This window comes from Murimonas intestini (assembly GCF_024622195.1).
GTDB lineage: Bacteria > Bacillota > Clostridia > Lachnospirales > Lachnospiraceae > Murimonas > Murimonas intestini.
Window position 1 is genome coordinate 1 of the sequence record NZ_JANKBI010000010.1, and the last position, 191,745, is coordinate 191,745.

154 protein-coding genes are annotated in these 191,745 nt (G+C 46.2%); 40 read left to right on the forward strand and 114 right to left on the reverse strand.

The window, feature by feature from the left end:
* Positions 1-253: 253 nt before the first annotated feature.
* The 5 genes from glyA to hrcA form a co-directional block, all read right to left on the reverse strand.
* Positions 254-1,492: a serine hydroxymethyltransferase gene (glyA, locus tag NSB28_RS14385; RefSeq protein WP_109747295.1), complete on the reverse strand. Its 1,239-nt coding sequence runs from the start codon at positions 1,490-1,492 to the stop codon at positions 254-256.
* A gap of 119 nt (positions 1,493-1,611) precedes the next feature.
* Positions 1,612-2,805 (reverse strand): molecular chaperone DnaJ, encoded by a 1,194-nt coding sequence (gene dnaJ, locus NSB28_RS14390; RefSeq protein ID WP_109747294.1) that lies wholly within the window; start codon positions 2,803-2,805, stop codon positions 1,612-1,614.
* Positions 2,806-2,936: 131 nt separating this feature from the next.
* Complete coding sequence (dnaK, locus tag NSB28_RS14395; RefSeq protein ID WP_109747293.1) at positions 2,937-4,808, reverse strand: molecular chaperone DnaK; 1,872 nt, start codon at positions 4,806-4,808, stop codon at positions 2,937-2,939.
* A gap of 57 nt (positions 4,809-4,865) precedes the next feature.
* Positions 4,866-5,546, reverse strand: a complete 681-nt coding sequence (gene grpE / locus NSB28_RS14400; protein ID WP_330665385.1) for a nucleotide exchange factor GrpE — start codon at positions 5,544-5,546, stop codon at positions 4,866-4,868.
* A gap of 18 nt (positions 5,547-5,564) precedes the next feature.
* Complete coding sequence (gene hrcA, locus NSB28_RS14405; RefSeq protein WP_257517595.1) at positions 5,565-6,626, reverse strand: heat-inducible transcriptional repressor HrcA; 1,062 nt, start codon at positions 6,624-6,626, stop codon at positions 5,565-5,567.
* A gap of 341 nt (positions 6,627-6,967) precedes the next feature.
* Between hrcA and NSB28_RS14410 the strand changes: the two genes are divergently transcribed.
* The gene (locus NSB28_RS14410; RefSeq protein WP_257497857.1) at positions 6,968-7,705 is read left to right on the forward strand and encodes an SGNH/GDSL hydrolase family protein; all 738 of its coding nucleotides are present in this window, start codon (positions 6,968-6,970) and stop codon (positions 7,703-7,705) included.
* A gap of 28 nt (positions 7,706-7,733) precedes the next feature.
* Here NSB28_RS14410 and hemW read toward each other — a convergent pair whose 3' ends face one another.
* A complete protein-coding gene (hemW, locus tag NSB28_RS14415) occupies positions 7,734-8,933 on the reverse strand; it encodes a radical SAM family heme chaperone HemW (protein ID WP_109747290.1) in 1,200 nt (399 codons plus the stop codon).
* A 128-nt stretch (positions 8,934-9,061) separates the two neighbouring features.
* Here hemW and NSB28_RS14420 point away from each other — a divergent pair, with 128 nt between their 5' ends.
* On the forward strand, positions 9,062-10,036 hold the full coding sequence (locus NSB28_RS14420; protein ID WP_109747289.1) for an SPFH domain-containing protein: 975 nt from the start codon (positions 9,062-9,064) through the stop codon (positions 10,034-10,036).
* A 35-nt stretch (positions 10,037-10,071) separates the two neighbouring features.
* Positions 10,072-10,248, forward strand: coding sequence for a type II toxin-antitoxin system antitoxin (locus tag NSB28_RS14425; RefSeq protein WP_148409906.1), 177 nt, complete (start codon positions 10,072-10,074; stop codon positions 10,246-10,248).
* A 234-nt stretch (positions 10,249-10,482) separates the two neighbouring features.
* On the opposite strand, the gene NSB28_RS14430 is transcribed toward NSB28_RS14425, so the two are convergent.
* Positions 10,483-11,682, reverse strand: coding sequence for an ATP-binding protein (locus NSB28_RS14430; protein WP_109747288.1), 1,200 nt, complete (start codon positions 11,680-11,682; stop codon positions 10,483-10,485).
* A 547-nt stretch (positions 11,683-12,229) separates the two neighbouring features.
* On the opposite strand from NSB28_RS14430, the gene NSB28_RS14435 reads away from it, so the two are divergent.
* The gene (locus NSB28_RS14435) at positions 12,230-13,732 is read left to right on the forward strand and encodes an IMP dehydrogenase (RefSeq protein WP_109747287.1); all 1,503 of its coding nucleotides are present in this window, start codon (positions 12,230-12,232) and stop codon (positions 13,730-13,732) included.
* A 179-nt stretch (positions 13,733-13,911) separates the two neighbouring features.
* Here NSB28_RS14435 and NSB28_RS14440 read toward each other — a convergent pair whose 3' ends face one another.
* The 9 genes from NSB28_RS14440 to NSB28_RS14480 all read right to left on the reverse strand — a co-directional run bounded on the left by NSB28_RS14440 (position 13,912) and on the right by NSB28_RS14480 (position 29,825).
* Positions 13,912-14,802, reverse strand: coding sequence for an AraC family transcriptional regulator (locus NSB28_RS14440; protein ID WP_109747286.1), 891 nt, complete (start codon positions 14,800-14,802; stop codon positions 13,912-13,914).
* Between the two features lie 47 nt (positions 14,803-14,849).
* Positions 14,850-15,893 carry an NAD(P)-dependent alcohol dehydrogenase gene (locus NSB28_RS14445; RefSeq protein ID WP_109747285.1) on the reverse strand — a complete coding sequence of 348 codons (1,044 nt, stop codon included), beginning with the start codon at positions 15,891-15,893 and terminating at the stop codon, positions 14,850-14,852.
* A 215-nt stretch (positions 15,894-16,108) separates the two neighbouring features.
* A complete protein-coding gene (locus NSB28_RS14450) occupies positions 16,109-17,842 on the reverse strand; it encodes an extracellular solute-binding protein (RefSeq protein WP_109747284.1) in 1,734 nt (577 codons plus the stop codon).
* A 109-nt stretch (positions 17,843-17,951) separates the two neighbouring features.
* On the reverse strand, positions 17,952-18,824 hold the full coding sequence (locus NSB28_RS14455; RefSeq protein ID WP_109747283.1) for a carbohydrate ABC transporter permease: 873 nt from the start codon (positions 18,822-18,824) through the stop codon (positions 17,952-17,954).
* 15 nt (positions 18,825-18,839) lie between these two features.
* A complete protein-coding gene (locus NSB28_RS14460; RefSeq protein ID WP_109747282.1) occupies positions 18,840-19,787 on the reverse strand; it encodes an ABC transporter permease in 948 nt (315 codons plus the stop codon).
* Positions 19,788-19,835: 48 nt separating this feature from the next.
* The gene (locus NSB28_RS14465; protein WP_257497856.1) at positions 19,836-21,818 is read right to left on the reverse strand and encodes an alpha-glucuronidase family glycosyl hydrolase; all 1,983 of its coding nucleotides are present in this window, start codon (positions 21,816-21,818) and stop codon (positions 19,836-19,838) included.
* Positions 21,819-22,097: 279 nt separating this feature from the next.
* A complete protein-coding gene (locus NSB28_RS14470; RefSeq protein WP_257497855.1) occupies positions 22,098-25,769 on the reverse strand; it encodes a glycoside hydrolase family 2 TIM barrel-domain containing protein in 3,672 nt (1,223 codons plus the stop codon).
* An 11-nt stretch (positions 25,770-25,780) separates the two neighbouring features.
* Positions 25,781-27,643, reverse strand: coding sequence for a sialate O-acetylesterase (locus tag NSB28_RS14475; protein ID WP_257497854.1), 1,863 nt, complete (start codon positions 27,641-27,643; stop codon positions 25,781-25,783).
* A gap of 13 nt (positions 27,644-27,656) precedes the next feature.
* Positions 27,657-29,825 carry a glycoside hydrolase family 3 C-terminal domain-containing protein gene (locus NSB28_RS14480; RefSeq protein ID WP_109747279.1) on the reverse strand — a complete coding sequence of 723 codons (2,169 nt, stop codon included), beginning with the start codon at positions 29,823-29,825 and terminating at the stop codon, positions 27,657-27,659.
* 360 nt (positions 29,826-30,185) lie between these two features.
* Here NSB28_RS14480 and NSB28_RS14485 point away from each other — a divergent pair, with 360 nt between their 5' ends.
* Positions 30,186-31,772: a glycoside hydrolase family 43 protein gene (locus tag NSB28_RS14485; RefSeq protein ID WP_109747278.1), complete on the forward strand. Its 1,587-nt coding sequence runs from the start codon at positions 30,186-30,188 to the stop codon at positions 31,770-31,772.
* Between the two features lie 174 nt (positions 31,773-31,946).
* Here the strand turns inward: NSB28_RS14485 and NSB28_RS14490 are convergent, their stop codons facing one another.
* From NSB28_RS14490 to gpr, 20 genes are all read right to left on the reverse strand, one after another.
* Positions 31,947-32,831, reverse strand: a complete 885-nt coding sequence (locus tag NSB28_RS14490; protein WP_187374199.1) for an AraC family transcriptional regulator — start codon at positions 32,829-32,831, stop codon at positions 31,947-31,949.
* Between the two features lie 430 nt (positions 32,832-33,261).
* Positions 33,262-33,588 carry a nucleotidyltransferase family protein gene (locus NSB28_RS14495; protein ID WP_187374198.1) on the reverse strand — a complete coding sequence of 109 codons (327 nt, stop codon included), beginning with the start codon at positions 33,586-33,588 and terminating at the stop codon, positions 33,262-33,264.
* A 225-nt stretch (positions 33,589-33,813) separates the two neighbouring features.
* Positions 33,814-34,590, reverse strand: a complete 777-nt coding sequence (locus tag NSB28_RS14500) for an ABC transporter permease (RefSeq protein WP_109747275.1) — start codon at positions 34,588-34,590, stop codon at positions 33,814-33,816.
* A 16-nt stretch (positions 34,591-34,606) separates the two neighbouring features.
* Positions 34,607-35,410: an ABC transporter permease gene (locus NSB28_RS14505; protein WP_109747274.1), complete on the reverse strand. Its 804-nt coding sequence runs from the start codon at positions 35,408-35,410 to the stop codon at positions 34,607-34,609.
* 12 nt (positions 35,411-35,422) lie between these two features.
* Complete coding sequence (locus NSB28_RS14510; protein ID WP_109747273.1) at positions 35,423-36,220, reverse strand: ABC transporter ATP-binding protein; 798 nt, start codon at positions 36,218-36,220, stop codon at positions 35,423-35,425.
* A gap of 288 nt (positions 36,221-36,508) precedes the next feature.
* On the reverse strand, positions 36,509-37,954 hold the full coding sequence (locus tag NSB28_RS14515; RefSeq protein ID WP_109747272.1) for an aspartate kinase: 1,446 nt from the start codon (positions 37,952-37,954) through the stop codon (positions 36,509-36,511).
* 276 nt (positions 37,955-38,230) lie between these two features.
* Positions 38,231-39,061 carry an ABC transporter ATP-binding protein gene (locus NSB28_RS14520; RefSeq protein WP_109747271.1) on the reverse strand — a complete coding sequence of 277 codons (831 nt, stop codon included), beginning with the start codon at positions 39,059-39,061 and terminating at the stop codon, positions 38,231-38,233.
* 2 nt (positions 39,062-39,063) lie between these two features.
* Positions 39,064-39,852, reverse strand: a complete 789-nt coding sequence (locus tag NSB28_RS14525) for an ABC transporter permease (RefSeq protein WP_109747270.1) — start codon at positions 39,850-39,852, stop codon at positions 39,064-39,066.
* Positions 39,853-39,863: 11 nt separating this feature from the next.
* On the reverse strand, positions 39,864-40,877 hold the full coding sequence (locus NSB28_RS14530; protein WP_109747269.1) for an ABC transporter substrate-binding protein: 1,014 nt from the start codon (positions 40,875-40,877) through the stop codon (positions 39,864-39,866).
* Positions 40,878-40,920: 43 nt separating this feature from the next.
* The gene (locus tag NSB28_RS14535; RefSeq protein ID WP_109747268.1) at positions 40,921-41,265 is read right to left on the reverse strand and encodes a P-II family nitrogen regulator; all 345 of its coding nucleotides are present in this window, start codon (positions 41,263-41,265) and stop codon (positions 40,921-40,923) included.
* Positions 41,266-41,279: 14 nt separating this feature from the next.
* Complete coding sequence (locus tag NSB28_RS14540; protein WP_109747317.1) at positions 41,280-41,606, reverse strand: P-II family nitrogen regulator; 327 nt, start codon at positions 41,604-41,606, stop codon at positions 41,280-41,282.
* Positions 41,607-41,650: 44 nt separating this feature from the next.
* Positions 41,651-42,997 carry an allophanate hydrolase gene (locus NSB28_RS14545; RefSeq protein WP_109747267.1) on the reverse strand — a complete coding sequence of 449 codons (1,347 nt, stop codon included), beginning with the start codon at positions 42,995-42,997 and terminating at the stop codon, positions 41,651-41,653.
* A 22-nt stretch (positions 42,998-43,019) separates the two neighbouring features.
* Positions 43,020-46,631: an urea carboxylase gene (uca, locus tag NSB28_RS14550; RefSeq protein ID WP_109747266.1), complete on the reverse strand. Its 3,612-nt coding sequence runs from the start codon at positions 46,629-46,631 to the stop codon at positions 43,020-43,022.
* A gap of 21 nt (positions 46,632-46,652) precedes the next feature.
* On the reverse strand, positions 46,653-47,303 hold the full coding sequence (locus NSB28_RS14555; protein WP_109747265.1) for an urea amidolyase associated protein UAAP2: 651 nt from the start codon (positions 47,301-47,303) through the stop codon (positions 46,653-46,655).
* A gap of 64 nt (positions 47,304-47,367) precedes the next feature.
* Positions 47,368-48,081, reverse strand: a complete 714-nt coding sequence (locus NSB28_RS14560) for an urea amidolyase associated protein UAAP1 (protein WP_109747264.1) — start codon at positions 48,079-48,081, stop codon at positions 47,368-47,370.
* 194 nt (positions 48,082-48,275) lie between these two features.
* Positions 48,276-49,046, reverse strand: coding sequence for a LuxR C-terminal-related transcriptional regulator (locus NSB28_RS14565; RefSeq protein WP_243134696.1), 771 nt, complete (start codon positions 49,044-49,046; stop codon positions 48,276-48,278).
* Between the two features lie 259 nt (positions 49,047-49,305).
* Positions 49,306-50,013 (reverse strand): HD domain-containing protein, encoded by a 708-nt coding sequence (locus tag NSB28_RS14570; RefSeq protein WP_243134694.1) that lies wholly within the window; start codon positions 50,011-50,013, stop codon positions 49,306-49,308.
* 21 nt (positions 50,014-50,034) lie between these two features.
* On the reverse strand, positions 50,035-51,849 hold the full coding sequence (gene lepA, locus NSB28_RS14575) for a translation elongation factor 4 (RefSeq protein WP_109747263.1): 1,815 nt from the start codon (positions 51,847-51,849) through the stop codon (positions 50,035-50,037).
* 59 nt (positions 51,850-51,908) lie between these two features.
* Positions 51,909-53,540 (reverse strand): stage II sporulation protein P, encoded by a 1,632-nt coding sequence (locus NSB28_RS14580; RefSeq protein ID WP_257497853.1) that lies wholly within the window; start codon positions 53,538-53,540, stop codon positions 51,909-51,911.
* 137 nt (positions 53,541-53,677) lie between these two features.
* Complete coding sequence (gpr, locus tag NSB28_RS14585; RefSeq protein WP_109747262.1) at positions 53,678-54,631, reverse strand: GPR endopeptidase; 954 nt, start codon at positions 54,629-54,631, stop codon at positions 53,678-53,680.
* Positions 54,632-54,886: 255 nt separating this feature from the next.
* On the opposite strand from gpr, the gene rpsT reads away from it, so the two are divergent.
* Positions 54,887-55,150: a 30S ribosomal protein S20 gene (gene rpsT, locus NSB28_RS14590; protein ID WP_109747261.1), complete on the forward strand. Its 264-nt coding sequence runs from the start codon at positions 54,887-54,889 to the stop codon at positions 55,148-55,150.
* A gap of 121 nt (positions 55,151-55,271) precedes the next feature.
* Here rpsT and NSB28_RS14595 read toward each other — a convergent pair whose 3' ends face one another.
* Entirely contained in the window at positions 55,272-56,714 is a 1,443-nt protein-coding gene (locus tag NSB28_RS14595) for an alpha/beta hydrolase family protein (protein ID WP_109747260.1), read from the reverse strand.
* A gap of 312 nt (positions 56,715-57,026) precedes the next feature.
* Between NSB28_RS14595 and NSB28_RS14600 the strand changes: the two genes are divergently transcribed.
* Positions 57,027-57,917, forward strand: a complete 891-nt coding sequence (locus NSB28_RS14600; RefSeq protein WP_109747259.1) for a S66 peptidase family protein — start codon at positions 57,027-57,029, stop codon at positions 57,915-57,917.
* A gap of 83 nt (positions 57,918-58,000) precedes the next feature.
* Here NSB28_RS14600 and holA read toward each other — a convergent pair whose 3' ends face one another.
* From holA to NSB28_RS14635, 7 genes are all read right to left on the reverse strand, one after another.
* A complete protein-coding gene (gene holA, locus NSB28_RS14605) occupies positions 58,001-58,981 on the reverse strand; it encodes a DNA polymerase III subunit delta (RefSeq protein WP_109747258.1) in 981 nt (326 codons plus the stop codon).
* 124 nt (positions 58,982-59,105) lie between these two features.
* Positions 59,106-59,315, reverse strand: coding sequence for a small, acid-soluble spore protein, alpha/beta type (locus NSB28_RS14610; protein WP_109747257.1), 210 nt, complete (start codon positions 59,313-59,315; stop codon positions 59,106-59,108).
* 72 nt (positions 59,316-59,387) lie between these two features.
* On the reverse strand, positions 59,388-59,579 hold the full coding sequence (locus NSB28_RS14615; protein ID WP_109747256.1) for a PspC domain-containing protein: 192 nt from the start codon (positions 59,577-59,579) through the stop codon (positions 59,388-59,390).
* A 1-nt stretch (position 59,580) separates the two neighbouring features.
* Positions 59,581-60,378, reverse strand: a complete 798-nt coding sequence (locus tag NSB28_RS14620) for a DUF4097 family beta strand repeat-containing protein (RefSeq protein ID WP_109747255.1) — start codon at positions 60,376-60,378, stop codon at positions 59,581-59,583.
* Complete coding sequence (locus NSB28_RS14625) at positions 60,375-61,208, reverse strand: DUF1700 domain-containing protein (RefSeq protein ID WP_109747254.1); 834 nt, start codon at positions 61,206-61,208, stop codon at positions 60,375-60,377. Before NSB28_RS14625 ends, NSB28_RS14620 begins: the two co-directional genes overlap by 4 nt.
* A 2-nt stretch (positions 61,209-61,210) precedes the next feature.
* Positions 61,211-61,525 carry a PadR family transcriptional regulator gene (locus tag NSB28_RS14630; RefSeq protein ID WP_109747253.1) on the reverse strand — a complete coding sequence of 105 codons (315 nt, stop codon included), beginning with the start codon at positions 61,523-61,525 and terminating at the stop codon, positions 61,211-61,213.
* 326 nt (positions 61,526-61,851) lie between these two features.
* Positions 61,852-63,702 (reverse strand): ATP-dependent nuclease, encoded by a 1,851-nt coding sequence (locus NSB28_RS14635; RefSeq protein WP_109747252.1) that lies wholly within the window; start codon positions 63,700-63,702, stop codon positions 61,852-61,854.
* 333 nt (positions 63,703-64,035) lie between these two features.
* Here NSB28_RS14635 and NSB28_RS14640 point away from each other — a divergent pair, with 333 nt between their 5' ends.
* Positions 64,036-66,327, forward strand: a complete 2,292-nt coding sequence (locus tag NSB28_RS14640; RefSeq protein WP_109747251.1) for a glycoside hydrolase family 3 C-terminal domain-containing protein — start codon at positions 64,036-64,038, stop codon at positions 66,325-66,327.
* Between the two features lie 60 nt (positions 66,328-66,387).
* Here the strand turns inward: NSB28_RS14640 and gloA2 are convergent, their stop codons facing one another.
* Positions 66,388-66,768, reverse strand: a complete 381-nt coding sequence (gloA2, locus tag NSB28_RS14645) for an SMU1112c/YaeR family gloxylase I-like metalloprotein (RefSeq protein WP_109747250.1) — start codon at positions 66,766-66,768, stop codon at positions 66,388-66,390.
* Between the two features lie 225 nt (positions 66,769-66,993).
* On the opposite strand from gloA2, the gene nadA reads away from it, so the two are divergent.
* From nadA to NSB28_RS14665, 4 genes are read left to right on the forward strand one after another with little or no spacing between them, the layout of a single operon-like run.
* Positions 66,994-67,902 (forward strand): quinolinate synthase NadA, encoded by a 909-nt coding sequence (gene nadA, locus NSB28_RS14650; RefSeq protein ID WP_109747249.1) that lies wholly within the window; start codon positions 66,994-66,996, stop codon positions 67,900-67,902.
* A gap of 29 nt (positions 67,903-67,931) precedes the next feature.
* Complete coding sequence (locus NSB28_RS14655; protein WP_109747248.1) at positions 67,932-69,257, forward strand: L-aspartate oxidase; 1,326 nt, start codon at positions 67,932-67,934, stop codon at positions 69,255-69,257.
* Positions 69,232-70,086 carry a carboxylating nicotinate-nucleotide diphosphorylase gene (nadC, locus tag NSB28_RS14660; RefSeq protein WP_334304794.1) on the forward strand — a complete coding sequence of 285 codons (855 nt, stop codon included), beginning with the start codon at positions 69,232-69,234 and terminating at the stop codon, positions 70,084-70,086. The genes NSB28_RS14655 and nadC overlap by 26 nt, the downstream gene beginning before the upstream one ends.
* Positions 70,087-70,099: 13 nt before the next feature.
* Entirely contained in the window at positions 70,100-70,300 is a 201-nt protein-coding gene (locus tag NSB28_RS14665) for an HTH domain-containing protein (protein ID WP_109747247.1), read from the forward strand.
* 19 nt (positions 70,301-70,319) lie between these two features.
* On the opposite strand, the gene NSB28_RS14670 is transcribed toward NSB28_RS14665, so the two are convergent.
* From NSB28_RS14670 to NSB28_RS14690, 5 genes are all read right to left on the reverse strand, one after another.
* Positions 70,320-72,413: an EAL domain-containing protein gene (locus NSB28_RS14670; protein WP_109747246.1), complete on the reverse strand. Its 2,094-nt coding sequence runs from the start codon at positions 72,411-72,413 to the stop codon at positions 70,320-70,322.
* Positions 72,414-72,629: 216 nt separating this feature from the next.
* Complete coding sequence (locus NSB28_RS14675; RefSeq protein ID WP_109747245.1) at positions 72,630-74,405, reverse strand: oleate hydratase; 1,776 nt, start codon at positions 74,403-74,405, stop codon at positions 72,630-72,632.
* Positions 74,406-74,592: 187 nt separating this feature from the next.
* Positions 74,593-75,786, reverse strand: a complete 1,194-nt coding sequence (locus NSB28_RS14680; protein ID WP_109747244.1) for an ABC transporter permease subunit — start codon at positions 75,784-75,786, stop codon at positions 74,593-74,595.
* On the reverse strand, positions 75,773-76,690 hold the full coding sequence (locus NSB28_RS14685; RefSeq protein WP_257497852.1) for an ABC transporter ATP-binding protein: 918 nt from the start codon (positions 76,688-76,690) through the stop codon (positions 75,773-75,775). Before NSB28_RS14685 ends, NSB28_RS14680 begins: the two co-directional genes overlap by 14 nt.
* Positions 76,687-77,598: an ABC transporter ATP-binding protein gene (locus tag NSB28_RS14690; protein ID WP_109747242.1), complete on the reverse strand. Its 912-nt coding sequence runs from the start codon at positions 77,596-77,598 to the stop codon at positions 76,687-76,689. The genes NSB28_RS14685 and NSB28_RS14690 overlap by 4 nt, the downstream gene beginning before the upstream one ends.
* 154 nt (positions 77,599-77,752) lie before the next feature.
* On the opposite strand from NSB28_RS14690, the gene NSB28_RS14695 reads away from it, so the two are divergent.
* Positions 77,753-78,331, forward strand: a complete 579-nt coding sequence (locus NSB28_RS14695) for a TetR/AcrR family transcriptional regulator (protein WP_109747241.1) — start codon at positions 77,753-77,755, stop codon at positions 78,329-78,331.
* Between the two features lie 144 nt (positions 78,332-78,475).
* Complete coding sequence (locus NSB28_RS14700) at positions 78,476-81,403, forward strand: EAL domain-containing protein (protein ID WP_109747240.1); 2,928 nt, start codon at positions 78,476-78,478, stop codon at positions 81,401-81,403.
* 60 nt (positions 81,404-81,463) lie between these two features.
* Here the strand turns inward: NSB28_RS14700 and dgoD are convergent, their stop codons facing one another.
* Genes dgoD through NSB28_RS14725 form a run of 5 tightly spaced genes read right to left on the reverse strand, consistent with a single transcriptional unit; the run spans position 81,464 to position 87,054 of the window.
* Positions 81,464-82,612, reverse strand: coding sequence for a galactonate dehydratase (gene dgoD, locus NSB28_RS14705; protein WP_109747239.1), 1,149 nt, complete (start codon positions 82,610-82,612; stop codon positions 81,464-81,466).
* A 13-nt stretch (positions 82,613-82,625) separates the two neighbouring features.
* Complete coding sequence (locus tag NSB28_RS14710; RefSeq protein ID WP_109747238.1) at positions 82,626-83,915, reverse strand: alpha-L-fucosidase; 1,290 nt, start codon at positions 83,913-83,915, stop codon at positions 82,626-82,628.
* Positions 83,916-83,935: 20 nt separating this feature from the next.
* Positions 83,936-84,772 carry a carbohydrate ABC transporter permease gene (locus NSB28_RS14715; protein ID WP_109747237.1) on the reverse strand — a complete coding sequence of 279 codons (837 nt, stop codon included), beginning with the start codon at positions 84,770-84,772 and terminating at the stop codon, positions 83,936-83,938.
* A gap of 6 nt (positions 84,773-84,778) precedes the next feature.
* A complete protein-coding gene (locus NSB28_RS14720) occupies positions 84,779-85,657 on the reverse strand; it encodes a carbohydrate ABC transporter permease (protein ID WP_243134691.1) in 879 nt (292 codons plus the stop codon).
* A 59-nt stretch (positions 85,658-85,716) separates the two neighbouring features.
* Positions 85,717-87,054 carry an ABC transporter substrate-binding protein gene (locus tag NSB28_RS14725; RefSeq protein ID WP_109747236.1) on the reverse strand — a complete coding sequence of 446 codons (1,338 nt, stop codon included), beginning with the start codon at positions 87,052-87,054 and terminating at the stop codon, positions 85,717-85,719.
* A 424-nt stretch (positions 87,055-87,478) separates the two neighbouring features.
* Here NSB28_RS14725 and NSB28_RS14730 point away from each other — a divergent pair, with 424 nt between their 5' ends.
* The 6 genes from NSB28_RS14730 (at position 87,479) to NSB28_RS14755 (ending at position 90,994) form a co-directional block, all read left to right on the forward strand.
* Complete coding sequence (locus NSB28_RS14730) at positions 87,479-88,111, forward strand: bifunctional 4-hydroxy-2-oxoglutarate aldolase/2-dehydro-3-deoxy-phosphogluconate aldolase (RefSeq protein WP_257497850.1); 633 nt, start codon at positions 87,479-87,481, stop codon at positions 88,109-88,111.
* A gap of 7 nt (positions 88,112-88,118) precedes the next feature.
* On the forward strand, positions 88,119-89,108 hold the full coding sequence (locus NSB28_RS14735) for a 2-dehydro-3-deoxygalactonokinase (RefSeq protein ID WP_257497849.1): 990 nt from the start codon (positions 88,119-88,121) through the stop codon (positions 89,106-89,108).
* Positions 89,109-89,275: 167 nt separating this feature from the next.
* Positions 89,276-90,049, forward strand: a complete 774-nt coding sequence (locus NSB28_RS14740; RefSeq protein ID WP_257497848.1) for an IclR family transcriptional regulator — start codon at positions 89,276-89,278, stop codon at positions 90,047-90,049.
* A 36-nt stretch (positions 90,050-90,085) separates the two neighbouring features.
* A complete protein-coding gene (locus NSB28_RS14745; RefSeq protein WP_109747232.1) occupies positions 90,086-90,526 on the forward strand; it encodes a hypothetical protein in 441 nt (146 codons plus the stop codon).
* A gap of 44 nt (positions 90,527-90,570) precedes the next feature.
* Complete coding sequence (locus NSB28_RS14750; protein ID WP_257497847.1) at positions 90,571-90,702, forward strand: hypothetical protein; 132 nt, start codon at positions 90,571-90,573, stop codon at positions 90,700-90,702.
* A 64-nt stretch (positions 90,703-90,766) separates the two neighbouring features.
* Complete coding sequence (locus NSB28_RS14755; protein WP_109747231.1) at positions 90,767-90,994, forward strand: hypothetical protein; 228 nt, start codon at positions 90,767-90,769, stop codon at positions 90,992-90,994.
* Between the two features lie 43 nt (positions 90,995-91,037).
* On the opposite strand, the gene NSB28_RS14760 is transcribed toward NSB28_RS14755, so the two are convergent.
* Genes NSB28_RS14760 through NSB28_RS14775 form a run of 4 tightly spaced genes read right to left on the reverse strand, consistent with a single transcriptional unit; the run spans position 91,038 to position 95,766 of the window.
* Positions 91,038-92,465 (reverse strand): sulfatase family protein, encoded by a 1,428-nt coding sequence (locus tag NSB28_RS14760; protein WP_257497846.1) that lies wholly within the window; start codon positions 92,463-92,465, stop codon positions 91,038-91,040.
* Positions 92,452-93,948 carry an ABC transporter substrate-binding protein gene (locus NSB28_RS14765; protein WP_109747229.1) on the reverse strand — a complete coding sequence of 499 codons (1,497 nt, stop codon included), beginning with the start codon at positions 93,946-93,948 and terminating at the stop codon, positions 92,452-92,454. Before NSB28_RS14765 ends, NSB28_RS14760 begins: the two co-directional genes overlap by 14 nt.
* 27 nt (positions 93,949-93,975) lie before the next feature.
* The gene (locus NSB28_RS14770; protein ID WP_109747228.1) at positions 93,976-94,800 is read right to left on the reverse strand and encodes a carbohydrate ABC transporter permease; all 825 of its coding nucleotides are present in this window, start codon (positions 94,798-94,800) and stop codon (positions 93,976-93,978) included.
* An 18-nt stretch (positions 94,801-94,818) separates the two neighbouring features.
* The gene (locus NSB28_RS14775; RefSeq protein WP_109747227.1) at positions 94,819-95,766 is read right to left on the reverse strand and encodes a carbohydrate ABC transporter permease; all 948 of its coding nucleotides are present in this window, start codon (positions 95,764-95,766) and stop codon (positions 94,819-94,821) included.
* Positions 95,767-95,952: 186 nt separating this feature from the next.
* Between NSB28_RS14775 and NSB28_RS14780 the strand changes: the two genes are divergently transcribed.
* Both NSB28_RS14780 and NSB28_RS14785 read left to right on the forward strand, forming a co-directional pair.
* Positions 95,953-97,518 carry a response regulator transcription factor gene (locus NSB28_RS14780; RefSeq protein WP_109747226.1) on the forward strand — a complete coding sequence of 522 codons (1,566 nt, stop codon included), beginning with the start codon at positions 95,953-95,955 and terminating at the stop codon, positions 97,516-97,518.
* Complete coding sequence (locus NSB28_RS14785) at positions 97,515-99,311, forward strand: sensor histidine kinase (RefSeq protein WP_109747225.1); 1,797 nt, start codon at positions 97,515-97,517, stop codon at positions 99,309-99,311. Before NSB28_RS14780 ends, NSB28_RS14785 begins: the two co-directional genes overlap by 4 nt.
* A gap of 97 nt (positions 99,312-99,408) precedes the next feature.
* Here NSB28_RS14785 and NSB28_RS14790 read toward each other — a convergent pair whose 3' ends face one another.
* Positions 99,409-99,912 carry a GNAT family N-acetyltransferase gene (locus tag NSB28_RS14790; RefSeq protein WP_109747224.1) on the reverse strand — a complete coding sequence of 168 codons (504 nt, stop codon included), beginning with the start codon at positions 99,910-99,912 and terminating at the stop codon, positions 99,409-99,411.
* A 210-nt stretch (positions 99,913-100,122) separates the two neighbouring features.
* On the opposite strand from NSB28_RS14790, the gene NSB28_RS14795 reads away from it, so the two are divergent.
* The 3 genes from NSB28_RS14795 (at position 100,123) to NSB28_RS14805 (ending at position 102,176) form a co-directional block, all read left to right on the forward strand.
* Complete coding sequence (locus NSB28_RS14795; protein WP_109747223.1) at positions 100,123-100,683, forward strand: GNAT family N-acetyltransferase; 561 nt, start codon at positions 100,123-100,125, stop codon at positions 100,681-100,683.
* A 214-nt stretch (positions 100,684-100,897) separates the two neighbouring features.
* The gene (locus NSB28_RS14800) at positions 100,898-101,401 is read left to right on the forward strand and encodes an RNA polymerase sigma factor (RefSeq protein ID WP_109747222.1); all 504 of its coding nucleotides are present in this window, start codon (positions 100,898-100,900) and stop codon (positions 101,399-101,401) included.
* Positions 101,391-102,176: a zf-HC2 domain-containing protein gene (locus tag NSB28_RS14805; protein ID WP_109747221.1), complete on the forward strand. Its 786-nt coding sequence runs from the start codon at positions 101,391-101,393 to the stop codon at positions 102,174-102,176. The genes NSB28_RS14800 and NSB28_RS14805 overlap by 11 nt, the downstream gene beginning before the upstream one ends.
* A 7-nt stretch (positions 102,177-102,183) precedes the next feature.
* On the opposite strand, the gene NSB28_RS14810 is transcribed toward NSB28_RS14805, so the two are convergent.
* The 4 genes from NSB28_RS14810 to NSB28_RS14825 all read right to left on the reverse strand — a co-directional run bounded on the left by NSB28_RS14810 (position 102,184) and on the right by NSB28_RS14825 (position 107,728).
* Positions 102,184-104,298: a glycosyl hydrolase family 95 catalytic domain-containing protein gene (locus tag NSB28_RS14810; RefSeq protein WP_109747220.1), complete on the reverse strand. Its 2,115-nt coding sequence runs from the start codon at positions 104,296-104,298 to the stop codon at positions 102,184-102,186.
* Positions 104,299-104,309: 11 nt separating this feature from the next.
* Positions 104,310-105,155 (reverse strand): carbohydrate ABC transporter permease, encoded by an 846-nt coding sequence (locus tag NSB28_RS14815; RefSeq protein WP_109747219.1) that lies wholly within the window; start codon positions 105,153-105,155, stop codon positions 104,310-104,312.
* 75 nt (positions 105,156-105,230) lie between these two features.
* Positions 105,231-106,139 carry a carbohydrate ABC transporter permease gene (locus NSB28_RS14820; RefSeq protein WP_109747218.1) on the reverse strand — a complete coding sequence of 303 codons (909 nt, stop codon included), beginning with the start codon at positions 106,137-106,139 and terminating at the stop codon, positions 105,231-105,233.
* A gap of 74 nt (positions 106,140-106,213) precedes the next feature.
* Positions 106,214-107,728, reverse strand: a complete 1,515-nt coding sequence (locus tag NSB28_RS14825; RefSeq protein WP_109747217.1) for an ABC transporter substrate-binding protein — start codon at positions 107,726-107,728, stop codon at positions 106,214-106,216.
* A 95-nt stretch (positions 107,729-107,823) separates the two neighbouring features.
* Between NSB28_RS14825 and NSB28_RS14830 the strand changes: the two genes are divergently transcribed.
* Both NSB28_RS14830 and NSB28_RS14835 read left to right on the forward strand, forming a co-directional pair.
* A complete protein-coding gene (locus NSB28_RS14830; RefSeq protein WP_109747216.1) occupies positions 107,824-109,611 on the forward strand; it encodes a cache domain-containing sensor histidine kinase in 1,788 nt (595 codons plus the stop codon).
* A gap of 45 nt (positions 109,612-109,656) precedes the next feature.
* Positions 109,657-111,243: a response regulator transcription factor gene (locus NSB28_RS14835; protein ID WP_109747215.1), complete on the forward strand. Its 1,587-nt coding sequence runs from the start codon at positions 109,657-109,659 to the stop codon at positions 111,241-111,243.
* 2 nt (positions 111,244-111,245) lie between these two features.
* On the opposite strand, the gene zwf is transcribed toward NSB28_RS14835, so the two are convergent.
* Genes zwf through NSB28_RS14855 form a run of 4 tightly spaced genes read right to left on the reverse strand, consistent with a single transcriptional unit; the run spans position 111,246 to position 115,244 of the window.
* Entirely contained in the window at positions 111,246-112,637 is a 1,392-nt protein-coding gene (gene zwf / locus NSB28_RS14840) for a glucose-6-phosphate dehydrogenase (protein ID WP_109747214.1), read from the reverse strand.
* Entirely contained in the window at positions 112,630-114,045 is a 1,416-nt protein-coding gene (gene gndA / locus NSB28_RS14845) for an NADP-dependent phosphogluconate dehydrogenase (RefSeq protein ID WP_109747213.1), read from the reverse strand. Before gndA ends, zwf begins: the two co-directional genes overlap by 8 nt.
* Positions 114,038-115,039, reverse strand: coding sequence for a beta-propeller fold lactonase family protein (locus tag NSB28_RS14850; RefSeq protein WP_243134689.1), 1,002 nt, complete (start codon positions 115,037-115,039; stop codon positions 114,038-114,040). Before NSB28_RS14850 ends, gndA begins: the two co-directional genes overlap by 8 nt.
* Complete coding sequence (locus NSB28_RS14855) at positions 115,032-115,244, reverse strand: hypothetical protein (RefSeq protein ID WP_243134688.1); 213 nt, start codon at positions 115,242-115,244, stop codon at positions 115,032-115,034. The genes NSB28_RS14850 and NSB28_RS14855 overlap by 8 nt, the downstream gene beginning before the upstream one ends.
* Positions 115,245-115,839: 595 nt before the next feature.
* On the opposite strand from NSB28_RS14855, the gene NSB28_RS14860 reads away from it, so the two are divergent.
* A complete protein-coding gene (locus NSB28_RS14860) occupies positions 115,840-116,289 on the forward strand; it encodes a GNAT family N-acetyltransferase (RefSeq protein ID WP_109747212.1) in 450 nt (149 codons plus the stop codon).
* A 421-nt stretch (positions 116,290-116,710) separates the two neighbouring features.
* Here the strand turns inward: NSB28_RS14860 and NSB28_RS14865 are convergent, their stop codons facing one another.
* From NSB28_RS14865 to NSB28_RS14900, 8 genes are all read right to left on the reverse strand, one after another.
* Entirely contained in the window at positions 116,711-117,511 is an 801-nt protein-coding gene (locus NSB28_RS14865) for an alpha/beta hydrolase (RefSeq protein WP_109747211.1), read from the reverse strand.
* A 24-nt stretch (positions 117,512-117,535) separates the two neighbouring features.
* A complete protein-coding gene (locus NSB28_RS14870; RefSeq protein WP_109747210.1) occupies positions 117,536-118,369 on the reverse strand; it encodes a Nif3-like dinuclear metal center hexameric protein in 834 nt (277 codons plus the stop codon).
* Between the two features lie 23 nt (positions 118,370-118,392).
* Complete coding sequence (locus NSB28_RS14875; protein ID WP_257497845.1) at positions 118,393-119,289, reverse strand: carbohydrate ABC transporter permease; 897 nt, start codon at positions 119,287-119,289, stop codon at positions 118,393-118,395.
* A gap of 9 nt (positions 119,290-119,298) precedes the next feature.
* Positions 119,299-120,231: an ABC transporter permease gene (locus NSB28_RS14880; RefSeq protein WP_109747209.1), complete on the reverse strand. Its 933-nt coding sequence runs from the start codon at positions 120,229-120,231 to the stop codon at positions 119,299-119,301.
* 23 nt (positions 120,232-120,254) lie between these two features.
* Positions 120,255-121,760 (reverse strand): ABC transporter substrate-binding protein, encoded by a 1,506-nt coding sequence (locus tag NSB28_RS14885; RefSeq protein ID WP_109747208.1) that lies wholly within the window; start codon positions 121,758-121,760, stop codon positions 120,255-120,257.
* A gap of 87 nt (positions 121,761-121,847) precedes the next feature.
* The gene (locus NSB28_RS14890) at positions 121,848-123,452 is read right to left on the reverse strand and encodes a response regulator (RefSeq protein WP_257497844.1); all 1,605 of its coding nucleotides are present in this window, start codon (positions 123,450-123,452) and stop codon (positions 121,848-121,850) included.
* Complete coding sequence (locus tag NSB28_RS14895) at positions 123,430-125,160, reverse strand: sensor histidine kinase (protein WP_109747206.1); 1,731 nt, start codon at positions 125,158-125,160, stop codon at positions 123,430-123,432. The genes NSB28_RS14890 and NSB28_RS14895 overlap by 23 nt, the downstream gene beginning before the upstream one ends.
* A 209-nt stretch (positions 125,161-125,369) precedes the next feature.
* Positions 125,370-125,786 (reverse strand): DUF3237 domain-containing protein, encoded by a 417-nt coding sequence (locus NSB28_RS14900; RefSeq protein ID WP_109747205.1) that lies wholly within the window; start codon positions 125,784-125,786, stop codon positions 125,370-125,372.
* Positions 125,787-126,081: 295 nt separating this feature from the next.
* Between NSB28_RS14900 and NSB28_RS14905 the strand changes: the two genes are divergently transcribed.
* The 5 genes from NSB28_RS14905 (at position 126,082) to NSB28_RS14925 (ending at position 129,793) form a co-directional block, all read left to right on the forward strand.
* Positions 126,082-126,264, forward strand: coding sequence for a hypothetical protein (locus NSB28_RS14905; protein ID WP_109747204.1), 183 nt, complete (start codon positions 126,082-126,084; stop codon positions 126,262-126,264).
* A gap of 78 nt (positions 126,265-126,342) precedes the next feature.
* Positions 126,343-126,657, forward strand: coding sequence for an ArsR/SmtB family transcription factor (locus NSB28_RS14910; protein WP_109747203.1), 315 nt, complete (start codon positions 126,343-126,345; stop codon positions 126,655-126,657).
* 66 nt (positions 126,658-126,723) lie between these two features.
* A complete protein-coding gene (locus NSB28_RS14915; protein ID WP_109747202.1) occupies positions 126,724-127,497 on the forward strand; it encodes an SDR family NAD(P)-dependent oxidoreductase in 774 nt (257 codons plus the stop codon).
* Between the two features lie 206 nt (positions 127,498-127,703).
* Positions 127,704-128,588 carry a hypothetical protein gene (locus NSB28_RS14920; protein WP_109747201.1) on the forward strand — a complete coding sequence of 295 codons (885 nt, stop codon included), beginning with the start codon at positions 127,704-127,706 and terminating at the stop codon, positions 128,586-128,588.
* Positions 128,589-128,647: 59 nt separating this feature from the next.
* Entirely contained in the window at positions 128,648-129,793 is a 1,146-nt protein-coding gene (locus NSB28_RS14925; RefSeq protein ID WP_109747200.1) for a YbjQ family protein, read from the forward strand.
* Positions 129,794-129,858: 65 nt separating this feature from the next.
* Here the strand turns inward: NSB28_RS14925 and NSB28_RS14930 are convergent, their stop codons facing one another.
* The 4 genes from NSB28_RS14930 to NSB28_RS14945 all read right to left on the reverse strand — a co-directional run bounded on the left by NSB28_RS14930 (position 129,859) and on the right by NSB28_RS14945 (position 134,644).
* Positions 129,859-130,719: a carbohydrate ABC transporter permease gene (locus tag NSB28_RS14930; RefSeq protein WP_109747199.1), complete on the reverse strand. Its 861-nt coding sequence runs from the start codon at positions 130,717-130,719 to the stop codon at positions 129,859-129,861.
* Between the two features lie 5 nt (positions 130,720-130,724).
* On the reverse strand, positions 130,725-131,654 hold the full coding sequence (locus NSB28_RS14935; RefSeq protein WP_109747198.1) for a carbohydrate ABC transporter permease: 930 nt from the start codon (positions 131,652-131,654) through the stop codon (positions 130,725-130,727).
* Between the two features lie 27 nt (positions 131,655-131,681).
* Positions 131,682-133,016 (reverse strand): ABC transporter substrate-binding protein, encoded by a 1,335-nt coding sequence (locus NSB28_RS14940; protein WP_109747197.1) that lies wholly within the window; start codon positions 133,014-133,016, stop codon positions 131,682-131,684.
* A gap of 113 nt (positions 133,017-133,129) precedes the next feature.
* Positions 133,130-134,644 (reverse strand): response regulator transcription factor, encoded by a 1,515-nt coding sequence (locus NSB28_RS14945; RefSeq protein ID WP_109747196.1) that lies wholly within the window; start codon positions 134,642-134,644, stop codon positions 133,130-133,132.
* 279 nt (positions 134,645-134,923) lie between these two features.
* On the opposite strand from NSB28_RS14945, the gene NSB28_RS14950 reads away from it, so the two are divergent.
* The 3 genes from NSB28_RS14950 to NSB28_RS14960 are packed head-to-tail and all read left to right on the forward strand — an operon-like array spanning position 134,924 to position 139,510.
* Positions 134,924-136,198, forward strand: coding sequence for a glycoside hydrolase family 28 protein (locus NSB28_RS14950; protein WP_109747194.1), 1,275 nt, complete (start codon positions 134,924-134,926; stop codon positions 136,196-136,198).
* 26 nt (positions 136,199-136,224) lie between these two features.
* Positions 136,225-138,021, forward strand: coding sequence for a sensor histidine kinase (locus NSB28_RS14955; RefSeq protein ID WP_109747193.1), 1,797 nt, complete (start codon positions 136,225-136,227; stop codon positions 138,019-138,021).
* Positions 137,999-139,510: a response regulator transcription factor gene (locus NSB28_RS14960; protein ID WP_109747192.1), complete on the forward strand. Its 1,512-nt coding sequence runs from the start codon at positions 137,999-138,001 to the stop codon at positions 139,508-139,510. The genes NSB28_RS14955 and NSB28_RS14960 overlap by 23 nt, the downstream gene beginning before the upstream one ends.
* Before the next feature lie 35 nt (positions 139,511-139,545).
* On the opposite strand, the gene NSB28_RS14965 is transcribed toward NSB28_RS14960, so the two are convergent.
* A complete protein-coding gene (locus NSB28_RS14965; RefSeq protein WP_109747191.1) occupies positions 139,546-140,595 on the reverse strand; it encodes an ROK family protein in 1,050 nt (349 codons plus the stop codon).
* 288 nt (positions 140,596-140,883) lie between these two features.
* Here NSB28_RS14965 and NSB28_RS14970 point away from each other — a divergent pair, with 288 nt between their 5' ends.
* The 3 genes from NSB28_RS14970 to NSB28_RS14980 are packed head-to-tail and all read left to right on the forward strand — an operon-like array spanning position 140,884 to position 142,721.
* Positions 140,884-141,258, forward strand: a complete 375-nt coding sequence (locus NSB28_RS14970; protein WP_109747190.1) for a GntR family transcriptional regulator — start codon at positions 140,884-140,886, stop codon at positions 141,256-141,258.
* Positions 141,259-141,261: 3 nt separating this feature from the next.
* Positions 141,262-142,119, forward strand: coding sequence for an ABC transporter ATP-binding protein (locus NSB28_RS14975; protein ID WP_109747189.1), 858 nt, complete (start codon positions 141,262-141,264; stop codon positions 142,117-142,119).
* Positions 142,116-142,721, forward strand: a complete 606-nt coding sequence (locus NSB28_RS14980) for an ABC-2 transporter permease (protein ID WP_109747188.1) — start codon at positions 142,116-142,118, stop codon at positions 142,719-142,721. The genes NSB28_RS14975 and NSB28_RS14980 overlap by 4 nt, the downstream gene beginning before the upstream one ends.
* A gap of 106 nt (positions 142,722-142,827) precedes the next feature.
* Here the strand turns inward: NSB28_RS14980 and NSB28_RS14985 are convergent, their stop codons facing one another.
* From NSB28_RS14985 to rsmH, 8 genes are all read right to left on the reverse strand, one after another.
* Positions 142,828-146,877, reverse strand: coding sequence for an InlB B-repeat-containing protein (locus tag NSB28_RS14985; RefSeq protein ID WP_109747187.1), 4,050 nt, complete (start codon positions 146,875-146,877; stop codon positions 142,828-142,830).
* A gap of 353 nt (positions 146,878-147,230) precedes the next feature.
* Positions 147,231-147,857, reverse strand: a complete 627-nt coding sequence (locus tag NSB28_RS14990; RefSeq protein ID WP_109747186.1) for a sce7726 family protein — start codon at positions 147,855-147,857, stop codon at positions 147,231-147,233.
* A 3-nt stretch (positions 147,858-147,860) separates the two neighbouring features.
* The gene (locus NSB28_RS14995; protein ID WP_330581425.1) at positions 147,861-148,670 is read right to left on the reverse strand and encodes an NYN domain-containing protein; all 810 of its coding nucleotides are present in this window, start codon (positions 148,668-148,670) and stop codon (positions 147,861-147,863) included.
* 68 nt (positions 148,671-148,738) lie between these two features.
* Complete coding sequence (locus NSB28_RS15000; RefSeq protein WP_109747185.1) at positions 148,739-150,013, reverse strand: HAMP domain-containing sensor histidine kinase; 1,275 nt, start codon at positions 150,011-150,013, stop codon at positions 148,739-148,741.
* A complete protein-coding gene (locus NSB28_RS15005; protein ID WP_109747184.1) occupies positions 150,000-150,680 on the reverse strand; it encodes a response regulator transcription factor in 681 nt (226 codons plus the stop codon). Before NSB28_RS15005 ends, NSB28_RS15000 begins: the two co-directional genes overlap by 14 nt.
* 3 nt (positions 150,681-150,683) lie before the next feature.
* Positions 150,684-151,454 (reverse strand): ABC transporter ATP-binding protein, encoded by a 771-nt coding sequence (locus tag NSB28_RS15010; protein ID WP_109747183.1) that lies wholly within the window; start codon positions 151,452-151,454, stop codon positions 150,684-150,686.
* A 12-nt stretch (positions 151,455-151,466) separates the two neighbouring features.
* Positions 151,467-153,848: an FtsX-like permease family protein gene (locus NSB28_RS15015; protein ID WP_109747182.1), complete on the reverse strand. Its 2,382-nt coding sequence runs from the start codon at positions 153,846-153,848 to the stop codon at positions 151,467-151,469.
* A 187-nt stretch (positions 153,849-154,035) separates the two neighbouring features.
* Complete coding sequence (gene rsmH / locus NSB28_RS15020; protein WP_109747181.1) at positions 154,036-155,085, reverse strand: 16S rRNA (cytosine(1402)-N(4))-methyltransferase RsmH; 1,050 nt, start codon at positions 155,083-155,085, stop codon at positions 154,036-154,038.
* A 376-nt stretch (positions 155,086-155,461) separates the two neighbouring features.
* On the opposite strand from rsmH, the gene NSB28_RS15025 reads away from it, so the two are divergent.
* On the forward strand, positions 155,462-156,391 hold the full coding sequence (locus tag NSB28_RS15025) for a Fic family protein (protein ID WP_109747180.1): 930 nt from the start codon (positions 155,462-155,464) through the stop codon (positions 156,389-156,391).
* Between the two features lie 41 nt (positions 156,392-156,432).
* On the opposite strand, the gene NSB28_RS15030 is transcribed toward NSB28_RS15025, so the two are convergent.
* From NSB28_RS15030 to NSB28_RS15150, 25 genes are all read right to left on the reverse strand, one after another.
* Positions 156,433-158,004, reverse strand: a complete 1,572-nt coding sequence (locus NSB28_RS15030) for a glycoside hydrolase family 43 protein (RefSeq protein WP_109747179.1) — start codon at positions 158,002-158,004, stop codon at positions 156,433-156,435.
* A 26-nt stretch (positions 158,005-158,030) separates the two neighbouring features.
* Positions 158,031-158,771: an ABC transporter ATP-binding protein gene (locus NSB28_RS15035; RefSeq protein WP_109747178.1), complete on the reverse strand. Its 741-nt coding sequence runs from the start codon at positions 158,769-158,771 to the stop codon at positions 158,031-158,033.
* Positions 158,772-158,809: 38 nt separating this feature from the next.
* Entirely contained in the window at positions 158,810-159,799 is a 990-nt protein-coding gene (locus NSB28_RS15040; protein ID WP_109747177.1) for an ABC transporter substrate-binding protein, read from the reverse strand.
* A gap of 29 nt (positions 159,800-159,828) precedes the next feature.
* Positions 159,829-160,503, reverse strand: a complete 675-nt coding sequence (locus tag NSB28_RS15045; RefSeq protein WP_109747308.1) for an ABC transporter permease — start codon at positions 160,501-160,503, stop codon at positions 159,829-159,831.
* A 76-nt stretch (positions 160,504-160,579) separates the two neighbouring features.
* On the reverse strand, positions 160,580-160,888 hold the full coding sequence (locus NSB28_RS15050) for a thiamine-binding protein (RefSeq protein ID WP_109747307.1): 309 nt from the start codon (positions 160,886-160,888) through the stop codon (positions 160,580-160,582).
* Between the two features lie 247 nt (positions 160,889-161,135).
* Positions 161,136-161,390, reverse strand: a complete 255-nt coding sequence (locus NSB28_RS15055) for an HPr family phosphocarrier protein (protein WP_109747176.1) — start codon at positions 161,388-161,390, stop codon at positions 161,136-161,138.
* 15 nt (positions 161,391-161,405) lie between these two features.
* Complete coding sequence (gene whiA / locus NSB28_RS15060; RefSeq protein ID WP_109747175.1) at positions 161,406-162,353, reverse strand: DNA-binding protein WhiA; 948 nt, start codon at positions 162,351-162,353, stop codon at positions 161,406-161,408.
* A 10-nt stretch (positions 162,354-162,363) separates the two neighbouring features.
* A complete protein-coding gene (gene rapZ / locus NSB28_RS15065; protein WP_109747174.1) occupies positions 162,364-163,221 on the reverse strand; it encodes an RNase adapter RapZ in 858 nt (285 codons plus the stop codon).
* Positions 163,218-164,132 (reverse strand): UDP-N-acetylmuramate dehydrogenase, encoded by a 915-nt coding sequence (gene murB, locus NSB28_RS15070; protein ID WP_109747173.1) that lies wholly within the window; start codon positions 164,130-164,132, stop codon positions 163,218-163,220. The genes rapZ and murB overlap by 4 nt, the downstream gene beginning before the upstream one ends.
* 192 nt (positions 164,133-164,324) lie before the next feature.
* Entirely contained in the window at positions 164,325-165,410 is a 1,086-nt protein-coding gene (locus NSB28_RS15075; protein ID WP_257497843.1) for an acyltransferase, read from the reverse strand.
* Between the two features lie 2 nt (positions 165,411-165,412).
* Positions 165,413-166,594 (reverse strand): aminotransferase class I/II-fold pyridoxal phosphate-dependent enzyme, encoded by a 1,182-nt coding sequence (locus NSB28_RS15080; RefSeq protein WP_109747171.1) that lies wholly within the window; start codon positions 166,592-166,594, stop codon positions 165,413-165,415.
* Positions 166,595-166,778: 184 nt separating this feature from the next.
* Positions 166,779-169,724: a GtrA family protein gene (locus NSB28_RS15085; protein ID WP_257497842.1), complete on the reverse strand. Its 2,946-nt coding sequence runs from the start codon at positions 169,722-169,724 to the stop codon at positions 166,779-166,781.
* A gap of 62 nt (positions 169,725-169,786) precedes the next feature.
* Positions 169,787-173,446, reverse strand: a complete 3,660-nt coding sequence (addA, locus tag NSB28_RS15090; protein WP_109747169.1) for a helicase-exonuclease AddAB subunit AddA — start codon at positions 173,444-173,446, stop codon at positions 169,787-169,789.
* A gap of 1 nt (position 173,447) precedes the next feature.
* On the reverse strand, positions 173,448-176,867 hold the full coding sequence (gene addB / locus NSB28_RS15095; protein ID WP_109747168.1) for a helicase-exonuclease AddAB subunit AddB: 3,420 nt from the start codon (positions 176,865-176,867) through the stop codon (positions 173,448-173,450).
* 191 nt (positions 176,868-177,058) lie between these two features.
* Positions 177,059-177,715: a GyrI-like domain-containing protein gene (locus tag NSB28_RS15100; protein WP_109747167.1), complete on the reverse strand. Its 657-nt coding sequence runs from the start codon at positions 177,713-177,715 to the stop codon at positions 177,059-177,061.
* Positions 177,716-177,778: 63 nt separating this feature from the next.
* Entirely contained in the window at positions 177,779-178,252 is a 474-nt protein-coding gene (locus NSB28_RS15105; protein ID WP_330665388.1) for a GyrI-like domain-containing protein, read from the reverse strand.
* A gap of 158 nt (positions 178,253-178,410) precedes the next feature.
* Positions 178,411-179,325: a helix-turn-helix transcriptional regulator gene (locus NSB28_RS15110; RefSeq protein ID WP_109747166.1), complete on the reverse strand. Its 915-nt coding sequence runs from the start codon at positions 179,323-179,325 to the stop codon at positions 178,411-178,413.
* A 13-nt stretch (positions 179,326-179,338) separates the two neighbouring features.
* Entirely contained in the window at positions 179,339-181,066 is a 1,728-nt protein-coding gene (gene ilvD, locus NSB28_RS15115) for a dihydroxy-acid dehydratase (RefSeq protein WP_330665389.1), read from the reverse strand.
* Positions 181,067-181,172: 106 nt separating this feature from the next.
* Positions 181,173-181,868, reverse strand: a complete 696-nt coding sequence (locus NSB28_RS15120; protein WP_109747165.1) for a FadR/GntR family transcriptional regulator — start codon at positions 181,866-181,868, stop codon at positions 181,173-181,175.
* Positions 181,869-181,955: 87 nt separating this feature from the next.
* The gene (locus tag NSB28_RS15125; RefSeq protein ID WP_109747164.1) at positions 181,956-184,778 is read right to left on the reverse strand and encodes an alpha-L-rhamnosidase; all 2,823 of its coding nucleotides are present in this window, start codon (positions 184,776-184,778) and stop codon (positions 181,956-181,958) included.
* A gap of 7 nt (positions 184,779-184,785) precedes the next feature.
* The gene (locus tag NSB28_RS15130; protein WP_109747163.1) at positions 184,786-185,655 is read right to left on the reverse strand and encodes a carbohydrate ABC transporter permease; all 870 of its coding nucleotides are present in this window, start codon (positions 185,653-185,655) and stop codon (positions 184,786-184,788) included.
* Positions 185,645-186,574, reverse strand: a complete 930-nt coding sequence (locus NSB28_RS15135; protein ID WP_257497841.1) for a carbohydrate ABC transporter permease — start codon at positions 186,572-186,574, stop codon at positions 185,645-185,647. Before NSB28_RS15135 ends, NSB28_RS15130 begins: the two co-directional genes overlap by 11 nt.
* 92 nt (positions 186,575-186,666) lie before the next feature.
* On the reverse strand, positions 186,667-188,013 hold the full coding sequence (locus tag NSB28_RS15140; protein ID WP_109747161.1) for an ABC transporter substrate-binding protein: 1,347 nt from the start codon (positions 188,011-188,013) through the stop codon (positions 186,667-186,669).
* Positions 188,014-188,118: 105 nt separating this feature from the next.
* Entirely contained in the window at positions 188,119-189,675 is a 1,557-nt protein-coding gene (locus NSB28_RS15145; RefSeq protein ID WP_109747160.1) for a response regulator transcription factor, read from the reverse strand.
* On the reverse strand, positions 189,650-191,437 hold the full coding sequence (locus tag NSB28_RS15150) for a cache domain-containing sensor histidine kinase (protein ID WP_109747159.1): 1,788 nt from the start codon (positions 191,435-191,437) through the stop codon (positions 189,650-189,652). Before NSB28_RS15150 ends, NSB28_RS15145 begins: the two co-directional genes overlap by 26 nt.
* Between the last annotated feature and the right edge of the window lie 308 nt (positions 191,438-191,745).

A 191,745-nucleotide genomic window follows, 5' to 3' on the forward strand; every position in this document is an offset into this window, starting at 1 on the left:
GAGCGGGGCACGGAGCCTTAGATTTTCACTCCGCAGCGGTCGGACAGAACAACGAACCCCACCGCTCCCCTTCCTGATGGCTCACTGCCTCCCGCACAAAGCGTCCTGTTACTCCCCTAAACAGCAATTCAGCAGCTTGGGATTGACCATCCGCCCTGAATATTGCATAAATTATAAAAAAGCTGATTTCCAACAAGTTACTCCCCCGGAAATCAGCTTTTCTATTTATTCTTTTACAAGCATTTATACTGTTTTAATTAAGAGGATACTTATCAGTAAGCCCCTTCACAAGAGCCTTCGCTCTCTCTTCACAATTATCTTCACCCTTTAACATCATGGCAATGGCTTCTGCTATGACATCCATATCCTCTGCATTCATGCCTCTTGATGTGACTGCAGGAGTTCCGAGACGGACACCGCTTGTCACAAAGGCTGACTGGGGATCGTTAGGGATCGTATTCTTGTTGCAGGTGATGTTGACACTGTCAAGAAGGTTCTCTGTTTCCTTCCCTGTCTTACCTGTATTCACCAGATTGACCAGCATCAGATGGTTGTCTGTGCCGCCTGACACAATATCGATCCCGCGTTTCATAAGGCCTTCGCAGAGAGCTTTTGCATTAACTACCACATTGTGCTGGTATGTTTTGTATTCATCAGTCATGGCTTCCTTGAAGCAGACAGCCTTTGCAGCTATCACGTGCATCAGCGGGCCGCCCTGGATTCCCGGAAAGATTGCTTTGTTAAATTTATGCTCTTTGGCAAATTCTTCACTGGATAAGATCAGTCCACCCCTGGGTCCTCTCAGGGTCTTGTGGGTAGTAGTCGTAGTTACGTGAGCATACGGAATCGGGCTTGGATGCTCTCCCGCTGCTACAAGTCCGGCTATATGCGCCATATCTACCATGAGGTATGCCCCTACCTCATCAGCTATTTCTCTGAATTTCTTAAAATCTATGGTGCGGCAGTATGCGCTTGCTCCTGCCACGATGAGCTTCGGCTGGCATTCCTTTGCTATCCTTCTTACTTCGTCGTAATCGATAAAGCCGTCATCATTTACGCCATAAGGAACTGCCTTGTAATAAGTCCCTGACATATTAGCGGGGCTTCCGTGTGTCAGATGGCCGCCATGGGCTAAATTCATGCCAAGTACAGTATCTCCCGGCTGCAGCAGTGCAAAAAATACTGCCATATTGGCCTGTGCTCCGGAATGAGGCTGAACATTTGCATAAGTACAGCCAAAAATCTCCTTCGCTCTCTTTATAGCCAGATTTTCAACCACATCTACGCATTCACAGCCGCCGTAATATCTCTTTCCCGGATAGCCCTCTGCATATTTATTTGTAAGCGGGCTCCCCATTGCTGCCATTACAGCCTTGCTGACCCAGTTTTCAGATGCAATCAGCTCAATATGGCTGTTCTGCCTCTCCTGCTCTTCTACGATCGCTTCTGCCACTTCAGGGTCGACTGCCCTGACTTCATCCAATGAATACATCTTCCATCCTCCTGTATTTTACCACATTAAAGTATTACTACTATACATTGCATTTCGCATTTTGTCAATAACATAAATGCCAAAAACGGGCCCCCTTGATCAAAAGGCCCGTATTTCTTCTAATTATCAAGATCTTCGAAAGTTTCCTTCAGTTTATCCATAAATCCTTTTTTCTTTGGTTTTTCAGGAGCTGCCTGTGTCTGCGGCTGGTTCAGGGAATTTCCTGTTGCGGCGTCAAATCTGCGGAGCGCTTCCTTAGCTTCTTCATTCAGCTTCGTAGGCACCTGCACTACCAGAGTTACATAATGATCACCGCGAATAGCTTTATTGCGCAGTGAAGGAACTCCTTTGCCCTTCAGACGCACCTTAGTATCTGTCTGAGTGCCCGGTTTTACATCATAGAGCACATCGCCGTCAACTGTGCTGATGCGCACTTCGCCGCCCAGCGCAGCCTGTGCGTAGGAAATCGGAGCTGTAGAGAATATATTCATATCCTGCCTCTGGAAGATAGGATGTCTGGCAACATTTACTTCCACAAGAAGGTCGCCTCTCGGTCCTCCGTTGACTCCCGGCTCACCCTTATCCCTGATGCGGATGCTCTGTCCGTCATCGATACCTGCCGGAACTGTCACAGCTATCTTCTTGCGGTTTGATATATATCCTGTTCCGCGGCAGTCTGTACACTTCTCTTTTACGATTTTGCCTGTTCCTGCACAGTCCGGACATGTCTGGACATTGCGGACTGTCCCGAATAATGACTGCTGTGTATATACCACCTGGCCCTTGCCGCCGCACTTCGGACAGGTTTCCGGGCTTGTTCCCGGCTTGGCGCCTGTTCCGTGGCAAGTATTACATTCATCCTTCAAATTGAGCTCCAGCTGCTTTTCACATCCATTCACTGCCTCCATGAATGTGATACGTATGCTGGCTCTTGTATTGGCGCCCTTCATAGGGCCATTATTCGCTCTCCTGCTTCTGCTGCCGCCTCCAAATAAATCACCGAAAATATCTCCAAAGATGTCTCCCATGTCGGCGCCGTTAAAGTCAAAGCCGCCGAATCCGCCGGCTCCACCACCTCCTTGTTCAAAGGCTGCATGGCCAAACTGGTCATACTGGCGTCTCTTATCTGCATCGCTAAGTATAGCATAAGCCTCTGAAGCCTCTTTAAACTTCTTCTCCGCTTCTGCGTCTCCGGGATTCATATCAGGATGATACTTTTTGGCCAGCTGTCTGTATGCTTTTTTAATGGTGGCCTCATCGGCATTTCTGTCGATACCGAGGACCTCATAATAATCACGTTTGCTTTCTGCCATTGTATTCACCTTTTCCTTTATCTGTATAAAATCAAACCCCCAAAAGACGGAGTATACTCAGCATCTTATACTCCGTCCCCTGGTCTGCGGCCATGCTGGAACTACACTGTTCCTGCATCAGCCTTTTTATATTACACTTCTTTATAATCTCCGTCAACTACATCGTCGTCTGCCTGATAGCTTCCTGCATCTGCTGCCTCAGGACCGGCTCCTGCTGCTCCTGCTGCACCGGCTGCTCCCTGTGCCTGCTCATATACTTTTGCGAACAGCTTCTGAGCGCTCTCCATAAGCTTTTCTTTTGCAGCTTTGATTTCTGCAACCTGAGCGTCAGACATCTCTTCCGGAGTACTCTTTGCCAGCAGGTCCTTGAGTGCATTCAGATCAGCTTCTACTGCTGTCTTATCGTTTGCATCAATCTTGTCGCCTACTTCTTCCATAGCCTTCTCTGTCTGGAATACCATGGAATCAGCGTCATTCCTTGTATCGATCGCTTCTTTTCTCTTCTTATCCTGAGCTTCGAATTCAGCTGCTTCTTTTACAGCTTTTTCGATATCACTGTCGGACATATTAGATCCTGATGTGATCGTAATGTGCTGTTCTTTGCCTGTTCCCAAATCTTTTGCTGATACATTTACAATACCGTTGGCATCGATATCAAATGTTACTTCGATCTGCGGAACACCTCTTCTTGCTGGCGGGATCCCATCCAGCCTGAACTGTCCTAATGTCTTATTATCTTTGGCGAACTGTCTCTCACCCTGTACTACATGGATATCAACAGCTGTCTGGTTGTCTGCCGCAGTTGAGAAGATCTGGCTCTTCTTTGTCGGGATAGTTGTATTTCTTTCAATCAGCCTTGTAGCAACGCCGCCCATTGTTTCAATAGACAGTGACAGCGGAGTAACATCCAGAAGAAGGATATCGCCTGCGCCTGCATCGCCTGCTAATTTACCGCCCTGTACGGAAGCGCCCAGTGCCACACACTCATCCGGGTTCAGAGATTTGCTTGGCTCATGTCCTGTCAGAGCTTTAACCTTATCCTGTACAGCCGGGATACGTGTAGATCCGCCGACAAGAAGGACTTTGGAGATCTCGCTTGCTGTCAGCCCTGCATCCTTAAGCGCTGTTGTGACAGGTGTTGCTGTTCTCTCTACAAGATCATGTGTCAGCTCATCAAATTTAGCTCTTGTCAGGTTCATATCAAAATGCTTCGGTCCTTCAGCTGTAGCTGTGATGAACGGAAGGTTAATGTTAGTTGTTGTTGCACTTGAAAGCTCTTTTTTCGCTTTCTCAGCTGCTTCTTTTAATCTCTGGAGAGCCATCTTGTCATTTGACAGATCAACTCCTTCAGCTTTCTTGAATTCCTGTATCATATAATCTGTAACTCTCTGGTCGAAGTCGTCACCGCCCAGCCTGTTATCTCCGGCTGTTGAGAGAACTTCGATGACACCCTCGCCGATTTCAATGATAGAAACGTCGAATGTACCGCCGCCCAGGTCATAAACCATGATCTTCTGCTCTTTTTCATTATCAAGTCCGTAAGCCAGCGCTGCTGCTGTCGGCTCGTTGATGATACGTTTAACTTCCAGGCCTGCGATCTTACCTGCATCTTTTGTTGCCTGACGCTGAGCATCGTTGAAATATGCGGGCACTGTGATAACTGCCTCTGTTACTTTCTCACCAAGATAGTTCTCTGCGTCCTGTTTCATTTTCTGAAGGATCATTGCGGAGATTTCCTGGGGTGAATATTTCTTGTCGTCAATGTTAACCCTGTAGTCAGTTCCCATATGTCTCTTAATAGAAGAGATTGTCTTGTCAGAGTTTGTAACTGCCTGACGTTTTGCAGGCTCACCTACAAGCCTCTCACCTGTCTTTGTAAAAGCCACTACTGACGGTGTTGTCCTTGCTCCCTCCGTATTCGGGATAACTACTGGCTTTCCGCCTTCCATAACTGCTACGCAGCTGTTTGTTGTTCCTAAATCAATACCAATGATTTTGCTCATAATAGAGTCCTCCTCTTTCAATAAGAATTGTTTTTAATTTATCTGTTATTATTACAACTAGTTAGCTACTTTAACCATACTGTGGCGTACCACAGATTCGCGGTAGGTATAACCCTTCTGGAATTCTTCCACCACGATGTTGTCGCCGGCTTCTTCATCCTCCACGTGCATCACTGCGTTGTGGAAATTCGGATCAAATTCCTGTCCGACAGCTTCGATCGGCTTTACTTCCAGCTCCTCAAATACTGTCATCATCTGTTTATAGATCTTTTCCATCCCTGTAACGAAGGGATCATCCTTTTTATCCTCTGTAACCTGAGCCAGCCCTCTTTCGAAGTTGTCAACTACAGGAAGCATCTTTTCAATGACGCTCTTGGCGCCTATCTCATACATTCCCGCTTTCTCTTTTTCTGTCCTTTTGCGGAAATTGTCAAACTCAGCCATCTGTCTCTTCAGTCTGTCGGTAAGTTCTTCTATCTGGCTGTCTTTCTTGTCTTTTTTCTCCTTCTTCTTTCCGAAGAAGCCTTTCTTACCGCCCTGAGTGTCACCGTTTTCTTTTGACTCTCCGTTGCCGGCCTCCTCAGCCTCTTCCATATCCTCAGATTCTTCATCTGTACCGGCTGTGGAATCCTCTACAGCATCCTCTGCGCTGTCTTCTTCTATATCTTCCAGCATCTCATCTGAAATATCGATTTCGCTGTCTCTTTCTAAATCTTTTTCCATTTTTTCATCGGCCACGTTTCTCTACCGCCTTTCTCATTCTTTTTTAAATATTGTATCAAGCTGTATCATCAGGGTCTTCAGGGTGCTTAAGACTTTATCGTAATCCATCCTTTTAGGACCAATGATCCCTATTGTTCCCTGCATCCCCTCACCTAAATCATAAGTTGCCGTAACCACACTGCAGTCCTTCATAGCCTGTACGGGCGTCTCATTTCCTATATAGACCTGAATGCCGTTTTTATTGGCATTCTCAACAGTCTCGGTCACCAGATTTGCCAGCTGATGCTTTTCTTCAAATGTACTGATCAGCTCACTTGCTCTCCCACTGTCACTCAGTTCTGGATACTTGAAGATGTTTGTGGCACCGCTTGTATATATCTCCAGGTCTTCATCATCTGTCTGTATGGCTTCTGCCACAGCATCCAGAACACTGTTGACCACTTCACTGTGGATCCCGGCCTGCTCCTTCAGCCTTGAGATGGTCGCCAGATTGATCTGTTCGATCGTAAGGCCGTTCAGGCTTGTATTCAGCAGGATATTTAGCTTTAAGATGGTCTCATTATCCAGTAAGTGTTCTATCCGGATCATCTTGTTTTTTACTACATTATTTTCTGAGACAACCACTGCCAGCAGCTGTCCTTCATCCACCTGTGACAGTTGTATGAATTTCAGCTTTGTCCTGCGGTACTGAGGCGTTGAAACCATTGTAGCATAATTTGTGTTTGTCGCCAGCACCTTTGCCGCTTCCTTAAGAACCAGATCCATCTTATCCTGCTTCTGGATCATCAGCTCTTTCATTTCAGTGACTTCCCGTTCTTTCTCTTCCATCAGCTGGTCTACGTACAGCCTGTAGCCCGTATCTGTTGGAATCCTTCCGGCCGAGGTATGGGGCTGGATAATATAACCCAGTTCTTCCAGATCAGCCATCTCATTTCTGATTGTTGCGGAGCTCAGATTCAAATCAGCATATTTTGATATTGTTCTGGACCCTACCGGCTCACCTGTTTCCAGATAAGTCTTTATGATAGCCTGTAGTATCTTTGATTTCCTGTCGTCCAGCTGCATCTTTGAAATCTTCCTCCTTTCTTTATCCATGCCTTATCGTGCGAAGCACGCCCATCCATAAGAATCTATACTATGGGGTGCACGGAGGTGTATGCCTTATCATGTTATTAGCACTCTATTAAGTCGAGTGCTAACATCTATGTTCCTAAGATAGCACCAGACATCTTCTTTGTCAATAGGCTTTATATTTTTTTTATACATTTTTTGAAATTGACACAATTTGATATGCTCTTGAAGTTTCTGCACCGGAAAGCCCCTGGAATGGCGAATGGGGACGAAAGGATTTGTTTGACTTTTTAATGAAATATGATATGATTGCAATAATCAGCCTATATATAAAGAAAGGATGTCCACACAGGACTGAAAAAAGAATGAAAAAAGGAAATACACTCTGGATGGCCTTTATCACTGTTCTGATCATTGCTTTGCTGGCATTCACAGCTTATCTTACTATCTTTATGAGAAAAGATGAGAGCACAGACAGGGCCGCTTCAGAATCAGCCGCACTGTCCTCCCCGGATGGACAGGCTCAAAATAAAAATGGCCCCGATTCCTCTTCTATAGATGGAAATCAGGGCGGTAATGGATCTGCTGCTATGCCGGAGCACCGTTTCATATTTGTGGGTGACTCCAGGACTGTTGGGATGCAGGAGGCAGTCAAATCGTTCTATCCGGAAGATAGATGTATGTTTGACGCCAAATCCGGTGAAGGTTACGTATGGTTCAGGGACACAGGGATGGCACAGCTTGAATCCTTTATATCTGAAGCACCAGACTGCCCGGTCATCCTGAATCTGGGGGTAAACGACTACAAAAACATTAATGAATATATTGAATTATATCAGGAGCTTTTTTCCTCTCATCCTGACACCGACTTCTATATAATGTCTGTGAATCCTGTGATGGATGAGCTCTGCCCCGCCATCAGCAACAAGATCATCTGTGATTTTAATGACAAGATGAAGGAATCCTTCCCGGACCGTTATCTGGACTGCTACACATACCTTCTGAGCACTTCTCTGGAGACAATGGACGGACTCCATTACACAGAAAACACTTATATTGCCATTCATGACTACGTAGTCGGGAAACTGGGAGCCGGCAGCTGATGCGCCGGCCGGCCCCCAGGATGGCGTGTCAGTCCAGCAGGTACTGTGCCATCACATAATTGCTCAAGTCTGTTCCTCTCTCCGTCAGGGCTATCCGCCCGTCTTTCCTGTAAAGCAGCCCGTCTTTTACCAGCTTTTCAGTAATATCTCCATACATTTTTTCAAATCCCGTCTGAAACTGTTTCTCAAATTCTGATACGGAAATACCGTCACACATACGCAGGCCCAGAAACATGAATTCTTCCATGGACGCCTTTGTATCCAGATATTCCGCTTCCTCTCTTCTTTTGTTTCCCGCAGTATAGGATGACATCTGCCGTGTGTTTGAAAACCTGCACTCATTGATCAGGGATGACGCGCCCAGTCCAAATCCAATATAGTCCTGACGCCTCCAGTATGCTGTATTGTGCCTGCACTCATAGCCGGGCTTTGCATAATTGGATATTTCATAACGCCTGTATCCTGCTGCACACAGTATAGCAGCCGTATCTTCATACATCATACGCTCCTCTTCCTCTGAAGGAAGCAACCTGCACGCTTTTCCCTCTTCCCTGAGTTGCACATCATGCGCATACCTGTCATAAAAAGGCGTCCCCTCCTCTATGATGAGGCTGTAGGCTGAAATATGCTCCGGCTCCAGCGCGCACACCTTATGCAGTGTGTCAGCCCAGGACTCTCTCGTCTGCCCGGGCAGGGCCGACATCAGATCCACATTAATATTATGAAAGCCCGCCTTTCTGGCTGTTGAAAAGCTCTCAAGAAATTCTTCCCAGGTATGGATTCTTCCCAGATTTTTCAATTCTTTATTGTGAGAAGACTGCAGGCCCAGGCTGATCCTGTTAAATCCGGCCCTCCTGCATATGTCAAGCTTTTCAGGTGTCAGAGTTCCCGGATTTGCCTCCATTGTAATCTCAGCGTCCTCCTCCACTTCAAAAGACTGCCTCACAGTCCCTAAAATCTCTGCAAGCTCCTCACCCTCCAGAACAGACGGAGTGCCGCCGCCAAAGAAAATGCTTGTCACCAGCCAATTATCTTTTGTTTTTACGCTGCCGGTACCACTGCCCAAACTGTCATCCCCTGCATTTATCCCCTCTGCTATCTCCCGCTTCAGAGCCTCCGCATACCTTTCCCGCTCTTCCTTTCCTGAGGTAAATGACAAAAAGTCACAGTAATCACATTTTCTTATACAAAACGGAATGTGTATATAAATACCAAGTTTTTTCTTCATGACTGAGAGTATACCATGATCAGGATCAGAAATCCAGAATAGCCTTGACAAATTTTATTTTTGATTGTATTATTGTGATATCAAATTAATATCATTTTAGCATCGGTATTCTAAAAGGAGGATACACCATGGAAGAGAAAAAAAACACATTCACAGAAGAAAAGATTTTAAAGCCAAAAAGCGGCCTCGCTATGCTGCTCCTGTTAATTCTGGGGCTGGCAGCCAGCATCGGTCTCTTTATCCTGGGGGTTGCTGCTTTTGAGGAAGCCTCAGGAGTCTTCATTGCTGCCGGCATACTTTTATTTACGGTCTGCTGTATCGCATTCCCCGGCCTGAAGGTCATCAATCCTAATGAGGCACTTGTCCTTGCACTATTTGGTAATTATTACGGCACCTTAAAAAATGACGGATTTTTCTTCGTAAATCCGTTCTGCACCTCTATAAATCCCACCGTTAAAAGGTATGTGCAGGCTTCCGGCACAGGTGCCAACATCAATATCGGAGGAGAAGGCAGCAAAAAAGTTTCTTTAAAGACCATGACCCTGAACAACGAAAAGCAGAAAGTCAACGATGAATTAGGCAATCCCATAGAGATCGGCACAGTTGTCATCTGGAAGGTGGAAAATGCCACAAAGGCTGTATTGAATGTTGAAAATTACAAACGATACCTCTCTATCCAGTGTGATGCTATCACAAGAAACGCTGCCCGCAGATATCCTTATGACACCAGCGACGGAGGTGATGAAAGATCACTTCGCGGAAGCAGCCAGGAGGTAGCTGATATCATGAAGGGCGAGCTGCAGGAAAAGGTAGAAGCTGCGGGAATCCGTATTCTGGAAGTCCGCATCACCCACCTCTCCTACGCTCCTGAAATAGCCTCAGCCATGCTCCAGAGACAGCAGGCTGCAGCCATCATCGATGCCCGCCAGAAAATCGTGGAAGGCGCTGTAAGCATGGTTGAAATGGCTCTTGAAAAGCTCAGTGAGAATAATATCGTAGAGCTGGACGAGGAAAGAAAAGCCGCTATGGTCAGCAATCTTCTGGTAGTCCTCTGCGGAAATAAGGATGCACAGCCTATCGTTAACAGCGGCTCTATTTATTGATAAGAACGTAACACTTTAGAAAGGTATGGTGGAGGATGGAAGATCAGAAACAAAAAGAAAAAGCAAAGAAACAGGTTCCTCTCCGCCTGTCTGCCAGTCTCTGGAATGAGCTGGCCCAATGGGCAGAGGATGATTTCAGGTCAATCAACGGCCAGATTGAATATCTGCTGACAGAATGTGTGAAATACCGCAAGAAAAAGAAAAATGACTGATCCGGGGGATGCTCCCAGTACAGACTAATCTGTTCCTTCATCGGAATGCGGACTGTATGAGTAGTTGCCGGTTACCTTTCTCCAAAACATCTGGCGGGATATACGACTTTTTCTCACCTCTATTCTGAAAATAGAAAAGCCGAGGGACTTTCATAATGAATGAAAATCTCTCGGCTATTTAAAAATAATCTTTGATTACAACAATTCATGTGCTAACGATTTTGCAGGCTTGTTTTAATAATCCGCAGCCAACAAAAAATCTGATAAATGCACAATCTTAACACCGTTGATATTTCCTGCGGCAAGTTCATCAAGAGTTACCACATATTTCGGGTAATGGTCTCTAATTTCAAGAAGATTGGCGATCTCCCGATCAGATTCCTCCGGCAGTCTGCGGCAAACCTGAACATAAATACGCTCGTCACGCTTCACTGCCACAAAATCAATCTCTTTGGTTTCATTTTTGCCAATATAAACCTCATAACCTCTTCTTCTAAGTTCGAAATACACGATATTTTCCAGCATAGCGGCAATCGATTTCGGATTGAAGCCCATAATACAGAATTTCAAAGAAACGTCAGCCAGATAGAATTTTTCCTGCGTTTTCAACACGGATTTTCTCTGCAAATCGTAGCGCTGGCAGCGATAAATCACAAAAGCTTTCTCAAGCCATTCCAGATAATTATATACCGATTCAACAGAAAGGGAGCGCCCCTCGCTTTTCAGGAACTTCACGATAGCATTTGCAGAAAAAGTTTTACCCACATTCTCTACGATGTACTTTACAACACGGTTAAACAGTTCAAAATTTGTGATGTTATGCCGTTTTGTAATATCATTTGTGATAACTGAATTATAAATACCTTCTACAATCTGATATGCCGAGTACTGGTCAAAGCTGCCAAGCGCAACAATCGGAAAGCCCCCCATACGGATATACTCATTCAAAAGCTCTTTGGGAGATTGACTGCTCTGCTTTTTGAAATCCAGATATTCTGCAAAGGACAGCGGATAAACAGGAATGGAAATATATCGTCCGGTCAGATAGGTGGAAATCTCACCTGACCTCAGCTTTGAATTGGAACCGGTCACATATATATCGGTATCTGCATTTTCAAGCAAGCTGTTGACGGCTTTCTCCCAACCGTCGATTTCCTGTACTTCGTCCAGCAAAAGGTAGTAACGACCGTCTCCAGTCATTTGTTCTTTGATGCCTTGATACATTGCTTTATCGGTCATACCGTCGTCAAAATCTTCCGATGTATAGCGCATACTGATAATATGCTCTGCGGCAATGCCGTTTTTCAGCAGATCGTCTCTCAGCATTTCTAAAATTGTGGATTTTCCGCAGCGTCGGATTCCAGCCAGTATTTTTACAAGCGGAACATCACGGTAAGTTTTCAGCCTATCCATATATTGCGGCCTGATAATCATATAATCGCCTCCTTTGATCCTACTAAAAGTATACCAAAAAAGCTTCAAGAATATCAATAGTTTTTACTTGAATTTCGGAAAAACTTTCTATTATTTAAAACTTTTTCATACAGCAAACTAATGTGATTTAAATAAACTTTCTAGATATATGGTGAGATTCCAAAGTATGGAGGGATTTTCATGCACTATGCACGAAAACACCTCGCGGAACATTGGAAGGCCGAACTGTTACGAGGTCTTACTATTTTTTAATACTTTTTCTTGACAATAAGATTTCATTTGCTTATAATCAATTAATTATACAATTATCCCCGTGACGAACAAGGAGGTGAAAAAATATAGTATTCACCGCAAAAAATCTGCTAAATCTCAATTGCCGGTCAAAAATCCGCGGCTGGTCTAATTCCGTTACTGTCGCTGCCCGCGGGAATAAAATCTATATGCAGAAGTGCATAATGCTGAATTTGCGGCGTCAAGACATCACAATTGTATTAATGTCCGAGTAACTAATTGCAAATGTTTCTAAAAAAACAAGGAGAAAAATAACATGGCAATCTATATCAATGAACCGTCACATACCTTTGGGGAATACCTGCTCATACCAGGCTATTCGTCTGTCAAATGCATTCCCTCTAATGTAGATCTGACAACGCCTTTAGTTAAATTCAAAAAAGGTGAAGCTCCCGCAATCTCATTAAATATACCCATGACCTCTGCTATCATGCAGTCTGTGTCTGACAATAACATGGCAGTCGCCCTGGCCAGAGAGGGTGGACTGTCTTTTATTTATGGTTCACAGTCTATTGAAAGCCAGGCACAGATGATCACAAAAGTAAAGGGCTACAGGGCCGGTTTTGTCATCAGTGATTCTAACGTGCGCCCGGAGAGTACTTTAGCTGATGTGCTTGAACTCAAAGATAAGACAGGACATTCCACTATGGCCGTTACAGATGACGGAAGTCCCACAGGCAGGCTTCTGGGCATTATCACAAGCCGCGACTACCGCATCAGCCGGATGGCCCCGGATACCAGAGCCGAAGATTTTATGACCAGATTTGAAGATCTTGTCTGTGCAGGAGAGAGTACTACATTAAAAGAAGCAAACGATATAATCTGGGAACACAAGCTGAATTGCCTGCCTGTCATTGACAATGACCAGAGGTTAGTTTCCTTGGTCTTCAGAAAAGATTATAATGAGCATAAGACAAATGAAAGTGAGCTTATTGACGGCTCAAAAAGATATATAGTTGGAGCCGGGATCAATACACGTGATTATGAAAAGCGAATCACTGCGCTGCTTAAGGCCGGTGCAGATGTTCTCTGCATCGACAGCTCCGAGGGTTATTCAGAGTGGCAGAAGATCGTCCTGGATCATGTCCGAAAAAACTATGGGGACACTGTAAAAATAGGGGCAGGAAATGTAGTTGATAAGGATGGATTCCGCTTTCTGGCTGAAGCAGGAGCTGATTTCGTTAAGGTGGGAATAGGCGGAGGCGCCATCTGCATCACAAGAGAGCAGAAAGGGATAGGCCGCGGCCAGGCGACTGCGCTGATAGAGGTCTCTAAAGCCCGGGATGAGTATTACCAGGAGACAGGCGTATACATCCCCATCTGCTCTGACGGCGGTATTGTGCATGATTATCACATTACACTGGCGCTTGCAATGGGCGCTGACTTCTTGATGCTGGGAAGATATTTTGCCAGGTTTGACGAGAGTCCCACAAAGAAAGTAAATATTAATGGAAGCTATATGAAAGAATACTGGGGCGAGGGCAGCGCAAGGGCCAGAAACTGGCAGAGATATGATCTGGGCGGCGATGCCAGGCTTTCCTTTGAGGAGGGGGTAGATTCCCTCGTACCATATGCAGGCAGCCTGAAAGATAATGTAGGCCTGTCCCTGAGCAAGGTCCGCTCTACCATGTGCAACTGCGGCTGTCTGTCGATTCCGGAACTGCAGAAGAATGCCAAGATCACATTGATCTCCTCCACAAGTATTGTAGAGGGCGGGGCACATGATGTGGTGCTTAAAAACGACAGTAAAATTTTGTAACTGTAAAGATACTGAACAGTTATAAAGTTTTATAATTATCTACTGCAGAGTTTCAAGAACGCCGGCCGCATCCGGGGTATACTCCCCCGGTGCGGCCGGCGTTTTCAAATAAACATACTGTGACCCGGCTTCGTCCAGCGTCCGAATGGTGCTGGATTTTTCTCCGTGCATTCTCTGTTCTATACCGTCTGTTCAGAATATACCTTAAATTCCCTAGGAGACATATCGTATGCCTTCTTAAAGTTTCTGAAAAACGAAGAGTAATCTGCAAATCCACAGCTTTTGTACACATCAGATATGGGACAGCCCTTCCAGATCTCCTCACACGCATGGAGCAGTCTCTTCTTGATGATAAAATCATGGACTGTCATACCTGTAACAGTCTTGAAGCTGCGCAGGAACTGGTATTTTGTCATGCCGGTGAGGTCCGCCAGCTCATCAATGATGATCGGGTCTGAAATATGGCTGTCAATATGTTCAAACACCAGCTTCATCATATCATTTGTGGTTGTCTCTTCTTCCTGGAACTGAAATCCCCGCCTGGCGCACAGCCGGTTCAGATACACAAAAAACAGCGTCAGATATGATTTTTCTATGAGCATCTGCTCAGCGTCTATCCCGTCCTTTGTGGAAACGCCGAATAAGATCTGGAACAGATAATCTGCCAGCTTATCCTCGTGATGTGCCGGGAAATGATATGCCGGTGCGCCCTCCATAGAAAAGCACGCACTCAGGTCCACTCCCGCTCCTGAAAGTTCATTCAGAAATTCTTTTGTGACCCAGAGCAGCACGCGTTTAGAATCCTCATGCTTATTCTCCACATACTGATAATGGTGCATATGATTCCTGTCTATCAGAAGAAAGTCTCCTTTCTTCAGGTAGTAGGTAGTATTATCAATGAGACAGGCAAACTCTCCCGCCGCAATATACAGTAGCTCATAGAAATTGTGAAAATGGATCTGCATGGCTCCTGTGGGCACACCGTACTTTTCCATTATTTCAAAATTATCATTCAGCATATACTGACGTTCATCTTCAGGCTCCATCAAATGAGTATTTGAACGATTCATTTAGTCTCCTCCATATCAGCTGCACGATGGCGGATGTCCGGGACTTGCTAAATCCTGATGACACCTTTTACGATATCCGCTTTATTTTTCACGCAGGCATCAAGTGCAGTCTGGATGTCATCCAGCTCAAAGTAATTTGTGACTATATTTTTTATGTTTATTTTTCCTGAGGCAACAGCATCTATTGCCGTAGGATAAATATTGCGGTAGCGGAACACTGTTTTAAAATTCAGTTCCTTATCAAGCGCCATGCCAATCGGCAGTGTCATCTCTCCTGTAGCGCTGTATCCCACAAATACGACCGTTGCACCCTTTTTAGCTCCTTTTATCAGCTGTGAGGCTGTGATCTGGGTTCCTGCTGTCTCAATACCCAAATCAAATCCACGTCCATCTGTCAGTTCCCTGATCCTTGCCGGAGTATCCTCTTCCCTTCCATTGATCACTGCATCTGCCCCCAGCTCCAGAGCTTTTTGAAGACGTTTCTCCATCACATCCACCACGATGACTTTAGATACGCCCATTGCCTTCAGGGACAGGAGGCTTACAAGGCCTATACATCCGGCGCCTGTGACTACTGCTGTCTGTCCCAGACGTGCACCGCCCTGGGAGGCTGCATGCATACCCACAGCCAGAGGTTCTATCAGCGCCCCTTCCATGGTGCTTACATTCTCCGGAAGCTTGAAGCAAAGCCCCGCTTCATGTGCCACATATTCCTGAAACACACCGTCCACAGGGGGAGTTGCAAAAAAGATGACATCTTCACAGAGATTGTACTTGCCCTGCTTGCAGAACTCACACTCTCCGCATGTCTTTCCGGGTTCCAGAGCTACCCTGTCCCCGGGTTTTAAATGCTTCACCTTCGCCCCTGTCTCCACAACAGTGCCGCCTGCCTCATGCCCCAGAACAAACGGCGGCTTTACGATAAAATCACCGATCCTCCCTGATTCATAATAGTGCAGGTCTGAACCGCATATCCCCACATATTCAACCTTTACAAGAACTTCATTTTCCCTGGGCTGCGGGATGGGCCTCTCCTGGATCTCTACTTTCATGAGATCTGTCATCACTGCCGTTTTCATTGTACCTTCCATAATTGTATCCTCCTTTTTTAATACCTTCATAGTTACATGCGGACAGCATGAAAAGGACCGCACACTTACGCAGTCCTTTCCCCCGGCCCCATTATCACTGCCGGCAATGACAATGGATCGTCTGAAAATTACTGTTCACGATCCACTGTCCTGCCAGGTGTTTTCGTGTGTATTTTGCACGAAAATCCTGAGAGCCGGAGATATTCTCTTTATAATTACATTCCCAGAATATCCTTTGTATCATTAAATATTTCATTGACCTGATCTGTATATTTTGTGCTGCCCTTTGACTCACAGTCTGACACGTAGGAATCCCAGTCCTTGTCAATGTCTCTCTTGCCTGTAATGAACTCAAGGGCCGCTGTGTTTACATAGTCCATAAGAGATACCTTGATCAGGTTCAGATCTTCCTTCTGCATCTCATCTGCAAGTACAGGAGGTGTCAGCTGCTGGTTCACCTTATTTGCATTGATCCTCTCGTTCCATTCTTTCTCAGCATCTGTGAACTTTGAGAGCTGTATATCTACATTTCCGCCGTATGCGAACACTCCGCCGCCAAATCCATAGTCTACATTCAGCTGCTTTGATGCGCCCGGATTAAATCCATTGAAGTAGATATCAGAATTCAGTGTGATATTTCCTTTGTCATCCTTTGTGTAAGTCTCACCCTCTACGCCCCACTGTGTCAGTTCATGTCCTTCATCTGAGTACCACAGCCAGTCAATGAAACGGAGCATTTTGATAAATCCTTCTTCGCCCAGGTCATCAAGCGCGTTCTTTGTGATCACGATACCATTTTCCAGACGTCCTGCAGCACTTGAGACTTTCAGATTGCCTTTTGGTCCTGACGGTGTTGTCATGAAATAAAGGTCAGCATCCTCTACCTGCATCTTATTCTGTGACTGGATGTCTGAGAGTATCTGGTAATTTGATGAGAGTACATAGGAATCACCGCGGAAGAATTTGGCCTGTGCCTGCTGGCTGTCCTGTGTAAATGTCTCTGGGTCAAGGATACCTTCCTTGTAGAGTTTATTAAAGTATTTCAGGAATTCTTTGTAATCCTCTGTAGTATCTGCAAAATAAAATTCATTTTTCTCAAAGTCAAACTTCATACCGTCCTGGAGTCCCCAGTCGCCGCCGTCTGCTGAATTTCCGGCCTTTACGCCGTAGACATTTGCTGCCAGGTTCATGGCGCAGCCTAACTGGAACTGGTCAGACCAGATATTATCTTTGCCCGTGTGCTCCTGCACCTTCTTCAGCGCATCATAGAAATCTTCCCATGTCCATTCAGCTTCCTTGCTCATATCCACCCCGGCCGCTTCGAATACATCCTTGCGGATAATCAGGGAGTAGCCTCCTGCCACTGATTCCCACATACCGGGCAGCCTGTAGTACTTTCCGTCAGATGCAAGCATCTGCTTTAAGTCCTCTTCCATGCCCCATTCCTTCACCTGCTTCTGGTAATTTGGCATATACTGTACCCAGTCGCTGACCGCTATGATCTGTCCGCTGTCCTCATATGGCTTGGAATCATAGATCTTCGGAACGATATACGGCGCACTTCCGCTGTTTACTGCTGCTGTCACCTTGGCGTTGTAATCTGTCCTTGCCACGGAAGTAAGTTTAAATGTAACATTTGCCTTTTCCTCAATGGCGCTCCAGATCCTCCAGTCATCCTTCATAGGATAATTCTCATGGTCTGAGAACATCATGGTATACTGTACTGGCTCGTCTGAGTGGAAGGTCACGTCCTCCCCGTATTCATAGCCCAGATCGTTTTCTGCCGCATCTGTCCCGGCAGCGTCTGTTCCTGCCGCTTCTGATGACGCTGCATCTGCTGCGGAAGTTTCACCTTTTCCGCCTGAAGCTGATTCAGAACCGCCTCCGCATGCTGTCAGTGTTCCTGCCATGACTAAAGCCATTGTCAGTGCTGCTAATCTTTTTTTCATATCTGTTTTCCTCCTTAATTTATAAACACAGCCGGCCGCCGTTGGCATACCGCGCCGCCGGCTGTATATATCTGTTTACTCTGCGGCTGTATTGCCGCGTGGTCAGTTGTTAACCCTTGACTGCTCCCATTGTCATACCCTGTACAAAATATTTCTGTACAAAAGGATATACACAGATGATTGGCAGTGATGTAAGTACCATTGTGGCTGATTTAAGTGTGGCCTGCACACTGCTGGCCTCTGCGGTAGAACCTATATCCACCTGATTTGCTCCTTCCACCAGCTGTCTTACCCACAGAGCTATGGGCCATTTATCTCTTGATTCTAAGTACAGGAACGGTCCAAACCATTCGTTCCACATTCCTACTAGGTAAAACAGAGTCATTGTTGCAAGAATAGGCTTTGACAGCGGCAGGATAATCTTTACAAAGACTCCGTAAACTCCCATACCGTCCATTGCCGCAGCTTCCTCCAGCTCCTCAGGCAGGCCTGTGAAGAAGGACTTCATCAGCAGAAGATTAAATGTACTGATGGCTCCCGGCAGTACAACTGCCCATATAGAATCTGCCAGTCCCAGCCACTGTGTGACAAGGATATAGTTGGGGATCATCCCTCCTGTAAAGTACATGGTAAATACTACAAATGGTGTGAAGAACTTATTCAGGCGCAGTTTGGACTTTGACAGCGGGTAAGCCAGGATGGCTGTCCCAAACACGGAAATGGCTGTCCCTACAACTGAGTAAAAAATAGTGTTTCCGTAAAATTTAAAGAATGAATTATCCCTTAAAATATATTTATATGTCTCCAGACTGAAATCAATGGGGAACACCGTCACCCGCCCTGAACTGACTGCCACGTCGCTGCTGAAAGACTGAGCGACAAGATAGACAAACGGATACAGAGTTATAATGATTACCAGTATCATGAGGATCGTGTTGACTACCTGAAAGGTCCGGTATCCTTTAGATGGTTTTATTTTCATTTTTTCCGCTCCTTTCTACCACAGTGATGTTTCTGTGAATTTTTTCGAGAGGAAGTTGGCTCCTGTAACAAGGATAAGTCCTATGACAGCTTCAAACAGTCCAACTGCGGCCGCATAGCTGAAGTTTCCTCCCGCAATACCCATCCTGTAGACCAGTGTACCGATAATATCCGCGCGCTCCTGTGTCAGCGGATTGTACAGAAGCAGGATTTTCTGCATGTTGCTGGATGTAACGATTCCTCCGATATCCATGATCAGCAGGGTCATGATCGTGGGCATGATGCCCGGAATCGTCACATGTATCGCCTGCTTGAATTTTCCGGCCCCGTCTATGGAGGATGCTTCGTACAGCTCAGTATTTATGTTGGTCATGGCCGTCAGATAAAGGATTGTTCCCCAGCCCAGCGCCTGCCAGACACCAGAACCTATGTAAATGGTGTCAAACCATCCCGGTTCAGACAAAAACGCTATCTTGTCCAGCCCCAGAGAGGCAATCAGACTGTTTATCGGCCCGTTTGATGCCAGCAGCTCTTTGACCATACCACAGACAACAACCAGAGAAATGAAATGCGGCAGATAAGAAATGGTCTGTACTGTCTTTTTCCATTTCTGCTTGCGGATCTCATTGATCAGCAGGGCAAATATGAGGGTCACCGGAAATCTTACTAACAGATATCCAATGCTGAGCCTCAGGGTATTCCAGAATGCATTCCAGAATGAGGGGTCTGTCAGGAACTGGTTGAAGTAGCGGAAACCCACCCAGTCCTGCCCCAGGATATTCGGGCCTCCCTTGTACCTTCGGAAGGCTATAATATTGCCGAGGACTGGTACGTACTTGAAGAGTACATAATAGAGGATCGGCAGAATGAGGAAGGTGTAGAGCTTCCATTCCTTCCTGATGTGGTGCAGCAGGGAATCTTTCTTCCTTGCCGCCGGCCGGCTGGCTGCTTTTACTTTTGACATGTAATCACCGCTTTCTTTTTATTTTTTATCCGGAAGTACTTATCTCCATCAGTAGATCTGACGGCCTTTTTCATCCGGTATCATACTTTTTCTGAAGAAATATGTGTTGATCTGGTCTCTCCATTCTTTAGAATGCTCTTTCTGATGCTCCAGACGCTCCTTCACCCTTTTGTATACTCTCTCAGGTATCTTTCCCTCCAGAGAACTCCAGAGGATATCCATACTCTCCACATCCCCGGCGCCTTCAAAATGTGTGTCATATATGTGCTGGATCAGCGTCTTGCCTGACTTAAGCCGGTATGTATAAGGAATATAGTGGAAGAATAACAGTAGTTCCTCGGGGCATGTCTTTATATCCTCATAGAGATCTGCATTTTCTTTCCTGTACTGCTGCGCATATCCTGTTCCCTGTCTGCTTCTGTCTATCCCCAGTCCCAGATGATCTGCCCTGTGGTACGTTCCCCAACGGTCGTACTCATATCCGTCCACATTCGGTCCATAGTGGTGGTTTGGATTTACCATCCAGCCGATTCCAAGAGGCGCTGTATATTTCTCATAAGCCGGCCAGGACATCATCAGAATCTTTGTGACTGTCTCCGTAACCACTCTGTCATTTCCAAAGGTACATGCAGCCCATTCCTCAGCAAGCTCCCTGGCCCCGGCGTCTGTCTGAAAGCTCAGCCTGCCGAATCCGTACAGATTAGCTGCCGCCAGGTCATGTCCCGTCCAGTTGTCATCATTTCCCGTATTTGCCACAGCCGCCATGCCGCAGCTTTTCTGCCCCCAGGTCCTGCCGCTTACAATGTCTGCCACTGTATCCTGCCCGCCGCAGCAGTAAGTATGGAATCCAAGAATCTCCTTAAACATGGGGATCAGATAGCATACATGTCTCTGCTGGCCTGTATATTCCTGTGCGATCTGGACCTCCAGTATCTGATTTGTATCTGTAAGCCCTCCCAGCAGAGAAGACACCGGTTCTCTGACCTGGAAATCCATAGGTCCGTTCTTGATCTGCAGGATCACATTGTCCCGGAATTTCCCGTCCAGAGGCATGAAGTTGTCATACCCTGCCCTGGCCCTGTCTGTCTTCCTGTCTCTCCAGTCCTGCTGGCAGTTATATACGAAGCATCTCCAGATAATGATGCCTCCGTAAGGCGCCGCCGCATCTGCCAGAACGTTTGCCCCGTCCGCATGGGTCCTGCCGTAAGTAAACGGACCCGGACGCCCCTCTGAATCTGCTTTTACAAGAAAGCCTCCCAGATTCGGTATCCTCCTGAAAATATCCTCCATGGTATCCTTCCACCATGCCGCCACCTGTCCGTCAAGCGGGTCCGCACTGTCAAGGCCGCCCAGTTCCATGGGAGCTGCAAAATTCAGGCTCAGGAAAAGCCGTATCCCATATTCTGCAAAAATTTCCGACATCTCTCTGAGCTCTTTGCCGTATTCCTCTGTTATCAGCTTCGTAGCATTGCCTCTTACGTTAACATTGTTGATCACTGAGGCATTGATTCCAACCGAGGCCGCCATCCTGGCATACGCCCTTGTTCTCTCATCCACGATCACTTTTTCATCCTTAAAGAAAAAGGAATTCCCTGAGTATCCCCTCTCTATGCTCCCGTCCATGTTGTCCCAATGGTTCAGCATACGCAGAGGATTAGAAGGTGTTTCCAGCATGCAGAGGCCTTCGAGAGGAAGTTCCATCTGAAGCCGCCTGATCAGAGCAAAGCTGCCGTACAGCAGGCCTCTGGCCCCCTCTGAGCTGATGGTGATGCATCCTTCTTCCTCCCGGAGCTGATAACCTTCCTCTCCTATGGCCGGGTCAGACACCAGTCTCAGGCATATCCCTGCTTCAGCGGCGCATCCCGCCTGCTCCATCCTGACACCCAGTATCTCCCTGCCTGCCCTCTCCAGCTCTTTAACGGCTGTCACTGCCACTATGCTTTCATCTTCTGCATACACCTTGCTAAAATACTTCTTATCCCGGCTATCCTGCCGCATCCTGTAAGTCAGCCATGCGTTTTCATAACTCATCAGCATACTCCTTTCCTGGAACCTGTGCACTGCTTTAGCTTTGCTGTGCTTTGGGTAGTTTGTACATTTTCTTTTTGCTTTTTCTTAATTATAGGGCATACTGACTTCCAGTGCATTGCATTTTTTGCCAAAGACTGCGCATATATTGCTTTCTTATTTGCAATATATCCTTTTTAAACCACATTATCATTGCATATATTTCGTCAAATCTTTGACGCAGGCCGTTTTATTTGCAAAGTATAAAAGAAATGCCCCGGAATCCGGAGCATTTTCTGTTCTTTATATATTTTGCACAACAAAGCGGAACCATTTGAAATCAAATTCACTTCCGGGCAGAAAAACAAAGCTCACCGACTGGTTTCCCTTTACTCTCTCAATCTCAAATACCTGCTCTGAGACTCCTTCACTGTGCTTAAATTCTATGAGCTGGACGAACTCGCCTTCATCAGAACTAAACCTGATCTGCACTGCATTCTTCTCCATGGGAGTATAGCCGCAGATAACAATGGCACCTGCACCTGTATCCCCGAAATCCATCTGCTCAAACTGAATAGTCACATTGTTACCGATGTGGTCAATCCCGTCCTCATTTTTCACAAAACTGTCACCATATACATTTGTGCACTCTGTGATCTTCAGCTTCTCATACGCTTTTTCCAGGCGCTTAAAGCTGAATCCTTTCAGGTGGATCTTCTGATGCAGAACAAAACAGATACTTGTAATTCCCCGAAGCCTTCTGTTCAGGCGGTAAGTCTCCTCCTGATAAACATTCCAGACAGAAGGCTTCTTGTAGATCACCTCACCTGCTATGCTGCTGCCCTCCTCACCAGGCATTCCCTCCCATATCTGTATGGGGTATTCCTCATCAGTCAGGGCAAATATGGGCATTGTTATCTCATCTGAGCCATAGTCTCCAAAGTCGATCCCATGGAAGCCAACCTGTGTCTCCCCGTCCCTGGCTGTAGCAACTCCATGCTCATTGCCGTTTCCTACAGCTCCGCGGCTGTAATCATACAGGCCTCCTGCTATGAAGCCATATGGGTCCAGCCACGCTCTTCCCATGCCAGTCACTTCAAAATCCAGCTCTGAGATAATCCGTATATTATCTGTTCCGGCCTTTGACATACAGCGCAGCCTGAACCTTCCGTCACTTCCGGCAGTTACTTTTGCCTGCAGCCCGCTGGCTTCCACTTGTGCTAGGGAAGAGGGAATACCTGCATCATTCACCGCGCACCAGACCACCTCCCGGTCTGCAGCATCCGGCGGACAAATGACTGCTGTCACTGTGGCAGAGGGATGTCCGGGATCCAGGCATGTTCCCCCATCGCTGTAAAGCCTTACGGCCCTGACCGGGATATCCTCATCTGGTATATCTCTCTGCACAGCTGGTACCATCGCTTCTGCCGTATCCGTCATCTCTGTCTGCACAGCTGTCTCTGCCTCATCTGTCATGTCAGACCGCACAGCTGTATCCGCCTCATCTGCCATGTCCGCCTGCACCGCTATCTCCAGCCTGGCGCCTGTCAGCCCCGGTGAAGAAGCCTCCACAACCACCTGGCCTTCACCGCCTCCCGCCGCGATCACCGCCAGCAGTTTTCCGTTAAAGAGCCTTCTGCTGTCTGTTTTATATTCATCTGTATCTGTGCTGTCACCATTGTCCAAACCTGCCAGATATCCTGGCCCTGAGACTTTCACATGTATGCGGCTGGATGCATTTTCCACAGGATTCCCGCATTCATCCTCCGCGCTGATTTCTGCAAATGCCAGTTCCCTGCCTTTTATAACAGCGGTATTGCTTCGAAGCACGATCCTGGACGCTTCTCCAAATGATCTGCGGCTCTCTTTTGCTATTATCCTGCCTTCCCCGTCATAGGCGGCAGCCGTCAGTTCTCCAGGTACATACGGTATCTTCCAGTGCCCCAGCAGCTGCGTGCCCCTCTTATGATCGATCTCATAACAGCCCTGGCTCTTCCCGTTTAAAAACAGTTCTATTCTTGGCGCATTGGAGCATACACGTACATCCACCAGCTGCCCCTCATTAAAATCCCAGTATGGAAATACATGGATCATGGGCGCTTCTCTGTAATCTGTCCATTCTGCCTGATAAATATAATAAGAATCCTTGGGAAAACCTGCAGTATCTGCCTGCCCAAAGTAGGAATTCCTCGTATGATAAGGGGTTGGCTCCCCTATATAGTCAAATCCTGTCCAGAGAAACTGGCCGCAGGAAAATTCATGGTCACGCTCTGCAATAATACAGCTCTCTGAAGACTTAGCGCCCCAGCTGGTAGTAGAATTTCCCAAAGCAGAGCACTGTTCGTCCTCATCCGCAAGCACTGACTGCTCATAGGGGAAATGGTATACACCTCTGCTCTGCACTGTTGATGATGTCTCGCTTCCATATATTATCCAGTCAGGATGCTCCAGATGATGCTGGTCATAATACTTTTCAGAATAATTATATCCGGCTAACTTTATGATATCAGCACATTTCTGTGCATTTTCCCAGGGCATATAATTAGAGCCGATGGTTATGCCGGCATGGCCGTCGGGATCATGCAGTCTCACCTCACAGCTCAGCTCCCTTGTCACTTCCTGCCCTCTCTCATCTATATGTGTATCGTATATCTCATTTCCAATACTCCACATGATCAGGCTTGGGTGATTCCTGTCACGCCTTACCCAGCTTGCCACATCCTTTTTATACCACTCCCGGAAAAACCGGGCGTAATCATAAGTTGTCTTGGACCTTTCCCACATGTCAAAGGCTTCAGAGACAACAAGAAACCCCATCTCATCTGCCAGCTCCATCACATCCTGGGCCGGCATATTATGTGTCAGGCGAAGTGCATTGACGCCCATTCTCCCGAGGATCTCCAGCTTGCGCCTCATAGCTGACGAATTATAGGCAGATCCCAGGCAGCCCAGATCATGATGTTCACAGACCCCGTTTAATTTTACCTTTTTACCGTTGAGCAGAAATCCTTTTTCAGGCGAAAACTCGATTGACCTAAATCCCACGGTGTATGCTTCCTGCTGCCAGAGAACTCCGCCTGACTTTAAGCTTACCTTCAGCTTGTAACGGGCGGGTGACTTAATATCCCACACTGAAGGGTTCAGCACTTCCCCGCACACACAAGCCTGCCAGCTGCCTTCGTTCTGAGCCGTTTCCAACTGCATGAATCTTTCCTGCTTCAGTTCTGTCTGTGCCAGTTCCGTCTGCGTCACTTCTGCCTGTTTCAGTTCTGTCTGTTTCGGTTCTGTCCGTGTCAGTTCTGCCTCCAGCATTTTCCTGCCGCCTAATCTTTTTTGTTCCCCTGTCTGCATATCCCACAGCCCATATTCTAAAGTAAAGGCTCCGCTCCCTGCATCTTTTAGATCTTTACGGCACACAGAAACTTCTGTCCTGGCTTCCAGATGCCACCTGCCGTTCTCTGACTCTTTAATTGTAATATAACTGCCGTCTGATACAAGATGCGTCAAATGCTGCACCTTCAGCCATACATCCCTGTAAATCCCGGCGCCGGAATACCATCTGCTGTTTGGCGCCTGATGCGATACCCTCACCAGGATCTCATTGACTCCCGCTGACAGATACGGCGTCATATCTGCCTCAAAGGTAGAGTACCCATATTTCCAATGGCACACCTCCCGCCTGTTCACATAGACAGTGCTGTCCATATATATCCCCTCAAACCTGAGCACAAGACGTGTATCTTCCGTCTTTTCCCAATAGAAATACTTTCTGTACCATCCGCTGCCATCCTCATACAGGTTGGTTCCCTGATAGATCAGCCAGTCATGAGGCAGCGAAACGCTCTTAAACACAGGCCGGCATCCTTCCAGCTCATCAAGTGTGACTGACAGCGGAAGCTTTACAAACTCCCAGCCGTTGTTAAAAAGACTGGTACCGTATTCTGACGGTATCCTGGCGCATAATTGCTTGTCCATATTCTCTCCTTTTAGTCCCTGCCGATTTTGAAGGGAGCTGCCAGAAGGCCCTGCCCGCTGCAGAGCAGCCCACGCCTCGGTGCATTTCCCCAGGCATAGCGGACGGCCTGTGGCTCTGCTACAGCTTCACTTCTGAGCACAACCCGGTTTCCCTGAAGTTCACATTCAGCCGGATAAAACTTTCCATCTCTTCCTGCCAGGCAGAATTCCCCCGGAACCTGTCCGTCCGCTGTCTTTAGAAGTCCCCCGTAAATAGTGTCAAAAACGATGCTGACGTTCCCTTTCTCAAAGGTACAGCTCACAGGAACCGGCCCCCTGTACGGCACATCTTCCCCGTAGACCATACCGCGCGCCGCAAGCGCCGCACGCTGTGCAATCTCCCTTTTGTCCTGAGGATGCAGATCATTGTCCTCACCCAGATCCAGATTTACAGTCACCGCCGTATCCGGAAGGCATTCCGCTCCCTTCTGTGCCTGGCGTATCTTTGGCCAGCCGCTGTTTTCCTCCGGAAGATCAATAGAGAACCCCGGAAGCTGTATCACAATGAAAGGAAGGGCATCCTGATCCCACTCTTTCCTCCATGATAATATCATCCTCTGCAGCAGGTCCTCATAGTCATCCGGCCTTCTGTCATTTGACTCCCCCTGATACCAGAGCACACCTCTCACAGTATACTTCTGGCTGGGGGAAATCATCCCGTTATACAGACCTGATGCTTTACGGCACAGAAAATCCATCTCCGGCGCTTTTTCACAGCTGCATCTGACCTGGTACTGCCACCGCCCTGAAAGATCCACACGTGACTCCCCTGCCGCCAGAAAGAGCTCCTTTCCAGGAGTCACCCTTCCCTGTCCGCTGTTGCATATAAGCCGGATGCATATTTCATTTTCTCCCTCGCGCAGGATTCCCTCCGGCACAGTATATTTTCTTGGGGGATACTGGTATCCTGTCTCACCTGCCAGTTCCCCGTTTATGTAAGTCCTGTCGCTGTCATTCATTGTCCCCAGCCAAAGGCTGGCCTGCCGCCCCGCCATCTGATGTGGCACCATAAAGGTGCGGCGCAGCCAGACACATCCGGCAAAGTCACAGAGACCCGCACTGTCTAACCATCCCGGCAGCATGATATCCTTCCAGCCTTTTGCCGGCTTCTCCTGTGAAGCAGCTTCCACACAGGAAAGCCAGTCAGACATGGCTTTATCCTGGCGCTGCACAAACTCCTGCACCGCCTTCTCCCCTCTGTACTTGTCCGCCTCTTCCAGCAGTTCTGTATATCCTTCCAGAGATCCTCTGCTCATCCATGCCTCTATCCGGGAGCCGCCCTTGCTTATATCCAGCAGCCCTACAGGCACCTTTCTGTCCTCCTGCAGATACTGCCCAAAAAAGCAGGCAGCGGCTGAAAATTCTGATATATTTTCCGGTGTGCGCTCTTTCCATTCCCCGCTTGTATAATCCTTCTGCGGCATTTCAAAATCATAGCGCTCTGCCACCTTAAACATTCTTACGTACTGATTACTTCTGTCCATCTCTTCAGGATAGCGGTCCTTCACCCTCTGCATGGGAAGTTCCATATTGGACTGTCCTGAGCATACCCACACTTCGCCCACATAGACATCCGACACGATCCTGCATTCTCCGTCAGAGCTTTGAATTTTCATCCTGAATGGTCCGCCCGCTGTCAGGTTCCTGAAAAACAGTTCCCAGCTGCCATCTTCGCGGACCTCCGTTGTCTTTTTCTGTGCCTGCAATTGCGCAGTGATCTCAGTGCCAGGATCTGCATATCCCCATATCCTTGTTCTTTTCCCCTGCTGCAGTACACATCCGTCACTGATGAGCCTGGGCAGCGTTATCCCCACACTCTGTCTGTCTTCATTCAAACAGCGCCGCATATCAGCCCACCTTCACACATGCCTTTTCTAATATTTCTGTTTTGCCGGCCTGCACCTGCAGACATACAGGCTTCTTCCCCGTCAGTTCACTGCTGCGTTCGTCAGGCTGCTGGGTTCCCACATAAATCTCGTAAGTACCTTCCCCCAGCACCAGATCTCCGTTTTCATCACGCAGGCCAAATGACCTGTCAGACAGCTCAAGCCGTATCCTTTTTGATTCTCCCGGCTGCAGCTCTTCTTTTTTCAGGGCTTTTAACTGTGCATTCGGTGTCCCTGGACGTTTTGCTTTTATGTATACCTGCAGTGTCTCTGCTCCCGCCATCTGGCCGCGGTTGACAAGCACAGCTTCTACACTGAGCTTCTCTCCCTTTTCTATAGTATCCCCACTGACCGTTGCTTCCTCTACTCCAAAATCTGTATAGGAGAGACCATACCCGAATGGATAGAGCGCTTTCTGCTCCATATACCTGTACGTCCTTCCTTTCATAGAATAATCCCTGAAATCCGGCAGTTCTTCAGTTGTCCTGTAAAAAGTGACAGGCAGCTTGCCTTCAGGCGAGTATTCTCCAAACAGGACACTGGCCAGGGCTTTCCCGCCCATGGCGCCCGGATACCATCCTTCAATTATGGCCGGCACATGCTCATCTGCCCACGTCACCGCCAGGGCGCTTCCTGAGAGGATGACAAGGATTACCGGCTTGCCGCTTTCGCAGGCTGCTTCCAGGATCTCCTGCTGCAGGCCCGGAAGGGAAAGTCCCGGCTTATCACCGCTGGCAAATTCATTGCCCTCATCCCCTTCTTCTCCCTCAAGGCTTGAATCCAGCCCAAGGCACGCTATGACCACATCGCTGCTGTCGCATACTGCGCGTACTTCAGCCAGACGGTCATTTTCCTGTCCAAGACCGCTGACCTTCTTTTTGCACAGATGGCAGCCCTCGGAATAAAGCACTCTCACATCATCCCCCACATAGTCCTGGATTCCTTCTGATATGGTATAATAACGTGATGCAGTTCCCTCATAATTTCCCACAAGGGCTTTTCTGTTATTCGCATTAGGACCGATGATCCCGATGGTCTTTAATTTATCTTTATTGAGAGGAAGCAGATCTCCCTCATTCTTCAGGAGCACAAAGGACTTTCTGGCTGCCTTGAAATTCAGCCCGGCATGTTCTTTTGTGTCATTCTCTTCATAGGTGATGCTGTTATACGGCACTTTCTCCTCTTCCTCAAACAGGCCCAGCTTCATACGGGCTGACAGCAGATTTGTAACCGCCTCATCCAGGCGCTCTTCACTCACCATTCCCCTCTTCACCGCTTCCGTCAGATACAGAAACAGACTGCCGCAGTTTAAGTCACAGCCGTTCTCCATTGCCATGGCTGCTGATTCTAAAGCTGAAGATGTAACCTTGTGGTGCTCATGGAAGTCTTTTACTGCCCAGCAGTCAGAGGTCACATGGCCTTCAAATCCCCAGCCCTTTCTCAGTATATCTATAAGCAGCGTCCTGCTCCCGCAGCACGGTTCACCGTTTGTCCTGTTATAAGCTCCCATGACAGCTTCCACCTTACCTTCTTTCACACACGCCTCAAAAGCCGGAAGGTATGTCTCAAACAGATCCTGGGCAGATACCCTGGCATCGAAGGAATGGCGTTCGTCCTCGGGACCTGAGTGAACTGCGAAATGTTTTGCACAGGCTGCTGACTTCATATAATTATCGTCATCCCCCTGGAGCCCCTCTATAAAACGGACACCCATCCTGGAGGTGAGATAAGGGTCTTCCCCAAAAGTCTCATGGCCCCTGCCCCACCTGGGATCCCTGAAAATATTTACATTTGGCGCCCAGAATGTAAGTCCTTTATAAATGTCACGGTCACCGTACTTCTGCTGCATATTATACTTTGCACGTCCCTCTGTGGAAATAACATCCGCCACCTCCCAGACAAGCTCTTCATCAAAGGCTGCCGCCATTCCAATCGCCTGAGGAAATATGGTGGCGACCCCTGCTCTCGCCACTCCGTGAAGCGCCTCATTCCACCAGTTATATGCCTTGATCCCCAGTCTTTCAATCCCGGCCGCTCCATGGATAGTCTGGGAAACCTTTTCTTCCAGTGTCATCTGCCCTACCAGCTCTTTTGCTTTTCTGCGGCATTCTTGTGCTCTCTCTTCTCTCATCTAGCTATCCCCTTTACTATTTTTCATGATGTCTCAGTATTTATGTCTGGATCCATGTGTCCGGACATTACATATTTTCCTATATTTTTATTCTTTTTCGATTATAATCATAGCATTATGCACAAACCATTTCTTCCTAATTCTTGCCTCTTTATCCTCACATATTGCTTTTCCCATCTCAGACAGACACGTTTCATATCCAGGTTTCACTGTCTGCAGAATAATTTTTTGCAATTTGAGCAACATTTGAATACTTTTCCGCAAGCTTTTGCTAGCAATATCTGACTTGTTATGTTTTGATAAATATAATTATAAAAGTACTGAGCAATCATCTTATTTTTATGAAAGGAATATATCAAAATGAGTAAATACGGCCAATTTGAAAATCCAATCTTAAACGGTTTTTACCCGGACCCTTCTGTCTGCCGTGTAGGAGAAGACTATTATATGGTGACTTCGTCCTTTGTCTATTTTCCCGGTCTGCCCATCTTCCACAGCAGGGATCTTATACACTGGGAGCAGATAGGACACGGCATCTCCTCACCGGAACAGCTGGATTATAAGAACTGCGAGACATCACTGGGGCTCTGGGCGCCGTCCATCAGGTATCATGACGGAACCTTCTATATCATTAATACTTTTGTCTCAGAGGGACGGGAAGCCCGCAGGGATAACTATATCATAACAGCCTCTGACCCTTCAGGCCCCTGGAGCAGAGCCCATTTTATAGAGGGTGCGGACGGCATAGATTCCAGCCTTTTCTTTGACAAGGACGGACGTATGTGGTATGCCGGCAACTATATCTCCAACCCCGGATTATATGAAGGGCACCATGGCATTTATCTGTGTGAACTGGACCCTCTTACATTTCAGTTCAAAGGGGAGAGGACTGTTATCTGGGACGGAAATAAGACACGCAGCAAATGGATAGAGGCTCCCCACATTTATTATGAGAACGGATACTATTACCTCATTGTGGCAGAAGGCGGCACCTTTACAAACCACAGCGTCATGATGGCCCGCTGCCGCACAATAGACGGTGATTATGAAATATGCCCACGCAATCCTGTCGTCACTCACAGACATCTCTCGCTTGAACATGAGATCTCTGTAGTCGGCCACTGTGATATTGTAGAGACTCAGAATGGTGAATGGTGGATGGTACTTCTTGGAGTCCGCCCCTATAAAGACGCCCACTTTAATCTGGGACGCGAGACTTTTCTAGTGCCTGTCCTCTGGGAATCTGACGGCTGGCTCCGGATAGATAATGAAAATGGGCTGGTAAACAGGGAAGAACGCCGCCCGGAGCTTCCCTCCTTCCTCCCCTCCCCTGCGCCCTCCAGCGATAACTTTGAATCACCTGTGCTGAAATACTGCTGGAATACGATCCACCCGCCGGTTCAGTCCTTTTACTCCCTGACAGAGCGTCCGGGCTGCCTGAGGCTGTATCTTCGTCCCGAAGTCCTGCATGAAATCTGCACCCCCGCGTTCATAGGCCGGCGCCAGCAGCACGCCGCTTTTCTCATGCAGGCGGCACTTGATTTTACACCCATGGAGAACTGTGAGGAAGCAGGCCTGGCGCTTGTCCAGGACGACCGTTTCCACTATAAATATACGGTCACAAAAAAAGGAAATGAACGGCTGCTGAAACTATCAGCTGTCCGCATGGGCTGCCCCGCTCTCTTAAAAGAAGCGCCTCTGCCCACCTCAGGACGCATTTACCTCACTGTAACTGCCTCCAGGGAAGGTTATCATTTTTATTACGGCATGACAGACCAGGAATTCCTGCCCTTCTTCACAAACGCTGATCCCACACTGCTCAGCTCCCTGACAAATGAGGGCTTTACAGGCACCTACCTGGGAATGTACGCTTCTTCAAACCACCATGACAGCAATAATTATGCTGATTTTGACTGGTTCCTGTATGAACCATTACGCCAGCAATAAGGACACAGTTTGTGATTGCCCGCGGGTATCAAAGCCTCTGGGGAAAATGTATTTCAGGCCGTCCTGTACCCTGCTGTATCTTACAGTCCCAGGGTACAGGGCGGCCTGATCTTTCATTGCCTCCGTTTATTCTTTGAGCCATGAAAATTCCTCCTGCATGGAAATTCCTCCTGATCACGGCTCCGTTTTTTTACACTGCAGACATTCCCATTTTTTCCTAAAATCACTTGGTGCACAATTTTTAAGAGTCTTAAAGGTACGGTTAAAAGCACTCAAAGAAGAAAACCCTGAGTTCATGGCCACATCAGTCACGCTCATCTCCTGATTATAAAGCAGCTCTTCTGCCCTCTTCACCCTCTTGGAGTTCAGATATTCATAAAATGTCATATTCATATACTGCTTAAAAATGCGCGTAAAATGATATTTAGAAAAACCACTGACTGCTGCTACCTCCTCCAGTGTGAGATTTTCCTGGTAATGTGAGTTTATGTAGGCGCAGGCTCCCATCACTGCCTCAATATACACCTGCTTCTTGGCAGATGGTATCTTTTCCTCCGTCTCGATCTGGTACACTTCACGGCGGCCCAGTTCCACAAATATTTCAATCAGGCTGGCATAGATAAGCGCTTCCTTAAAGGCAGAGTTGGAATCATATTCATGGATTACCTTCCTCAGTTTTTCATATATAAAGCCGTACAGTTCATCTTCCTTTCTGTTTGGCAGAAAAATCAGCGGCTGCATCATAAACAGCAGTGTCTCCATTCCCTTCAGGCCATAGAGCAGTGCCGTATCAAACTGAAGGATGATGCGTTCCCCTGTGGGAGGCGCCTCCAGAGAGTGAATGATCCCTGAATTTATCAGCACGATATCCCCTTCCTTCAGTTCCAGGCGTTCTTCCCCCACAATAACTGTATACCCGTTCTCCACAGGCATAATGATCTCAATCCCTGTATGCCAGTGATCACCGTAATCCTCATATTCCACATTATGATACAGGCGGAATCCCTGGGAATCGCCATAATTTATAGTCTCATGCATTCCATTTAATATTTCAATCACGTTCATCCCCCCTTTTTATTTATTATAGGGGACAGAAACCTGGTAGTCAAATATTAGTTGCCCGGAGGATATGCTACGGAGTTTCCCTGTTACTGTTCACACGCCACCATCCCGCGAGGTGTTTTCGTGCGTATTTTGCACAATAATTCCGAAATTTGCCGTTTCTGTGCATCACAAAGCGTGCTATAAAGATTCCTAAATATCGTTGAAAGATATAATTTAATGCCGTTCCAAATAGCTTTCTACCTCTCTTACAAAAGACAAGGCTTTATTTAACTGAAGTTCCGCTTCAATTTTACTTGCTATATAAAAATCGTCATAATCTGATTTTTCCCGCAAGTAAGAGGATTCCTTGATGATCTGAGATGATTATCCGCCGAAGCTGAAAGCATTTCCCTTGCCCGTTCCATGCGGTAGCTGGCTAATTCTCTTAAGCTGCTTTCCAAAGAACCACTCCTTCCTGACGGATGTTTCTATAAAATGGCAGGATATCACCATACTTATCCATACGTTCCTTTTCAATATCAATAATAGAAAACACCTTATCATATTTTAAATCCAATTCTGCAGACCATGCAATAAACTTCTTCTTTATCTCAGCATCAAATCCATGCCTTAGAATGATCGCAACATCAACGTCACTTTCTTGCGTTGCCTGATTTCTTGCTACAGAACCATACAGGATAATCTGCTGGATGTTATCACAGAAGATTTCCTGTAAGCCATCTATTAATTCACGTATTATTGTCTCAGTCAAATCATCCCACCTCCATTCTGGTAAACGGTCTTTGACCTGTCTTATTCTCGCCTGTGTTTTTCTTAATTATACAATGGCAGCACTTAAAAATCCACCCGCTAATCAAAAAACGAGCTGATACGATTTTCACAAAGTATCGGCTCATAAGGTAAATACCTTGAGAACGCCGTCCTTAAGTCTTTTACAATAGCAGCGGAAACAGGATTTGACCCTGCGGTCTTTGGGTTATGAGCCCGTAGACTGGTATTTTTTCATTCCAAGACGCCATATAAGACAGCTGGGAATCAGAAACATGGCAGTTAAAACAGGAAGGGCACAATACCAAACCGGTACATCCCTTCCAATCAGGTACAGAAAGGGATAGTACTGGAAGAGTGCAAAAGGTACTATATAGCTGCATATAGTAAGCACTGTTTTCCCATAGACAGACACCGGATACTTTCCGTACTCTCTTGCTCCATCTGTAAAGATATTCATGACTTCCAGGCCTTCCAGCGTAAAAAAACACAGGCCTGCAAAAATAATAAATAAGCCTGCAAACACTGTGATGCCGCCTACTATCATCAGCACAAGGGTCAGGACCCGCAGAAAATCCCACTTTATTCCGCTTTTAATGATCCCATATCCAAGCATGATAAATGCCTGGAAGAGACGCCCTATCCTGGTAAGTTCAATCTTGCTGGCAAGGACCTGGAAAACTGTATTTCTGGGCCTGACAAGTATCCTGTCAAACTCTCCGTTCCCAATCATGGACGGGAACATATCAAAGCCTCTGAAAAAGCATTCCGCCAGTGAAAAAGAGATCAGGACAGTGGAGAAACAAAGCAGAATCTCACTGTAGGTAAAACATTTTACATTATTAAAGCGTTCCATCATAAAGAATACCCCCAGGAACACATTAAATGATACAAGGAACTGCCCAAGAGCAGTTAATATAAATGATGTCTTGTACTCCATTGCGCTCCGCACATGGATAGAGAGATAATGCAGATATAATTTCATATTCTTCGCCTCCTTTTCAGCCGCCCTGGACCACTACCTGTTTCAATGCCCTGTGCATCAGCAGTTTTCCGGCTGCACACATAAACACCAGCCAGAACAGCTGAAGAGCGATGACCTGCCAGGCAGCCGCTCCTGCTATATCCCCGCTGTATATCCTGAGGGGAGCATTCTGCATGGATGCAAATGGCAGGAACTCTGCCAGCTGCCTCAGTCCATCCGGCATGAAGGGAAGAGGGATCACTGCCCCTGACAGGAATTCTGCCAGACAGGAGGATATCATTTTAATTCCCTGTCCGGAAATAGTAAAAAACACAGATATGTATATCAACATGGAAAAGGCTACAACTACTCCAAAAGCCAGCAGCATAGAAAGCAAAAACAATACCGTTCCCTGTATATCCCCTGGCAGCATAATGCCATACGGGGCTGGCAGGAACACGGCGGCTATGAGCACCGGAAAACAGCGCAGGACAGCTTTCGACAAACGTATCGCCATATTTTTGGTAAACCACATCTCATACAGGCCTGCGGGCCTGCACAATTCATATGAAATATTCCCGTCGGAGATCGCTTTAAATATCTCTGCATCCCAGAACCAGGGCATAAACAGAGCCAGAAAAGCCTGCTGCAGCCACACGTAAGAAGTGAGCGCCTCAAAGCTCATGGGAAATGCGCCGGGAGATGCCTCATAGAAGGCTTTAAACATGAGGATTTCCATTCCGCCCCATACAAACTGGGTCGAAATGCCTGCAATGGCCGCAGTGCGGTACTGAAGGCCTGTCTGGAATCTGATACGAAAAAAAGACAGATATTGTTTCATCAGGCCCCTCCTTTAAATGTGGTACTGGCAGTACAGTCTCGCCACCAGTTCATCTAAAGATTCATTTTCACCCGCCAGCGCCTTAAATTCCTCCAGGGAACCGTCCAACAGAAGACGCCCTTTTCCGATCAGCATTATTCTGTTGGTCAGCGCCTCTATGTCCTGCATATCATGCGTAGTCAGAATAACAGTCGTATTATACTTTTTATTCAGCTCCTGTACAAATCCTCTGACAGCGATCTTGGACACTGCATCCAGTCCGATCGTTGGCTCATCGAGAAAGAGGATCTTCGGATTATGCAGAAGTGAGGCCGCAATCTCGCAGCGCATCCTCTGGCCCAGCGAAAGCTGCCTTGTGGATGTCCTCAGGATATCTCCCAGCTTCAGCAGTTCTGTCAGCTCCTCCTTCCTGTCCCTGTACGCATTCTGCGGAATCTTATAGATATCTTTCAGCAGTTCAAAGGAATCAATGACAGGCACGTCCCACCAAAGCTGTGAGCGCTGTCCGAATACAACGCCGATGTCCCTGACATGTTCCCGCCGTTCTTTCCATGGCACCCGGCCATTGATCAGGCACTCTCCCTTATCAGGGGTCAGAATACCGCTCAGTACCTTAATAGTACTGCTCTTTCCTGCTCCGTTTGGACCTATATATCCCACCATCTCCCCGTCGGGGATCGTAAATGAGATATCATCCAGAGCCTTTATTTCTTTGTATTCTCTGTGAAATAGTGATTTCAGGGCAGACGAAAGCCCCGCACTGCGATTTGCAGTCCGAAATGTTTTGCATAGATGTTCCACCGTAATCATGGTAAACCTCCTGGTAGTAATATTTTTAGAAACAGTTGCATGTTACTTCAAATATCTTGCCAAGCGACAGAACCCTGCCGGGGTATGTCAGTATGCCGCCATTCTGCGGCTTCCCGCACAGACCTGACACAGTTCATTTCCCCTTGGATTTTGCCAAGGGAACCCGTTGTGGTAAATATTATTTGAAAATCTTAATATATCTCCTCTCCTTTTTTCAATATTGTAGCACCTGTCTGAACTATTGTCAAAATACATTTACTAACCTAAACTGTAACAAAAGGTAACAGTTCAGCCTTCCACTGTCCCGCGAGGTGTTTTCGTGCAAAATGCACGAAAATCCCGAGAGTTGCTGTTTCTGCGGTTCAAACATATTCTTTCCTTTTTCTGAAAGAAACTCCTGTACAGGACTTTTACAGCCAGATCTGCTTCTTTTTCTTCCACTTCGAATAATATGCTTCCCTCAGCTGTATTTTGGTTTACCATCTTCACACTGATCTTCTCGGCCGTAAGTGCATCACACGCTTTTCCGGCTGCCTCTGCATATCTGGCTATATCTTGCCCGATCAGCATTATGACCGCCCGGTTATTTTCAATTTCTATCTTATCAGCTTTCAGCTCCGTATAGATACGTTTAACTATTCTCTCCCTTTTTTCTGCATTTGTCTCTGAAGCCCTTGCAGTAAATGACACATTATCTATACCGATTGTCAGATAGTCATAGGTTAATCCTTCTTCATCAAGGATTCCAAGCAGATTTCTCTCAAACCCTGTTTCATACTTCATCAGGCTTTTAGTCACATGCATTGTCACAAATCCTTTTTCAGCTGCGATGCCTACGATTCCCGGATGGTTTCTGCCGCATTTTCCGGATACTATCATGGTCCCCGGTTCTTTAGGGTTATTAGTGTTTCTTATATTTATCGGTATCCCTTTTCTCCAGGCAGGGGCGACTGCTTCTTCATGCAGCACCCCAAATCCCGCACCGGAAAGCTCCCTCATCTCCTCATATGACATAGTCCTTATCGGAGCCGGGTTACGTATGACAGAAGGACTGGCCGCAAAAACAGAATCTACATCTGTAAAATTTTCATACAGCGCCGCATTTACTGCAGCAGCCAGTATGCTTCCTGTGATATCGGAGCCGCCTCTGGGAAAGGTAATGACCTCCCCTTCTGGTGAATATCCAAAGAACCCCGGGAATACCATTAATGATTTTCTTTCCTTCAGCTTTGAAAGGGCCTCATATGAAGATGGGAGAATCTTAACATGCCCTTCTTCCTCACACAGCATCAGCCCTGCATCTTTAGGATTTACATATTCTGCATTTTCACCCTTCTGGCATAAGTATGCTGCTATCAGCCTGGCGCAGTTATCTTCTCCTGCTGCTTTTATCAGATCTAGGAATTTCTTTTCCGGCAGATGTGCGGACGATATTCTGTGTTTTATGTCTCCCTCTATCTCATCCGCTATACTTGATCTGATCCCCAGCTCCTCAGCTATCTGCCTGTATCTGGATATTACCCCCTCCAGGGCCCTGACGCAGTCCCTGCCTTCCAGGCAGTCACAGGCAAGCTCAATCAACAGGTCTGTCACCTTCCGATCCTGACTGTACCTTTTTCCCGGCGCTGATACAACTACAATTCTGCGCTCTCTGTCATCACATATAATCTCTGCTGCCTTTTTGATCTGTTTGGCATCTGCCAGTGAACTGCCTCCGAATTTTATTACCTTCATAGTTATATTCTCCTTCATCAATTATCAAATCGCAGACAAACATGCAGAAATACTTTTAAAACTGCTTACAGCGATGGGATTTCTGCACTCCTGAACTGTTATAACAGCTTCTTATATACTGGCATTATAAAGTCTTCTATATTAAAACAGTGTTAATATTCAGGCTGTTGGATTAAAATTTGTATTAATATTGAATGTCATGCAGGCGCTGAAATGCTGCAAAAAGAAATCCCACTGTCAAAGACAATGGGATTTCTGCAAGCCTGTATCATATTTTCACAGGCTTTCATGCTCTATCAGCAGATTTACTTCCTTCCTCAGTTTGATAAACTGCTCTGTATCCTTCAGTGACAAGTCCCTTTCGCCGGGGAGCAGGACAGGCACTGCTTTTTTTACAGTCCCCGGCCGTGATGTGAGCACATAGATTTTACTGGACAGGAAGACTGCCTCCTCAATATCATGAGTGACAAATATAACAGTAGGTTTTTCTTCCTGCCAGATCTGGCGCATGAGCAGCTGCATATCAGCCCTTGTCTGCGGATCCAGCGCTGAAAACGGCTCATCCATCAGCAGCACTTCAGGACTGTTAGCCAGTGCACGGGCAATTGCCACACGCTGTTTCATGCCTCCAGAGAGTTCCTTGGGATAACTGTCACGAAACTTTTCCAGCTTTATGATTTTCAGGTATTTATCGGCAATGATATCCTGCTCCTGCGGAGGCATATTCTTTATTTTCAGCCCAAACTTAATATTTTCAGCAACTGTCATCCAGGGAAACAACGTATAGGACTGGAACACCATTCCCCTGTCTGCGCCTGGTCCCATAATATCCCTGTCATGGATTACAATCTGGCCTTCTGTAGCCTCATCCAGGCCGGCGATCATCCGGAGCAGAGTGGATTTTCCGCATCCGGACGGACCGACAATGCAGACAAATTCGTTTTCCAGCACATTGACGTTCACGTCCTTCATGGCTGTCACATCCCCTTTTGGGGAAGGGTAGACCTTCTGCAGGTCTTTTACGTAGATTGTGCTGTTGGCAAGATTGGCTTCGATATGCTCATGCCGTTCTGGCAGCTGCTGTTTCTTTCTCCCAAACATTCTCATACTCACTTGCCTCCTTCCACCCATGGGAATAATTTTTTATTCAGGAATGCGAATATCCTGTCTGTGATCAGGCCCAGCAGGCCAATCAAAAGGATCCCTCCAAATATGGCATCTGTCTTCAGGAACCTCTGAGACTTTAGGATCGTATAACCCAGTCCTGTGTTGGCGGCCACCAGTTCCGCACTTACCAGATACGTCCAGGCCCACCCGATCATCATACGGAGTGTCTCCATCAGACGGGGAAGCATGGCCGGAATCATAATACGGAAAACTGCCTTTTTTGTATCTGCACCCAGAGTATAACCGGCATTGATCAGGTCGTCCGGCACCGCCATGGCATCATCCGCCACCATCAGTACCAGCTGAAAAAATGTACCGATAAAGATAACTGTGACTTTTGCGCTCTCTCCGATGCCCACCCACACCATGATCAGCGGCACAAATGCCGGAACCGGCATGTAACGGATGAACTCGCACAACGGCCTGATGACTGCTTCGATTTTTTTAAATGTACCTGCCAGGATCCCTACCGGGATACCCAGCACTACAGCGATCAGAAATCCCAGGGTAATCCTTATCACACTGATTCTCGTATTCTCCCACAGTGAGCCGTCCTGAATGGCGCCCACATAATACTGCAGCACACTGGAGGGTTTGGGCAGGAAAATCTCTTTTACCGCCCCTGTTCCGCTTACAGCCCACCAGATCAGAAAAACTGCCAGAAAGGCCATCGCGGCAAGAAAGATATACTTTTTCTTTTTGACCGCCTTTCGGATTTTTATCTTTATCATGTACAGGCCCCCTATTTGATATAAGTGTCATCCAGAATCACAGTCACATCCTCCGGCAGCTTATCAATCATTTTTGTATCCAGAAGGAATTCTGCCGATTTTTCCAGTGTATAGTTCAGATAAGTATAATCCTCCCCTCTTTTGAAGGTCTCCTGATTCTCAGCCTTATCAAAGACAGTCACCCCATCCAGCATAGTGATGTAATCTTCCTTCTCCAGTTCTGCTCCCTGGCAGATGGCCTCAATAAATGCCTCATCTCTGGCGTCCAGTTTTTCCACACCCTCAAACCAGGAATCTACAATTTTCTGTACATCTTCTCCTCTTTCATCCAGCACCTCCTGGCGCACTGCCAGTGTATCAGGAATGAGGCCAGGTTCCTCCTTCGTGCTGTATAAGAGATTTCCTCCAGCTTCAATTGCCGCGGACAATGTGGGCTCCCAGAGTACCGCCGCATCTACGCTTCCTGCAATAAATGCCGGGCCTGCGTCATTGATCGTCATATTCGTAAAGTTCACATCATCAATGGTCATCCCATTTTCTTCCAGTATCTTTAGTAAAAACATATGCTCAAGTGTGCCGACCTCGGTGGCAACTGATTTTCCCTTTAAATCCTGCACAGACTCAATTCCATCCTGGACTACCAGGCCGTCTGCCCCATAGGAATTATCATTTACAAGTACGATTTTAAAATCTACTCCTTCATTCAGAGGTGCAACAGCATCTGAACCTGCGATACAGATGCCGTCTACCTGACCGGAATAAAATGCAGTCAATGAGTCACTGTAAACAGGGAAAAATTCAATTTTCACATTCACACCATTTTTTTCAAAAATTCCTGTGCCGTCGACTCCGTACCAGGCATACCAGCCTGTCATAGGGCTGACCCCCAATACAAACGGGTCCTCTGCGGTACTGGCCGCTGCCGTATCAGACGGCGCACCAGATACTTCTTCCATTCTATTACACCCTGCAAGCAGGCTTGACGCCAATATAGCTGCCATAAATAATCCCGTAAATTTTTTCATATTCTCCGCATCCTCTCGTCCGAATATAGCTGTCAATATTCTTCTATATGATTGCCTCTAATCCCTGTTCCCCTGTCCGAACACGCATGGCATCTTCCACCGGCATCACAAAAATCTTGCCGTCCCCCGCGTGGTTCGTCTTATTGACTTCCACTACTGTTTCAATTAAATCCTGCACTTCTTCATCCCTTACAAACATGTCTACCAGCCTCTTAGCCACCAGACGGTGCCTGATCTCTCCATTTTCTTCATCCAGGACATACTGTACAGGTTCCCGGCCCCTGCCGGTCACCTCATGTACATTCAGGGAATGGAATCCGGCTTTATCAAGCGCCTCTTTTGTCTTAAAATACATCTTTGGCCTTAAGATTAACATTACCTCTTTCATGGTCTCTCCTCCTTCTACAGCCCCTCTTCCCCGCTGCTGATGGTCACTGCCCTTTCTACCTGGCTGACAAAGATTTTGCCGTCCCCATATGTTCCATTTTTATCTGTCTTGGCTGCACCCGCGATAAGCCGAACTACCTTGTCCTCCTCTTTGTCCTCTATGACAATCATGAGCATTTCTTTAGGTATCTCGTCATAATACGTGTCCCCTACCTTCAGGCCCTTTTGTTTTCCTCTGCCCAGGACACTCATCTTAGTCGTTGCTGCAAATCCCTGCGCCATTAATGCATCAAGAACATCTTCCGCCTTTTCCGGCCTTACAATCGCTTTAATCATTTTCATTTTAGATTCCTCCTCGCTGTTTTGCAGCCTGCACACGGCAGGCATTACCGTTCTTCTTCCAGAAATTTTTCTGCAAGCCCCCAGACCAGACTTTCCTCCTCTGCCAGGGCAAACATGGTTATTCCAAAGGGCAGTTCCTTGTCTTCCATGTTCTGCGGGACAGCCGCTGCACACAGCTCCAGCAGATTACAGTGGTTTGTGTAAAGCCCCATCATGCTGTTTGTCTCCACCGGCTTTTCTCTTACTTCTTTTCTGGTAAATGTGCCCCCTGCCGTGGGCAGCACCAGCACTGTATCCTCTAACATGATTTTCGCCTTTCTCTTGAGCTCCTGTATTTTGTGCAGAGCCTTAAAAGTACCAGCAGCCGTATATTCTTCCTTTGCCCCGCCCCGCAATATTTTCTCCGTCACGGGGAATATTTTTCCCGGGTTTTGTTCCACGAAACCGCCCAGATCACACCATCGTTCAGCAACCCAGGGGCCTTCATACAGAACTTTCGCCGCCTCTGCAAATATGGAATAATCAATAAATTCCACAGGGATGCCCAATTCCGTGATCCGTTTTTTTGCCTCTTCCCATTTTGGCTCATATATATCAGCGTACTCTCCAAAAAAGGCTATATTGTTATATGGAAGACATATTTTAGTTGGAACAGAAGCTTCTTGCTGTTTATACTTCCTGGACCAGCAGCAGAGAGAGTCATATCCTCTGGCCTGTGTATCTATTTCTTTTGCATCCGCCAATGTATTTGCAAATACGCTTATACAGTCAAGGCTTGCACAGGCCGGTACGACTCCCCGTACAGACCAGGCACCCGGAGATGGTTTATATCCCACCAGCCCGTTCAATGCTGCCGGTACCCGGCCAGACCCGGCAGTATCGGTTCCAAGTGCAAAAGCTGCCGTTCCCAGTGCTACCGCCACCGCAGAACCGGAACTGGAACCGCCGCTTATCAGTTCCGGGTTCATGGCATTTTTTACTTCCCCATACGGGCTTCTGGTTCCCACCAGCCCTGTGGCAAACTGATCCATGTTTGTCTTTCCCACGGGTATGGCCCCTGCTCTGATCAGCCGTTCTGCCACCGCTGCATTCTCCCTTGGTATATATGCATAGTCCGGACAGGCAGCCGAAGTCGGTACCTGTTCCAGGTCAATATTATCTTTGATGGCAAAGGGGATACCCCACAGAGGAAGTGAAGATGGGTCCTGCGGCAGATTTTCTATATAATTCTGCATCAGGCCGGCTGACGGTTCCTGTATCCAGATATGGTACTCCCTGTATCTGTCCGCCCTCCTTATGATCTCCTCCGCCACTTCGGCCGGTGTCACTTCTTTCGACCTGTAACTGTTTCGCAGCCAGGCAATTGTAAATTTCTCCGGAAAATATCCCATATCGTCTCCCGTCCTTTCGATTTCAATGTGTCACTGTACTGTCACTTGGCTGTGCCGTCCGTATACATGCTGCCAGCTGCCCTGCATTTACCTGCTCACCCGGCACCAGACAGACTTTTTCTATAAGTCCCCCGTGCACTGCCTCCACAGGAAACTCCATCTTCATGCTCTCCAATACAGCAAGTGTCTCTCCTTCCTGTACTTCCTGCCCCTCTTTCACCAGAACTTTCCAGACACTTCCCGGAATATTTGTCCTGGCCGCCTCGCAGCCTTCAGGTATCTCCTCATCTGTAATGGCAGGGGCATCCTGTGTCTCTGAATCAAATTCGTCCAGCCCATTTTCTTTCCACATCCGGCGCTCCGCCTCAAATGCCGCTTCCTGATGCTCTTTAAATTCCGATATGGCGGCCGCATGATTTTTCAGAAATTTCTTATATTCTCCCAGATTAAAAGTTGTCTCTTTGATGTCGATCTGAAACCTGCCTCTGAGGAAATCTTCTCTGTCCTTCAGTATTTCTTCTGGGCTGACCGGATAAAATTTTATCTGGTCAAAGAAGTTCAGAAGCCATGGTTTTCCCTTTTTAAAGTACTCTGTCTCCCGCAGGGGATTCCACATCTGGACTGTTCTTCCCACAAACTGGTAGCCTCCGGGGCCTTCCATGCCGTATACACACAGGTAAGCGCCCCCAATCCCCACCGCATTTTCCGGTGTCCACGGACGGGCCGGATTATACTTCGTTGTAACCATACGGTGCCTGGGATCTACCGGGGTTGCTACAGGCGCCCCCAGATAAACATCCCCCAGCCCCAGAACCAGATAGCTGGCATCAAATACAATGCTTTTTACGTCCTCCAGACTGTCCAGCCCATTGATTCTCCTTATGAATTCCGGATTGCTGGGACACCACGGCGCATTGGGACGCACTGTCTGCTGATACCGCTCTGCTGCCAGGCGTGTCTGGGGATCATCCCAGGAAAGCGGCAGGCTGATGATCCTGGAAGGTACTGTAATATTGGATAAATCCGGCAGGCCGTCATTGACCTTAATAACAGTGGCCGCCATCTTCAAAGCGTCTGTCCTGTCTGTATCAAAATGTATCTGAAGAGAACGTATACCGGGAGTAAGATCGATGATTGGAAGCTTCATCTTCTCCAGTTCCTGCATCAGGATATGCACCCTGAACCGAAGTTCAATGTTCAGTTCCATCTCCCCATACTCTGCAAGTATGTTCTCCTCACCTGCAAGGCGCACCACAATTTTAGTCCCGTCAGATTCCCCGCGCCCCAGAATGGCATATTCAGGTTCCAGCTTTTCATTCTTTGGCACCGGCAGACTCCTGTATTCCTGGTTCAGATTCCCTTCCAGCAGCTTTCTCGCCGCTGCTGCCTGTTCCAGGCTCATCAGTCTGAAATGTACCTTATCGCCAGGATGGAGCTGGCCCAGTTTCCACAATTCACCCTTTGCTGCAGTGACAGAGCACACAAAACCTCCCAGACTCGGGCCGTCCGGCCCTAATAATACAGACTGGTCTCCCGTCAGATCAAGGGTACCCACAGCGTATGCATTATCATGAATATTCGAAGGATGAAGACCTGCTTCTCCTCCGTCTTCCCGAACCCACTGGGGTATCGGTCCATTCAGGCGTATCCCTGTGCGTGCACTGTTAAAATTTACTTCATACTCCGAATTTGTCAGTGTATGAAGATATTCTTCCGACAGATACTCACCCGTGGGCTGGGGTCCCGGGATCACTCCGATCACCCAGTCATTTGTCAGTTTTGGCCTGCATTTCTCCGGGAAAGATTCTATAGAATCAATCAGGCAGTTCTCATTCAGTCTGAGGACATCGCCTGACCGCAGTACCCGGCCATTATGACCGCCGAATTTCCCATCGATAAATGTAGAACTGCTGCCCATGATTTTTGGCATATCCAGCCCGCCTGCTGTCAGCAGGTAGGTCCGCATCCCCCTTTTGCACTCGCCAAATTTCAGGATCTGCATAGGCGCTGCATGTATCACCTGATACATGGCAATTGGTTCTCCATCCAGTGTGGCTCCCATATCTGCCCCTGTCACACAGAAGCTGACGCTTGTGCGGAACCGGAAGCTGCCTCCCCGCAGGGTCATTTCCAGCCCCGGGGCATCCTCTGCATTTCCCAGTATACTGTTGCCGATACGGAAGCTGTAGTTATCCATAGGGCCGCAGGGCGGAACTCCCACAGCCCAGAAACCGGTCATTCCCGGATAATCCTGCACGGTAGTCTGTACGCCCGGCTCCAGAACCTCAAGCGCGGCTTCCTGGGGGAAGAAACGTCCAAGCATGCCTGTGGACAGCCGCCCCCTGTCATAGTCTTCTGACTGAACCAGTGCAAGCAGATACTGAAGGTTTGTTGTCACTCCATAGATCCTTGTATGACGCAGGACATGCTGCATTTTCTTAACTGCGTCCCTCCTGTCCTTTCCATGTACAATTAATTTAGCAAGCATGGGGTCGTAAAGAGGTGTGATCTCAATCCCTCTGCGTATCCAGGTCTCTACACGTGCAGACATGTCAAATAATGCATCATCAATCTTACCTGTGCCCGGTCTGAAGCTGTTCAGGCAGTCTTCCGCATATACTCTGACCTCTATCGCATGGCCCGACGGTTTCCTGATCCTGGACTTTAACTGCCTCAATTCCCCGGCGGCTTCTTCCACCATCCATTCCACCAGATCGATGCCCAATACCTCTTCTGTAATTCCATGCTCTACCTGAAGACGTGTATTGACTTCCAGAAAATAAAATTCCTCTGCTTTCTCATCATACAGAAATTCCACTGTCCCGGCGCTTCGGTAGCCGGCAGCTGCAGCCAGCCGTTCAGCTGCTTCGTACATCTTCGTCCGCACTTTTCCAGGCAGATTGGGAGCCGGGCACTCTTCTGCCACTTTTTGATTTCTTCGCTGTACGGAACAGTCGCGTTCCGCCAGGGCTGCTGCTTCCCCATATTCATTTCCAAATATCTGCACCTCTACATGACGTGACTGATCTACATACTTTTCCAGAAAGACACCTGCATTATTGAAATTGGCCGCAGCCAGATGGCAAACAGCATCAAATGCCTTCTCAAGTTCTTTTTGGCTGCCGCAGATCCGCATGCCAATTCCGCCGCCTCCGGCAGTACTTTTTAAGATAACAGGATAACCTATCCCTTCTGCTTCCTTTACCGCCTCTTCCACTCCCCTCAGCAGCCCTGTCCCCTGCAGCAGAGGCACCTGCGCCTTTTGAGCCAGTTCCCTGGCAGAGTGTTTCAAGCCGAACAGTTCTATCTGTTCCGGTGCCGGACCGATGAATGTAATACCGCATTCTGCACATTTTCTTGCAAAATCTGTATTTTCACTTAAGAATCCATACCCGGGATGAACAGCCTCTGCCCCTGTATCCAGGGCTGCCTTTACTATTTTCTCCGCGTCCAGATATGTCTCCCTGGCATTTCCATCTCCCAGCAGCACTGCTTCATCTGCATTCTCAACATGCAGGCTGTCCCTGTCCGCCTCTGAATAGACAGCTACACTTTCAATTCCCATCTTTTTTAAAGTTCTCTCTATCCTGACCGCGATTGCGCCGCGGTTAGCAATCAATATTTTTTTAAACATCTGTGCACTCACTCCTCCCTGCTATTCGTCCCAGATCAGCAGCCTGACCGGCGACGGGTTATATGCATTGCATGGGTTATTTAGCTGCGGACAGTTGCTGATCAGAACCATCGTATGCTCTAAAGCTTTCATTTCCACATATTTTCCAGGCGCTGACACTCCATCATCGAATTTCAGGCCGCCTTCCTTTGTGACCGGCACATTCATAAAAAAATTAATGTTCGGTGCCAGATCTCTTTTCCATATGCCACAGTTATTTTCCGCCAGCGCAAGCATAAAGCTGTCGCGGCAGTTATGCATATCTATTTTTTCCCTTGCATAGCGCACCGTATTGCTCTGTGAGGAGCAGGCGCCGCCCAGTGTATCGTGGCGCCCGGTAAGATCCGCTGTGATCTCAAGAAGAGGCTTTCCTGATTCTGCCCTCAGGATACTTCCTGTCGTCAGATATATATTCTGCTGGGCTGTGATTGTCGCCACTGCGCCGTAGTGGTCCTCCGGATCAGTCATATCATAAAATGTAGTGTCAACCGCCTGATTCCCTTCCAGATCCAGTATCCGGAAAGACTGCCCCGGCAGCAGCTCATGCATCCATCCCTTCCCCGCCTCCAGAACTTCATCGTAAACAGCATCCTCTATCTTTAGATCACTTTCTCTTTTTATAAATCCATACATCCTGTCGTCCTCCTTATTCCATGCAGGTTATTGTTCTCGTGTTACGCTGTATCCGCCTGAATATTTACAGCAGATTTATATAATCCCAGGTGTTTTCAAAAGCCCTGTAATTTTCAGGCCTGTAATTCACACATTCGTCTGTCAGGTCCACCTTGGGAGCTTTGTATACCTCCATTGTCACAGGCACAGCCGGATATAGCGCAGCAGGATTCAGAGGGTTTGGTGTATTGGATACAATGAGCAGTATATCCATCTCAGTCCGCAGCGTCACAGTAGCCCCCGCCTGACAGTGGCCGCTTTCATAGTGCATGCTGCCGTCCTCCTCTACATAGACCTTTGAAAACAGGTTCACACAAGGCACCAGGTCACGGGGACTCATGTCATTTCTGACAAGTTCTATCCTGAAATTTTCTTCCCCGCAGCGCAGCCAGTCATTCCTCATCTCCTGATATGTTGTCCTGCCATACTTCTCATCCGTCATCGCCCTTGTGGTATACCCGGCTATGGCGTCATGCCACCCCAGGCTGTCCTCCACAATACTGGCAAGCACCCTGCCATTATCGCTCATGAGCACGTTGCCTCTTGTCAGATGAGCCGTGTACTGTGCCTTCAGGCTGTCCGGCATATTGTACCGCTCTGATGTATCACGCATGTTGTACAATAAAACAGATACATTGGCATCCTCCCCCAGAGCCTTAAAATGGATATACTTGCCTCTTCCAATATTTCCTGACCACTTTTCTCCTGGTTTTAACTGTTTGCTCCAGATCTTTTCCATAATCATTTCCACCTTTCCGGATAAGAAAGAGGGTGCATATCTAAGATTGATATGCACCCTCGCACGCCTGTTCAGCTTTCTTTTAATGTTACCCATTTTATCACTGCGGATTCCTGCCCACAATTCCACAAACGGAGAATTTTATCAGAAAAAAGTAGAACTTTCGGTCAGAAAGTTCTACTAAAGTTCTAGTATTACACCTTATCCAGCAGCGCCCGCAGCTGCGTTCTTGTATTGACATCCGTCTTCAGATACACATTATATATGTGTTTTTTGACTGTGGATTCGCTGATCGAGAGTTCCTCACCTATCAGAGCATTGGAGCATCCCTTCACCAGGCAGTCTACCACCTCTTTTTCCCTCTGTGAAAATCCGTAAATACACGCCGCCCGCTCCAATGTTTCGATAGTTCTCTGTCCGCTCCTCTCGCAGGCCGGCTCTTCCAGGCCGGCTACACGATTTGCCAGGTGGTCTTTTATGACTTCCAGTATATAAAGATCCTTATCCGAAAAGTCACCCAATTCACCGCTCCTGAACAGATTAATGATCCCCAGGAGCCTGCCTTCCCGGCGCAGAACAATGCCAAGTCCATACGGAATATTGTTAGGCCATAAAAATTCCCGGTAGAATTCCGTCTTTTTTCTTATTGACTCTTCCATGATATCTGTATCCCGGTAAGTTATAGTACCATCAGACAGTTCAAATACCAGTCTAAGATAATCTTTTTCATAATACATTTCTGTATACGTATTAAAGGTCCGCTCATCCATCTCCAGAAAAGAGGAATAAGTGAGGTCGATTTCACCCTCCGGATCATAGATCAAAAAATAACCCTGTGAGTAGGGAATCAGCATCCTGAACACCTTCAGCATCTTTTCCGTCAGCTGATTCAGTTCCCGGATCTCGTAAAGTTCCAGCAAAACACGGTTGATCGTACTCCATTCCGTTTCTTTTAATACAGCCATAATGATTATCCTTCTTTCTCCCACACAGCTTTTGTTCCGGTCATGCAGCCTCTCATCCCCCGGATGAATACATTATTTTCTGCAACAGGAAAAGGGAGTACAGCCAAAGCTGCACTCCCTTGCGCATTCTCATCTCTTTTAATCCACATTTTAAGACCATATATCACTCAAATTAACATGGTGATTTTACTGCATTTTAAATTGAGAAATATATTATCATACCATTTCTGTAAATGCAATAATAATCTTTTTGTTAGCTTTACATATTGCTCTGCCCTTCGCTCTGACCATCTATCAGATCTTTAAATATCCTGGAGCCTGTGCTGTATGAATCCCGTACTTCTTTCAGCATGCTCTCATAAAACGATACTGCCGCATCCCGGCGTTCTGAAGCGATCTGAGTTCCGCGTGCAGTATAAAACTTTGTATAAAGGCCCTCCAGCTTATACTTGTATTCCTGGAAGAATGACGGCTCTTTGTCCTCTGACCCGTCTGATACTACTCCATCGGGCGAGACTGTATAGAGCGGTTCTGATAACTGTCCTCCGTAAAAGATAGTCCTGGCTATCCCCACAGCTCCCGTAACATCTATCTTGTCGGCATCATATAAGATCTTTGCCTCTATACTCTCCGGCCGGGAATCCGATCTGTAGCGGTGTGCCCTGATGCATGAACTGACCTTCCTGGCAAATTCTTCTGAAAAGCCATTTGCAGCCAGAAAATTAAAAGCCTTCTTTGCTCCTTCTTCAGCGTGGCACAGGCCCGGATCCTCAAACTGCTCCTGCCGCCCTATATCATGCAGCAGACACGCACAGACCAGGACATCATAGTCCACCATTTCTTCCCCTGAGGCAATATCCAGTGCGTTATATAAGACACGGTAGATATGATCTTTATCGTGGGCGCTGTCTTTCATCCAGGAAAGCATATAATTTTCTATCAGCTCATAGGTTGTCCTATCCATCATTTTACGTTTCCCTTCAGACTTCTATTTATCATCCAGCTTCAGGACACTCATAAATGCCTTCTGCGGAATCTCAACATTTCCTATCTGGCGCATACGCTTCTTGCCTTCCTTCTGTTTCTCCAGAAGTTTTCTCTTACGGCTGATATCACCGCCGTAACATTTGGCGAGTACGTCCTTGCGCATAGCTTTTACCGTCTCCCTGGCTATGATCTTGCTTCCGATAGCTGCCTGGATAGGGATCTCAAAGAGCTGGCGCGGAATCTCTTCCTTTAGCTTTTCGCACATTCTCCGCCCTCTGTCATAAGCAGTATCTGCGTGTACGATAAAGGAAAGGGCATCCACTTCTTCATGGTTGACAAGGATATCCAGCTTCACAAGTTCTGACTGCTGATACCCCTTCATCTCATAATCAAAGGATGCATATCCTCTGGAACGTGATTTCAGCGCATCAAAAAAGTCATATATGATTTCGTTCAGCGGAAGCTCGTATTTAAGCAGCGCCCTTGTCTCCTCCATATACTCCATCCCCAGGTAATTGCCCCGCCTCTGCTGGCACAGCTCCATGATGGAGCCGATAAATTCTGTTGTCACCATGATCTCAGCGCCTACGATAGGCTCTTCCATATATTCTATTTCTGACGGGTCGGGCAGGTTGGATGGGTTGGTCAGCTCGATGACTTCCCCATTTGTCTTATGGATCTTGTAGATAACACCCGGTGCAGTAGTAACAAGATCCAGATTATATTCTCTTTCCAGACGCTCCTGGATGATATCCAGATGCAGCAGTCCCAGGAAACCGCACCTGAAACCAAATCCCAGCGCGATGGATGTCTCCGGCTCAAAATGCAGGGATGCGTCATTAAGCTGCAGCTTTTCCAGTGCATCCCGAAGGTCAGGATACTTTGCCCCGTCAGCAGGATACATACCGCAGTATACCATTGGATTTACCTTCTTATATCCCGGCAGCGGCTGTTCACACGGATTTTCAGCGTCTGTTATTGTATCACCAACGCGTGTGTCTTTTACATTTTTGAGGGATGCTGTAATGTAGCCTACCATACCAGCTGAGAGTTCGTCACAGGGTATGAACTGGCCTGCCCCGAAGTATCCCACTTCCACCACCTCTGCCCTTGCACCGGTGGCCATCATGAGCATCTGAGTTCCACGCTTCACACTTCCCTCTTTTATCCTGCAAAAAATAATTACTCCCTTGTAGGAATCATAGAGAGAATCAAAAATCAATGCTTTTAAAGGTGCATTCGCATCACCTTCCGGAGCCGGTATCTTTGTAATGATCTGCTCCAGAACTTCTTCTACATTCTGGCCTGTCTTAGCTGAGATCAGAGGGGCATCCTGAGCCTCGATTCCGATAATATCTTCAATCTCATTTATTACTCTCTCCGGCTCGGCACTTGGCAGGTCTATCTTATTAATGACCGGCATGACATCCAGGTTATGGTCGATTGCCAGATACACATTTGCAAGTGTCTGGGCCTCTATACCCTGTGCCGCATCAACAACAAGGATCGCCCCCTCACAGGCTGCAAGGCTGCGCGATACCTCATAATTAAAATCCACATGTCCCGGGGTATCAATCAGATTAAATATATATTCTTCCCCGTCTTTAGCCTTGTACACGGTGCGCACTGCCTGCGCTTTAATAGTGATGCCCCTCTCACGCTCCAGTTCCATATTATCCAGAACCTGGGCCTGCATCTCACGGCTGGTCAGAAGTCCGGTCATCTCGATGATGCGGTCTGCCAGTGTAGATTTACCGTGGTCTATATGTGCAATAATGCAAAAATTCCTTATTTTGCTCTGATCGTTCTGTGTCACTTACGTTCCTCCTTGTGGTAATTCCACAGTCTATTTCAGAAAACAGTTTATCACATCTTTTACTCTCCGCGCAATACCTGATTCAGAATATCTGCAAGTGGTTCCATGGCATTCATCTCTTCTTCTACCGTATTTAACTGTGTACCTGACTCTATCAGCAGTGAACGCGGACGCATATGGAGGTTAAAGCGCAGACTCTTCAGGTAGATATTCCTGGTGAATCCCGGATAGTACTGCGCAGCCTTGAGCTGAAGCTGAAAGGAAAAAGCAAGGTTATCCTGGACATACGGGTTAGGGAGATAGTCAATATCCCCTGTCTCAGCAGAATAGCTGAGTCCGTTAAAAAACATGATCCTGGCCGTAGGCTTCCCGTCTATATCAGTCACAAACCTGTAACCGTCCACTCCGTCCCTGTGCAGGTCGATCACCACCTCTATTGACGGATAAGTATCGAGTATACTCTGTATATCCGGCGCTGCCAGATTATACGCCTTGTTCCTGTCCAATACCCCGTCGATCATATCATACACGGCAGTATGATGGATGACATTAAATCCATATTTATCCCGCAGAAGTTCTGCCAGGTGCTCCCCCACCCCAACGATGGTCGTACCCGTATCTCCAGGTACTGAATCGGTAAATCCTTCCTGGGAATGTGTGTGGTAGATCAGTATCTGGGGCTTTGAATTGTCTTCGCTTATGCTGAGGTCTTTGCCCATTAATGAGTCCAGGTTTAATCTGCTGCTGTCGATAGTTGTAGTCATGTCTACTGTGAAAAAATTATTCAGAAGATAATCAAAGTTCTGCAGCTGGTCCATTGGCACCTCTGCTATTGGCTGCCGGGCCATGCCTCCCGGCTGATTCATCATATTGGACTGTGACGCGTCTGCCAGCTGTGTATCGCTGCCGGTCTTTTCAGTTTCCGCGTCCGGTCTTTCCATTCCTGGACTCTCAGTATCCGGTGACTGGGCTTCCGTCACCTGGCTTTCTGTTCCGGCTCCCGGATTTTCCGTTACTGAATCCTCTGTCCCGGCTCCTGTACCTTCTGTTCCTGAATCCTCTGTCCCGGCTCCTGTACCTTCTGTTCCTGAACCCTCTGTCCCGACTCCTGTACCTTCTGTTCCCGAACTCTCCGTTCCGGCTCCTGTACCTTCTGTTCCTGAACTCTCTGTTCCAGCTCCCGGATTTTCTGTTCCTGAACTTTCATTGCCGGCTCCCGCCCCCTCTGTTCCATGGTTCTCGTTTCCGGCTCCCTGACCTTCCATGCCAGAATTCCCGTTTCCTGCTCCCTGGCCTCCCGTGCCTCCTGCACCATCGCCCGCCGGATGGCCGGGCAGCTGGTCATGGCCGTCCTGAAGTCTGCTGTCCTCCCCCTCGGCTTCAACCATCATCTGATATTCGGGGCTGCTCTCGATGGCCTTGGTATCCTCCAGATAGTTTCTGACATAATCATATACAGGAAATTGCTCACCTATGATGCGCTGGACCCAGTCTTTATTTTTATCTTCCCCAGGTTCTTCATATGTCAGCCCAGCCATATACGTATCCACCGACATTTTCTCAATCAGGCTATGTATATCAAGGAATCCGCTGTCTTCCATGATTCCGATCCCCCGGATCAATATATAAGTCCCGACGGCGAAGATGCCTGTCCATATTACCATACGGACCAATTTCTGCATATGCTTCATATTTTCACCCCAATCACAAAGGCGCCCTTTGGTGCCTTTAAGCTGACAACGAGCCAGATAAACGTGCATGCACATTTATCTGGCGAATACCTGTCCACATAGCTATATGTGTTCATTATATGAAGAAACATCTCCAATTATGACAGCTTAAGCGCGGCATTGATTCCTTCTGAGATGGTAAAGCTGATCCTCTTGATGGTATCATCAATATCTTTTGGTGTGACAAACATGGTATTAAGATGCGGTGAGATCAGTTCATGGATAAGCTCATGCTTCTCTGCCTTATCCAGTGTTCCCAGGGCGCCCCCCAGGTTCTTGATGCCTTCCGCCTCATCCATTGAGGCAATCAATGTCTCCATAGCATCATTTACGATGGTGGCGGCATCCACTACCGTCGGCACACCGATGGCAATGACAGGCACACCCAGCACCTGCTCGCTTATTCCGTTTCTGTGGTTACCCACGCCTGATCCCGGATTGATGCCCGTATCAGTGATCTGGATAGTCCTGTTCAGCCTTCTCGTACTCCTGGCTGCCAAGGCATCAATGACGATAACAAGGTCCGGCTTTGTCTCATCCACAACACCCTGTATGATTTCCAGAGTTTCCATACCGGTCTGGGCCATGACACCCGGAATGAGGCCGCTTATCATGTTCATCTTTTCTTCATTCATGGAAAACTTGCCGTATTCCTTAATTACATGCCTTGTTATGCGCACATTTCCAACAACACAGGGGCCGAGTGCATCAGGTGTCACATCCCTGTTTCCCAGGCCAACGATAAGCACAGACTGTTCCTTCTCACCCATGAGTTTTTTCAGATGTTTGGACAGCTCCATTGATATTTCTCTGTGATATCCCTCATCAGGCATTGACAGATGAGGAGCCTCCAGCGTAATATAGGTTCCCACAGGTTTTCCCATGGCCTTGGCGCCATTCTCCGTCTCGATCACAACAGTAGTTGTACAGATCTCCTTCTCATCATCCTTGTCTTCCCAGATTTTCACACCCCGGATCTCCACATCATCTTCTTCGTAACTCTCTTTTGCCTCCAGCGCCAGATCGGTTCTGATATTAAATTTGCCCAGCATGACATCCTCCTTAAAAAACTCTTTGTTTTTCTCATATTTTTTACATTTTTTTGAGAATTATGTATTGACATACCAGCTTTGTTGGACTAGAATATATGAGTATGTGTAACTGCTTAATATCATTATGCTTATCGACCGCGGTACTGCTGATATTAAAGTTACTAAAATGTTTACATTAGAACGTCCGTGTCCGGCTTTAATGAAACAATAAAAAATAACAACTAATAAAGAAGAATAATTTTGGAGGTGTAGGTCTTGGCTAACATCAAATCTGCGAAGAAGAGAATCTTAGTAAACAGAACAAAAGCTGAACGTAACAAATCAATCAAATCAAGTGTTAAAACAGCAATCAAAAAGGTGGACGTTGCTATTGCCGCTAAGGATAAGGAAGCTGCAACTGCTGCACTGATCAATGCTACTTCTGTGATTGACAAAGCTACGAAGAAGGGTGTTTATCATAAGAATACTTCAGCAAGAAAAGTATCCCGACTGACAAAAGCTGTCAACAGCATTGCTTAATTATAAATAAAATAAGAGATCCTTTTTAGTATCTCTAATAATAAAAAATAACCGGGGCCGTCACCCGGTTATTTTTTATCCTCTATTCTCTTTTGACATAAACGGCAAATGACTTAAATCATCAGTTTTGTATAAAATCCGCAATAGTATCTGTTACATTTTCAGGAATATGTTTCTCCCCCGTATAATCTGCCGGACCGTTCTCGTAGCTGCCGGGCATGAACATATGAGTAAGGCCGGGGAAGGATTTAAATGTCCAGTTCTCTTTATCCTTAAAACCGTCTTCCCAGATCTTGTAGTCATCCATAGTCACCTGGTAGTCTTCCTCTCCCTGCAGTACAAGTACCGGCATAGTCATATTTTCAGCTTCTTTTACATTATCATACTCCAGAATGCTCTCTATATATGCTGGATACAGGCCCATCACTGTCTCATCCTCGCCAAGACTCTTCCAGTCTTTCAGGCGCTCCACCTCTTTTCTGGTGTTTTCATATGCTGCCTTATCTTCATCTGTGGGCTCCTGATTCAGGCTCTCCATAAACTCACACTGGCGGCTGAGCGTGTCTGTAAAGCTTCTGGCAGGCGCAGCCATCATGATACATCCGTCCGGTGCAGACGCTTCCGCTATAGCCGGCATCATCATGCCGCCCTGGCTGTGTCCGGCCACATATACTTTTGTAACTCCCTTCAGGGAGCGTACCATCTCTACAGCTGATACTGCATCATTCACAGTCTCATCATAAACAGTAAAATCTTTATCTTTTGCCAGTTCTTCTCCGTAAACATAGCTGATCTTGTCATAGCGGTAAGAGGCTATACCCTGCTGTGCCAGCCCCCATGCCAGGTCCTGAAAAGGCTTCAGTTTCCCTACTGTCTCATTTCTGTCGCTGGAACCTGAACCATGGACAAATACTACCACGGCATATTCATCTTGATTTTCGGGCTGTGTAAAGGTTCCAGGAAGCTCCCAGCCATCCCTTATCTTCAGGCTCATTTCTGTCTCCTTAACTCCTTCCGGTGTTACAGGTCCAGCATTTTCTTCTTTATATAAGCCGGTATGGATCCCTGCTATCTTGCCCTGTGCATCAAAGCTGATTACCATGTTCCACGGCTGCACAGAAAAATCGCACGGTACCTGCACATTTGTATACTGGACAGTACTGTCACTGATCCAGGCAGGCATAATACTTCCCAGCTCACCTGAAGCTGCTATGGCTGGCGCCATACTCTGCTCCAGCTGCCCGCTATCCACCGCTTTTTTCATTTCATCCACATATGGATAATCTGTTTTCAGCTTATCATAGTCTCCTGCTATCAAGTCAGCAGCAAATGCCTGGGCCAGATCTGTTAATCCATTCTCCTCCTGTGACACTCCCGATGTCTCATCTGTACCTGCCTCTTCCTGTGCAGCAGCTGATACTTCTTCTGTTGATGCCTCTTCTGTACCTGCTTCCTCCTCAGCTGCTGATGCCTCCGTCTCAGCCGCCGCTGCAGTTATTGTGCTGCCAGCCAGCGCCAGAGCCAATCCCAGGGCAGCTAAGCCTTTCATATTCATCTTCTTCATTGTCTCCTCCTGTCCGCACCTGAATCCCGATGCTTATAATTTAGATGCATATAATTTGTTGATATCAGTAGTATAACACAGCCATATTCTAAAACAAAAGAGCTGATGACTGATGTATGGTTTTTCGCGTTTGAACGATTAAGCGGTTACAAACAGCTTTACATTAAATCATTTTCTTACGGTCTGTACATTGTTACTTTACATTTTCTTTTCTGAATTGTATGATTAGAATTGAAGCCATAAAATTAAAGTCTAAGTAGTGATATGCGCTTTTAGGACTTGACATATAAGATCAGAAAAGGGAGAAGAATCATGAGACCACCATTGATGACGAAGGACAAAATGATTGGAATATGTACGGCAAGTCATGTTGCTGACAGAAAAGAGTACGCAGAAACCATCACTGCAATTGAATCAAAGACAGGATTCAAAGTGTTAGAAGCTAATAATCTGTATAAGGACACATATGGTTATCTTGCATCACCAGAGGAACGCGCGTCAGATTTTAACCAATTGATTACAGATGAAAGGGTGGGAATGATATTTTTCGGAGGCGGTGAAGGAAGCAATGAACTTCTTCCCTTCATTGATTTTGAAAATATTAAGCGTAATCCCAAGATAATATGCAGCTATAGTGACGGTACAACAATACTCAATACAGTTTGGGCAAAAACAGGTCTGGAAACGTTTTATGGACAGGCACCGCATATTTTTAATGAACTTACAGAATATGATTACGGCTGTTTCCAGCGCAGCTTTGTGGAAGGCAGCAGCAATAAGCATGTATCAAACAGCAAATGGTACATCCAGACTTCTGGAACAGGCAAAGGTATACTTATAGGGGGATATGCGCGGAATTTTGCAATGCTTTTGGGCAACAGATATTTTCCGCTTGCCCCTGATAAAAAGTATATTTTATTTATAGAAGACCACGAAGTGTTTGGCAATGTCGGCTACGTCAGTGCCATGCTGTCACATATGGAACAATATGATTTTATAGATAATGTCCGGGGGCTGCTCTTTGGAAATTATTCAGACAGTATACACCCGGAACTTCTCGCAAGAATTAAACGCTTCGGAGAAAAACACAAAATACCCTCCGCATATTGTGATGACTTTGGACACGGGGAAAATCATGCAGTTCTTCCAATAGGTAGAATGGCTGAATTTAACAGTGAAAAAGAGTTACTGAATTTTTTATAACCTGGAAAGAATCTATGTTACTTTTTAAGGGAACAATGGGACAAAATAAAAGGCAGAGCGTCCTCCCGCTCTGCCCTGTCCCTCTATTTCGCGCTGTATTTTACAATAAGCAGCTCTACGCTCATTCTGTCATTTATCTGTCCTGTCTTTACTGCCTCTTCTGAATCCACACAATCTTCCACGGCTTCTTTCAGCTTCTCTTTTGTAAATGCTCCAGCCTGCCTCACATAGTTTCTGGCTATGAAGCTCTGCAGTCCTGTTTTAGACGCTATGGTATTGATATCATACCCCTGCTCCAAAAGTTCCTTGACCTGATACAGCAGATTGAACTGCCTGGCTATGAGGAACAGAATTCTCATTGGGGGCTCCTTCAATGCCAGCAGGTCATAGTATAGTGAGAGTGCCCTTGCCTGCTGTCTGCCTGCGATCGCATTGATCATGTCGAAGATCTTATTGACTGTGCGGTTTGTGCCTATTGCCTCCACATCATCCTTTGTTATTACATCTCTGCCCATGGTATAGCAGATAAGCTTTTCCAGCTCCTGGGAGATATTCTCCATATCGGTCCCTGTCTTTTCCAGAAAGAGCTGCATAGTGTCCTGGGTAATATTCTTCCGCTCACTCTTTAGTATGCCCAGTATCCAGCGCATCAGAGTCTTTTCATCCTGCCTTGCAAATTCTACCGGTCTTCCTGCGCTCTTTACAGCCTTGTACAGCTTTCCTCTTTTGTCCACTTCAGATTCTACAAAAACGATATAAGTCTCGGCTGGCACGGTCTTCATGTAATCAGCCAGCTCCGGGCTTGCATTCTTAAAGAATCCGCTGTCCTCTATCAATATCAGCCTTCTTTCCCCGAAAAAGGGCATTGTCTCCGCCTGGTCTATCACTTCTTTAACGTCAATTCCTTTTCCTGAATAAATATTCAGGTTCATCGTATCCCCCTCAGGGATCAGGGCGTTTTTTAATTTGTTCTTGTACTGGTTCTTCAGATAAGTCTCTTCCCCGAACAGGAGGTAGACATTTTTAAATTCATGCTTTTTTAAATCTTCTATTAGGCTTTTCATTCGTTCTCATCCCTATCCTTTAACTTGCCGGAATGCCCGTTTGCTTCTGATAATCATACTAAAATAATGCACTTCCGTCAAGCGGGACCTTGCTTAAAAGGCCGGGGCTTTCTTTTCTAAAAAGCTATTTTGTTTCTTTTAAAGCCTCCATCTTCATCTCGCGTTTCTTCTTTGTCATAAGGCCGCCCACCCTTCCTGTCTCTTTTGCAGAAAGGCTCTTCCAGCCATCCTTCAGCACTCTGTCCATCAATCCCAGCTCCTCAGCTATTTCATATTTCAGCTGTTCCTCCGGTGTCAGTTCATCCAATTTTATTTTCTTTTCCTTCTTTGCCATAAAAAAGCCATGCTCCTTTCGTTGTTCTGATTGGAGTATGGCCTCTTTTCACACTTTTATACAAATTTCCTGTCAGCCTTCCGGCGGATAAGGTATAACGATCGCTGCAACGATATAGATGATAAACCCGGTGGTGGTACATCCCAGCAGCACCATCAGAAGCCGGATCAGAGTCGGGTCAATATTCAGGTATTCTCCTATGCCGCCGCAAACTCCGCAGATCATCTTATTCTCTATTGATTTATATAATTTTTTTGGTCCCATACTAATTTCCTCCTTTAAATTCAATGTCTATATTTCCCATATCACAATCAAGCTCCAGGTCCTTTGACGCACCATTGTCGATCTCTTTAGATACACTCAGCCCGGAATCTTTCTTTCCGTCAACAGAAACACTTCCCATGCCGCAGTCTATATCATAATTAAAATCATCCTTCTTTCCTTCCAGGCTCACTTTTATGCTTCCCATACTGCATTCAAATGATCCTTCCTTCATGATACTGCCATCCATATTGATTTTTCCCATATCACAGCTTAATTCCACAGAATCAGCCTTGATACCCTGAATATTAGCTTCTCCCATATCAATGGACATCTCTATTTCCTTAAAAACCAGGTCTCTTGGCACTTTCAGCGTCAGAAGGGATTCCTTATTTTGTGATATAGGGATATTTTTCAACTTACTCTCATCCCAGATCTTCAATGTCCTGCCGCTCTCCTCATACAGCAGCTCCCTGCTGTTTTTCATATCCGCCGTAAGAGATATATCATCACCGTCATAGTATAAAATATCTACATCACATATATCCAGTTCTAATTCTATGCTGCGGATGTCCTTAAATGACTCTTCATAGTGTTTTGTGCTTCCTGATCCCTCATCTGCACCTCCTGCCACCAGCCTGTGATTTTCTGAGTCCCAGGCCAGGGACCATACATGGTCCTGAGCTGCATCTCTCAGATCTATAAATCTGACCCCCATGCTTACGGCTGCGATGCTGAAGACAAGTCCCAGGCTGATGAAGATGGCACATAGAATCAGCATTGTCTTTGTAAATTTTCTCATGCGGCCTGACCTCCTCTCCTATGAAAAAGCATACTGAAAATATTTACGATCACACGGATAAACCATGGAATAAACCGCCCTGCTATAGTTACTGTCAGCCAGATCATAAGCACTCCAACTGCCAGTGAGAACATTCCCAGTCCGGCAAACATCAGCCCGATACCGGGAGTCGTAAACATCTGGGCAATGCCGATACCTGTCAGCACGATCCCGCAGATAACGCCTGCCAGTGTAAGTGCCCCGGCAGCTACCACAAGACCAAATACAATTCCAAAGATTCCTACTATTATTCCAAATGCTGCCCCAGCTACAGGTATGATCACCGGTACGGCGAAGATACATAGAAGTATGATCAGTATGATCTTTCCTGCATTTCCATTATCCCTTCCGGCATTTGTACTGTAGCCGTTTTGGTAATTTCCGTAGTAGTCCTGCTTTGAACCGTACTGGCTGTAATTGTAACTGCTGTCACTGCTGTAATCATAATACCCGGCCTCTTTACCCTCCTCTCCCTTTCCGGCGCTGCTGCCGTTCTCTTCCTTCTGAAAGGCATCCCGCTTTTCAGGCATATTTTCTTTTTCCTTAAACCTCTTATCCTGGTAGCCGGTCTCTGTATATTCACCGGCATCAGCGTTGCCTCCTGTAAGTCCGTCCCTAACCATGGCGGCTACCTTTTCCGGGCTGCCAAGCTTCTCCCCAGTCTCATCCTCAGCGCCTATTCCCGCTTCATCAAAATAATCCTGGTAATATTCTATTGCCCCCTCCCGCTCTTCCTCAGGAATATCCTGAAGCAGCCAGGTCAGCTGTTCAATAAAATCATTCCGATTCATTCCTAATCCCTCCCTAATATGTTTGCTATTTTAGAAGAATATTCTTTCCACTCTGATTTGTAGAGATTCAGCTGCACCAGGCCCTGTTCTGTGATCTTATAATAGCGCCTGTTCCTGCCTCCGAACTCCATATCGTACACCTCCAGGCACTGGTCCTTTAACAGCCTGCGAAGTACCGGGTACAGCGTAGATTCTGATACATCCAGGACTCCTCTTACGTCCTGCGTGATCCGGTATCCGTATGTTCCTTCTTTATCTTTTGAAACGACAGCAAGGACGATCGCGTCCAGCAGTGCTGCTCCTGTATTAAATACCATATTATCACTCCTTGGTTTCCTTATTTCCCACTCATTTCTCTTCTTAGAACCTCTTTCCCCTGTTTACTGTTTTCATTGTAATATTGTTTTATATTTAATACTATATTCCATATAATATTATTTGTCAACAAGGAGTTTCTTATGAAGATATTAAGTTGCTGTGAACATCCTGCACTTTCCGCATTTCTTTTTTACAGCAATATTGAAAGAGCGCCTCATCCCTCTGTCATCAGTGAAGTTAGAGACAAGATACAGGATCGATATAAGATCATTCAATATCCTCTGCCCTGCTTCACCAGAATCAGATTTTGAAGCGCCATTTTACATTATAATTTTCTATTTTCAAAATACACGAACTTATCTATAGCATCCAGAATATCCCTGAAGTCTTCTCTGGGCGCCAGATCAATATATTTCTTCAGCAGTTCCTGCTCCTTAGCCCTGAACCGCCCATAGAATATGTCAAACAGATTATGTCCCCTCATGTATTTCCTGAACTCTTCCATGTGGCTCTTTAGCTGCTCCTCTGTCTGGATTTCAAACCCCAGCACCTCTGTCAGATGGCGGCCGCTTGTTATCCTGTACAGGTATTCCTTCCATTTTTCCAGCAGGATGCTGTAGAAATCCTCTTCCTTCCCGATCACGCCAATCTGGGCCATGATACGCGGATTCAGAAAATAATTCTCAAAAGAATAATATTTGAGCACCAGTACATTTCTGGGCTGGACTCTTGGGAGACGGTCCGCGTCCTCCATATTCCTGTCCGCGTAATATCTGCACAGCTGACCGGACAATTCTTCCCTGTCCTTCCCGTCACCGTCACGTATCATCAGAAACTGGTCCTTCAGATAGAGCTGGTTCATATATTTCAGATTTGCATATGTCTTAATATTTGTACAGCTGTTCGTTGTGATAATAGCGACTCTGGAAGGCCTGCCCTTTTCATCATAAATCTCTGAATAGTATTTTTCCAAGAGCAGGGGAAGGCGGCTCTTATCCTGCTTCCCTTCCACGATAAAGACAAAACTCACATTCATAAGGTCGCTTGCGTTATATCCCAGGTCATCCAGGATATCATCAATATCTGTCTTCTCTTTTACAGAGGTAAAGTACTGCTTATCAAGAACAACCTGCCGTATCTGACGGCTGTTAAAATTAAATATCATATCCGGGGAATGCGTAGAAAATACTACCTGGTTCTTCCTGGAGAGGCGGTAAAGTATCTCGCCCGCTTTCTTCTGGAGCTGTGGATGCAGAAACATCTCAGGATCCTCCACCAGCATGATGCTGGGCACTCTTCTCTCATCCTCCGCATATGCCTCCAGAAGCGACAGCATATAGATGCTCCTCATGCCCTCCCCCATCTGGCTGACTGGCAGTATCCTGCTCCTCTGCTTATTGCTCATTTCAGCCACTACCTGGCAGACCTTCTCCACATCACAGCGCATGGTGTAGGAGATATCATCAAACCCGCCGTTCCTGTGAAAGCTTGTGTTGACCCTTTTTGCAAATTCCTGCAGATTAAGCTGGGAGAGTTTATATTCTAAGAGTTTTACTGATTCCAGGGCTGTCAGTTCGGCAGGACACTTCTGATTTATCAGTCCGATGCACTGAAAACACCTGGTACAAGGTTTCGTCTGGTCGAACATACATGTCTGAGAGCGCAGGCGCTTCAGCTGCACGTCCTCCTCAAATGAAAGAAGGCTTTCCTGGATCTGTTCCAGATTCCTGTCAGTCCCTATGAAAAAAACTTTTGGTATGACCTCCCGGATATATCTGTTATCCTTGCTCACTCCGTCCCCGTAGCGCACTTCCTTCTGGTAATTTGCAGTAAACTTAAAATGAAGCACTCCATCTTTATAAGAAGGCAGCTTTTTACAGAAATCTTCATACCAGACCTCATATCTCCTGTACTGGCTCACCATCCCGTAGTAGTGGAGCAGCTTTAAGTCTTCCTCACTGATCAGCAGATCTGCCAGGATCTCCACCTTCTGTTTCTTTTCATTAAAATCCTCATCTGTTATGCTGCCTGCTCCGCTTACAGCCCTGATCGCATCCAAAATGGCTGTCTTTCCTGTATTATTCTTTCCTACAAGAATAAGCGCATTTTCAATCCCGGTGATACGGATATTCTTAATGTATTTAAAATTCTTGATCTGAATTCCAGTAAACTGCATATGCCATCATCCTTTCAGGTGCGCTGTTTAACTTCATACTACTGTACACATCTTCTCATGTCAACCTTGGGCTGCTCACGTAACACGCTGTGCAATGCACAGAAACAGTAAAAACGCCGTTTCGCGCTGCAAAACCCGGGATTTTCGTGCTAAACACGCACGAAAACATCTCGTGGGACATTGACGTGTGAAAAGTAACCAAAATATTTCTGTACATATCCCCTTCCATTATACCTCACTTTTTATTATACTATCTGTAAAAGCAGTCTCAGTATATAAATCAGCATATATATAAATTCCGCTGCTGCTTAAAAAGAAAAGGAGATTACAGCTATGAACGCAGACAAAATAAAAGAGCTCGTATCACAGATGACACTTGAAGAAAAGGCTTCTCTCTGCTCAGGCGCCGACTTCTGGCATACAAAAGAAATAAAACGTCTTGGTATCCCTTCTGTCATGGTATCAGACGGCCCTCACGGGCTGCGCAAGCAGGACCAGAAGGCTGACCATCTGGGAGTAAATGACAGCATAAAGGCTGTCTGCTTCCCCGCAGGATGTGCCACGGCAGCTTCCTTCAACAGAGATCTGATTAAGGAAATGGGTGAAACACTGGGAAATGAATGTCAGGCAGAGAAAGTAAGCGTGATCCTGGGGCCTGCTGTAAATATAAAACGTTCACCCCTGTGCGGCAGGAATTTTGAATATTATTCTGAGGATCCTCTGGTAGCCACAGAGATGGCCGGTTCTTTAATAGAAGGAATACAGAATAAAAATATTGGTACAAGTATCAAGCACTTCCTGGCAAACAATCAGGAAACCCGCAGAATGTCTTCCTCCTCTGATATTGATGAGAGAACGCTGAGGGAGATTTATCTGGCCGCCTTTGAAGGCGCTGTATGCAGGCAGAAGCCATGGACTGTAATGTGTTCTTATAATAAGATCAACGGCACATATGCTGCAGAAAATAAAACATATCTGACAGATGTCCTGAGAAACGAATGGGGATTTGACGGCTTTGTCATGAGCGACTGGGGCGCTGTCAATGACAGAGTCCGGGACCTTGAAGCAGGCTTGAATCTGGAGATGCCATCCTCCAGCGGCATCAATGACAAGCTTATAACTGAGGCTGTGAGAAGCGGAAGATTAGATGAACAGATCCTGGACAGGTCATGTGAGGAAATGCTGAATATTATTTACAGAGCAGTAGAAAATCAGGATGAAAACGCTGTGTTTGACCTGGAAAAGGATCATGAAAAAGCCAGAAAGATTGCAGAGGAAACTATAGTACTTCTGAAAAATGAAGATATCCTTCCGCTCAATCCTGGCTGTAAGATTGCTTTCATCGGAAAATATGCCAAAAAACCACGTTATCAGGGCGGCGGAAGTTCCCATATCAACAGTTTTAAGGTGACAAGCGCACTGGAAGCAGCCGGCAGCCTGCCTGGCCTCGTCTATGCCCAGGGCTATGATGATGCCAGAGACGAAGTCCTCCCCGCTCTGGAGGAAGAAGCTGTCAGGGCGGCAGGCTCCTCTGATGTGGCTGTCATCTTCGCCGGACTGCCTGACGCATTTGAATCTGAAGGTTTTGACCGCTCGCACATGCGCATGCCGGACTGCCAGAACCAGCTTATTGAAAAGATCGCTGCTGTACAGCCAAATACAGTCGTTGTCCTCCACAATGGCTCCCCTGTGGAAATGCCCTGGATCAGCAAGGTTAAAGGCGTGATTGAGGCTTATCTCAGCGGCCAGGCTGTAGGCGCTGCTGTGACGGACATCCTGTTTGGAAGGGTCAATCCCAGCGCCAAGCTGCCTGAAACCTTCCCTCTTAAATTAGAAGATAATCCTTCCCACCTCACATACCCCGGAGAAGGAGACCGCACAGCATATGCAGAGGGTGTGTATGTGGGCTACCGCTATTATGACAAGAAGAAGATGGATGTCCTCTTCCCCTTTGGGCACGGACTCTCCTATACCTCCTTTTCCTATTCTGACCTGACTGTTGATAAAGAAGAACTGGATGACACAGACACCCTTAAAGTCTCCGTCAAGGTGACTAACACAGGCAAACTCGAAGGAAAAGAGATCATCCAGCTCTATGTAGGCGCATCCTCAGGCAAGATCCAGCGTCCTGTCAAAGAGCTCCGTGACTTTGCCAAGATCTCACTTAAGCCGGGTGAGACTAAGGAAGTAACCTTCACTCTCGGCAGGCGTGCGTTTGCTTACTGGAATACCACTCTGAAAAACTGGCATGTGCTGACAGACGATTATGATATCATGATAGGAGCCTCATCCAGAGATATCCGCTGCCAAAAATCTGTCAGAGTCAATTCTACAGTACGGATTCCGGTCATTTATACACTGGACACCACCTTCGGAGATGTCATGGAAAACGAGAAGGCTGCTGCCGCTATCCACAAGTTCATGGAAGGGAGCGAACTCTTTGCCTCCCCTGAAGAAAAGGGTGAGAGTGATGTGGCTGCAGAGGCCATCTCAGCCGAGATGCAGGAAGCCATGATGCGCTATATGCCTCTGCGCGGTATGATCAGCTTCAGCGGCGGAGCAATGACGCTTGACAAACTGGAAGAACTGATTTTAGAGTGGAACAGGGATAATATCAACAGATAAGCCATTTAGAGTAAAAAGGCGTGCCAACACATTGCACTTCACGTTGGCACGCTCTTCCCTTTACTCATGAAGTTCCAGCGGAAGCCCGTCCGGGTCAAAAAAGAATGTCATCTTCCTATCTGTGAACTCATCTGTCCGCAGAGGTTCACACTCAATGCCAAGTGCTTCTAATTCCTCTACTACCTTTTCTATCCCCTCTACCCTGAAGGCCAGATGCCTCAGTCCGCAGGCCTCAGGCCTTGTCAGTCTTGCCGGGGCACCAGCTATTCCAAAGATCTCCAGCTCCGCTTCACCCAGCTTCAGGTCCAGTTTATAGTCTCCCCTCTCCTTTCTATAGTTTTCTCTGATCACCTCAAATCCCAGCTTGTCTACATAAAACTCTCTGGATCTCTCATAATCAGATACTATGATTGCCACATGGTGGACTGCATTCAGGTTCATACATTATTCTCCTCTCACGTTTTCATCAGTATAACACAATTTCTGTAAAGAATTCTATCATTACTATTTTATTGTGCCTATGATCAGCAAACCTGTCTTGTCACCTGAATATACAAAAGTCTTGACTTTTTCACTTTACTGTGCGATATTAATACACAGACTGAAATGGTATTTGTTTATTTGTCTTATAACCCCTGCGAGTGGGTTTACTATGAGGAGGATGTTATGCAAGAAAAAATAGAATTGCTGAAAAAATTAAAAAAAGAGAAGGACGCTGTCATTCTGGCACATTATTACGTAAATGACGAGGTGCAGGCAGCAGCCGACTACGTGGGTGACTCCTATTACCTGAGCAAGATCGCCACACAGGTCCCCCAGCAGACTATACTTTTCTGCGGTGTGAAGTTCATGGGTGAGAGCGCCAAGATACTGAACCCGTCAAAAAAAGTCCTGATGCCTGATGTGCTGGCAGACTGTCCTATGGCACATATGGCCCAAAAAGAAAAAATCGAAGAAATGAGGCAGCAGTATGATGATCTGGCCGTCGTCTGCTACATCAATTCTACTGCTGAATTAAAGCTCTGTGCAGATGTATGCGTGACTTCTTCCAATGCAATGAAGATCGTCTCTGCCCTGCCAAATAAAAATATCTACTTCATACCTGATGAAAATCTGGGGCGTTATATTGCGTCAAAGCTGCCTGAGAAAAATTTTATCTTTAACGATGGTTTCTGTCACGTACATACCAGTATCACAGAAGAAAATGTGCGAAAGGCCAAAGAGGCACGTCCTGATGCCCTTTTCCTGGCCCATCCGGAATGCAGAATGGATGTCCTGAAGCTTGCCGATTATATTGGCAGCACTTCAGGCATTATTGACTTTGCTTCCGCCTCCGGCGCAAAGGAATTCATCATCGGAACAGAGATGGGCGTCCTGTATGAATTAGAGGCAAAAAATCCCGGCAAAAAATTTTATTCTGTGGGCCACCGCCAGTACTGCCCTAATATGAAGAGGATCACCCTGGAGAAGGTCATAGCTTCCCTTGAAAAAGGTGAAACAGAGGTCCTTCTGGAAAACAGCCTGATCGAAGAAGCAAAAAAGCCATTAGAGAAAATGCTGGAGCTGGCTAAGTAACCGGCGCCCGTAAAAGGGAGTGAATAATTATGAATAACAAACTGGAACAGGCATATGATGCCATCGTAGTCGGCACAGGAGCTGCAGGACTTTTTACTGCCTGCTGCCTTCCCCCGGATATGCGGATCCTTATGGTCACAAAGGATGATGTGGAAAACAGTGATTCTTATCTGGCACAGGGAGGCATCTGCGTCCTGAAAGGGGAGCAGGATTATGAAAGCTACTTTGAGGACACTATGAGGGCGGGACGCTATGAAAATAACAGGGAATCCGTCCGCATCATGATCCGCAGCTCCAATGAGATCATCAAAGAATTGATTTCTCTTGGAGTAGATTTTGACAAGGAGCCTGACGGAAAGCTTTCTTTCACAAGAGAGGGGGCCCATTCCACCTTCCGTATCCTTCACCACAAAGATGTGACCGGCAGAGAGATCACCAGCAAGCTGATCTCTCAGATAAGAAACCGACCCAATGTCACTGTGCTGGAACATGCCGTAATGACAGACCTCATAGAGGCCGGCAACTGCTGCCATGGAATTATCCTGGAGCTGCCCTCAGGACAGTCTGTACCTGTCTTTTCAAAGGTCACTGTCCTGGCCACAGGCGGTATTGGCGGCCTTTTCGAGAGCTCTACAAATTTCCGCCACATCACGGGCGACAGCTTTGCCCTGGCCCTGAAGCATGGGATTGAACTTGAAAACATTAATTATATCCAGATTCATCCCACAACCCTCTACTCCCGGAAAAAGGGACGCAGGTTCCTTATTTCCGAGTCTGTCCGTGGAGAAGGCGCCGTGCTGTTAAATCCTGAAGGAGAACGCTTTGTGGATGAGCTGCTTCCCAGAGATGTAGTTACTGATGCCATCAAAAAGGAAATGGAGAAGTATCAAAGTAAATACGTATATCTCTCCCTCACACATATGCCTGAGGATGAGATAAAATTCCGCTTTCCAAATATTTATGAGCGCTGTCTTAAAGAAGGCTATGACCTTTCACATGACATGATACCCGTGACTCCGGCCCAGCATTACCTCATGGGCGGCATAAAAGCTGATACAGAGGGACGTACCTCCATGTCAAACCTGTTTGCAGTTGGTGAGACTGCCTGCAACGGCGTCCACGGCGCAAACCGCCTGGCCAGCAATTCTCTCCTGGAAAGCCTTGTCTTTGCAAAAAGGGCTGCGGGAGTCATCAGTGACAGTCTGGACCAGATACCCCTGATCACAGACAGCCGCATAAAAGACGCTGCTGTCTCCTACAAACAGCAGCAGGCTGAGTTTAGCAGAATAATTTTAAATGAAATTAAAAGAAGGGATGGACAATTTTATGATAAGTGGTGTAACAATGAAAATTAATATAGACAGATACATTTTAAACGCTCTTGAGGAGGATATCACAAGCGAGGACGTGACTACAAACGCAGTCATGCCTGTGAGCAAAAAAGGACGTGCAGAACTTATCTGCAAGGAAGACGGGATCATCTGCGGCCTCTCTGTATTTTCAAGAGTCTTCGAGCTTCTGGATGATACCTTCCGTTTCGAGACAAGCTTAAATGACGGAGATGAAGTCAAAAAAGGCCAGCTCATGGGAATACTCACAGGGGACATCCGCGCTCTCCTGTCAGGTGAACGGACAGCCCTGAACTATCTCCAGAGAATGAGCGGCATCGCTACCTTCACGAATTCTCTGGCAGCTGAACTCTCCGGCTGCAGCACCAAACTTCTTGACACCAGGAAAACCACGCCAAATATGCGGCCATTTGAAAAATACGCTGTCAAGATAGGCGGCGGCCATAACCACCGCTATAACCTCTCAGACGGCATACTGATAAAAGATAACCATATTGGCGCTGCCGGAAGTATCACAAAAGCTGTAGCTCTTGCAAAAGAATATGCCCCGTTCGTGAGAAAAATAGAAGTTGAGGTCGAAGACCTTGCTATGCTTCAGGAGGCGCTGGATGCGGGCGCTGACATTATCATGCTGGACAATATGGACAATGAAACCATGAAAAAAGCTGTGGAAATGGCTGCCGGCAGAGCCGAGACAGAATGCTCAGGAAATGTGACAAAAGAACGTTTAAAGGAAATTTCTGAAATAGGCGTGGACTATGTCTCCTGCGGCGCCCTGACACATTCGGCGCCTATCATGGACATCTCATTAAAGAACCTGGCTCCCCTGGAGTAGAAATGGAGTGTTCATGCAAGGATCACAAAGAAGAGAACAGATCATGACACTTTTATCAAAGAGCGGTGTTCCTGTTACCGGCCGCGAACTGGCAGGTCACTTCGGAGTCAGCCGGCAGGTCATAGTCCAGGATATTGCACTGCTGCGCGCCTCAGGCAAAGAAATCCTCTCCACTACGACCGGATATCTGATACTTCGGCCTGTCTCCACGTAAACTGACCTGCCCCGGCAGGTCAGCCTGCCTGGATTCCTTCCAGCAAAACATCCAGTTCCACCGGCCTGCCAAAATAATATCCCTGGTATATTGTACATCCCAGGCTTTCCAGCATCTGCTTTTGTTCTTCATTCTCCACGAATTCTGCCACTACACGAAAACGGAGGCTGGAGGACATCTGCATGATGCCTGAGACAATGTCCCTTGAGCGCTCATTGTCCATGAGCTGGGTGACAAGATTTCCGTCTAACTTCACCTCATCAAACAGATTCTCCTGGAGACGGACCATGGAGCCATGCCCCATTCCAAAATCGTCCATGCTGAATTCCACCCCTGCTTTCCGCAGCCTGTTAATCCTCTCCATCAGCCTGTCAGATGTCTCCAGCACTGAGCGTTCTGTAACCTCCAGCACAAGATGCACCTTCCCCATCTGATATTCTTTGAGTATCTCCAGCACTGTCTCTGAAAAATCCTCCTCTTCCAGCTGCCTGGGAGATATATTGACTGCCATATATACAGGATATCGGACGTTTCTGTCCAGCTCCTGCGCATCCCGGCAAGCCATCCTCAGCACATAATACGTCATCTCATTCATGACCTGGCTCTCCTGAGCCAGATTGACAACTACAGGCGGGGCAATGAATCCCACTACAGGATGCTTCCATCTCAGAAGCGCCTCCACACCGTGCAGCTGATTCCCCTCCGACACCTGAGGCTGATAATACAATTGCAGCTGGTTTCTGGAGATTGCGATTTTCAGATCCATACTCAAAGTCTGTGCATAAGACTGACATGGATAGCTGTTATCCAGGAATCTGGGCGTGATGCCTCTTATCTCCGCTGCCGCCATATCTGTCTCCATCTGCCTAACCGCACTGCAGAATTCTTCTGACTGCTGCTCTTCACTTCGTCTGACAAAGGGTATATAGATCAGCATACCGATAAATACATTTACAAGCTGCAGAATACTGCCTGCCACAGAACCTGTGGCCTGATAACCGCTGGCAAGTACAGGGACAGTCCACCCTACAGACTTTGTCACAAGAGGCACCAGCCCCAGTTCCATGGCAAGGGTACTCGTAAGAGTCATAACAAGAGGGACCGCCACAAACGGTATCAGCATCGTGGTGTTGAAAATGACCGGCAGGCCAAACACTGCAATCTCACTGATATTAAAGAGGGCCGAAGGGAGGGCTACTCTGGCCAGCTTTCTGTTATGACTCTTGCGTGCGCAAAAACATAAGGCCAGCACAAGGCTTAAAGCGCAGCCGCAGCCTCCCAGAAAGACAAATGTATCCAAAAAAGTCTTTGAATAGATCTGGGTGGGCGCCTGTCCGGCAGCCACCAGGGCCTGGTTCACGTCCACTCCCTGTTCGAAAAGCCTCTGGGACACAGCCTCCAGGGTATTTGTACCGTGAATGCCCGCGAACCACAAAAAATGTGATAAGAGTACATACAACAGGATTCCCGGAAGGTTTCCGCCAATACCGCTGAAGATCCTAAGAAACAGGTAAGAGCCAAAATTCGTAATATTGCTGTCTCCCCACACAGCCCTGAGTGTATAGCCCAGAGCAGCAAAGGCTGTCACAATAACTATGGCCGGTATTATACTCAGTATAGACTGGTTAAATAAATATTCTGCACCAATCGTATGAAGCCTCCGAAATCTGCTGCACAGCTTTATGCCTTTTCTGAACAGCACACATGACAGCAGAGTTATACACATGGCTGTAAAGACCCACTCCGCCCCGAAGATATATTCCCCCTGCTGTTTAATCCCGCCGCAGAATGCCAGGTAAGAAGCACCTGCCATAAGAGGATAAAACATCACCTCATCAACACTGCTCAGCTTTCCATAGGACAGACTTATAGTAATAAGAAGCACAAATGCCAGAGATCCCAGTGTCACCTCATAGATGACTGTCAGTATTGCTGAAAGCGCCCCGTTTAAAAAGGACGCCAGAAACTCCTGGTAGGCCGTAAGCGGAAAATTATTGAGAAGCAGGGCAAAAGCCCCGACTGTTATAAACGGAATGGCCAGGGTAAGTCCATGACGTATAGAGAGAGCGTATATTGAATACCGAAATTTCACCTTGCTGTGTCCCTGCTGCATATTGTCTCCTTTGCTCAAAACCTTGTGATTTTGCTCTTTATATCTGCACTGTAACTAAACACATACTGGAATTATTATACATGCTTCCGTAGAAAAAGTCATTCTTTTTTCACAGTCTCAACAGGCATTTCGATTGGAATTTATTTCCATAATAAACACTAAAAGCAGCGTACATTTTTTCAAATGTACGCTGCCGTTCCCTGTGACATAGATTCTTTAAATCAGGTGATACCTCTGCAGAAGCTCTCCTATTATAGTTCCTGAAGCCCTCTTGATCGCCTTCTTCTCCACCAGCTCCGCAATAAAAGGCAGCTTGATATCTGTGATCTTCTTTCCATCCATCATCTTAGATGTGGCATCCAGCAGACACCGCACATCGTAAGCGCTTCCCCAGACTTCCGGAACTCCTCTGTCAATATCCAGCAGTGTGTATACTGCTTCCATAGCTGTCCTCACTGAATACTCTGTAGTAAAGATAGTATCTCTCGGCGTCTCTGCAAACTGTCCCAGGAATGCAAAGTTCACACAGCCCTCCGGCACTACATCAGGACGGTCCCCTTTCCTTCTGGGCATGAAGAAAGCAGTGATATAAGGCATCATTACAGGTACACAGACTGCAGATTTCTCTGCCAGCTCTTCTATCTCTTCCTCCGGCACTCCGATATGATACAGCCATTCCTCTGTGATCTCTTTACCTGTACACTCCTTCATAGGCTTCTTGATATAATCTCCCGGCCTGTCTGTATACAATCCATAGACCCAGACACAGAGCTGGTCCTTGGGCTGTGCTTTAAACTGCTGCTGGCGGTTTAAGGTCCAGCTCATATACCATCCTGAATCCTTTACAGTGACAATTCCTCCTGTAACCACGTTGCCGGAGAATGGATCTCTCCTGCAGATCTTCTCAATATACGGAGGAATCCTGTTGTCAAGAGTAGTGATAGTCGCGGATTCCCAATTACTCTTTCCAATGTCGGAACAGAATTTCTCAGGATGCCCAAAAGACGGGTCCTGTGCTGCTATATTGCGCCACAATTCCCAGCAGTCCCCCTCACCATCCTTTACTTTCAATTCAGGCGCATGGTTCTGGTCACCGTAGGCAGAGCTGTCTGTACAGCATCCGTTTGTCACAAATACAAGATCATCCTCGATCAGGTCAATACTGTCTTCCCTGCCGTCCCTCACATAAATTATCTGCTTTGCAATTTTTTTGCCATTATCATTCTCAAACTGCACATTCGTCACTTTTGTGTCATATTCAAATCTGACGCCGTGGCCTTCCAGATATCTGACCATAGGAAGGATCAGAGACTCATACTGATTGTATTTTGTAAACTTCAGCGCCGAGAAATCCGGCAGACCTCCAATGTGGTGAACAAACCTCTGTATATACAGCTTCATCTCCAATGCTGAGTGCCATGTCTCAAAAGCAAACATCGTCTGCCAGTAAAGCCAGAAATTTGATTTATAGAACTCTTCATCAAACACGTCATCGATCGTCTTATCATACAGCTGCTCATCCGGTGTGAAGAAGAGAGTCATGATCTCCATAGCTGCTTTATCAGATAATTCAAATTTATTGTCAGTATGGGCATCCTGTCCCCTGTTAAGTGTGGCGCGGCAGAGGGATGAGTTTGGGTCATGCTTATTCAGCCAGTAATACTCATCAAGTACACTGACTCCTTCTGTCTCAATGGATGGAATTGAGCGGAACAGATCCCAAAGGCATTCAAAATGGTCTTCCATCTCTCTGCCGCCCCTCATTACATATCCTCTTGTGGGATCGTCGATACCGTCACAGGAGCCTCCCGGTACCTTCAGCTGCTCCAGGATATGGATGTGCTCCCCCTTCATCTGTCCGTCACGTACAAGAAAGCAGGCTGCTGCCAGGGAAGCCAGACCGCTGCCCACAAGATACGCTGATTTTCTGTCCACATCCTTTGGTTTTTCCGGACGTGCAAATGCTTCATAATTTCCTTTTGAATAATACATATAGAATTCCCCTTTCAGTTCTCTTTGCTATGTGAAATATTTGATTTCTTTTTGACTGTCTTCATTATATAACTGAAGGGGTACATCTGCCATAGACACCAAACCTGCCATGCCTGAAGTTTCGGCATGGCAGGTGAATTGTAAAAATTTTATACACTGGAGGCTCTTTGTCTAGTGAACCATTATTTTACAGCGGCAGATCCTTTTTTGAAAACCTGACCGCACCAATTGTATAGCAGACAATGGCTACAGCAACTAAAACTAAAAGCTTCCATACAAAGGCGGTGTCCACACTGCCGGTTCCAACTGTTGCCAGGGAATCTACATCATACAGTCCCACCAGTGTCAGTTTGTTAAATATCTGCAGTTCTTCCACACCCATCCCCGTATTGACCATATTCTCTGATCCAAACATGCCGATCATGGATGCAAGGAAAAACCAGACTGCAAGCCCGCCGCCAAAAGCCATGGATTTTTTGCTCTGCGAGAACAGGCAGCTTCCCATATAGCACAGTGCGCATACTGCTTCGACAAGAATATACATTCCGCCGAACAGGGCAAGTATTCCCGGCACGTTTACTTCGTCGTAAAACATAAAAGTAGTTCCTATCCTGGTGGCACACACAACGGCAATCATCAAAAACGGCACAATAAGCATAAATACCATCTGTGTGATGGCTACTGCCGAACGCTTTGTGGGTGTAGACAGTACATACGCCATGGAGCCGCGGTCAACCTGACTTGCGATCAGAGAATTAGACAGTATAACAATAAGAATAAAAATAGGCAGAAGGCCCATGGCTGTATAGTACATTTGATTCATCATTGATGCAGGATTCATTTCGCTCATCTTCTCAACCATATCTGATGAAACTCCCATCATATCCAGCGTATTTGTAAGCATTTCCGAAATGGTAAGCTCTTCTTTATCAAATACGCCCTCTGACTGATTCAAAGCATATACATATTCAAATTGTTTCACATATTTATTAAGGCTGATATCAGACTGGGCCAATCCGTCAATTGCTTCCTGAAAACCTTCTGTGCTGAGGTCCATACCTGCCTGTGCATTCAGCATTCCAAAGGCTGTCTCATAGGCCTCTTTGTTTTCCCCGCCTGAAAAATCATCATAGGATAAGTCCTGCTGTGCCATTGTGTTATAGGTAGCCAGCGCTCCCAGATAAGTATAGAAGCTTTCCTGATACTCTGTCACATCGGCATCAGATTTTTCTGTCGCCATCATACTCATGGCATAATTCATTACATTTCCCAGGAGTATCATGATGAACAAGATTGCAAGGCATAATGTCCAGTTAGCTTTGATAGTCTGCCCCATCAAAGGCTTTGAAAAAAATCTGGCTGTTTTTTTATTTGTTTCCATTTTGAGTCATTTCCTCCTTATATGCTCTCATAAACTGCTGCTGCAGTGAAAGATGGATTTCCTGTAAATTCGAAATAGAGTAGTTTTTAAGTACATTGAATAAATCGTCCAGTTGTTCCACAGAGCATTGGACCCGGCATGTATTTTCCTTCGTGACGTCAATTGAGAAACTGGCATTTTCCGCAAACTGCCGCTGCTGCCGGATATGCTCAAATTCTATTATAAAGTTCTTTGTTGTCGGATGGCGCAGATCATACAGTGAGGATGTATTGATGATATGACCATTTTTTATCATGGCAACTCTGTCACATACAGCTTCTATTTCCTCAAAAATGTGACTCGACATAAATATAGTATGTCCTTTCTGCTTTTCCTCACGTATCAGTTCCAAAAATGCCTCACGCATCAACGGGTCAAGCCCGGTGGTGGGCTCATCTAATACGAGGATCTCTTTCTCTCCCATTAATGCAGCAACAATGGCTGTCTTCTGCTTCATACCCTTACTCATCCTTTTTAAATTTGCCGTAGGGTCCAGCTGAAGCAGTCCGATAATATGATTCATATATTTAAAATCCGTAACACCAAGATACCTGGCCTGGGATTTCAAAAATTCTGTACCTGTTTTCAGCGCCGGAAAAGCGATTTCTCCCGGGACATAGCTGACATTTTTCATAATATCTGCAGACCTGGTCCATGAGTCAAGGCCGTTTATGACAGAATTTCCCCTGTCAGGACGGATAAATCCCATCATATTTCGGATCGTTGTGGTCTTGCCTGAACCGTTTGTTCCGATAAAACCAAATACTTCTCCTCTGTGAACCGAAATATCTAAATCAAAGATCCCACGGCCTTTACCGTAGTCTTTTGTCAGCCCTTTTGTCTCTATTACCACATCATTCATCATTTCACCCCCTCAAATAATTTGTCCTCATGATAAAACTGCATAAAATAATCTTCCAGGGAAAATGGAAACTCTGTAAAATCCCTGACATGATATTTAGAAATATCTGCCAGGAAAGGTGTGATCTCACTCTTTTTCAGCTGGATCCTGGCACGCAGCTTTCTTTCATTTATGGAAGTAAAATGATAATTGTGGGAGGTAAAATCCTGCCACTGTTTTTTCTCCTGAAATGTAACTCTGTATATCTTGTCACTTTCTTTTTTTAACACCTCCGGATCAAATTCCGAAACAATTTTCCCGTCCCTGATAATGGCGATCCTGTCGCATGAAGCATCTACCTCATGAAAAATATGTGAGGATAAAAATATAGTTTTTCCTCTTTTCTTTTCTTCAAGAATATATTCAATGAAGATCTCCTGCATAATAGGATCAAGCCCAGAGGTTGGTTCATCCAGGATCAGTATCTTTGGATCATGCAGAAATGCAGTGACAACTGCCAATTTACGTTTTGTTCCCAAACTCATCTGCCTTAGCCCGATATTCGGATCCAGTTCAAACTTTTTCAGCAGTTTTTCTAAATACGTGGCATCTGTGACACCTCTCATTTTCTTCTGCATTTCCAAAAACTGCGTGCCTGTCATTCCGGCAGGCAGGGCAATTTCTCCGGGCAGATATCCGACTTCATGCTGAAGCTCTGCCGAATACTCCCAGCAGTCCTTCCCATTAATGACTGTTTTTCCGTTCTGAGGCTTGGAAAATCCCATCAGATGTCTGATCGTTGTACTCTTACCTGCACCGTTTGGCCCAAGAAATCCAAAACACTCTCCTTCTTCCACATGCGCAGATACATCGAATACACCACGGCCATGTCCATAGTCTTTTGTCAAATGAGCAACTTCAATATTTACCATTCTTTTCACTCCTAGCTTGACTTTAATAACGTGAAAGTAAACTTTTTATTGAAAAAGTAACCCAACACGTTGTATCATGATTATAGTTCTGTGAAACTGACTTATCAACCACCAGTTATATTAAAACTGTCGGATAATATGAGGAGAAATGTAAATGAGAAAACACCCGGAAGTAACTGAAAAAACCCGCCAGCGCTTTATAGATTCTTTCTGGCAGGCATTGAAAAAGAATGGATTAAATAAAATCACAGTGAGTCTGATCACAAAAGAAGCAGGTTACAACAGAGGGACATTTTATGAATATTTTAAAGATATACCGGACCTGTTAGAGCAGATTGAAGATGGGCTTATGGATGATCTGTCAAATAGGATGACTGATATATTTGACAGAGGACTTCCTTTTAATTTACAGACATTCTCCCAGGAATGTGCCTCTATTTTACTGGAATTTGATGATAAGCTTTTTTATCTCCTCAGCGAACATGGAGACCCCTCATTTTCTTACCGTTTTAAAAACAAATTTATTAATGAAATCACAAACCACTTTGATTTTGGTGAGAAAGACTGCTATAAAAACTACATAATAGCATATTGCTATTCTGCTCTGACCGGATTAAGGCTTTATTGGTATGAAAATGGAAAGAAATTAAGTTTTGAAGAAGTCGTCAAAATTACACAGGGTTTAATTGCCACAGGGCTGTTTGGGTTTATCGGGCAGGACTATGTGATATGATGTCCTGTTCAACAAGAAGCTCATCCTCACCGAACCATAAAGGTATTTACTTTGCGTTATACTAGTGAAAAAGCACCCTATATATGTTATTATGTTATTGCAGCAAAAAAATATTTAAATATATATACGACAGGGGGCTTTTCCATGCGTTTTGGAAAATCACACAGACTGCCGGTCTTGATTCTGGCAGTGTTTTTTATATTATTTCCGCCCATCACAGTGTACTGCGCTTCCCCCGTTGAAGCTATTCGTCCGATCCAGGTTGCCTACACAGGCTACAATGCTTTTATTGAACAGGACTACAATGGTTACTATGAAGGATATGGTGTGGCATACCTGAATAAGATCGCCCAGTATACCGGATGGAAATATGAGTATGTGCCTGATACCTGGCTGAACAGTCTGGATGCACTGGAAAAAGGTGAGATAGATTTGATCTGTTCTGCCCAGTGGACTGACGACCGCTCTCTGAAATTTGAATACAGCGCTTCCCCCATCGGAACAGAATACTCTGTTGTCTGCACCAGGAAGGATAATGATAATATATATTATCAGGATTATGAAAATATGGATGGCGCCAGAGTCGCCATGCTGACTGGTATTTATCAGAATGACCAGTTTGCTGAACATGCCCGCGAAAAGGGATTCAGCTATCAGCCTGTCTATTATCCCACAGACGCTGACGCTGAAGCTGCAGTCCTCAGCGGTAAAGCTGATATGGCTGTATTCGGGAGCCTGTCCAGGCATGATGGTCTGAAAATGGTGGACAAGTTCGGACCAGCCCCCTTTTATATCATAACCTCAAAAGAAAACAGTGAGATCATGGGGCAGCTGAATGAGGCGCTTGACAGCATCCATTCTGAGGCACCTTTTCTGGAGGATGAGCTCTACCAGGAATACTACCGCTCTGACGAGCCTGACGGAAAGCCGCCTCTTACAAGAGATGAAGCAGAATACATACAGAATATGGCTCCGCTTACAGTAGCCTGCATTGATGGATACTACCCCTTAAGCTACGCAGATGAGGATACAGGGGAACCTGCCGGGATCTACCCTGACCTGGTGAGGGAGGTGGCAGCCCTCAGCGGACTAAAGCTGCAGCTCATATCTGTTCCTGAGGGCGGGATCCCTGACCAGCTCATTCTGGATAAAGAAGCGGATATGGTCGCCGGGGCGCTCTACTCCCAGGAAATGATTGAAAATCCGTATATACAGCTGACTGATAAATTAACCTCGCAGAAGGCCCTCCTTGTCACACGTCAGGGCACTAATGTATATGATATGGATGAACTGACTATAGTGCTGCCTGCCACATACGCCCATGTACAGAGTCTTTTGTCTGAGGCACTGCTGAAGCATCATCTTATCTACAAAAATACGATTGAAGAATGCTTTGAGTCTGTCATCCTGGGGGAAGCAGACGCTACGATCCAGAACAATCTCGTAGCTAATTACTATATGCAGATGGATAAATATAAAGAACTGAGCCTGGTATTCCTTCAGTCACTTGATGAAGGATGCTGTATTATGGCTTCATCCGGCGCTGACAGGACTCTGATGTCCATCCTGAATAAAACCATCAGCAGCATGAATTCATCCTCTGTCAACCAGATCATATTAAAGCACACAACTGCCCAGCCTTACGAAGAGACTTTATCAGATGTGCTTTACAGGTACCGGTTCCAGCTGCTGACTGTACTGCTGTGTACCTCTCTGATGGTAGTGCTGTTCCTGATTTACAGCCGGCAGCATACCAGGATGCTGCTCCGTCTGAAGGAACAGGAGGCTTACAGGCTTATGGCAGAAACTGATGAACTGACAGGGCTGATGAACAGGAAGCCTTTCTATGAAAAGGCTGTACGGCTTATTGAAGCATCTCCTGATGACAAGTTCCAGATTTTTTACTTTAATATTGAACATTTTAAGATTATCAATGATATGTTCGGCATCCACTCCGGTGACAAGCTTCTCTGCTATCTGGCCGCCCTGATCAAAGACTGGTGCGGCACACATAAGGGCATCTGCTCCCGTTTTGAAGCAGACCATTTTGTTGCATTTGTTTCCGGCAATGAAAAATATCCTGAAGAGATCATGGAGCTTCTGAGCAGCGCACTCAAAAAATATCCGCTGGATATTCCGGTCAGCATCACATGCGGAGTCTATCAGATCGTTGATAATGAAATAAACATAAATATTATGTGCGACCGTGCCCATCTGGCGGCTGACAGCCTGAAGGAATCACACACAGGAAATATCGCTGTCTATGATGATTCCAACCGCAAGGCCCTGATCCATGAACAGATCGTCTTAAATGAAATGGATGAGGCCCTTTCAAAAAGACAGTTCCATGTATATCTTCAGCCCAAGTACAACATGGCTACAGGTGAGATCATCGGAGCGGAAGCACTTGTGCGCTGGGTCCATCCTGAGCGGGGAATCATAAGTCCCGGAGAATTCATCCCCATATTCGAGCACAATGGCTTCATTGCCCAGCTGGATACTTATATGTTTGAAGAGACGTGCCGGATCCTGGACAGATGGCGGTCAGAGGGCAGACAGCTAATACCTGTATCAGTCAACCTTTCCCGGACAGGCTTTTATAACCCTAACCTCTGTAAAAACTTATGCAGTATCGCAGAAAAATACAGCCTTCCGCCTGCCCTTCTGGAAATTGAGATCACAGAGACGGCATATGCCTCCGACAATAATATCATCCATGAGCGCCTCCAGCAGCTCAGAGACAGCGGCTTCCACATACTTATGGACGACTTTGGCAGCGGCTATTCATCCCTGAACATGCTCAAGGAGGCTCCCATAGATGAGATAAAGCTGGATATGCGTTTTCTCAGCGCCGGGGATCCCTGCGGGCGCGCAAAACATATCCTGGAGATGGTCATCGCCATGGGCAATAAAATACATATTCCTGTGCTGGCTGAGGGGGTGGAGACAAAAAGCCAGGTAGACCTGCTGAAGAGCTACTCCTGCAATCTGGCACAGGGCTTCTATTATTCCAGGCCTCTGCCTGTGGAAGAATTTGAAGCTCTGCTGCAGGGTGCACAAAAAAATAAATAATTGTAATAACAACTGGTTTACATGCAGACTGAGGGCCGCTCATAAGAGCGGCCCTCAATATTACCATTCTGCAATTGTCCCGTCAAAATTTCTCCATACAGGATTCTTCCATGTGGGGCAGTCTGCCGCTGCTTTCCTCACAGAATCCTCGTCAATATCGATACCCAGTCCCGGTCCTGCCATCAGGTCGATAAATCCCTCTTTATACTTATAAATTGATCTGTCCTTCAGATAATCCATCAGGTCAGCATTTTTATTATAATGGATGCCAAGGCTCTGCTCCTGTATAAATACATTTGGCGTGCAGGAATCAAGTGCCAGGCACGCTCCCAGAGCAATTGGCCCCAGAGGACAGTGGGGAGCCACTGCCACATCATATGCTTCTGCCATGGAGGCTATCTTTTTACACTCTGTGATCCCACCTGCATGGGAAAGATCAGGCTGAATAATATCCACATAGCCCTCCTGGAGCAGATTTTTAAATTCCCATCTTGAGAACATCCGCTCTCCTGTTGCGATAGGTACAGGAGTATACCTGGCGATCTCCCTGAGCGCCTCGTTATTCTGAGGCAGGACAGGCTCTTCGATAAACATCAGCCTGAACTGGTCCAGCTCCCTTGCCAGGACCTTGGCCATTGTTTTGTGCACACGCCCGTGGAAATCCACTGCAATGTCCAGCTTTTTCCCAACAGCTTCACGAATGGCAGCCACACGTTCACAGACGGCATCTATTTTTGTATAGGAATCAATATAATGCATTTCCTCTGTGGCATTCATCTTTATGGCTGAGTAGCCCTGCTCCACTGCAAGCCTGGCTTCCCCTGCCACATCAGCCGGACGGTCCCCACCGATCCAGCGGTACACCCTGATCTTATCACGGCATGCCCCGCCCAGCAGATCATAGATGGGCGCATTAAAATATTTTCCTTTAATATCCCACAGAGCCTGGTCGATCCCTGCGGTGGCGCTCATCACTTCTGGGCCTCCCCTGTAGAAACCGCTGCGGTACATATACTGCCAGTGATCCTCTATCCTTGCCGGATCTTTTCCAATCAGATACCCGGCAAATTCTTCAACTGCCGTCCTGACAGTATCTGCCCTTCCTTCAATGACAGGCTCTCCCCATCCTGTGATCCCTTCATCAGTTTCCATTTTCAGGAACAGCCATCTTGGCGGTATCTTAAACAGTTCTATATTTGTGATCTTCACCTTATTCTCCTCGTCATTCTGCCGGCTTTACCGGCTCTATTTTTAAGTTGCATTTTTGACACAGCTTCTGAAACTTCAGCTCTCCTTCCAGCTCAGCACATACTGTGACTGCCAGATCTTCACTCCTCTCCTCTGGAAGCAGCACCCTGAACCTGTACTCATCCCTGGCAGGCTCATATGACTGGTAAAAAGTCAGCTCCCGGCCGTTCTCCAGCAGGAATACTCTTTTTACTGCTGTCTCCAGCCCCACGGTCAAAATCTCATAGGGAAACCTGGGATATTCCAGCACATGCAGGTACAGCCTTCCCGGCCCCGCTGTCAGCTTGCCCCAGCGGATCTGATATGTGGTGTCCGGCATGGGAAGTGTACCGTAAATGCTCTCACCATTTTTTTCCAGCCACTCTCCCACTCTACGCAGCACCTCACAGCTTCCGGGCGGAATCCTGCCTTCCCCGTCAGGCCCCACATTCAAAAGCAGGTTTCCTCCTTTTCCCGCTGCATCTAAAAGCCTCTCCAAAACTTCTTCCGGAGATTTCCAGTCTTCATCCTCACTGGAATATCCCCATGTATCATTCAAAGTGACAGGTGTTTCCCATGGCCCATGATATGTAAGCACCGGCATCTGGTTGTCCGACATCTGTCTGTAATCCCCAAGACCGTAGCCGATCCGCCCGTTAATGAGGCACTCCGGCTGCCATTTTTTCACCCAGTCCCGCAGCTCCCTGCACAGCTCTATTGGCATGACATACGGCGTATCAAACCAGATGATACCTATCTTCCCATAATTTGTGAGCAGCTCCCTTACCTGTGGCTTTACCTTCTCATTGAAATATTTTCTAAAATCCTTTTCTTCATTTTTTCTGAAATCCCACTCATTCCCCCAGCCGTTCTCGTCTTCCCAGTCCTGCATCTGTGAATAGTAAAGGCAGAAAACGATGCCCTGCCTCTCACACTCCTCCATCAGTTCCTTAACGATATCCCGCCCAAAGGGAGTATTCATGATATTATAATCTGACACCCGGGTATCGTACATGGAAAATCCGTCATGATGCTTTGCTGTAAATACAAGATACTTCATTCCGCTCTTTCTTGCAAGTGCTACTGTATCTGCAGCGTTAAATTCTCCGGGATCAAATCTTTCCATAAGCTGCCTGTATTCATCCAGGGGGATCTGCGCATTTTTCATGATCCACTCTGCACCATAGGGAATCGCTTCTCCTTTATATACACCGCCCATCAGGGAGTAGAGTCCGAAATGGATGAACATTCCATATTTTGCTTCTAAAAACCAATTATCTGACATACTGTGTTTTCCTTTCCTGATCAGCCTTTTACCGCGCCTGACATGACACCGCTCTGGACCTGGTTGTGGAACAGGATATAGATCAGTATCGTGGGTATTGATGACAGTACGATAAAGGCGTACTGCGGACCTATCTGCGCCTCGAACTCTCCCCAGAAAGAAAGCAGCGCCCTGGGCACTGTGTATTTCGCCGGGTCAGAGATCAGGGTCAATGAAAATACAAGCTCTCCATAAGCATAGATAAAAGAAAAGATTGCTTCTGTTGCAATAATAGGCTTGCAGATGGGCAGCAGGACCCGGCTCAGCAGCTTTACATCCCCGCAGCCGTCAATGATCGCAGCCTCATCCACTTCCCTGTCAACTGAGTTCAGATACCCTGTAAACAGAAAAATCCCCTGGGCAAGATTGAAACATGTATACACCATGATGAGATAGAAGAAATTATTCTTCATCCCCCAATTTGCTGCCATAGAAGAGATAGGTATTAAAGTCGAATGAATAGGTACCATAACACCTATGACAAACAGCATATATGCATGTCTGGCATAAAATATATGGCGTTTTCTGGAGATCGCATAGGACGCCATCATTGCCACTATAACTTCCAGGACAGTCGTTGCACTTGCCACAAAAAGAGAGTTTCCGATGGAACGCAGAGAATGCCCCAGTCCATCGGCAACTGCATAGTTTTCAAACCTCCACTGTCCAGGCAGCTGAAGGGCGCTCTGATACATCTCCTCATTTGTCTTAAAGGATGAAATCAATGCATACAGCATGGGCATGAAGGTAACAAGAAGCCATAAAACCGCGATACAATAAAGGATTACATTTTTTCTGCTGACTTTTTTCACTTTCATCACCCCCTAATACTCTTCCTGCCTGAATATTTTGTTGCACCCGATACTTAAAATCACGCCCAGTATCAGCAGTATCACCGCGATGGCCGCACTCCGTCCCATCAGCTTAAAGGAATACGCATTCAGATAGAGAAGGATGGCCGGCGTGGAGCTTGATGCATTCGGGCCTCCGCCTGTCATGGCCCAGATCAGGTCGAAGGTTTTGATGCACCCTGTAATACACAGGATAGAATATACTTTAAAGGAATTCTTGCTGAGCGGAAGGGTGATATATCTGATCCTCTGCCATGTGCTGCAGCCGTCTATCACAGCCGCCTCATTCAGGGCAGCAGGTATGGTGACAAGTCCGGCACAGAAGATCAGCATATTGTAGGCCGAGGATTTCCAGCAGTTTACAAGAGCCACGATCCATACATTCAGTCCCGGCGTATTCAGCCAGTCGAAATTGAGAGAATCCAGCCCAATCCCCTTAAAAATCTCCATAAATGCTCCGTAATTGGGATTCATCAGATTTTTCCACATGACGGCGACCGTAGTCGTCCCCAGGATAACAGGCAGATAATAGACTGTTTTAAAAACCTTTGTCCCGCGTAGCTTAGACGTCACCAGCAGCGCCAGCCCAAAGGAGAGGGGCATCTGTATCAGGAAACCCACCACAAGAAAGATACCTGAATTTAAAAGCGACCTGCCAAATGATTTATCTGTCAAAATCTTTGCATAATTTTCTATGCCGATAAAATTCTTTTTAGTTCCGAATATCCCCTTCCATGAATGGAAGGACAGGATCACATTATCGATGATCGGATACATGACAAAAACTGCCATAAGAAAAACTGCAGGAAGCAAAAAGGCAGCCGCAACCCAGTAGTCTTTTTTACGCTTCACATTGATTCCCCCTTCTCACCTCCAGGGCAGCACACTTCTGTGCTGCCCTGATATCAGTCCTATTCATAATTTGCCAGGTTATCCATGATCTCCTTGCCTATCTCCTCAGGAGTGGAACCGCTGGCCAGCATCTGCAGGGCATTGCGGACAATAGTCAGTTCTGCTGTATTCGTGCTCGCCTGAGCCAGCTCTCCTACATAAACAGCTGTCTCTCCCATTAACCCGTTGCACTCTTCAAAAAGATAATTATCGATGATCCCTTCAGAAGGTATAACGGAATAAGTATTTGCATACTTTTCTACAAGTCCGTTAACAAAATCTGATGAGGTCAGCCACTTTAAAACCTTCAGAGACGCTTTAATCTGGTCATCAGATTTATTCATGGTACATACAAAGTAACTCTGGGAAGCGCCTCCCATGCTTACATCAGCGTACTGTTCATCCAGATACGGGAATTTGGCCGCATGGATAGTACCATCTTTGAAACATTTAGAGTCAGCCAGAACTGCACCTCCTCTGGAAAGGTCGATCATAAATGCACAGTCCCCTGCCCCGAAGTAAGAACGCTCAGCATTTGCATTCACGCTCAGCACATTTTCACCAAAATAGCCTTTATCCTGCATGTCCTTCAGTTTTTGTATCAGGCTGGTGATCTCAGGGCTTTCATATGTATACTCTCTGGCAGCCAGTTTGTCCTGGAACTCCGCTCCATAGGCTTTTGCCGCCATCACGCTTAAATTGTGGGCATATTTATAATTGTCACCCTCTCCAACCATAAATGGCTGATAACCCTTTTCAGTCAGGACTTCACAGCACTTCACCAGGTCATCCCAGCTCTTTGGCACCTCAAGGCCGCAGTCCTTTAAATAATCTTCATTATAATAGAGAAGGATCTCATAAGCTGACCAGGGTGCGCCGTAGATACCTTCATACCCATACTTTTCAAAGTCTACAGGCGCCCAGTTTGCTTTTACAAATCCGTCGTACCACTCCTGGTCATTTTCCAGATACGGCTTCAGATTCAGAACTATATCTGACTCCACATAATCAAGGCAGTTTGTTCCCCCATACTGCATGAAGATATCAGGAGCGTCACCTGAAGCAATATCCGTGGCGAGCCTGTCCAGATAATCATTTTCCGTAGATATAAAAACAGTTTCAATGGTAATGCCATTTTTCTGCTGGTTCCACTCATCTACCTTTTTTATAAAGTACTCACTTTCAGGATCTCCCCCATCTGCGTTCATGCGGTGATAAAGCTTCACTGTGACATCAGACACCTCCATTGCGTCAATGTCATATTCATCTCCTGCCTGTACCGCAGCCCCGGGGATGCACAGCCCTGCACCCAGGCTTAAAACCATCATTGATGCTATGATCGCATTTCTTTTCTTCATATTCTTCCTCCTGCCGTTCTTCTGATTTTTCCCATTACATAGTTTTTGTTTTCGTTGCTGTTGCCTTTCCTACTAAATACTTCAATTCAGCTTTTATTCTGGTAGATCTCTCACCGCCTCCTTTATTCTTATATGCGAACTATATTCTTTATTAAGAACCATTGACTTTATTATAAAAAAGCTTTCGTCTCTTGTCAATCACATTTTATTATATATTTTAATTTTTATATCCAATATTTCACGTTTATTTTTGTGCATTATTCACATTGACGCTTTTCGTGTATGATCTTATTATTCTTATATACGAACTAGTTTCTTTATTAAGTACCGCAAATCAATAACTACAGCAGCAATCTAAAGTCACCGCTGCTCTGCAGCACACCACTAAACAACCATGCAGGCTCCATCCTGCGAAAGGAGTATTATGGATTTATTATCACTGATCGGAACACATAAAATTATCGCTATATTAAGAAAGCTTACATGTGAGGAGGCAGTAAAAGCGGCTGGCTGCCTGGAAAATGCCGGTATCCGCTTTGTCGAGGTAACCTTCGATGCTGCCGGCCCTTCTGAAAATACACTTCATTCCATCGAAACTATCCGCCGGACATATCCCGGCCTCCACGTGGGAGCGGGCACTGTTCTGACACCTCAGCAGGTACATGACGCTTACCAGGCCGGAGCGGAATATATAATCTCGCCCAATACTGACCCAGAAGTCATAGAACTGACTAAAAAGTATGATCTGGTCTCTATACCAGGGGCGCTCTCCCCCACTGAGATCGTCCTTGCCTACAGCGCTGGGGCCGATATAGTAAAGCTCTTCCCTGTCAGCAGTGTAGATCCCTCCTATATCAAGGCATTAAAGGGTCCTCTGCCGCATATCCCGCTGGCGGCTGTAGGAGGCGTCAATCTGACAAATATTAAGAGTTTTCTGCAGGCCGGGGCTTACTGTGTCGGGATCGGCTCAGAGATAGTACCAAGATCACTCATACAAAAAGGCGATTATCAGAGTATCGAAGAAGCGGCACGTATTTATGTCCATGAAGCGGAGTGAAGAAAATATGTATAACCTATATTATGATTCAGGCACAACGAATACACGCGCATACCTGTTTGACGGCAGCAGGCTTCTTAACAGCCTTTCTTCACCAGTCGGCTCAAAGGACAGTGCACTGGCTGGAAATAACCTCTGTCTCTTAAAATCCCTCCGGCAGATGATGCTGGATCTGGCTGACAGCTGCCAAATATCCTCAGAAGATATAGGCAGCATATGGATGTCCGGTATGGTCTCATCACCAACTGGAATTACGGAACTCCCGCATCTGCCTGTACCTGTGGGTCTTGGCACGTTAAAGGGCAGCATAGCCATGTACTATGAACCGCTGGTCTTCAGGCGGGAACTTTGCATTATCCCCGGGGTAAAAACTCTGCCTGCGGAGGGCACGGTAAATATTGACAACTTTTATTCTGTGAATACTATGCGCGGTGAGGAGACAGAGATTTTTGGCATTCTGGATGAATATCCGGTCCTGAATGAGAACAGTGTCCTCATAATGCCAGGCAGCCATACCCAGATCGCCTTTATAAAAGGCGGCCGTATTGTAAATATCCTGTCTACCATGACAGGAGAACTTTACCAGGCAGTTACCTGCTCTACTATTCTGTCCACCAGCCTTCCGGAGCGCACATCGCCGGGTGTGGTTATTCCTGAAATGGTGTGCAGAGGCTATTCTCTGCTGAACCGGCTTGGCTTTAACAGGGCTTTATACACAGTGCGCACAATGGAACTTTTCCTGCCTGCCACCGTCGATGAACGTCATTCCTTTTTTGAAGGGATCTTAAATGGCGGTGTAGTAAAAGCCGTGACTGACGCATTGGATAATACGGAGTCCCCCATACTGGCCGTATATGGGAATTCCCAGAGTATTGATGTATTTCACGCATTATTTGAGAAATATTATCCTGACCTTCCGTTTATGCCCATACATAAAACGGATATTCCCTATTCCGCCAGAGGTTTTCTCTGCATAAGCGGTCAGGAAGACGCGTAACTATCACCAGGTATTTTAATTATTTTGTAACTGTTCAGTGCCTTCACAGTTACGTGCAATTATGTTATACTATTTAGCGGGCCGGTAATTTAAGAACTATTTCCGGCCCGCTAAAAACGTACCGCGCAGATGCGGGAAGCTTCACGCGCGGAACAATGGAGGTCCCTATGGAAACAAAGGATAGACACCGCTCTACACAGAGGGTAATTGATATATTAGAAAACATCGCACAGAGCGGAAATGCAGGCCTGTCACTTACTGAACTGGCTGCCCGCCTCGGCGCGCCTAAAAGCAGCCTTTTTCCTATCATCCATACACTTTGCGAAAATAAGATGATTTCCATGAACCAGCAAAGCGGTAAATACACCATGGGCTACAAGACATATGAGCTTGGAAGCTGCTATATACAGGGTGATTCAGTAAATGCTTCAATTCTGGAATTGATGAACTCTATTACTGCCCAGTGCAGAGAGACATGCTTTTTTGGCGAACTCATTGACGGAGATGTATTTTATGTCTTTAAGGTGGATTCCCCTGAATCCCTGAGGATGGTCACCCCCGGCAAAAAGCTGCCCGCCTACAGTTCAGGGATAGGCAAAGCCCTGCTCTCAGATAAGACTCTTGAAGAACTCAGGCAGTTATATCCGGAACCACTTACTTTACTGACACCAAACACCATAACAGACCTGTCTGTCCTGTATCAGCAGCTGCAGGTGATCAAAGCTCAGGGAATCGCCTTTGAGAAGGAAGAATCAACTCAGTTTATCCAATGTGTGGCCATCCCCATCCATAAGAACGGGCTGGTACGGGCCGCGCTCAGCGTAGCTGTACCCGTATTCCGCTATTCTCCCGAGAAGGAGGCCATGATAATAGGTCTGCTGAAGCAAGCACAGATCAAAATAGAAATGCTGCTTGCCTCAAACGACTGGACACATTTCTAAACATAATCAGCTGAATAGTTACAATGGAGGTTACAAATGAACAGCATAGAAAAATGGCATACCTGTTTTGACGGCATTTCCATACAATGCGAAGAAAAATGGGCAAGAATTAAATGTGACAAAGCACTGAAGGACTATCTTATAAAACCCGGCAACGGCTCCAAACAGCTGGCCGGTTACATTTTAAAGTACTATGAAACATCTGAGGGGAAACAGCTGAAGATAGGTCTGCACTCACTGGCCATCGAAATACTGGCCCACACATATACAGATCTGTTCTGTAATGCTATGAAAAGCCTGAAGGCCGTACTTCCCTCCAGCCTCTATAAAGAACTTGACAAAGTTCTGGAAAATCTTCTTACCCATACAGAAATTATCGACTGCGGTGAAAAGGATGTGGATTCCAACCGATTTATCTGGGACGGACTTGAACCTTTTCACCTGCTTATCTATGGGTTTTTAAATAATCTGGCATGAGGTCTTTGCAATCACAAATTTCATATGCAGAGGTTTATTCAAGAATGCCAGTGTCTGGTTTTGCCAAAGATGTTGATGAAGAGGTTCTCGTATTCCGGGAAGACCTGATCCAGCAGGGTGATGACCTTGCGCTTCAAACCCGGAACAGAATCGATCCTATCAGCTCTGACATCTGAATGACAAAGCTATGTTGAGATGGAATGCCAATGCAGACAAAAACTTTCGGAAGGGAGAATGAAAATGAAAGAACTGATTCAAAAATTAAAAGAAACAAACCGCTTGGAGGCCTTAGATTCACTAGAGTCATTGCAGAAGGCAGCAGGCGAGCTTGGATTCACAGAAGAAGATGTTATGAAGTTTATGGAGGATTTCAAGGGATTCCCCCTGGATGATGATGACGTGGAAGAAATTACTGGAGGGATAGGTGCGCCACCTGCTTCGAGAGTGAAAAGAGGCAGTATGCTTTAAAAGAGGACACCACGGCAGTGTCCTCTTTTCGTTTCTCTTTATGTCATTTTTCCAATGGCTCTTCCCTTACATCCACAGGATACTCTGCATAGTCCCATTCCATTTTTCCCGTATCCCTCACTTTAACGCTCATGACTCTTTTGAGCAGTTCAAGTGTCATTTCCTGCTGTACGGCAGAGTACTCTGCCATGCCGTACAGATTATGTATCTCCCCGGGATCCCGGGACAGATCATAGAGTTCACAGCAGTCATCAGCATAGATGGACAGCTTGTAATCTCCCTTTCGGAGCATGGAGCCGCAGCCATATGATGTTGGTGCGAAAGGCGCTTTTAGTTCCAGCCCTTCCACAGGTGTTTTCAATGTAGGAACCGCTATTCCGGCTTCGCACAGTGCCGTTTCCCTTCCTGCATCCCTGCCTGTATGGCCGCATTCTATGCTTTTGGCCCAGGAGATACCAACCATGGTAGGCGGCGCCGCTATTCCCATAAATTCCAGGATCGTAGGCGCTAAGTCTACCTCTTCAGCCAGCCCTTCAAAAGTCATGCCTGCTCCAATACCCTCGGGATGGCGTATGATAACCGGGATTCTGGACAGACATTCATAGAATACAGGGATCTTGTGCGTCATGCTATGGTTTCCCAAAAGCTCTCCGTGATCGGAAAAAAACAGAACTATCGTGTCTTTATCATGTCCTGTTTCCTTCAGAGTCTCCATCAGCCTGCCCACCATGTCATCCACATACCGTATCTGGCCCATATATGCCGCCGCGGCCTTTTTCATATCCTCTTCCGTACACAGATCCATCCTGGAATGTTCACGCCACACCTGGCACCTCACCGGTTCCCTGCTCTTATCGTAGTCATAATAGGATCTGTCAAGAACCACGTCTTCAGGCTTAAACAATGTATCATATGGCTTGGGACAGGCAAATGCCGGGTGAGGATCCTGGTAATTTACCCAGGCGATAAACGGCGATTCCTGCCTGCGTATGAAATCAACTGTCTCATCTGTCAGCCGTCCGGTAATATGATACGGATGGTCTTCCTCCATAGTAAATGAACTGAAGGCGTGTACATATTTCTCATGGTCATCACAGTTCCCCAGGCAGATCTCATCCAGCTCATCCCAAAGCTCCGGCAGGCGCTCATAAGTAAACAGATGATTTTTACCGAACATGCCAGTCCTGTAGCCTTCCCTTTTAAGAGCTGATACCAGGTTTGGCACATCCGGGCTGACTGTTGCTCCATAATTGCGGTGATTGTGCTCACTGAAATAAGTTGACGTGGCAAAGCTGATCCTGCTTGGCCCGCACAGGGGGGCCGCACAGTAACAGCTGTCAAACCTGATTCCCTCTTTTGCCAAAGCATCCAGATGCCTTGTACCGATCGTGGGGTGCCCGTAGCACCCCATATAATCGGCCCGCATCTGGTCAGGCGTGATGATCAGCAGATTGTAACTATTTTGTGCCATAACCGTTTTCCTCTGACCAGTCGTTTTCAATCTTTGCATTCTCACACATACTCTGCCACTCTGTATTCAGCTCGCTTGTATATTCTTCCAGATCCATGTCGTCTGTGAGATATACCTGGCTGCTCAGTACCTGGAAATCTGTGAATTCCTTTGAAGTTGCATAGCCGAAGTAATTGGCATGAAGGAAATCCTCTGTATCTGTAGTGAGCCATCCTGCCAGCTTTTCTGACAGCTCCATGTCTTTTAATGGCGGGATTACAAGAAACTCATCCATGAGGACATTTAATACTTCCGGTGAAAGCAGATACTTCACGAAATCAACTGCCGCTGCCTGTTTAACAGGATCATCTACCTTTGTAACCGCATAGACATCCACAAGACGTCCGCCGTTATTCAGGGATTTGCCTGTCACCTGGGGATAGTCGTCTGTTGTCAGAACCGGCAGCTGCATCAGGCCGTATTCATAGTCAAGGCCTTCCAGCTCGGTCAGCAGGTTTGCCTGGAAACTGCCGACAGTAGTCATAGCCACCTTGCCTGAAAGCCAGAGATCTACTGCTCCTGTCTGATCTGTGCTGTTGAAATCAGAATTCCAGTATGTAGAGAAATCCTTCAGGATCTCAATTCCATCCTTAAACGGAGATTTAGTAAAATCAATAAGTCCCTTGTCCGTAGCTGCCACCAGCTCATTCTTTGCCACAAATCCGTCGCCGTTCATATCCATTTCAGCCCTGAGCTCTGCGTCCATCTGAGACACAAAGTTGTGCAGCCACCAGTTCATATGTGCATCATTAACCTTTGCATTTGCAAATCCAAACGGCACATATCCTTTATCCTGAAGCTTCTTGCAGGCATCAATAAATTCCGTATATGTCTTTGGCAGTTCTGTCACACCTGCATCATTCAGCATTGTCTTATTATAGATGATCTTTACTCCCAGCACTCTGCCAGGGATGCCCGGCATAGTTCCGTTGTCCGGGTTCACAGCCTGCTGGAGCAGAATGTCTGACATTGTATCTTTCAGGACCTTATCCCCATTGTAAGGATTCGTTGTGTCCAGATAATCATTAAAGTCGATCAGATATCCTTTATTATAATCTTCCCATGCCCAGCTGTAATTCAGGTCAAATACTTCGGGGGCATTATTTGCTGCGTGCTGTGTGGTGATCCATGTCCTGAATTCCGCATTTTCGAAATTCTCCATCTCCACCGTGACGCCGCTCTTCTCTTTATATGTCTCCAGTATCTGGTCCCAGACTGCCTGTGTCGCTTCATCCTTAAGTGAACTGGATGCGAAACGGATCGTAGTTCCTGAGATATCAACAGATGAATCCGCCTGCTTTGTAATATCCTTTTCCGTAATTTGCTTTTTGGCTGTGTCACTGCCGCCTGCTGCTGTCGCACTGTTTCCGCAGCCTAATGCACCTCCGGCCAATACTGCCGCCATGCAGATACCTAATGCTCTGTTCATTTTCTTCTGTTTCATTTTTCTTCCTCCGTTCTCTTTTTCATATTAACCTTTTACCGCGCCAGCTGTCAAACCGCTTATAAACTGCTTAGAAGCAAACGCGAATAAAATCAGGATTGGGATGGCGGCTATTACATAAGCCGCAAACAGCGGGCCGTTGCCCTCGCTTATAGACGCAGTCAGCCTTGTAATAGATACGATTACAGGCATGACATCTTTACCGTTTGTGATGATAAGGGGCCACATGTAATTATTCCATAAATTCAGCCCGGTTGTAATGGAAACAGTTGCCATGATCGGTTTGGACAGGGGCATAATGATCCTTGAAAACATCTGCACAGGTCCGCAGCCTTCTACCTGGGCGGACTCGATCACACTGCCCGGTATCGCTTTGAAGAAGGTCGTCATCAGCATGACTCCCATTGCCACATTGTTAGCAGTGGGCGGCAGTATCTGCCCCAGGTAAGTATTGTAAAGATGCATATCCCTGACCACAAGAAACTGCGGTATCAGAATGACAAACCCCGGAACCATCAGCAGGGATATGATGTAAAAATAAAATATCTTTTTCCCCGGCACATCTGAATGGGCTATCGCGTAAGCTGCCAGGGCTGAAAACAGCACTGTGAGTACGATCCCGACTCCAGTCACAACAAAAGAATTGAAGATCGGCCGCATGATCTGTGATGCTGCAACCTCATAATTGTGAAAGTACATTGGCATTGTAAAGAACCACGGGTTGTCTACAAGCTGCATTTTATTCTTTAATGAACCGAACAGGAGCATACAAAACGGATAAAATGTGATGAACAGCAGAACCACCGCAAGCAGTGTTATCAAGGCTCCTGTAATTTTCTTTTTCTTTCTCATTGATAATATCCTCCTGCCTTATCCCATATTGTCGCTTTCTTTCATGATCCTCTGGTTGAAAAGCGTAACTCCCACTACTATTATGAAAAGGATGACCCCGACTGCCGATGAGTAGCCGAACTGGTTGTAATTAAATGCCCTTTGGTAAATATACAGAGCCGGCGTCAGTGTGGATGTACCCGGGCCTCCGCTTGTCAGGACGAACGGCTGGTCAAACATCTGAAATGCCTGGATGAGCATATATGTAATTACCAGCTTTCTCTGACTGGACAGAAGCGGAATGTCTATATAGCGTATCTTCTGCAGAAGTCCTGCGCCTTCCAGGTCTGCAGCCTCGTAGAGGTCTTCCGATATATTCTGCTTTCCTGTAAGGTACAGCAGGAACGGCAGGCCGGCGATCCATGGAAAATTAATTGCTATGATAGACCAGAGGGCTGTCCTTGAGGTTGCCAGCCAGGGTGTTATCAGGTTGTCAAGTCCGACTGCGCCCAACAGCATATTCAGGACTCCGTAATCACCTGCCAGTATCCACTTCCATAGGAGGATGACTACCATGCTCGGCACTACCATGGGAATAATGAATCCCATCTTAAAAAAGTTCTGTTTCCTCTTTCCATTTAAATTTGTCACGATCTCCGCTGCCAGAAATGGAAATATCAGGTTTATTACCACTGTAGCGAGACAGACCTTTACAATATTGTATATGGAACTGTAAAAAGCTTTATCCTGAAAGATGTCAATATAGTTTTTAGCCCCGTTAAAAATATGTACATTGGCGCCATTCCAGTTAAACACGGATTGATATACTGAAGTCAGGAACGGATAGTACTTAAAAATCGTTATGACCAGCACTGCCGGAAGCAGAAACAGGTAAAATATTTTATTTTTCATTATCCTGCTCCCAAGGCTTTTCTTGTTTCCTCCCCCTGCCGCCCCTTTAGGCTGTTTGGCAATCTGTCTTTGCATTTCTCCCACCTCCGTTTTAATAAGTCCGATTATAGCACCGTCTTTTTTCAATTACATGGGAGAGAATTTTGCTGTTTATGGGAATATTTTTGGCTAAACTTTATGTTTATTGACACTAGTAAATAGATATATTACACTGAAATTACTACCTGATAATATGCATACAAATTAGATGGGGGAATAGAAATGCTTAAGATAATGCTTGTAGATGATGAACCCTGGATACGCACCAGCCTCAAAAACAAAATAGACTGGTCGGACAGCCTGCAGCTGTGTGCGGAGGCCTCAGACGGATATGAAGCCCTCCAGCTGGCTTTCAGCCTGCGCCCTGATATTGTCATAACTGATGTCCGAATGCCGGGCATGACAGGGATCGAGATGCTTAAAGAAATGCACCTCTTCCTTCCTGATGTACAGGCCATCTTTATAAGCGGATACAATGAATTTGAATACGTAAAATCTGCAATTGAGCTTAGCGCCTCCGGATATGTATTAAAGCCTATCCGGAAAAACGAGCTGAACGAGACTCTTTCACGCTGTCTTGAAAAAATACGGAAAAACGAGCTGCTCAAACGCAGCACACAGACTCAGACGGACCTGCTGCTGAAGATGCTGGAAGTCCTTTATCACCAGCAGTCTGTGTCACCTGAGCGCCTGAATGAAGTGCTGACAGATCTGGGCTTCCATACCTCATATATGTATATCATGCTTGTCCGCTTCACCGCTCCTGACCAGGATCCGGAAAGCCTGAGCGCCCTGCTCTCCCGGACTGCCGCTTCCATATTTTCTGAAACTACCTGCACTGTTTTTTCTGTCAGCCAGAGTATATATGGGATCTTTCTGACCAGTTCCAAAAAAGCCAAACTGCTGGCTGGGGCGCGCAGCCTGATCAGACAGCTCTCAGACAGATCCGGCCTGGATGCCAGCGTGGCTCTTGGCACTGAAGCCTGTTCCTGCAAGTCTCTGGCAGGTTCCTTTGCCAGCGCCCATGGGGGCCTGAAGCTGATGCACTTATACAGCAGCCATGAGATAATCCTGCCCGGACAGGATAAGGAGGAGGGCAGGACATCACTGCCAAGAGAGATCACCTCCCAGATCCTGGACAGTATCTACTCCCGCAATACCCTGGATCTAAGCCGTGCCCTGGCAAAGCTTAAGGATTTTCTTGCCGGATCACCCTCTGTCACTCTGTCGGATGTCACTCATATCCTCCATCTCCTGCTGGGAAATATTCTCCGGGTACTCTGTGAGCAGGACGAAAATAACCTTCTGGCTGATGAAGGCATCACTCTGATGCAGAATTTATCCGCGGGAAGCCCCCAGCAGGAAATTCTGGAAAGCTTCTGCACTTACTGCCAAAAGGCAGCTCTCGCCCCCGGAAAAGCCACATCGGTGACAGCTACAATTGAAAAAGCCCGCCACTACCTGGATACTCATTATGCTGAGGAGATATCCCTCAGGAAAATGGCTGCGCTCTACTATCTGAATGCATCATATTTCAGTGTTTCATTTAAAAATGTGACGGGAAAGAATTTTAATGAATATCTGACTGAGCTGCGCATAGAAAAAGCAAAAAAACTGTTATCCAATTCTGACAGAAAAGTAAACCAGGTCGCCCACGCCGTAGGCTATGAGGACTGCAGCTATTTCGGCAAGACCTTCCGCAAGCTTACCGGAATGACACCTGCAGAATACCAGAGGCAGGCTTTAGCAGCTCCTGACCTGGCAGATCACAGGAAGGAATCTCTATGAAAAGACAAAAGCTTCCATTTACCAGCATCCGCACTAAACTCCAGGCTTTTTTCCTTATTTCCTGCTTGGTTCCCTTTATTATCCTGGGATTTATCTCCTGGTACAATTACCAGAAAACTATAAATGAAAATGTCCTGTTCTATAAGCAGCAGGTCATGTCTCTGGCAGCCGACAAGCTTGAGAACTTTCTGAGTAATCTGGACCAGTATTTCTATGCTGTCTATTCAAAAAATCTGAATCTGAACCTGGCTAAAATTGAAGAGCGCTCTATAGAGGGTGTCAAGGCCAATCTGGCCCTGGCTGATACCATATCCCAGCTCAGGTCATATTATGGATTGTCACATACGCTCCCCTATATCTCCATCCTGTCATCTGATGGGGATATTGTTTACCAGAATGACCTGGCCCTGACCACGGACTACAGCTTCCGGGATGCAGAATGGTTTACCCGTTTTACAGCCTCAAAAGAACAGCGCTGCCTGTCCATGCCTCAGCTGCTGCCCTACCATGATATGCGCTATACCACCCCGACCACAGCCTACATGGGCTATGCTCACAAAATAACAAGCTATAATACTACAAAACACCAGTATATTTTTTATATGGAATTTGACTCTTCCCAGATCAAGACCCTGCTGTCTCCTCTCATAGGAGGGCAAAACGGAAATCTTTTCCTTTTTTCAGGTAGTTCACAGATCTATACGCTGAACAAGGAGCAGTTCTCAGAAGAAGAGTTAATAAATATCTATCAGTCCTGCGGTCCGGACGCCGCATCCCGGACCATGGATATTGACGGACACCGCTACCTGGTCAATCTCTATCCTCTTGAGGGCTTTGCACTGAGCATCCTCTCCACGAACTCTCTTGAAGAGATCATGGCCGGTGTGCCTGACCTGAAAGAATTTATGCTTCTGCTTATAGGCCTTTCACTGTTTCTGACCATATTGCTGGCCAGGTATTTTTCCAGGAAGCTGGTGAAACCCATCGAAGACCTGAAGGCAGTCACTTATGAAGTGATGAACGGCAGTCTGGAGGTCACAATCCCGCCTCTGCCAAAGGATGAGACAGGGGAGCTGGGCAAATGCATCGACCAGATGCTCCTGCATATACGCCAGCTCATTCAGGAAAAATACCAGTATTCACTCCGTGAAAAAGAAATGCAGATTCACACCCTGCAGTCCCAGATCAATCCTCATTTTCTCTATAATACTCTGGAAACCATCAGCAGCATTGCAGAAAATGAGGGAATTGAACAGGTCAGCGATATTGCCCTTTCCATGGCTGACTTGTACCGTTACAGCATCAGTTCTTCAGACGAGCTTGTGCCCATCTCTGACGAGCTGACACATATCCGCAATTATCTGGATATCATGCAGGTGCGTTATGGAGAGCGGATCTGCCCGCATTTCCACATCGATGAAGAAGCTGCACGCTGCCGGATCATGAAGCTCACACTGCAGCCTTTAGTAGAAAATGCTATTTACCACGGGCTGGAAGCCAAACGCTCCCAGGGCAATCTGGATGTCACTGTCTGTGCAAAGGGTGATTTTGTCCTGGTGACCGTGGAAGATGACGGCACCGGCATGGATACCGGACAGCTTGATGCGCTGCGCGAAAAACTAAGTCCCGGGGATGTGGATTCCTATAAGTCAAATGGGCATATCGGAATCGTAAATGTCTACCAGAGGCTTCGTCTCAGATTCGGTGATGACTGTGCCATGCTTCTGGAAAGCAAAGAAGGCACCGGCACAAAAGTGATTGTGCAGGTGCCCAAGAATATGGAATATTGCTGATACATCATGACATGATTCCTATCAACTGAGCTTTTGGGGGGGCGGGCATATCTTCACGCTCCGCCGCCCTCTCCCCAAAAGCAGTCCGTTTAATATCCTACTCCGGTTTCTTTATAGAATAATAAATACAATGATACAGCTGCTCACGATATTTGATCGTCTCCTCTCTTTCGGTCCGAGTCATTTTACATTTCTCCATAACACGGCAGCTGGCAGTATTATTTTCAAAAGCTCCTGCAATAATTTCACCAAATCCTTTCTGAAACAAGTCCCCGATTGCTGCCGAAAGCGCCTCTGTTGCATATCCTCTGTTCTGAAAATCCGGATGTATCACATAGCCTAATTCTATGGAATTTCCCTCTGTAAACACATCATTTATAAATCCTATCAGCTTCTTATCAAGGTATATTCCTCTTTCATAATGCTGGCCCGAAACTGAAAACTCCAGGCACCTTTTAAATAATGCTATAACATCAGCCCTGCTTTGAAAATCCGGGATCATAAATGTCTTTTTTATCTCGTCATTTGTCAGTAATTCAACCATTGACTCCTGATCTTCCGGCTCATAAGCTTTTAATACTAATCTGCTGGTTTTTATCATACCCTTCCTCCTAATCCTCCATAATCCAGATACCTGCTGATAATAAACATACTCCTCACATGCCTGATTGACAAGTGGTTTTCTGATTATTGTTTACGCCGCGCAGTATACAGAAATGCTTTACTGGCAAAATGAAATTTTATGTGGTATAATCATCAGCAATTCCAATGCCATATGCGTATACTAAAAACGAGTTAAAGGGGAAATAATATGCTGTTAAAAGAAAAAGAAATCATACTTTCTGACGGAAGACACTGTATACTTAGAAGTGCATGTACAGAGGATGCAGAGGACTTGGTTCAATATTTAAAAATAACATCCGCTGAGACGCCGTATCTCATGAGAGAACCGGAAGAAATCACCCTGACTTCAGCCCAGGAGAAGGATTTCCTTCAAACTATGGAAGAAGCCAAAAGAGAACTGCTGCTGATCGCCCGTGTGGACGGAAAACATGCCGGGAACTGTTCACTGTCATCCTGCGGCAGCTATAAACGGTATGCCCACAGATGCAATATCGCCATTGCCCTGTATCAGGAATACTGCGGGATGGGACTGGGAAAAGCTATGCTGAATACAGTTCTTGAGACTGCAGCCGGCTGTGGTTATGAACAGGCGGAATTAGAGGTGGTGACTGCTAATACTGCCGCAGTCCGCCTATACAAAAGCCTTGGTTTTGAAATCTATGGCGAACAGCCTCACAGCATGAAGTATAAGGACGGAAGCTATGCAAATGAGTACTTAATGGTAAAAAATCTCACACCAGTTAAATAATACCTCTTATATGGTCTGCAATGCCAGTACACACAATAATATACACCTCCGTGCATCATTTCCAGAAAACAATAATCAGTGCCGGCATTGCATCCCTCTTCCATTTTTCCCTTCTTCCTGTATATCCTCGGATTCAAAAAAAATTACTTTTTGATGTAACTTTTTCACTGCTGAAACTACTAATAATACAAATCAACAAGAAAGGTGGGATGATGTGGATCCATTCGAAGAACTGTATACTGAATACAGGCAAGACATTTACCGGTTTATATGTAAGCTGACCGATTATGATCTTGATCTCTCCGAAGAACTTTTGTCGGAAACGTTCTATCAGGCCTTTCTGTCTTTTGGCCGTTTCCGGGGAGAATGTGAAATTAAGACATGGCTTTGCCAAATAGCCAAAAATACTTATTCCACCTATATACGCAAGGAGATCAGCAAAGAACATCTCTGCGACAGGCTGCAGAAAATGCAGTACACGGAAGATATATCAAAACATATAGAAAACCGTGAGCTGCTACGCTGCATAGAGAATATTTTAAATGGCTGTGATAAAAAAGCCCGCGATATTGTCCAGTACAGGATGTATGCCGGGCTGAAGTTCAAAGAAATCGCAAAACTAGAGAATATCAAAGAAACAACAGCAAAAGTAATTTTTTACAGAACGAAACTATATATCCAGACTCAGTTAAAGGAGAGGTTTGACTATGAAATATAAATGTGATCTGATACAGGATTTAATGCCGCTCTGCACAGATGATTCCGCATCAGAGGGCAGTAAAAAAGCAGTCTTTGAGCATATGGCTGAATGTAAGACATGCAGCGAATATTATCAGAAACTCATGCAAAACGTTGAAATGGAAACAGATCAGGATGATGTAAAAACTTCAGAATATGCTGCTATCGCCAGGAAAATCAGGCGCAGAAAGCTGAAATACAGGACGCTCCTGGCCGTACTCACATGTTCTGCTTTCCTTTTGCTTGGAAACTATGCCATGGGTTATCATTTTACCGCCGGTGCAGCTGCCCGGAATTCGGGAAAGCTCAACCCGTCTTCAAAAGTACTGGGTACACTGGACTGGGGTAATATTAAATTTTTCTTCTATGAGGGAGATTGTAATTACGATACAATCGCAGCAGACAGGCACTGGAACGGATGGCGCTCCGATGATAATTATTTTGCCTGGCCCAAATATCCCGCTGACAAGGGCAAGCTGACCGTGACCAGCCCACTCTACTTCTGGGATTATGACAGGGGTATCCTCCTCTTCCCGCTCCTTTCAGAGGATCCTGATATCACAAGAGTGACCATTACCGCCTTTGGACTCTCAAAATCAACCGATATCGACACAGGAGAACTGGCAGTCCTGGCTTTTGAAAATGGAGATGCCTCTCTCAGCCAGGATGCCGTGGGCTATGCCTATGACCAATACGGGGCCATAAAGTATGAACTGTCTTATGACAAAAGTATGGGGCGCTGGGTTTGGGAGTAGCTGAATGTTAAATTGACAGTCTCACCTTTCCATGAATCTGCAGGTCAAGCCTGACACATCCTTTTATCTGAACGTGTTCCCTTCGCCCGTCGTCATAGTGGACTTCCGCCTCCTCCATGCCGGTCTCAACAATGCATGCCTCACCTGCCAGGCTCTCTATCTCTATCCAGACGGTCCGGTGATCCTCATACCGGGCCGAGACCCGGAATCCGCCCTGTGCGGCAAAACCTGAAAATGATGCGCTCTCCCATTCATCCGGTACGGCCGGAAATACTCTGATCTTTCCTCCCCAGCTTTGCAGCAGAAGCTGCTGGATGCATTCTGCTGCGGCAAGCGGGGTTTCCATTACAGGGCCTGCCTCCTGGTACATAGTATTAAAGGTTACATGCTCTTTTAAAAGCCAGCGGATCTGCTCCGCTGCTTTATTTCCCTTCTGGTAAGCGCTGTATAGAAGTGATGCACCAACATGGGAGAATCCCAGGATATCCCCCCTGTAGCTGAACCAGTGGTTAATGGAGCGCTCCACCAGGCTCCATGTATCACTGTTGTCACAGTTCACCAGATAGAGCGGCATATGCATCATCAGGTGTGAAAAATGTCTGTGTGTCCTGGCATACGGCAGGTCCTTTCCTATCATATATCCGGTCTCATTTCTGGGATAATCAGTCAGATTCTCACAGACATTCATCCATTCCCTTTTCTTCTCATCATCAATTCCAAGTGTCTCTGTAATATCCAGCAGGGCCATACAGCCCCAGCGCAGGAGGCTCAGGTCATAATTACAGTCCTCACAGAGTTCCCCGTATTCCGGTGAAGAGGTGGGCGGCAGATGAAGCCTTCCATCTTCACCCTTCCTCAAAAAGTGCAGATAGTAATTGATGCTTCTTTTCAGAAGAGGATAAAGCATAGTGCGAAGCATTTCCTTATCCATGGTCATGCGGTAATACAGCCAGCAGTCATGCAGCGCCCATGTCAGGTTTCCCAGCTCCACAAACTGCTGCCCATTATCTGTTTCCGGGTCTGCGATCCCGGACTTTAAGTTCCATGTAGTATTAGTGCCGATGCCACTGGAATCATACCTGTACCTTTCAGGGACATTCTCAGTCAGGTCATCTTTGTACCTCATCAGGAAATGATTGAGGGATGCGGCCTGGCTCAATCTGCCCGCTGTGTACAGAGGCCAGTAGCACAGCTGTACGTTCAGGTTCCACCATGTCCCGGGCCAGGGTGTCTCAAAAAGCCAGGGCCCCTGGTTGTCCATCACCCGGCTGTCCTCTCTTACAGCACAGCCCAGCTTATAGATCTGCCTCCAGTAAAAAGCTTCCAGACTGGTATCCGGGATACTAATTCCACTGACAGGATAGTACTCGTGCCACCACTGCAGATGGAGCCTCCTGTAATCCCGGCTCTTTTCTCTCTCCAGGCTCTTTTTCACTTTATCCGTCTCTATCCCCTGCCCCTGGCAGATCTCGGCAAACAGACAGCCTCTGTTTACGTCTCTCTGGATAACCGTTATCGTCCTCCAATCCCCGTCCAGTTCCTGGACACATGCAGTTTCCTGCATTGTCTCTTCCCTTGCCTCTTCCAGCCTGGGTTCAGGATGATACTTGTATTCCCTGTCAATCCTGCTATCCTCTCCCATCCTCAGCCCAAAAGATTGTCTGGGGCTGACGGCTTTTCCAGGTATGAATTTCCACGCAGACAGCGCACCTCTTCTCTGCTCTGCCACAATCATCTGATTTGACGCGCACACATAAAACATGCATTCCAGTTCCATGCTCTCTGTCCTGATATACAGATCAGCAGATGCGTCATAAAGACTTAAATGCATGGTAAAGTCCAGGATTTTGCCAGGGCAGGGGTATTCCAGGCTTCCTACAGGAAGGCGGGGGCTGTCAAACTGCTTAGCCATCCAGAAATCCCTGGAGCTTCTCCTGTCATAGACATCATGGCTGCCCAGCTCAGCATGCAGCTTTCTCTCCTCCCCCTCCCCTGTAAAATAAAGCATAACGCCCTGGACACCATTTCCAAGAAATGCGCCTTTTGTCCAGCCGTCCGGCAGCCTTTCCTTATCTGTCCACCAGAAATCATAAGCAGAAAGCCTGTTTCTCCAATCTTCCATCTTTTTTTACCTCATCCTTTGACAGAACCTGACGTGATTCCTTCTATGAAGAACCTGTTCATGAACAAGTATACAATTACCATGGGGAAGACTGCCAGTACACTGCCTGCGATCATAATATTCCATGCTGAGATTCCCTCCCCCATATCCTTCAGGGCAATGACCCCCACTGTAAGAGGCCTGATCTCCGGTTTGGACAGGGACAGTGCCAGCGGCAGCAGATAGCTGTTCCACGCATTTTTAAACGCAAACAGGGCTACTGTGGCCAGTATCGGCTTGCTCAGCGGCAGCATTATATTATAAAACAGTCTGAAAAAGCTGCAGCCGTCCATCTCCGCCGCCTCATCGATCTCCCTGCTGATACTTACCATATAAGACTGCATCAGGATGACAAGAAACGGAAGACCTGAGGCTGTCTGGGTGATAATGATGCTCCAGATATTTCCCATCAGATTTAAACTCTGGCACATCTTAAAAATCGGGAAAATCAGGACCACATTCGGAATAAACATGACCAGACCCAAAAGGCCAATGATGGCCGGCTTTGCCCTGAAGCTGGTCCTTGCCAGCACATAGCTGGCCATGGAGCCTACTATAAGTGTCAATACTACTGTCATACCGGAAATAAACAGGCTGTTCAATGTATACCTGGCGAAATTTGCCTCCTTCCAGGCTTTCGCATAGCTGGAAAAATCCCATTGGGCCGGAAGTATGTTTGCACCGCCGTTCAAAAATTCCACGCTGCTTTTAAAAGATCCAAAAAAAGCATAGATGAGCGGAAAGGCGGAAAATATAGTCATTGCTGTCAAGAATGCATAACAGAGCACTCTTCCCGGTTTTATTCTTTTTTTCTTCATTTCGATTCTCCTCGTCTCTTCTGCTTTGCTACAGGCTTCCTATAACGGGCCTGCGGCAAGGCGGTACCGCCGCCTCTAATTTTCTTTGAACTTTTTACTTGTGACCAGGAAATACAAGGCTCCTACAGCTGCAGTGATAAAGGTAGCGCATACACTGACTGCTGAGGCATATCCCTGCTGCGCCCCCGTGCTGTTAAAGAAGTAATTGTATATGTACAGAGCCATGACTGAAGTCTGGTTGCCGGGTCCGCCCCCTGTAAGTACCTTCACAGAGTCAAACAGCTGGAATCCGTTCAGAATGCACATCATGGAGATCACCTGGAACATCTGCCCAAGCATAGGAAGAGTCACACATTTAAACTGCTGCCATTTTGACGCTCCGTCCAGTGTGGCGCTCTCATACAGCTCTGTGGGGATCTTCTGGATGGCGGCCAGAAAAAGGATCATCAGATATCCTACCTGGCTCCAGGTATTCAGCAGAATGATGATCAGCTTGGCGCTTGTTACATTTCCAAGCCACTCGACCGGCCTGTTTATCAGTCCTGCCCCCTGAAGCATACCGTTCACGATTCCATTATAAGAAGAAAACATAAAGAAAAAGATGATGCCGATAATGGCCGTACTTGTCACATTCGGCAGAAAGATTATTGTCCTGAAAAAATTCTGTCCTTTTATCTTGCTATTTACCAAGATAGCTAACAGAAGTGACAGCGGTATCTGGATCACATAAGCCATCACAGTCAGCTCAAAGGTATTCAGGACCGCTCTCCACCAGCTGCTGTCTGAAAACAGCCTTTTATAATTTGCCAGTCCGTTGAATACAGGTTCAGTGAAGCCATTGTATTTCGTAAAGCTTAAGTAGATCGAATCAAACAGGGGATATGCGCAGAACAAAAAAAACAGAACCAGCATAGGCAGCAGCATCAGAAACATCTGTATTCCTTTAATGCGGCTGTTCTTCCTGCTTTTTACAGCTTTATTCATAAAGTAGTCGCTCCTTTTTTTAATTTGACCCTCGCGGGAATAAATAGGGGCTGTCTCCACAGCCCCCTTCTTGTTTATCTCGTATAGTAGTCAAAGCCTTCCGGTTTTAAATCTTTTTCTTCCAAAAGACCTTCTGATACTGCATTTTCAAGCGCCGAATTGTAAGTTTCAGACAGCTTATCAAGCTCTGCATCCATATCCATGCTGCTGCCCTGGATGATAAGAAGCGGGTAAACAGTATCGCGGCTGTCTCCTTCCAGTGTCAGGGCAGAATGAGGCGTAACAGTAAAGGAAGAAAGGTTTTCTGTATCCATGCTCAGCCCTTTGATTCCCTTTAACTTCTGTACTTCCGGGCTTGCATTGATCTCTGCATTATCCTTGTCGATCAGGGACAGGGACGGCGCCACTTTGGATGCGTCCTTTCTGGCCGGAGCTGAATATACATTGTGCAGAAGATATGAGATCGCCTCAAATGCCTCTGCGGGATGTTCACTGGATGACGAGATACAGTGGCCGCTTTCCAGCATCAGATAATCTTTTGCCCGCTCAGTTCCCTCAAAGACAGGTACAAGAGCCGTATCCCAGTTTGTTACATCGCCGCCCTCAATCTCATTGTTGTAGCCGTTGACCATCCAGTTGCCGTCAAAATACATTCCTACCTTATTGGCAATGAAATTAGCGCGGAGCACTTCGATGTCTATTGACTCTGAACCCGGCATCATAATTCCGTCCTCATACATCTTAGCGAAATACTCGATGATTGGTTTCTGTTTTGAAAAATCAAATTTACCTGTTGTATAATCAAATCCATAAGGTCCTGTCAGCCCTGAAAGGATCGCTATATCATCAATATTCCTCTCCCATGTGGAGCCTGACTTGATAGGAAGCCCAAAACCGTAAAATTCTCCGTTTCCTGCTTCTGTTATTGCCTTTGCCGCATCATACATGCCTTCCAGGGTTGTGGGGAAATTATCCGGGTCCAGCCCTGCTTTCTCAAACAAGTCCCTGTTATAATATACCCTTATATATCTTGTCATATGGGGAATGGCATATACTTGTCCGTCATATGCATATTTGGTAAATGCTGATGGATTAAATTCCGCCTTCAGCTCCTCCGTCAGATATTCATCCATCGGATATGCAAGACCTGCATCAATATAAGATTTCACATCGCTCAGTCCGCTGATCTCGAAAATATCAGGAACCTCGCCGCTGTTGCAGGCCAGCTTCAGCACTTCCTCATAATTGTCCCCGTAACACTCTACAGTTACGTGTATCCTGTCCTGGGAAGCATTGAATTCGTCCATGGTAATTGTCTGGTTATTGTCAGCCGAGCTGGCTCTTGCCCAAAAGGTAAGCTCTACCTTTTCACCTGATGCATCATCACCAGATGCATGCTTCTCCATCACATTCTCAGCTTTCACTGCTCTGGCTGAATCTTTGTTTTCTGTCTCTGCTGCCTGCCCCTGCGTTTCCTTCAGGGCACCTTCTGTACCTGCTGCATTTCCCTGTGCACTCTGGCAGGCCGTCAGTCCCAGGACCATAGTCAGGGACAATGCTGCTGCAATTCCTTTTTTCAAGTGTGTCATTTTCTTTTCCTCCCTTGCTGTTGTATGAGGTAATTATAAATGTTATAATCACTTTTGAAAATGCGAAAAAATTATCCGGCAGGGGGGAATAATTTATGAATCTGATAAAAAAAGCCAGCCTGGCCGCAAAGCTTCTCATCAGCTATGTGGTCCTGGTCGTCTTTCCGTTTCTCATATCGTCCTTGGTGCTGAGCTCAACCTCAGCTTCCAATATAAAAAATAATACACTGTCCTATATCAATCTTTTCGTAGAACAGATATCTTCCAATATTGACAGCTATATCGGTGAACTGGACCGCATGACCCGGGTAGCCACTCTTGACAACACTCTCGTAGACCTGCTGACTGCCTCTCCTGAGTCTGACAAGATGGCGAATTATAATGCCGCCAAGTATCTCCACAATGAGATGCTCAAACTGATGACTCAGCAGCCCAGCATCCGCAATGTCACATACGTAGGTGCAAACGGCATGATCTACAGCGGTACTTCAAATGAGATCAAAGATCTCCCCTCCTTTTATGAAATCACTCATGCGGACCGCCTTGATGAGCTGAACCAGAAGGTATATATCTCTGCTGCCCATATCCCCTCCTACCTGCTTGTGGATTTTGGCCGCAGCAAGGAGCCAGTCTTCACGCTCACCCGCTTTCTCTACACCTTTGACAAGAAAAAAATAGGCGCCATTGTCCTCAATGTCACCTGCCAGGATCTGCTGGACGCCATCAATATAAATTCCTCTCTGCTGGAGAGCGGGGCCAAGATCGTTATAACTAACCAGGACAATACAATTGTCGCCGACACCTCCGGAAATTTCACCCCTGAGTACCTGAACGATCCGGAATATATGACCTTTGCAGCCACTGAGCAGGAGGACGGGCAGGACATGTACTTTTCGAATTCCTCGGATACCCTCACCTCCACAGTAATCATCAACAGGAACCAGTTATTTAAAAGTACGCATGATTTCAACCAGTTTGCTGTCGTCCTGGTGGTCATGCTGATCATCCTGATCATTCTGCTCAGCGGGTATTTCTCGTATAAACTCGTCAAACCTTTAAAGCTGCTTAAAAATGCCGCCAACGAGTGTGCCGCAGGAAATTATTCCATCCGTATCCCTGTGGAATCTCAGGATGAGATCGGCAGCCTCTGCTCCAGCTTCAACTTCATGACTGAGGAGATACAAAATCTGCTTGACCGTGTCTACCATTATCAGCTGGCTACCAAACAGGCTCAGCTGGAAGCCCTGCAGAACCAGATCAGCCCGCATTTCCTGCACAACACCCTGGAGATCATCCGGATGAAGGCTTTGATCAACAAGGATAAAGAGGTGGCTGTCATGGTACAGACACTGGCCAAGCTGTTCCGCATCACCCTTGACAGGACCAGCAATATTGTCACCGTCAGGGACGAACTGGAGCACGTGGAGACTTACCTGACCATCCAGAATATGCGGTTCAACAACCGTTACCGCTTTACCCGGCATGTTCCGGAAGAACTTCTGGACTGTTCCATAATAAAGCTCACCCTTCAGCCGCTTGTAGAAAATTGTATACAGCACGGCTTTGTCCAGACCTTTGGGGATGAAGAAATAAGTATCTCTGTGGAAGAGACTGGAAATGACCTGATCATCAGCGTCTCAGATAACGGAGTTGGAATAGAAGAAACAAACCTGAAGAGAATACAGAACAACCTGGAGCATACAGGGCCTGCTGAAGAAGGAGCTGTCCACAACAGCATAGGCATCGTGAACATTTCAGACCGCATACGGCTGGAATACGGACAGGGATATTACCTGCGGCTGTATGCAAATTCACCCAGGGGCACCACGGTACAGCTTTGCATCCCGAAGAATTACAACATGGAGATCCTGCCTGAACCTTAGAGCCTGGAAAAATATTTACTAAATTCTGATAAATTTGGAGGAAGTATGGAAAAGTATAAAGTATTGCTCATAGATGACGAACCAATCATAACCCAGGGCCTTCAGATCCTGATAGACTGGGAGGCCTGCGGCTGTGAGATCGCAGGCTGCGCCTCTGACGGCCGTGAGGGCCTGGACATGATCAAAAGCCTGCAGCCTGATATTGTCATATCCGACATCCGCATGCCCAACTGCTCCGGGATCGATATGATCCGCCAGGCTCTTGCCATACACCCCTGCGGCTTTATCATACTCAGCGGGTATTCTGACTTTTCTTACGCAAAACAGTGTATGTCCCTGGGGGTCCAGGAATATCTTCTGAAACCCGTAGTGGAATCCGAGCTGATCCAGGCTCTGGAAAAGGTCAGGGAACAGCTGGCCCTTCAGAGAAAAACACAGACAGCCCTTACGCAGCTGGAGGATGTTAGCCAGCAGCTGTCTGCCCTGGCTCTCGACGATGTGCTGCGTGATATGATGAACTCCTACTTTGAGACAGATGAGGATCTTAAGATTGCCCTGGCCGATTATGATATCTCTCTGGCCCCCGGACACACTTATCTGGCGGCCGCCTTTCAGGCCGCAGCTCCGGAAAATATCTCAGTGCTGCGCCAGGAGCTTCTTGCGGGCCTGTCCGCATTAGGCATTCCCTTTCTTCTGTATTATCATGGCAGCAATACGTATCTGGGCATTTTTTCTCTGCCGCTTGATACGCCTCCTGATTTTTTTACGGAACAGCTTACAGAGCTTCACCAGAAAATGTCCATGCAGGCTCACGGCGGGCTCTGCATAGGTGTCGGAAGGCCTTACCCCTGCGCCAGCCATCTTCCCGTCTCCTGCAAGCAGGCTCTTTTTGCCCTGTCATACAAGATCATCCGGGGCGCCAGCTCCGTCAATCCTTTTGACAGCAGTTTAAAAAATGCGCATTTTATCCAGACTTTGCCCGACGGACTCTGGGACGCATACCGCCAGAGCCTGATGCAGTCTAATTTTGCCAGCATCACAAGCTCTATCCACAAAGTATTTCATTACCTGTCCGAAATTGCAGATACACCCCTGCTGGGCATACAGATCAATGCTCTGAACCTCCTGATGACATGTATCCAGTACATGACCGAGAGCGAAGCTGCCCCTGATCCGGATGCCTATGGGAATGTGGATTTTATGCAGCAGATCTCTGCCATCCAGACAGCAGATGAGTTGGAAAAATATGTTCAGAATATTGTATACAGCCTGATAAACCGTTCCAGGGACAATGAGCTGGCAAGACCCAGCGAACTGATCTCCCAGGTAGAAAATTATATAAATTCCAATTATCTGGAAGATCTCTCCCTGATGACAGTGGCCCAGATGTTTTACATTTCCCCCATTTATTTAAGCCAGGCATTCAAAAAGCAGACGGGACAGCTTTACCTGGATTATGTGACCCAGGTAAAGATCAATGCCGCCAAAAAACTGCTGCTCACCACTGATCTGATGGTCTATGAGATAGCGGAACGGCTCCACTACAAAGACAGCAAATACTTCAGCAGGTTATTCGAGAAAAAGACAGGAAAAAAGCCGAGTGAATACAGGAAAAGCCCCGGCGGGCGCTGAACTTAATCAAACCAGGAATGGCCATAGCTGTTCAGAAGCTGTTCCGCTGCATCAGGGCCGTCACTTCCCGGCTTGTATACATGGATTGGAACACCGCCCAGGCGGTATTTATCCCGTATGGCATCAACATATTTCCAGCTGGCTTCGATCTGGTCCCATTTTGAGAACCAGGAACGTTCCCCCTTAAAGCAGGCGGCAATCAGCCTCTCATAAGCCTCCGGCGTGTTCGTCTGGTTGACAGAGGAACAGCTCTGGCAGAAATCCATCTTGGCCTGGATGACGTCTACAGACTCTCCGGGCTTCTTTATATTAAACTGCAGGTATACACCTTCTGTGGGCTGGATCTTAATATTCAGGATATCCGGCTCAATATCAGGGGCAGGACTTTTGAATACTACAGCAACCTGCATTTCCCTTTTATCCAGCTTTTTGCCTGTGCGGATATAGAAGGGCATTCCTCTCCACCTGTCATTGTCCACAAAAAGCCGCACAGCTGCATAAGTTTCCGTGGAAGAATCCGCCCTGACAGACGGTTCCTTGCGGTAACCATCATACTGCCCCAAAACCATACTCTCAGAGATATTTTCCGGCAGGCTGAGAGCTTCCAGTACCTTCATCTGCTCTCTGTGCATATCTTCCACTTCCTGGCTCTTTGGCTGCTCCATAGCCACTATGGTAAGTATCTGGAACAGGTGGTTCTGCATCATATCCTTCAAAGCTCCGCTGCGGTCATAGTATCCGCCTCTGCTCTCCACACCCACCTCTTCCATGGCTGAGATCTGGATACACTCAATATGTCCTGCATCCCAGACATTAGAAAAGATAGGGTTTGCAAAGCGGATCGTCTGGATATTTCTGACCATCTCCTTTCCAAGATAGTGGTCGATCCTGTATATGTGACCCTGACTGAAAAATCCTTCCATTTCCTCATTCAGCCTGGCTGCCGCCGCCAGATCCTCTCCGAACGGCTTTTCCAGCACCACCTTACCGTCCCTGGCTCCATCCACCTTATGGAGCCCGCTTACTATTATTTCAAAGAAACGCGGGGCAACGGCAAAATAGAAAATATGCTTTTTCGCCCCCATTTCCCTGTAGAACGCATCAAGTCCCTCATAAGAGGCCTCATCAGTAAAATCCATGCGGTAATAAACGATTTTTTCCGCCAGCTTCTCATAGACTTCTTCCTTATAGCTGAGCCTTGCAAATTTTTCCACCCAGTCCCGGGCTTTCTCTCTGTACATGCTGCTGGTGTATTCTCTTCGCCCTATCACCACTATCCGCGGACAGTATTCTCCTCCATCTGCCATCTCCATGTTATAAAGTGCCGGAATAAGCTTCCTGAAGGTCAGGTCTCCTGTCCCTCCGAATATTGTAAAAACCTGCTCATTATACATGTCCCTGCCCCCAATCATGATGGAAGATACCTTCCCTGTCTGTTCTCTCATAGGTATGTGCCCCAAAGCAGTCCCGCTGTGCCTGTATCAGGCTGGCCCCCACAGGGACTCCCCTGAAAGCGTCAATATATGCAGCAGCTTGGCTCATAGCCGGCACCGGTATCCCGTTTAAGATCCCGGTACTTAAAATCCTTCTCAGGCTTTCATGTCCATTATTGATTCCATTCCTGAAGAAAGAGTCTGTCATCAGGTTTGTAAGCTCTTTATCCTTTCTGAAAGCCCTGGTAATATCATCCAGAAATTCCGCCTGTATGATACAGCCTGCCCGGAAAATAGCGGCGATCCTGCCATAATCCAGATCCCATCCATATTCACCGGAGGCATGTGACAGCAGTGAAAATCCCTGTGCATATGCCGCTATCTTGGCTGTATACAGTCCTTCCCGTACTGCTTCCCCAAAAGCCTTTTTATCCGGGATGCCGCTTCGTTCAGGGCCTTTTATAAGCTCTGACGCCATTTTCCTCTGCTGTATCTGGTTTGACATGATCCTGGCATTGCAGGCAGCCGTGATCATGGATACGTTGACTCCCTGCTTCAGAGACTCCAGGCTAGTCCAGCGTCCTGTCCCTTTCTGGCCTGCACTGTCCAGAATATAGTCTATCAGCTCCCCATTTTCAAAATCATCCTTCTCTCTGAATATATCTGCGGTAATCCCTATCAGATAGCTTTTCAGTTTTCCTTCATTCCAGGCAGAAAATGTGTCCGCCAGTTCTTCATTTGTAAATCCTCCCGCATATTTGAGAAGGAGGTAAGCTTCCGCAATCAGCTGCATATCCGCGTATTCTATCCCATTATGCACCATCTTTACATAATGTCCTGCCCCATCAGGCCCCATATAGGCACAGCAAGGCTCCCCCTGGGCTTTCGCTGCTATAGCCTCCAGCACGGGAGCTATATGCTCATATGCCTCTCTGTCACCGCCGGGCATAATTGACGGGCCGAAGCGCGCCCCTCTCTCCCCTCCTGACACTCCTGTCCCGAAGTAATATATACCCTTTTCCCTCAGGCTCTTTTCACGCCTCCTTGTGTCCTCAAAGAAAGAATTGCCCCCGTCCAGTATCATATCTCCTTCATCCAGAAACGGAACAAGCTGCTCTATCACCATGTCCACAGGTCTCCCCGCTTTTACCATGATCAAAAATTTTCTCGGCCTTTCCTGTGACTCCACAAGCTCCCTCATATCATAAAAGGGGAAAAAATTCTCATGCGGATACTCCTTTATGAGATTTTCAGTCACTTCCCTGCTCCTGTTATACCCTCCCACCTTAAACCCATGGTCCGCCATGTTAAGTGCAAGGCTTCTTCCCATGACTGCCAGGCCTATCACTCCTATTTCTGTTCTATACATACGATCCCTCCTGTTCTTCCAACAGCACTGACACTCCCTCCTGTATGTGGATCCGGCTTCTGATTTCTCCGATCAGTCCGCTCTCCCTGTCCCGTTCCATGCTGACAATTCCACCCCCGAACCTGTTTGCAGCAAGGAGAAAGCCTTCCTCCCGGCTCAGGATAAGATCGCGGGGATGCACGCCTCCGCAGGGTACATGCTGTATGACCTTTGCCCTGCTTCCTCTCACGTCAGCCACTGTCAGGATATCCTGCCCCCGTACAGATATATACAGGAACCTCTCATCACTGGTGAGACGTATGGCCGCCGCGGCAGCTGTTTTGCCTCCGTCCAGATATATCGGAAGAATCTGCTCCAGACTGAATTCTCTGCCCCGTACCTTAAATATGAACAGTTCATTGCTCCGTTCACTCACCACGAATAACTTTGTATGTTCCCTGTTGAATACCCCATGCCTTGGTCCGCTGCCTTCAGGAAACATGATTTCTCCTGACAGGGCAAATCCATTATCCATATCAAACATCCTGATCTTATCCTGTTCCAGACAGGGCACCATCATATCCTGCCCATGGATGAGGATCTGATGGCATCCTGCCTCTTCCCCATTTTCAATCCTTGCGACAATATCCGGTTTTTTATCTTTAACAGAGTAGACCATAACTGTACCCTCATGGTAATTAGCTGTACAGACGAATTCCCCCTCCTGCAGGATGTAGCAGGGTGCTGTCCTCTCTTCAAGGATTTCATAAGCATAATCAGCCTTTCCATCCCTGAGTCTCAAAAAACAGGTGCCGGCGTGCCCTTCCTTTCTCATGGAAAAAACAAGCAAGCCGCCGTTTTTAGTTACCCATTTGGCATTCTCTGTTTCATAAAACAGCTCAGGCTCTGTCATCTGCCCGTTCTTTTCATTAAAGGTAAAATGATAGACTCCTCTGCTTTCTTCCGAATGATACGTTCCTATATAACCGTGCGAATAAATCTTACTGTTATACATAATACATTCCGCCTTTCTTTCTGTCTTGATTTGTGATCTCGCGGACACCTCTGGCAATGGTCTTTTCCCGCAGAAGCGCTCCTCCGCCCTTGATGTCACTACTGCCTGAAGGCGCATACCTGCCTTCACTAAAGGGCCTGCCTCCTGTATCAGATAATAAGCCATTGAGCCAGTTCCATCCGCATCCCGCCTTTCTGTGATTCAAAGCCGTTAACACTTATAACTGTAATTATACATGTTACAGTTGCGTTTGTCAAATCTTTTATATTTGTCAATAATAATGTGATATAATTCTTATATCCAAAAAGATAAAGCCGGGATAATTCTTATCTTTATAAACTGCAGCGTTTTTAAGCATGGAGGTGAACGCATGGATACGCATGGTTACTGGGTTTTTGATAAACGGACTATGGGATGAATGGAAGAAAGGTGCCCTATTTGGTGCCCGAAAGAAAATGGTGTCTTGCAAGAACTGCTAAAGCAATATAAGACTTGATTTGACAGATACACGCTGAATCATTAGAATGGAAAAAGCGGAGTAAATACGCCTTAGGCGGAAAAGGCGTACTACAGGGTATTTCTATTTGCCTATGGCGAATAGAAATTGGCGATGCGACCTCATGGCCGCCGCAATTTAAATTAAAAGCGCCTACCAAATAAATAATCCCACAGAGGTTCTGTGTTTATAATAGATACTACAATTATAAAGGAGATGTTCATTATGATGATTAAAAATAGCCGAAACAATACAAACAGGAGGGTAACTTTGAACTAGCCCTCCAAAGCGATGGAGGAAAATCATGAATAATATTGTATTAAAGAGAATTGATGAGTCAAATTTCATTGATTGTTTCAACTTGAAATTGGCGGTAGGACAAGAAAAATATGTTTCAAATCCCATTCGTAGTCTGGCACAAGCATATGTATATTATAGCCAGTGTACGCCATTTGGTATATATGTGGAAGATAAAATGGTTGGATATGTCATGGTTATCTATGATTATGATGAAGAAGTGTATAATATTTGGCACATGATGATAGATAAAGAGTTTCAAGGAAATGGGTATGGCAAAGGTGCGTTGAAAGAGGTTCTCCGTTATATTTCTTCGAAACCTTTTGGACAATCACAGACCGTTTTCATTACTTGCAATCCTGAAAACACAATAGCATATGGTCTATATCGCCAACTTGGATTTATGGAAACCGGTAGAAGTGACGATGATGAATTGGAGCTTGGTATAACCCTATAAAACATCTATTCTTCCTGTTATGAGCCTTTTGCGTAGTGCGCCTTCTTGGTATAAGGCGCACCACGCTATCTGGTTGTTTTCAATAGTGGCAAGCAGTGTATGAGTGTACACACTCATGCAAAACGCTTGTTGTGGGTACACACCCTCAATTCTGACGACTAGACCATCCGGAATGGAGCGTATGATCCTGTTTTTGAGGTTAGGAAATACTGAGGGCGACTATACGAGCAACCTCCAAAATGGGCTTCTATCGTTCCATGTGTACCGGCTGGAAAAGAAAGTTTGTGGTGCCGCAAATGGTGCCCAACTTGTACAAATATCTTGTAAGAGGATTTGAAGACTTGGCGAACATTTATCTGCTGAAGCAATGCCCCTTCTTTAGTCACTGTTCATGTGTTACCAGGCTGCGCAGGGCTTTTTCTCACCCTTTCTCTCCCAGCCAGGCAAGCGCCGGTTCCAGGTGTTTCTGCCAGTATGCCCAGTCATGTGTCCCTTCCCCTTCCTCATACCTGTGGGGGATATTCTGCTCTTCCATAAATTCATGGAGCCGCCTGTTAGGCTCGATCAGAAAATCATCCTTACCGCAGCATTGGTAGATATCAGGTATCTGCTTTCCCTGCGCCCTCAGCATCTCCATGCACCAGCGCGGGTCCTTATCTGATTTCCGCAGTTTTCGTGGATCCCCGTATACCCTGCGCTGATATTTCTCGTCTGATACCTCATCCGCTTTGTACTCTCTGGCGTCTGCCAGGGTTATTTCAATAAATGCCCCTGAGAAGCTGATGATTTTTGAAAAAGTGTCCGCATATCTGAGTCCGTTAACCATAGCTCCATAGCCGCCCATAGACAGACCACCGATATAAGTATCCTCCCTCTTGTCTGAAAGATGGAATAAGCTTCTGGTAAACTCTACAAGCTCACTGCCCACATACCTGCTGTACAGCTCGCTTTTATCTTCATCATCCAGATAAAAAGAATTCTCACCTGAAGGAAAAATTATTGCCAGATCATATATCCTGCACAATTCAAATAAATTCGAAAAGACAAGATAATCATTGGCATCTCCTGAGTACCCATGCAGCATATATAAGGTCCTAAAAGGCTCTTTCCTATACTCCGGCTCCTGACCGGGCATAAAATTGATCTCATTTGGAATCAGGGCATTGATGCTCACTGATCTTCTCAGACTGCATGACGGAAATGTGATGTTTAATAATGCCATTTTTTTCTCCTTCTGCTGCCTTGTTTATAAATACTCAAAAGGCTCCTTTGCATCGATAAATACTACTTTAGTTCCATCCAGAGCCGGCTCCAGCCACTCTCCCAGATACTTCATGCCCGGCTCTTCGCTGCGCTCATGTCCCAGCACCAGCATTCCTTTATTGAACCCCAGCTGCATGGCATCCCTGATGTAGGCAGGCAATGTCCACTCTGTAATATCCCCGCAGATCACCAGATCCAGGTTCATCTGCCGCATAAGGATCATAGGCATCTCTTCTGTGCCAAGCCCCAGACTTCCGCCGCCCACCAGGACGCCGATACGCCTCACTGCCATTTCCGGATCTCCGATTATCTGAATCACGTCCATCTCCATTTTTTCCTTAAAGAACTCACACAGCTCTCTTAAAGAGGCGGGCGGTATTTCGTAGCAGCCTCCGAATTTACATAAAGGATCATCCACTCCCTGATACGGGATACGGTATTGTCCCCATCCTGTCTCCTTCTCAAAGCCCCGGTAGATGCCGTCCTCACTGCACATGTGCATGTGGTCATGGAAACGCCAGATCGCTATGTGATTTTCTTCGATGAGTTTTCTCTTTTCCAGATAGATCTCATCCTCTTCCACCCAGCCTGTATCATCTTTTCCTGTAAACCAGGTAGGCTCATGAGTTATGATCATATTTGCCCCCGCCTCTATTGCCTCTTTGATCACATCCACAGTAGCCATGAATGTAGAAGCCACTTTTGTGACCTCCATCTCCCCATCCCCAATCATCAGATGGTCGCAGGTCTTCTCATGCGGAATAGGAGTAAGGCCTGTCTTTTCTATGACTCTTTCAATCACTTCTCTTACTTTCATATTATTTTTTTCCTCCAGATTAATTATCCTTTTACTGCTCCGACAACTACTCCCTTTATAAAATACTTCTGCACAAACGGATAGATGATCAGAATCGGAAGTATTCCTATCACAGCCAGGGCCATCCTGACCGCCGTGCCCGGCAGTTCTACCGCATTTGTGCCCAGCATGGCTGCATTGCTGCTGGATTTCAGGAATTGTATATTATTCATGATCTTGATCAGCAGATTCTGGATACCGTAAAATTTAGAATCTGTTATGTAATATAAACCGTTTGTCCAGTCATTCCAGTAGCAGAGTGCGGTAAATAAGCTTATTGTGGCTACAGTGGGAACCGCAAGAGGAAGCATGATCTTCCTGAATATAGTCAGCTCAGAAGCCCCGTCAATCTTTGCCGATTCAATCAGGGAATCTGGCACACTGTTTGTAAAATAATTTCTGACCAGAAATACATTAAAAGCTGTCACTACATAATTGGGGAGCATTAATGCCCATATCGTATTCTTGATGTGGAAAATATTGCTCCACATAATATAAGAAGAAACCACGCCTCCGTTAAAAAGCATTGTAAAAAATACAAAGAAAGACAGCTGGTTCCTGTAGCGGAAGTTTTTTCTGGACATGGGATATGCCAGCATAGTGGTGAGGAGCACGCTGATGCAGGTTCCGCCGACTGTAACAAAGATAGAGACCCCGTATGCTCTGGCAATCATAGCTCCCTGCTTCAGCATATAGTAATAGGCGTCCAGGCTCAGCTTCCCGGGCAGATACGAATAGCCCTCCGCGATCAGGGTATGTTCATCAGTAAAGGAAGCGATCACGATCAGCACAATCGGCATAAGAACCAGAAAGGCCAGTACTGCCAGTATGATTGATGCAATGATGCGAAACCTTTTTTCATCTGTCATTTTTTTTATCATATCTGCCTCCTAGAACAATGCATTTTCGGAATCAACCTTCCGGACAACTGCGTTTGCCGCCACAACTACTATGAATCCTACAACAGACTGGTACAGAGCCGCTGCCGCGGACATTCCCACATCATTTAATTCCATAAGCCCCCGGTATACATATGTGTCTATTGTCTGTGTCGTGCTGTATAAAGCTCCTGAGTTCATCGGCACCTGGTAGAACAGCCCAAAATCCGAGAAGAATATCCTGCCCACTGACATAAGAGTAAGCATGATGACTGTAGGTTTCAGCAACGGCACTGTAATACTGAAAATCTGGCGCAGCTTTGACGCCCCGTCCAGCCTGGCCGCCTCAAATATACCTTTGTCAATCCCGGCTATGCTGGCCATATAAATGATCGAGCTGTAGCCCATGTTTTTCCACAGATAGACAAGGATCAGTATGAACGGCCATTTGGAGCTTTCTGTATACCAGGCCACACCCTCTTTGCCCAGGCTGCTCAGGACAGTGTTATTGATAAATCCTGTTTCCGGATTTAAAAAAGCATATCCTATGTAGGCGATCACCACCCATGAGAGGAGGTTGGGCAGCAGCAGGGCGGACTGAAAGAATTTCGCCCTGAAAAGCTTGCCCACCTCATTCATGAGGATAGCAACCGCAATGGCAAAGACTGTGCCGATGACGATAAATGCCAGGTTATAGAGAATTGTGTTTCTCGTCATGATCCACGCATTCTCAGTGGCAAACAGAAATTTAAAGTTGTCCAGTCCGCACCAGTCGCTTCCGAAGATCCCTTTGAAAAAATTATAATCCTTGAAGGCCAGAAATACGCCAAACATAGGCAGATAATTATTCACCAGGATATACAGTATTGCCGGAAGAGCTATCACCAGCAGAGGGACTGACTTTCTGAAGCTCTGCTTCTTTTGCTTTGCAGCTGCTTTTACCATAATTTCCTCCAATCGCCTGCCGCTTATTTATTCTCCGCCATCCATGTATCCAGCTGCTCCTGCTTTGCAGATACAATAGAACCCATTCCTGCGCTGTTTAAGGCATCAATAAATTTAGGCAGTTCTGTCTCAGGATCTACACTGCCGCACTGAAGGCCCGGCAGATACTGGGATACCACATTTGCCACAGCTGTATATTCTGTCTTCACACTGCTGGAGTTAAAGCTGAAACCCATGGCGTTAGAAGTCTTTGCAGCTTTGTTCTGCTCAAGCTCCCAGTCAAGTGACTCTTTATTCGTGCCTGCCATAGGATACATGATGAAGAAATTACCCAGCACGCCGCAGCTTAACTGTGCAGTATAAGGAACTGTTGACGCATCCTGTCCTTCCGGATAGCTGACAAAATCTTCTGCGTCTTTTACATAGTCCCTGCCTTCTATACCGTAAATAATAAGATTTACTACCTCTTTATCAGTAAATGTAAGATTCAGGAACTTAAGGGCTGCTTCAGGCACCTTGCTTGTTGAAGAGATCATCCATGTAAGGGCATTGACAGAAGAAGTATCCAGATATGCCTCACCAATAATCTTGGCGCCTAATTCAAAGTTTCCGCACTGGGCTTCCAGGGAAGCGGCAGTATCTGCTTCGGGATAGCTGTAAGCCGCCACATAACAGAAGGAATTATCTGCTGACATCAATTCGGCTGCTGCCGCCGTAGTAGTTGCCGCATCTTTCATGATCAGCCCTTCATTGTACCATGTCCTTGTAAGGCTGCAGAGTTCTTTAAACCTGTCTGTTGAATAGAAATCCACTACCTCTGTGCTTTCGCCCATGAGCACACCCTTGGGTGAAGTATAGTCATCTGACAGAAAATCCACATCCCCTGCTGCCTGCATGATCCCTGTCTCTCCAGAATTGACAGGTACAAGCGGCGTAATGTCAGGATAAGCTTCTTTCACTTTTCTCAGGACATCTGTCAGGTCTTCTATCGAATTCACCTTTGACATGTCAATCCCCAGTTCATCTACATATTTCTGCTTGTAAACCACCATTGGCGTAAGAGCTACAGGCTTGTATGTAGGAAAACCGTAGACAGCCCCCTCCTTTGTGGTCGTCTTCATCCATTCCTCCCCGATAAGATCACGTGTCTCCGGTGCATATGTATCCACAAGATCTGTAATATCTGCCGCCATTCCCGTGGAAACACAGTTGTTAAAGTCTCCCAGGGACATGAAGCAGTCCACCGCTTCCCCGCCCTGCAGTGCCAGAGTCACCTGCTGGGTATATTCTGCAATGTTCAGAGGCATCAGGTCCACTTCCACATTTATTTTCTCCCTGGTGATCTCATTGATGGCTTCTTCCACAGAAGCTATGCTCTCTTCTGTGGGGATGTTATTAAAGGACGGAAAAGCATATACCACTTTTTCATAATCTCCCTCTGCATGTACCTCAGCTGCCGGCACACTGCCGCATATCCCTGTCATCAAAACCGCTGCCATAAAATAAGATACTACTTTCTTTCCTTTCATCGCTTTACGCTCCTTTTCTTTTGATATTACCAGTATAAAGAAAAAACACCCTTCTTTCTTTTAAAATTAAGGGGTGTTCTTTCATTTTTAAGAGTTTAGATGTATCTGCTGCTGGTTTGTCTTATATTCTTTTGGCGTGATTCCCGTATATTTTTTAAATAATGTAGAGAAATAGGAAAAGTTATCAAAGCCCACCATTCCCGCCACATCGCTGATCCTGATATCTTCCCTTGCCAGCAGTTCTTTTGCCTTTTCGATCCTGACCTCTATGACTGCATTTTTGATACTCACACCTGTCTTTTTCTTGTACAGCTTTGCCAGGTATTCTGGTGTCAGAAAAAATACTTTCGCGATTTCATTCCTGCTGATATCCTCCGCATAGTGTCCCCTGATATACTCCTCGATCCGGCCTATAATAGTAGCTGACTTTTTCACCTCATCTTCATATGAAAAAGTACGTTCCAAAAGATAATTCGCCCAGCGTATCATATCTACAGACGACTGGGTGGCCCGCTCCAGCAGCTTTACAGATATCTCATCGTGAAACAGTTTGGCAGCCTGTATCCCGTTCTGAAGGAGATAGGCATAGTCCATCTGCAGCAGTTCCTGCTTTATCAAAAAGAGGGCATGTTCATTTAGTACTCTGTTTCTCTCCTTTTCAGAGAGCACATCCTTTAGATATCCCAGTATCCGCCTCCGGTCGTGCTCCTTCAGCCACATGTCCAGGTCTTTTAAGTCCAGCGCAGTATCGCTCTCCGCCACCTTCTCCACGGCCTCCTCCTCTGTGAATACCTTTCTGTAAAATGCTACATTCTCAGAAATACAGCGGCCCAGACGTTCTTTTGTTTCTGCGAGAGCTTCAGCCTGTACTGGACTGCTGATGCAGCAGGTGACGGGAACGTGGATATATGCCTCACATTTTTCAATGAGGTCCTCACACCGCCCGCGCATGTCTTCTTCACTCTCACCGCCGCATACAGTGACAAACAGCTTGCCCTTTCCATCCTGATAATACAGAGTATGACGGTTCTCAATTTCTCCCAGCAGCACCTCGGAACAGAGGCCCAGCAGAAAAAATTCCAGAAGGTTTCTTCCCATCTGCTCTTCTGCCTGCTCATAGTTCACCACTCTGGAGATGACAAGCCGGAAGCAGCCCTCCGGGTCAATGATAAGCTGACGTCCTGCAATCTCTCTTCTGATTTTCTCTCTGTCCCACATAGCATAGCCGCCCAGCAGTTCATTGAAAAAAGAGAGGTAATTCTTCTTTTCATTGCTTGAGAGCCATTCTCCCCGTTTGCTGCTCTGCTTCAGGGCCTGCTTATCCCGGGCCCTGTGAATGACCTTCAGAAGCACCGTCTCCATCACTGCAGGATTAAAAGGCTTTGTCAGGTATTCCGCCGCATCCAGCCTGAGCGCCCTGCTCGCATAGGAAAAATCCTCATGGCAGGTCAGCAGGAGAAATTCACTGTCTTTCCCGTTCTCCCTCATCCATTCCAGCAGCTCCAGCCCTGAACCCTGGGGCATTTCAATATCGCTTATGACAATATCCATCACTGCAGACTCCAGAACTGCTTTAGCCTGATGGATGTTGTAGGCCTTTTCAACCTGTTGGATGCCCAGACGTTCCCAGTCTACAGAGTCGCATATCATATCTACAGTCGCTGTATCATCATCTACTATCAGTGCCTTCATACGTTCCTCCCCTTCCCGGCATCTCATTTACTGGCTCCTTTGGAATCAGGACCCTGTTCCTGCATCCGTGAGGCTCCACATTTTCAATGGAGACCAGATTCTTTTTGTCATACATCAGCTCCATCATCCTGCAGATACTGCTGAGTCCTACTCTGCTGCCGTCCCCGGCAGGCTGGGGATTTTCTTCCTCCATCCACTCCAGGACCTCCTCAGGATATCCGGGGCCGTCATCCTCCATTTCCAGCAGAAGATACTCTTCCCCATCCTTTTCGGTCCTGGCTGCCGTAATCAATATGGTGAGGGTAGATTCCACGTTCACCGCATACTTATATTCATTTTCCACAAAAGTGTGGATCAGCATCTGCGGGATCCTCCATTCCTCCAGCTCTTCCGGTATATTTATAAAATAAAATACGCATTCAGGATACTTCATCTCCTGCATTTCCAGATAATTTTCCACATGGCGGATCTCCTCTTTGACAGGCACCGTGTGGAAGCCTGAGCGGAACATATACCTGATGTTGCCGCAGAACGCCTGGATATAGTCCTGAGCCTGGCGTGTCTTTCCCTGTCCGCACAGGCTGGAAATAGTAGTCAGCGCATTTAAAAAGAAGTGAGGCTTCAGCTGCAGACGGATACACCGAAGCTCTGACTCCTGAAGGCTTAACTGCTTCTCGTACCTCTGTATCTTCAGGCCGATGATCTCATCCATAAGCCTGTTAAAATTCTCTTTCAGTGAAGTGAATTCCCGGTTATGGCAGTTCTCCTCCACCCTGCAGTTATAATCACCCTTTTCTATCTTCTCCATTGTCCCCATCAGATGTGTCATGGGTCCTAACACTTCTCTTGTCAGGTACCTGATAAGAAAGGCACTGAGCACAACAATAGACAGGATCATGACAATAAAAACCAGCAGGCTTCCCTGTATCTTCCACACAGCTCCCGTTCTTCCCATGAGGGCAGCTATAGAAAGGCCTGTATCACCTATACCCTTCACAAATGTCCAGCTATCCGTTCCTCCCGGCTCTTCAAAGCTTCTGCCGCACCACTCTGCTCCCCCGGCGCCTGCTGCCGCGCGCACTGTCCCTTCTTTATCTGCCAGCAAAAATGACAGTCCGTCCAGCTCCTCATTAAACACCTGATCCATCAGCCTTTGCTTTTGTACGAAAACTCCTATGGCCTGGTGATTATAAACATGTACCTTATATAAGTATTCCACCCCGCCTATGTTCTGGAACTCCCAGTCTGTCTCAAAGAATTCCTCATCCAGATAATCCTTTATACGTTCCCTCACCAGCAGAACCTGGGAATATGGCATAGAGCTCTTGGCATACTGGTAATTTAAATTTATATCATATGCCTCATCAGAAATAAGGATGGCGTCAGCGCATTCATTGTAAGTCAGCAGTTCCTTCATATACTGTTTCAGATCCAGGGATGCATACAGGCGCACTGCCTCATTCTGGCTCTTTAAAAGCGAAAGCTCCTGTGTCTTAAAAATTACATTTTTCATCAGAGTATCCATCCCTGATATCCATTTTTCCAGATTCCCGCAGTATACATCCAGCAGATTTTCCCCATACTTCCGGGATTCCTTCTGGGAGGAGCGCAGGGAATAGACAGAAAATCCCACCAGCAGAACCATGAGCATAAACAGCAGGATACTGGTATACAGTACGATCCTTTTAACAAAAGATTTTTGTTTCATATTTCTATCCCTCCCTGGTGTATGGATTTTGGGCTGCCCAGAGCGTGCTTCAAAAATACTGCCAGCCTGACTTTGACTCCATCATAGCAGAGTTTCTATCCTGAGGCAATTCAAAGTGAAGTGGAAAAAAATGTTACTACTCACTCCGTGACCGGTAACTGTCCGGCTGCTATCTGCGGAATTGAGCAGTAACTGTATTAAAGTTTTATTCATCCAATACGATATACATGGATTTCCACTGAATTTGGAATCTTACCGCCCTCCAGACTGCCCACATAGACTCCTTTATTCAGCCAGGCGTATTTCCCATTTTCATCCGCGGTAAATCTTGGGACTGTTTTGATCCTGGCTGTACTGTCTTTCTCAAGTATTCCTTCATTTTCCACTGCAATATATTCTCCGTCATCAGTCTCCAGCATGTACTTTGCAAACACATGGGCATCCCCGTTTGGTTTCTCTGTGTTCCAGTCTGCGCCGCCGCTCACAACGCTCCCTCTTACCCTGCCCTCCACGGATCCTCCCACAATGGGAATGACCCGCAGATAGCCGTCAAGACCGCTCCTTACTTCCCTGGCCTCCTCACAGATCACATTTAAACACATTACCTCTTCTGCCTGCAGCTGCATGATTATATCCTCCTTTATCCTCTGCTGAATAGTTACCTATACTTACAAGTTTATCACTGGGCAAGGCACGGCTCTTTTAAATTCGGGCACAATATTATTAAAATTAAGGGAATTCCGTGAAAAATATTCAGTACTGTTCTTTTACCTTTATGCATGGTATACTTGTAGCTGTTTAGTACCTTCACAGTTACACTTACTCTACTAAATATAAGCTCATGCATCCCGGCAGTCATCAGCATCAAGCTCGTTTGACTTTGATCCACTGTCAGGATGAATAATTAAGGAGGACATTCCTATGTCTAAAAAAACAAAAATTATACGCGGTATTATAGTTACTGTTTTACTAATCTGTACAGCGTTTATCGTATATTCAATAGCTACAGATCCCTTGGGCAAACATGATGTTATGCTTGCACTGGCTGTTACGGCGGGCTTTATTGCACTTGGCACTAATAAAAATGGCGCGAAAGAAAAATAGGCGCTGCTCAATCATACTTGACACTCTCACTCGAGCATGATATGATACGTTTAAACTTTTAAACGCAAGGAGGCTGCTATGAGCAAAAGAACCCTAAATATTTTATCAGAATGCATTCCTGTTTTTACAATGCTTCAGGATGAAAACAGGCAGCAGATCCTTATGCTTTTATTTGATAACAAGGAAATGTCGGTCACAGAGCTTACAGAACAGCTTTCCCTGTCAAGGCCTGCAGTCTCCCACCATCTGAAACTGCTTCTCGACAGTAAGCTTCTTAAGGTCACGAAAAACGGAAAAGAGAGAATTTACAGTATTAGTATGGACAGCGCAGTCAGTCAATTAAAAGCTTTGCTGGCTTCTCTTGAAAATGACATGAATACAACGCCTGAATAAAAGGCGTTATATTTTTAGTCTTTGCGTTTAAAAGATTAAACTTATAAACCTATAGGAGGATTTATTATGAGCGAAAAATCAATAGCTATTGTAACGGGGGCAAATGGGGGACTGGGAAAAGAGTTTGTCAAACTCCTGCTGAAAGAGGAAGGTATCTCTGAAATATGGGCGATTGCCCGAAACAAGGAAAAGCTGAACCAGCTTTTAAATGAGTTTGGTGACAAAATACGTACATTTTCAATGGACCTGTCTAACAGAGCAAGCTTTGCAGAAATTGAAAAAGAGCTTAATGCAAATGATGCAGCAGTTAAATATCTGGTAAACAACGCAGGCTTTGCAAAATTCTGCTCTTATGATGATATTGGTATTGATGAATCTCTCAATATGATCGACTTGAACATCGGCGCTGTTGTGGCTGCCGGACTGACATGTATCCCGTATATGAAAAAAAACAGCCACATTATCAACATTGCTTCGCAGGCATCCTTTTTTCCTCTTCCGTACCAGAATATCTACAGTTCAACAAAAGCATTTGTACGCAATTACACCAGAGCGCTAAATATTGAATTAAAGGACAAGGGAATAAGCGCCACTGCCGTCTGCCCCGGATGGATGAAAACAGGGCTGTTCGACAGAGGCCTCATCGGAGCTGAAAAAGGAACAAATAATTTTTCAGGAATGGTTACACCAGATGTTGTTGCCGCTAAAGCATTAAAGGATGCCAAAAAGGGAAAAGATATTTCCGTATATGGACTGTATGTAAAATCTACCCATCTTCTCTCCAAGCTAATACCTCAGAAAATGATGATGAAAATATGGCTCAGCCAGCAGCACTTTTAAGCGCTGTCCCGTCAGCCTGCCGGGGACTTTCTGCTGCCAGGATTTCCAAATTTTTTAAAAAAAGCAGTGTATCTTGTCATGGGAATTGTAATGATAATGGCAGTGTGATAGAATGATTAAGAAATAGATATTGTAGCTGTTCAGTAAATGCACAGACCTGTTGAATAGTTACCGAATATCTATAAATAAAAAGGGAGGCAACAGGAATGAAGAAAAAATCATTATGGGCAGTGACCGCGGCGTTAGCGGCCGGTATTTTGTCTTTGGGCACAGATGTCAGTCTGCAGGCTGCTGAACCTGAGACAGTCGTGGAGACAGAAGCTGAGGAGACGAAAGGATCAGAAACAGAAGGATCAAAAATCCAGGAAAATGAAAAACAGGACAAAAACGGAGAGTATTTTGGTGTCTGGCGCTATATCTGGTATGACAATACTGACTATGCCCTGTCAAACGACCTAATGTTTATGCCGGATGGAACTATTTTTCTGGCAGATGTACCGGAAGCTATTCAAGTGGGAACATACGAATTATCTGGCGGAAAGTTCACAATGGAAAACCTGCCTGAGGAAGTGGCCGCACAAGCGAACAGTATCACAGGTGAATTTACTCCGCTTGTGAAAAGTGACGCAGCCACATATAAGCTAAAATCAGAAGATGCTGATCTCTATTTCCAGAATGAAGAAGAGGATAACAAACTGGTTATGACTGTGGATGCCACAGATGAGACAGACCCCCTTGCTCCCAAGTCAATACAGGCAGCAACCGCTTTTCTGAAGCTTAAAAATCAGGACCTGTTTCTGAATAAGCTCCTTCAGGATACAGCCTGGGACATCGACGGAAAGGTCCTTGTCATTTCATCAGACGGAACACTTAACCTGGATGACGGCGCTCAGACCGGCAAGTTTACTGTCAGCTCTAATGAAATTAAATTTGCCTGGGATAAAGGTGCCGCTGTCACATATATGCCGGAAGAGATAACAGAATACAGCATAATTCTGAGTAATCTGGAAGATGACAGCCAGATCATCACACTGACAAGAAATGCTGATATTTCCATGCCTGAGGCAGACACTGAGGCTGAGACAGAATAAATTGTAATTAAGCTGTCAGAGAAAAAGCCTTCTGCTGTACATAAGATTAAGGAGATATCATGGATGATCTACTAATGACCTCAGGGTATAATTTCGAGGGATATAAAATAAAAAAATATATTGGTTTCTGTTCCGGAGAATGCGTTCTGGGAACAGGCTTTCTCAGTTCTTTAGGCGCAGGACTTGCAGACTTTCTGGGTTCAAACAGTTCTATGTATGAAGGAAAATTGTACAAAGCTAAGAATATGGCGATCTCTGATCTGATAAGCACTGCAAAGAATCTGGGTGCAAATGCGGTAATTGGACTCGATGTGGATTACACAACTTTTACATCAGATATAATGGGAGTGATCGCCAACGGCACTGCTGTCTATATTGAGCCAGAACACGCGGAATCACCAGCAGAGATATCTTTTTCTACATCTCTCAGCCAGGCAGATGATAAGTCAAAAGAAAAGATTATAAATATTCCTGTCATAAATTATTACACTGATATATCTGTCAGGCCATTTATGATAAAGTATAATATTTCAGCTCATACAGTAAAACTGCAACTATGTAAATATAACGATCTTCCGGTGACTGCATTGAATCTGAGCTTTATATTCAATACTATTTTTGGAACAACTGCTGTATTTGAGGATATTAATTTTACTGACATTTCAGTCAAAGAAAATTATCTTGAAACAGAATATGTCACTTTGTCTATTCCTCTTAATACCTTGAAAATAATCAACAGCTGTACTGTTTCAATACATCATTATCTGGAGGATAAAGTATGCTATACACCAGATTCCCCATACCGTCTGACTGTACTGGAGCCTGACAGGCTGACCGGGCTCCGCAATATCTACGGGAGCGATGTAGTCTCAGATTATGCTGTCGGAGAAGACCACTGGCTATGTCTGTGCGGCATGGAGAACCCTCTGTATGCAGACACCTGCTGTCTGTGCGGACGCTCTCAGAATGCACATCAGGCTGTTTCCTCTGATACAAGATTTCCCTGCACTTTTATACAGACAGCAGAAGATTTATCCTCCGCACTGGAAATCAAAAAGTATATAGACAGCCTCGCAGATAACCAGCTTCTGCCCGATGCCTTACTGAATGAAATAGACAAGCTGACAAAATATGAACGGCTGTACGGCAACATGAAAGATTCCTGCATAAAGATAATAAAGCAGTATCTTCAAGCCGAAAAGTGAAACAGTATTTAATCGGTGCAGTCCCCGGATAGCAGCATGTGACCAGTAACTCTGATTGTATGCTGCTATCCTTTTATTCCCGTAGAAGCGATCCCCTCCACAAGATACTTCTGCATTGTCACAAATATCAGGAAGATCGGTATCAGTGACAGTGTGGCCATTGCAAACATTGCACCCCAGTCAGAGCCTACTGTGGGGTCCGAAAACATCTTCAGCGCATAGCTGACAGGATATTTCATGGGGTCATTCAGATAAATCAATGGTGACAGGAAATCATCCCAGCGCCACATAAACGAAAAGATTGCGCTTGTCACAAGCGCCGGCTTGACAAGCGGCAGGATGATCCTGGCAAAAATGCCATAGATACTGCACCCGTCCATTCTGGCAGCCTCATCCAGATCTCTTGGTATTCCTTTCATAAACTGGATATCCAGAAAGATAAAAAATCCCTGTCCAAAAAACTGCGGTACGATAATCGGAAGATAAGACCCCACCCAGCCCATCTTGTTGAACATGATATACTGAGGTATCATGATCATCTGAAACGGAAGCATCATGGCAACAAGCATGCATGCAAACCAAAATCCCTTCAGCTTAAAATTACATCTTGCAAATCCAAATGCCACAACTGCAGATGAGAACACTGCACCGATTGTGGAAATACCTGCAATGATAAAAGAATTTTTAAAAAATATTCCAAACCCGTATCCTGCAAAGCCCTGCCACCCTGTTTTGTAATTCTCCAGTGTAAACGTGTCCGGTATCAGCCGGGCTGCTGTTTTGAAGATTTCCCCGCTTTCTTTAAAGGTACTCATGATCATCCATACAAGAGGGTATACCATAATACAGGCTCCTGCAAGCGTAACGGTATGATATAACACATTTTTTCCGGCTCTTTTTCCTCTGTAACTTCTTCTGTTCTCCATAGCTCTCAACCTTCAGATTCGTAGTAGACCCATTTGTTCTGGGATTTAAACAAGATGAATGTCAGCAGCCCTATCACCAGTATCATGAACCAGGCCATGGCACAGCCATATCCAAGTTTATTGTATGTAAATGAATTCTGGTACATGTATACTGCATAAAACCTGGTACTGTCCCGGGGGCCTCCCTGAGTGATGATATAGCTCTGTGTGAATGCCATAAAACCTGTAATCAGCTGATTGATCAGATTAAAAAAGATGGAGGGGGTCAGCATGGGAAGAGTGATCTTAAAAAATTTCTGGAAACCGCCTGCCCCGTCCATAATAGCTGCCTCATACAGATTGACAGGAATCTGCTTCAGTCCTGATAAAAATATCAGCATAGAAGATCCAAACTGCCAGACCGCCAGGATGATCAATGTCCATATAGCAGTGTCAGAGCGCCCCAGCCAGGCCGTACTGCACGGAATCCCTATGGCCTGCAGCATGGTGTTGATCACTCCGTCCCCTGAAAACATCCTTTTCCATAGAATAGCTACAGCCACACTTGATCCCATAATAGACGGCAGATAGTACACAGCGCGGTAAAAGCCTGAAGCTTTTGTTCCCCTGACAAGCAGCATGGCCACTGCCAGAGCCATAATAAGCCTGAGGGGAACAGAGCAGAATACATAATACATGGTAACTCCAAATACCTTCCAGAATTTCGCATCCTTTGTAAACATTGTCATATAATTCTCGATCCCGATAAAGACAGGCGATTCCAGTATATTATATCTCGTAAAAGAAAATCCAAAAGATAAAGCCATTGGGACAGCCATAAAAGCCAGGAAGCCTATGATGAAGGGCAAGATAAATACATACCCTGCCGCCTTCTCCGTGTTCAGCTTCTGCGCCAGCGTCTTTTTACTTTTGGGAGGTTTTTCTGTCTGTTTCATACTATTCCCCTCCGCATGCGTGTCCGCCTATTTTGCTGCCTCATCTAAAATTCTCTTAGCATCGGTCATAAAGGATTCTGTGGCTTCCTCCACTGTGATATCACCATATCTGAGATTTTCAACAATAGAGTTGCATAAATCATCCACTTCAGCTCTTCCTTCTGGTTCAGGCGGGTCTACTGAGCCTGCCACCGTATTTACTTCTGCCACATAATCAAAAACTACCTGCGCAACCGGATCAGCCTTAGGCTTAATAGCCTCTGATACATCTGTATTGACAGGCATTCCTCTCTCTGCCATAAGAATCTCATTACATTCTACACTGTTTATGAACCAGTTAATAAATTTTGCCGCCTCTTCTTTATTCCTGGAAGTTTCAGCAACACTTAAGAAGGCTGCCGGCTGAAGGTACATAGGCTTAGTATCCTTCCCCTCAACTGTGGGGTACATAGTAATTCCCAGTTCACGGCCGGCTGCGCTGCAGATGCTTATATACTGGTTGCAGTATGAAAAATCATTCCAGGTTGTCCCATCATTTATAGGCTTTGTTTCTACCACATACGGATTTTTTTCCGCCAGTACATCAGGTGAGATGGCAAATTCTGCCTGTGCGAATTTCTCCACAAGTGCGAAATGTTCTTTTACAGAGGTATCATCCCCGGCATTAATGTCTTCAAAAAGTGAACTTCCGTTTACTCTGGCCATATATTTTAACGTATTCATTCCTCCGTCAAAATAAGTCCTTGCTCCTGTCTTATCATAAATCTCCTGTGATATGTCATATAACTCGTCAAATGTCATCTGCTGAGGAATTGTTACACCTGCTTCCTCCACGATTGCTTTATCATAATCCATCATGAGGGCTGTGACTCCGCTGCTTATTCCATAGCATTTGCCATCGATTGTGCTGCTGTCGATGACAGATTTATTTATCTTTTCCGTATCAATGACACCGCTGTCTATAAATTCCGAAAGATCAGCCAGCTGTCCGCTGCTTTGATAGCTGCCCAGATATCCGTAATCCTGCTGCATGATATCCGGCAGATTGCCTCCTGCCGCCATAGCTGACAGCTTATCCCAGTAGCCTGTCCAATCTGTAAACTCAACTTTGATCTCAACATTCGGATTATTGCTCATATAAAGGTCCACTGCTTTTTTTGTAAGATCATTTCTCGTCTGGTTTCCCCACCAGCAAAAGCTCAATGTTACTTTTTCATCGCCTGACCTGGTGAGGTTTACTTCTGTCTCACTTTTCTTTGCCGGCTCCTTTGCCGTTTTTGTCTGTGCACCCTGAGAACATCCTGCAAACGCTGCCGCCGCCATGACTGCAGCCAATGATCCTGCTAATAGTTTCTTTTTCATTTAGAATCCCCCTTTTCTTTTGCTGCCGCAGCCATCGGGCTGCATGACACCTATTTGATGTCTACATTCTATATTTATCCCCTCTGGCTGTAAAGTCAAAAAAGCGGGTTTTCCTATCCAAAAAATGGTTCTCTGGATTTGAACCGGGAAGGCGGAATTCCCATATATTTCTTAAATACTCTGGAAAAATGCTGTCCGTCAGCGTCATATCCCACGATCTGAGCCAGGTTTGACACAGGTATTTCAGGTTCAGATCTCATGATCCCGGCAGCTGTCTCTATACGGATTTTTGTCAGATAGACAGAAAATTTTTCATGCATCCCGGCCATAAATATGCGGCTGAAATAATCTTCATTCATGTGCAGGATATTTCTGCACAGCCACAGGGCGCTCAGCTCCTTCTTGTTCAGATTTGCATAGATTACCTGCAGTATCACTGCCATCTTAAACTCTTCTGAAGGGAGATCACCAAATTCTTCTTCCACTATGATCTGCTGAACTGTTTTATAAACCAGGGCTTTTGTATACCTTTCAGGCAGCCTGTTATACAGTTTTTCAGTTCCGGCATGATAGAGAGTTCCCACAAGTACTGCGCTCATCTGAAGGATTTCTTTAGCTGTACAATTTTTAACAGTGAACATGCTGTATATCAGATTAAAGTGAAACAGCAGGGCTGCACAGTCTTTTTCACCCTTTAAATGAAGATACGGGATCTTTGTTCCCTCCGGCGCTGATCCTCTTATATAAAAAAATGCCTCTTTCAGGCTCTCCGGTTCCCTGACAATCACCTCCGGAAAAGGGCGCGGCGGCCACTCGCCGGGATCTCTGGCTTCCATTATATTTTGAAAGACATGGACGCTCAGCAAAAATGCTGTACTCCCGGTTTTTCCCTCTTCCACGATCCTTCTGAGCGCCTGGTATAAATAGCTCTCCTCTTTTTGGGAAATATGGAAAGGCACTTTTTTTCCGTCTTTCCATATTTCCGGACTGTTCCAGTATACCTTTCTCCCTTCCTTCTGTCCTGATGGCCTTTCAGATGCATATTGCCCCAAGATATCAATATGCTCCCCGGTCCGGCAGACAATGAGACGGTGAAGCCGCTCCCTGCTGTCACGCAGAGGGCTTAAAAATGTATAGTCGCACTCCCGCTCTGCCCTGGCCAAAAGGATCATCCTGTCGTCACTATTCACAGCCCCGCTAAAAACGCTGTTCCGAAATAGCCGCATCCTGCCGCCTTCTTCTCTCTCTTCAAAACTTGTCAGTTCATCCAGCGCTTTCATTACTGCTTCCTTCAGTCTGTCTTGTCTGCATGGCTTCAGCAGATAATACTTCACTCCGCATTCCATCATTTTACTTGTATATTCATAGCCTTCATATTGGGCTACAACAATAAAAATTATCTCCGGCTTGATCTTCCTCCCGCTCTCTATCATCTCCACACCGTTCATTACCGGCATTCTAATATCTGTAACTACAATATCAGGCCTGATCTCCCTTATCTTCTCCAGACCTCTTTCTCCGTTCTCTGCCATACCTGCCAGTGCAATTCCATAACTTTCCCATTTAAGAAGTGACGCCAGCCTCTCCCTGTCTTCTGGCTCACTGTCTACAATAAGCAGTTTCCGCATTCTGTTTTCCTCTCCGCAGTCAGCATCTTATGTCACTAGTATCTGCGTTAACTATATCAAAATCACCTTTGAAATGCAAACCTCATCATCCCCTCTGCTCCTTTGCCCGCATGCCGGAAATAATGGACTGCTGAAAATATTGCACGGTTTTTGTCAGACGAATGTCGGTTTCTGCTATTCCCCGGAATAAATATTTCCTGTATAACTCTAAGTAAATAAGTTGATTGGGAGTTAACTTATATATTACTTCTAAAAGTAACAGGAGGAAGCTGTGAAAATATGAAAAAAACATTATATTCTTCAGATTACGGGATTGAACCAAATGGGCTGACGGATGTGACAGGCAAGCTTCAGCAGCTCATAGATGATGCCGGGGCGTCAGAGGGAAAGGCTGTGGTCCAAAGAGGCATCTATCTCACCGGAAGCCTTTTTTTAAGGAGCCATATGGAGCTTCATCTGGATGAAGGCGCCATTTTACTTGGCAGTAAAAATGAGGACGCTTACCCCCTAATGCAGACCCGGGCCGCCGGGATAGAGATGGAATGGATGGGCGCTCTGCTCAATGCCATAGACTGTGAAGACATCGTCATCTCAGGTACAGGTACACTTGACGGGCAGGGCGAGATCTGGTGGGAAAAGTTCTGGGGGAAAGACCGCAAAGGCGGAATGTGCAGCGAATATGAAAAAATGGGGCTTAGATGGGCCGCTGACTATGACTGTCTGCGTCCGCGCCTAGTCCAGCTGCGGAATTGTAAAAATGTGATCTGTAAGGATATTCACCTGACCAGGTCCGGCTTCTGGAACCTTCATATATGCTATTGCAGCCATGTTCTCGTGCAGGGTGTCTGGATCACAAATGCCCAGGGACCGAGTACGGACGGGATAGATATTGATTCCTGCTGTGATGTACTTATTGAAGACTGCGACATATCCTGCAATGATGACAACATTGTCATAAAATCCGGCATGAATGCAGACGGCATGCGTGTAAACCGTATCTGTGAAAAAGTGGAGGTCAAAGACTGCACACTTCGTGAAGGTATGGGGCTGGCCTTTGGAAGTGATATGGCCGGAGGCATGGATGAAATCTATCTCCATGACATTCACTTCATCGGTACGGACAACGGCGTATACATCAAATCCTCTAAAATAAGAGGAGGCTTTATAGACCATACACGGGTGGAAGACCTGGATATGATAAATGTAGACTTTGCCATTAATTTAAACACCAACTGGTTTCCAGATTTCAGCTATCCGGTGATACCCAAAAATTATCAGGGGAAAATCCCAAAACGCTGGGAGCTTCTCACAGAAAAGGTTCCTGAAGGAAAAGGCATGCCCCAGGTCAAAAATATGGTTATCAAAAATCTGACATCATCATATGAAGAAAACTATACAGGCCGGTCCACAGCCTTCTTTATCCAGGCATTTGACGAAAACCCCATCCAGAATATCCAGATGGAGAATGTTAAAATATATGCAAAAGAATTTGGCTCTATCCATCAGGTCAAAAATATAAACATGAAAGACGTGGAAATAACAATAAGAAGTTAACATTATCCTGAGTTTGGAGGTATCCTATGTCAGGCCGTCTGAAAAAATACAGGGACTTTTTCTTAAATCTGTCCCTTTACAGAAAAATCGTACTGATCGTCTCTGTCAGCCTCTTCTGTATGTATCTTGCATTCTATGCAAGTATACAGTATCTGTCAAACTACTATGAACAGGAGCTGTATGAATCTAATGCAAAATCCCTGTCTCATACGGCTGCAGCCATAGCGGCACAGATGCAGACAATAGAGACGATAACTGCCAATATCATAGATGATTCTGTCATACAGGATAACCTGTACCGGCTGAAGGATACTTCCCCTGAAAACAGGACCGCTCTTTTTAAAAAAGATATATATCAGGCATTATATGCCTACACCTTCTATAACAGTTATGTACAGTCTATCAATATCATTCTGGAGGACGGCAGCAATATCTGTATGGGCAATTCTGACTATATCAAAAATTTTGACCTTGCAAAACTGGAAACAGATGCAGACAGCAATAAGGGGAGCCTCAAATGGGCTTCTCCTGTATCTGCTGACAGTGATGTCACCTGTTTCAGGCAGATCAGACAGAAAAAATATCTGACATTTGAAAAGCTGGCTGATCTGTATATTGTTGTGGACATCGGGGGACTGATCCGGGATTCCCTCACAAAATCGGGCTATATCCCTGATGGGTCAGACTTTGTACTTTTAGAGAACGGAAAGCGGATTTATCCTGGTTCCCCATCCAATGACAGCCTGTATGGACAGATCTTCAGCACTCTGAAAGAAGACAGCCGTTCTTATACAGTAATGACAATTGAAGGAAATAAGGAATTTATTATAGCAGGCACTATTCCGTATATTGAGTGGAATTATCTGTACTTCAGGGACTATGCCCCCATCTTCCACAATCTTTGGCTGACCAGGATCAAGGTTCTGATCGTAACTGTATGCTGTACTATACTATCGCTGTTTGCGGTACAGGCTACTCTGAAATTTATTTTTAAACATTTTAATTATCTTATTGAAAAAATCCAGTGCTTTGGAAACGGCAGGCAGCCTCCTGACGACATCAGGAACCACCAGTATGAATCACGCCAGGACGAGATAGGCCAGCTTCACAGAAGTTTTGATGAGATGACTAAAAATGTAAGATCCCTTCAGAACCAGAATTATGAAAAGCAGCTTCTGCTCAAAGATGCCACAATCAAAATGCTCCAGCAGCAGATTAATCCGCATTTTCTATACAATACACTGGATACAATTAACTGGATGGCCCAAAAATATGGTGTGGAGGATATCTCTGTCATGGCCAAGTCACTTGGGAACCTGTTCCGTGCGTCAATCAATGGACAAGATGACCTGATTCCTCTGTCAGAGGAGCTCTCCGTCCTTGAGAATTATATACGTATACAAAGGATACGTTTTAAGGACCGTCTGGAATTTATACTTGAAGTCCCCGAAGATATATCAAGTCTCTGTGTCCCGAAACTTTGTATACAGCCTCTCGTTGAAAACGCTTTAAAACACGCAATGGAATATTCAGATGATATCTGCACGATTCACGTAAATATCCAGGTCTCAGAGCAAAAATGCAGAATCAGGGTATCCAATACAGGTTCCAGGTTTTCTGAAGACCTGCTTCAAAAAATTGAGACTATGCAGGTAACTCCCCGTGGCTCCGGCGTGGGGCTTACAAATATTAATTCCCGCTTAAAACTGCTCTACGGGGAAGAATATGGGCTGAAGTTCTATAATACAGACGATATGGCCGTTGTAGTTCTGGTCATTCCGCAGGAAATGGAGGTTTCTGATGCTAAGACTGATGATTGCTGATGACGAACAGATCATACGTGAAACACTGGCAGAAATAATTGATTATGAAGCTCTTGGGTACACACTTATCGCCGCCGCCCGGAACGGCATGGAAGCCTATGAGATCATCTGTGACGAGTATCCTGATGTCGTCATTACTGATATCAGGATGCCCATTCTGGGCGGCCTGGAATTAATAGAACGGGCAATGAAATCAGATTCCAATATCACCTTTATACTCCTGTCAGGCTACAGCGAATTCGAGTACGCCAAACAGGCTATGCGCTATGGGGTACGCCACTACCTGTTAAAGCCTACTGATAAAGACGAGCTGATAGATGCTCTTAATGCAGTTCGCCAGGAACGTCTGCTGGAAAGCCGCCATAAGGAAGAAAGCCGCCGTGAGATTCTGGCAAAACTGGAAGCGCCGCTGGAGCAGTGTTTTCTTATGGAAGCTCTGGAGTCTCTGGACAATTTCCCACCTGTATACAGAAAATACCAGTCTCTCCTGTCCATTCCTTACGCTCATCTGACTGCCTGTGTCTGTTCCTATGTGGAGGAGGTCTGCCTGAAAAGATTCGCCTCAGACGTGTACCAATATTTTGCCGCCCGGCATATTCCGCTTTGCTTCCCTGTCTTATATGTCCGGAATAATGCAATTCTCATCTTTCAGGCAGCAGCCCTGAAAGACCTGGAAAATCTAAAAGAATATTTAAGCCAGCTTACCTGTCCCGGCCAGACAGTGACCTTTGAACCAAACATCCTGCATCCAGACACAAGTCTGAACCTTTTTCATACTGTTTTTGGCAAGCTTTCCCGTTTTGAGCAGATACTTATGCTGGATCCCGGGGGTAAAGTCAATGAAATCCACAATAACATCGCATCACCTTCACAGATCAACCGCATAACTGAAGCTATCCTGCTTGCTGATAATTCCTCTTCTATAGGCACAGTGCTTGATACAGTTTTTGACGATCAGCTTTCACTGGATACAGCCAGAAATCTGGCTCTTGGTCTTTTTCTGAAGCTGAATCCCATTCGTGAGGAGCAGCCCCTGGATGCAGCCTGTGATTTCTTCCACAAATTATACAGCTGCACTGATATCAGCGCCGTCAAGGATTTCATGCAGGTGGCAACCCAGCAGAAAAAGGCCTGTCCTTCTTCGGAAAGACAGAGCCCTAATATCACTCTCGTAAAAGCATATGTAAAAAAACACTATGCAAATGAAAACCTCTCGCTTAAGTGGCTGGCTGAAAACTACCTGTTTGTAAGTGTCGGTTACCTCAGCAAACAGTTTGTTAAGGAAGAGGGAATCAGGTTTTCTGACTATCTGAACAGGGTAAGGATGGATGAGGCTACACACCTCATGCGCTATTACCACAGTGACAACATTAACAATATAGCACGGCAGGTGGGTTTTGGAAACAATCCCCAGTATTTCCGGCAGGTATTTAAGCGATACCACAGCTGCACTCCCAGTGAGTACCTGAAAAACCTGCAGCCTGCGTAAAATTTACCCTGCCGTCTATCATCTATCAGCCTGCGTCAATATATTTCCTTAGTGAACTGCACGTCGTCAAACATCTGCCCTGCTGTAAGATAAGCCATACCATCCTGGTAATCATGGAGCACATCTGGTGAATACAGTATTTCTGCAAACATGTTGCGGGGGAGCAGCGAATAGAGGCTGTCACTGACCGGCCCTATGCAGTCCCGGCGGACCCCCGGTCCCCCCAGGGCAATATATCTGGGGTTAAGTATGCCGCAGATCCAGCTGATCATTCTTGTCACTGCCGCTGTATACTGTACATCATCTTCTGTACCATTCATCCATTCTTCCAGCAGTCTGCCATCTTCCATGTAAATCAGTCCCAGCTCTCCTGCAAAATTATGGCAGCCGCGTATGATCCTGCCTCCGGCGATAAATCCTGCACTGACACAGCCCTTTTCAAGATGAATGTAGGCCATGTTAGTGTCCTCCATCTTCTCTTCCGGAAACTCCCTCAGATAGCAGCGTCCAAATCCAATTGCAGTAGCATTCAGATTATTCTCCAATACAACGGGGATATGATACCTCTCCGAAAGGATATCTCCCAGGTCAGATTTAAACCATTCATCACCGTGAATACTCTTTTTCCAGTAGCTGCCTCCCTCTACAATTCCCGGAACGCCTATCCCTATCGCTCTTATCTCTTTCTCCTTGAGCAGACCGTCCAGAAAGGATGTTATAACCTCCTGGATGTCCCTGTCTGCGATATCTAATTCTGTAGTATCCGTTATTTCACCGCAAGTGTTTACAAGAAGTCCGTAAATTTTCGTGCCTTCCATACATAAAGCAGCGCCATAGTATCTGTCCGGCCTGAATCTGTACCTCTCAGCCTTGCGCCCGCCGCTTGACTCATCAAATCCGATACTCTCTATTTCACCGTTCTGCATCATTTCACTCAGCAGAGCGCGGACTGTGGTGGAACTGATCCTGGTTTCCTGTGCAATCTCCGCCCTTGTAGCTGTATTTTTATCCCTTATGGTTTTGCGGACAAGGGACAGGTTGGCCTGTTTCAATAGCATGGGCCTGGCTGTTAATCTATCTTCCATATTTGATTCTCCTATACTTTCAGTTTGTATCGGCCACTTTCAGCCTTTACTTTTATAAGTTTATAATATAAGTATATCTGAAATTTTAGGTAAGTCAACACTTTCTTTACACTCCGTTTCGGTATCCGCTTGCAGGAGTCAAGGAATATAATATCTGAACTCCCCATCGCAAGAGTTTGTTCATGGAATACACGCATGTAAAAATTTTGCTCTTGACCATTGTCTTATACTGTATTATACTGTACTTGTATCAGCAATACACTTTACAATATCACGAGGAGGCATGGAATGGAAATATTGATTAATAATCATGCCAGCAAGCCAATCTACGAGCAGATATCTTCTCAGATAAAGGCTCTGATCATGAATGGAGACTTAAAGGCCGGGGAGGCCATCCCATCTATAAGAGCCATGGCCAAATCCCTGCATATCAGTGTGCTCACTGTGCAGAAAGCATATGATTCGCTCCAGGATGATGGATTTATAGAGACAACCGCTGGAAAAGGCTGCTTTGTATCCGTTCAAAACCAGGATTTTTATTTAGAAGAACAGCAAAAGAAAATCGAAGAACATTTTACAGATGCTATCGATATCGCACGGTCCAGCGGAATTAAACTGGATAAACTGCAGGCGCTGCTGACTTTATTGTATGAGGAGGATTGAGATATGGGCAAAAACGCACTAAAAATAACAGACCTTACAAAACAGTACAAGGATTTCACTCTGAACAACATTTCCTTTGAAGTGCCCCAGGGAAGCATAGTAGGCCTGATAGGAGAAAACGGCGCGGGTAAAAGTACAACATTAAAAGCAGTACTCGGTCTGATAAATACAGATGGCGGAAGTATTTCCTTATTTGACGGCGGCGGTATAAGTGAGGAAAATAAAGATCATATTGGAGTGGTATTCGACGGCAGCAACTATCCTGATACCCTCACCCCAAAACAGCTTGGGAACGTACTTAATACAATCTATCATACCTGGGACAGCAAAATATACAGCCGTTTACTTGATGAGTTTTCCCTTCCCCTGAGTAAAAAGCTCAAACATTTCTCAAGGGGAATGACAATGAAATTTTCTATTGCAGCTGCTCTTTCTCATAATCCCAGGCTGCTGATCCTGGATGAGGCTACGAGCGGACTCGATCCTGTCATAAGAGACGATATTTTAGATATTCTCCTAGATTTTATGCAGGAGGAAGACCACTCCGTCCTGGTTTCATCACATATTACAAGTGATCTTGAAAAAATTGCCGACTATATTGTGTTCCTTCACAACGGAAAGGTAATATTCTCCAAGCCAAAGGATGAATTATTAGTAAATTACGGGATCATCAAGTGCGGTGCAGCACAGTTCAGCCTTTTTGACAGACAGGATATTGTTACCTGCAGGAAACAGGATTATGAATGGCAGGTGCTTGTCTCTGACAGGAAAAAAGCAGAAAAGAAATATCCAAAAGCACTTATACAGCCTGCCACGATCGATGAGATCATGCTCATGTATTTGAAGGGAGAAAAGCCATGAAAGGACTTCTTTTAAAAGACTTCTATATTATAAAATCATTGCTTCTTATAATACTTGTAGAGTTTGTAGCTGTAGGGACAGGTCTGGCCTTCCTGGCCTCACCGTATGTCCTGATCGTTCTGGCCACTGTAATGTTGGGAATGATATCTGTTACTACAATAAATTCTGATAAAACATCCGGCTGGGCCAAGCTTTCTGTGACACTGCCTGTCAGCAGACAGACTTTAATCAGCAGTAAATATCTCATGTATGTTCTGCTCAGTGCGGCCGGACTTGCCGCCGGAACGCTGCTCAGCCTTGTTATTTCATTCATGTTCCGTGAGTTTGATCCTGAAAAGATATTCCTATTTATAAGTATCAGTATCACGCTCTGTTTTTTGTCAGGAAGCAGCATGATACCATGCTACTTTATTTTCAATGAAGAAAAAAGTATCTTAGGCTCCCTTATATCATATCCTTTGGCTGCCGGTATATTCGTAGTTCTCTCTCTGTTGTTCGATAATATGCTGCTGATGTCCATAACCTGCATCTGTGCTTCTGCTCTGTTATTTTTTATCTCGTTGACTCTGTCATGTAAGTTCATTCCGAAAAGGGATATTTAATATTAATATAATATGAAACATATACAAGAAAAGCACTTTACCCATCTTAAGGCAAAGTGCTTTTCCACTGGATCCCGGCGGCAGATGGATTCTTCCGCCTAATCCATCAGCGTTTTTCGAATTTATCTTTCTTCTTTCTCCTCAATGCCAGCATAGAGAACATTACCAGCAGCGAGCCTGCAGCAGTTCCCCACAAACCTCTGCTATCAGTGTTATCTCCCGTTTTTGGTGTCTGAGTGTTGCCTGGGCTTTGGGGATTCTGGGAGTTGTTTGTGCCTGACTTTACCTGATTCCATCCTGCATACAATGTCATATTGCCGCTGACCCTGTCGTTTTCAAAATCCCACAGTCTGATGCATTCTTTTTCAGTATACCAGCCCGTAAATAAATAATTATCACGTTTAGGTGATGCCGGAGACTGAATCAGGCTGTTTTTTACAATACCTGTCATACTCTCTACGGCACTTCCGCCCTGGCTGTCAAAAGATACAGTAAATACGGCCTCAGAAGCAGGCGGGGTTTTCCCAGCTTCAGTCTCTGACATCCCTTCCGTTTCTGTCATTTTTTCCGACTCGGAAGCTTCTTCTGTCTCTGCCGGTTTCTCAGACTCTGCAATCTCTTCTGTCTCTGTCGGCTTCTCTGTTCCTGACTCACCCTCTGATTCTGTCATTTTTCCCGGCTCTGTGGTCTGCTCTGTCTCTGACATTTCCTCTGATTCAGATTCAACAGGCCGCCAGCCTGCATAAAGCGTCATATCACTGGTTATGGCATACTCTTCAAAATTCCACATTTCCGTACATTGCTGATCTCCATACCATCCTGTAAATATATAACCATTTCGTACAGGCTCAGCCGGAGGCTTGATTTTATCACCGTAAGCTACCCCGTCCATACTGTCTATCGCATTTCCGCCCTGACTGTCAAAGGATACTGCATACTTAATCTGAGTATCCTTATATGCTATGGAATACGCGGAAAATTTATCACTTACAACCAAGATTGTTGATTCATCAATATCTTTATGCGGTAAAATCTCAGCAGTTGTAATTCCATCTGACGTGTGTGCCCGGACTATAAAGATCTCCCTGGTATATCCTGCTGGAGCCTGCCTGATTTCAGCCGGTATATTGAAGATCAGGCTTACCGGAGTTCTCAGCACATTGATATGTTCAGTGCTTTCCTGGCTGTCTGCGCGAACTGTCTTTAATACTCTCACATTAAAATTTTTATACATTGTAGCGCCTGCCAGCTGGTTTTCTATAGCCTCACCTTCAGACTGTTCCGGTACCTCCTCTTCCACGACAAGTTCAATTCTATACGCACCATTATTACTTTGCTGTAATTTCTCCGCTTCCTCAGAAGTCATATTTTCCAACAGCATATTCTTGTCTTCAACAATTACATCCCCTGAAACTTTTACCTCAACACCAGGCAGTTTAGCTATGGCCTCGTTTAACTGTTTTTTAGAGTCCTCTGTGACTGCTGCCTGGGCATCTTCCGCCAAAGCTTCATAATGACGCTTAGCATCCAGAATTGACTCCTGCTGTTCAGGATCCGGGACAGCCCCCTCAGGAACCTGGGGTATCTGTTCTATTATTTCCTCCACATCTTTGGATGACATCAGAGAAAATACAGCGCCGACTGTATGGTCTGCCTGAATATCAGCAATTGTATACTTGTTCTTGATAACTCTGTCTATAACATCTGTACCATCTACTATGACACTTTCCAGCATATATCCGTCATCAGCTTTAAACTTTAATTCTATATCTGTGCCCTGTACAGTCTCAAATGCATCCCCGGGACTTATCTGCCCATGGTCAGCCTTATTGACTTCTATATTAAATACCTTTCCATCGACTCCATTTAACTCAGCCTTGCCTGTCACTGTCTCATAATTATAGCTGTCTGCACTGTTTATTTTCGGTATGAAGGTCCATGTATACTCGTTTTTACCTGCCTGAAGCGTCTGGCCCGCATTCCAGCTGACCGTGCCCTCTGTATCCCCAACCGACAGTGATATCTCCGGCATCCCATCCGCAATATTTATCATTCCCTTTGGATAAACTGGCGTTACTGTAGACGGGGCCTGGCGCAGATTGACAGAGAAGTCATGGTATGTTGTTTTAAATGAAGTCGCTACATATTTACCATTTTTCTCATTGATAACGCACGCCTCAATCTTTACCCGACATGCTATCGCAAAACCCGGCTCCCTGACATCAGTCACCTCATAAGAATCCTTATCAAATCCTTCAAACTCTGTTTGAACCGAATTCAGCGTCAGCCAGTACCAGGAATAGTAAAATACCACATCCCCGACAGATGCTTTCCCGATAGGCTTTGCCAGGGGATGTTCTGCCGTCACTGTCAACGTCTGAGGAAGACCGTCATAGACCTTATCAATTCCATCACTGTAAGTATATACTGGGTCAGCCAACGGAACGATTGCGTAGAGTTTTTCCTGGGTCACATTGTCAGTCTCTGAGACTTCCTTTACCGCACTTGCAGAAAGTCCCCACCCCTTTCCCTGAATAACAGGAAATCTATAAGTACTGTCAGCTTTCCATACCCCATTTATATCCTTTGTGTAATTAAATGGACGGTTATATAGTCTGCTGATTGAATCTGCCGCCTGGCCGTCTCCATCCATAAATTTTATCTGGACTTCATATCCCAACTTTTTGCTGAGCGTAGATCCCACTAAGTTTTTGATAATACTATAATCCAGCTCATCGCAGACAATCGCATTCAGTTTTGGCGAACTACCGAAGGTACTGCTCTGTAAAAACTCTGTGTTTGACTGGTCATCCATTTTAGGAAGATACACTGTTTCCAGATTTGTACCATTAAACGCATTGGCTCCTACTTTTTGAATATTAGACGGAATGGTTAAAGAACCTGTCAGTCCACAGTTTCGAAATGCAGATGTGGGTATTTCCTTGAGAGATGTACCCTCAAATCTGACAGAAGTGATACCTGCATTTCCTGAAAATGCAATTTGGTCAATTTTAGTTACATTCCCCGGTATTACCAATTCCCCTGAGAAGCCTGACAGCCCGGATTCGCTTATCCTGAATGCGCTGTCCCCTATTGTCTGCAGGCTTTCCGGTAAATTCAGCTCTCCGCCGAAACCACTGTTACAAAATGCATACCTACCAACACTTTGTAAATTTTGTGGCAGCTGCAGGCTTCCTGAAAATCCTTTACAGCCGCTGAATGCATAAGCGCCAATTTCAACTACCTGATCTGGTATCACAAGTGACCCCTGGAGATCAGAAGCATTTTCAAATGCATACTCCCCTATCTTCTGCAGATTTATGGTCGATGATAGATCAAGGCTTACAAATCTGTAACCTTTGTAAGTGCTGTTCCATTTAGCACTAAATGCTTTACCGCCTATCTCTGTGACAGCTACTCCCCCGATACTCTCGGGAATAACAAGATGGATATTCTGCTTTTGATTATCTGTCAGCGACGACAAAAATGAAGCCGTTAATCCCGTGATTGTAATCGTGTCATTATTGGTGGAATAGTTAAAATCTGATTCCTGAGTAGTGACTTCATCACCATCTCTCGCATTTGGATTCTTCACCCCGTTAATTTCAACTTCAATGTAAGGCACTGAAAATATATCAACATTTTCAGCCAGAATATACTGCTGCTCATCCCAAACAGGTGTGAATGTATACAATTCGTATTCTGTATTCTCATAGTCATCGTCACACACCCAGCTCACAGAGATTGGCACTGCAGTATCTGTATTGTTTATATAAACTTTGATCTGCCCCGGAAATATTATCTCACTTAATGGCTGTTTCTTCTCAAACTGTATAACATCTTCTTTCAGAGGCTCAAACCCTGTGATGATCTGTTGGCCTGCCAGGTTATCTGTATTCTCCAGCGGCTCTGTGACTGCTTCTGTCTGTTCCTCTGTTTCTCCTAGCGGCTCTATGACTGCTTCTGTCTGTTTCTCTGTTTCTTGCTGGACTGCAACTGCTTTTGTCTGTTCCTCCGTCTCTTCCGGCTGCTCTAAGGCTGCTTCTGTCTCTCCACTTCCTTCATAGCTGACGGCCATTGAACTGAAACCTGATATATTTACAAATAGCACCAATGCCAAAAACATCGTTAACACTTTTTTGATTTTTTCTCTCATAAAAAACCCCTCCGATACACTTGTCTCATTTCAAATTCTTATACTATTTTATGTTTCTGTCACAAAATCGTCACATATAATTATACTACTTACTTCCTACAAAAGATAGCATTATTTATTTTACACTGTTCAACACTGATATGAACAAAGCGGTGATGTACTTTCCTATGAAATGAAACAAATCCGGACATTGAGTCCAAATATAAAAATATCGCCCGGATATTTTTTTTAATAAAAGAACCGTTGTCCTGGATATAACATCAGAAACAGCGGTTCTTATGATAAATTATATGTAAATTATTTCTTTAATTATATCCTTCTCAAAATAATCTGCAGTCCAAAAAGAATATTCATTATCCTTTCTTTTTTAGAGTCCCTGAGGATGTCTGAAATTTTAAGGATTTTCTTTTCCTCCCAAAAACCTCAACATCCCAAAGTGTATAATCCCTCTCGAATAATTCCTCACACATCTGAATCTTTAAATTCTCCCAGTCCAGTTTTTCCAGAAGCTTCTGCTGCACAAATTTCTTGCTTTTCTGCCTGTACACCGGCAGATGGTTGATTTCCAGCAGATGCTGCAGCTCAGGGCGCCACATGAGGCTTATCTGCTGCTCTTTTTTCATCTTTAGATTCTCCTGAGCCGGCCTTTTCTCCTCTATGCAGACATTTTTATCCCTGGCCTGGACTGTCAATATCCCCCATTCTTTTGGGATATGTTCCTCTACATGCTTTTCATGGGATTTCCCAATGATGATATAATTTGCGTCACAAAACTTATTATAATCGCGGATCTGGCGCTTCAGGCGCTCATAAGTATCGGCGTCACTTTTTATTTCCAGGCCGATGATCTGTTTTTCCGTCAGAAGCAGGATATCCGCCCTGGATTTTCCAATTGTCTTTTCTTCAAAAACCCGGGTCTTTCCGAAACGCTCCTCCAGATAATCAAAAACCGGTTCTCTTATATCTCTGTCATACAGCACTTTTTAAACCTTCTCCTGCTTCCTGGCCTTGAGACGGAAATAAATCTGTTTCTGGCCGTTTCCTGTAGATATTTTTTCCACATCGTAATCCTCAAGAGACTTAATAAACAGCGTCAGTTTGGAGAATCCATAATTCCTGACGTCAAAATCAGGCATACGTTTCGACAGCTGGTCCCCCAGCTTCCCTGATGACAGCCATCCGTCCTCATCAGAGAACTTGTCTATGATGGCATTGATCGTAGTTCTGATATGTTTTAATTCCTTATCCTTTGGCTTTATATCTTTCCGCTTATTCTTTCCTGATTCCGGATTCCTTGAACCGGACTGCTTCTCCACTGCCTCTTCCTTTTCCTCTTCCTGCTGGTTGGAATACAGCAGATCCAGATATTTGAACTGATTGCAGGCTGAAATAAATGGCTTTGGAGTCTTCTCCTCACCCATACCGATCACCTGCATCCCCGACTCTCTGAGACGCGCCGCAAGACGTGTAAAATCACTGTCAGAGGAAACAATACAATATCCGTCCACAGTCCCGGAATACAGAATATCCATGGCATCAATGATCATGGCTGAATCTGTGGAATTCTTTCCTGTGGTATAGCTGTACTGCTGCATGGGAATAATTGAATTCTCAAGCAGTACATTTTTCCATGAAGCCAGCTGCGGGCTTGTCCAGTCCCCATATATCCTTTTGTAAGTAGCAATGCCATTGTTGGCAGTCTCATCCAGTATGATCTTAATATATTTATCAGATATATTATCCGCGTCTATCAATATTGCAAATCTTAATTCGTTATCCATTTTTCCACTCATACTCCCTTTCTCTTTACCATTTTTTCCGCGAGAATCAAAGCCCCACTCACGAAGATATATACTCTATTTTACCTGAATACCAGCACAAATGCCATCCCATTTTTTTCTTTTTCTGCAAAAATTTCTCCCCCCATCTTTCTCATGATCTCTCTGCAGATATAAAGTCCCAGCCCGTTTCCCTGCTTTCCCGTGCTGTTAGTCCCCCGGTAAAAGCTCTCGAAGATGTGATTGAACTCATTGTCTGACACAGCCATCCCTGTATTGAAAATACGGATCAGCTGGCAGTAATCTTCCTCATAGAATGATATCTCTATTTTTCTGTTGTCTCCATATTTAAATGCATTCTCAAAAATATTATCAAATACCTCCACAGCCCTGTCTATATCCCCCTTAAGCAGACGGTCAGTAAAATCTCCTGTCTGCAGTTTAAGCATCCTGATACTGCATTTCTCATCCTGTGCATCCAGGACCCTTCTCATCAGTTCAGCCAGATAGAATTCTTCATTCTTAACGTGAATGTCCAGTATATCTTCTCTGGAACTCTTCATGATTTCTTCTACATACTGTCCGATCCTGGCAGCATTTACCCCAATCTGCCTGGCCGCGGTCTTTTTCTGTTCCTCATCCTTATACAGTTCTTCCTCCAAAGCTTTCCCGTACAGTTTAATCGTATTTAGAGGCGTCTTGATATCATGGGACAGGGACATGAGCATTTTTTTCTTCTCCCTTTCCAGTTCCAGCCTTCTTTTTCCTGACACCTCCAAGGCATCCTTCATCTGGCCCAGACTCCGCATGAAATTTCCGAAGTATTTATTTTTCTCCTCTTTCACAATGCCCGTCAGGTGTCCCTTCGCAATATCTTCCTGAAGGCCGGTTAGCTTTTGAAAAGGCCTGATAAGCTGATATTTCAGATAGATCAGGACAGCCATCACAAAAAGCTCAAGCACCCCCAGACATACCTGAACAATTATCAAAAGGGATCGTATATTATACCCCGGCTCCTGATAGTCAAATCTAAGTATGCCTTTCATGAAGCCGTCTGCAAAGAGGGGATGAAGCTCCGATTTGAGCGTATTTCCTGCCGCAAAAAAATCTCCGGCCTTTTCCTCGCTTTCTATATCTTCTGCCGCCAGAAATGTGACTGCCTTCACATATCTAAAAGTACGCAGATCAAGCCTGTCTGGGGACATATCTCCTGACAGGCTGTTGTAAATACGGTTTATCTCTACTTTATATGCTTTATCTCTGCTTGTATCAGCTTTTCTTACAGCATATCCGGCAATAAGGGCAACGGCCAGATACATAAAAACTGAAAACATGATCAGCTTATTATATTTCCTCATATCTGTATCCCACTCCCCACACTGTAATGATCCGCTCCGGTTCTCTGGGATTTTCTTCTATTTTGCCTCTCAGCATTTTGATGTGGACTGTCAGCGTCTGGTTTTCACTGAAGCTGTCCATTCCCCATATCTCTCCGAAAATATACTCTTTTCTCAGTGTTTTTCCGGGATTTCTTAAAAACAACAGCAGAAGCTGGTATTCTTTTACATTCAGTTCCAGCTCTCTGCCCTTCAGATACACTTTTCGGGATGCCTGGTCGACAGTGACAGCGCCCGATGAGAGGATCTGAGATTCCTTCTGCACTCCGTAAGCTCTCTGCAAAAGAGCTCTGACCTTTGCCGTCAGTATCTGGGCGTCTATGGGCTTTTCCATATAGTCATCCGCTCCCAGCTCATACCCTGTCAGCTTATCTTCCCGTCCTGACCGGGCGCTCATAATGAGCACAGGCATATTCCACCTTTTACGCACAGCCCTGCAGACTGCAAACCCGTCCATCTCAGGGAGCATGATATCCAGGAGAAGAATGCCCGCAGTCTCTTCCTCCAGAAATTTTACGGCTTCTCTTCCCGATATTATGTGATGGACTGAATATCCTTCTCTCTCCAGGAAATCTTTTATCAGACCTGCCAGTTCCCTGTTATCTTCCACAAGTAAAACATCTGTCATCTCTTACCATCCTAATTTGATCAGCCAGTCATTCAGCTTTCTTTCTCTCTCCCTGTCCTCACCGGCTCCTGCCCGCTTGCCCAGAGAGATGTCTTCCCGTATATCGCCGTCCTCTATATAGAGGACCCTCTCACACTTTGACGCCACCTTCATATCATGAGTCACCAGCAGTATACTTGTTCCCTCCCCATTGATTCTGTTCAATTCTTCCATAACTTCTATGGAATTCTGCTTATTCAGGGCGCCCGTAGGCTCATCCGCAAAGATGATCTTCGGGCTGTTGATCATGCTGCGGCAGATACAGGCTCTCTGCAGCTGTCCGCCGGATACCTCATTCACATCATTATCCGCAATTTCACTGATACCCAGCTTCTGCATCAGCAATCCCGCCCTGTCATTTATCATTTTCCGTCCGGCTCTGCTCTTTCCTGCCTTAGACTGGTAAGCCGGCAATATTATATTATCATAAACAGAAAGGTTTTTCAGCATATACATCTGCTGAAAGACAAATCCCATACCTTCCAGGCGCAGATCGCTCATCTCATTGGAGCTTAAAGCTGTCAGGTCCTTTCCCAAAAAATCAACCTTTCCTGCCGTAGCGCCATCCATACCGCTGACTGTATAAAGCAGTGTAGTCTTTCCTGATCCGGATGGCCCCATAACGCCCACCATCTCTCCCTCATTTATTGTCAGGTTTATATTTCTCAGTACATTGTTCTGCCGTTTGTTTACAACATATGTCTTGCATAAATTAGATACTTTTAAAGCCTCCATATTATTATCCTCCTACTCCAGGTTGCTCAGTTCCCGTATATTTATTTTTTTCACATTTATAGTTCCTATCCCCGCTGCAATGATGATGCCTGCCATCAGTATCCCAGGGTATATACCATATACCTGCCAGGGAATTACCTGTATTTTCAGCTCTGCTCCCATAATGGCAAAGATAGGCCTGAGTACAAAATGATTTGCCAGAAGAGAAAGAGGAACTGCCGCTGCCATAGATATGACTGCCGCCCATATCATCCGAAGTATCTGCCACAGACGGATGTATCCGTTCCTGTAGCCAATGCTCTTCATCATTGCAATCTCGCCTTTTTCCCTGACAATAAACAGCCTTTCCATCAGGAATGTTATCAGCATGATTATGGCACAGAGCAGTGCAGTCATGGGAATCATCATCTCCTGCAGAGACTGCTGGATGCCTCCCACATTTCTGTCAATCACCTCCTGGGCATCTGACCAGCCATAATCGGGGAACAATTTATTTAACTCTTCAGCCATCTCACTCTGGGAACTATCCGTGTCCATATCCACTATAATACTCCAGTAATCAAACATTATCTCATTGCTGCAGTCCATTACAGGATTCATCCTTGCACTGCGTCCCAGCTGTGTGTAGTCAGAATATATACCTGTAATAATAAATTTCTCTTCTTTTCCATTTATGGCTGCCTCTATGCTGTCTCCAATTTCCCATCCATTCTCTTTCATGATATCCTTTGAAAAAGCAATCTCATTTTCCAGCACAGGTGCACTGCCCTCCTGATAAGTCATAAAACCGGTGTTGGGGCCCAGAGCCTGCACTGTCGCGATCTTGCTTTTTCCAGTCTTTCCGGCCTGTTCATACTGAAGAAAATAAATGGGAATACCCGTCAGTTCAGCATCATACCCTGCATCCTTAAGCTCACTCCTTACACGCTCCATCCCTTCTATAAGGTCCTTACTGCTCTTAAAGGAGCCTTCCCCCTGCTTTTCTATATCCTTGACATACACTGCGCTGTCCGGGTCCAGACAGAATTTGCTTGCCATCTCGCTGCTCTTCATGGTATTGATAGTGTTGAGCGGGATCGTGATGAGCACAAAGCTGATTCCGAATGTGATTATCATTACAAGATACCTTCTGACATGACTGAGCATATCATTTATTCCAAGAAATACAGCCACTGGCATCCTGCTTCGGCGGTGCAGACGTATTCCTCCTCTTCCTGAATACCGCTCTCCGGTCTGACCGCCCCGTATAGCCGCTATCGCTGAGACTTTATTCAGCCTGTTTGTGCAGCAGTAACAAAACAGCATCACCAGGAGTATGATAAGCAGCGTACAGATAATATTTACCCACAGATTCGCACCTGCATCTTCCATGATCATATTTTTACTGACCCCTTTTACCATCATGCTGCTGGCCGGCACACTGGCTGCCAGCCCTATTATGGAGCCTGAGGCTACAAGAACAAGATATTTAATAAGGTATAGCTTCTTAATTGCAAAACCCTTCATTCCCACAGCCTTCATAATGCCAATTTCCCTGTAGTCCTCCTCAATGGTAAAGACAAGAGTGAACCTGAGTACAAGCATTGCGATCAGTATCAGGCAGATTCCTATCAGGATCAGCAGCGATGCCATGACCATATCAAAGGAATATGCCATAGCATAAGTGGAACGGGTCACCGAGTTCATTACAGATAAAAATCCCTGATCATTCAGTTCTCTGACAAAATCTGCCGCCCCGTCTGTATCCACATAATACATCCCCAGCAAGTCAGCCTCCGGGTTTAATTTATACATCGAGAAATCTGATTCACTTACAATCAGCCTCGTCATTCCTGCCATATCATTTCCAAAGCCTGCATCCTTTGTGGAAAGCCCGACTGTAAATTCTTTATCCACACTGCCCTCAGCGATGCGGATCTTATCACCGGGCTCTAAACCATTTCTTTCCATGACCCCGGAGGTCATTGCGATCTCACCCTTATTAAGGGAGAAACTTTTGCCGTTCTCATCAAACACCTTGCAGTGATCTGCATCTGACGTGCCCAGATATATACTTGCACCATTGGAATTAAAGCTGGTTTCTATACCGCCACGCTCCAGTGTGATGCTTTTTTCTGCCAGAATGACAAGTATCCCGCTCTCATATGACCGCACAAGCGGCCCTTCATTTTCAATCCAGTCATTTATTTCCTGCTCCTCATCTGTGCCCGCGGTAAACAAGCTCACTTCAGGAACCGCTGCACGGTCCATATAGTAATCCACTGCAGAACTAACAACCAGGATATTATTGACGCTGCTGGACAAGAATACGGATGCCAGAGTGATAAATATAAATAATATAATATTAACGCTCTTTCTCCGTTTCATATCTTTTTTCAATATCCGCTGTAACATATCATTATCCTTACCCTTCCATATTTTATACCGGGATTATAACAGCTCAATTATGAAAAAATCCTTAAATGGAACAAAGTTTCCAGCTCCGGAAACTTTCCTGCGCAAAAAAATATGGCAGTCTGAACCATTCTCTGTCATATAGACAGAGGCCTGTTCAGACTGCCGTGCTTTTTATCACAGTTCATTAAGCCTTTATGGCCCACCTCATCTTTGTAGACCGCGCCCTGCTGTTCATGCTGCACTCTTCTGCGGAGGGCCTGATCACATCTGTTGCTATCTCGCTGTATATTCCTTCATTCTGAAAATATTTAAAGGATTTTTTAACAAGCCGGTCCTCCCCTGAATGAAATGTCAGGATCGCCACACGGCCGCCTTTTGCCAGGGCATCCGGCAGCTTTTCCAGAAATTCATACAATACATCAAATTCACTGTTAATATCAATCCTGAGAGCCTGGAATGTTCTCTGACATGACTTTTTGACCGTCTCTTTTCTTATGTCTGCCGGAATAAACTTGAGAGAGTCTTCTATCACCTCTCTCAGCCTTTGGGTGGTGGCAATATCCCTTCCTTTTTTAATTTCGCTGACCACTGCCTTCGCTATCTTATCTGCATACGGCTCATCTGCATTCTCCATCAGCATTCCCTGCAGCTCTTCCTGGCTTATGGTTTTCAGACGCTGCGCCGCTGTAATCCCCTTTTCCGGATTCATCCGAAGATCCAATGGCCCCTCTGTTTTATAAGAAAATCCCCTGTCCGGGTTATCTATCTGCATGGAGGAAACACCCAGATCTGCCAAAATGAAATCAAAAGGCCCGCCCTCTGCAGCCACCTTATCTATATCTGCAAAATTCATCTGCTTAATAGTAAGGATATCCGGACCGTATCCCAGACGCTCAAGCCTTTCCTTTGTCCTGGCAGACTCTATGGGGTCTACATCGAGAGCGTATATATGCCCCTTCTGTTCCAGGCACCCCAGCATCTGCTGTGTATGGCCCCCATATCCCAATGTGGCATCCAGACCTGTCTGGCCCGGCTTTATCTGAAGAAATTCCAGGATCTCTTTCACGCAGATTGATATATGCATCCCGGCTGGCGTACTGCCTTTTTGTATGACTCGCGCTACCGTATCAGCGTATTTTTCCGGCTGATGCTCCTTGTATTTTTCTTTATAATTCTTTGGATGCGTCCCCTTGTATCTGACGCGCCGTTTATGCTGCTGTTCTTGATTATCCATTTATTACCTCACTTTTACCTCAGAACGAGTAGTTTTTATGGGAAGTGTCTTTCAAACAAACACCTTTTAGCCAGTACTGGGCTGTTTATTTCAGGCCAAAACTGAACCGTTACAAAATATTATAATAGAAGCAGCCTTATACTGCAAGCAGAGATGCCTATTTTCTCATATCCTGATCATTGTACAGATGTTCTTAGTTACTGTTCACACCTCGCGGGATGGTGACGTGTGAACAGTAACGTTCTTTATCATAGTCTTAAGATCGTCTCAATATCGGAATTTTGTTGTAAGAAATTTTTAAATTACAATGTAATTGTTCCGATTATGTGATATACTATCTTTGTATTTTGATGTCCTCATAACAGGAGGTAAAAAGATGGAATATTTAACAGTTACACAAGCTGCGGAAAAATGGGGTATTTCTACCCGGCGTGTTCGCCTGCTTTGCGCCAATGGAGAAATTGACGGTGTTATCCGTAAGGGTAAATTGTATATGATTCCCGCAGGTACCGACAAGCCATTAGATAAACGCAAATTGCCTAACAAAAGAAAGCGTGGCGAATTTGCTGATATACTGACAGCAATAGATAGTAAAAAAGTAAAACTCGATAGTATGCGGCCGCTTACCGCAGGAGAAACACAGCGTTTGCGTGATGAATTTATGATAGATTTCACTTATAACTCAAACGCTATCGAAGGCAACACACTAACGCTCAGAGAAACCGCTATGGTGCTTGAGGGAATGACGATTGACCGCAAACCTTTAAAAGACCACCTTGAGGCTGTCGGTCATCGTGACGCATTCCTTTATATCGTGGAGATTGCACAGAACAAGGTGCGTTTGCGTGATACGGAAATTAAGGCTATTCATTCGCTTGTGCTAATTAACAGACCTGAAGATAAAGGCATTTACCGGCGTATTCCTGTTACTATTGCAGGCGCATATACCGAACCTGCACAGCCGTATCTCATTGAACCAAAGCTGGCGGAATTGCTTTCCGAAAATGAAGAACGAAAAAAGACAATGCACCCCACTGAACGCATTGCCCGTTTTCATCTTGAATTTGAAGGAATCCACCCTTTTATCGATGGTAACGGCAGAACAGGACGTCTGCTCTTAAATCTTGAACTTATCCGCAGCGGATACCCTGCAATCAATGTTAAGTTTGCAGACCGCAGACGGTATTATGAGGCTTTTGACACATTTTATCGTGACGGCAAAGCCAATGATATGGTTTTACTTGTCGCAGAATATGTAAGTCAACGCCTTGACCAGTATTTAGAGATTGTAAAATTAAAATCATGAAAGGGAACTGCGGGACGGACCGCCTATACTTACAAGTATTTTTAGAATACCCGGAATCCGGAAAATTCCGCATACCTCTCAGCCCCATCACTTTCCGGTACACCGTTTTTTATAGAATATAGGCCTATCTTTGCCCCCATCCAGGTATCTCTGCCTGTCTGGTATTCCTCACCGATGGCATAAAACTTTCCGTCTTCTCCTTCATAATAAAAACTGCAGACTGCGTTAAATCTGACGGCCAGGCGCAGACGTATCTGATGACGTCCGCCGGCCGGTATTTTTACTACCGCCTTTTCCCACTGCTCTTCCTTTAGCACAACTCCTCTTCCCCAGATGATCCTGCACTCTTTTGGTCCTCCTGACAGTTCCAGAAAGCCGTATTGATTCCCCACTGCCATCAGCCCGGCCCTCACTCCATCATGCACAAGGCCCACAGTCACCTCCGCTGTAAAATTAGGGCCCGGAAATTTACATGCCAGAAGGTTCCTCTGATCAAAAAGGCAGCCGCTCGTCTCCGGCAAGAGAGCGCGCAGACGCAGATGTCCTGGATTCTGGCTGGTATCATACCAGTCTTTTTTGTGGTTTGCATTCCACTGCCAGATAAGCCCCGGCCCTTCTCCTGTAAAATCATCATCTGTCTGGGGTATCTCCGCAGGGTAATTTCCACTGACATATGGTTTTGTAAATGTCTGCACCGGCTCGCCGATACCATCTCCATTTACATCCTCTCCAAACACAGCCCAGCCATCTTCCAGCCATTTCACAGGCTCCAGACAGATGACCCGGCCATACGATCCCATATCACGGAAGTGCAGGAACCATTCCCTCCCCGAGTCATCAGCCACTATATTTCCCTGTCTCGGTCCATTAATAGTGCCGCCCTCCAGCTCATGCAGGATGATCCTGTCCTCATATGGCCCTTCTATACATTTTGACCGCAGCATAACCTGATAGCCATGTTCAATCCCGCCTGCCGGAGCGATGATATAATACCATCCGTTCCTTTTAAACAGCTTAGGGCCTTCCAACGTATCATGGCGCCCTCTGGCATCAAAAATGTCCGTCTTCTCCTCATCCTTCAGTGACATTCCGTCCTCACTCATTCTCCGGAGAGTCAGCACACTGTTAAACCCGGCCCTGCTGGCGGCATATCCGTGTACAAGATAACAGGCACCATCGTCATCCCAGAATACGGTACAGTCAATCCAACCTCTGGAACTGCAGATTTTCTTTAAAGGGCTCCATGTACTCTCAGGCGCCTCAGAAGTACTGACAAACAGCCCTTCATCCGGCGTAAACACATACATATAAAGACGTCCGTCATGCTCCAGCAGACTCGGGGCCCAGATTCCCCTGCTGTGCTGCGGCACATCATATCCATCCAGAGGAAGATTTTCTGATATGTAGCTGCATATCCTCCAATTGATCAAATCAAACGACCTGAGCACAGGAATCACAGGAGTCAGATTAAAGCTTGATGCGATCAAATAATAGACTCCCTTATAACGGACAACGTCCGGATCTGAATAATCCGCGAAAATAACCGGATTTTTATACATGCCATTTCCCAGGTCAGGAAACCACCTGCCCGTTTCTTCAGCATACTCAAACATAATTGCTTCCTCTCCTATCCACTGTTTTAACCTTTCAGCTCCCTGATGATCTCCCGCTTATATTCCAAAAATTCTTCTGTCAGATTAAAATCTTCCCGTCTGGGCTTTGGTTCATTTATGATGATTTCCTTTGTGATAGTCCCAGGCTGTCCGCCCATCAGGAAAACTCTGTCTGAGAGAAGGATGGCTTCATCTATGTCATGGGTTATAAATATTGTGGAGAGCTGTATCTGTTCCATGATATCCAGATACCATCTGTGCATGGAGCCTTTTGTTATTGTATCAAGTGCGGAAAATGGTTCATCCAGGAGAGCGACCCCTTTTGAAAAAAGGTAAGTGCGCAGCAGCGCAGCTCTCTGGCGCATGCCTCCTGAGAGCTGGGCCGGATATTTTTTCTGTGTTCCTTCCAGCCCGAATTCTTCAAAATACGCACCGGCCTTCTCTCTGGCTTCCTTTTTTTTCACGCCTTTTACCAGAAGAGGGAGGGCCACATTATCAACTATTGTCCTGTAAGGCAGCAGCAGGTCTTTTTGCAGCATATAGCTGACATAGCCCGGCTTTCCTGTGATCTCCTCCCCTTCCATGACTACCTGGCCTTCATCCGGCATGGTAAGGCCCGCTATAATATGGAACAGTGTTGTCTTCCCAACGCCGCTGACGCCCAAAAGGCTTACTATTTCCTTTTCTCTTAATGTGATATTCACATCCTTTAAAACCTGCTTGTCCTCAAAGGCCTTGGCCACATGGGTTACTCTTAATTTTTCCATACTTTCTGCATCCTTGTCTCTATGCCGTCAGACTCTTCTCATTCCGGCAGATAATCATTAGAGAAGCCTGTGTTCTCCTGGATGGGAGCAGTTACAAGCTCATTTTCATTTAACCAGTTATAGAAAGCATTCCATCTCCCGGCATCAATATATCCCCACTTTTCGGCTTCTGCCTGGTACTTGTCTGCCAGATATTCCTGGCTTGCCTCCACCATGGCTTTATCCAGCTCAGGAGCTGCTTTGCAGAGGATTTCCGCTGCACCCTGGGGGTCTGCTATGGCATCCTCATATCCCTTTGACAATGCGCTCATGAATGCTTTGGCAGTTTCCGGATCTTCACTCAGAAAATCGTTATTTGCAATAATTACAGGAGTATAGTAGTCAAACACCGGATTCAGATCTGAGAAAGCAAAATAGTCAGTCTCCAGGTCATTTACCTCTGTGGCAATGCCTCCCCATGCATAATAGACCCAGATGGAATCCACCTGCCTGGATTTAAGGGCGCTCACCTCATCTGTGACTGTACTTGGGATCATATCCACTTTGCTGAAATCCCCGCCGTCGCCTTCTACCACATTCTTTATCATTGCCTGTTCTACCGGAAGATCCCAGGTGGCATAAGTATGCTCCTCCATTCCTTTAGGCCTGTCCATCCCTTCCCCTTTTCTGGAAATGATGCCCGATGTATTATGCTGTATCACGGCCGCCACTGCAGTCACCGGCAGCGCGCTGTCCCCTGAGAGAGCCGGAGCCATGCTGTCCTGGAAATCTACCCCGAACTGGGCCTGTCCTGAAGCCACCATAAGCGTAGCCCCGTCTTCCGGCGGCTGCACGATCTCCACCTCCAGGCCTGCTTCTTCAAAATACCCCTTTTCCTGGGCGATGTATAATCCCGTATGGTTCGTATTTGGAGTCCAGTCCAGAACAAATGTTATTTTTGATGCAGCTTCTGTTTTAAATCCCGTGCTGCCTGTCAGGACTGCTGCAGCCGCCAGGGCCGCTGTCAGTAATATTTTTTTCTTTTTCATGTGTTTCCTCCTCTTTAATCTTGGTCAATTTATTTTTTCTCCCAGGGCATACATTTCTTTCTCAGCAATGTAACACAGCCCATAAGCAGGAGACTGATAGCGGATATCAAAAAGATCACCGCAAACATTTTGTCAAACGCATAAGCGCTCCTTACTCTTGTCATATAAACCCCAAGCCCTTTATAGCCTCCCAGCCACTCTGCGATCACTGCGCCTACTACAGAGTAAGATACAGAAATACGCAGGCTGCTAAAGAAGCTGTTCAAAGCCTGGGGAAATTTTACATATCTGAAAATCTGCCACCTGCCTGCTCCCATAGCCTTCAGCAGACGCAGGGCATCCTCATCCGCTGAGCGGAATCCTTCCAGGAGCCCCACCGCGATCGGGAAAAACGTGACGATCACTATCAGGGTGACCTTCGGAGCTATATCATATCCCATCCACAGTACAAGAAGCGGGGCTATGGCAATCGTTGGAATCGTCTGTGTGATGACAATGACAGGATAGAATGCCCTGTAGCAGCCCTCAAAGCTGTCCATGAGCAATGCTGCCAGAAACCCGACAAGAATACCTAACCCCAGTCCCAGAAATGCTTCTGCCAGGGATGTCCACAGATGAGACATGAGCAGCGGAAAATCACCGATAAACGCCCTGGCTACTCCCACCGGGGACGGAAGCATAAATTCCGGCACCAGGCCTGTCATACTGACCGTCTGCCAGATAACAAGCACTGCAGCTATGGCTGAAAACGGAAGCAGCCTGGAAGCGAATCCATTCTTCTTATTCGCCCTGCTGCTGATGATGTTTTGTGACTTTTTTCTCAATTGTCAGAACATCTCCTTCCGGCTTATAGGTAACCTTGATATAAGCTGACACAGAGGGAGCTCCGGCCCTTATTGCTATATGCTGGCATTCCTTTACAATATCCATGAGCTCGTCATAGTCCCCCTCAATAGCTGTCTCAAAAGGTCCCACATAATAATTCAGGCCTGTGCTTTTAATATAATCGATCACCTCATCAACTATACGGATCAATTCCTCATCATTTTCTGCCTTTGGCAATGTCTGGATCGCTACACTTGCGTTCATATTCATTCTCCTTTTTTTTGAAATTATTTTATTTATAAACATTAAAAAGGACCTCCTGCCTTGGAAGAAGTCCTTTTTAATGAATGAAACACAATATAATGTATCAACACTCTATTCTCCCTACGTTGGCATTATCCAAATCAGGTCATGGGTCTAAACATTCTGGTAGTTTACTCTCAGCCAGGCTCTCCCGGCTCCCCGTGTTTTCTATTTAAATTTTCAGCTTCCGGGATTCCCAGAAGGCATCCTATCTGCCGCTTAAAAATTCTTCAATCTTCTCCAGCGCATACTCTTCATCGCCGCCGTTCGCAGTGACAGTGATATTCTCACCCTCTATGAGACCCAGGGTCATCATTCCCATAATACTCTTGGCATTAACCTTTTTTTCTCCAGATTCTACATAAATGTCACTCTCAAACTGGCTTGCCACCTGTACAAGTAAAGCTACAGGCCTCGCCTCAAGACCGCTTGCAATCTGAATGGTAATTGGTTTCTTTTTCATAAATAATGCTCCTCCTTACTTTCCTCTAAGCTCATCTGCTAAGTTGCTTAACTTTCTCAATCTATGATTCACACCTGATTTTCCTACCTGTGGTGTCAGCATCATACCTAGCTCTTTTAAGGTGGCTTCGGGCTGCTCCAGCCGCAGCCTTGCAACATCCTCAAGGCCTTCGGACAAAGAATCAAACCCAATCGTAGACTGTATATATTGAATATCCTCGATCTGCTTAACCGCCGCATTTACCGTCTTATTGATATTGGCCGTCTCACAGTTCACCTGGCGGTTCACGCTGTTGCGCATTTCCTTCAGGATACGGACATTCTCCAGATTCATCAGAGCCACATGTGCTTCCATCACATTCAGGATTTCCACGATCTGGGCTCCCTCTTTGATATATACAACATAGTACTTCTTTCTCTGCACTATCTTTGCATCAATATCAAAGGTATTAATGATTGCCTGCAGCTGTTCTGCTTTATATACTGACATACAGACGATCTCAAAATGATAGAACTTTTCAGGTGCGCTGATTGATCCGGCTGCCAGAAACGCTCCTCTTATAAATGCCCTTCTGCAGCAGGCATTCTGCACTACCACGTTACTTACGGCAGAAAAGTCCTCACCGATCTCCATATCTTTCCCTATCAGCTTCGCTGCCTGCAGTACACGCATAGTATCCTCATGGCTTTTAATAAGGACCATGTATGTACGGCTTTTCTTCTGGCTGACATGCTGCTTAATCGAGACCTCAGTACATATATTAAATGTTTTTTTCAATAATGTAAAGTACTTTCTTGAAACTGCCACATTTTCTGTCTGGATTTTCAGGCAGTATCTGTCTTTCGCAGAAATAGTGATCCCTCCGCACATGCTTATGATAGCTGCTATCTCGGCTATCTGGCAGTGCCTTGCTGTGGACAGCTGCCTGGACAGTTCTTCTTTTACCTCGCTTGAAAAGGACATATGCCACCTCTCATCTGCTTATATCTCTGTGCTCAATCTTGACCCCGTATTCCTTCTGTCCATTCAGACATTCATAGAGCTTGTTCGCCAGAGTCACTGAACGGTGCTTACCGCCTGTACAGCCTATACTAATCACCAGCTGGTTCTTTCCCTCCAGCACATAGTTGGGTATCAAAAACTCTACCATATCAGTCAGCTTACTTAAGAATGTCTTTGTAAGGTCAAAACCCATCACATAGTCCTGAACTTCCCTGTCATTTCCCGTTTTACTGCGCAGAGCATCGATATAAAACGGGTTGGGCAGGAATCTCACATCAAATACTAAATCAGAATCACTTGGAATCCCATACTTAAATCCGAAAGAAAGGACAGTAATCACAAGATTCTTAAACTCTTCATTTTTTACAAATATCTTATCCAGCTCCACATTCAGTTCTCTTGTGAGCAGCTGGCTTGTATCAATAATATAATCTGCATGCTTTTTCAGAAAGGCAAGCTTCTTCCTTTCCTGGGCGATTCCCTGGTCCACCCTGCCCGCCTTGGCCAGCGGGTGGCTCCTCCTTGTCTCCTTGTACCTCTTAACCAGCACCTCATCTGAGGCATCCAGAAACAGGATCTCATGCTTGATCCCTGTCAAAGTCATCTTCTCCAGGATTTTTTCCATCTCGCTTAAAGCAACGCCGCTTCTGATATCTACACCCATGGCAGCTTTTTCAATCTCGTTCCCCGGAGTGCATGCCAGATGGGCAAATTTCTCCAGAAGAGGAATCGGAAGATTGTCTACGCAAAAATAGCCCATATCTTCCAGCATCTTCAGCGTTGTACTTTTCCCTGCTCCTGACATACCTGTCACAATGACAAATCTCATTTGAATTCTCCCAACATCTTCACTTCCGGCTCAAGCGTAATCCCCGAGTGCTCCCTGACTCTGCGGACCACCTCCGCCATAAGCTCTCTGACATCTGAAGCCGCAGCATCTCCTCTGTTTATCACAAAACCGCAGTGCTTTTCAGACACCTGCGCATCTCCCACTGAAAATCCGGCAAGTCCAGCTTCCATAATAAGCTTTCCGGCAAAATTTCCTTCGGGCCTCTTAAAAGTACTGCCCGCACTGGCAAATTCCAGGGGCTGTTTTGAAACTCTTTTTTCCTTCAGTTCATCCATCCTCTGACGGATCTTCAATTTATCTCCGGGCGCCAGGGCTATCACAGCCTCCAGTGCAATATAATTTTTCTTTGCCACAGCGCTGGTCCTGTATCCTAAGTCCAGCTCATCCCTGCCGAGAACAATAACTTCTCCCTCCTGGCTCAGGACTGTGACTTCCTCCAGGACATCTTTCATCTCACCGCCATAGGCTCCTGCATTCATCACGACTGCCCCTCCCAGAGTACCCGGGATGCCCGCCGCAAATTCAAAACCTGTAAGCCCGTATTCCAAAGCTTTCGCTGCTATCCTGGACAAAAGGGCTCCCGATCTGGCCCTGATCATATTTTCCTCCAATGTGATATCGCTGAAATTCTTCAGCAGCTGGATGACCGTTCCCCGGTATCCTTTATCTCCAACCAGAAGATTACTTCCATTTCCAAGGATGTAGTATTCCTCACCGCCTGCCCTGCAGGCACTGATCACCTGCATAAGCTCCTCTCTGCTGTGTGGTATGATATAATAATCAGCAGGTCCGCCGATCCTGAACGTTGTATGTTTTTTCATCGGTTCATCGATATATGCGTTGTCACTTCCTACTATACTGCAGAACTGATTCCATAAATCCTGATTCACTGACTTTCCCCAATCTAAATTATTTTAAAGACTGCTAAAAACACAGCCCTTCTTTTTCTTAAAGATATGCCTTATTAATAATACAATAGAAGTCTTTTTTATTCAAGCATCTTTTTTGCCAGTGGCAATACTGCCGTAACAGTTCAGACGGCTGCTGAATGGCAGACGGCTGAACTGTTACATATTGCCTGTTCACCGTTGCTGTTTATGGCTCTGCTTTAAAGCAATGCCGGGAATATTCACTAATTTATGGCATAAGTATGCTGGTATCAGCGTACTTGCAAATACAAGAGGCACAATCACAAAATACCAGCCCAGCTTATCAGGTATAAACGCCACCTTCTGGTTGAACTGCTTATAGATGATCTGGTCAGCTATCCATGACAGCAGATATATGCTCAGTGAGCAGGCGCTGACAACAAAAAATATCTTCTTTACCAGCCAGTTATGTATCTCTATCCGATAGAGCATCAAAAATACCAGGACAGCTATCCCCACTGTGGGAAGCGCTCCATATCCCGAGGGAAAATTCCAGTTGAATTTATTCTTATCAGTTACTGTCATAAAGCTGACAGCTGCCTGTCCAAAAGAGAGGGCCGCAATTCCCAGGGCACACTTCCACTTGGCCGGCTTTAACCTGAATTCAGCCAGATAGCAGCCGATAAAGTAATATGTAAATGGATAGAGTCTCGGCCACCATGCAGGAAGATATGAATGCTCATAATTAATGATCCCCGGAAGCGCTGTGATGAACAGCATAGAAAGTAAAAGTATCTGCTTATGCTTTTTAGGTACTTCCGGCCCTCCGTAAGCCTTATTCAGAAACGGTATCAGCAGGAAAAGCCCTGTATACATAGAGACATACCAGGAATACGGCGCTGCCGAGAAATCCAGGATAGAATAGATCCATCCCGCAAAATCCAGTTCCTTGTCCTGGCAGACTGTTTTAAACAGATTACACAGGATGCAAGCCATCAGATATTCTCCCAGGATTCTGAATATCTTCATATAATATGCCTTATCCGGTTTTTTCCTGTTCATCAGGAAACCCGACAATATTAAAAACAGAGGCACACATGAGTAGAACAGCCACCTCATGGCTGTCATCAGAAACATGTTTACGCCTTCCAGCTCCTGGCTGTAATACCCATTATTATAGAAAAAATGCACAGATACAACAAAAAAAACTGCCGCGCTTCTGACAATGTCAAGGCCCGCGCTCCTGCCTGCATCTTTGCTTTTCACTCTGCCTTTTGTTCCGTTCTTTTGTTCACTCATGATCATCTGCTCCCCTTATCCAGTATACCGCTCTCTCTGACAGCCTGTACGGCCTTTTCCATCTCCTCAGCAGGCAGCACAAGCGCAAACCTGACATATCCCTCGCCCAGGCTTCCAAAGCTGCTTCCCGGCACGCAGATGACTCCTGAACGCTCCATCAGTTCCAGAGTAAATTTTTCGGAATTCTCATAACCTTCCGGCAGCGGCGCCCACACAAACATTGTACCCTGGCTGTCCGGAACTTCCCAGCCAATATCCCTCAGGCCCCGGCAGAGTGCATGGTTCCTTTTCTCATACTCCTCCCGCTGCATCCTGACAGCATCCTTCGGCCCTCTGAGGGCTGCAATGGCGGCATACTGCACTGGCAGAAAGACCCCGTAGTCAAACTGGGTGCGCAGATCCCTGAATGTCCTGACGATCTCCTTATTGCCCACCACGAAAGAGATCCTGGCGCCTGTCAGATTATACGATTTAGAGAGTGAGTAGAATTCTACCCCCACCTCCTTGGCCCCTTCATGTGCCAAAAAAGAGCCGCCGGTTCTGCCGCCGTACACAATATCAGAATATGCGTTATCATGCAGGATCACAATCTCATATTCCCTGGCAAATGATATCAGCTCTTTATAGAAGCTGTCCGGCGCTGTCACACACACAGGATTCAGCGGATAGGAGACTATCATAAACTTAGCAGCCCTGGCCGTCTCCTCAGGTATTTCTGACAGCCTGGGCAGATAACCATTCTCCCTGTAAAGGGGATACGGCACCGTTTTGGCCCCGCACAGCAGAGGACCGGCAGAAAATATGGGATATCCCGGATCCGGTACAAGGACAATATCTCCCGGATCACACAGCGCCCAGGCAAAATGGGCCATTCCCTCCTGGGAGCCGTTGACAGACATGATTTCTTCTCTGTCCAGGCTCACGCCAAAGCGCTCCATATAAAAATCTGATACTGCATCCAGAAGCTCCCTTTTATCTTTCAGGGCGTATTTATAATTTTCAGGGTCTGAGGACGCCTTTGTAAGGGCCTCCATCACATGGGGCGCAGGTTTAAAATCAGGCGTCCCCACAGAAAGATTGTATATTTTCATTCCTTTATTCAGGAGTTCCTCTTTCCTTTCATTCAATACCGCAAAAATGCCGGCCTGAAACATTTGTGTTTTCTCTGAAAACTTAATCTGCATTGTTCTTTCCTTTCCAGACAGGTCCTGCCTGATTCGTTACTGTTCACTCCGACCAGTAACCCTGATTCTGCCTTTTACAGCCGAGGGGATGCTGCCTTCCCGGCAGCACCCCCTTATATTCCCATGCCCGGACAGTCCGGCAGTCAGCCGGCACTGCCGTCGGGGCAGCAGGTTCATCTCTTTTCTAATCAGCCGTTTCTGCGTGCAAGCTGTTTCTACGGGCAAGCTTTCTTTCCAGTATTCCACTGGCCATATAAAGAGCTACGCACAGGAACGTGAGGATACTTCCCTCCCACAGCCCTGGAGCTGTATATTCCATAGAAATCGTGTGGACTCCGGCATCCAGATCTACACCCATGAGAGCTTCACCTACACGGTAAGCCTCCGTTCTATGTCCGTCAACAAGTATCTTCCAGCCTGTGTCATATGGGATCGTAAGCATAAGCGTCCCCGCCTTCTTCACATCCACAGTGCCTTTTACGCTGCCGTCAGATATCTGCGTATCCTCCAGCTGGCTCTCTGCAAGAGCGCTGCGCACATTTTCATAGGCGTCATTGTCACAGTAATAGAGCCTTGCTTCTACAGGCCCCTTCTGGCTTTCCTTCAGCGTACAGGTGATGGTTGCCATCTCCTCAGTGTCATAACATCCCAGATCATAGAGATGATCATTATATGTCTCATATTTTTTATCATATTCCGGAGTGACTACCTGCAGCTTCTCTATCTTGGTGCCCAGATCAATATAGACCTGTTTTCCCGCCGGAAGAGTCACATTATAGCTTTTGCCGTCCTCCATCTTGATAGTACTTATCTCTGTGTAGATAGGGCCGTTCCCTGTAGCCAGAAAAACAAACTGGTTCTGTACATTCAGGGGCTCCTCCTGATCTATATCCCAATTCCTGATATTGGAGTTGACCATAAAGCCTATAGATAAAGCATTTGTATTTTCATACAGGGCCAGCGGATCTTCAAAATCGATCTGAGGCATCTGGTAGAGTGTCTGTCCGTTTGTCTTAGACACCACGTATTTCACTCCAAAGACATCATTCATCAGCTTAGTAAAGCCGTTATATCCGTTTTTATTCGTCCTTGCCTCAATGCCCAGGGCATCGCAGAAGTTTGTAGTGGCTTCCGGCATCGTAGAGGAAAACAGAACCACCCCATTTGCCCCAAGGAACATATTCTCATTGCGCATCCTTGTGCTGTCAATCTCACTCCTGAAGAAGGTATCATCACCTTTCCTGGCCATGAGCTTTTCATATGCCTTCTGCTCATTCAGGTAGGTGCTTCTGCCCACAGTTCCATTGCAGCAGACACCGTAGATCCCATAAGCAGCCATCTCTGCCACAGTCACGCCCAGTATGACATTGCGGAATAATTTTTTCTTATTCCTCACCAGTCTGTATACAAGCAGAAGGACCATGTAGACCACTATCAGTATGCCTGTAATGATGTAGGCATATGTCTTCTGTTCCCCGTAACCAGTCAGGCCGCAGAATGCCGTAAAGCCTAATGGGACCAGGCAGGAAAACACGATTTTCACCGGATGCAGCTCCCTGACATCTGAGAGAGTGTCAAACCCGATCGAAAGCAGCATGATGATATACAGGAAAGCAAACCTGTTGGGCAGCCCGTTCTGGGTATGGAAACCATGCCAGATAAAGTTGAGCACATTTAAATCAAAGCTCAGATATAAAAATGCACAGAGCAGGCCCTTTGCTATCCTCTCACGCTTAGTCCTCTTATTATCCAGCAGATAGAGAACCATGAAGATCAGCGTCAGCGTTCCGCAGAAAGCATTCAGCCCCTCCTGTGTATCCGCGATATTGATAGGCTCCACAAACGCAAACTGTCCTGTCATCTGAGAGAGGCCGCCTGCATAAAACTTTATTGTGGACGGAAAATTATTCCCCACCACGGATTCTGTAGTCCCAAGTCCCAGATAAGCAGGCAGCAGCACGATCGCAGCCATGCCTCCTGCAAGAAGAGCGTACCAGCCGAAGGTCAGACAGGATCTGAATATCCTTTTCACTCCCGCTTCTTTTGCGCTTACCCACTGTACAAGGAAGTAGAGGCAGGAGAACAGGCACAGCATGAACCCAATATAATAATTGCAGAACAGCCCGTAGAAAAGGGCAAGGCAAAACAGTCTCCCGCTCTTTCCTTTCACAATGCGCTCTATTCCCATCATAATGAGGGGAACCATTGCAATACTGTCCAGCCACATCAGATTAAAATAATATCCGATCATGAAGCTTGACAGTGCAAACATAGTACCGAACATTACCGGCAGATAATTTTTCCCTCTGTTCCTCACAGACAGATACCAGGAGAAAATACCGCCGCAGGCTCCGATCTTCAGCACGATAAAAAGAGCCATCACATCCATCATATTTTCCTTAGGGAAAAGCGTAATCAGGAAATTGAAGGGACTTGCCAGGTAATAGGCATATGTCGCCCAGAAATTATATCCAAGGCCGCCTCCAAAAGAATACAGCAACGACTCACTGTTGGCCAGCTTGTCGTGGAAGTCTGTAAAAAACGGCAGGTACTGGTGCAGGGAGTCTATGATCAGGACTCCATGATCCCCCAGCGGGAACACCCTGTTGACCATGAATGCGATAACCATAACGACTGCAGGTATGGAAAATCCCCAAATACAGCAGCGCTTTGTCACACGCCTTCTTCTGCTCTCCTGGGCCGATATCTCCGTCACCAGATCTTTTTCTTTGAATATGTACATTTTGCTGAAAATATAGTTGAGCACGAGAACAACCACCTGGATCACCAGCTTGGCCACCATGTCATGAATGCCCCATACACAGCTGAGCAATATGACACCGAATACTTCGATGAACATGGTGCTGAGCCTCATACCGATAAACTGCGCACATTCCTTCGCCAGTTCCTTAAAACCATGTGTCCTGCTCTCAAATACAAAAAGCTTGTTCACCACATAGGCAAAAATGATGGACAGTCCGATAGCCATGAAATTTGCAATCGTAATGTCAATTCCCGCGACATAACGCAGGCTCGCGTATGCCCCCAGGTTTACAAGAGTCGTGCATCCTCCGAAAAAGATATATCTGAACGCCCTTGTCTGATACAGTTTCTTTATAAATTCAATCATACTCCTCATCCTAATCTTCAATTAATCCACAATAGTATACCTTTCTTTTTTGCATAAATCAATCAGTTATTCCTTAACTCTTTCTGAAGCCAGAAAGAGTACAATATCTTCTCCTTTACCTTCTTCCCTGTCATCCGCTCCAGCGCCGCCGCATAATAATCCAGCTGGACTTTGTACTTTTCACAGAGGTTCTGCTCCCCCCCATACGGCACATAATCTGTCTTATAATCCACAAGCACGATTTTTTCTTCCTCATAGAAAAAGGCATCTATGATTCCCTGTACCAGAATCTGCTCTTCGCTGTCCCATTCAGGATTTGCCTGGTGTGCATCTATTCCCAGGATAAACTGCTGTTCTCTGAAAAGTTTCCCTTCTCTGGAAGCCGATGCCATCCTTTTGCCCAGGGAACAACCCATAAACCTGTCCAGCCTCCGGGCGTCCACAGCCCCCGCCTCATCAGCCGTCAGCCTGCCGCTGCGTATCATTTCCTGTATCTGTTCCTCTGCGCCCTCTATCTCAAAGTCCAGATTTTCCAGGATCTTGTGATAGACAGTTCCTCTGGCAGCGCCGCTGACCTCCTCCTGTGCCTGCATAAACTTTGGTATGAGCGGCGCTGCCTGTGGTTCCTCATAATGCCGCACTGAGGATATCTCATCTGCCGCATCCGCTGCCTGGCTCTGCTTTTTCAGTTCAGAGACTGTGATCTTTGTGTGGATTCCCGCATTCTTCTCATATGGATATACTGCCTCCAGCCTGCCTGCTATCCTGTCCCGTGCTTCTGCGTCATACACCTCCCGGACATTCCAGTCAAGCAGCTCCTCCTTTGAGAAGACGCTCTCCAACTGCTGCCTGGCTTCCGCCATCACAAGTTCCCCCGGCAGTACCGCCCTGACCTGCAGATCCAGCGGTTTTTCACTGCTGATATCCCTGTGCGCCATGATCCCATACTGCTCCAGAAGTCTCACAGACCTTCCGTGTCTTAAAAAGGCGGGCATGACCCAGTCCAGATAACTTGATGCCCCTGCCAGCGCGGAAAATGACAGCCTCTCTTCTCTTCTTAAACCCTGCTGGCTCCATTTCTTCAGCCTGTCTTCCAGTTTTTCCGCCGCCCCGGTCAGGATGAGCTTCTCTTTAGCCCTTGTCAGAGCCACATATAATACTCTCAGCTCCTCCCCCAGATTCTCATTGGCAGTCTGCCGCTGTATCACTTTTTTCAGCAGGGTGGGAACACGAAGCCTGTGGTCCGGATCTGTATAATCACAGCCCGCCCCCAGATCAGGGTGCAGCACGAGTTTGCTCCTTGTATCCTGCTGGTTGAATTTCTTTCCCATACCTGCCGCAAACACCACGGGATACTCCAGGCCTTTGCTCTTATGGATACTCACGATCCGGACAGTGTCATCTGCCTCTCCTTCACTGCTGGCCTCTCCATAATCCACATCATACTTCTTCAGGTTCTCTATGTAGCGTATAAAATTAAACAGTCCCCTGTAGCTGGTAGATTCAAATGCCATCGCTTTCTCCACCAGCATATTCAGATTAGCGCTTCTCTGGTCCCCGCCCGGCATGGCAGAGACAAATCTCCCGTACCCTGTCTTCTCCAGCACATCCCACAAAAGCTCATGCATAGGTGTATACGGTACTTCTTCCCTGAAGCTCTCCAGCATTTCTAAAAAAGCTGCCAGCTTACTTCCCGTCTCATCCTGCTTTTTGCTGTATGACATACACGCCTCATAAAAGGAAAGCTCCCTAAACTCACTCTTTATCACAGCCAGTTCCCTGGCGCTCATATTCCCCACAGGTGAGGACAGTACGGCCGCCATGGGTATGTCCTGGCGCGGATTGTCAATGATCTTCAGCATAGCAAGTACTGTCTGCACCTCAACGGCTGAAAAGTAGCCTGTCCTGGAGCCTGTATAAGCGGGGATTCCCATGCTCATCAGTATCTGCGCAAAAGAATCTCCCCAGCCGGATATGGTCCTCAGCAGAATAACTATATCCCTGAAGCACGCTTTGCGGTATTTTCCTGTCTTCTTATCCAGTACCTCTTCTTTTCCGACTATCTCAAGGATGCGTCTGCCTATCATCCTGGCTTCCATCTCTCTGGCCGTCTCGCCTGATTCCTCCACGACCTCCTGCTCCTGTGTAAGATCCAGCAGAAGCAGCTCGATCCTGCCGCTCTCCTCTGCATCCGGGAAAGATGCGCCCGCGTAGAGCGCTGCATCATCATTATAATCCACATTGCCCAGAGCCTTATCCATGATCTGGTAAAATACATAATTGATCCCGTCCAGCACCTGGCTGCGGCTTCTGAAATTTTTATGCAGGTCTATCCTCTGAAATGGCCCGTCCTCCAGTGTATAAGTATCATACTTCTCCATAAACAGCTCCGGCCTTGCCAGCCTGAACCGGTAGATACTCTGCTTCACGTCCCCTACCATGAAAATATTATTTTTCCCCTGATACTTTTTAGACACACTTGTCAGTATCAGCTCCTGGACAAGATTGCTGTCCTGGTATTCATCTATGAGGATCTCCTCATAGCGTTCAGCCAGTTCTCTGGCCGCGTCTCTCTGTACGATCTCCCCGTCTTTCTCTTCTACCAGTATCTGCAGGGCAAAATGTTCCATATCCCCGAAGTCTACCAGATTCTTATCACGCTTTTTCTCTGCATACCGTTTTGAAAACTCTCCCGCAAGACGCAGAAGCTCCCGTACCGCCGGGGCAGATGACTGCATATCTGTGAGCAGCTGGTCAGGAGAATCATAAAAATACTGTTCCATTATGGCCGAAACCGTCTTCTTGACCTGCTCACGCATATTTTTCACCTGCTCTTTTGCCTCATCTGAGACATTCACATCCCTCTTGGCAGAAAGGCGCGCGAATTTTCCTGCATTTTTAAATGCCGACGCATATTCCAGATACGACCTGCACTCCAGCAGCCCTTCTATCATCTTCTTATCAGACAGCAGCGCCTCCTCATACATGTATGGCCCATCTTCCTGCAGGCACAGCCTGAGAGCTTCCTCAGTCTGTTCCCTGGCATCCTCCAGAAGGCTGTTCACATTCTTCACCAGCAGCTTCATCCACTCTGCCCTGTCAAGCTCCTCCAGACTGCGGATCTCATATGCCTTTTCACATTCCCCGTACCATTTAAGGGGCCAGGGATAGCTCATGGAAAACTCATGGAGCTTCAGTATCAGGTCTTCCAGCTCTCTGTCGTTCTTGCCCGTGGCATAGCATTCCACGCAATGGGCAAACTCCCCGTCCTGGCTGCTGTAAGCCTCCTCAAGCAGCTCCTGGGCCACATCTTTTTTCAGAAGCTTTAATTCCCCCTCCTCACCGACTCTGTAGCCCGGGTCCACGTCTATCACATGGAAATAGCTCTTCAGCACATACTGGCAGAAGCTGTCAATCGTGGTGATCTGGGCGTTATTCAGCAAGGTAAGCTGTCTCTGCAGATACTCATCCTCAGGGTCCTCTTCCAGGCGCTTGTCCAGTGCGTCACGTATCCTCTCCTTCATCTCACCCGCCGCCGCCTTTGTAAAGGTGACGATCAGCAGCTTATCAATGTCCACGGGACGGCGTTCATCCGTCACCATGGACAGGATACGCTCCACCAGGACTGCTGTCTTTCCTGAACCGGCTGCTGCTGAGACAAGGATATTCCTGTTCCTAAGCTCTATAACTTTTTTCTGCTCTTCTGTCCATGTCATCCCCATTTCAGACTTCCTCCCCGATTCTCTTCCATATCTCTTCCGGCTTATATTCCTTCAGCCTGCGCACTCTTGTACCCGGGATCTTCTTGTCAAATCCGCATACCTCCTGATAAGGGCAGTAATCACAGCCTGTCTTGTCACGCCGCTCATAGGGGGCCGCCTCGATTTCTCCCTCCAGTATCCTTCTGCCCAGATCCCGCATCTTTTCATTGACAAATCCTGACAGCTTTTTGAACTGTCCGGCATCCGCAGCGCTGGAATATCTGGACAGGCTTCCATCCTTATTATAAGATACAGGGATCACTTTTGAATCTTTGCCCATTCCCTGATCCATACTCTCCACCACCTCCGGGTCCTGGTTCACCAGACCGGAAAGCCTTAGTTTCTTAAGTATCTTCTCATTAATTATCTCAGGAGTCTCCCCTCCCTCCCGGTCCAGCATAGGGTCATTCATCCTGTAATAGAAAATGCCCGCCGGGATGATCTCCTTACCGGGATGCACGCGTTCTTCCAGTTCCACAGCCGCATTCAGATACACGACCAGCTGAAGCTGCAGTCCATAGTAGAGCGCCACCATATCAAAATCTGTATTTCCTGATTTATAATCTATTACCTTTACATAGATACGGTCTTCCTCCACACATGTGTCGACTCTGTCTATCCTGCCGCGCAGGCGCATCTTTTCATCATCTGTCAGAGCTATATTGACAGCCTCCAGGTCATCCACCACTGCAAACGACACCTCGTAATTGGCAGGTATAAAACGTCCCGCCCTGATCTGTTCCTGAAGTGCCCAGATGGTCCGCCTCATAATGCGCTTCATCCGCCCGATCATGTATTCATTTCTGGCGCTGCTGTGCAGAACCTTGCTGCCGTATTCCTCAGTGACCTCATCTGCACATTCTTCCAGAAGGCTGTCACGGAAATCATCCGGCATATCAAACCAGGTGTACTCACTTCTCTCCAGTTTTCTAGAAAAGACCTCTATGATTTTATGGAACACATTTCCCATATCCACAGGCTCAAATGAATATTCCTCCCGCTCCGAAAGTCCCAGCCCATACTTCAGGAAATGGGAATATGCGCATGCCGCAAACTGCTCCAGTCTGGTGACGCTGTTCTCCAGAACACTCCCGTAGAGCGCCCTTGCCACAGCTTTCCCAAGTCCTTCCTCAGATCTTGTATAAAATGCGGCCTCCACCAGCTTCTCCACCTCAGCCCTGTAATCCTCCCTGCTGAAATACCAGCTGTACAGTTCTTCAAAAGCAGGTTCCCGCTTGAACTGTTCCAGATGCTTCAGACCGTCCGCCAAATACTGCATGCCATTTTCAGGTGATTCCAGTCTGCCTATAAATCCGTCATATTCGTCCTCGTCATGCACCACAAGTGACGGAAACATCCTTCTGACCATTGATATCAGGTAGGAGGGGCGCATGGCCTGCCCATCCATCTTACTCTTTCCGTAGGACAGATAGAGACGCCTGGACGGCTTTGTCAGATTTAAATACAGGTAGAAACGCTGGATATATCCGTCTTCTCTTGCAGTGGGGGCCAGCTCTACTTTACACTCAGCCAGACTCTCCCTGTCCACATCAGAGAGGATACCGCTCCTCCCCCCTGCCTTTGGCACCCATCCATCATTCAGCCCCAGAAATATCAGCGCTTTAATGTCCGTCAGCCTTGTTCTCTCAATATCTCCTACCATGACACGGTCCGCTGTGGGAGGAATGATTCCGATCTTTGCCTCCTCAAATCCTGCTTCCAGTATCTGTGTATATTCGCGGATGTTCATCTCCTCACTGCCCAGCAGTTCCACCATTTTATCCAGCAGCTCCATTGTGATGCCATAGATCTGGCTGTATTCTTTAGCCTTATCCATCTCACCCCTTGCTGTGAATCCCTCCTCAAGTGCCAGGAGCTTCTCCTGAATACCGTAGGAAGTGATCAGATGATACAGGGCCTTTGTCAGCTCTTCTGCTGAGGACCTCCTTTTTATGCTCTCGGCAAAGGGCTCAAGATGCTCCATGATCCTTATCCTGAGATTTTCATATTCTGCAAGTTCTTCCTCTTTTATATGCTTTCCTGTCTTCACGAAGGGGTTTTTCCACTGCTTTGCCCCCTTTATCCCCGCTGCCAGCACATAATTCTCCAGCTTATCCACATCTTCAGATGTAATATCACACATACCTGTGCGGAGACAGCGGAACATGCTCTCATAGGAAAAGTTTCTGGATGTGATCTCCAGAGCGGCCCTGATAAACTCTATAAACGGGTTAAGCAGAACAGTTTTCGTATTATCAATAAAGCAGGGAATCTGATACTGTTCAAATATTTTTTCCAGATAACTGCTGTAGGACTCCATATCCCCCACAATGACAGCCATATCCTGGTACCGCCATCCCTTTTTCCTCACCAGGTCCTTTATGGTCCGGGCAGCAAAATGTGACTCTTCTGCCGCATTTGCCGCTGTGTGTATGGAAACAGAAAGTTCTTCCCCTTCTGCCGGGATATAAGATCTTTTATTATACCTGAAAAGATTCTGCTCCAGAAACGCCAGCTGGGGAGCTTCTGCAAATCTGGGCATTGTCTCCGTCCCTGAACCCAAAAGCACAGGGGTCTCAATCTCTGCCCCTGCCTCCTTCGCAAGCCCTATGAGGGCATGCACTGTCTTCTTGCTCAGATAGAAAAGCCTGTGGATCTTTCCCACACTCTGGTAGTTTTCCCGTGCATCCATGGCAATGCTCACCATCACCTTCTCAGACAGCCCAAGGAGCTTTTTCATCACCTTATTCTGTATCGGCGTAAAGCCGGTAAATCCATCAAAGGCAAATATGCCTTCCTTTACAAGTGAGGAATGATCCAGCACCTCATAAAGAACCTCCAGAACCTCCTCGGCTGTAATGTACTGCTGCCTGAGCCTGCTTCTGAATCCCTCATAGAGCACACGGATATCTCTCAGCTTGTAATAGAGCTGAGGCCTTTCCTCTGCAAAACGAAGCATTTCCTCAAGCTGCTCTTCCTCCACATCATACTGGGTAAATTCCGATATCACAGACTTCACTTCAGTGATATAACCCAGCTTATCCAGCTTCCCTTTCAAAGTGACCAGCTCACTTTGTTTTTCCATTGCCACTCTGCGCAGGAGCAGGTTTTTTCCTGTATCATCCAGTACAGTCCTCCTGTCCGCCCCTACTTCCTCAAAGACACGGTATGCCAGCCTCTTAAAGCTGAGCACGTCAATATTCATGATCCCATGCTTTGGATGCAGACCCACGATCTCCTTCTGAGTCTGCATGGTAAACTGTTCAGGAACCACCACCAAAAAATTCTTCTCCGGATGAGCGAGGGATTCCTCAATAATTTTCTCATATAAATAACGGGATTTACCGCTTCCCGAATTTCCCAGTATCAGCTGTAATGACATATTTTTTCTCCATAGTTCCCTGGAAAGCCGCATCAACAGTTTCAATATAACACTAAAAGGACAGGCGTAAGCCTGTCCTAAATACACCTGTCCTTATTTTAGCCGTTTTTCTTTTTCAGTGCAAGCTATTTTGGCGCCCCCCTGCAGCGGGGTATTTGACTGTTACTGTGCATCGCGGAGCGTGTTACTGGTCACGGTGTGACCAGTAACTTGACTTTCACCGGATGACGTATCACTGTCTTCATCCTCTCAGGCGCTGTCCTCCTGAAATCGCTTAAATATATCTCATGGTGCTGTCTTACTTCTGTGATGTCAGTCTCATACCCTGCTTCCCTGATATAGGCCTCCAGCTTCTCTATAGAAGCCGCCTCCTCGTCAAATGGACCTGTGTGCATGACCTGGCAGCATAATCCCTCTTCATAAACTGCCAGCCTTGTATTTGTAAAGTCTGTATCCGGCTTTTTCTTAAGAAGCCTCTCCTTTGCTTTTTCAAAGACCTGGGGTGTTACAAAATCCGGCTGGCGTATCATGGATATCCATTTGAAATTATTCTTATCCCTTATAATTCCGCCCTCCATGGAGGTGTCTTCCAGCTGCCACATTCCCTCCAGAGGAAACACTGTATATTCAAAATATCCCTCCGGCCTTTCCTCACCCTTCCTGTTCATTTTTATACCCCATGACAGGCCGTACAAAATCTCTATGGCATCCTTGTATTCCTGACATGTATTGGGGTCCCCCTTTCCTGTGACCTGGATAAATGTCATCCCGGGAACCTGGATGAGAGACGGGGTGCTTTTTGGAAAATACAATTCTTTATATGCTTTCTTATAATCTAATTTGTCCATAATCCCTCCTGGAACATGTCTGAAAAATGCTTTCTGTGAGATGTTCGGCACAATAGCTGTATCTCACTCTGTGACCGAAATATACATGTGTATCACTGCATGTTCTGGATCACTGTTCTGGTATTCCTCAAAATCACATATAAATGAACGGTTCAGATCCATTGCCCAGAGACTGCTCCAAAATGCCCCCGCCGCCTGTTCCATATTTCCTTCTACCACAAATTTTGCATATTTGCCTGCCGGTATTTTCTTTATGGCAGTTCCTTCCGGTACTTTTATTCCCGCCTCCACCTCACAGGCCACAGTAATATTGTAATCACCGTGCTCATCACTGGCATAATCCGAATAGATTCCAAGGGTCTTCTCATTCACCTTTCCATCTATCCCCATATACACTCCCTCATTAAAAAATTTTCCCCAGAGGCCTCCGATAATCATCCCCATATCCGGTGCATTATTATTTGTTCTGGCTGTCAGCCCTGCTGCCGTCTTCTCTTCCAGTGTTACGATCTCGTATTCCATTCTGTTTGTTTCCATTTTGTGCTTCCTCTCATTCTCAATATTGTGCAGAGCGCTTACATATCTCGGATCTTATAAATTCTATCACTCCACATCTGCAATAAGAATAGCACAGAAAACACGACATCTATATGTCATGTTGAAATACAGTCAGGTATTAAACTGGATCAGACTGCTTAGAAAACCCGGCCATATTTCTGTGCCAGCCGTCCAAACCTGTCCGCCAGCTCATCTCTTAGCTCTTCCGGCTTTATCAGTTCTGCCTTCTCGCCAAAGCTGATGATCCATCCGAAAAGATTCTCTTTATCTGCAAACCAGAAATGGAACAATAACATTCCGTCCTCCTGCTCCATAAAGCTTTCAGCCCCGAATTCCTCTATGAGCCGCCATTTCATGTCCGGTGATATGAGGGCTTCCACCTCATACCGGAGAGTAAAGATATTCTTTTGTTCCGGATCATATGGCGGCAATTCCCGCTTTTCAAAACTTTCGGTGCAGCGGGAAAGCTCCAGCATCCTGTTCAGCTTGAACATTCTCCAGCCCTCACGCTCCAGGCAATATCCCTTCACATACCAGGAAGACCATTGGAATATAAGCAGATATGGCTCAATGGTGCGCAGGCTCTCTCCGCCCGGAGCATAATACTGAAAGCTTATCAGCCTCCTGTTCTCAATGGCGTCCTGGATCAGTTCGATTTTAGGGGCCAGTGAAGACTTATACCACGAGGATAAATCTATCATGATATGGCTGTTGGAGGACAGCACATTTGACTGGCCCGCAGAAATTTTTTCTATGAGCTGCTGGTATTTATTTGTACCCGATACGCTGTCCAGGCTGCGCAGTCCTGCCAGGATAGACTGCATATCTGATGAAGTCAGAACAGTACGGTCCAGCTTGTAGCCTTCCATGATTGCTATTCCCCCGTTTGTCCCCTGCGTGGTTACCAACGGGATCCCCGCTTTGCAGATATCCTCTATATCCCTGTTAATTGTCCTTCTGGACACCTCGAATTTTTCAGCCAGATAAGGAGCCGTCACTTTTTCCTGCTGAAGAAGGATGGACAGTATGCCGATCAGACGGTCGATTTTCATGACTAATACCTCACTATTCCATGTATCCGCCCTTCATAGGCGATACAGCACGTTCTGAGAAAATTTTCAGTACCCCCTTCTGATATTTTCCCGGTTTGGGTTCCCAGGCCGCTTTGCGCTCAGCAAGTATCTTCTCTATCTCCTGCTCACTTTTGCGTTCTCCCGCGATTCCCACGATCCGCAGCACCCTGTCAGGAATGCTGACTTCGATCAGGTCTCCCTCCTCCACAAGGGCGATCGGTCCTCCCTGAGCCGCTTCCGGAGAAATATGTCCTATTGCCGGACCTTTCGATGCCCCTGAAAATCTTCCGTCCGTGAGCAGCGCTATGGAAGCACCCAGCTTTTCATCTGATGCAATGGCCTCTGTTGTATAGAACATCTCCGGCATGCCGCTCCCCTTGGGACCCTCATATCGTATGATCACTGCATCGCCTGGTTCTATCTCATGCGTGAGCACTGCATGGATGGCATCCTCCTCACAGTCAAAGGGACGGGCTCTTAGCACTGCCTTAAACATTTCCTTTGGGACGACAGTGTGCTTGACAACTGCCCCGTCCGGCGCCAGATTTCCTCTTAATATGGCTATGCTCCCGTCAGTGCCGAAGGGCCTATCAAAGGGCCTGATGATATCCTCTCTTTTCAGTCCTAGCGGTTCTAAGTACTTGCTGCATTTCTCATAGAAACCATTATTCTTTAATTCATCTAGGTTCTCACCTAATGTCCTGCCTGTAACTGTCATCACATCCAGGTGGAGCATATCCCTGATCTCCTCCATAACAGCCGGTACTCCTCCTGCATAATAGAAATACTGTGCAGGCCATTTTCCCGCCGGCCTTATATTCAGCAGATAATGGGCTCCCCGGTGCAGCCTGTCAAATGTATCTCCGTCAATCTCTATACCGAATTCATGTGCAATAGCCGGCAGATGCAGGAGAGAATTCGTAGAACCTGATATTGCTGCATGGACCATAATAGCATTTTCAAATGAATCCATAGTAACTATCTTATCAGGAGTAAGGTTTTCCTTAGCCAGCCATACAGCCTGCTGTCCTGCCTCCCTGGCTGCCTGGCGCAGCTCCCGGCCCGTCGCCGGCATCAGAGCGCTCCCCGGCAGCATCAGCCCCAGCGCCTCTGCCATGATCTGCATAGTTGAAGCTGTACCCATAAAGGAACAGGCTCCGCAGGACGGACATGCATTGTGCTTATAGAATTCCATCTTTTCTTTAGTGATCTCCCCCCGTTCGCACATTGCATGATACATCCCGATCTGTTCCAGAGTCAGCAGATCAGGTCCTGCATCCATGACTCCCCCTGTCACTATAATAGAAGGGATATTGATACGTCCCACAGCCATGAGATTCGCCGGCATACTCTTATCACAACTGGCTATAAATATGCCTCCGTCAAACGGTGTGGCGTTTGCGTGGATCTCCATCATGTTGGTCATCATATCTCTTGACGCAAGAGAATAATTGATGCCGTCATGACCCTGTGCCTCTCCGTCACAGATGTCCGTACAGAAATACCTGGCGCCAAATCCCCCTGATTCCTTTACACCCTCTCTTGCCTCTTCCACCAGCTCAAGCAGATGTCCGCTGCCCGGATGGCTGTCGCCGAATGAACTTTCTATTATGATCTGGGGCTTTGAGAGATCCTCCAGCTTCCATCCTGTGCCAAGCCTCAGCGGATCAATCTCCGGGGCTAACTTTCTCAATTCCTGGCTTCTCATCATTTTTAACATTCCTTTCTTCTCTGACCGTGGCCTATTTTTAGTAAGACGTATGATGTCTTATGTATTTAATCATACTATATGCCGACCTGACAGTCAATTGTACATTACCTCAAATTCACCTGCTGATGAGTCTCTGGATCTCCTCTTTATTCAGCTTGAGATGGTCTTCCAAAGCAGCCTTCGCCCCTGCCCCGTCTCCATCTTCAACTGCCCTGATTATTTTGTTGTGTGTCTCTATAGTCTCTTCTCTCAGCACAGAGTCCGTCACCTTTACAAACAGGTTAACTGCCGACTGTATGACCGGAATCAATTTGGGTACCACCTGGTTCTTGCTCATTTTCGCCAGCGCTTCATGAAAATTTATATCCTCTGCTGAATGGTCCTCTCCGCTTCTGATCTTTTCCTCCACGGCATATCCGGCATTTTTAAGAGAGGCGATCTCATCCTTTGTCCCCCGCTCTGCTGCCAGCTCCGCTATCTCCGGTTCTATCATCATTCTGACCTCGCAGAGGTCTAAAGCCAGCTTCTGCTTGTCTTCAATCATCCACAGGCCCAGCGGGTCATCCGCCAGGCCTGTCCTCTCACAGACAAATGTCCCGTTTCCTCTTTTTATCTCCAGCACGTTCTGGGACACAAGGATTTTTACTGCCTCCCTGATCGTCCCGCGGCCTACCTGCAGCTGTTCTGCCATTTCAAATTCATTTGGCAGCTTATCACCCGCTTTCAGGTTTCCTTTTGCTATTAATTCCTTTATCTGTTCTGATACCAGTTCCGGGAGGCGTTTCTGGTTCGGATGCACGGATTTGAGCATATCACACATTCTCCTTAATCATACGTATGATGTTTCTTTCAACACTATATCATCCGTAAATGGGGATGTCAATTGCATCCGCCTCCCCTATTTGGGGATTTCTGATATGTAGTCTTCAATTTCCTTAAGCACTTCCTCCCCCAGCCCCAGCCTTGTCCCGATCCCCAGGAAAAACGGAAGCTTCGACATCTCAGGAAGTGTCATATTCTGAATACCCGCACCATCTGTGTGCACCAGCATTGGAGCCTTTTCATACAGGAATTTTTTGATATCAGGATTCTTTACCAGTTCCTTTACGCTGTCCGTCAGATGGTAATATGGGCGGTAGTTTTTCCTGAGCCTGCCTTCAAAGACCCATTCTCCCGCCGCTGCCCTGAATGCACGGCCTGTGTCTGTGCGTAAGACGGCAGCCTCATGGCGCACTGATATCCCGTCCTCACACGGCGGCAGTATAATCTCAGCATCAGCGTCAAAGGGAATTCTGCAGCTGAGCCAAAATTCATCGTTGTCCATGATCTTCCAGCTGATCTCATACCTGCCTGCAGCGCTCTTAAGCCCTGTCTTCATCCATCTGATGTCAGGATGTATCCGTGGATTGATGACCACACTTTTATAGCCGGCGCTCCCCTCTCTGTTCCTGATTCCTGCCATATATCCATACATCCACTCCATCACAGATCCGTTGGCATAATGGTTCAGTGAATTCATGCCGCTGTCGCTCATGCTTCCGTCAGGATTTAAAGCATCCCAGCGCTCCCACATGGTAGTAGCTCCCAATGTCACAGGGTACAGCCACCCCGGATAATCCTGATTTAAAAAGATCCTGTATGCCATATCATCACAGCCGCACTCTGAGAGAGCCTTCAAGATAAACGGAGTCCCCACAAAGCCAGTCTTCAAACTGTATCCATCCTTTCTGAGACGTTCCAGCAGCTGTTCCTTTACCATATCTCTCTGTCTGCCGTACTTCACAAGCCCAAAGGCAATGGCTATGATACATGCCGTCTGAGTGTCGATAGAGAGCCTTCCGTTTCCGGTAAAATATTCTTTTTGGATCTCTTCCCTGATACTGTCAGCCTTCTGCCTGTACTTTATATGGTCCTCTGCCCTGTCCAGAACCTTCGCAGTCCTGGCAAGTACATCCACTGAATAATAAAAATACGCACTGGATACATAAAACACATCTGTGCCGCCTGTAGGCATATGATAATATCCTCCGTCCAGCGCCAGCCAGTCACCATAATGAAACCCGTTCTTCCAAAGATGCGGCTCTGTGCCGTTCTCTTCATTTTGCCTGTCAATATATGAGATCCAGGCTTTCATGCTCTCATACTGCTCTTCTAAGATCCCGGCGTCCCCATAACACTCATACAGTGTCCACGGGATAAGCACGGCTGCATCTCCCCAGGCCGCCGATGTCCTTTCATTCCTGCCAACGGACGGCACGATCTGCGGCACAAGGCCGCCTGTACATTTCTGTTCTTCCGCAATATCATTGAGATATTTTCTGAAAAATTCATAGCATTCCATATTCAGGCTGGCTGTCCCGGCAAATATCTGTGCATCGCCCGTCCACCCCATTTTCTCGTCCCTCTGGGGACAGTCTGTGGGAATATCCAGAAAATTTCCTTTCTGGCTCCACAGGATATTAGAGATCAGCCTGTCTACCAGCTTATTTCCCGTCTCCATCCAGCCTGTCTCTTCCATATCAGAATAGACAACTTCACCGCAAAAATCTGAAAGCTCCGGCTCTGTGAAGCCTGTAAGCCTCACATATCTGAAGCCGAAGAAACACAGCCTTGCATGGACCTGCTTTGGGGTCCCATCTGAAATGTATTCAAATCTGGCTTTTGCAGTCCTGTAGTTTTTATTGTAAAAGCACCCGTCCTGAAGGACTTCCCCATGCTCCAGAATGACTTTTCTGCCCCTTTCTTCCCTGCATTTAAAGGAGACCCATCCAACCATATTCTGTCCCATATCCAGGACACACTCATTCCGGGATGTTTTTATAATGGATACTGGATGCAGTATCTCTTTTACTTTAATAGGGATTCCCAGCCTTTCCCTCACCAGTTTTTTATCAAGCTTCCCTGCTTTGACAGGATATCTTTCACTGTTATCCATGACAGCGTCTTGTATTTCCCCATCATAGATATCTGTAAAAACCACTCTGCTTTTCCTGACCTGCCACTCCATATCAGAGCACATTACAAGCTCACCGTCTGCATACAGATCTGCCAGCAGTCCAAATTCCTTTCCTTTTCTGTAGTCAGCGTTCTGCCTGTACCCGTATAATCCCTTATACCACCCGTCACCGGCCGCTACTTCCAGAATATTTTCCCCTTCCTGCAGTATCCCGCTTATATCATAAGTCTGGTACTGAATATAGCTCTCATAGCATGTGAGGCCCGGGGCAAGTACTTCATCGCCTACCCTCACCCCATTTAAATATGCCTCATAAACTCCCAGACATGTCATGTACAGGCGGGCATCTGCGCATGGACGGTCCAGAGTAAATTTCCTGATAAAGACAGGCTGTATGGAGCTGTCAAAGGAAGGGGCTATCCAGTTTCCTGAAAATCCTCCCTCCATCAGCCCTGTCTCAAACCATGCGGGCAGGCTTCTTGCAGAATTACCGTTTTCATCCCAGACTGTTACATTCCAGTAATACCGTGTCCTGGGTCTTAACATGAACTGCAGCCTTGTGCCCAGCCCTGATACTTCCTTCTGCCTTCCTGTATCAAATACTATTCTTTCAAATGCTTCATCCTCTGCCACCATAATTCTTGCGCTGTCCTGTCTGCATCCTGTGTCACACTCTGTGATGTATGATGCAGTCAGTGTTTTATACAGATATCCCAGCGGATTTGTAATATGATTTATCTTCAGGCTGTGTACTTCCATCATCATACTGTCCCTATCCTTTCACGCTTCCGGCAGTCAGTGAAGATACAAAGTACTTCTGCAGGAATAAAAATACAAGGTAAAGCGGAATCACTATCATACAGATAGCTGCGCACATGAGCGGCCAGTCAGTTCCAAATTCCCCTTTAAAATTCATAAGTCCTACTGTCAGGGGCAGTCCCTTTACAGTAGTAAGTGTTGCCGTCTTTGCCCACATCAGTTCCCCCCACACAAATGTAAAGTTCATGACGATACATGTGGACAGAGCGCCCTTCATCAGCGGAAGGACGATCTTAAACAGATTGCGGATCTCCCCTGAGCCGTCGATCCTGGCAGCCTCCAGCAGCTCCTTTGGTATCGTGTCAAAGAAATTCTTCAGGATCACCGTCGTCCCCGGTACGGACCATCCCACATAAGCCAGGATGATCGGAAGATACCTGGCTCCCAGCAGGCCCAGCTTTGACATCATCATATAGAGCGGGATAATAATTGTCTCGGTGGGGAGCAGCTGGATGGCAAAGCAGAGCATAATGATTGCCCCTGTATGCGGGATGCGGAGTCTTGCCAGTGAATACGCTGCCATAACTGAGATTACTTCTATACTTACAAGTGAAACTACAGCTATCACTACACTGTTGATAAAATATTCTCCGATGTGTCCCTTCGTAAAAGCCTTTGCAAAATTGTCAAGCCCGATCGTATGGGGCAGCGCCCATATATTTGCAAAAAATTCATCAAGTGTCTTAAAAGATGTCTGCAGTGAGAACAGGACCGGATAGATCCAGATCAGGATGAGAGATATTAATATCACCCTGCATGCGATCGGGAAGACCTTTACTTTTTTCTTCTGTACACTGTATACTGCCGCTGTATTAGTACTCATACTTGTCTCCTCCTACTCCTTTTCTCAGTACTGCCAGGATAATGATGACGATTATGGCATAGATTACGCTGTTTGCCGCCGCCAGTCCATATTTATTGAACATAAATGCCTGCTCAATGATCTTCAGCGGAGCTGTTTTAGAGATATCCCCCGGACCTCCTCCAGTCATGGAAAATACAATATCATATGTTTTGAATGCACTCATAACGCACATGGAAAGGGCCAGCTGGATCGTCGGCTTTACCAGCGGCAGGATGATATGGCGAACTTCCTGGCCATATGTGGCTCCATCCAGCTTAGAAGACTCAAACAGGTCAGCCGGAAGCCCTATGATTCCCGTGTATACCAGCATCATGACTGTTCCGCTGCTCCTCCACCCCTGCACAAGGCCTATGACCACAAGTACCATTCCCTTTTTGGCAAGCCATGCATTCTGCAGATTCTTAAGACCGATCAAACCAAGTATATTATTCAGAAGCCCCTCATCAGTAGCCAGAACAAGAGTGAAAAGAAGCCCTACGACTGACAGCGGGAGCATTACAGGGCTGTAGAATACAAACCTGTAGATTGCTCCCTCCAGCTTAGTCACTTTATAGATGAGCAGAGAGAGCCCCACTCCCAGCACCATTGCCGTGGCTGTTGCCACCAGTGCGATGATCAGGGAGTATCCGATCGCTTTCATGCTGGCTCTGTCTGCAAAGATCTTCGTAAAATTTGCTATCCCATTGAAGCTCATTGCAGACACGCCATCCCAGTTGCAGAAGCTGAGCACCACATTCCAGATAACTGGTATGATTGTTGCAAATGTCACTATCACAATTGCGGGCAGGCCAAACAGCCCCCCGATCAGCTGGAGCTTCCTGGTACTGCTGATTTTTTTCTTTTTATTTACATTTACTGTCATTGCTTTCGCTGTCAAATCCATCTCCTCCTCTAAAAAAGCCGAAAAAAATACTGCCTCAAAACAAATCACAATTATTTTGAGGCAGTAAGTGCCTTTAGTACTGTAACTTATTTGCTGACTGCTGCTTCTCTCATCTCTTCCAGTTCGTCTAATGACGCCTCTCCATTGTAGATATAATTTGCAGGCATCTGGTTCTGCAGGTAATCAGATAATTCCGCACCTACGTTGATTATCTCTGTGGGATAGATCTGGTCTGAGCATCTTGAGATAGATTCCATAAATGCCTCATCCACATTAGCTCCTGATGCGATCTTAGCGCACGGTACCTGTCCGCCTTCTGCACGGAGTGTCATGATCTCTTCTCCTGTGAGATATTTCATTGCTTCGATAGCCCCCTCTGTGTTCTTTGCACATGTAGGGATGAAATATCCGTCACAGCCTCCCAGGAGCGGATTTGTGGGATTATTTCCCATAGCCGGGAAATCACATACTTTATATTCCTTCAGGCCTGAGTTGTCGATCGTTGTCTTAACAGCTGTTGTCGGCTCAAAGATAAAACCTATCTTGTGTGCTGAGATCGCTCCATAGAGCTGGTCCTGAGTCACTGCCAGAGCGCCTTCGCCCGGATAGAACAGTCCCTCTTCAAACACATCCTTTACCATGTCAAATGCCTTGACAATATGCTCATCCTTAAAGGATACTTCACCTGCATTCCATTTATCCAGCTCTTCATCAGTATCCCAGACCTGCATCACAGCGTTTCTTGTCAGCCAGCATGCATATGTATCAGGAATCCCGGCTCCGGACATATCTGTGTTTTCCTGGATCTTCCTGCAGAGCTCACAGAATTCTTCCCAGGTCATCTGGTCTTTTATTTCTTCATCCTTGATTCCCGCGGCCCTTGTCACTTCCAGGTCTACCAGCATAGCCGGGTATACAGTTTTGTATGCAACATTATAGAGCTTTTCATCATAAGTTCCGATATCCAGAACACCTTCGTTAAATGTGGCTTTCCACTCATCATCCATATATGGTGTCAGATCTGTGGCAAGTCCAACCTCTGTAAAGCTGTTCATCTGGTTGGGCCAGTACTGTACAAGGTCAATCTGCTCATCTGCCGCTGCTGCTGTCTTAACTGTCTGCTCTACAGATGCGGAATCCCACGTTTTAGTTATAATATTGTACTTGTCACCCAGTTTTTCAATCAGCCTCTGCTCCACTTCATTATTAACATCGCCCGGATTAGTTATCATAATAACAAGATCCTGCTTTTCACCAGAGGATGCAGCTACCTTTACTGTATCTGTCTTCTCCAGCTTTCCCTGGGCTGCTTCAGTGTTTGCCTCTGTCTTCTCTTCTGTCTTTCCTGCTTCTGTTTCCGTTTTGCCGGCACATCCCATCATAGAAAGTGCAAGCGTTCCCGCCATAACAGCTGCCAGTAATTTCTTTTTCATCTCTTAGTCCTCCTGTTTCTGTGATTAATTGTAAGATGTCTTTATTATACCAGCCACATTTATTAACCCTTATGATAAAATTCTACAAAAACATGCAACAATTAATTACTTCGGTTCCTGCCCATTCCTGTAAACCCCGGCGTTCTTTCCCGTATGCTTTCTGAATGTCCTGGAGAAGTATGCATAGCTGCTAAATCCCACTTTCTCTGCGATCTCACTGATGGGTATATCGGAATATTTCAGCATAGAAACTGCTTTCTGGATCCTCAGCTCAATGAGATAATCCGTAAAGCTCTTACCTACCTCCCTTTTAAATTTAGATGAAATATAGTTAGGTGTCCTGTTAAAAGCCTCCCCTACAGACTCTACACTTATCTGCTCACTAAAATGCGCATCCATATAATCACAAATGTTCTTAATCATAGCAGAAAAGCCTTCCCTTGGTATCCTCTCCGGCTTTCTGACTGCAAATTGAATAAGATAGTCCTCTAATTCTTTAAGAGATGTTCCAAAATGCAGGGCATTTTCAATCACATTTTTCTCAAAATCCGGGTCATTATCCAGCTCTGTCCGGCGCACGATCTGCAGGTAGAGCCTTTTTAAAAAGGCAGTCATCTCCATATGGGGATATTTGTGTTCTATTCCTGTCTCCTTTAATCTGGCCATAATACTGCGCAGCCCGTCCTCATCCGATCTGAGAATACTCTTTGTGATCCCCTCAATAAGCTCCTTCTGAAAGGCTTCCGGAAAACTCTCTCTTTCCCCCTCCATATTCTGCATAAACAGCACGCAGTCTCCGCTCTCGCCATAATACGTCTGCTCCAGCGCCACAATGGCACGTTCATATGCAGCCTTCAGCTCATTCATTCCCCTGGAGTCCGAGATTCCTGCTGTCACAGCCAGATTCTGTCCGGCCAGCTCCCCGTTAAGCTTTCCTATTATATTTTTGAGCCTGTACTGGCAGCTAAGACTCATGAGCTGTGAACGCTCCCCTCTGAGGACCAGCAGAAAGCGCTGGGGGCCCATCACAAAGAAAGCCCCTTCCTCCTTCAGCGCCGCTCTTATCTGTTCGCTGACATCTGCCTGCAGCGGCTTTTTCGGCAATTTTCCATCTGCCTGCTCTGCCCGCAGTACAGCTAAAAAGATACAATTATCAGGAAGTGACAGCCTGTATCTGGATTCCAGGAATTGTTTCACTTTTTCTGTTTTTTCCAGCTCACCTCCATTTTCCAGAGAATGCAGGAAGCTCCGCTCAAACATATCATAATAGGACTCCTTCTCTGTCTTTTCCGCAAGAAGCTCTCTTGCGTTTTTCATCACAACCTCCACCAGCTTTTCCGGTTTCACAGGCTTTAGTATGTAATCATTTGCCCCCAGGCGGATAGCCTGCTGGGCATAGGAAAAATCTGAATAAGCACTCAGTAGGATATATCTGCAGTTATCCGTCCGTTTCCTGACCTCCTCCAGCAGCTTCAGCCCATCTATGTTGGGCATCCTGATATCAGCAATTATAATATCAGGTTCAAAATCATCTAAAGCTTTCAGGCATTCCGAGCCGTCGGCAAATTCCTGTATCTCACTTATTCCATACCTCTCCCACTCAATCCCAAAATGGATCCCCTCCCGTATCTGTCTGTTATCGTCTACGACCACCATTTTCATTGTTTTTTGCCTCCCACTTTACTGTAACCGTCACAATGGTTCCCCAGCCACGTCTGCTGTAAATCTTCAGTCCGTATCCATCCTGGCATCTCAGCCGTATCCTCTCATCAATATTTCTGAGTGCAAAGGCTTCCCTGCCGTCCTTCTCCTTTATAGTTCTCATAACCTGTTCTGCATCGCATCCTGCCCCATTATCCAGCACGCTGATGATCAGCATATCTCCCCTTCTCCTCATACGCAGCTTGACCCTGCCGTCCCCTGAGACATCCTTCAGCCCATGCTGCACCGTATTTTCCAGCAGCGGCTGGATGATCAGCTTGGGAATCAGACAGTCATGCAGTTCTTCCGGTATATCCCTAATAAATTCTATCCTGTCCCCAACCTGAAATTCAAGAAGAAAGAGATAGTTGTCAATAAATTCCATCTCATCCCTTACAGTGATCATCCCCTCACCAAACCTTAAGATGTGGCGGTATACATCAGCCAGCGCTTCCAGCTGCTCACTCACCTCATAATCTTTATTCCTGATAGCCAGCCAGTGAATAGAATCCAGGGAATTATAAAGAAAATGCGGGTTCATCTTAGTCAGAAGCATTTCCCTCTCAGCGTCCTGAGTCTTAATCGTCTGCACATACACCTGATTGATCAAATGGTCAATGTGAACCACCATATCTTCAAAGCCCTTTTCCACATTTCCTATCTCGTCCTGGGCTACCTCATAGTCCTTTTTCTCCAGCACGCCGCTCTTTACAGCATCAATCCTCTTTGACAGATGATGCAGCGGCTTTATGATAGTCCTGTTCTGTATCATCCCATATACGATCCCAAAAACAACGCACAGCAGGACAGCTATCACAATAAAAAGGATCTGCGTACTGTACAGTGATATCTTCTTTTCCATCTGAAACAGATACCAGCCGCTGGATCCGCACTTTGTATACAGCACAATATATACTCCGCTCCCCGTCTTTACCGGAAAGTATCCTGCCTCTGCCCTGTTCTGCTCATTTTCAAATTCCTGCCAGCACAGCCTCTCCGCCTCTTCATTTTTTGTATTAGACACCAGCGTATTCCCATCCCTGTCAAATACAAATACATTTTCCATCATGTCATCATCCTGGTAAGGAACAAACTGCCTGATAAAATCCAGCGCGCTCAAATGTATGCTCAGCACTCCCTCATTCTGCAGAGTGAGCTCCTTCATGATGGTGGTATAATATGATATCTGATTCATATTAGTAATATTGATCCCTCTCTTAAAGGTGACAGGATGTTCAGCCGCCCACAGATACGGCGTCCTGTTATCTTCTATCCGGGCTGTATATCTGGCATCCTCCCTTTCATCCATATACAGCCGCCCTCTCTGGAACAATACTTCACCGCCTTTGCTGAGCGCGATGGCGCTGCAGTAATCAATCCGCTCACTCGCGTCCAGCATCCTCTTTGCAGCATTCTTATAATCCATCACCGAGGCATCCCCCGCCACAATAGCCTTAACAGCCCCATCTCCTGCAAGAGTGGCAGCCTCCTGTATAATATTCTCATACAGGCTCTCAATATCTTTTCCTGACTTAGTCAGCTGGTTGATCTGCACCTCATACTGGTTCTGTTCACTCAGCCGCAGCACCCTGGTGGTGGTAATGATTCCCAGCAGAATAATAGGTATAATGACGCACAATGCAAGCGAAACGATCATCTTCTGCCGGATCGATAAATTCCTGCTGAATCTCTCCCAACTCAGCATAAAAGGCTTTCTTCTCAAAAAATCCCCTCCCGTAGTGGTTGTAATTATAACTGACTATGACATTTTATCATGTATTGCGGTAAGGCTCCATGTGGGATATTGTTGTTTAATGGAGTAACAGGACGCTTTGTGTGAAAGGTAGTGAGCCGTCAGGAAGGGGAGCGGTGGGGTTCGTTGTTCTGTCCGAACCGCTGCGGAGTGAAAATCTAAGGCTCCGTGCCCCGCTCGAACCGCAAAAAGCGGCCGGAATGGTCCTATGTCAAGATTTAGTACACGTTAAAATGAGGTTTTCCTCATCTCAACTTGCAAACTGCAAATCGTCTTGT

What these genes read in the sequence shown, in the direction of transcription:
- glyA (WP_109747295.1), bottom strand. Translation starts at nt 1,492, where the DNA reads ATGTATTCATTGGATGAAGTCAGGGCAGTCGACCCTGAAGTGGCAGAA.
- dnaJ (WP_109747294.1), bottom strand. Translation starts at nt 2,805, where the DNA reads ATGGCAGAAAGCAAACGTGATTATTATGAGGTCCTCGGTATCGACAGA.
- dnaK (WP_109747293.1), bottom strand. Translation starts at nt 4,808, where the DNA reads ATGAGCAAAATCATTGGTATTGATTTAGGAACAACAAACAGCTGCGTA.
- hrcA (WP_257517595.1), bottom strand. Translation starts at nt 6,626, where the DNA reads ATGGATAAAGAAAGGAGGAAGATTTCAAAGATGCAGCTGGACGACAGG.
- NSB28_RS14410 (WP_257497857.1), top strand. Translation starts at nt 6,968, where the DNA reads ATGAAAAAAGGAAATACACTCTGGATGGCCTTTATCACTGTTCTGATC.
- hemW (WP_109747290.1), bottom strand. Translation starts at nt 8,933, where the DNA reads ATGAAGAAAAAACTTGGTATTTATATACACATTCCGTTTTGTATAAGA.
- NSB28_RS14420 (WP_109747289.1), top strand. Translation starts at nt 9,062, where the DNA reads ATGGAAGAGAAAAAAAACACATTCACAGAAGAAAAGATTTTAAAGCCA.
- NSB28_RS14425 (WP_148409906.1), top strand. Translation starts at nt 10,072, where the DNA reads ATGGAAGATCAGAAACAAAAAGAAAAAGCAAAGAAACAGGTTCCTCTC.
- NSB28_RS14430 (WP_109747288.1), bottom strand. Translation starts at nt 11,682, where the DNA reads ATGATTATCAGGCCGCAATATATGGATAGGCTGAAAACTTACCGTGAT.
- NSB28_RS14435 (WP_109747287.1), top strand. Translation starts at nt 12,230, where the DNA reads ATGGCAATCTATATCAATGAACCGTCACATACCTTTGGGGAATACCTG.
- NSB28_RS14440 (WP_109747286.1), bottom strand. Translation starts at nt 14,802, where the DNA reads ATGAATCGTTCAAATACTCATTTGATGGAGCCTGAAGATGAACGTCAG.
- NSB28_RS14445 (WP_109747285.1), bottom strand. Translation starts at nt 15,893, where the DNA reads ATGGAAGGTACAATGAAAACGGCAGTGATGACAGATCTCATGAAAGTA.
- NSB28_RS14450 (WP_109747284.1), bottom strand. Translation starts at nt 17,842, where the DNA reads ATGAAAAAAAGATTAGCAGCACTGACAATGGCTTTAGTCATGGCAGGA.
- NSB28_RS14455 (WP_109747283.1), bottom strand. Translation starts at nt 18,824, where the DNA reads ATGAAAATAAAACCATCTAAAGGATACCGGACCTTTCAGGTAGTCAAC.
- NSB28_RS14460 (WP_109747282.1), bottom strand. Translation starts at nt 19,787, where the DNA reads ATGTCAAAAGTAAAAGCAGCCAGCCGGCCGGCGGCAAGGAAGAAAGAT.
- NSB28_RS14465 (WP_257497856.1), bottom strand. Translation starts at nt 21,818, where the DNA reads ATGAGTTATGAAAACGCATGGCTGACTTACAGGATGCGGCAGGATAGC.
- NSB28_RS14470 (WP_257497855.1), bottom strand. Translation starts at nt 25,769, where the DNA reads ATGGACAAGCAATTATGCGCCAGGATACCGTCAGAATACGGTACCAGT.
- NSB28_RS14480 (WP_109747279.1), bottom strand. Translation starts at nt 29,825, where the DNA reads ATGAGAGAAGAGAGAGCACAAGAATGCCGCAGAAAAGCAAAAGAGCTG.
- NSB28_RS14485 (WP_109747278.1), top strand. Translation starts at nt 30,186, where the DNA reads ATGAGTAAATACGGCCAATTTGAAAATCCAATCTTAAACGGTTTTTAC.
- NSB28_RS14500 (WP_109747275.1), bottom strand. Translation starts at nt 34,590, where the DNA reads ATGAAATTATATCTGCATTATCTCTCTATCCATGTGCGGAGCGCAATG.
- NSB28_RS14505 (WP_109747274.1), bottom strand. Translation starts at nt 35,410, where the DNA reads ATGAAACAATATCTGTCTTTTTTTCGTATCAGATTCCAGACAGGCCTT.
- NSB28_RS14510 (WP_109747273.1), bottom strand. Translation starts at nt 36,220, where the DNA reads ATGATTACGGTGGAACATCTATGCAAAACATTTCGGACTGCAAATCGC.
- NSB28_RS14515 (WP_109747272.1), bottom strand. Translation starts at nt 37,954, where the DNA reads ATGAAGGTAATAAAATTCGGAGGCAGTTCACTGGCAGATGCCAAACAG.
- NSB28_RS14520 (WP_109747271.1), bottom strand. Translation starts at nt 39,061, where the DNA reads ATGAGAATGTTTGGGAGAAAGAAACAGCAGCTGCCAGAACGGCATGAG.
- NSB28_RS14525 (WP_109747270.1), bottom strand. Translation starts at nt 39,852, where the DNA reads ATGATAAAGATAAAAATCCGAAAGGCGGTCAAAAAGAAAAAGTATATC.
- NSB28_RS14530 (WP_109747269.1), bottom strand. Translation starts at nt 40,877, where the DNA reads ATGAAAAAATTTACGGGATTATTTATGGCAGCTATATTGGCGTCAAGC.
- NSB28_RS14535 (WP_109747268.1), bottom strand. Translation starts at nt 41,265, where the DNA reads ATGAAAGAGGTAATGTTAATCTTAAGGCCAAAGATGTATTTTAAGACA.
- NSB28_RS14540 (WP_109747317.1), bottom strand. Translation starts at nt 41,606, where the DNA reads ATGAAAATGATTAAAGCGATTGTAAGGCCGGAAAAGGCGGAAGATGTT.
- NSB28_RS14545 (WP_109747267.1), bottom strand. Translation starts at nt 42,997, where the DNA reads ATGGGATATTTTCCGGAGAAATTTACAATTGCCTGGCTGCGAAACAGT.
- uca (WP_109747266.1), bottom strand. Translation starts at nt 46,631, where the DNA reads ATGTTTAAAAAAATATTGATTGCTAACCGCGGCGCAATCGCGGTCAGG.
- NSB28_RS14555 (WP_109747265.1), bottom strand. Translation starts at nt 47,303, where the DNA reads ATGTATGGATTTATAAAAAGAGAAAGTGATCTAAAGATAGAGGATGCT.
- NSB28_RS14560 (WP_109747264.1), bottom strand. Translation starts at nt 48,081, where the DNA reads ATGGAAAAGATCTGGAGCAAACAGTTAAAACCAGGAGAAAAGTGGTCA.
- NSB28_RS14565 (WP_243134696.1), bottom strand. Translation starts at nt 49,046, where the DNA reads ATGGCTGTATTAAAAGAAACGGAATGGAGTACGATCAACCGTGTTTTG.
- NSB28_RS14570 (WP_243134694.1), bottom strand. Translation starts at nt 50,013, where the DNA reads ATGATGGATAGGACAACCTATGAGCTGATAGAAAATTATATGCTTTCC.
- NSB28_RS14580 (WP_257497853.1), bottom strand. Translation starts at nt 53,540, where the DNA reads ATGAAGCATATGCAGAAATTGGTCCGTATGGTAATATGGACAGGCATC.
- gpr (WP_109747262.1), bottom strand. Translation starts at nt 54,631, where the DNA reads ATGCTGGGCAAATTTAATATCAGAACCGATCTGGCGCTGGAGGCAAAA.
- NSB28_RS14595 (WP_109747260.1), bottom strand. Translation starts at nt 56,714, where the DNA reads ATGAAGAAGATGAATATGAAAGGCTTAGCTGCCCTGGGATTGGCTCTG.
- NSB28_RS14600 (WP_109747259.1), top strand. Translation starts at nt 57,027, where the DNA reads ATGAGACCACCATTGATGACGAAGGACAAAATGATTGGAATATGTACG.
- holA (WP_109747258.1), bottom strand. Translation starts at nt 58,981, where the DNA reads ATGAAAAGCCTAATAGAAGATTTAAAAAAGCATGAATTTAAAAATGTC.
- NSB28_RS14610 (WP_109747257.1), bottom strand. Translation starts at nt 59,315, where the DNA reads ATGGCAAAGAAGGAAAAGAAAATAAAATTGGATGAACTGACACCGGAG.
- NSB28_RS14615 (WP_109747256.1), bottom strand. Translation starts at nt 59,579, where the DNA reads ATGGGACCAAAAAAATTATATAAATCAATAGAGAATAAGATGATCTGC.
- NSB28_RS14620 (WP_109747255.1), bottom strand. Translation starts at nt 60,378, where the DNA reads ATGAGAAAATTTACAAAGACAATGCTGATTCTATGTGCCATCTTCATC.
- NSB28_RS14625 (WP_109747254.1), bottom strand. Translation starts at nt 61,208, where the DNA reads ATGAATCGGAATGATTTTATTGAACAGCTGACCTGGCTGCTTCAGGAT.
- NSB28_RS14630 (WP_109747253.1), bottom strand. Translation starts at nt 61,525, where the DNA reads ATGGTATTTAATACAGGAGCAGCACTGCTGGACGCGATCGTCCTTGCT.
- NSB28_RS14635 (WP_109747252.1), bottom strand. Translation starts at nt 63,702, where the DNA reads ATGCAGTTTACTGGAATTCAGATCAAGAATTTTAAATACATTAAGAAT.
- NSB28_RS14640 (WP_109747251.1), top strand. Translation starts at nt 64,036, where the DNA reads ATGAACGCAGACAAAATAAAAGAGCTCGTATCACAGATGACACTTGAA.
- gloA2 (WP_109747250.1), bottom strand. Translation starts at nt 66,768, where the DNA reads ATGAACCTGAATGCAGTCCACCATGTGGCAATCATAGTATCTGATTAT.
- nadA (WP_109747249.1), top strand. Translation starts at nt 66,994, where the DNA reads ATGCAAGAAAAAATAGAATTGCTGAAAAAATTAAAAAAAGAGAAGGAC.
- NSB28_RS14655 (WP_109747248.1), top strand. Translation starts at nt 67,932, where the DNA reads ATGAATAACAAACTGGAACAGGCATATGATGCCATCGTAGTCGGCACA.
- NSB28_RS14665 (WP_109747247.1), top strand. Translation starts at nt 70,100, where the DNA reads ATGCAAGGATCACAAAGAAGAGAACAGATCATGACACTTTTATCAAAG.
- NSB28_RS14670 (WP_109747246.1), bottom strand. Translation starts at nt 72,413, where the DNA reads ATGCAGCAGGGACACAGCAAGGTGAAATTTCGGTATTCAATATACGCT.
- NSB28_RS14675 (WP_109747245.1), bottom strand. Translation starts at nt 74,405, where the DNA reads ATGTATTATTCAAAAGGAAATTATGAAGCATTTGCACGTCCGGAAAAA.
- NSB28_RS14680 (WP_109747244.1), bottom strand. Translation starts at nt 75,786, where the DNA reads ATGGAAACAAATAAAAAAACAGCCAGATTTTTTTCAAAGCCTTTGATG.
- NSB28_RS14685 (WP_257497852.1), bottom strand. Translation starts at nt 76,690, where the DNA reads ATGATGAATGATGTGGTAATAGAGACAAAAGGGCTGACAAAAGACTAC.
- NSB28_RS14690 (WP_109747242.1), bottom strand. Translation starts at nt 77,598, where the DNA reads ATGGTAAATATTGAAGTTGCTCATTTGACAAAAGACTATGGACATGGC.
- NSB28_RS14695 (WP_109747241.1), top strand. Translation starts at nt 77,753, where the DNA reads ATGAGAAAACACCCGGAAGTAACTGAAAAAACCCGCCAGCGCTTTATA.
- NSB28_RS14700 (WP_109747240.1), top strand. Translation starts at nt 78,476, where the DNA reads ATGCGTTTTGGAAAATCACACAGACTGCCGGTCTTGATTCTGGCAGTG.
- NSB28_RS14710 (WP_109747238.1), bottom strand. Translation starts at nt 83,915, where the DNA reads ATGTCAGATAATTGGTTTTTAGAAGCAAAATATGGAATGTTCATCCAT.
- NSB28_RS14715 (WP_109747237.1), bottom strand. Translation starts at nt 84,772, where the DNA reads ATGAAAGTGAAAAAAGTCAGCAGAAAAAATGTAATCCTTTATTGTATC.
- NSB28_RS14725 (WP_109747236.1), bottom strand. Translation starts at nt 87,054, where the DNA reads ATGAAGAAAAGAAATGCGATCATAGCATCAATGATGGTTTTAAGCCTG.
- NSB28_RS14730 (WP_257497850.1), top strand. Translation starts at nt 87,479, where the DNA reads ATGGATTTATTATCACTGATCGGAACACATAAAATTATCGCTATATTA.
- NSB28_RS14735 (WP_257497849.1), top strand. Translation starts at nt 88,119, where the DNA reads ATGTATAACCTATATTATGATTCAGGCACAACGAATACACGCGCATAC.
- NSB28_RS14740 (WP_257497848.1), top strand. Translation starts at nt 89,276, where the DNA reads ATGGAAACAAAGGATAGACACCGCTCTACACAGAGGGTAATTGATATA.
- NSB28_RS14745 (WP_109747232.1), top strand. Translation starts at nt 90,086, where the DNA reads ATGAACAGCATAGAAAAATGGCATACCTGTTTTGACGGCATTTCCATA.
- NSB28_RS14750 (WP_257497847.1), top strand. Translation starts at nt 90,571, where the DNA reads ATGCCAGTGTCTGGTTTTGCCAAAGATGTTGATGAAGAGGTTCTCGTA.
- NSB28_RS14755 (WP_109747231.1), top strand. Translation starts at nt 90,767, where the DNA reads ATGAAAGAACTGATTCAAAAATTAAAAGAAACAAACCGCTTGGAGGCC.
- NSB28_RS14760 (WP_257497846.1), bottom strand. Translation starts at nt 92,465, where the DNA reads ATGGCACAAAATAGTTACAATCTGCTGATCATCACGCCTGACCAGATG.
- NSB28_RS14765 (WP_109747229.1), bottom strand. Translation starts at nt 93,948, where the DNA reads ATGAAACAGAAGAAAATGAACAGAGCATTAGGTATCTGCATGGCGGCA.
- NSB28_RS14770 (WP_109747228.1), bottom strand. Translation starts at nt 94,800, where the DNA reads ATGAGAAAGAAAAAGAAAATTACAGGAGCCTTGATAACACTGCTTGCG.
- NSB28_RS14775 (WP_109747227.1), bottom strand. Translation starts at nt 95,766, where the DNA reads ATGCAAAGACAGATTGCCAAACAGCCTAAAGGGGCGGCAGGGGGAGGA.
- NSB28_RS14780 (WP_109747226.1), top strand. Translation starts at nt 95,953, where the DNA reads ATGCTTAAGATAATGCTTGTAGATGATGAACCCTGGATACGCACCAGC.
- NSB28_RS14785 (WP_109747225.1), top strand. Translation starts at nt 97,515, where the DNA reads ATGAAAAGACAAAAGCTTCCATTTACCAGCATCCGCACTAAACTCCAG.
- NSB28_RS14790 (WP_109747224.1), bottom strand. Translation starts at nt 99,912, where the DNA reads ATGATAAAAACCAGCAGATTAGTATTAAAAGCTTATGAGCCGGAAGAT.
- NSB28_RS14795 (WP_109747223.1), top strand. Translation starts at nt 100,123, where the DNA reads ATGCTGTTAAAAGAAAAAGAAATCATACTTTCTGACGGAAGACACTGT.
- NSB28_RS14805 (WP_109747221.1), top strand. Translation starts at nt 101,391, where the DNA reads ATGAAATATAAATGTGATCTGATACAGGATTTAATGCCGCTCTGCACA.
- NSB28_RS14810 (WP_109747220.1), bottom strand. Translation starts at nt 104,298, where the DNA reads ATGGAAGATTGGAGAAACAGGCTTTCTGCTTATGATTTCTGGTGGACA.
- NSB28_RS14815 (WP_109747219.1), bottom strand. Translation starts at nt 105,155, where the DNA reads ATGAAGAAAAAAAGAATAAAACCGGGAAGAGTGCTCTGTTATGCATTC.
- NSB28_RS14820 (WP_109747218.1), bottom strand. Translation starts at nt 106,139, where the DNA reads ATGAATAAAGCTGTAAAAAGCAGGAAGAACAGCCGCATTAAAGGAATA.
- NSB28_RS14825 (WP_109747217.1), bottom strand. Translation starts at nt 107,728, where the DNA reads ATGACACACTTGAAAAAAGGAATTGCAGCAGCATTGTCCCTGACTATG.
- NSB28_RS14830 (WP_109747216.1), top strand. Translation starts at nt 107,824, where the DNA reads ATGAATCTGATAAAAAAAGCCAGCCTGGCCGCAAAGCTTCTCATCAGC.
- NSB28_RS14835 (WP_109747215.1), top strand. Translation starts at nt 109,657, where the DNA reads ATGGAAAAGTATAAAGTATTGCTCATAGATGACGAACCAATCATAACC.
- zwf (WP_109747214.1), bottom strand. Translation starts at nt 112,637, where the DNA reads ATGTATAATGAGCAGGTTTTTACAATATTCGGAGGGACAGGAGACCTG.
- gndA (WP_109747213.1), bottom strand. Translation starts at nt 114,045, where the DNA reads ATGTATAGAACAGAAATAGGAGTGATAGGCCTGGCAGTCATGGGAAGA.
- NSB28_RS14850 (WP_243134689.1), bottom strand. Translation starts at nt 115,039, where the DNA reads ATGTATAACAGTAAGATTTATTCGCACGGTTATATAGGAACGTATCAT.
- NSB28_RS14860 (WP_109747212.1), top strand. Translation starts at nt 115,840, where the DNA reads ATGAATAATATTGTATTAAAGAGAATTGATGAGTCAAATTTCATTGAT.
- NSB28_RS14865 (WP_109747211.1), bottom strand. Translation starts at nt 117,511, where the DNA reads ATGGCATTATTAAACATCACATTTCCGTCATGCAGTCTGAGAAGATCA.
- NSB28_RS14870 (WP_109747210.1), bottom strand. Translation starts at nt 118,369, where the DNA reads ATGAAAGTAAGAGAAGTGATTGAAAGAGTCATAGAAAAGACAGGCCTT.
- NSB28_RS14875 (WP_257497845.1), bottom strand. Translation starts at nt 119,289, where the DNA reads ATGATAAAAAAAATGACAGATGAAAAAAGGTTTCGCATCATTGCATCA.
- NSB28_RS14880 (WP_109747209.1), bottom strand. Translation starts at nt 120,231, where the DNA reads ATGGTAAAAGCAGCTGCAAAGCAAAAGAAGCAGAGCTTCAGAAAGTCA.
- NSB28_RS14885 (WP_109747208.1), bottom strand. Translation starts at nt 121,760, where the DNA reads ATGAAAGGAAAGAAAGTAGTATCTTATTTTATGGCAGCGGTTTTGATG.
- NSB28_RS14890 (WP_257497844.1), bottom strand. Translation starts at nt 123,452, where the DNA reads ATGAAGGCACTGATAGTAGATGATGATACAGCGACTGTAGATATGATA.
- NSB28_RS14895 (WP_109747206.1), bottom strand. Translation starts at nt 125,160, where the DNA reads ATGAAACAAAAATCTTTTGTTAAAAGGATCGTACTGTATACCAGTATC.
- NSB28_RS14900 (WP_109747205.1), bottom strand. Translation starts at nt 125,786, where the DNA reads ATGCAGCTGCAGGCAGAAGAGGTAATGTGTTTAAATGTGATCTGTGAG.
- NSB28_RS14905 (WP_109747204.1), top strand. Translation starts at nt 126,082, where the DNA reads ATGTCTAAAAAAACAAAAATTATACGCGGTATTATAGTTACTGTTTTA.
- NSB28_RS14910 (WP_109747203.1), top strand. Translation starts at nt 126,343, where the DNA reads ATGAGCAAAAGAACCCTAAATATTTTATCAGAATGCATTCCTGTTTTT.
- NSB28_RS14915 (WP_109747202.1), top strand. Translation starts at nt 126,724, where the DNA reads ATGAGCGAAAAATCAATAGCTATTGTAACGGGGGCAAATGGGGGACTG.
- NSB28_RS14920 (WP_109747201.1), top strand. Translation starts at nt 127,704, where the DNA reads ATGAAGAAAAAATCATTATGGGCAGTGACCGCGGCGTTAGCGGCCGGT.
- NSB28_RS14925 (WP_109747200.1), top strand. Translation starts at nt 128,648, where the DNA reads ATGGATGATCTACTAATGACCTCAGGGTATAATTTCGAGGGATATAAA.
- NSB28_RS14930 (WP_109747199.1), bottom strand. Translation starts at nt 130,719, where the DNA reads ATGGAGAACAGAAGAAGTTACAGAGGAAAAAGAGCCGGAAAAAATGTG.
- NSB28_RS14935 (WP_109747198.1), bottom strand. Translation starts at nt 131,654, where the DNA reads ATGAAACAGACAGAAAAACCTCCCAAAAGTAAAAAGACGCTGGCGCAG.
- NSB28_RS14940 (WP_109747197.1), bottom strand. Translation starts at nt 133,016, where the DNA reads ATGAAAAAGAAACTATTAGCAGGATCATTGGCTGCAGTCATGGCGGCG.
- NSB28_RS14945 (WP_109747196.1), bottom strand. Translation starts at nt 134,644, where the DNA reads ATGCGGAAACTGCTTATTGTAGACAGTGAGCCAGAAGACAGGGAGAGG.
- NSB28_RS14950 (WP_109747194.1), top strand. Translation starts at nt 134,924, where the DNA reads ATGAAAAAAACATTATATTCTTCAGATTACGGGATTGAACCAAATGGG.
- NSB28_RS14955 (WP_109747193.1), top strand. Translation starts at nt 136,225, where the DNA reads ATGTCAGGCCGTCTGAAAAAATACAGGGACTTTTTCTTAAATCTGTCC.
- NSB28_RS14960 (WP_109747192.1), top strand. Translation starts at nt 137,999, where the DNA reads ATGCTAAGACTGATGATTGCTGATGACGAACAGATCATACGTGAAACA.
- NSB28_RS14965 (WP_109747191.1), bottom strand. Translation starts at nt 140,595, where the DNA reads ATGGAAGATAGATTAACAGCCAGGCCCATGCTATTGAAACAGGCCAAC.
- NSB28_RS14970 (WP_109747190.1), top strand. Translation starts at nt 140,884, where the DNA reads ATGGAAATATTGATTAATAATCATGCCAGCAAGCCAATCTACGAGCAG.
- NSB28_RS14975 (WP_109747189.1), top strand. Translation starts at nt 141,262, where the DNA reads ATGGGCAAAAACGCACTAAAAATAACAGACCTTACAAAACAGTACAAG.
- NSB28_RS14980 (WP_109747188.1), top strand. Translation starts at nt 142,116, where the DNA reads ATGAAAGGACTTCTTTTAAAAGACTTCTATATTATAAAATCATTGCTT.
- NSB28_RS14985 (WP_109747187.1), bottom strand. Translation starts at nt 146,877, where the DNA reads ATGAGAGAAAAAATCAAAAAAGTGTTAACGATGTTTTTGGCATTGGTG.
- NSB28_RS14995 (WP_330581425.1), bottom strand. Translation starts at nt 148,670, where the DNA reads ATGAGTGGAAAAATGGATAACGAATTAAGATTTGCAATATTGATAGAC.
- NSB28_RS15000 (WP_109747185.1), bottom strand. Translation starts at nt 150,013, where the DNA reads ATGAGGAAATATAATAAGCTGATCATGTTTTCAGTTTTTATGTATCTG.
- NSB28_RS15005 (WP_109747184.1), bottom strand. Translation starts at nt 150,680, where the DNA reads ATGACAGATGTTTTACTTGTGGAAGATAACAGGGAACTGGCAGGTCTG.
- NSB28_RS15010 (WP_109747183.1), bottom strand. Translation starts at nt 151,454, where the DNA reads ATGGAGGCTTTAAAAGTATCTAATTTATGCAAGACATATGTTGTAAAC.
- NSB28_RS15015 (WP_109747182.1), bottom strand. Translation starts at nt 153,848, where the DNA reads ATGTTACAGCGGATATTGAAAAAAGATATGAAACGGAGAAAGAGCGTT.
- rsmH (WP_109747181.1), bottom strand. Translation starts at nt 155,085, where the DNA reads ATGGATAATCAAGAACAGCAGCATAAACGGCGCGTCAGATACAAGGGG.
- NSB28_RS15025 (WP_109747180.1), top strand. Translation starts at nt 155,462, where the DNA reads ATGGAATATTTAACAGTTACACAAGCTGCGGAAAAATGGGGTATTTCT.
- NSB28_RS15030 (WP_109747179.1), bottom strand. Translation starts at nt 158,004, where the DNA reads ATGTTTGAGTATGCTGAAGAAACGGGCAGGTGGTTTCCTGACCTGGGA.
- NSB28_RS15035 (WP_109747178.1), bottom strand. Translation starts at nt 158,771, where the DNA reads ATGGAAAAATTAAGAGTAACCCATGTGGCCAAGGCCTTTGAGGACAAG.
- NSB28_RS15040 (WP_109747177.1), bottom strand. Translation starts at nt 159,799, where the DNA reads ATGAAAAAGAAAAAAATATTACTGACAGCGGCCCTGGCGGCTGCAGCA.
- NSB28_RS15045 (WP_109747308.1), bottom strand. Translation starts at nt 160,503, where the DNA reads ATGACAGGCCTGGTGCCGGAATTTATGCTTCCGTCCCCGGTGGGAGTA.
- NSB28_RS15050 (WP_109747307.1), bottom strand. Translation starts at nt 160,888, where the DNA reads ATGAACGCAAGTGTAGCGATCCAGACATTGCCAAAGGCAGAAAATGAT.
- NSB28_RS15055 (WP_109747176.1), bottom strand. Translation starts at nt 161,390, where the DNA reads ATGAAAAAGAAACCAATTACCATTCAGATTGCAAGCGGTCTTGAGGCG.
- whiA (WP_109747175.1), bottom strand. Translation starts at nt 162,353, where the DNA reads ATGTCCTTTTCAAGCGAGGTAAAAGAAGAACTGTCCAGGCAGCTGTCC.
- rapZ (WP_109747174.1), bottom strand. Translation starts at nt 163,221, where the DNA reads ATGAGATTTGTCATTGTGACAGGTATGTCAGGAGCAGGGAAAAGTACA.
- NSB28_RS15075 (WP_257497843.1), bottom strand. Translation starts at nt 165,410, where the DNA reads ATGAGTGAACAAAAGAACGGAACAAAAGGCAGAGTGAAAAGCAAAGAT.
- NSB28_RS15080 (WP_109747171.1), bottom strand. Translation starts at nt 166,594, where the DNA reads ATGCAGATTAAGTTTTCAGAGAAAACACAAATGTTTCAGGCCGGCATT.
- NSB28_RS15085 (WP_257497842.1), bottom strand. Translation starts at nt 169,724, where the DNA reads ATGATTGAATTTATAAAGAAACTGTATCAGACAAGGGCGTTCAGATAT.
- addA (WP_109747169.1), bottom strand. Translation starts at nt 173,446, where the DNA reads ATGGGGATGACATGGACAGAAGAGCAGAAAAAAGTTATAGAGCTTAGG.
- addB (WP_109747168.1), bottom strand. Translation starts at nt 176,867, where the DNA reads ATGTCATTACAGCTGATACTGGGAAATTCGGGAAGCGGTAAATCCCGT.
- NSB28_RS15100 (WP_109747167.1), bottom strand. Translation starts at nt 177,715, where the DNA reads ATGGACAAATTAGATTATAAGAAAGCATATAAAGAATTGTATTTTCCA.
- NSB28_RS15105 (WP_330665388.1), bottom strand. Translation starts at nt 178,252, where the DNA reads ATGGAAACAAACAGAATGGAATACGAGATCGTAACACTGGAAGAGAAG.
- NSB28_RS15110 (WP_109747166.1), bottom strand. Translation starts at nt 179,325, where the DNA reads ATGAAAATCGACCGTCTGATCGGCATACTGTCCATCCTTCTTCAGCAG.
- ilvD (WP_330665389.1), bottom strand. Translation starts at nt 181,066, where the DNA reads ATGTTAAAAATGATGAGAAGCCAGGAATTGAGAAAGTTAGCCCCGGAG.
- NSB28_RS15120 (WP_109747165.1), bottom strand. Translation starts at nt 181,868, where the DNA reads ATGCTCAAATCCGTGCATCCGAACCAGAAACGCCTCCCGGAACTGGTA.
- NSB28_RS15125 (WP_109747164.1), bottom strand. Translation starts at nt 184,778, where the DNA reads ATGATGATGGAAGTACACAGCCTGAAGATAAATCATATTACAAATCCG.
- NSB28_RS15130 (WP_109747163.1), bottom strand. Translation starts at nt 185,655, where the DNA reads ATGAGTACTAATACAGCGGCAGTATACAGTGTACAGAAGAAAAAAGTA.
- NSB28_RS15140 (WP_109747161.1), bottom strand. Translation starts at nt 188,013, where the DNA reads ATGAAAAAGAAATTACTGGCAGCTGTTATGGCGGGAACGCTTGCACTT.
- NSB28_RS15145 (WP_109747160.1), bottom strand. Translation starts at nt 189,675, where the DNA reads ATGAAAATGGTGGTCGTAGACGATAACAGACAGATACGGGAGGGGATC.